Annotated in this window: 227 protein-coding genes, 1 tRNA gene, 1 other RNA gene, 2 pseudogenes, 1 riboswitch and 6 other annotated features (2 of these 238 running past the window's edge); of the genes and pseudogenes, 192 read left to right on the top strand and 39 right to left on the bottom strand. The window is 46.8% G+C overall.

Annotated elements, in window-relative coordinates; genetic code table 11:
• From acsA to M1E06_RS05945, 5 genes and pseudogenes are all read left to right on the top strand, one after another.
• On the top strand, positions 1 to 1,324 hold the 3' portion of the coding sequence (gene acsA, locus M1E06_RS05925) for an acetate--CoA ligase (protein WP_020452599.1). The gene continues 395 nt to the left of window position 1, outside the view; the window shows 1,324 of its 1,719 coding nt (coding positions 396-1,719); its start codon lies off the left edge, out of view; it ends in the stop codon at positions 1,322 to 1,324.
• A 53-nt stretch (positions 1,325 to 1,377) separates the two neighbouring features.
• Positions 1,378 to 1,618: a binding site (T-box leader), on the top strand.
• Positions 1,619 to 1,666: 48 nt separating this feature from the next.
• Positions 1,667 to 2,932, top strand: coding sequence for a tyrosine--tRNA ligase (gene tyrS / locus M1E06_RS05930; RefSeq protein ID WP_023855507.1), 1,266 nt, complete (start codon positions 1,667 to 1,669; stop codon positions 2,930 to 2,932).
• Positions 2,933 to 3,063: 131 nt separating this feature from the next.
• Positions 3,064 to 3,210 carry a hypothetical protein gene (locus tag M1E06_RS05935; RefSeq protein WP_216904390.1) on the top strand — a complete coding sequence of 49 codons (147 nt, stop codon included), beginning with the start codon at positions 3,064 to 3,066 and terminating at the stop codon, positions 3,208 to 3,210.
• A gap of 172 nt (positions 3,211 to 3,382) precedes the next feature.
• A pseudogene (locus tag M1E06_RS05940) lies at positions 3,383 to 3,471 on the top strand (MBL fold metallo-hydrolase); the annotation flags it as partial.
• A 480-nt stretch (positions 3,472 to 3,951) separates the two neighbouring features.
• A complete protein-coding gene (locus tag M1E06_RS05945; protein ID WP_026579070.1) occupies positions 3,952 to 4,389 on the top strand; it encodes a DUF805 domain-containing protein in 438 nt (145 codons plus the stop codon).
• Between the two features lie 275 nt (positions 4,390 to 4,664).
• On the opposite strand, the gene M1E06_RS05950 is transcribed toward M1E06_RS05945, so the two are convergent.
• Complete coding sequence (locus tag M1E06_RS05950) at positions 4,665 to 4,895, bottom strand: hypothetical protein (RefSeq protein ID WP_065643623.1); 231 nt, start codon at positions 4,893 to 4,895, stop codon at positions 4,665 to 4,667.
• A gap of 109 nt (positions 4,896 to 5,004) precedes the next feature.
• Between M1E06_RS05950 and M1E06_RS05955 the strand changes: the two genes are divergently transcribed.
• Positions 5,005 to 5,130 carry a hypothetical protein gene (locus M1E06_RS05955; RefSeq protein WP_261379712.1) on the top strand — a complete coding sequence of 42 codons (126 nt, stop codon included), beginning with the start codon at positions 5,005 to 5,007 and terminating at the stop codon, positions 5,128 to 5,130.
• Positions 5,131 to 5,191: 61 nt separating this feature from the next.
• Here the strand turns inward: M1E06_RS05955 and rpsD are convergent, their stop codons facing one another.
• A complete protein-coding gene (gene rpsD / locus M1E06_RS05960) occupies positions 5,192 to 5,794 on the bottom strand; it encodes a 30S ribosomal protein S4 (protein WP_020452596.1) in 603 nt (200 codons plus the stop codon).
• A gap of 331 nt (positions 5,795 to 6,125) precedes the next feature.
• Here rpsD and M1E06_RS05965 point away from each other — a divergent pair, with 331 nt between their 5' ends.
• Positions 6,126 to 7,826, top strand: coding sequence for a sensor domain-containing diguanylate cyclase (locus M1E06_RS05965; RefSeq protein WP_043054432.1), 1,701 nt, complete (start codon positions 6,126 to 6,128; stop codon positions 7,824 to 7,826).
• A gap of 13 nt (positions 7,827 to 7,839) precedes the next feature.
• Here the strand turns inward: M1E06_RS05965 and M1E06_RS05970 are convergent, their stop codons facing one another.
• Complete coding sequence (locus tag M1E06_RS05970) at positions 7,840 to 8,334, bottom strand: GAF domain-containing protein (RefSeq protein WP_020452594.1); 495 nt, start codon at positions 8,332 to 8,334, stop codon at positions 7,840 to 7,842.
• A gap of 129 nt (positions 8,335 to 8,463) precedes the next feature.
• Here M1E06_RS05970 and refZ point away from each other — a divergent pair, with 129 nt between their 5' ends.
• Positions 8,464 to 9,102: a forespore capture DNA-binding protein RefZ gene (gene refZ / locus M1E06_RS05975; protein WP_020452593.1), complete on the top strand. Its 639-nt coding sequence runs from the start codon at positions 8,464 to 8,466 to the stop codon at positions 9,100 to 9,102.
• Here refZ and hisJ read toward each other — a convergent pair.
• Complete coding sequence (gene hisJ / locus M1E06_RS05980) at positions 9,095 to 9,907, bottom strand: histidinol-phosphatase HisJ (RefSeq protein WP_043054431.1); 813 nt, start codon at positions 9,905 to 9,907, stop codon at positions 9,095 to 9,097. The genes refZ and hisJ overlap by 8 nt on opposite strands.
• A gap of 186 nt (positions 9,908 to 10,093) precedes the next feature.
• Here hisJ and ezrA point away from each other — a divergent pair, with 186 nt between their 5' ends.
• On the top strand, positions 10,094 to 11,788 hold the full coding sequence (gene ezrA / locus M1E06_RS05985) for a septation ring formation regulator EzrA (RefSeq protein WP_035338182.1): 1,695 nt from the start codon (positions 10,094 to 10,096) through the stop codon (positions 11,786 to 11,788).
• A 107-nt stretch (positions 11,789 to 11,895) separates the two neighbouring features.
• Here the strand turns inward: ezrA and brnQ are convergent, their stop codons facing one another.
• Positions 11,896 to 13,233, bottom strand: a complete 1,338-nt coding sequence (gene brnQ, locus M1E06_RS05990) for a branched-chain amino acid transport system II carrier protein (RefSeq protein ID WP_020452590.1) — start codon at positions 13,231 to 13,233, stop codon at positions 11,896 to 11,898.
• Positions 13,234 to 13,427: 194 nt separating this feature from the next.
• On the opposite strand from brnQ, the gene M1E06_RS05995 reads away from it, so the two are divergent.
• From M1E06_RS05995 to M1E06_RS06020, 6 genes are all read left to right on the top strand, one after another.
• Positions 13,428 to 14,573, top strand: a complete 1,146-nt coding sequence (locus tag M1E06_RS05995; RefSeq protein ID WP_020452589.1) for a cysteine desulfurase family protein — start codon at positions 13,428 to 13,430, stop codon at positions 14,571 to 14,573.
• Between the two features lie 7 nt (positions 14,574 to 14,580).
• The gene (gene thiI, locus M1E06_RS06000; RefSeq protein WP_023855502.1) at positions 14,581 to 15,786 is read left to right on the top strand and encodes a tRNA uracil 4-sulfurtransferase ThiI; all 1,206 of its coding nucleotides are present in this window, start codon (positions 14,581 to 14,583) and stop codon (positions 15,784 to 15,786) included.
• Between the two features lie 112 nt (positions 15,787 to 15,898).
• The gene (locus M1E06_RS06005) at positions 15,899 to 16,111 is read left to right on the top strand and encodes an alpha/beta-type small acid-soluble spore protein (RefSeq protein ID WP_003184396.1); all 213 of its coding nucleotides are present in this window, start codon (positions 15,899 to 15,901) and stop codon (positions 16,109 to 16,111) included.
• Positions 16,112 to 16,244: 133 nt separating this feature from the next.
• Positions 16,245 to 17,843 carry an acyl-CoA synthetase MbcS gene (gene mbcS / locus M1E06_RS06010; protein ID WP_035339327.1) on the top strand — a complete coding sequence of 533 codons (1,599 nt, stop codon included), beginning with the start codon at positions 16,245 to 16,247 and terminating at the stop codon, positions 17,841 to 17,843.
• Positions 17,844 to 17,868: 25 nt separating this feature from the next.
• A complete protein-coding gene (locus M1E06_RS06015; protein ID WP_020452586.1) occupies positions 17,869 to 18,297 on the top strand; it encodes a MarR family winged helix-turn-helix transcriptional regulator in 429 nt (142 codons plus the stop codon).
• Positions 18,298 to 18,421: 124 nt separating this feature from the next.
• Positions 18,422 to 18,553, top strand: a complete 132-nt coding sequence (locus M1E06_RS06020) for a hypothetical protein (RefSeq protein WP_261378146.1) — start codon at positions 18,422 to 18,424, stop codon at positions 18,551 to 18,553.
• Between the two features lie 17 nt (positions 18,554 to 18,570).
• On the opposite strand, the gene M1E06_RS06025 is transcribed toward M1E06_RS06020, so the two are convergent.
• Positions 18,571 to 19,368, bottom strand: a complete 798-nt coding sequence (locus M1E06_RS06025; protein WP_020452585.1) for an NAD kinase — start codon at positions 19,366 to 19,368, stop codon at positions 18,571 to 18,573.
• A gap of 193 nt (positions 19,369 to 19,561) precedes the next feature.
• On the opposite strand from M1E06_RS06025, the gene sppA reads away from it, so the two are divergent.
• The 15 genes from sppA to M1E06_RS06100 all read left to right on the top strand — a co-directional run bounded on the left by sppA (position 19,562) and on the right by M1E06_RS06100 (position 32,861).
• Positions 19,562 to 20,569: a signal peptide peptidase SppA gene (gene sppA, locus M1E06_RS06030; RefSeq protein ID WP_020452584.1), complete on the top strand. Its 1,008-nt coding sequence runs from the start codon at positions 19,562 to 19,564 to the stop codon at positions 20,567 to 20,569.
• A 15-nt stretch (positions 20,570 to 20,584) separates the two neighbouring features.
• Positions 20,585 to 21,103 carry an RDD family protein gene (locus tag M1E06_RS06035; RefSeq protein ID WP_039072911.1) on the top strand — a complete coding sequence of 173 codons (519 nt, stop codon included), beginning with the start codon at positions 20,585 to 20,587 and terminating at the stop codon, positions 21,101 to 21,103.
• 120 nt (positions 21,104 to 21,223) lie between these two features.
• Complete coding sequence (locus tag M1E06_RS06040) at positions 21,224 to 21,907, top strand: DUF2953 domain-containing protein (RefSeq protein ID WP_020452582.1); 684 nt, start codon at positions 21,224 to 21,226, stop codon at positions 21,905 to 21,907.
• Between the two features lie 12 nt (positions 21,908 to 21,919).
• Entirely contained in the window at positions 21,920 to 22,378 is a 459-nt protein-coding gene (gene ytfJ / locus M1E06_RS06045; RefSeq protein ID WP_020452581.1) for a GerW family sporulation protein, read from the top strand.
• 137 nt (positions 22,379 to 22,515) lie between these two features.
• Positions 22,516 to 23,019 (top strand): thiol peroxidase, encoded by a 504-nt coding sequence (tpx, locus tag M1E06_RS06050; protein ID WP_023855499.1) that lies wholly within the window; start codon positions 22,516 to 22,518, stop codon positions 23,017 to 23,019.
• An 85-nt stretch (positions 23,020 to 23,104) separates the two neighbouring features.
• A complete protein-coding gene (locus M1E06_RS06055; protein ID WP_020452579.1) occupies positions 23,105 to 24,091 on the top strand; it encodes a class I SAM-dependent methyltransferase in 987 nt (328 codons plus the stop codon).
• 229 nt (positions 24,092 to 24,320) lie between these two features.
• Entirely contained in the window at positions 24,321 to 25,508 is a 1,188-nt protein-coding gene (locus tag M1E06_RS06060; RefSeq protein ID WP_020452578.1) for an acetate kinase, read from the top strand.
• A 98-nt stretch (positions 25,509 to 25,606) separates the two neighbouring features.
• On the top strand, positions 25,607 to 26,125 hold the full coding sequence (locus M1E06_RS06065) for a MogA/MoaB family molybdenum cofactor biosynthesis protein (RefSeq protein WP_023855497.1): 519 nt from the start codon (positions 25,607 to 25,609) through the stop codon (positions 26,123 to 26,125).
• 194 nt (positions 26,126 to 26,319) lie between these two features.
• Positions 26,320 to 27,531 carry an argininosuccinate synthase gene (locus M1E06_RS06070; protein ID WP_020452576.1) on the top strand — a complete coding sequence of 404 codons (1,212 nt, stop codon included), beginning with the start codon at positions 26,320 to 26,322 and terminating at the stop codon, positions 27,529 to 27,531.
• A complete protein-coding gene (gene argH, locus M1E06_RS06075) occupies positions 27,528 to 28,907 on the top strand; it encodes an argininosuccinate lyase (RefSeq protein WP_020452575.1) in 1,380 nt (459 codons plus the stop codon). The genes M1E06_RS06070 and argH overlap by 4 nt, the downstream gene beginning before the upstream one ends.
• Before the next feature lie 74 nt (positions 28,908 to 28,981).
• Entirely contained in the window at positions 28,982 to 29,125 is a 144-nt protein-coding gene (locus tag M1E06_RS06080; RefSeq protein WP_020452574.1) for a hypothetical protein, read from the top strand.
• 165 nt (positions 29,126 to 29,290) lie between these two features.
• Positions 29,291 to 30,052 (top strand): SDR family oxidoreductase, encoded by a 762-nt coding sequence (locus M1E06_RS06085; RefSeq protein WP_023855495.1) that lies wholly within the window; start codon positions 29,291 to 29,293, stop codon positions 30,050 to 30,052.
• Positions 30,053 to 30,084: 32 nt separating this feature from the next.
• Positions 30,085 to 30,771, top strand: a complete 687-nt coding sequence (locus M1E06_RS06090; protein ID WP_020452572.1) for a metal-dependent hydrolase — start codon at positions 30,085 to 30,087, stop codon at positions 30,769 to 30,771.
• A gap of 117 nt (positions 30,772 to 30,888) precedes the next feature.
• Positions 30,889 to 31,446 carry a PadR family transcriptional regulator gene (locus M1E06_RS06095; RefSeq protein WP_020452571.1) on the top strand — a complete coding sequence of 186 codons (558 nt, stop codon included), beginning with the start codon at positions 30,889 to 30,891 and terminating at the stop codon, positions 31,444 to 31,446.
• A gap of 92 nt (positions 31,447 to 31,538) precedes the next feature.
• Entirely contained in the window at positions 31,539 to 32,861 is a 1,323-nt protein-coding gene (locus M1E06_RS06100; protein WP_020452570.1) for a CBS domain-containing protein, read from the top strand.
• 28 nt (positions 32,862 to 32,889) lie between these two features.
• On the opposite strand, the gene M1E06_RS06105 is transcribed toward M1E06_RS06100, so the two are convergent.
• Complete coding sequence (locus M1E06_RS06105) at positions 32,890 to 33,192, bottom strand: YtpI family protein (RefSeq protein WP_020452569.1); 303 nt, start codon at positions 33,190 to 33,192, stop codon at positions 32,890 to 32,892.
• Positions 33,193 to 33,338: 146 nt separating this feature from the next.
• Here M1E06_RS06105 and M1E06_RS06110 point away from each other — a divergent pair, with 146 nt between their 5' ends.
• The gene (locus M1E06_RS06110; protein ID WP_020452568.1) at positions 33,339 to 34,283 is read left to right on the top strand and encodes a DHH family phosphoesterase; all 945 of its coding nucleotides are present in this window, start codon (positions 33,339 to 33,341) and stop codon (positions 34,281 to 34,283) included.
• Positions 34,284 to 34,396: 113 nt separating this feature from the next.
• Here the strand turns inward: M1E06_RS06110 and M1E06_RS06115 are convergent, their stop codons facing one another.
• From M1E06_RS06115 to M1E06_RS06125, 3 genes are all read right to left on the bottom strand, one after another.
• The gene (locus tag M1E06_RS06115; RefSeq protein ID WP_020452567.1) at positions 34,397 to 34,576 is read right to left on the bottom strand and encodes a hypothetical protein; all 180 of its coding nucleotides are present in this window, start codon (positions 34,574 to 34,576) and stop codon (positions 34,397 to 34,399) included.
• A gap of 111 nt (positions 34,577 to 34,687) precedes the next feature.
• Positions 34,688 to 35,191 (bottom strand): sporulation membrane protein YtrI, encoded by a 504-nt coding sequence (ytrI, locus tag M1E06_RS06120; protein WP_020452566.1) that lies wholly within the window; start codon positions 35,189 to 35,191, stop codon positions 34,688 to 34,690.
• Complete coding sequence (locus tag M1E06_RS06125; protein WP_003184343.1) at positions 35,188 to 35,529, bottom strand: YtrH family sporulation protein; 342 nt, start codon at positions 35,527 to 35,529, stop codon at positions 35,188 to 35,190. Before M1E06_RS06125 ends, ytrI begins: the two co-directional genes overlap by 4 nt.
• A gap of 139 nt (positions 35,530 to 35,668) precedes the next feature.
• On the opposite strand from M1E06_RS06125, the gene dnaE reads away from it, so the two are divergent.
• The 7 genes from dnaE (at position 35,669) to M1E06_RS06160 (ending at position 46,056) form a co-directional block, all read left to right on the top strand.
• Positions 35,669 to 39,013, top strand: coding sequence for a DNA polymerase III subunit alpha (gene dnaE / locus M1E06_RS06130; protein WP_025810999.1), 3,345 nt, complete (start codon positions 35,669 to 35,671; stop codon positions 39,011 to 39,013).
• A gap of 142 nt (positions 39,014 to 39,155) precedes the next feature.
• Positions 39,156 to 40,391 carry an NAD(P)-dependent malic enzyme gene (locus tag M1E06_RS06135; RefSeq protein WP_020452564.1) on the top strand — a complete coding sequence of 412 codons (1,236 nt, stop codon included), beginning with the start codon at positions 39,156 to 39,158 and terminating at the stop codon, positions 40,389 to 40,391.
• 362 nt (positions 40,392 to 40,753) lie between these two features.
• The gene (gene accD, locus M1E06_RS06140; protein WP_020452563.1) at positions 40,754 to 41,629 is read left to right on the top strand and encodes an acetyl-CoA carboxylase, carboxyltransferase subunit beta; all 876 of its coding nucleotides are present in this window, start codon (positions 40,754 to 40,756) and stop codon (positions 41,627 to 41,629) included.
• Positions 41,614 to 42,591 (top strand): acetyl-CoA carboxylase carboxyl transferase subunit alpha, encoded by a 978-nt coding sequence (accA, locus tag M1E06_RS06145; RefSeq protein WP_020452562.1) that lies wholly within the window; start codon positions 41,614 to 41,616, stop codon positions 42,589 to 42,591. Before accD ends, accA begins: the two co-directional genes overlap by 16 nt.
• A 242-nt stretch (positions 42,592 to 42,833) precedes the next feature.
• A complete protein-coding gene (gene pfkA / locus M1E06_RS06150; protein ID WP_020452561.1) occupies positions 42,834 to 43,793 on the top strand; it encodes a 6-phosphofructokinase in 960 nt (319 codons plus the stop codon).
• Positions 43,794 to 43,817: 24 nt separating this feature from the next.
• A complete protein-coding gene (gene pyk / locus M1E06_RS06155) occupies positions 43,818 to 45,575 on the top strand; it encodes a pyruvate kinase (protein ID WP_020452560.1) in 1,758 nt (585 codons plus the stop codon).
• A 94-nt stretch (positions 45,576 to 45,669) separates the two neighbouring features.
• The gene (locus M1E06_RS06160) at positions 45,670 to 46,056 is read left to right on the top strand and encodes an FxsA family protein (RefSeq protein ID WP_020452559.1); all 387 of its coding nucleotides are present in this window, start codon (positions 45,670 to 45,672) and stop codon (positions 46,054 to 46,056) included.
• Between the two features lie 42 nt (positions 46,057 to 46,098).
• On the opposite strand, the gene ytvI is transcribed toward M1E06_RS06160, so the two are convergent.
• Positions 46,099 to 47,214, bottom strand: coding sequence for a sporulation integral membrane protein YtvI (gene ytvI / locus M1E06_RS06165; RefSeq protein WP_020452558.1), 1,116 nt, complete (start codon positions 47,212 to 47,214; stop codon positions 46,099 to 46,101).
• Between the two features lie 101 nt (positions 47,215 to 47,315).
• Here ytvI and M1E06_RS06170 point away from each other — a divergent pair, with 101 nt between their 5' ends.
• Both M1E06_RS06170 and M1E06_RS06175 read left to right on the top strand, forming a co-directional pair.
• Positions 47,316 to 47,780 (top strand): DUF441 domain-containing protein, encoded by a 465-nt coding sequence (locus tag M1E06_RS06170; protein WP_020452557.1) that lies wholly within the window; start codon positions 47,316 to 47,318, stop codon positions 47,778 to 47,780.
• Between the two features lie 265 nt (positions 47,781 to 48,045).
• A pseudogene (locus M1E06_RS06175) lies at positions 48,046 to 48,193 on the top strand (transporter); the annotation flags it as partial.
• 256 nt (positions 48,194 to 48,449) lie between these two features.
• Here the strand turns inward: M1E06_RS06175 and bglS are convergent.
• The gene (gene bglS, locus M1E06_RS06180) at positions 48,450 to 49,181 is read right to left on the bottom strand and encodes a beta-glucanase (RefSeq protein ID WP_020452556.1); all 732 of its coding nucleotides are present in this window, start codon (positions 49,179 to 49,181) and stop codon (positions 48,450 to 48,452) included.
• Between the two features lie 626 nt (positions 49,182 to 49,807).
• Here bglS and citZ point away from each other — a divergent pair.
• The 9 genes from citZ to coaE all read left to right on the top strand — a co-directional run bounded on the left by citZ (position 49,808) and on the right by coaE (position 61,357).
• Positions 49,808 to 50,926: a citrate synthase gene (gene citZ, locus M1E06_RS06185; protein WP_020452555.1), complete on the top strand. Its 1,119-nt coding sequence runs from the start codon at positions 49,808 to 49,810 to the stop codon at positions 50,924 to 50,926.
• Between the two features lie 166 nt (positions 50,927 to 51,092).
• Positions 51,093 to 52,364, top strand: coding sequence for an NADP-dependent isocitrate dehydrogenase (gene icd, locus M1E06_RS06190; RefSeq protein WP_023855485.1), 1,272 nt, complete (start codon positions 51,093 to 51,095; stop codon positions 52,362 to 52,364).
• Between the two features lie 47 nt (positions 52,365 to 52,411).
• Positions 52,412 to 53,350: a malate dehydrogenase gene (gene mdh, locus M1E06_RS06195; RefSeq protein WP_020452553.1), complete on the top strand. Its 939-nt coding sequence runs from the start codon at positions 52,412 to 52,414 to the stop codon at positions 53,348 to 53,350.
• A gap of 329 nt (positions 53,351 to 53,679) precedes the next feature.
• Entirely contained in the window at positions 53,680 to 54,402 is a 723-nt protein-coding gene (locus M1E06_RS06200; RefSeq protein ID WP_020452552.1) for a response regulator transcription factor, read from the top strand.
• Positions 54,395 to 56,140, top strand: coding sequence for a two-component system histidine kinase PnpS (gene pnpS, locus M1E06_RS06205; protein ID WP_020452551.1), 1,746 nt, complete (start codon positions 54,395 to 54,397; stop codon positions 56,138 to 56,140). The genes M1E06_RS06200 and pnpS overlap by 8 nt, the downstream gene beginning before the upstream one ends.
• A 255-nt stretch (positions 56,141 to 56,395) precedes the next feature.
• Positions 56,396 to 59,035, top strand: coding sequence for a DNA polymerase I (polA, locus tag M1E06_RS06210; RefSeq protein ID WP_195201914.1), 2,640 nt, complete (start codon positions 56,396 to 56,398; stop codon positions 59,033 to 59,035).
• 18 nt (positions 59,036 to 59,053) lie between these two features.
• The gene (gene mutM, locus M1E06_RS06215; RefSeq protein ID WP_023855481.1) at positions 59,054 to 59,881 is read left to right on the top strand and encodes a DNA-formamidopyrimidine glycosylase; all 828 of its coding nucleotides are present in this window, start codon (positions 59,054 to 59,056) and stop codon (positions 59,879 to 59,881) included.
• 220 nt (positions 59,882 to 60,101) lie between these two features.
• Positions 60,102 to 60,734 carry a sporulation membrane protein YtaF gene (gene ytaF, locus M1E06_RS06220; protein WP_009329359.1) on the top strand — a complete coding sequence of 211 codons (633 nt, stop codon included), beginning with the start codon at positions 60,102 to 60,104 and terminating at the stop codon, positions 60,732 to 60,734.
• A gap of 17 nt (positions 60,735 to 60,751) precedes the next feature.
• A complete protein-coding gene (gene coaE / locus M1E06_RS06225) occupies positions 60,752 to 61,357 on the top strand; it encodes a dephospho-CoA kinase (RefSeq protein WP_195201913.1) in 606 nt (201 codons plus the stop codon).
• Between the two features lie 25 nt (positions 61,358 to 61,382).
• Here the strand turns inward: coaE and M1E06_RS06230 are convergent, their stop codons facing one another.
• A complete protein-coding gene (locus M1E06_RS06230) occupies positions 61,383 to 62,867 on the bottom strand; it encodes a pectate lyase family protein (protein WP_216904393.1) in 1,485 nt (494 codons plus the stop codon).
• A 253-nt stretch (positions 62,868 to 63,120) separates the two neighbouring features.
• Between M1E06_RS06230 and M1E06_RS06235 the strand changes: the two genes are divergently transcribed.
• From M1E06_RS06235 to thrS, 9 genes are all read left to right on the top strand, one after another.
• Entirely contained in the window at positions 63,121 to 64,143 is a 1,023-nt protein-coding gene (locus M1E06_RS06235) for a glyceraldehyde-3-phosphate dehydrogenase (RefSeq protein WP_020452546.1), read from the top strand.
• Positions 64,144 to 64,378: 235 nt separating this feature from the next.
• Positions 64,379 to 64,765, top strand: a complete 387-nt coding sequence (gene speD, locus M1E06_RS06240) for an adenosylmethionine decarboxylase (RefSeq protein ID WP_020452545.1) — start codon at positions 64,379 to 64,381, stop codon at positions 64,763 to 64,765.
• Between the two features lie 185 nt (positions 64,766 to 64,950).
• Positions 64,951 to 65,343 (top strand): hypothetical protein, encoded by a 393-nt coding sequence (locus M1E06_RS06245; RefSeq protein WP_020452544.1) that lies wholly within the window; start codon positions 64,951 to 64,953, stop codon positions 65,341 to 65,343.
• A 16-nt stretch (positions 65,344 to 65,359) separates the two neighbouring features.
• Complete coding sequence (gene nrdR, locus M1E06_RS06250; RefSeq protein WP_020452543.1) at positions 65,360 to 65,818, top strand: transcriptional regulator NrdR; 459 nt, start codon at positions 65,360 to 65,362, stop codon at positions 65,816 to 65,818.
• A 116-nt stretch (positions 65,819 to 65,934) separates the two neighbouring features.
• Positions 65,935 to 67,359 carry a replication initiation and membrane attachment family protein gene (locus tag M1E06_RS06255; RefSeq protein WP_080131471.1) on the top strand — a complete coding sequence of 475 codons (1,425 nt, stop codon included), beginning with the start codon at positions 65,935 to 65,937 and terminating at the stop codon, positions 67,357 to 67,359.
• A 15-nt stretch (positions 67,360 to 67,374) separates the two neighbouring features.
• Entirely contained in the window at positions 67,375 to 68,307 is a 933-nt protein-coding gene (gene dnaI / locus M1E06_RS06260) for a primosomal protein DnaI (protein ID WP_080131470.1), read from the top strand.
• Positions 68,308 to 68,345: 38 nt separating this feature from the next.
• Positions 68,346 to 68,978, top strand: coding sequence for a TVP38/TMEM64 family protein (locus M1E06_RS06265; RefSeq protein ID WP_026579089.1), 633 nt, complete (start codon positions 68,346 to 68,348; stop codon positions 68,976 to 68,978).
• 77 nt (positions 68,979 to 69,055) lie between these two features.
• Positions 69,056 to 69,898, top strand: a complete 843-nt coding sequence (ytxC, locus tag M1E06_RS06270) for a putative sporulation protein YtxC (RefSeq protein ID WP_020452539.1) — start codon at positions 69,056 to 69,058, stop codon at positions 69,896 to 69,898.
• Between the two features lie 344 nt (positions 69,899 to 70,242).
• A complete protein-coding gene (thrS, locus tag M1E06_RS06275) occupies positions 70,243 to 72,174 on the top strand; it encodes a threonine--tRNA ligase (protein WP_020452538.1) in 1,932 nt (643 codons plus the stop codon).
• 31 nt (positions 72,175 to 72,205) lie between these two features.
• On the opposite strand, the gene M1E06_RS06280 is transcribed toward thrS, so the two are convergent.
• The gene (locus M1E06_RS06280) at positions 72,206 to 73,018 is read right to left on the bottom strand and encodes an HAD family hydrolase (RefSeq protein ID WP_020452537.1); all 813 of its coding nucleotides are present in this window, start codon (positions 73,016 to 73,018) and stop codon (positions 72,206 to 72,208) included.
• Between the two features lie 259 nt (positions 73,019 to 73,277).
• Between M1E06_RS06280 and M1E06_RS06285 the strand changes: the two genes are divergently transcribed.
• The 3 genes from M1E06_RS06285 to M1E06_RS06295 all read left to right on the top strand — a co-directional run bounded on the left by M1E06_RS06285 (position 73,278) and on the right by M1E06_RS06295 (position 76,372).
• The gene (locus M1E06_RS06285; protein WP_020452536.1) at positions 73,278 to 73,505 is read left to right on the top strand and encodes a DUF3923 family protein; all 228 of its coding nucleotides are present in this window, start codon (positions 73,278 to 73,280) and stop codon (positions 73,503 to 73,505) included.
• A gap of 385 nt (positions 73,506 to 73,890) precedes the next feature.
• Positions 73,891 to 75,675: a sensor histidine kinase gene (locus tag M1E06_RS06290; RefSeq protein ID WP_080131469.1), complete on the top strand. Its 1,785-nt coding sequence runs from the start codon at positions 73,891 to 73,893 to the stop codon at positions 75,673 to 75,675.
• The gene (locus M1E06_RS06295; RefSeq protein ID WP_020452534.1) at positions 75,650 to 76,372 is read left to right on the top strand and encodes a LytR/AlgR family response regulator transcription factor; all 723 of its coding nucleotides are present in this window, start codon (positions 75,650 to 75,652) and stop codon (positions 76,370 to 76,372) included. The genes M1E06_RS06290 and M1E06_RS06295 overlap by 26 nt, the downstream gene beginning before the upstream one ends.
• A gap of 50 nt (positions 76,373 to 76,422) precedes the next feature.
• Here the strand turns inward: M1E06_RS06295 and M1E06_RS06300 are convergent, their stop codons facing one another.
• Positions 76,423 to 77,973 carry an alkaline phosphatase D family protein gene (locus M1E06_RS06300; RefSeq protein ID WP_026579093.1) on the bottom strand — a complete coding sequence of 517 codons (1,551 nt, stop codon included), beginning with the start codon at positions 77,971 to 77,973 and terminating at the stop codon, positions 76,423 to 76,425.
• A gap of 240 nt (positions 77,974 to 78,213) precedes the next feature.
• Between M1E06_RS06300 and lrgA the strand changes: the two genes are divergently transcribed.
• The 6 genes from lrgA (at position 78,214) to M1E06_RS06330 (ending at position 81,188) form a co-directional block, all read left to right on the top strand.
• Entirely contained in the window at positions 78,214 to 78,627 is a 414-nt protein-coding gene (gene lrgA, locus M1E06_RS06305) for an antiholin-like murein hydrolase modulator LrgA (RefSeq protein ID WP_075212767.1), read from the top strand.
• 23 nt (positions 78,628 to 78,650) lie between these two features.
• Positions 78,651 to 79,334: an antiholin-like protein LrgB gene (gene lrgB / locus M1E06_RS06310; protein WP_075212766.1), complete on the top strand. Its 684-nt coding sequence runs from the start codon at positions 78,651 to 78,653 to the stop codon at positions 79,332 to 79,334.
• 136 nt (positions 79,335 to 79,470) lie between these two features.
• Positions 79,471 to 79,603: a sequence feature (ribosomal protein L20 leader region), on the top strand.
• A 67-nt stretch (positions 79,604 to 79,670) separates the two neighbouring features.
• Positions 79,671 to 80,189, top strand: coding sequence for a translation initiation factor IF-3 (gene infC, locus M1E06_RS06315; RefSeq protein WP_116523372.1), 519 nt, complete (start codon positions 79,671 to 79,673; stop codon positions 80,187 to 80,189).
• Positions 80,190 to 80,206: 17 nt separating this feature from the next.
• Positions 80,207 to 80,407 (top strand): 50S ribosomal protein L35, encoded by a 201-nt coding sequence (gene rpmI / locus M1E06_RS06320; RefSeq protein ID WP_003184267.1) that lies wholly within the window; start codon positions 80,207 to 80,209, stop codon positions 80,405 to 80,407.
• A gap of 32 nt (positions 80,408 to 80,439) precedes the next feature.
• Positions 80,440 to 80,799: a 50S ribosomal protein L20 gene (gene rplT, locus M1E06_RS06325; RefSeq protein WP_003184266.1), complete on the top strand. Its 360-nt coding sequence runs from the start codon at positions 80,440 to 80,442 to the stop codon at positions 80,797 to 80,799.
• A 125-nt stretch (positions 80,800 to 80,924) separates the two neighbouring features.
• The gene (locus M1E06_RS06330; protein ID WP_080131467.1) at positions 80,925 to 81,188 is read left to right on the top strand and encodes a DUF1294 domain-containing protein; all 264 of its coding nucleotides are present in this window, start codon (positions 80,925 to 80,927) and stop codon (positions 81,186 to 81,188) included.
• Between the two features lie 15 nt (positions 81,189 to 81,203).
• Here the strand turns inward: M1E06_RS06330 and M1E06_RS06335 are convergent, their stop codons facing one another.
• Entirely contained in the window at positions 81,204 to 81,605 is a 402-nt protein-coding gene (locus M1E06_RS06335) for a hypothetical protein (protein WP_023855473.1), read from the bottom strand.
• A 173-nt stretch (positions 81,606 to 81,778) separates the two neighbouring features.
• Here M1E06_RS06335 and M1E06_RS06340 point away from each other — a divergent pair, with 173 nt between their 5' ends.
• The 11 genes from M1E06_RS06340 to M1E06_RS06390 all read left to right on the top strand — a co-directional run bounded on the left by M1E06_RS06340 (position 81,779) and on the right by M1E06_RS06390 (position 94,382).
• On the top strand, positions 81,779 to 82,864 hold the full coding sequence (locus tag M1E06_RS06340) for a M42 family metallopeptidase (RefSeq protein ID WP_020452527.1): 1,086 nt from the start codon (positions 81,779 to 81,781) through the stop codon (positions 82,862 to 82,864).
• Positions 82,865 to 83,016: 152 nt separating this feature from the next.
• Entirely contained in the window at positions 83,017 to 83,979 is a 963-nt protein-coding gene (locus M1E06_RS06345) for a glycoside hydrolase family 43 protein (protein ID WP_023855472.1), read from the top strand.
• Between the two features lie 259 nt (positions 83,980 to 84,238).
• Entirely contained in the window at positions 84,239 to 85,720 is a 1,482-nt protein-coding gene (araA, locus tag M1E06_RS06350) for an L-arabinose isomerase (RefSeq protein ID WP_065643641.1), read from the top strand.
• Between the two features lie 14 nt (positions 85,721 to 85,734).
• Positions 85,735 to 87,426 (top strand): ribulokinase, encoded by a 1,692-nt coding sequence (gene araB, locus M1E06_RS06355; protein WP_456270560.1) that lies wholly within the window; start codon positions 85,735 to 85,737, stop codon positions 87,424 to 87,426.
• 15 nt (positions 87,427 to 87,441) lie between these two features.
• Positions 87,442 to 88,128 (top strand): L-ribulose-5-phosphate 4-epimerase, encoded by a 687-nt coding sequence (gene araD, locus M1E06_RS06360; protein ID WP_020452523.1) that lies wholly within the window; start codon positions 87,442 to 87,444, stop codon positions 88,126 to 88,128.
• Between the two features lie 16 nt (positions 88,129 to 88,144).
• Positions 88,145 to 89,350 (top strand): sn-glycerol-1-phosphate dehydrogenase, encoded by a 1,206-nt coding sequence (locus M1E06_RS06365; protein ID WP_020452522.1) that lies wholly within the window; start codon positions 88,145 to 88,147, stop codon positions 89,348 to 89,350.
• Between the two features lie 23 nt (positions 89,351 to 89,373).
• The gene (locus M1E06_RS06370) at positions 89,374 to 90,651 is read left to right on the top strand and encodes an ABC transporter substrate-binding protein (RefSeq protein ID WP_095291053.1); all 1,278 of its coding nucleotides are present in this window, start codon (positions 89,374 to 89,376) and stop codon (positions 90,649 to 90,651) included.
• Positions 90,652 to 90,681: 30 nt separating this feature from the next.
• Positions 90,682 to 91,626 carry a carbohydrate ABC transporter permease gene (locus M1E06_RS06375; RefSeq protein ID WP_020452520.1) on the top strand — a complete coding sequence of 315 codons (945 nt, stop codon included), beginning with the start codon at positions 90,682 to 90,684 and terminating at the stop codon, positions 91,624 to 91,626.
• A complete protein-coding gene (locus tag M1E06_RS06380; protein ID WP_020452519.1) occupies positions 91,626 to 92,468 on the top strand; it encodes a carbohydrate ABC transporter permease in 843 nt (280 codons plus the stop codon). Before M1E06_RS06375 ends, M1E06_RS06380 begins: the two co-directional genes overlap by 1 nt.
• 35 nt (positions 92,469 to 92,503) lie before the next feature.
• Entirely contained in the window at positions 92,504 to 94,012 is a 1,509-nt protein-coding gene (gene arfA, locus M1E06_RS06385; protein WP_020452518.1) for an arabinosylfuranosidase ArfA, read from the top strand.
• A gap of 91 nt (positions 94,013 to 94,103) precedes the next feature.
• Positions 94,104 to 94,382 (top strand): hypothetical protein, encoded by a 279-nt coding sequence (locus tag M1E06_RS06390; RefSeq protein ID WP_020452517.1) that lies wholly within the window; start codon positions 94,104 to 94,106, stop codon positions 94,380 to 94,382.
• 126 nt (positions 94,383 to 94,508) lie between these two features.
• Here the strand turns inward: M1E06_RS06390 and M1E06_RS06395 are convergent, their stop codons facing one another.
• Genes M1E06_RS06395 through M1E06_RS06405 form a run of 3 tightly spaced genes read right to left on the bottom strand, consistent with a single transcriptional unit; the run spans position 94,509 to position 97,027 of the window.
• Complete coding sequence (locus tag M1E06_RS06395) at positions 94,509 to 95,957, bottom strand: PH domain-containing protein (RefSeq protein WP_020452516.1); 1,449 nt, start codon at positions 95,955 to 95,957, stop codon at positions 94,509 to 94,511.
• Positions 95,944 to 96,423 carry a PH domain-containing protein gene (locus tag M1E06_RS06400; protein ID WP_020452515.1) on the bottom strand — a complete coding sequence of 160 codons (480 nt, stop codon included), beginning with the start codon at positions 96,421 to 96,423 and terminating at the stop codon, positions 95,944 to 95,946. Before M1E06_RS06400 ends, M1E06_RS06395 begins: the two co-directional genes overlap by 14 nt.
• A gap of 10 nt (positions 96,424 to 96,433) precedes the next feature.
• Positions 96,434 to 97,027, bottom strand: a complete 594-nt coding sequence (locus tag M1E06_RS06405; RefSeq protein ID WP_020452514.1) for a TetR/AcrR family transcriptional regulator — start codon at positions 97,025 to 97,027, stop codon at positions 96,434 to 96,436.
• Between the two features lie 199 nt (positions 97,028 to 97,226).
• Between M1E06_RS06405 and cstA the strand changes: the two genes are divergently transcribed.
• Complete coding sequence (gene cstA, locus M1E06_RS06410) at positions 97,227 to 99,023, top strand: carbon starvation protein CstA (RefSeq protein WP_020452513.1); 1,797 nt, start codon at positions 97,227 to 97,229, stop codon at positions 99,021 to 99,023.
• A gap of 31 nt (positions 99,024 to 99,054) precedes the next feature.
• Here the strand turns inward: cstA and sspI are convergent, their stop codons facing one another.
• Positions 99,055 to 99,267 (bottom strand): small acid-soluble spore protein SspI, encoded by a 213-nt coding sequence (gene sspI, locus M1E06_RS06415; RefSeq protein WP_023855460.1) that lies wholly within the window; start codon positions 99,265 to 99,267, stop codon positions 99,055 to 99,057.
• A 118-nt stretch (positions 99,268 to 99,385) separates the two neighbouring features.
• Between sspI and M1E06_RS06420 the strand changes: the two genes are divergently transcribed.
• The 3 genes from M1E06_RS06420 to pheT all read left to right on the top strand — a co-directional run bounded on the left by M1E06_RS06420 (position 99,386) and on the right by pheT (position 103,959).
• Complete coding sequence (locus tag M1E06_RS06420) at positions 99,386 to 100,132, top strand: TrmH family RNA methyltransferase (protein WP_041817275.1); 747 nt, start codon at positions 99,386 to 99,388, stop codon at positions 100,130 to 100,132.
• A gap of 362 nt (positions 100,133 to 100,494) precedes the next feature.
• Complete coding sequence (pheS, locus tag M1E06_RS06425; RefSeq protein ID WP_003184229.1) at positions 100,495 to 101,529, top strand: phenylalanine--tRNA ligase subunit alpha; 1,035 nt, start codon at positions 100,495 to 100,497, stop codon at positions 101,527 to 101,529.
• 15 nt (positions 101,530 to 101,544) lie between these two features.
• Positions 101,545 to 103,959, top strand: a complete 2,415-nt coding sequence (gene pheT / locus M1E06_RS06430; protein ID WP_020452510.1) for a phenylalanine--tRNA ligase subunit beta — start codon at positions 101,545 to 101,547, stop codon at positions 103,957 to 103,959.
• A gap of 81 nt (positions 103,960 to 104,040) precedes the next feature.
• Here pheT and M1E06_RS06435 read toward each other — a convergent pair whose 3' ends face one another.
• On the bottom strand, positions 104,041 to 104,841 hold the full coding sequence (locus M1E06_RS06435) for a zinc-dependent metalloprotease (RefSeq protein WP_020452509.1): 801 nt from the start codon (positions 104,839 to 104,841) through the stop codon (positions 104,041 to 104,043).
• A 499-nt stretch (positions 104,842 to 105,340) separates the two neighbouring features.
• On the opposite strand from M1E06_RS06435, the gene M1E06_RS06440 reads away from it, so the two are divergent.
• Positions 105,341 to 105,568, top strand: coding sequence for a hypothetical protein (locus M1E06_RS06440; protein WP_020452508.1), 228 nt, complete (start codon positions 105,341 to 105,343; stop codon positions 105,566 to 105,568).
• A 537-nt stretch (positions 105,569 to 106,105) separates the two neighbouring features.
• On the opposite strand, the gene rnhC is transcribed toward M1E06_RS06440, so the two are convergent.
• Positions 106,106 to 107,047 (bottom strand): ribonuclease HIII, encoded by a 942-nt coding sequence (gene rnhC, locus M1E06_RS06445; protein ID WP_020452507.1) that lies wholly within the window; start codon positions 107,045 to 107,047, stop codon positions 106,106 to 106,108.
• A gap of 151 nt (positions 107,048 to 107,198) precedes the next feature.
• On the opposite strand from rnhC, the gene zapA reads away from it, so the two are divergent.
• From zapA to M1E06_RS06510, 13 genes are all read left to right on the top strand, one after another.
• A complete protein-coding gene (gene zapA, locus M1E06_RS06450; RefSeq protein ID WP_020452506.1) occupies positions 107,199 to 107,456 on the top strand; it encodes a cell division protein ZapA in 258 nt (85 codons plus the stop codon).
• A gap of 8 nt (positions 107,457 to 107,464) precedes the next feature.
• The gene (locus tag M1E06_RS06455) at positions 107,465 to 108,001 is read left to right on the top strand and encodes a CvpA family protein (RefSeq protein WP_023855455.1); all 537 of its coding nucleotides are present in this window, start codon (positions 107,465 to 107,467) and stop codon (positions 107,999 to 108,001) included.
• 143 nt (positions 108,002 to 108,144) lie between these two features.
• Positions 108,145 to 109,860: a DNA polymerase/3'-5' exonuclease PolX gene (gene polX, locus M1E06_RS06460; RefSeq protein WP_025811018.1), complete on the top strand. Its 1,716-nt coding sequence runs from the start codon at positions 108,145 to 108,147 to the stop codon at positions 109,858 to 109,860.
• A 16-nt stretch (positions 109,861 to 109,876) separates the two neighbouring features.
• Positions 109,877 to 112,234 carry an endonuclease MutS2 gene (locus M1E06_RS06465; protein WP_023855454.1) on the top strand — a complete coding sequence of 786 codons (2,358 nt, stop codon included), beginning with the start codon at positions 109,877 to 109,879 and terminating at the stop codon, positions 112,232 to 112,234.
• 18 nt (positions 112,235 to 112,252) lie between these two features.
• Positions 112,253 to 112,657 (top strand): DUF350 domain-containing protein, encoded by a 405-nt coding sequence (locus M1E06_RS06470; protein ID WP_003184198.1) that lies wholly within the window; start codon positions 112,253 to 112,255, stop codon positions 112,655 to 112,657.
• Between the two features lie 207 nt (positions 112,658 to 112,864).
• Complete coding sequence (locus M1E06_RS06475; RefSeq protein WP_023855453.1) at positions 112,865 to 114,544, top strand: AMP-binding protein; 1,680 nt, start codon at positions 112,865 to 112,867, stop codon at positions 114,542 to 114,544.
• A 141-nt stretch (positions 114,545 to 114,685) separates the two neighbouring features.
• A complete protein-coding gene (locus M1E06_RS06480) occupies positions 114,686 to 115,288 on the top strand; it encodes a TetR/AcrR family transcriptional regulator (RefSeq protein ID WP_020452501.1) in 603 nt (200 codons plus the stop codon).
• Position 115,289: 1 nt separating this feature from the next.
• On the top strand, positions 115,290 to 116,066 hold the full coding sequence (locus M1E06_RS06485) for an enoyl-CoA hydratase (protein WP_020452500.1): 777 nt from the start codon (positions 115,290 to 115,292) through the stop codon (positions 116,064 to 116,066).
• Between the two features lie 31 nt (positions 116,067 to 116,097).
• Positions 116,098 to 116,871, top strand: coding sequence for an electron transfer flavoprotein subunit beta/FixA family protein (locus M1E06_RS06490; RefSeq protein ID WP_020452499.1), 774 nt, complete (start codon positions 116,098 to 116,100; stop codon positions 116,869 to 116,871).
• A gap of 49 nt (positions 116,872 to 116,920) precedes the next feature.
• Entirely contained in the window at positions 116,921 to 117,898 is a 978-nt protein-coding gene (locus M1E06_RS06495; protein WP_039072904.1) for an electron transfer flavoprotein subunit alpha/FixB family protein, read from the top strand.
• Between the two features lie 212 nt (positions 117,899 to 118,110).
• The gene (gene trxA / locus M1E06_RS06500) at positions 118,111 to 118,425 is read left to right on the top strand and encodes a thioredoxin (RefSeq protein WP_020452497.1); all 315 of its coding nucleotides are present in this window, start codon (positions 118,111 to 118,113) and stop codon (positions 118,423 to 118,425) included.
• 145 nt (positions 118,426 to 118,570) lie between these two features.
• Positions 118,571 to 120,343, top strand: a complete 1,773-nt coding sequence (gene uvrC, locus M1E06_RS06505; protein WP_023855450.1) for an excinuclease ABC subunit UvrC — start codon at positions 118,571 to 118,573, stop codon at positions 120,341 to 120,343.
• Between the two features lie 64 nt (positions 120,344 to 120,407).
• Positions 120,408 to 120,588: riboswitch (Lysine riboswitch) on the top strand.
• A gap of 146 nt (positions 120,589 to 120,734) precedes the next feature.
• The gene (locus M1E06_RS06510; protein ID WP_043054600.1) at positions 120,735 to 121,964 is read left to right on the top strand and encodes an aspartate kinase; all 1,230 of its coding nucleotides are present in this window, start codon (positions 120,735 to 120,737) and stop codon (positions 121,962 to 121,964) included.
• A gap of 45 nt (positions 121,965 to 122,009) precedes the next feature.
• Here the strand turns inward: M1E06_RS06510 and M1E06_RS06515 are convergent, their stop codons facing one another.
• Entirely contained in the window at positions 122,010 to 122,453 is a 444-nt protein-coding gene (locus M1E06_RS06515) for a YslB family protein (protein ID WP_020452494.1), read from the bottom strand.
• A gap of 301 nt (positions 122,454 to 122,754) precedes the next feature.
• Here M1E06_RS06515 and M1E06_RS06520 point away from each other — a divergent pair, with 301 nt between their 5' ends.
• The 14 genes from M1E06_RS06520 to M1E06_RS06585 all read left to right on the top strand — a co-directional run bounded on the left by M1E06_RS06520 (position 122,755) and on the right by M1E06_RS06585 (position 133,324).
• Positions 122,755 to 123,363, top strand: a complete 609-nt coding sequence (locus M1E06_RS06520) for a succinate dehydrogenase cytochrome b558 subunit (protein ID WP_020452493.1) — start codon at positions 122,755 to 122,757, stop codon at positions 123,361 to 123,363.
• Positions 123,364 to 123,396: 33 nt separating this feature from the next.
• Entirely contained in the window at positions 123,397 to 125,160 is a 1,764-nt protein-coding gene (gene sdhA, locus M1E06_RS06525; protein ID WP_020452492.1) for a succinate dehydrogenase flavoprotein subunit, read from the top strand.
• Positions 125,157 to 125,921 carry a succinate dehydrogenase iron-sulfur subunit gene (gene sdhB, locus M1E06_RS06530; RefSeq protein ID WP_020452491.1) on the top strand — a complete coding sequence of 255 codons (765 nt, stop codon included), beginning with the start codon at positions 125,157 to 125,159 and terminating at the stop codon, positions 125,919 to 125,921. The genes sdhA and sdhB overlap by 4 nt, the downstream gene beginning before the upstream one ends.
• A gap of 63 nt (positions 125,922 to 125,984) precedes the next feature.
• A complete protein-coding gene (locus M1E06_RS06535; protein WP_023855446.1) occupies positions 125,985 to 126,455 on the top strand; it encodes an acyl-CoA thioesterase in 471 nt (156 codons plus the stop codon).
• A gap of 17 nt (positions 126,456 to 126,472) precedes the next feature.
• On the top strand, positions 126,473 to 127,171 hold the full coding sequence (locus M1E06_RS06540) for an SDR family NAD(P)-dependent oxidoreductase (RefSeq protein ID WP_026579118.1): 699 nt from the start codon (positions 126,473 to 126,475) through the stop codon (positions 127,169 to 127,171).
• A 175-nt stretch (positions 127,172 to 127,346) separates the two neighbouring features.
• Positions 127,347 to 127,571, top strand: coding sequence for a spore germination transcription factor GerE (gene gerE, locus M1E06_RS06545; protein ID WP_003184172.1), 225 nt, complete (start codon positions 127,347 to 127,349; stop codon positions 127,569 to 127,571).
• A gap of 161 nt (positions 127,572 to 127,732) precedes the next feature.
• On the top strand, positions 127,733 to 128,176 hold the full coding sequence (locus M1E06_RS06550; protein ID WP_003184148.1) for a MarR family winged helix-turn-helix transcriptional regulator: 444 nt from the start codon (positions 127,733 to 127,735) through the stop codon (positions 128,174 to 128,176).
• Between the two features lie 7 nt (positions 128,177 to 128,183).
• A complete protein-coding gene (racE, locus tag M1E06_RS06555; protein WP_096748267.1) occupies positions 128,184 to 129,002 on the top strand; it encodes a glutamate racemase in 819 nt (272 codons plus the stop codon).
• A 152-nt stretch (positions 129,003 to 129,154) separates the two neighbouring features.
• Positions 129,155 to 130,264, top strand: coding sequence for a GerMN domain-containing protein (locus M1E06_RS06560; RefSeq protein ID WP_039072902.1), 1,110 nt, complete (start codon positions 129,155 to 129,157; stop codon positions 130,262 to 130,264).
• Positions 130,265 to 130,389: 125 nt separating this feature from the next.
• On the top strand, positions 130,390 to 131,130 hold the full coding sequence (gene rph, locus M1E06_RS06565) for a ribonuclease PH (RefSeq protein WP_020452486.1): 741 nt from the start codon (positions 130,390 to 130,392) through the stop codon (positions 131,128 to 131,130).
• Between the two features lie 22 nt (positions 131,131 to 131,152).
• Complete coding sequence (locus M1E06_RS06570; protein WP_020452485.1) at positions 131,153 to 131,743, top strand: XTP/dITP diphosphatase; 591 nt, start codon at positions 131,153 to 131,155, stop codon at positions 131,741 to 131,743.
• 16 nt (positions 131,744 to 131,759) lie between these two features.
• Positions 131,760 to 132,281: a YfcE family phosphodiesterase gene (locus tag M1E06_RS06575; protein ID WP_025811025.1), complete on the top strand. Its 522-nt coding sequence runs from the start codon at positions 131,760 to 131,762 to the stop codon at positions 132,279 to 132,281.
• Between the two features lie 119 nt (positions 132,282 to 132,400).
• Positions 132,401 to 132,474: transfer RNA gene (locus M1E06_RS06580), tRNA-Arg, on the top strand.
• A gap of 358 nt (positions 132,475 to 132,832) precedes the next feature.
• Positions 132,833 to 133,324, top strand: a complete 492-nt coding sequence (locus M1E06_RS06585; RefSeq protein WP_031304790.1) for a hypothetical protein — start codon at positions 132,833 to 132,835, stop codon at positions 133,322 to 133,324.
• 44 nt (positions 133,325 to 133,368) lie between these two features.
• On the opposite strand, the gene M1E06_RS06590 is transcribed toward M1E06_RS06585, so the two are convergent.
• A complete protein-coding gene (locus M1E06_RS06590) occupies positions 133,369 to 133,623 on the bottom strand; it encodes a hypothetical protein (RefSeq protein ID WP_020452482.1) in 255 nt (84 codons plus the stop codon).
• A 398-nt stretch (positions 133,624 to 134,021) separates the two neighbouring features.
• Between M1E06_RS06590 and gdhA the strand changes: the two genes are divergently transcribed.
• Positions 134,022 to 135,404: an NADP-specific glutamate dehydrogenase gene (gdhA, locus tag M1E06_RS06595; protein ID WP_080131465.1), complete on the top strand. Its 1,383-nt coding sequence runs from the start codon at positions 134,022 to 134,024 to the stop codon at positions 135,402 to 135,404.
• 44 nt (positions 135,405 to 135,448) lie between these two features.
• On the opposite strand, the gene M1E06_RS06600 is transcribed toward gdhA, so the two are convergent.
• Positions 135,449 to 135,676 (bottom strand): hypothetical protein, encoded by a 228-nt coding sequence (locus tag M1E06_RS06600; RefSeq protein WP_228119622.1) that lies wholly within the window; start codon positions 135,674 to 135,676, stop codon positions 135,449 to 135,451.
• A gap of 455 nt (positions 135,677 to 136,131) precedes the next feature.
• On the opposite strand from M1E06_RS06600, the gene ilvE reads away from it, so the two are divergent.
• The 14 genes from ilvE to yihA all read left to right on the top strand — a co-directional run bounded on the left by ilvE (position 136,132) and on the right by yihA (position 154,641).
• Entirely contained in the window at positions 136,132 to 137,046 is a 915-nt protein-coding gene (gene ilvE / locus M1E06_RS06605) for a branched-chain-amino-acid transaminase (protein WP_023855438.1), read from the top strand.
• Positions 137,047 to 137,050: 4 nt separating this feature from the next.
• Positions 137,051 to 137,312, top strand: a binding site (T-box leader).
• Positions 137,313 to 137,469: 157 nt separating this feature from the next.
• Positions 137,470 to 139,194 (top strand): acetolactate synthase large subunit, encoded by a 1,725-nt coding sequence (gene ilvB / locus M1E06_RS06610; protein WP_079289276.1) that lies wholly within the window; start codon positions 137,470 to 137,472, stop codon positions 139,192 to 139,194.
• Entirely contained in the window at positions 139,191 to 139,709 is a 519-nt protein-coding gene (ilvN, locus tag M1E06_RS06615; RefSeq protein ID WP_020452477.1) for an acetolactate synthase small subunit, read from the top strand. The genes ilvB and ilvN overlap by 4 nt, the downstream gene beginning before the upstream one ends.
• 23 nt (positions 139,710 to 139,732) lie before the next feature.
• Positions 139,733 to 140,761 (top strand): ketol-acid reductoisomerase, encoded by a 1,029-nt coding sequence (gene ilvC, locus M1E06_RS06620; RefSeq protein ID WP_020452476.1) that lies wholly within the window; start codon positions 139,733 to 139,735, stop codon positions 140,759 to 140,761.
• Positions 140,748 to 142,304 (top strand): 2-isopropylmalate synthase, encoded by a 1,557-nt coding sequence (locus tag M1E06_RS06625; protein ID WP_026579125.1) that lies wholly within the window; start codon positions 140,748 to 140,750, stop codon positions 142,302 to 142,304. Before ilvC ends, M1E06_RS06625 begins: the two co-directional genes overlap by 14 nt.
• 27 nt (positions 142,305 to 142,331) lie before the next feature.
• A complete protein-coding gene (gene leuB / locus M1E06_RS06630; RefSeq protein ID WP_035339329.1) occupies positions 142,332 to 143,444 on the top strand; it encodes a 3-isopropylmalate dehydrogenase in 1,113 nt (370 codons plus the stop codon).
• 33 nt (positions 143,445 to 143,477) lie between these two features.
• Positions 143,478 to 144,896: a 3-isopropylmalate dehydratase large subunit gene (leuC, locus tag M1E06_RS06635; RefSeq protein ID WP_020452473.1), complete on the top strand. Its 1,419-nt coding sequence runs from the start codon at positions 143,478 to 143,480 to the stop codon at positions 144,894 to 144,896.
• Between the two features lie 12 nt (positions 144,897 to 144,908).
• On the top strand, positions 144,909 to 145,508 hold the full coding sequence (leuD, locus tag M1E06_RS06640; RefSeq protein WP_035338217.1) for a 3-isopropylmalate dehydratase small subunit: 600 nt from the start codon (positions 144,909 to 144,911) through the stop codon (positions 145,506 to 145,508).
• A 129-nt stretch (positions 145,509 to 145,637) separates the two neighbouring features.
• On the top strand, positions 145,638 to 146,645 hold the full coding sequence (gene ddcA, locus M1E06_RS06645; protein ID WP_023855434.1) for a DNA damage checkpoint antagonist DdcA: 1,008 nt from the start codon (positions 145,638 to 145,640) through the stop codon (positions 146,643 to 146,645).
• Between the two features lie 226 nt (positions 146,646 to 146,871).
• Positions 146,872 to 148,146: a trigger factor gene (gene tig, locus M1E06_RS06650; protein ID WP_020452470.1), complete on the top strand. Its 1,275-nt coding sequence runs from the start codon at positions 146,872 to 146,874 to the stop codon at positions 148,144 to 148,146.
• A 268-nt stretch (positions 148,147 to 148,414) separates the two neighbouring features.
• On the top strand, positions 148,415 to 149,680 hold the full coding sequence (gene clpX / locus M1E06_RS06655) for an ATP-dependent protease ATP-binding subunit ClpX (protein WP_003184083.1): 1,266 nt from the start codon (positions 148,415 to 148,417) through the stop codon (positions 149,678 to 149,680).
• Between the two features lie 180 nt (positions 149,681 to 149,860).
• Entirely contained in the window at positions 149,861 to 151,516 is a 1,656-nt protein-coding gene (lonB, locus tag M1E06_RS06660) for an ATP-dependent protease LonB (protein ID WP_035338220.1), read from the top strand.
• A gap of 216 nt (positions 151,517 to 151,732) precedes the next feature.
• Entirely contained in the window at positions 151,733 to 154,057 is a 2,325-nt protein-coding gene (lon, locus tag M1E06_RS06665; RefSeq protein ID WP_020452468.1) for an endopeptidase La, read from the top strand.
• On the top strand, positions 154,054 to 154,641 hold the full coding sequence (gene yihA / locus M1E06_RS06670; RefSeq protein WP_035338222.1) for a ribosome biogenesis GTP-binding protein YihA/YsxC: 588 nt from the start codon (positions 154,054 to 154,056) through the stop codon (positions 154,639 to 154,641). The genes lon and yihA overlap by 4 nt, the downstream gene beginning before the upstream one ends.
• 48 nt (positions 154,642 to 154,689) lie before the next feature.
• Here yihA and M1E06_RS06675 read toward each other — a convergent pair whose 3' ends face one another.
• Positions 154,690 to 155,175 (bottom strand): hypothetical protein, encoded by a 486-nt coding sequence (locus M1E06_RS06675; RefSeq protein ID WP_035338224.1) that lies wholly within the window; start codon positions 155,173 to 155,175, stop codon positions 154,690 to 154,692.
• A 188-nt stretch (positions 155,176 to 155,363) separates the two neighbouring features.
• Here M1E06_RS06675 and hemA point away from each other — a divergent pair, with 188 nt between their 5' ends.
• The 8 genes from hemA to ysxE all read left to right on the top strand — a co-directional run bounded on the left by hemA (position 155,364) and on the right by ysxE (position 164,326).
• Positions 155,364 to 156,725: a glutamyl-tRNA reductase gene (gene hemA, locus M1E06_RS06680; protein WP_020452465.1), complete on the top strand. Its 1,362-nt coding sequence runs from the start codon at positions 155,364 to 155,366 to the stop codon at positions 156,723 to 156,725.
• 5 nt (positions 156,726 to 156,730) lie between these two features.
• A complete protein-coding gene (locus M1E06_RS06685; RefSeq protein WP_020452464.1) occupies positions 156,731 to 157,561 on the top strand; it encodes a cytochrome c biogenesis protein in 831 nt (276 codons plus the stop codon).
• Between the two features lie 39 nt (positions 157,562 to 157,600).
• Positions 157,601 to 158,542 carry a hydroxymethylbilane synthase gene (gene hemC, locus M1E06_RS06690; RefSeq protein WP_020452463.1) on the top strand — a complete coding sequence of 314 codons (942 nt, stop codon included), beginning with the start codon at positions 157,601 to 157,603 and terminating at the stop codon, positions 158,540 to 158,542.
• Entirely contained in the window at positions 158,532 to 159,323 is a 792-nt protein-coding gene (locus M1E06_RS06695; protein ID WP_035338226.1) for a uroporphyrinogen-III synthase, read from the top strand. Before hemC ends, M1E06_RS06695 begins: the two co-directional genes overlap by 11 nt.
• 3 nt (positions 159,324 to 159,326) lie before the next feature.
• Entirely contained in the window at positions 159,327 to 160,301 is a 975-nt protein-coding gene (gene hemB / locus M1E06_RS06700) for a porphobilinogen synthase (RefSeq protein WP_020452461.1), read from the top strand.
• Positions 160,302 to 160,326: 25 nt separating this feature from the next.
• Positions 160,327 to 161,622, top strand: coding sequence for a glutamate-1-semialdehyde 2,1-aminomutase (gene hemL / locus M1E06_RS06705; protein ID WP_020452460.1), 1,296 nt, complete (start codon positions 160,327 to 160,329; stop codon positions 161,620 to 161,622).
• A gap of 148 nt (positions 161,623 to 161,770) precedes the next feature.
• Entirely contained in the window at positions 161,771 to 163,276 is a 1,506-nt protein-coding gene (locus tag M1E06_RS06710) for a LysM peptidoglycan-binding domain-containing protein (RefSeq protein WP_035338228.1), read from the top strand.
• Between the two features lie 27 nt (positions 163,277 to 163,303).
• A complete protein-coding gene (ysxE, locus tag M1E06_RS06715) occupies positions 163,304 to 164,326 on the top strand; it encodes a spore coat protein YsxE (protein ID WP_035338231.1) in 1,023 nt (340 codons plus the stop codon).
• 18 nt (positions 164,327 to 164,344) lie between these two features.
• Here ysxE and M1E06_RS06720 read toward each other — a convergent pair whose 3' ends face one another.
• Positions 164,345 to 164,536 carry a hypothetical protein gene (locus M1E06_RS06720; protein ID WP_020452457.1) on the bottom strand — a complete coding sequence of 64 codons (192 nt, stop codon included), beginning with the start codon at positions 164,534 to 164,536 and terminating at the stop codon, positions 164,345 to 164,347.
• 167 nt (positions 164,537 to 164,703) lie between these two features.
• Positions 164,704 to 164,935: a binding site (T-box leader), on the top strand.
• 60 nt (positions 164,936 to 164,995) lie between these two features.
• On the opposite strand from M1E06_RS06720, the gene M1E06_RS06725 reads away from it, so the two are divergent.
• The 11 genes from M1E06_RS06725 (at position 164,996) to minD (ending at position 177,000) form a co-directional block, all read left to right on the top strand.
• Positions 164,996 to 167,638 (top strand): valine--tRNA ligase, encoded by a 2,643-nt coding sequence (locus tag M1E06_RS06725; RefSeq protein WP_035338233.1) that lies wholly within the window; start codon positions 164,996 to 164,998, stop codon positions 167,636 to 167,638.
• A gap of 82 nt (positions 167,639 to 167,720) precedes the next feature.
• Positions 167,721 to 169,019 carry a bifunctional folylpolyglutamate synthase/dihydrofolate synthase gene (locus tag M1E06_RS06730; RefSeq protein ID WP_302052753.1) on the top strand — a complete coding sequence of 433 codons (1,299 nt, stop codon included), beginning with the start codon at positions 167,721 to 167,723 and terminating at the stop codon, positions 169,017 to 169,019.
• A 150-nt stretch (positions 169,020 to 169,169) separates the two neighbouring features.
• Complete coding sequence (locus M1E06_RS06735) at positions 169,170 to 169,919, top strand: prepilin peptidase (protein ID WP_035339331.1); 750 nt, start codon at positions 169,170 to 169,172, stop codon at positions 169,917 to 169,919.
• Between the two features lie 204 nt (positions 169,920 to 170,123).
• Positions 170,124 to 171,164 carry an SPOR domain-containing protein gene (locus M1E06_RS06740; protein ID WP_035338237.1) on the top strand — a complete coding sequence of 347 codons (1,041 nt, stop codon included), beginning with the start codon at positions 170,124 to 170,126 and terminating at the stop codon, positions 171,162 to 171,164.
• Between the two features lie 440 nt (positions 171,165 to 171,604).
• Complete coding sequence (locus M1E06_RS06745) at positions 171,605 to 172,219, top strand: Maf family protein (protein ID WP_051967039.1); 615 nt, start codon at positions 171,605 to 171,607, stop codon at positions 172,217 to 172,219.
• 11 nt (positions 172,220 to 172,230) lie between these two features.
• Complete coding sequence (radC, locus tag M1E06_RS06750) at positions 172,231 to 172,905, top strand: RadC family protein (RefSeq protein ID WP_020452451.1); 675 nt, start codon at positions 172,231 to 172,233, stop codon at positions 172,903 to 172,905.
• Between the two features lie 87 nt (positions 172,906 to 172,992).
• Positions 172,993 to 174,003, top strand: coding sequence for a rod shape-determining protein (locus M1E06_RS06755; RefSeq protein WP_003184042.1), 1,011 nt, complete (start codon positions 172,993 to 172,995; stop codon positions 174,001 to 174,003).
• 30 nt (positions 174,004 to 174,033) lie between these two features.
• Positions 174,034 to 174,942 (top strand): rod shape-determining protein MreC, encoded by a 909-nt coding sequence (gene mreC / locus M1E06_RS06760; RefSeq protein ID WP_017474373.1) that lies wholly within the window; start codon positions 174,034 to 174,036, stop codon positions 174,940 to 174,942.
• Positions 174,939 to 175,457 (top strand): rod shape-determining protein MreD, encoded by a 519-nt coding sequence (gene mreD, locus M1E06_RS06765; protein ID WP_020452449.1) that lies wholly within the window; start codon positions 174,939 to 174,941, stop codon positions 175,455 to 175,457. Before mreC ends, mreD begins: the two co-directional genes overlap by 4 nt.
• Before the next feature lie 53 nt (positions 175,458 to 175,510).
• Positions 175,511 to 176,191: a septum site-determining protein MinC gene (minC, locus tag M1E06_RS06770; protein ID WP_023855422.1), complete on the top strand. Its 681-nt coding sequence runs from the start codon at positions 175,511 to 175,513 to the stop codon at positions 176,189 to 176,191.
• Between the two features lie 2 nt (positions 176,192 to 176,193).
• Positions 176,194 to 177,000: a septum site-determining protein MinD gene (gene minD / locus M1E06_RS06775; protein ID WP_020452447.1), complete on the top strand. Its 807-nt coding sequence runs from the start codon at positions 176,194 to 176,196 to the stop codon at positions 176,998 to 177,000.
• A gap of 46 nt (positions 177,001 to 177,046) precedes the next feature.
• Here the strand turns inward: minD and M1E06_RS06780 are convergent, their stop codons facing one another.
• Both M1E06_RS06780 and M1E06_RS06785 read right to left on the bottom strand, forming a co-directional pair.
• On the bottom strand, positions 177,047 to 177,370 hold the full coding sequence (locus M1E06_RS06780; RefSeq protein WP_035338319.1) for an ArsR/SmtB family transcription factor: 324 nt from the start codon (positions 177,368 to 177,370) through the stop codon (positions 177,047 to 177,049).
• Positions 177,367 to 177,798 (bottom strand): SRPBCC family protein, encoded by a 432-nt coding sequence (locus M1E06_RS06785; RefSeq protein ID WP_035338321.1) that lies wholly within the window; start codon positions 177,796 to 177,798, stop codon positions 177,367 to 177,369. The genes M1E06_RS06780 and M1E06_RS06785 overlap by 4 nt, the downstream gene beginning before the upstream one ends.
• Before the next feature lie 145 nt (positions 177,799 to 177,943).
• On the opposite strand from M1E06_RS06785, the gene M1E06_RS06790 reads away from it, so the two are divergent.
• The 9 genes from M1E06_RS06790 (at position 177,944) to pheA (ending at position 184,271) form a co-directional block, all read left to right on the top strand.
• The gene (locus M1E06_RS06790; protein WP_035338323.1) at positions 177,944 to 178,735 is read left to right on the top strand and encodes a peptidoglycan DD-metalloendopeptidase family protein; all 792 of its coding nucleotides are present in this window, start codon (positions 177,944 to 177,946) and stop codon (positions 178,733 to 178,735) included.
• A complete protein-coding gene (locus M1E06_RS06795; RefSeq protein WP_035338329.1) occupies positions 178,728 to 179,594 on the top strand; it encodes a M50 family metallopeptidase in 867 nt (288 codons plus the stop codon). The genes M1E06_RS06790 and M1E06_RS06795 overlap by 8 nt, the downstream gene beginning before the upstream one ends.
• Before the next feature lie 74 nt (positions 179,595 to 179,668).
• Positions 179,669 to 179,743: a sequence feature (ribosomal protein L21 leader region), on the top strand.
• A gap of 12 nt (positions 179,744 to 179,755) precedes the next feature.
• A complete protein-coding gene (gene rplU, locus M1E06_RS06800) occupies positions 179,756 to 180,064 on the top strand; it encodes a 50S ribosomal protein L21 (RefSeq protein ID WP_035338332.1) in 309 nt (102 codons plus the stop codon).
• A 12-nt stretch (positions 180,065 to 180,076) separates the two neighbouring features.
• Positions 180,077 to 180,418, top strand: a complete 342-nt coding sequence (locus tag M1E06_RS06805; protein ID WP_035338334.1) for a ribosomal-processing cysteine protease Prp — start codon at positions 180,077 to 180,079, stop codon at positions 180,416 to 180,418.
• A gap of 12 nt (positions 180,419 to 180,430) precedes the next feature.
• The gene (rpmA, locus tag M1E06_RS06810) at positions 180,431 to 180,712 is read left to right on the top strand and encodes a 50S ribosomal protein L27 (RefSeq protein WP_003184023.1); all 282 of its coding nucleotides are present in this window, start codon (positions 180,431 to 180,433) and stop codon (positions 180,710 to 180,712) included.
• A 226-nt stretch (positions 180,713 to 180,938) separates the two neighbouring features.
• Positions 180,939 to 181,517, top strand: coding sequence for a sporulation initiation phosphotransferase B (locus tag M1E06_RS06815; protein WP_035338336.1), 579 nt, complete (start codon positions 180,939 to 180,941; stop codon positions 181,515 to 181,517).
• Between the two features lie 31 nt (positions 181,518 to 181,548).
• Positions 181,549 to 182,835, top strand: coding sequence for a GTPase ObgE (gene obgE / locus M1E06_RS06820; protein WP_020452440.1), 1,287 nt, complete (start codon positions 181,549 to 181,551; stop codon positions 182,833 to 182,835).
• 113 nt (positions 182,836 to 182,948) lie between these two features.
• Positions 182,949 to 183,392, top strand: coding sequence for an ACT domain-containing protein (locus tag M1E06_RS06825; RefSeq protein WP_023855415.1), 444 nt, complete (start codon positions 182,949 to 182,951; stop codon positions 183,390 to 183,392).
• Between the two features lie 27 nt (positions 183,393 to 183,419).
• Positions 183,420 to 184,271, top strand: a complete 852-nt coding sequence (gene pheA / locus M1E06_RS06830) for a prephenate dehydratase (RefSeq protein ID WP_035339345.1) — start codon at positions 183,420 to 183,422, stop codon at positions 184,269 to 184,271.
• A 42-nt stretch (positions 184,272 to 184,313) separates the two neighbouring features.
• Here the strand turns inward: pheA and M1E06_RS06835 are convergent, their stop codons facing one another.
• Both M1E06_RS06835 and M1E06_RS06840 read right to left on the bottom strand, forming a co-directional pair.
• A complete protein-coding gene (locus M1E06_RS06835) occupies positions 184,314 to 184,856 on the bottom strand; it encodes a transcription repressor NadR (protein ID WP_035338338.1) in 543 nt (180 codons plus the stop codon).
• Entirely contained in the window at positions 184,825 to 186,003 is a 1,179-nt protein-coding gene (locus M1E06_RS06840) for an IscS subfamily cysteine desulfurase (protein WP_020452436.1), read from the bottom strand. Before M1E06_RS06840 ends, M1E06_RS06835 begins: the two co-directional genes overlap by 32 nt.
• Positions 186,004 to 186,103: 100 nt before the next feature.
• On the opposite strand from M1E06_RS06840, the gene nadB reads away from it, so the two are divergent.
• From nadB to M1E06_RS06875, 7 genes are all read left to right on the top strand, one after another.
• Positions 186,104 to 187,678, top strand: coding sequence for an L-aspartate oxidase (gene nadB, locus M1E06_RS06845; RefSeq protein WP_035338341.1), 1,575 nt, complete (start codon positions 186,104 to 186,106; stop codon positions 187,676 to 187,678).
• Positions 187,659 to 188,498, top strand: coding sequence for a carboxylating nicotinate-nucleotide diphosphorylase (nadC, locus tag M1E06_RS06850; protein ID WP_035338343.1), 840 nt, complete (start codon positions 187,659 to 187,661; stop codon positions 188,496 to 188,498). The genes nadB and nadC overlap by 20 nt, the downstream gene beginning before the upstream one ends.
• A 21-nt stretch (positions 188,499 to 188,519) precedes the next feature.
• Positions 188,520 to 189,629 carry a quinolinate synthase NadA gene (nadA, locus tag M1E06_RS06855; protein ID WP_035338345.1) on the top strand — a complete coding sequence of 370 codons (1,110 nt, stop codon included), beginning with the start codon at positions 188,520 to 188,522 and terminating at the stop codon, positions 189,627 to 189,629.
• 115 nt (positions 189,630 to 189,744) lie between these two features.
• Entirely contained in the window at positions 189,745 to 190,797 is a 1,053-nt protein-coding gene (safA, locus tag M1E06_RS06860; protein WP_023855408.1) for a SafA/ExsA family spore coat assembly protein, read from the top strand.
• A gap of 172 nt (positions 190,798 to 190,969) precedes the next feature.
• Positions 190,970 to 191,605 (top strand): YhcN/YlaJ family sporulation lipoprotein, encoded by a 636-nt coding sequence (locus tag M1E06_RS06865; RefSeq protein ID WP_023855407.1) that lies wholly within the window; start codon positions 190,970 to 190,972, stop codon positions 191,603 to 191,605.
• 124 nt (positions 191,606 to 191,729) lie between these two features.
• Positions 191,730 to 192,452, top strand: coding sequence for a YebC/PmpR family DNA-binding transcriptional regulator (locus tag M1E06_RS06870; protein ID WP_023855406.1), 723 nt, complete (start codon positions 191,730 to 191,732; stop codon positions 192,450 to 192,452).
• 137 nt (positions 192,453 to 192,589) lie between these two features.
• Positions 192,590 to 192,910 (top strand): hypothetical protein, encoded by a 321-nt coding sequence (locus M1E06_RS06875; RefSeq protein WP_035338347.1) that lies wholly within the window; start codon positions 192,590 to 192,592, stop codon positions 192,908 to 192,910.
• Between the two features lie 89 nt (positions 192,911 to 192,999).
• Here the strand turns inward: M1E06_RS06875 and M1E06_RS06880 are convergent, their stop codons facing one another.
• A complete protein-coding gene (locus M1E06_RS06880) occupies positions 193,000 to 193,179 on the bottom strand; it encodes a hypothetical protein (RefSeq protein ID WP_003183993.1) in 180 nt (59 codons plus the stop codon).
• 394 nt (positions 193,180 to 193,573) lie between these two features.
• Between M1E06_RS06880 and M1E06_RS06885 the strand changes: the two genes are divergently transcribed.
• From M1E06_RS06885 to M1E06_RS06905, 5 genes are all read left to right on the top strand, one after another.
• On the top strand, positions 193,574 to 194,284 hold the full coding sequence (locus M1E06_RS06885; RefSeq protein ID WP_023855404.1) for a poly-gamma-glutamate hydrolase family protein: 711 nt from the start codon (positions 193,574 to 193,576) through the stop codon (positions 194,282 to 194,284).
• Between the two features lie 59 nt (positions 194,285 to 194,343).
• Positions 194,344 to 194,808 carry a DinB family protein gene (locus M1E06_RS06890; RefSeq protein ID WP_023855403.1) on the top strand — a complete coding sequence of 155 codons (465 nt, stop codon included), beginning with the start codon at positions 194,344 to 194,346 and terminating at the stop codon, positions 194,806 to 194,808.
• A gap of 108 nt (positions 194,809 to 194,916) precedes the next feature.
• The gene (locus tag M1E06_RS06895) at positions 194,917 to 195,096 is read left to right on the top strand and encodes a small acid-soluble spore protein H (protein ID WP_023855402.1); all 180 of its coding nucleotides are present in this window, start codon (positions 194,917 to 194,919) and stop codon (positions 195,094 to 195,096) included.
• Between the two features lie 178 nt (positions 195,097 to 195,274).
• A complete protein-coding gene (locus M1E06_RS06900) occupies positions 195,275 to 195,946 on the top strand; it encodes a response regulator transcription factor (protein ID WP_035338348.1) in 672 nt (223 codons plus the stop codon).
• Positions 195,943 to 197,280: a HAMP domain-containing sensor histidine kinase gene (locus M1E06_RS06905; protein WP_035338349.1), complete on the top strand. Its 1,338-nt coding sequence runs from the start codon at positions 195,943 to 195,945 to the stop codon at positions 197,278 to 197,280. The genes M1E06_RS06900 and M1E06_RS06905 overlap by 4 nt, the downstream gene beginning before the upstream one ends.
• 32 nt (positions 197,281 to 197,312) lie before the next feature.
• On the opposite strand, the gene M1E06_RS06910 is transcribed toward M1E06_RS06905, so the two are convergent.
• On the bottom strand, positions 197,313 to 198,743 hold the full coding sequence (locus M1E06_RS06910) for an IS1182 family transposase (RefSeq protein WP_035338155.1): 1,431 nt from the start codon (positions 198,741 to 198,743) through the stop codon (positions 197,313 to 197,315).
• 528 nt (positions 198,744 to 199,271) lie between these two features.
• Here M1E06_RS06910 and M1E06_RS06915 point away from each other — a divergent pair.
• Positions 199,272 to 199,463 (top strand): hypothetical protein, encoded by a 192-nt coding sequence (locus tag M1E06_RS06915; RefSeq protein ID WP_035338455.1) that lies wholly within the window; start codon positions 199,272 to 199,274, stop codon positions 199,461 to 199,463.
• 286 nt (positions 199,464 to 199,749) lie between these two features.
• Here M1E06_RS06915 and M1E06_RS06920 read toward each other — a convergent pair whose 3' ends face one another.
• Positions 199,750 to 199,872, bottom strand: coding sequence for a hypothetical protein (locus tag M1E06_RS06920; protein ID WP_023855401.1), 123 nt, complete (start codon positions 199,870 to 199,872; stop codon positions 199,750 to 199,752).
• A gap of 70 nt (positions 199,873 to 199,942) precedes the next feature.
• Positions 199,943 to 200,590 (bottom strand): protein kinase family protein, encoded by a 648-nt coding sequence (locus tag M1E06_RS06925; RefSeq protein ID WP_035338454.1) that lies wholly within the window; start codon positions 200,588 to 200,590, stop codon positions 199,943 to 199,945.
• Positions 200,591 to 200,821: 231 nt separating this feature from the next.
• On the opposite strand from M1E06_RS06925, the gene M1E06_RS06930 reads away from it, so the two are divergent.
• From M1E06_RS06930 to yajC, 7 genes are all read left to right on the top strand, one after another.
• A complete protein-coding gene (locus M1E06_RS06930; RefSeq protein ID WP_023855400.1) occupies positions 200,822 to 201,343 on the top strand; it encodes an intercompartmental signaling factor BofC in 522 nt (173 codons plus the stop codon).
• Positions 201,344 to 201,466: 123 nt separating this feature from the next.
• Positions 201,467 to 202,072 carry a Holliday junction branch migration protein RuvA gene (gene ruvA / locus M1E06_RS06935; RefSeq protein WP_023855399.1) on the top strand — a complete coding sequence of 202 codons (606 nt, stop codon included), beginning with the start codon at positions 201,467 to 201,469 and terminating at the stop codon, positions 202,070 to 202,072.
• A gap of 9 nt (positions 202,073 to 202,081) precedes the next feature.
• Positions 202,082 to 203,086, top strand: a complete 1,005-nt coding sequence (gene ruvB / locus M1E06_RS06940) for a Holliday junction branch migration DNA helicase RuvB (RefSeq protein WP_023855398.1) — start codon at positions 202,082 to 202,084, stop codon at positions 203,084 to 203,086.
• The gene (locus M1E06_RS06945; protein ID WP_003183984.1) at positions 203,079 to 203,279 is read left to right on the top strand and encodes a DUF2905 domain-containing protein; all 201 of its coding nucleotides are present in this window, start codon (positions 203,079 to 203,081) and stop codon (positions 203,277 to 203,279) included. Before ruvB ends, M1E06_RS06945 begins: the two co-directional genes overlap by 8 nt.
• A gap of 40 nt (positions 203,280 to 203,319) precedes the next feature.
• Positions 203,320 to 204,348: a tRNA preQ1(34) S-adenosylmethionine ribosyltransferase-isomerase QueA gene (gene queA, locus M1E06_RS06950; protein WP_020452420.1), complete on the top strand. Its 1,029-nt coding sequence runs from the start codon at positions 203,320 to 203,322 to the stop codon at positions 204,346 to 204,348.
• Between the two features lie 28 nt (positions 204,349 to 204,376).
• On the top strand, positions 204,377 to 205,522 hold the full coding sequence (gene tgt / locus M1E06_RS06955) for a tRNA guanosine(34) transglycosylase Tgt (RefSeq protein WP_020452419.1): 1,146 nt from the start codon (positions 204,377 to 204,379) through the stop codon (positions 205,520 to 205,522).
• Between the two features lie 46 nt (positions 205,523 to 205,568).
• A complete protein-coding gene (gene yajC, locus M1E06_RS06960) occupies positions 205,569 to 205,832 on the top strand; it encodes a preprotein translocase subunit YajC (RefSeq protein ID WP_085959518.1) in 264 nt (87 codons plus the stop codon).
• A gap of 175 nt (positions 205,833 to 206,007) precedes the next feature.
• Here yajC and M1E06_RS06965 read toward each other — a convergent pair whose 3' ends face one another.
• Positions 206,008 to 206,391: a TIGR04086 family membrane protein gene (locus M1E06_RS06965; protein WP_020452418.1), complete on the bottom strand. Its 384-nt coding sequence runs from the start codon at positions 206,389 to 206,391 to the stop codon at positions 206,008 to 206,010.
• Positions 206,392 to 206,546: 155 nt separating this feature from the next.
• Between M1E06_RS06965 and M1E06_RS06970 the strand changes: the two genes are divergently transcribed.
• A complete protein-coding gene (locus M1E06_RS06970) occupies positions 206,547 to 207,197 on the top strand; it encodes a DUF421 domain-containing protein (protein ID WP_020452417.1) in 651 nt (216 codons plus the stop codon).
• 9 nt (positions 207,198 to 207,206) lie between these two features.
• On the opposite strand, the gene spoVB is transcribed toward M1E06_RS06970, so the two are convergent.
• Positions 207,207 to 208,760 (bottom strand): stage V sporulation protein B, encoded by a 1,554-nt coding sequence (gene spoVB / locus M1E06_RS06975; RefSeq protein WP_026579144.1) that lies wholly within the window; start codon positions 208,758 to 208,760, stop codon positions 207,207 to 207,209.
• Positions 208,761 to 208,877: 117 nt separating this feature from the next.
• Between spoVB and M1E06_RS06980 the strand changes: the two genes are divergently transcribed.
• The 8 genes from M1E06_RS06980 to dtd all read left to right on the top strand — a co-directional run bounded on the left by M1E06_RS06980 (position 208,878) and on the right by dtd (position 218,190).
• Positions 208,878 to 209,174, top strand: coding sequence for a post-transcriptional regulator (locus M1E06_RS06980; RefSeq protein ID WP_023855396.1), 297 nt, complete (start codon positions 208,878 to 208,880; stop codon positions 209,172 to 209,174).
• Between the two features lie 36 nt (positions 209,175 to 209,210).
• Complete coding sequence (gene secDF / locus M1E06_RS06985) at positions 209,211 to 211,436, top strand: protein translocase subunit SecDF (RefSeq protein ID WP_023855395.1); 2,226 nt, start codon at positions 209,211 to 209,213, stop codon at positions 211,434 to 211,436.
• Between the two features lie 152 nt (positions 211,437 to 211,588).
• A complete protein-coding gene (locus M1E06_RS06990; protein WP_035338453.1) occupies positions 211,589 to 212,092 on the top strand; it encodes a cation:proton antiporter regulatory subunit in 504 nt (167 codons plus the stop codon).
• Positions 212,093 to 212,118: 26 nt separating this feature from the next.
• Entirely contained in the window at positions 212,119 to 212,412 is a 294-nt protein-coding gene (locus M1E06_RS06995; protein ID WP_023855393.1) for a LapA family protein, read from the top strand.
• A 71-nt stretch (positions 212,413 to 212,483) separates the two neighbouring features.
• Positions 212,484 to 214,832: a single-stranded-DNA-specific exonuclease RecJ gene (gene recJ, locus M1E06_RS07000; RefSeq protein WP_023855392.1), complete on the top strand. Its 2,349-nt coding sequence runs from the start codon at positions 212,484 to 212,486 to the stop codon at positions 214,830 to 214,832.
• A gap of 17 nt (positions 214,833 to 214,849) precedes the next feature.
• On the top strand, positions 214,850 to 215,362 hold the full coding sequence (locus tag M1E06_RS07005) for an adenine phosphoribosyltransferase (RefSeq protein ID WP_023855391.1): 513 nt from the start codon (positions 214,850 to 214,852) through the stop codon (positions 215,360 to 215,362).
• A gap of 169 nt (positions 215,363 to 215,531) precedes the next feature.
• The gene (locus tag M1E06_RS07010; protein WP_023855390.1) at positions 215,532 to 217,733 is read left to right on the top strand and encodes a RelA/SpoT family protein; all 2,202 of its coding nucleotides are present in this window, start codon (positions 215,532 to 215,534) and stop codon (positions 217,731 to 217,733) included.
• Between the two features lie 13 nt (positions 217,734 to 217,746).
• Positions 217,747 to 218,190, top strand: a complete 444-nt coding sequence (dtd, locus tag M1E06_RS07015) for a D-aminoacyl-tRNA deacylase (RefSeq protein WP_035338452.1) — start codon at positions 217,747 to 217,749, stop codon at positions 218,188 to 218,190.
• Between the two features lie 27 nt (positions 218,191 to 218,217).
• On the opposite strand, the gene M1E06_RS07020 is transcribed toward dtd, so the two are convergent.
• Complete coding sequence (locus M1E06_RS07020; RefSeq protein WP_035338449.1) at positions 218,218 to 219,789, bottom strand: SH3 domain-containing protein; 1,572 nt, start codon at positions 219,787 to 219,789, stop codon at positions 218,218 to 218,220.
• A 142-nt stretch (positions 219,790 to 219,931) separates the two neighbouring features.
• Between M1E06_RS07020 and M1E06_RS07025 the strand changes: the two genes are divergently transcribed.
• The 5 genes from M1E06_RS07025 to M1E06_RS07045 all read left to right on the top strand — a co-directional run bounded on the left by M1E06_RS07025 (position 219,932) and on the right by M1E06_RS07045 (position 224,722).
• Positions 219,932 to 220,096 carry a YrzK family protein gene (locus M1E06_RS07025; RefSeq protein WP_023855388.1) on the top strand — a complete coding sequence of 55 codons (165 nt, stop codon included), beginning with the start codon at positions 219,932 to 219,934 and terminating at the stop codon, positions 220,094 to 220,096.
• Positions 220,097 to 220,150: 54 nt separating this feature from the next.
• Positions 220,151 to 220,390: a binding site (T-box leader), on the top strand.
• A gap of 80 nt (positions 220,391 to 220,470) precedes the next feature.
• Complete coding sequence (gene hisS / locus M1E06_RS07030; RefSeq protein ID WP_023855387.1) at positions 220,471 to 221,745, top strand: histidine--tRNA ligase; 1,275 nt, start codon at positions 220,471 to 220,473, stop codon at positions 221,743 to 221,745.
• A 14-nt stretch (positions 221,746 to 221,759) separates the two neighbouring features.
• The gene (gene aspS, locus M1E06_RS07035; protein WP_023855386.1) at positions 221,760 to 223,538 is read left to right on the top strand and encodes an aspartate--tRNA ligase; all 1,779 of its coding nucleotides are present in this window, start codon (positions 221,760 to 221,762) and stop codon (positions 223,536 to 223,538) included.
• Between the two features lie 68 nt (positions 223,539 to 223,606).
• Positions 223,607 to 223,803: non-coding RNA, 6S RNA (gene ssrS, locus M1E06_RS07040), on the top strand.
• Between the two features lie 154 nt (positions 223,804 to 223,957).
• On the top strand, positions 223,958 to 224,722 hold the full coding sequence (locus M1E06_RS07045; protein WP_023855384.1) for a tRNA threonylcarbamoyladenosine dehydratase: 765 nt from the start codon (positions 223,958 to 223,960) through the stop codon (positions 224,720 to 224,722).
• A 146-nt stretch (positions 224,723 to 224,868) separates the two neighbouring features.
• On the opposite strand, the gene M1E06_RS07050 is transcribed toward M1E06_RS07045, so the two are convergent.
• Positions 224,869 to 226,134, bottom strand: a complete 1,266-nt coding sequence (locus M1E06_RS07050; protein ID WP_023855383.1) for a replication-associated recombination protein A — start codon at positions 226,132 to 226,134, stop codon at positions 224,869 to 224,871.
• A 571-nt stretch (positions 226,135 to 226,705) separates the two neighbouring features.
• On the opposite strand from M1E06_RS07050, the gene cymR reads away from it, so the two are divergent.
• From cymR to recD2, 5 genes are all read left to right on the top strand, one after another.
• The gene (gene cymR / locus M1E06_RS07055) at positions 226,706 to 227,122 is read left to right on the top strand and encodes a cysteine metabolism transcriptional regulator CymR (RefSeq protein WP_023855382.1); all 417 of its coding nucleotides are present in this window, start codon (positions 226,706 to 226,708) and stop codon (positions 227,120 to 227,122) included.
• Positions 227,123 to 227,142: 20 nt separating this feature from the next.
• Entirely contained in the window at positions 227,143 to 228,282 is a 1,140-nt protein-coding gene (locus tag M1E06_RS07060; protein ID WP_035338447.1) for a cysteine desulfurase family protein, read from the top strand.
• A 105-nt stretch (positions 228,283 to 228,387) separates the two neighbouring features.
• A complete protein-coding gene (mnmA, locus tag M1E06_RS07065) occupies positions 228,388 to 229,506 on the top strand; it encodes a tRNA 2-thiouridine(34) synthase MnmA (protein WP_035338445.1) in 1,119 nt (372 codons plus the stop codon).
• A gap of 94 nt (positions 229,507 to 229,600) precedes the next feature.
• Entirely contained in the window at positions 229,601 to 230,251 is a 651-nt protein-coding gene (locus M1E06_RS07070; RefSeq protein WP_035338444.1) for a tetratricopeptide repeat protein, read from the top strand.
• Between the two features lie 51 nt (positions 230,252 to 230,302).
• Positions 230,303 to 230,686 carry the beginning of an SF1B family DNA helicase RecD2 gene (gene recD2, locus M1E06_RS07075; RefSeq protein WP_035338443.1) on the top strand. The gene runs 2,013 nt beyond the window's last position, so 384 of the gene's 2,397 nt are visible here — the first part of the coding sequence; its start codon is at positions 230,303 to 230,305; its stop codon lies off the right edge, out of view.

Raw genomic sequence — 230,686 nt, forward strand, 5'->3', positions numbered from 1 at the left:
ATTTATGGAAGGCGCTGTCAAAGACAGGCTTTTAAACAGCGGAGCGAAGGTTATCGTGACGACGCCGGAATTGCTTGAACGGGTGCCGGCCGGCGAACTTCCGGATCTTGAATCAATCATTGTCGTTGGAGAAGGCGTAAAGGAAGAAGGGTCTGTCATCGATTATTACGCGAAAGCGGCTGAAGCAGATACTGATCTTGAGATTGAATGGATGGATCAGGAAGACGGGATGCTGCTTCACTATACATCGGGTTCGACCGGCGCGCCAAAAGGGGTTCTCCACGTCCACAAAGCAATGATTCAGCATTATCAAACAGCCAAATGGGTTCTTGATCTGCACGACGATGACATTTATTGGTGCACGGCTGATCCAGGCTGGGTTACCGGAACGGTCTACGGGATCTTCGGTCCGTGGCTGAATGGAGCAACGAATGTTGTCGTAGGCGGCAGATTCAGTCCCGAAGCATGGTACGAAACGATTGAAAAAATGGAAGTGACGGTATGGTACAGCGCGCCAACGGCTTTTCGGATGCTGATGGGTGCTGGCGACGATCTCGTGAACAAATATAATCTGAGCTCATTACGGCATATTTTAAGCGTAGGGGAGCCGTTAAATCCTGAAGTCATCAGATGGGGGCATAAAGTCTTCAGCAACCGGATTCATGATACATGGTGGATGACCGAAACAGGAGCGCAGCTCATCTGCAATTACCCGTGCATGGAAATTAAACCGGGATCGATGGGCAAGCCGATTCCAGGCGTAGAGGCTGCAATCGTCGATCACCAGGGAAATGAACTGCCTCCTTACAGAATGGGGAATCTCGCCATTAAAAAAGGCTGGCCGTCGATGATGCATTCGATCTGGAACAATCCTGAAAAATACAGCTCCTATTTTATGCCGGGGGATTGGTATGTGTCAGGAGATTCCGCCTACATGGATGAAGACGGATACTTCTGGTTCCAGGGAAGGATCGACGATGTCATCATGACATCGGGCGAGCGCGTCGGCCCGTTTGAAGTCGAAAGCAAGCTTGTTGAGCATCAAGCTGTCGCTGAAGCAGGCGTCATCGGCAAACCGGATCCCGTCCGCGGTGAAATTATTAAAGCGTTCATCGCCTTGAGGGACGGTTATGAACCGTCAGATTCGTTAAAAGAAGAAATCAGGCAGTTCGTGAAACAAGGCTTGGCCGCACACGCCGCGCCAAGGGAAATCGAATTCAAGGATAAACTGCCGAAAACAAGAAGCGGAAAGATCATGAGACGCGTCCTGAAAGCTTGGGAGCTGAACCTTCCGGCAGGCGATCTCTCATCGATGGAAGACTGATGTCTCATTGACAATGCAAAAATATTATGTTAAAAAAGATTTAGTCGAATATTCAAAAGGTGAAGACTGAGATTAGTAAAACGCATCCTTCCCTGTCTTAGAGAGCTGATGGCCGGTGAAAATCAGCACATATGGATGGTTTGAATTACACTCACGAACCGCTTTTGCGAAAAAAGCCTCCCGGGCTTTGTGTAGCAGAAGAACGGAAGCTTTTCCGTTATCATTGAGAGTGAAAAGAGCGCGGCCATGCGTTCTTTTAAGCAGGGTGGTACCGCGATTTTTATCGTCCCTTCGTTTTTGCGAAGGGGCGTTTTATTTTTGGAAAAAAGGAGCTAAATGATGATGACACACTTACTTGATGATTTGTCCTTCAGGGGACTGATTCAGCAGCAAACCGATGAAGCAGGCTTGAGAGAACTGCTGGATAAAGAAAAAATCAGCTTATACTCCGGATTTGATCCGACAGCTGACAGTCTGCATATCGGACACCTGTTGCCGATATTAATGCTTCGCCGCTTTCAGCTGGCCGGACATCGTCCGATTGCGCTCGTAGGCGGAGCGACGGGCCTGATCGGCGATCCGAGCGGAAAGAAAGCGGAGCGCACGCTGAACAATGAAGAAATCGTCCGCGAATGGTCGCAGAAAATCAAAAACCAGCTTTCGCGTTTCCTGGATTTTGAAGCTGAAAAAAATCCGGCGATTATGGCGAACAACTATGACTGGATCGGCAAAATGAACGTCATTGATTTCCTGCGCGATGTCGGCAAAAACTTTGGAATCAATTACATGCTTGCCAAAGATACGGTAAGCTCCAGAATCGAGACGGGCATATCTTATACTGAATTCAGCTACATGATCCTACAGTCTCTCGATTTCTTGAATTTGTACAGAAACCAGGAATGCAAGCTGCAGATCGGCGGAAGCGACCAGTGGGGCAATATCACGTCAGGCCTCGAGCTTATCCGCAAATCTGAAGAGAATGCAAAAGCTTTCGGATTGACGATTCCGCTTGTGACAAAAGCAGACGGCACGAAGTTCGGAAAAACGGAAGGCGGCGCGATCTGGCTTGATAAAGAGAAGACGTCGGCATATGAGTTTTATCAGTTCTGGATCAATACCGACGACAGGGATGTCGTGAAATACTTGAAATACTTCACTTTCTTGTCCAAAGAAGAAATTGAAGATCTCGCTGAAAAAGCAGAGACGGCGCCTGAAAAACGCGAAGCGCAAAAGCGCCTCGCCGAAGAAGTGACCGTTCTTGTACACGGCCGTGAAGCGTTTGAGCAGGCTGTCAACATCTCAAAAGCACTCTTCAGCGGAGATATTAAACAGCTGACTGCTGAAGAAGTGAAGGTCGGCTTTAAAGGGGTTCCTTCCATGGAACTTGAGAAAGCGGATGAACTGCCTCTTGTTGAGGTGCTCGTCCAATCCAAGCTGTCTCCGTCTAAACGCCAGGCGCGCGAAGATATCACAAACGGCGCGGTATACGTTAACGGCGAGCGCCGCACCGATGTTGCGGACGTCCTCACCGGCGACGACCGCATCGAAGGACAGTTTACCGTCATTCGCCGCGGTAAAAAGAAATACTTCCTGCTGACTTATAAATAATCAAAAAGCTCTTGCCAAACGGCAAGGGTTTTTTTGTGTCCGTATGTTTCATGTATGTTCATTCAGGAAATGTCAAAAATATAGATGTAATAGGTAGAGCATTTCCATCGTTGAAGAGGGAGGAATGTAGCATGAACCTGTTCATTGCGGCGAAAGAAAAGTTTATGGAAGATTACAACATGCAGCTGGAAACGGAACGAAAACAAGAGGTGCAGCAGTCGGCTGACGGATACAATCAATTGAATCAGACGGAAAATGCAGCAAAGTGGCTGAAGTAGAGGGTCTTTAGGGCCCTCTTGGTATGAAGGTGTCCGCGAAGAAATTTCCGCGCATCAGCCGGACATCATAGCCGTTAACGAAGGGTACAATCAATACTTTGAAGCCGGGTCTCCCGTCATCATGAAAGAAGATAGTGCTGGATCAAGCCGACCCATTGATTTCCAGACATATGCACGGGAAGAATTGAAGAGCTTCATACAGGAAAAAGGAATGTCCTCTCGTATGCTGTGCCGGATGACGGAAAATCTTACACATTTTAATATATGACAGATTAAAGCCGTAAAAAACAGACAGTGAATTTCTGTCTGTTTTTTTGGCTTCTTCTTAGAGAACAAAGATCAATGCCTCCGGCGGGATTCGAACCCGCACTCCTCTCGTAAGCATAGGCTAGGGGAGAACACGCTTCCCTACGGACTTTTACCGACAGGAATTCCACCTGTCTCAGCTATTTGCTTTTCGGTGCTTCTGAAACCCTTGCCTTGCGACCCGTTCCTACAATGTTTTACGGCGCTCTTCCCTTCTAGAGCTACAGAGGCGAAATGGATGATTCATATTATACAGAAGCAATGGTGAAATGAGAACTGAAATTTTGAAAAGGCACAAGCTCAAATTCCAATTAAAAAAATGTTCCTCTAAGATGACTTGGGAGCATCCTTCAAGTAAATGGTCGATAATGATATTTTATGGTATAATTCATATGTTTTTCGCAAATTTATAGATTTGACAATGGAGGAACTTGTATGAAGTGGTTTTGGAAAGGCTTGAGGAATTATGCGAATTTTGAAGGGAGAGCAAGACGAAAGGAATATTGGTTGTTTCATTTGTTTAACGGTATCATATGTTTTATTTTATTTATCTTAACAGTAATGATCGTAAGTTTATTTATTTCAGGAATCATGACAGCGGAAGGATATGATGGATATCAAGTAGGATATATCATCGGGTATGGCGGTGGATTCCTCGGGTACGTCCTGATCTTAATTTATCAGTTGGCTGTTTTGGTGCCTTCTTTGGCTGTCAATGTCCGCAGGCTGCATGATACCGGAAGAAGCGGCTGGTGGATTTTAATTGGCTTGTTGCCGATTATCGGTGCTGTCATTCTGCTGATTTTTTACTGTCAGGCTGGCGAAACAAAAGAAAATCAATATGGACCAGATCCAAAAGTAAATGTATCGTAAATTGCACCCCAATTGTTAGACAATCATCTGGCGATTGGGGTTTTTTATAGTCTGAAGAAGACCGAAGGGGAACGACTGTTAACTTGATTTTTAATGAGAGATGCCCGTATTTCCGAAGATTGTTTGGCATATCAATTTCAGTGACGATTCAAGATGGTTTTGAGATACCGGAGACAGTCAAATGGGCGAGGCTAAAACAAAAGCAGTCACTGAAGTTCATGCCCCTCGTATCGCGGGACGGATCTTAGCCCTCATCGAAGCCTTCCGGGAGTTTTTTATAAATAAATCGCACACCATCCCGCTAACACCCCCATCACAAAGCAGTCGTTGCTGTCCATTTTCTTACCGTGTTTAACAAAGACATTCAAAGCCCAATTCAATTTAGTGCCATCTTCAGTCTTTGCAACCCATTTTTTGCTGATATTGTAGTACATGACTTTGAAAATGGCGAATGCAGCTAAACAGAACAAGTAGAACAAGAGAAACTTACCAAAAAACATAAGCATTTGTTGGTCACTCCTCCGTTTTCATTCTTTAACCAACGATTTGATTTTACCGAATATATGCATAAGAGAAAAGGAGACGTTTGTCATATCTTGCTTGTGAGGAGGTATCTTGCAAGAAAGATCATCTATTAAAAACTTGACGCTTATGAGCTGGGTCCGTTTTATTCCCGGCTTATCAACAGCCCGCAATCTCCCCGAATCAACGGTGGAAGAAGAATACAACAAAAAACCCTAGAATCGCTGATATATCAACAATTCCAGGGTTTTTGCCATTGCTCTTTAAAGAGCATTTTCTATTAACGAGAGTAGAATTCAACGATCAATGCTTCGTTGATCTCAGCAGGAAGCTCAGAACGCTCTGGAAGGCGAGTTAGTGAACCTTCAAGCTTTTCAGCGTCAAAAGTCAGGTATTCAGGAACGAAGTTGTTCACTTCAACCGCTTCTTTAACTGCAGAAAGGTTTTGAGATTTTTCACGAAGTGAAATCGTTTGGCCAGGTTTAACTTGGTAAGACGGAATGTCAACGCGGCTTCCGTCAACAAGAATGTGACCGTGGTTTACCAATTGGCGTGCTTGGCGGCGAGTGCGCGCTAGGCCAAGACGGTAAACGATGTTGTCAAGACGTGCTTCAAGAAGAATCATGAAGTTTTCACCGTGTTTACCAGCCATTTTCGCAGCTTTGTCAAAAAGGTTGCGGAATTGGCGTTCGTTCACACCGTACATATGGCGAAGCTTTTGCTTTTCTTGCAATTGCAAACCATATTCTGATAGTTTTTTACGCTGTCCCGGACCGTGAGGACCTGGTGCGTAAGGACGTTTTTCTAATTCTTTACCCGTACCGCTCAAAGAGATGCCTAAACGGCGGGATAATTTCCAGCTTGGACCTGTATAGCGAGCCATAATGTGACTCCTCCTTTGGTTTTATTTTTGTGAAAATAAAACCCATCTGTTCAATTCAGCCATGTCCATTTTGTTTTCATGTATCCTCGCTCCAGCAGCAAAGAGTTACACGATACACCTTAATAGATAAGGAACAAAATGAAACACAGAAGCAGAACAAAAAGGCTGCATTATTTCACACAAAGAAGATTATATAATGTCCGCTGTGCAAAGTCAACCATTCATGGACTGTCCCAAAGAGCCTGAATCATTAATAAGTATAAAGTCCTGTTTTTTATGATATAATCAGGAAAATAAAATACATAAAACGGATTTTTTTAAGGTGATGACCATGAACAAACAAACTGAAGACCTATATCTGTCTTTTCATCAGAAGCTGTTCCAATTTCTTTTAAAAAAGCCGGCCGTCTCGTACGATGACTCTGTTGCCTGGCTAAAAGCGGCAGCAGAGTCATTTTTTTCGTTTATATCTCTTACATTGCGTCCTTCTTCAAGTCCGCAGGGAGCGAACGGCCAAAGCGGCCAGATCAGCCGAGTTAATGATTATTATATCATTATAACAATAGAAGAAAACAGCAAATATATAGAACTTTTGTGTCAAAAGAATCATAAAGTACCAGAACGTCTTGCTGAATCCATCCGCCTGTTTTTAATGCATTGTCTGAAACTTGATGCATTATTTCATGAGGAGCTCAATAAAACAAAGATTTATGAAAAGACGGCGCTGCTGCATGAGCTGATGGATCAGGAGCAGGTGCTCAAGACAATGGTTGAAAGTTTGAGGGATGTTTTTCCTTTTTTGGCATATTGTCTTTTCTTGTCATACGACGAGGACCAATACATCAGCCTTCCTGCGATAGAGCTAGATGTGCAAAGCGAATCGACCGATTCTTTCGCCTTAGAGGCATACTTATCAGGACAGGCGAAGAGCAAAAATGAATCGGAAGTTTACATTCCGATTAAAGGCCGGCAGGGAACGTATGGCGTTTTGAAGGCTTTTGGACCAGGGGCTGCCGATACGGCAGCGGATATATGCATTATTTCGAATGCGGCAGGGAAAGCATTTGAAAATTCCCGGCTTTACGAACAGTCGCAGAATATGATTTCAAATTTGGAGCTGATTAATGAAACATCGCATCAGCTGAACCGGACGAAACGCCTCCCTGATATGATGAAGAGTTTGTCCGAAAGGCTGATCAGTTCATTTGGCGCCGAAGAGGTGGGCTTTTTTTATAAAAATCATTTGGACGAGGAAACCCTGCTGCCGGGAAGCACAGGTTTTTTTCAGACGGATGCGGCCCTTCTATACATCCGCTATGTTAAAGAAAAGATTTCAGAGGAAAACGGGGTATTTGTCGGAAACGGTTCTTCGTTTTTTGGAAATGAAGGTTATGCTTCATTAATGGGCGTTCCGATGCTGGAGAATAATGAAAACAAAGGATTTGTCATCGTATTGAAAAAAAACGTCTGCTCTTTTTCATTTGAAATGTTTAAGCTGTTTCAGACGCTGATCAGGCATTCCACGCTCGCCGTGTCGAATTTGATGCTGCGTGACCGGCTGAAGTATCTTGTTCAAACAGACCGTTTGACAGAGCTTTACTCGAGAAGCTATTTCGATGAAAAAATCGGGTACAGTATGAAAGCGGATGAGAGCGGCGTACTCGTATTGATTGATATCGATGATTTTAAACAGATTAACGATACGTACGGCCATCAGAAAGGCGATGATATTCTCATTCAAGTCGCCAGGGTGATCCAGCGAAACATCCGCGACCAGGACGTCGCAGCAAGGTGGGGAGGAGAAGAGCTTGCGGTATACTTGCCGAAAGCAGGGCTGAACACCGGTGAAATGCTTGCTGAGAGGCTGATTACGCTTGTCAGGGAATGCACTGATCCAAAGGTGACGATTTCGTGCGGGGTATCCAATTGGTCTCAGGATCGTCCGAAATCTTTAACCTGCCTTTTTAAAGAGGCGGATGTCGCGCTGTACAATGCAAAGCGAAACGGGAAAAACAGGTTTATGACACATTAAAAAAGAGCCGGATTTACCGGCTCTTTTCGCTTAAACGCTCTCCAAGCATCTCTGTGAACTTTTTCAAATAATACTCATCTGTTTCATCGAAGCGGTTTTTAATCGGGCTGTCGATATCGAGCACTCCGATGATGTTCCCGTCCACTTCAAGCGGAACTACGATTTCGGATTGGGACGCCGCATCACACGCAATGTGTCCGGGGAACGCGTTCACATCTTCAACGCGCTCGACCCGGCCGTTTGTATAAGCGGTGCCGCAGACGCCTTTCCCGAACGGGATTCTTACGCATGCAGGAAGTCCCTGGAACGGACCGAGCACAAGCTCGCCGTCTTTGGCAAAATAGAAACCCGCCCAGTTGATGTCTTCCAATGATTGATACAAAAGAGCGGAGGCGTTTGCTGTATTGGCGATCATATCAGGTTCGCCTTCTGTCAGCGCATCGATCTGTTTGAGGAGAAGCTCGTATTTTTTTTCTTTGCTGCCTTCTGTTTTTTCGACATGAAACATGATAATTTCCCTCGCTTTTTCTTTGAAATGGCAAAAACACGCTTGCCGTGATGCTATTTGTCGAGCACTTTTTACAGGAACAATTCCGCTTGAAGTGGAATTGTTTTAAGTAAGAAGGGGTGAAACAAGATGGGATCAAACGCTATTTCAACCACGAAGGACAGGATCATCGAATCTGCCGTGGAGCTGTTCAACCAAAAAGGTTTTTCAGGAACATCCGTCCGCGAAATTGCCCGAGCAGCCAATGTCAATGTCGCCCACATCTCCTATTATTTTAATGGAAAAGGCGGTTTAATGGAGCATTTGATATCCCGATTTTATGAAGGCTATTTAAGAGTCCTTGAAAAGGGTTATGAACGCCTTCCGGATGCAGGTGCAACGGATTGCCTTCTTCAATTGGTTTTTGATATTCTATCGTATCAGCATGAGCACCGTCAATTAACTCGGTTTGTTTATCGCGAAGTCACGATTGATTCCACACTGAATCGCGAAGTGATGTCAACATATTTAACAAAAGAAAAGTACATTCTCCACCTGATCATTGAAAAGGGAAATGAGGACAACGAATTTTCCCGTTTTCCCCTTTCCCATTTTATGATTCAGCTGAAGTCGCTTTTAATGATGCCTTATCTGCAGCCTCAATATATTTCAGAAGTGCTGTATGTACAGCCGCACGAGCCGTACTTTTATCAGGCGTATTACAAGGAAGTCAAAACATGGCTTCTCAGTCTGTTGTACAGAGAAGGTCGGCAAGCCGCCGTTATTTAGCCAAGCGGCTCTCAAAATGTTCGTAACCAAATCCGGCATCCTCTGCTTGGTGGGCATCAGACCCAAAGACAAGCGGGATGTTTTTTTGTTCCGCTTCTTTTATCATCCATTCTTCCATATAGACGTCGCCTGCATAAGGCTTGCGGAGGCCGGACGTATTAAAGTCAAGTTCGTATCCGCGCTTTGCGGCTTCATCCAAACAGGAGGAGACCGATTTTCTGACGCTTTCTGACATCGAATACGGAAACAGCTTCACAAATTTTTTCGCCAGCGTAATGTGGCCGATTCGTTTTGGCTTAAATGCTCCCAGCGGTGATACAATGGAAGAATAAATTTCGTCATAATAGGCGAGATAGACCTGTTCTGTGCTGCCGTAGCAGCCGATCAGCTGCTGAAACGCTTTTTCATCGTAGTCAAGGCAGATGTGCGATGATCCGGCCGGCAAAAAATGAACGGAAAGAATGCTGTCGTCAAGATGCGTGCCGTATTGATCGAGAAAAGCTTTCGTTTCGTGTTCAAAGGTGCGGATATAATCGACTTCAAGACCGATTAAAACGTCGAGCTGTCCTTTGTACTCTTTCTTCAGTTCGGTCAGCCGTTCAATATAGCGGTCCAGCTCGGAGATCGGCATGGCGCTGTCTTTCTCCGGGGTCGGATCCATGAATGAAGGCGGAAGCGGCGCATGCTCGGTGAAGGATACGGATCGGAAGCCTTTTTTGCATAATTCTTCTATATAATATCTGAATTCGTCTTTTGATCCGTGCGGACAAAAGGGAGAATGAACATGACCGTCTCGTTTCAGCATGATGTCACCCCGTAAAAAAATAGTCAGATGTTGTCACTTTGATGTAAAAAAATTAAAAATTCTGCTCAAAAAATGTTGGTTACATGGTATCATAAGAACAATGAAAACGATAGTTTAACTTCATTTTTACATAACAATTTCAAATACATACCCTGACAGAACAGATAAACAGCAAGGGGGCTCATTATGGAGTTTGTCATTGGCTTACTGGCGTTATTTTTAATCTTATTCGCTACGGGCTACTTATTCAGAAAAAATATATATAAAGAGATCGACCGTTTAGAAGCTTGGAAAATCGAAATCATGAACCGATCGATCGTGGAAGAGATGTCAAAAATCAAGCATCTGAAAATGACGGGGCAGACTGAGGAATTCTTTGAAAGGTGGCGCCGGGAATGGGATGAAATCGTCACCTCGCATATGCCCAAAGTCGAAGAGCTTCTGTTTGAAGCCGAGGATTGCGCCGACAAATACCGTTTTCAAAAATCGAAACAGGTGCTCGCGCATATTGAGAATCTTTTATCAGCGGCTGAATCCAACATTGAAGACATCTTAAAGGAAATCGCCGATCTTGTCTCGAGCGAAGAGCAGAACCGCAAAGAAATCGAAGAGGTAAAAGAACGGTATACAAAAGTGCGGAAAAACCTTTTGGCATACAGTCACCTGTACGGAGACCTCTATGAGAAAATTGAAACCGACCTCGATACCGTGTGGGAAGGCATTAAACAGTTTGAAGAGGAAACAGAAGGCGGAAATTATATAGAAGCCAGAAAGGTGCTGCTCGCCCAAGACCGTTTGCTTGAAGAGCTTCAATCATACATAGACGATGTGCCGAAACTGCTTGCAAGCTGCAAGCAGACCGTTCCGCAGGAACTCGCCAAATTGAAAGCCGGCTATCAGGAAATGATCGATAAAGGGTACAAGCTCGATCATATTCAAGTGGAGAAGGAGCTCGAAAACCTTTTGAAAGAATTGAAGCGTGCTGAAGGTGCGCTTTTGGACGAACTTGATTTAGAAGAAGCCGCCGCAATCGTGCAGATGATTGATGAAACGATCCAGACGCTGTATAACCAGCTGGAGCATGAAGTCGAAGCAGGGCAGGAAATTTTTGGGAAAGTGCCTGAGCTTGCCGCTGCATTGGAAAAGCTTGAAGCCTCCAAAAAGGATACCGAAGCTGAAACCGAACTCGTCAAGAAAGGCTACAGACTGACAACCGGAGAACTGGAGAAACAGCAGTCATACGAAAAGCGCCTTGAAATGATCGAAAAGCAGTTCGAACAAGTGAAAGAAAGGCTTGATCAGAAACATGTCGCCTACTCGCTGTTAAAGGAAGAGCTTGCGGATATCGAAAAGCAGATGGAAGCCGCTCAACGGGAGCATGACGAATACAGGGACATGCTGCAAATGCTGAGAAAAGAAGAGCTTCAGGCAAGAGAGCTTCTCAAGCAATTAAAGCAGACGATCAAGGATACGGCTCGGAGCCTGGAGAAAAGCAATGTTCCAGGGATTCCGGAAGCCATAACCGAAAAGATCCGGCAGTCGCAGACGACTGTGCAGAAAGTGACAGAACAGCTGAATGAGCTGCCGCTGAACATGGATGCGGTGAACGAACGCCTTCAAGAGGCGGAACAGCTTGTCACAGAAGTGAAAACAAAGACGGATGAACTGGTTGAAATGGTTTTGCTGATCGAACGCATCATCCAATATGGCAACCGCTTCAGAAGCCAGGACCGGATTCTTTCCGAACAGCTCAAAGAAGCAGAAAAAAGTTTTTATGCATATCAGTATGAAGAGGCTTACGACATTGCCGCCAGAGCGGTCGAAAAAGCGTCGCCGGGAGCAGTTGCCCGGCTTGCAGCGGACGCGAAGCAGCCTGAATAGAGCAAAAACCCGGCACGTGAAAAGGCGTGTCGGGTTTTTTTGTCTATAGCTGCAATGAAAAATAAAAAAACCGGCCCTGTTTAAAAACAGAGCCGGTTTTTCAAAGATCAGCTGACTTTCTTTAATTTGTCTTTCGGCGAAGCGATGAAAAATGTCACAATGTAACCGATCACCGCGCCGATAACAGCCGGAATGACCCAGCCGACACCCATGCTGAACAGCGGGATGTTCGCTTTTAAGATATCGTTTACCGGACCCAGCGGAATTTTCGCCGCGTTTAATCCGTCGATGATGCTTAAAATTCCAGTCGGGATAAGGGCACCGATATAGACTTCGCGTCGTTCAGCAAACAGCTTGTCAATGAAAGAGAGCAAAACGACGACGATCGCAAGCGGATAAATCGCCGACAGAATCGGAACTGAAAACGAGATGATTTCTGTCAGTCCGAAATTGGCAATCACAAGGCTGAAAAGCGTCACGATGATGACAACAGCTTTGTAAGAGAGCTTCGGAATCAGCTTTGAAAAATACTCTCCGCAAGAGGAAACGAGTCCGACGCTCGTCGTCAGGCAGGCGAACAAGATCGCGATACCGAGCACGGCATTTCCAAGCGAGCCGAATAAATACGCGGAAGCTTTGGACAATATTTCGCCGCCGTTGTTGAGCGAACCGACGGTTTCAACACTTGTCGCCCCTAAATAAGCGAGAGAAACATAAACGAGTCCGAGACCGACTGCAGCGACGATCCCCGCTTTGATGCATGAAGCGGCGATTGACTTTGGATTTGTAACGCCGCGGTCTTTAATCGCGGTAATAACGACAATTCCAAATACGATTGAAGCGATCGCATCCATCGTTTTATATCCTTCTAAAAATCCGACAAACAGAGGTGCGGATTGATAGGCCTCTGTCACAGAGCCGATGCTGCCCATCGGGGTGATAAACGCTTTGATGACTAATATTGCGATTACAGTCAATAATATCGGTGTTAAAATTTTACCGATGCGGTCAACAAGCTTGCTTGGGTTTAAAGCCAGGAAATAAGTGATTCCGAAAAATATCAGGGTAAAGATAAACAGATAAAGACTTGATGAATGTTTCCCTAAAAACGGCTCCACCGCTATCACGTATGAAACATTTCCTGTCCTCGGAATAGCAAACAAAGGTCCGATCGTCAAATAAATGCTGACGATTAATATCGTGCCGAAGACCGGATGGGCTTTGTCAGCTAGGCCTTTTGCACTCCCTTTTAGAGCAACCGCGATGACGCCGAGCAGCGGAAGACCGACGCCTGTCAGCAAGAATCCGATGATAGCCGGCCAAACATTCTCTCCGGCAGCTTGACCGAGCTGGGGAGGAAAAATCATATTTCCCGCTCCGAAAAAGAGGGCGAACAGCATAAGTCCAATCGCCGTCGTTTCCTTAGCGGATAGTGAAGTTTTCATTAAAAAGAACCTCCTGGTTTGTTGTTTAAATTTTCTGTCAATTTATTTTCGTGATATAATATGACAAAAGTCCAAAGACTATTATATTTTAAAAATCAGAGAAGTCAAACATTTATTTTTAATTTTCAATTACAAGTTGATATGATAACATATACAGTCATGAAAAAGAACGTTCATTTTTAAAGGAGTAGATCATGATTTATCTTGATAATAGTTCAACAACAAAACCATATCCTGAATTATTACAAATTTATGAACAAGTAAATCAGCGCTTCTTCGGCAACCCGTCGTCACTGCACCGCCACGGCATTGAAGCGGATCAATTGCTTTCAGAAGCGCGGAAACAGATCAAAACGGCGCTTTCGCTAAAAAGTCATGATATCGTGTTTACGTCCGGGGCATCAGAAGCCAACAACATGGCGCTGAAAGGCATTGCTTTGGCACATATGCAAAAAGGAAAACATATTATTGCTTCCTCCATTGAACATCCGTCTGTGACGGAATCTTTGGAGCAGCTGAAGACAGCCTTCGGCTTTGAGGTTACATATCTTCCTGTCGACAGCCGCGGATTTGTTTCGCTTGAAGATCTGAAACAAGCGCTCCGCAAAGACACGATTCTGGTGAGCATCATGCACGTCAACAATGAAACAGGTGTCATCCAGCCTGTGGAAGACATCGGCAAAATCGTAAAAGAAAACACAAGGGCATACTTTCATGTTGATCACGTTCAAGGCATTAACAAGGTTCCGCTGGACATCTCCGGGGCGGACATTGACCTTTGTACGATATCGGGTCATAAATTTCACGGCTTAAAAGGAACAGGAGCGCTCATTCTGAACGAACGGATTTCGCTTTTTCCTTTGATTTCCGGAGGAGAACAGCAGAACAACAGGCGTGCCGGAACTGAAAATACCGCCGGCGCTGTTACGCTTGCAAAAGCGATCAATATGTCAAAACAGGATTATAACCATTATATAGAAGAAATAAAGGCGGCAAAATTGGCTTTTATCAAGGAGCTAAAAGAGCTAAAAGGTGTTATATTAAATACGCCGGAAGAAAACAGCGCGCCGCATATCATTAATTTTTCCGTGCCGGGATTGAAGGCCGAGGTCCTTTTGCATATGCTAGAAGAGCGGGGTATTTTCGTATCGACGACATCAGCATGCTCTTCAAAACAGCATAAGCCGAGCAAGGTGCTTTTAGCAATGGGAAAAGGTGAAGATGCAGCGGCAAGCAGCATCAGAATCAGTATGACATACCGGGACAATCAGGAGATTGTCGGCCCGTTTATGACGGCCTTAAAAGAAAGTTTACACAAACTAAAAGGAATTATGAGGTAGAGACACAATGAATGAAGACTATATTTTAATCAGATTTGGCGAAATTTCAACAAAAGGAAAGAACAGAAAGCTTTTTGTCGATCGCCTGAAAAGAAATATCAAAATGGTCTTGCGCGATTTCCGCAACGTCCGTTATGAGTCAACACGTGACAGGATGACCCTCGTATTAAACGGAGAAGACGCGGAAGCCGTAATGGCCCGTCTGAAAAACGTTTTCGGCATCCAATCGTTCAGTCTTGCCGTGAAGTGCCGGACAGATCTGGAAAGCATTAAAGAGACGGCGCTCGCGTCTGTTCAAGAACAATACAAGCCCGGAGATACCTTTAAAGTATCGACGAAAAGGGCTTACAAGCAGTTTGAATTAAATACAAATGAGATGAATGCCGAAATCGGCGGACACATTTTGCGCAACACCGATGATCTTACCGTTGACGTTCATTCCCCGGACATCCATTTGCGGATCGAAATTCGGGAAGATGCTACGTATTTGACATTCCGGGATGAAAAAGGTGCGGGCGGACTGCCGGTCGGAAGCGGAGGAAAAGCGATGCTTATGATATCCGGCGGAATTGACAGCCCTGTTGCCGGGTTCTATGCCATGAAGCGCGGGCTTGAGATCGAAGCTGTTCACTTTTTCAGCCCGCCATATACAAGCGAACGGGCCAAGCAAAAAGTGATTGATCTCACTAAACGCCTTACGGCTTTCGGCGGAGACATCAAGCTTCATATCGTTCCGTTTACGAAAACCCAAGAGCTCATTCAAAAGCAGATTCCCGAAAACTATTCCATGACGGCGACCAGAAGGCTGATGCTGCAGATCGCCGACAAACTGCGCGAACGACATAACGCGCTTGCCGTTTTTACAGGAGAAAGCCTCGGCCAGGTGGCAAGCCAGACGCTCGAAAGCATGTATGCCATCAACGCGGTCACGAGCACGCCGGTTTTGCGCCCTTTAATCGGCATGGATAAGACGGAAATCATCGAAAAAGCGAAGGAAATCGATACGTACGATATCAGCATACGTCCGTACGAAGACTGCTGCACGATCTTCACGCCTTCTGCGCCGAAAACGCGTCCGAAAAAAGAAAAAATCGAACACTTTGAAAGCTACACAGATTTCGAACCGCTCATCAACGAAGCTGTGGAGAACACAGAAACGATTGTTTTGAGCAGCAAAGCGGAAACGAAAGATCAATTTGCGGACTTTTTCTAAAGGAATATTCGATCAAACGCCTTTGTCTGTTTTTTGCATACAATTACCAAACATTCTTTGTATGAAGTCATGTGTTTTTACACAATCTATACTCACAAGGAGGTGAGAACACATGGCTCAAAACAACAGACAAAGCAGTTCTAACCAACTATTGGTTCCTGGTGCTGCTCAAGCTATCGACCAAATGAAATTCGAAATTGCTTCTGAATTTGGCGTTAACCTTGGAGCAGAAACTACTTCTCGTGCAAACGGTTCAGTTGGAGGAGAAATCACTAAGCGTTTAGTTTCTTTCGCTCAACAGCAAATGGGTGGAACACAACAATAATTAAAATTAAAAAGCAATGGATAATGGGTGGGGTTTAATCCCCACTCTTTTTTATGTTCTGCAAAATAGGCATTTCGGAATACAATTGTATGAAAGGATTATGTATAATAAAAAGATGGCACAAGACAAGGAGATGGATGGGTTGAGAAGAGAAGATTTGATTGCGCCGGAGAAGTATAACGCGGTTGATGAAATTGAAAAATTTAAATCTTCCCGTGATAAAACCGCTTTGATCTGGGAAGATGAATCAGGACGTCAAGTGTCTTGGACTTATGAAAAATTAATTGAAAGGGCTTACAAAATCGGCAGCATATTGACCCGTTCTGGACTGAAAAAAGGTGACAAGCTTATCGTGATGATGCCGCGGATCCCGGAGACGTATGCCGTCTACATGGCCATTTTAAAAGCCGGAATGGTGGTCATCCCATGTTCCGAAATGCTCCGGGCGAAAGACTTGGATTACAGGATCAAGCATGCCGGCGTCAAAGGAGCCGTCGTATATTCAGCATTTCTTGATGCTTTTCTAGATGTTCAAGCAAAAGATGAGCTGTCGTTATTTGCCGTCGGTGAAAGCAGAGAAGGGTGGATCAACCTGCTTGAAGAAATGAATCAGGCCGTTGCCGCGGATTTTCAAGCGGCTGATACCTCTCGCGATGACATCGCATTTTTATCTTACACATCAGGCACGACCGGTCAGCCAAAAGGAGTTGTACATACACACGGCTGGGCTTATGCTCACTTAAGAACGACAGCTTCCGCATGGCTTGATATTTCAGAAGGGGATCTCGTCTGGGCAACAGCGGGGCCGGGCTGGCAAAAATGGGTATGGAGCCCGTTTTTAGCAGTGCTCGGCAGCGGTGCAGCCGGCTTTATCTATCACGGGAAATTTACGCCGGAAACGTATTTGCAGCTGATTGAGCGCCATCAAATCAATGTGCTGTGCTGTACGCCGACAGAGTATCGATTCATGGCGAAAGTCAATGATTTGTCCCGCTTTGACCTGTCTTCTCTGCACAGCGCTGTTTCGGCCGGGGAGCCGTTGAACAGGGAAGTCATTGATACATTTAAAAAGCATTTTCATATTGATGTGCGGGACGGATACGGACAAACGGAAAGCACGCTGTTGGTGGGGATTTTAAAAGGAATGAAAATCAAGCCTGGAAGCATGGGAAAACCGACGCCTGGAAACCTGGTTGATATTATAGACGGGAATGGAAAGAGCTGTCCGCCGGGCGTAACGGGCGATATCGCCGTCCACTTAAGCACGCCGGCACTCTTTAAAGAATATTACAAAGATCAAGAACGAACGCTCCGCCAAAGAAGAGGAGATTACTTTATAACAGGGGATAAGGCGCGAAAGGATGAAGACGGCTATTTCTGGTTTGAAAGCCGCAATGACGATGTGATCATCAGTTCAGGATATACAATCGGCCCGTTTGAAGTTGAAGATGCACTGATCAAGCATCCTGAGGTCAAAGAATGTGCTGTTGTGGCAAGCCCTGACGAAATCAGGGGATCGATCGTGAAAGCATATGTTGTCTTAAAGGATCGATCCCGCGGAAATGAACAACTGACAAAGGAATTGCAAAACCATGTAAAAGCCATGACGGCCCCTTATAAATACCCCCGGGAGATAGAATTCATCGAAGAACTGCCGAAAACGCCATCGGCGAAAATTAAGCGCTTTGAACTAAGACAACGGGAAATCGTTCTTAAAACAAAAGCTGAATAACCACACAAGAGGGGGGGAATATCCTTTGGGGCATGACTCACTCCGAAACATCGAGAAGGAAATCGCGCTTTTAGTCCGTCTGACGACGGCCTACAGTCCGCGGTTCGGAAGTCTGGACCGCTCGGAATATCTGCTGTTAAGCGAGCTTGATAAGCAAAGTCCTCTTGCCATCAACTCGCTGGCTGAAACCTTAATGCTGAATCTTTCGACAGCGAGCAGACAGGTTGCAGCATTGGAACGGAAAAAGCTCATCAGGCGTTTTCCCGATCCCAACAACGGCCGGATCAGCCTTGTAGAAATGACTTCGGAGGGCATTGATACTCTGAAAAAAGTGCAAAAGGCTCGCTATCATGTATACACGGAGGTTCTTCAAGACTGGACAAAAGAAGAACTGAGCACATTGGAAACTCATTTGATCAGACTGAATCAGGATTTTAAAAAGTGGAGCAAATAATCGGCTAAAGGCTGTTGGTCAGACGATCACCAGCCTTTTTCTTTTTAATCTGTTGATTTATAGAAAAAAGGATGCGTAATACAACTTGTAATACGATATATAAAAACCGGAAGGAGGAGCACTTTTGAGGCAATCCGATGTGTCGATATTAAATTCGTCCGCCAAAGTGCTTGCTGCCCGGCATGAATGCGGAAATGAAAATTTCGTGATAAACAACCGCAAAAAAGAGCAGGAAGAACATCCCGCTCTTTATTAATGAAAAGGTTTTCAAAATTATAGAAATGTGCGCCTTACTTTTTCCCAAAACGAATTGTCTTTTAATTTAATGGTTTTGATCATCTTGCCTGAGAGGCTGACTTCGACTTCTTTTACATGCATCGTACTGAAGGCTTCGTTATCAAGGCCGATGATCGGATAGTCGTTCCCGTCTTGGACGATTTTTAATGTCAGCTTTCGATCCGCACTTAAAATAAACGGAGATCCGAGCGTTCTGTATGTGTTGTTGTTCAATGAAGCGAGCTCTGTCACCTGTATGCATGGAAGCAGCGGATCAACGACGGCCCCTTCAACCGATTTGTTATACGCGGTGCTTCCGGTCGGAGTGGACACGATCATTCCGTCCCCGCGGAATGTTTCAAAGTGAAGATCATCAATATAAACGTCCATCACAAATGTTTTAATAATGCTTGAACGGATGGATACCTCATTCAGACATTGAAAGCTTGTCCCGTCAACGGTTACATCGATCAGCGGATATTTTCTGACCTCGATTTGTTCAGAGTTTGTCGCTTCAATCATTTTATCGGTATCATGTATATTAAAATCCGCATACAAATGAGCTTTCCCCTTTTTGGCCACGCCTACGTACAGGCAGTCATCCCTGAAATTCGTCTTTCGAACCGCCTGCAAAAATGTCCCGTCGCCGCCGATGCTTGCGATAATATTGGCTTCATTGTGGTGGTGAACGACGCGAAATCCGTGTTCTTCTGCAAGGTGTTTCAGTTTTTTGCACTGCTCGTCGGTTTCTTCGCTTTTTTTGTAAAAGAAATAAATGTTCCGGCGGTCTGTCACAATCATTCTCCCCTTTGTCTGTTAAGTTTAGATTTTTCTGCCATCTAACATGTATGTTAAAATGACCTGTGACCCTTAGTTTACCATGTCCAAAAACTTCTTGTATATGAAGCGGCATCATACTGAACTTTTTCTCTTCATATACGTACTAAGACATGCAGCTTTTTTTATTCAAAGGAGGAGAACAGACAAAATGAATGCGAAAAGATGGATCGCACTTGTCATCGCGCTGGGCGTTTTTGCGTTATCTGCGGTGGTGAGCCTTTTGCTAGCAGTATTTGACACGATGGGGAATGACGGAAAGATGCAGTTTGGCCTTAATGACACCCAGGAAGAAACGGTGCTTGAAGAAGGAAACAGCTCAAGAAAAATCGCCGTGCTTGAAGTGAACGGAACGATTTCCGACAATGGCGGCGCTTCTGGCTTGTTCAGCTCTGAAGGCTATAACCACAGATCGTTTTTGCAAATGCTTGAAAAAGCAAAAGACGACTCTGCTGTAAAGGGCATTATTCTGCGCGTCAATTCTCCGGGTGGCGGAGTATACGAAAGCGCCGAAATACATAAGAAGCTTGAAGAGATCAAAAAAGATACGAAAAAACCGATTTACGTATCAATGGGCTCGATGGCTGCATCTGGAGGCTATTACATTTCAACGCCTGCCGACAAAATCTTTGCAGCGCCGGACACGCTGACGGGTTCACTAGGGGTCATCATGGAAAGCCTTAACTACAGCAAGCTTGCAGAAAAGCTTGGATTGAAAACGGAAACGATCAAAAGCGGTGAGTTTAAAGACATCATGTCACCGACGCGCGATATGACGAAAAAAGAAAGAGAAATCATGCAGTCAATGGTCGATGACGCGTACGAAGGATTTGTCGATGTTATAGCCGACGGACGCAGCATGTCCGAAAATGACGTGAAAAAAATTGCCGACGGACGCGTTTATGACGGCCGCCAGGCGAAACAGAACCATCTCATTGATGAGCTCGGCTACTATGAGGATGCGGTCAAAGCGATGAAAAAAGACCACAAAAACCTTGCCGGAGCGTCTGTTGTCAGCTATGAAGAATCGGCCGGCCTTGCGTCGCTCTTTTCGATGACTGCAAATAAGATGTTTAAAAGCGAAGCCGATTTCTTAAACATTAAAGAAGCAATTTCTCAATCCGGCGCACCGAGACTCATGTATTTATACGCTAAATAGGAGGGGACCGAAAAAATGGATGTGACTTATGATGGAAAGGATCATAATGAATTATCACCGGACGCCGGTGTTTCCAGGGAAGAATCGGCCCCGCATGTAGAGCATGCATATGCCGGTTTTTGGATCAGGCTGTTTGCCTTTCTGCTTGACGGGATTGTTGTCGGCAGCATCAACAAATTAGCGGTTTCACCTGTTTTCAGCCTGCTGAATCTCCCTAAAGAATCAGGGTTTTTCACCTTTTCGCTTTATTCTTTTGTAACGGCGGCAGTATTTTTCGCTTATTTCGTCCTGATGACGAAGTATTTCGGACAGACGTTGGGCAAGATGGTATTCGGGCTGAAGGTCGTGTCGCTTGCCCCGGAAAAAGGGCTGACATGGGATGTGATCTTGTTTAGGGAGCTTATCGGCCGCTATATCAACAGTTTGTATATTACGTATCTCGTTGCTGCATTTTCGCCAAAGAAACAGGGGATTCACGATTTCTTTGCGGACACGGCGGTTATTCATGAAAAGCTGTATCGAAAAAAAGACTGAGCGTATCAAACCCGGCTGCTGAAAGACAGCCGGGTTTTTTTGCTGCCTGGAATAAGCTCCGTCTATGTTTATTTTTTCGAATTTCTTCCTATAATGATTAGTATAAGAGGAAGTGAAATCATGATTTACATATGGATTGCGGGAGTATTCCTTCTTTTGGCAGCGTTAATGATGATGAAAATCCGCATCGCGATCGAATATCTTCATACAGACGATGACGACCGGCTGACCTTTAAAGTTCGAACAGGTTTTGGGCTTCTGCGCTTCAAAAAGGAAATTCCGGTGATTAAAATCAATCAGCAGGATATGACCGTTGATGTAAAAGAACAGACGAATACGGCTCTAAAAAACGATAAAAAGAGGAGAAAAGTCGGCTATCGGGAAGTGTTCGATAATACGAAGCAAATCAAAAAATTGGTGGAACAGGTCATCAATCTGCAGCCGCTTATCCGCCGATTTATGAAGCGGATTCACATCACGAAGCTCGAATGGACCTCAGTCCTCGGCTTTCCTGATGCCGCTTTAACCGGAATCGTCACGGGAGGCGCCTGGTCTCTGAAAGCCGGCACAATGGCTCTCTTGCATCAGATTTTTTGCTTTGACAGCCAGCCGGAATACGAAGTGATTCCAGTCTTTAACAGCCGCTCCTCTAAAACGCATCTGACATGTATATTCCATTTTCGCGTTGGCCATGCTATAACCGCAGCTTTTAGAATCGTGATGAACTGGAAAGGGAAAATGCGCGGCTTATTTAAGCTGCCAAAAAATCTGTCAGGTTCAACAAAGAATGATTCATCAGTATAGGAGGAATGGAATATGGCTGAACATCCAATTCAAGGTTTGATGAAAACCGCAATGGAAAATTTAAAGGAAATGATCGATGTCAATACCATTATCGGAGATCCTGTAGAAACACCTGACGGCAGCGTCATCCTAACCGTCTCCAGAGTGGGATTCGGTTTTGCGGCTGGCGGAAGCGAGTTCGGCGGAAATAAACCGGCCGAATCCAAAGCGAGCGATGGAGATCGTGAACGAAAAGAATCGAAGCTCCCGTTTGGCGGGGGAAGCGGGGGAGGCGTATCGATTACGCCGATTGCTTTTTTGATTGTCGGATCATCAGGCGTTAAAATCCTGCATTTGGATGAAAACACGCACGTCATCGATAAGATTTTAGACGCAGCCCCGCAAACGATCGAACGGATTCAGCATATGTTTAAGAAAAACGATAAGCAAAAGCAAAATATGAACCGCCAAAACCAGACGCCTCCATTTTAAAAGCTTCGGCTTTCCGGCCACAGAAGTTAACTGTTCCTGCAGCAGTTAACTTTTTTTGTCTCGGCCGGACTTAAGCTTTGCAGTTTGTCCTAAACTCTTTTATAGTAGAGTCATACATAAATGAAGGAGGAATGATGATGGCTTCAATTACATTTAAAGGAAACCCGGTGACACTGGTAGGTTCAGAAGTGAAAGTCGGAGACCAGGCGCCTGATTTCACTGTTTTGTCCAATTCGCTTGAGGAAGTCACGCTTCAAGACATTAAAGGCAAACCAGCCGTTATTTCGGTGATTCCGTCTATCGATACAGGTGTTTGTGACGCGCAGACCCGCCGCTTTAACGAAGAAGCCGCAGGCCTCGGTTCAGTGAAAGTGTATACGATCAGCGCGGATCTGCCGTTTGCACAGGCTCGCTGGTGCGGAGCAAACGGAATTGAAAATGTGGAAACATTGTCAGATCATAGGGAAATGTCTTTTGGGGAAGCATTCGGGCTTTACATTAAAGAATTGAGATTGCTTGCCCGCGCCGTATTTGTGTTAGATGAAAACGGAAAAGTCGTCTACACTGAATACGTCAGCGAAGCGACAAACCACCCGGACTATGACAAAGCCATCGAAGCTGCCAAATCACTCGTTAAGTAAATTCAACTCATAAAAGGGCTCCAGGTGATCATCTTGCCGGAGCTCTTTTCATGGCTTTGATTTTTTGATAAGGAGAGACATCATCATGCAAAACTATCCAGTCGAAACGATTTATGAATGGCTTGACAAAGGAGCGGAAATCATCGCACGTGACCTGCAGATCCCTTACATAGAAGGATTGGCGGAAGCAGGAGAGGCATTCTTTACAGGTTCCGCGGACCGCGGGCTTTCCGAAAAAGCCGAACAAAAGGTGAAGGATCTGCTCGGCCGTGCGCGTTTTTCAGAATGCAGCCATGAGGCGATCCGAAAAGCCTTCCAGCTTGCCATCCTGAAAGGCCAGAAAGATATTCCCCATCCGAACCGGCAGATGACGCCCGATACAATCGGTTTATTTATCGGATATCTGGTGAACAAATTCATCGGACCCAAAAAAGAATTGACGCTGTTTGATCCGGCGGTCGGCACTGGAAACCTGCTGCTTGCCGTCTTGAACCAGCTGGCCGGTGAAGCCGGAAAAGCGTTCGGCTCAGAGATTGATGACGTTCTGATCAAGCTCGCCTATGTCCAGGCAAACCTGCAGGAAAAGGAAATCGAGCTTTTTAACCAGGACAGCCTGCAGCCGATTTTTATGGAGCCTGCCGATGCGGTCATTTGCGATCTTCCCGTCGGATATTATCCTGATGACGAAAGCGCGCGCGCTTTCGAATTAAAGGCAGATGAAGGCCATTCTTTTTCACACCATTTGTTTATTGAACAAAGCTTGACCTATACGAAACCGGGCGGCTATTTATTTTTTATGATTCCGAACCAATTGTTCGAAAGCAGCCAAAGCGAAAAGCTGCGTACCTTTTTAAAGGACAATGCGTATATTAATGCAGTGCTTCAGCTTCCGCTGTCGATTTTCAAAGATGAGGCACACGCGAAGAGCATTTTGGTTTTACAAAAGCATGGCGAACAGGCGAAAGCGCCTAAACAAGTTCTGCTTGCACAAGTTCCATCATTCGCCAATCAGGATGCGATGCTGAAAATGACAGCCAAACTCGACAACTGGTTTCAAGCTGAAAAAAGATAAGCAGATCAGAGAAGATATATTCTCTGATCTGTTTTTATATTCAGAAAATAATAATTTCTTTGTGAAAGCGTTAACATGTCGGATCGTGACTTGAAATGCACTCTTTTGAGTGTTTAAATGAGAAAGGCAGATATTTTTTGAATTTACTAAGAACGATTTTATACATATTTTTTATGATCCGGGTTGAACATAATGTCACCGGACTATAGGTAAAAAGGAGCGTCATTTTATGTCCAAAATTATTGCAATCAATGCTGGAAGCTCATCATTGAAATTTCAACTGTTCGAAATGCCCAGCGAAAAAGTACTAACAAAAGGCCTTGTTGAGCGAATCGGGCTGGATAACGGCATCTTCACGATTTCCGTCAACGACGAAAAAAAGACCGAAACAACAGATATCCCGGACCACTCCGTAGCCGTAAAAATGCTGCTGGATAAACTTACAAAATTCGGCATTATCAAAGATTTAAATGAAATCGACGGAATCGGACACCGCGTCGTACACGGCGGCGAAAAGTTCAGCGACTCCGTTTTATTGACGGATGAAATGATCCATGAGATCGAGGAGATTTCAGAACTCGCACCGCTTCATAACCCGGCTAATATTGTCGGAATTAAAGCGTTTAAAGAAGTACTTCCAAATGTTCCTGCCGTGGCTGTTTTTGATACGGCATTCCACCAAACAATGCCGGAACAATCTTATCTGTACAGTCTGCCATACGAATACTATGAGAAATTCGGCATCCGTAAATACGGTTTCCATGGCACATCTCATAAATATGTGACTGAACGCGCGGCAGAGCTGCTCGGCCGTCCGATTGAAGAACTTCGCCTGATTTCCTGCCACCTTGGAAACGGCGCGAGCATCGCAGCTGTTGAAGGCGGCAAATCAATCGATACATCAATGGGCTTCACACCGCTTGCAGGTGTAGCGATGGGTACGCGTTCAGGAAACATCGATCCTGCGCTTATCCCGTTCATTATGGAAAAAACGGGTCAAACAGCCGACGAAGTCCTGAACACACTCAATAAAAAGAGCGGTCTTTTAGGTATTTCCGGATTCTCAAGCGATTTGCGCGATATTGTCGAAGCAACTAAAGAAGGCAATGAACGTGCGGAAACAGCCCTTGAAGTATTCGCAAGCAGAATTCATAAATACATCGGTTCTTATGCAGCGAGAATGAGCGGAGTAGACGCGATCATTTTCACTGCCGGCATCGGGGAAAACAGCGTTGAAGTCAGAGAGCGCGTTCTTCATGGTTTGGAATTCATGGGTGTCTATTGGGATCCTGCGTTGAATAACGTCCGTGGAAAAGAAGCGTTTATCAGCTATCCGCATTCACCTGTAAAAGTCCTCGTCATCCCGACGAATGAAGAAGTGATGATTGCAAGAGACGTCGTTAGACTGGCTCACTAAAAATAAAAAAACAGCCTTCTCTTTACAAGGAAGGCTGTTTTTTTATGCATCTTCCCCTTTATAATGAAAAAAGACTGTATAAAGGAGGCTATTTAGCCATGAGTGTTGAGGAACATAAAAAAGAAGCGCCGGACCGCGTCAACTGCAAAGTTATTACTGTCAGCGATACAAGAACGGAAGACACAGATAAAAGCGGCCGGCTTATGAAAGAGTTTTTAGCGGAAGACGGTCATGAGATCGTTTCCTATGAGATTGTAAAGGATGAAAAGGAAATGATTCAAAAAGCTGTGCTGGAAGGCTGTCTTGATGACCGTATCGATGCCATCCTATTAAACGGAGGGACGGGCATTGCCTCTAGAGATGTAACAATCGAGTCGATCGTTCCTCTTTTTTCGAAAGAAATTCCGGGATTTGGGGAGATATTCCGCATGCTGAGTTATACAGAGGATATCGGAGCGGCTGCGATCCTTTCAAGAGCTGCAGCGGGTGTTATTCAAAACAAAGCCGTGTTTGCAACACCGGGTTCAAGCGGGGCGGTTAAGCTTGCAATGTCAAAGCTGATTGTGCCTGAGCTTGCCCATGTCATCAGAGAACTGAGAAAAGATATGAAAAAATAAAGCCGGAAAGCCCTCCGGCTGAACGCTGAATATGCACTGAACTTCATTCATAAAAAATGAATGAAGTTTTTTTTATAAAAAGGTTGAAAAAACCAGACTTCCTTGTTAAAGTGTATACATATTAAATGTATTTTTATTAAATAAAACTTATTTTTATACAAAAAAGAGCACCGAGATGAGAGGAGTTTTTCAAAATGACGCAAAAGAAAAAAGTGGTTTTAGCATATTCAGGAGGACTTGATACTTCTGTCGCGATAAAATGGCTGCAGGAACAGGGATATGATGTAGTGGCCTGCTGCCTTGACGTCGGGGAGGGAAAGGATCTCGCATTTGTTCAGCAAAAAGCGCTTCAAGTCGGGGCTTCTAATTCATATGTTATCGATGCAAAAGAAGAATTTGCGAAAGAGTTTGCACTGACCGCCCTCCAGGCCCATACGCTTTATGAAGGAAAGTACCCGCTTGTATCAGCTCTGTCCAGACCGCTGATCGCCAAAAAGCTGGTCGAAGTGGCTGAAAAAGAGAACGCCCAAGCCGTGGCTCACGGCTGCACAGGCAAAGGAAATGACCAAGTGCGCTTCGAGGTGTCCATTAAATCGCTCAATCCGGATTTAGAGGTACTGGCACCTGTGCGCGAATGGAAATGGTCGCGCGACGAAGAGATCGCGTATGCAGAAAAGCACGGCATTCCGATTCCGATCAATCTTGACAGCCCGTATTCAATTGACCAGAACCTGTGGGGCAGAAGCAATGAATGCGGAGTTCTGGAAGATCCATGGGCGGCGCCTCCTGAAGGGGCTTATGATTTGACGAAGCCGCTTGAAAAAACACCGGATACCCCCGATGTGATCGAAATCGCTTTTGAAGAGGGCATTCCGGTTTCCATTGACGGCGCTCATTACTCGCTGTCAGACTTGATTTTAAAGCTGAATGAACTGGCGGGCGCGCATGGAGTGGGGCGCATCGACCATGTTGAAAACCGCCTTGTCGGCATCAAATCACGCGAAGTGTACGAATGCCCGGGCGCGATGACTTTGATTAAGGCGCACAAAGAGCTTGAAGATTTGACATTAGTAAAAGAAGTGGCGCATTTCAAACCTCTGATCGAACAAAAAATGGCTGAAGTGATCTATAACGGCCTGTGGTTTTCTCCGCTTAAAGACGCGCTTTCCGGTTTCTTGAAAGAAACGCAGAAGCATGTCACGGGCGTCGTCCGCGTCAAGCTGTTCAAAGGCCATGCGATCGTTGAAGGGCGTAAATCCGAATACTCCCTGTATGATGAAAAACTGGCGACGTATACAAAAGACGATGCGTTCGATCATCACGCTGCCGTCGGCTTTATCGAGCTGTGGGGACTGCCGACGAAAGTAAACAGCATCGTCCAAAAAAAGGAGCAGATTAAAGCATGAAAAAGCTGTGGGGAGGCCGGTTCCAAAAAACACCGGAAAAATGGGTCGATGAGTTCGGCGCATCGATCCACTTTGACAAAACGCTCGTGAAAGAAGATATCGCAGGGTCTCTCGCTCATGCTTCCATGCTTGAAAAATGCGGCATTTTAACCGAAGCAGAAGCGGTCAAAATAAAAGAAGGCCTGACATCCCTTTTGCACAAAGCGGAAAAAAACGAACTCGATTTTTCAGTCGATTACGAAGACATTCACCTCAACCTTGAAAAAATGCTCATTGACGAAATCGGGCCGCTCGGCGGAAAGCTTCATACGGCCAGAAGCCGAAACGACCAGGTGGCGACGGATATGCACCTGTATTTAAAAGGGCACACAGAGCATATCATTGAGCTGATTACGGCTTTTCAACACGTGCTTATCGAAAAAGCGGAAGAACATGTGGAGACGATACTGCCGGGATACACCCATCTGCAGCGGGCGCAGCCGATCTCGTTCGCGCATCATTTGCTCGCTTACTTCTGGATGCTTGAGCGCGATAAAGAACGCTATCATGATTCATTCAAGCGGATTAACAAGTCCCCCCTTGGATGCGGGGCGCTCGCAGGAACGACATTTCCGATCGACCGTGAATATTCAGCAGGTCTGCTCGGGTTTGACTCGATATATGAAAACAGCTTGGACGGCGTCAGCGACAGGGATTTCATCCTTGAATTTTTAAGCGCGAGCAGCATTTTGATGATGCATCTGTCAAGATTCTCCGAAGAAATCATTCTTTGGTGTTCGCAGGAATTTAAATTCATTGAGCTTGATGACACTTATGCTACGGGGAGCAGCATGATGCCGCAAAAGAAAAACCCGGACATGGCAGAGCTTATCCGCGGGAAAACCGGACGCGTATACGGTGATCTGATCGGCCTCCTGACGATTATGAAAGGGCTCCCGTTAGCGTACAATAAAGATTTGCAGGAAGACAAAGAAGGTATGTTTGATACTGTGAAAACGGTCGAAGGAAGCCTTGAGATTTTTGCCGGCATGACGAAAACGATGACAGTGAACAAAAATATGATGAAAAAAGCAACGGAGCAGGATTTTTCAAATGCCACCGAACTTGCCGACTATCTGGCGAAAAAGGGCATGCCGTTCAGAGAGGCGCACGAAGTCGTCGGGAAGCTTGTCTACACTTGTATCGAAAAAGGCATTTATCTCAGCGGCCTGCCGTTTGAAGAGTTCGAAAAGGCAAGCGAACTGTTTGAAGAAGACGTCTACATCGTGCTCGACCCGCACCATGCCGTCGAAAAAAGGATGAGTGAAGGCGGGACGGGATTCAAAAAGGTGGAAGAAGCCATTCAAAAGGCGAAGCATTGTTTGAACAATTTTTAACACTTCCCGATTCGATTCATAACTGTGCGGCTTCATACGCAAAATAGATTTGTGAATCGAAAAGGGGTGTGGCAATGAAACAAGATCAGTCAAAACACGCATACATGTATGATGCCGACGGCGATAAAGAAACCGTTCAGCAAATCTCTGATGCCTATTTCAGCGGATTTGTCGCGCACGATGACGCACAGCCGTTAGCTGATGCAGATAAACAATAGAAAGCTGGAGCCCGTAACAGCGGGCTTCAGCTTTCTTCTGTCCAGCGACGATTGCAAATTTCCCGATGCTCCACATGTGATATACTCTGGCTTTTGTAGTAAAGTATAGGTAGATACATGCAATCATTTGCGAATACCGAGAACCAATGCCTGGGAGGGAAAGATGTGCGCCATGCGTTAATTACTGCCGGTTCAAAAGGTTTGGGGCGTAAAGTGACGGAAGCCCTGCTTGAAAAAGGCTACTCAGTGACGGTGAATTACAGGCAGGACGAAGAAGCTGTCAGCCGCCTCAAAGAAAAATGGCGGTCATCCCTTGACCGTTTACAGTTTGTAAAGGGAGATGTCACCAAGAAAGAAGACCTGCTCCGGATGGTGAATGCCGCACTTGAGCGATTTGGAAAAATTGATCTTCTGATCAATAATGCCGGCCCATACATATTTGAACGAAAAAAGCTTGCAGATTATACTGATGATGAATGGTATGACATGCTTGAAGGCAACTTAAGCTCTGTCTTCCATCTGTTTAAAGCGGTTGTTCCGGTGATGAGGCGCCAGCGGTTCGGCCGCATCATCACATACGGATTTCAGGGGGCAGACCATGCGCCGGGCTGGCTGCATCGTTCCGCTTTTGGAGCGGCGAAAGTGGGGCTGGCTTCTTTAACAAAAACGATCGCCATTGAAGAAGCGGGCTCCGGCATCACAGCCAACATGGTTTGTCCAGGCAACATCGTCGGGGATATGAAAGAGGCTTCGATTTCAGAAGCGAGGGCGTCACTTGATGAGGAAACGCCGATCGGCAGGTCGGGAACCGGTGAAGATATCGCAAGGATCATCACTTTTCTATGCGATGAACATTCCGACTACATTACGGGAACAGTCATTGAAGCGACAGGCGGCTTGAATGTGATTAACCGTCATTCTCTTTAGACGTGCGAAATTAAAAAACAGGGGTGGATATGATGAAAGTGACATATCATGGTCATTCAGTGGTAACAGTTGAAACGGGAAATCATCAATTGATCTTCGATCCGTTTATTACAGGAAATTCTTTAACCGATTTAAAGCCGGAAGAGGTTAAAGCGGATGTTATTTTGCTGACCCACGGTCATAACGATCATGTCGGCGATACCGTCGAAATCGCCAAGCGAAATCATTCGCTCGTTGTAGCTCCGAATGAACTCGCGGTCTATCTGGGATGGAAAGGCCTGAATGTCCATCCGATGCATATCGGCGGCTCCCATCAGTTCGATTTTGGCCAAGTCAAGCTGACGCAGGCTTTCCACGGATCGGCTTATACGGAAGAAGACAGCCAAAAGATCGTCTATACCGGCATGCCGGCGGGGATCCTCTTGACTGTGGAAGGAAGGACGATTTTTCATGCAGGAGACACCGGGCTTTTCTCAGATATGAAGCTGATCGGTGAATTAAATCATATCGACCTCGCTTTCCTGCCGATCGGCGATAATTTTACGATGGGCCCGGAGGATGCCAAACTGGCCGCAGAATGGCTCAGGGCGAAACAGGTTGTACCGGTTCACTACTCGACGTTCCCCGTCATCGAACAGGACCCGCATGCATTTGCGGACAGCCTTCCCGGCGGCGTCGGAAAAGTGCTTGAGGTCGGTGAGTCAATCGAATTTAAATAAACTTGTTTTTAGAGGACCCGAATCCGGGTCCTTTTTTCGGTTGAACCGGTTATATGTCTATCAAAACATGTTAATGATGATATAATATAGGAATCGGATTGTTCTTGGGAGGATATTATGAGGGTATTGAAATACGCGATTTTGGGGCTCCTTGATCACGGGAGTTTGAGCGGCTACGATATGACAAGCCGCTTTAAAGCCGAATTGGGCCAATTTTGGAGCGCCAAGCACAGTCAGATTTATCCCGAGCTGAAAAAGCTGACGGATGAAGGATTTATCGAATATGAAACGGTGATCCAAGGCTCAAAATTAGAAAAGAAAATGTATTCCATCACAGAGGCCGGAAAGCGTGAACTTCACGGATGGCTTACGGAATTCAAACCGGTCCCCGATACGGTAAAAGATGAATTTATGCTGAAAGCTTATTTTATCTCTTCGATGGAACGTGATGAAGCGAAAAGGCTTTTTGCCGATCAGCTTCAAAAGCGGGAGGAGAAAGCCGTTTTTTTAAAAAATAAGCTCGAAGAATTGAAGCGCGAAGCGGGTGAATCGATAACTTTCCGCTCGCCTCATTTCGGCCATTACCTTGTATTGACCCGGGCGCTGGAGCGGGAAAACGGCTATTGCTCATGGCTTGAAAAAGCGCTTCTTCTGATGGAGAATGATCGCTCTTAGACGGACATGATGTTGCGAAGGCGGATTGCGGTTCAATTGCACAACCATTTATAATAAATATATCTAGCAGTCAGAGGATGAAGGTGAAACGATTGGCGACAAAACACGAACAGATTTTAAAATATATTGATTCTTTGTCCGTCGGCGAAAAAATCTCCGTCAGGCGGATTGCGAAGGAAATGAAAGTCAGTGAAGGAACTGCTTACAGAGCGATAAAAGAAGCCGAGAATAAAGGGTTTGTCAGCACGATCGAAAGGGTCGGAACGATCAGGATCGAGCAAAAGAAAAAAGAGAATATTGAAAAACTGACATACGCTGAAGTGGTCAATGTCATTGACGGCCATGTGCTTGGCGGAAAAGCAGGGCTTCATAAAACGCTCAACAAATTCGTCATCGGAGCGATGAAGCTTGATGCGATGATGAGATATACCGGGGCGGGCAACCTGCTGATTGTCGGCAACCGAATCGATGCGCACCGCCAGGCTTTGGAAGCGGGTGCTGCCGTGCTGGTGACCGGCGGTTTTGATACGGAGCCGGAGATTATTGAGCTTGCCGACAGGCTCGAGCTCCCGGTCATTTCTACAAGCTATGACACGTTTACTGTAGCCGCGATGATCAACAGGGCGATTTATGACCAGCTCATCAAAAAAGAGGTCGTGCTTGTCGAGGATATTTTGACCCCTTTGGAAAAAACGGTCTGCTTATCCCCTCATGAAAAGCTCGAAAGATGGTATGAGAAAAACTTTGAAACGGGGCATGGACGTTTTCCCATCGTTGACGAGCAGATGAAAATCCACGGCATTTTAACTTCAAAAGATGTTGCCGGATATGACCGCTCTGTATTGATTGAAAAAGTCATGACGAAAAACCCGATTACAGTAATCGGCAAAACGTCAGTCGCTTCAGCGGCGCAGATGATGGTCTGGGAAGGAATCGAAGTGCTTCCCGTCGTTGACGAGCGGCAAAAGCTGATCGGCATGATCAGCAGGCAGGACGTATTAAAGGCGCTTCAAATGATTCAGAAGCAGCCTCAGGTCGGCGAAAAACTCGATGACATTGTGACAGGCGGTTTCAAAGAATCGGACAATGACAAAAACAAGCCGGATCCGGTTTATCAATACGAAGTAACGCCGCAAATGACAAACCACTTGGGAACGATTTCCTACGGCGTGTTTACGACGATTTTGACCGAAGCTGCAAACCGTTTTTTGCGGTCGCACAAAAAAGGCGAACTCGTGATAGAGAGCATGACGATTTATTTTTTAAAGCCTGTGCAAATGGAGTCTGTCATTGAAATAAAACCGAACATTCTCGAAGCCGGGAGAAAGTTCGGAAAAATGGATATAGAAGTTTTTCACCAGGGTGCTCTCGTCGGCAAAGCGATGATGATGGTTCAGCTGATGGAAAGAAGCTAAGGGACGCGGCCAGTGTCCCTCTTTTCGCTTATGCGTTTTCCCGTTCGTTTTCTTTCGCAAGCAAAGGGACATAGTGCTTATAGGCTCTGTAGCCGGCCCACATGCTCCCGAGCCCGGTCAGCATAAAAATAACGCCGATGACGACAGCAAGCGTGCCGCGGTTTAAAAGCAGCTGATTGGCGCCGAAGAACATGATAAACAGGCCCAGACTCATGCTTGACTTGGCCGAATAGTATTCCCGTTCAATCGCTTTTTTGGTGCGCACATACCTTACTTTGAAGTACCCATAAGCTATCGCTGAAAACACAATGAAAAAAACAAAAAACGGCATAATCGACATCCTCCATTGTAAGTTTTACAAACCCATTGTATACATAATCGGGTTCGCTTTCTACAATAAAAAGTCATAACTTTCACTTTCCACCAACAACAGATTATGATTTAATGGTTAAAAACAAAGTAAAGAAGGGGCGCGTCATGAAAAAAGAAATCATCAGAACCATATCATTATATGACACGATCATTATACATAGACATGTGAGACCGGATCCCGATGCCTACGGATCCCAATGCGGCCTTGCGGAAATCCTGAGGGCAACCTATCCTGAAAAAAATATTTTCGCGGTCGGAACGCCCGAGCCTTCCCTCGCTTTTTTGTACACCCCGGATATGATTGAAGACCCGGTGTATGAAAATGCACTTGTCATCGTCTGTGACACGGCCAATCAAGCGAGAATTTCCGATTCGCGCTACAACATGGGCGACAAGCTGATCAAAATCGACCATCATCCGAATGAAGACCAATACGGCGACCTTTTATGGGTGGATACGAATGCGAGCTCGACGAGCGAGATGATTTACGAACTGTATTTAGCGGGTAAAGAACAAGCGGGATGGACGCTTCCGACAAAGGGTGCCGAACTGATCTATGCCGGCATTGTGGGGGATACAGGGCGCTTCTTATTTCCGAACACGACAAAAAAGACATTGAAATATGCCGGAGAGCTGATTGAGTATCCTTTTAATTCTCAGGCGCTTTTTAATCAATTGTATGAGACGAAATTAAATGTTGTGAGGCTGAACGGTTACATTTACCAGAATGTTTCTCTGTCCGAAAACGGTGTGGCGTCGGTATTCATCACCCGTGACATTTTGCATCAATACAATATTACGCCGTCTGAAGCTTCACAGCTTGTCAGCACGCTCGGCAATATTTCAGGAATCAAAGCATGGGTGTTTTTTGTGGAGGAAGCCGACCAGATCAGGGTAAGGCTTCGTTCAAAGGGGCCGATTGTCAATGAAGTCGCTAAAAAATACAACGGCGGAGGCCATCCGCTCGCAGCCGGTGCTTCCATCTATGACTGGAAAGACACCGATCTTGTCATCGCTGACTTGGAGCGCATATGCAAAGAAAACAAATAAGAGGGGAAGTCCCTCTTTTTTTGTGCAGTTCAACTGCAAGCGTTTGCATTATATTTTGCGAAAAAGTAAGCAGCAAAGTGTAAGCAGATCATTTTACGCATCACAGCTGCTGCTTATTCAGGTATAAACCATGATCCGATATCTGTTACATCCTCATAAACATGGATGTTTTGGGCTCTTAACTCTCTTTTGATAAGGGACGCGAGACTTTCGGTTTCCGCATAAGCCGAGTAGCCCAGCTTGATCCGGTTGACTTTATCTCTTGCCAGCTGATGGTAACTGTAAATGTACATTCTGCTTTCCTCCCTTTTTAAAAAAACTTACATATCGCTTACTGTCAGTTTAAATTAAAATATGGAAAAAAGCGACGAATGCATGTAAATCGTAAAAAAAAATCCATAATTTTATTCGGAAAAAGAGATTTTGATTTCAACGGAAAGCCGTGTATAAATCGTCAGTTCGGTGACTTTCGCTTTGTACGTTTTATCGTTTATCGTATACTCTTTATTTTCAATCGTCCGCTTTAAAAGCTCCTTCGTCCGGTAGACGCTTTCGATATCCTTTGTGATGACATCCGAAATATTATCCCGGATACGCTCTTCAAAGTTCATCATGTCGGGCTGTGACAATTTGTATTGCTTGCCGTTGATCAGCTTGACGTCGACGCTTTGAATCAGCAGTTTTCTTTTATTGTCTTCATTCAGCTTATGAAGGTCCTCCCGGTAAATGGTGATCTGGTCATTTAAATCATTGATGCGCTCTTTCTGTTCTCTTATCAAGACGACCTGCTTCTCCTGAAAGGTGCCGTATGTAAACAGGAACACGACCCAGCTGATGATGGCTCCGCACATCATTCCCGCAAAAAAACGCTGCCAACCCGGTTTTTTATAATAAGGAGGGATTCTCATGAGGAAATATGCTCCTGTGTGAGCCAATTGATGATCAGATAACCGGTCTGCGCTCCTCCCATCGCCGAAAGAATCAGGAGAAGCTGTTTTACGATGTCTCTCGTATTGCCTTCGATAATGCCCCTTTCAAAGCTGTAGACCGCGTCAAACGTGCCGCCGATTGCCGCAACCAGCGCCCAGATTTTTAGACGGTTTGCGAGGCTTGTAATAATCGTTAAAGGCGGCTGTCCCGACAGATAGGCGCCGATCCCTCCGATTAAGCAACCGCCGAGAAGCACTCCTAGCGCAATAAAATAACAGCTGATAAAGTTTGGAAAAAAGGGCTGTTCAGGATCCATTCCGATCACCTCACCTTATCACACTATATGGATAAAGAAAGACAAGTATGATTGTTGATCAAAGAAAGAACATTTGTTTCTCATTCGATCCCATCATATAATGAAAAGAGACGGCTCGAAAAAGGAAGGGGTGACAGAAATGCCTTTTGTTCACCTGCAAGTACACAGCGGTTACAGCTTATTAAACAGCGCCGCTTCCGTAGAGGACCTCACGGCCAAAGCCAAAGAGCTGGGCTACAGCGCAATGGCGCTGACGGATGATGAGGTCATGTACGGGGCGGTGGAATTTTATAAATCATGCAAAAAACGCGGCATCAAGCCGATTATCGGGCTTACAGCCTCAGTTTTAACAGATGAAAAAGAACAGCTTTCATATCCGCTCGTTCTTTTGGCGAAAACAAACAAAGGCTACCAAAACCTGCTGAAAATCAGCAGCGTGTTGCAGTCGAAATCAAAAACCGGCATCAAAGAAAAATGGCTCAAAAGTTATCATGAAGGGCTCATTGCGCTGACAACGGGCGGGACAAGCCATGTTGAAGCGCTGTTGAAAGAAGGGCTGATCGAAGAGGCGAAGAACGCCGCCCTCCGCTGTCTTTCGATCTTCGGAGAGGGCAGCTTTTATTTGTCGTATCAGCCGTACAAGGGCGACCCGCTTCTTTCTGAACGCATTCTGGAGCTCAGCGAACATACGGGAATTCCGATTGCCGCAACCGGCGATGTACGCTACATCGAAAAAGAGGATGCGGCAGCTTATACGTGTTTAAAAGCGATTAAAGCGGGCGAGAAGCTGAACGAAGACATGAAGGCCGAAGGAGATCTGCATCTTGAGCTCAAGCCGCCCGCTGAAATGCTTGACATTTACAGGGATCGTCCGGACGCGTTGGAGAATACAGTCAAAATCGCGGATCTGTGCCAGGTGGACCTGAGCCTTGGCCAGACGCGCCTGCCGAAATATCCGGCGCCTTCCGGCAAGAATGCTGACGATTATTTGGCTGAGCTTTGCTTTCTCGGACTGGAAAAACGGTTCGATGCCGCTCCGAGGGAGTATGTCGAACGGCTTGAGTATGAGCTGAAAGTGATTCGCGACATGGCGTTCAGCGACTATTTTTTGATCGTCTGGGATTTCATGAAGTTCGCCCACGACAACGGCATTATCACAGGGCCGGGGCGGGGGTCGGCGGCCGGCTCTCTCGTCGCTTATACGCTGTTTATCACAGATGTCGATCCGATCAAGCACAAATTGCTGTTTGAACGGTTTTTAAATCCGGAGCGCATCAGCATGCCCGATATCGATATCGATTTTCCCGATACGAGAAGGGATGAAGTCATCCAATACGTGAAAAATAAATACGGGGCACTGCACGTAGCGCAAATTATCACGTTTGGTACATTGGCCGCAAAAGCGGCGCTCCGGGACGTCGGCAGGGTGATGGGCATCAGTCCGAAAGAAGCCGACCAGTTGGCGAAATTGATTCCGTCCAAACCTGGAGTGACGCTGAAAGAGGCGAGAGCTCTTTCTGTTGAACTGGACAAGCGCCTGAACGGGTCCAAGAAGCTTCAGGACATATTTAAAACGGCTCAGAAAATCGAAGGGCTTCCGCGGCATACGTCAATTCATGCGGCGGGCGTCGTGTTGAGCGAGGAGCCACTGACGAATATCATACCGATACAGGAAGGACATGACGGTGTATATTTAACGCAATATTCGATGGGCTATCTCGAAGACTTGGGACTATTGAAAATGGATTTTCTCGGCTTGCGCAATTTAACGCTCATTGAATCGATCAAAACGCTGATCGAAAAAAGCGAGCGGGTCACCATCGATTTTTCGGCGATTCCCTATGAAGATGAACAGACGTTTAAGCTGCTGTCAGAAGGAGATACGACAGGTATTTTCCAGCTCGAATCAGCCGGCATGAGAAACGTTTTAAAAAGGCTCAAGCCATCAAGCCTTGAAGACATTGTCGCTGTTAATGCCTTGTACCGCCCGGGCCCGATGGAAAATATCCCGCTGTATATCGAACGAAAGCACGGACGGGTTGCCGTGTCTTATCCGCACGAGGATTTGGCCGAGATTTTGAAAGATACATACGGCGTGATCGTTTATCAGGAACAGATCATGATGATCGCATCGCGGATGGCGGGTTTCAGGCTTGGAGAAGCCGATCTTTTGCGAAGGGCGGTCGGCAAAAAAAACAAGGAAATTCTCGATACAGAGAGAAATCATTTTATTAGTGGATGCTTGAAAAAAGGGTATTCCGTACAAGCGGCTAATGAAGTATACGATCTGATTGTAAAATTCGCCAATTACGGTTTTAACCGGAGTCATGCGGTTGCATACAGCATGATCGGCTACCAGCTCGCTTATTTAAAAGCGCATTACCCCCTCTACTTTATGTGCGGCCTCTTGACGAGTGCGATCGGAAATGAGGAAAAGCTTGCTCAGTACATCTATGAAGCGAAAGGGAAAGGGCTGCATGTTTTAGGTCCTTCCATTAATAAGAGCGGCTATCCGTTCGTCGTGGAAAACGGGGCGCTGCGCTACAGTTTAAGGGCTGTTAAAGGCGTCGGTATTTCGGCTGTGAAAGAAATCTACAGGGCGAGAAAAGAAAAGCCGTTCGCAGATTTGTTTGACTTTTGTGTCAGGACTTCTGTGAAAAGCGTGAACCGGAAAACGATTGAAGCTTTAATTTTTGCCGGAGCAATGGATGAATTCGGTGAAAACCGGGCCACTTTGCTCGCTTCTGTCGATGTCGCGCTGGAGCATGCCGAATTGTTTGCAGGAGACAATGATCAGCTCGGCTTCTTTCTCGATGAAGGCTTGACAATTAAGCCGAAGTACGCCGAGACGGAAGAAATGCCGCTCGTCGACCTGCTGGCACACGAGAAGGAGACGCTCGGCATTTACTTTTCTGACCATCCGCTGAGCGTTCACCGCAAGAAGCTGGACCGTGCAGGTGCGCTGCCGATTATTCAGCTGCTCGCCTCCAGCCGTAAAAAGGCGGCTTTGGGCGGACTTTTGACGAAGATGAAGACGATCCGTACAAAAACGGGACAGACGATGGCTTTTCTGGAGCTGAGCGATGAAAGCGGGGAAATCGAAGCGGTTGTTTTTCCTGAACAGTTCAGACAGCTTTCCCCGATCCTGGAAGAAGGCGTATCGCTTTTTGCAGAAGGACGTCTTGAGACAAGGAATGAAAAGCGCCAGCTGATCATCGCCGGGGCATCGCTTGTCGAATCGCTTCATGCTAAAAAGCAGCCGTCCGTCTATATTAAAGTGGAGGAAAGTCAGCACACCCACGATATCTTTAAGAAAATCAGCAGCATCCTGCTTGAACACAAAGGGGAAACGCCGGTCTGCGTCTATTATGAAAAACGGAAACAAACGATGCAGCTGCCGGAAAGCTACAACATCAAGGCTGACCACGCTGCCCTCTACAGGCTGAAAAGCGTTGTAGGTGAGAAAAATGTCGTGCTCAGATAGCAGGTATTTTGAGCATTATTGATCAAAAAAGCGGTCAATTGTGTTATCATTTTTAAGATTCTAGGGTTCGTCTTACAAGAATCTTAAGCAGAAAACGAAGCAAAGTTTTTGGCAAAATTCCCTTGAAGGAGTGTTTGTTAACATGTCATTGAAAGAAAAAGCGCTGCATATGCACAAAGTAAACCAGGGCAAATTGGAATCAAAATCAAAAGTGCAGGTTCGCAATGCGGATGATTTAAGCCTTGCATATTCTCCGGGTGTGGCTGAGCCCTGCAAAGCGATTTACGATGATAACAGCAAAGTATACGATTATACAATGAAGGGAAACATGGTAGCAGTCGTCTCGGACGGAACGGCAGTGCTCGGTCTCGGCAATATCGGCCCTGAAGCCGCCCTTCCGGTTATGGAAGGAAAAGCGGTTCTTTTCAAAAGCTTTGCCGGTGTGGACGCATTCCCAATCTGTTTAAATACATCTGATGTCGACAAAATTGTTGAGACGGTCAAGCTGCTTGAGCCGACATTCGGCGGCGTCAATCTTGAAGACATTGCAGCGCCGAACTGTTTTGTCATTGAAGAACGCCTCAAAAAAGAAACAAAAATCCCGGTGTTTCACGATGACCAGCACGGTACTGCAATCGTTACGGTAGCCGGTCTCGTCAATGCGCTTAAGCTGTCTGGCAAATCGATGTCTTCCGTCAAAGTCGTGGCAAACGGCGCCGGGGCAGCGGGAATTGCCATTATCAAGCTTCTTTATCATTTCGGCGTGCGCGATATCATCATGTGCGACACGAAAGGCGCGATTTACGAAGGCCGTCCGAACGGCATGAACGCTGTTAAAGATGAAGTCGCAAAATATACGAACAAAAACCGCATAGACGGATCGCTCAAAGATGTGATCAAAGACGCCGATGTCTTTATCGGAGTTTCCGTCGAAGGCGCTTTGACAAAAGAAATGGTTGAAAGCATGGCTGACAAACCGATCATCTTCGCCATGGCGAATCCAAATCCTGAAATCATGCCTGCTGAAGCGCATGAAGCCGGAGCAAGCGTCGTTGGAACGGGACGCTCTGACTTCCCTAACCAAGTGAACAACGTTCTCGCATTCCCCGGCATCTTCCGCGGGGCGCTCGACGTCCGCGCGACACATATTAACGAAGAAATGAAAATCGCCGCGGTTGAGGCGATCGCATCACTCGTTTCCGACGAAGAGCTGAGCCCCGAATATGTCATTCCGGCTCCGTTCGATCCAAGGGTCGCACCGGCCGTTGCCAAAGCGGTAGCGAAAGCCGCGATGGAAACAGGTGTTGCACGAATCGATGTCGATCCTGAAGAAGTCGCTGAAAAGACAAGAAAGCTTGCAGTAATTGAAGGAAAATAAAACTCCATTTTTGTGATCAGCGCGTGATTGCTCTGGCCTAAAGAGCCGTCACGCGCTGTTTCTCGAATATGATGTACAGTTTTTCCTCTTATTGGGGACACTTGTAAGGGAATATGCGGGCTGTAAAAAATTTTTTCAAATCGCTTTTCCGGACTTTTGTATCCGCTCTCAAGGCTGATATATCAATTTGTCAGTCTCTAACCGCATCAAGTGCGATTCGGCTGTTTGCCGGTCAAAAATGTCGAATTGAGGATGACACCGTTTGACAAAAAAAGTACAATAGTTTCGGTATAGTGATGTTCTAGTCTATAAACAGGACAGGCATACATGAAGAAAACCCTTCAGAAAAGGGAGGTAATCTTTTGTTAAAAGATATATTCAGCAAAAAGAAAAAAAAATACGCTTCCGTTCCCGCGGAATCAGCAAAGCAAGATGTACCGGAAGGGATCATGACAAAATGCCCGGATTGCAAAAAAATCATGCTCACAAAAGAGCTGGATAAAAACTTAAGGGTCTGCATGAACTGCGGTTACCATCTTCAAATGAACGCGAAGCAGCGTATAAAAAGCCTGCTGGACGATGGCTCCTTTGAAGAATTCAATCAGGATATGATGTCTGAAAACCCGCTGGAATTCCCAGGATACCTTGAGAAACTGCAAAAAGACCGGGAAAAAACATCGCTGAATGAAGCGGTTGTCACCGGAAAAGGGACGGTTGACGGATCTCCGGCAGTCGTTGCCGTGATGGATTCATCTTTCAGAATGGGAAGCATGGGGTCTGTCGTAGGCGAAAAAATTACGCTGGCGATCGAAAAGGCAAGAGAAGAAAAAGTGCCTTTCATTATTTTTACCGCATCAGGCGGTGCGAGAATGCAGGAAGGCCTTCTCAGCTTGATGCAAATGGCTAAAACAAGCTCCGCTTTAAAGCTGTTCAGTGAAGAGCAGGGCTTGATCATTTCGGTGATGACACATCCGACAACAGGCGGTGTATCCGCAAGCTTTGCATCTCTCGGCGATTACAACCTTGCCGAGCCGGGCGCGCTGATTGGCTTTGCCGGAAGAAGAATTATCGAACAAACCATCCGTGAAGAACTGCCTGAGGATTTTCAGACTGCGGAATTTCTGTTAAAGCACGGACAGCTTGATTCCGTCGTTCACAGAGCAGACATGAAAAAAACGCTCGGCAGCATTTTGAAAATGCACCAAACTGGAGGTGATCTCGAGTGGCTGGAGAATTAGAATTTGAAAAACCGGTGGTCGAACTGCGTGAAAAGATCGCCGAATTGAAAAGGTTCACACAGGATTCCGATATGGATTTAAGCTCTGAAATTACGAAGCTTGAAGCTCGTCTTGAAAGGCTTGAAGAAGACATTTATACAAATCTGAAAGCCTGGGACAGAGTCCAGATTGCAAGGCATCCGAACCGTCCGACAACGCTCGATTATATCGAACATCTCTTTACCGATTTTTTTGAATGCCACGGAGATCGATATTTCGGTGATGATGAAGCGATTGTCGGCGGAATTGCCAAATTCCGGGGCCTTCCTGTGACAGTGATCGGCCAACAGCGCGGCAAGGATACAAAAGAAAACATCCGCCGCAACTTCGGAATGCCGCATCCGGAAGGCTACCGCAAAGCGCTCAGGCTGATGAAGCAGGCCGATAAATTTAACAGGCCGATCATCTGCTTTATTGATACAAAAGGAGCATACCCTGGAAAAGCAGCTGAAGAGCGGGGGCAAAGCGAAGCAATTGCCAAGAATCTTTTTGAAATGGCGGGACTCTCTGTGCCGGTCATCTCGATCGTCATCGGGGAAGGCGGCAGCGGGGGAGCGCTTGCGCTCGGCGTCGCAAACCGCTTATTGATGCTGGAAAACTCAACTTATTCGGTGATCTCTCCCGAGGGAGCGGCTGCTATCCTCTGGAAGGATTCAGGACTCGCGAAAAAAGCGGCAGAAACAATGAAAATCACCGCTCCGGACCTTAAAGAATTGGATATTATAGATCATGTTATAAAAGAAGTAAGAGGTGGAGCACACCGCGATGTAGAGCAGCAGGCCGCCTACATCGATGAAGCGCTGAAAAGAGAGCTTAAATCCTTGCTGAAACTGGATAAGAACGAGCTGATTCAACAAAGATATAACAAGTATAAATCAATTGGAAAAATTTCGACTGAAAACCAATTTGTTGGGATAAAATAAATAAACGTGAGGCCTTTGGCTCACGTTTATTTTTTATGGATAAAGGTGAAAAGTGAAAGGATTGTGTCTTTCACCCGCGATTTTTCAAAGAGTTTGCTTAAAATTTATTTAAAAACTTTTTGTTTAATTGTATAATGAGTAAGGTTTTATAGGGATTTTCGGAAAATTTTCATCCCTTTTTCATTGTTTTAGCGGCAATGAACGTGTTAAGGTAAATTATATATGTTTTCGAGGTGAAAAAGATGAAACGTATCGGAGTATTGACGAGCGGCGGAGATTCCCCGGGAATGAACGCGGCGGTCCGCGCGGTTGTCAGGAAAGCAATCTACCATGACGTAGAAGTATACGGAATTTACAACGGGTATTCAGGTTTAATCAGCGGAAAAATAGAAAAGCTTGAAATCGGTTCTGTCGGAGATATCATTCACCGCGGAGGAACGAAGCTATATACAGCAAGGTGTCCTGAGTTTAAAACGGTAGAAGGACGGGAAAAAGGAATAGCGAATTTAAAAAAATATGGTATAGAAGGATTAGTCGTCATTGGCGGAGACGGTTCTTATATGGGAGCGAAAAAGCTGACAGAACACGGTTTTCCTTGTGTCGGAGTGCCGGGAACAATCGACAATGACATCCCTGGAACAGATTTGACGATCGGATTTGATACGGCGTTAAATACCGTTATCGATGCCATCGATAAAATCAGGGATACAGCTACATCCCACGAACGTACATACGTGATTGAAGTAATGGGCCGCCATGCCGGGGACATTGCTTTATGGTCAGGTTTGGCAGGAGGCGCGGAATCCATTTTGATCCCTGAAGCTGACTACGATATGGAAGAAATTATTGCGAGGCTGAAAAGAGGGCATGAGCGCGGCAAAAAACACAGCATCATCATTGTGGCGGAAGGCGTCGGAAGCGGCGTTGAATTCGGCAAAAGAATTGAAGAAGCCACAAATCTCGAAACTAGAGTATCGGTGCTTGGACATATCCAGCGCGGCGGTTCTCCGACTGCAGCAGACCGTGTATTGGCAAGCCGTCTAGGGGCATTTGCGGTTGAACTGCTTCTTGAAGGAAAAGGCGGACGCTGTGTCGGAATTCAAAATAACCAGCTTGTGCATCATGATATCATTGAAATACTCGATCATAAACATACAATTGATCAAAGCATGTACCGCTTGTCTCAAGAACTGTCAATCTAGTGTAAAACCCGAGGAGGAAGCAATATGAGAAAGACTAAAATAGTTTGTACAATTGGGCCGGCCAGCGAAACTGTTGAAAAGCTCACCCAGCTGATGGAAGCCGGAATGAACGTGGCGCGCTTGAACTTTTCCCATGGAGATTTCGAAGAGCACGGCGCAAGAATTAAAAACATTCGCGAAGCAGCCGGCAAGCTGGGAAAAGATATCGGTATCCTTCTTGATACGAAAGGTCCGGAAATCCGCACGCACACAATGGAAGGCGGTTCAATCGAACTGGAAGCGGGTTCTCAGCTGATCGTGTCAATGGAAGAAGTCATCGGTACGCCTGAAAAAATCTCAGTTACATATGATGGGTTGATTCACGATGTATCAATTGGTTCAACGATTTTGCTTGACGATGGACTGATCGGACTTGAAGTCACTGATGTCAACAAGGACAAGCGTGAAATCGTCACGAAAGTAATGAACAGCGGAACGCTGAAAAACAAAAAAGGCGTGAATGTGCCGGGCGTCAGCGTCAATCTTCCGGGAATTACGGAAAAAGACGCTAACGACATTGTGTTCGGTATCGAGCAGGGTGTTGATTTTATCGCGGCATCTTTTGTGCGCCGTCCGTCGGATGTTCTTGAAATCCGCGAACTTCTTGAAGAGCACAATGCGGCAGATATTCAAATCATTCCAAAAATCGAAAACCAGGAAGGCGTTGACAACATCGATGCCATTCTTGAAGTATCAGACGGTCTGATGGTCGCACGTGGAGACCTTGGTGTTGAAATCCCTGCTGAAGAAGTGCCGCTCGTTCAAAAAGAACTGATCAAAAAATGCAATGCGCTTGGCAAGCCTGTTATCACGGCTACCCAAATGCTCGACAGCATGCAGCGCAATCCGCGTCCGACACGCGCGGAAGCGAGCGACGTTGCCAATGCGATCTTTGACGGAACTGACGCGATTATGCTTTCAGGTGAAACTGCTGCGGGAAATTACCCTGTTGAAGCCGTTCAGACGATGCACAATATCGCTTCCCGTTCAGAAGAAGCGCTCAACCATAAAAAGATCCTTTCTGCACGAAGCAAGCAAGTCAGCATGTCAATTACAGATGCCATCGGCCAGTCTGTGGCGCATACGGCAATCAACCTTGACGTGAATGCCATCGTCACACCGACAGAAAGCGGTCATACGGCGAGAATGATTTCCAAATATCGCCCGCAGGCGCCGATTGTCGCAGTTACGGTAAATGATGCGGTTTCAAGAAAGCTGTCTCTTGTCTTCGGTGTTTTCGCAACAAGCGGACAAAACCACAGCTCGACTGACGAAATGCTTGAAAAAGCAGTGCAAAAATCTCTCGACACAGGCATCGTACGCCACGGCGACTTGATCGTTATCACGGCCGGAGCTGTCGGTGAAGCCGGCACAACAAACTTGATGAAAGTGTATGTTGTCGGAGACGTGGTCGCAAAAGGCCAGGGAATCGGACGCAAATCCGCGTTTGGTGAAGTGGTCATCGCTCAAAATGCACAAGAAGCGGATAAAAAAATGAAAGATGGCGCCGTTTTGGTTACAAAAAGCACGGATCGTGACATGATGGCGTCCCTTGAAAAAGCGGCTGCGCTGATTACTGAAGAAGGCGGTTTAACCAGCCACGCGGCAGTCGTAGGCTTGAGCCTCGGCATCCCTGTCATCGTCGGAATGGAAAATGCGACTTCCATTCTCAAAGAGGGAGAAGACATTACGGTCGACTCCGCCCGCGGAGCTGTTTACAAAGGACGTGCAAGCGTACTTTAATCGCTTATTGAAGAAGAAGGGAAGCTTTCCCTTCTTTTTTTGCAGGCGACAGGGCGGCCGTTCGCTTCCATATTAGAATTATGAGGTGAAGACAATGAAGTTTTTCTTATTATTTCTCGTCATTTTTCCAGCGAGTGAAATCGGTCTGTTCCTCTTGTCCGCTAATTGGATCGGTGTCTTGCCGACCGTTTTGCTGATCATCTTGACGGGATTTCTCGGGGCCGCTCTCGCCAAAAAACAAGGAATCGAAGTTTACTACAAAGTTCAGCGCGATCTTCAGTATGGAAAAATGCCTGGGGATGCGATTTTGGACGGGCTTTGTATTTTCATAGGCGGCATGCTGCTTTTGCTGCCCGGCTTTTTATCGGATATCATCGGTTTACTGCTGCTGCTGCCGGCAACGCGCAGCCGTTTCAAACCGTTTATATCCCGCAAGCTGAAGAGGATGTCTGAAGGCAGGCGGATCAACATCATCAAATAACCCGATAAGCGGCGGCCCGCATTGGAAAAAGCAGGCTGCCGCTTATTTTTCATTTCCTTTAATAAACTGCCATACGTCTTTAAAAATACCTGTTGTAAAGAGAGCCTGAATGAGAACGAGAAGGGCGGGGCCCATGATCAATCCGAGAAAGCCAAACAATTTGAAACCGGCAAACAGCGCGATCAATGTTCCCAAAGGGTGAAGTCCGATTGACCGGCTCAAAATCTTCGGTTCGGCCAGCTGCCTGAAGACGAGCACGACGATGTACAGGACTCCGAGGCCGATCGCAAGCGGCAGCTGCTTGGATGCTGCTAAATAGACGATCCACGGCACAAATACAGACCCCGCTCCCAAATACGGCAGCAGGTCGACCAGCCCGATGAGAAAAGCGATGGCGACAGCATGATTAACCTTCAACACAGAAAGCCCGATCAACACCAGCACCATCGTCATCGCCACAAGGGTAAGCTGGGCCTTGACAAAGCCTGCCAGCGCTCTTTTCAATTCCGCATAGACAGCCGCTGCACCCGAGATCAGCCGATCAGGAAGAACAGACCGCGCCTTGTTTTGTATTTTATGCAAATCTTTGCTGATAAAAAAAGTGGCCAGGAGCGAAAAGATCAGCACGGCCGCCATATTCGGCAGAAAGGCGAAAAAGAGGGGCACCATCTCAAGAATTTTTGAAAGAAACAAAGCGGTGCCTGATGCGAGTTCACTGCCCAAATTTTGGACCTGTGTAATGATCGATTCCTGCTGGGCGGCTTCGAGCCCGTCAAAAAAAGCGGCAAGCTGATTATACAGCGGCATGATTTGATTCGTAAAAAACGATTCGATATAAAGAGCGGCTTTATTAAACTGGACGGGGAGTATTTTAGCCAAATGAGCCGTTCCAGAGACAATCTCGGCAACGACCAGTGTCAAAAAGCCGGCTCCGGCGATCAAAAAGCCGCATAGCACGATGCCGACATTAACGCCTCTCGGGAGCCCGGTCCGCTTATCGAGCCATTCCACAAAAGGGTTGATCATGATGGCGAGAATAAGCGCAATCACAAAAGGATAGGTTAACGGAAAAGAGTAGTAGCCGACCGCTCCGCAAGCAGCGGTCAAAAACAGCACATACACTGCCCGAAGCGCAGCTGTGAGATAGGATTGATTCAATTCTGCATCCTCCTGATATTAGAAAGCATGTCCTTATTTCATTTTATTCTTGAGTCCTGTTATTATGAGAAAGGTCATAAAAAAATGGAGTTGAATACAGCATGTTTACTCAAGCTAATTTATTTTTGATCCTGCTTTTGGCCATCGCATTAATCGCGAAAAATCAGTCGTTGATCATCGCGGTATCCGTCCTGCTTTTGATCAAGCTGACCGGCCTCGATCAAAAGCTGTTTCCGGCCATCCAATCCAAAGGGATTAACTGGGGAGTTACCGTTATTACAATAGCGGTCCTTGTGCCGATTGCCACTGGAGAGATCGGCTTTAAACAGCTTGGCGAAGCGATGAAATCATATTACGCATGGATCGCACTCGGGGCGGGCATTCTCGTAGCATTGATCGCCAAAAACGGGATCACATTGCTCGCGGAAGACCCGCATATCACCACCGCTCTTGTATTTGGAACGATTTTAGCGGTCGCTTTATTCAAAGGTGTTGCCGTCGGCCCGCTCATCGGTGCCGGGATCGCCTATCTTGTCATGCAGGCTGTCCAGCATTTTACATCTTAGAAATGCGGGCCAGCTCCCCCTGTTTCAGGGGGTTTTTTAGTTTGAAAAAACGTTCGCAACTAAAAATAAACATACATAACGCAGTTAAAACTCCTAAAAATCTGTAAATAGAAGTCAGCTGGTGCAAAAAAATAAGGCCCTCTATAAAAGAGGGCTCAGTTTGTCAAAAACCTGTGTGGGGAAATATGACCGTTTATTTCGAATTTGTGGGTTTTTATTTGTGGAGTCTTCAGCAGGTAAGCTTGGATAAAAAGAAAAAATGATCTATCGTCTCTTTCGGGCTGAAACGCTTGCATCAGTTATCGCATCCTTTATTATGATGGCTGTCGAATTGGGAGTTCTGTTCAGTGCCGGAGAGTTTATTTTTTCTGCTAACTGAGACGTCGGATATGATTGCGGCGCGGACGGCAGCAAGTGATTTTAGTGAACGAAAGAGAAAAATTGCTAGAAAACAGAAAGAAATTGAAGAAACCATCAAAAAATTGAAGGATATGAAGATGTCATTTTCACAAAAGAAAGAGAACTAAAGAAGCAAAAAAAGCAAACCCAGAAAGAGGGCTGTCATCATCTCGATAAGATTGTATAAAAGACTAATCATGCCAACAACTTCTCATTACAATGATAAGAGCCTGCTTAGGTTGAGGCAGCAGGCTCTTATCATTTTTGAGATTATTTTTTTGTATAACGCACCCAGTCGTAATGAGCGTATAGAGGTGTTACACCGTTGTAGGAACCGAGCCAGTCATCGACACCAATACCATTCCACAAGTTCATCATGATCTTTCCTGGCGTAGTCGGAATTTGGCTCGTCGCGGTATGTTTTAATTGCCCATCGACATACCATTTAATCGAGTTTGGCTGCCAATCGAACGCATACGTATGATAGGAATTGGATGCATCAAATCCGAGATTCACAAGCTTCTCATGGTTTCCTACACCATTCGTATAGTAGTTAAACTGAACCTTTGTTGTGTCTTTTCCTAAAAATTCGATATCAATCTCATCCCAAGGAGTTCCATCCGTTGGACCTGTGTAAGTGAAGAACGATGAAACGATCCCTACGTTTTTAGCTGGTTTCATTCTGACTTCATAAAGTCCATATCCATATGTTTGAACAGAGCGATTTTCCCCGCAGTCAAACTTGTTATAAGATGGACTTGTTAGCCCCAAACGCATTTCACCTAATGATGTCATTGATACGTTATTTGCACGCCAAGTGCAGTTGAACACACCTCCATTCGAATAACCATTTGCTTTCTGCCATACACCGGAGTTATAGCTGTTAAAAGGGTCAAAAAACGATCCGCCTGCTTGAGCCGAGGCAGTAGAAGTGACTGCAGACAAACTCAAAAACAATCCGGTGACAAGAAGCAGCAACACTCGTTTCATACGATAAGGCATGTGGCATTCCCCTTTCTTTGAAAACGTTTTCTTTATCGATCATACCTGATTCTTTTAAAAGGGAACATCAGTCAAAATAATGATAATAACTTTTCATTCATAAAAACTCCCCCCGTTTGTTTTAAAACGGATGAAGGGGATTTGCTGTAAAGTAACAAGTAAAAGATTTTATCTCTTTTTCTTTTGTTTATAAATTTATTATAGGTGAAAATCATAAACCGATTAGTATGAAAGAACTGGAGGAATACGTCTGTCCACTTTTAATAAAAATCCCTTCCCAAAACCTCCCTCAAATAGATACAGAAGAATACATGATTCTACAAAGCTGTCGATTGATAATAAATAACTACGAACCCTTGATTTATAAGGCTTTGAAAGCATTTTTGATCAAAAACCTACAAATTTATCAGATTATTGTTTATAATATAAATATGCTTAATCTTTATTAAGCATATCGGAGTATCGAACGGTATATAGAAACGCACGATTGTTTTATTTGAAAAACGATTTAATGTAAGCATTTTCTTTTTGGGTTGAAGAAGATGTATACAACATGCGTTGTTTTTGCTCCTAGGTTTTGGTTTAATTTTAAAAGGGGAAATTTTTAAAAAAAGGGAGAGATGAGTATGACAGCAACACGCGGCCTTGAAGGGGTAGTCGCCACTACATCATCAGTAAGTTCAATTATTGATGATACTCTTACATATGTAGGGTATAACATCGATGATTTGACAGAAAAAGCTAGCTTTGAAGAAGTTGTTTATCTGCTTTGGCATTTAAAGCTGCCGAACAAAGAGGAGCTCGCAGAGCTTAAAAAACAGCTTTCTGAAAATGCCGGTATCCCCAAAGAAGTGATTGACCATTTCAAATCCTACTCGAATGGAAAAGTCCACCCGATGGCAGCTCTTCGGACAGCCGTTTCTTTACTCGGACTGTTTGACGAAGAAGCAGATCAAATGGATGCGGAAGCAAACTACAGAAAAGCGGTGCGTCTCCAAGCGAAGATGCCTGCGCTTGTCGCTGCTTTTTCAAGAATCCGTAAAGGGCTCGAGCCGATTGAGCCGAATCCGGAACTCGGTTTTGCCGCCAACTTTCTCTACATGCTGAATGGAAAAGAACCTTCACCTGTTGAAGTGGAAGCGTTTGACAAAGCCTTGATTCTGCATGCGGATCATGAGCTGAACGCATCTACGTTCACAGCAAGAGTATGCGTTGCGACGCTTTCAGACGTCTACTCAGGGATCACGGCCGCAATCGGGGCCTTGAAAGGTCCGCTTCACGGCGGAGCAAACGAAGCAGTTATGAAAATGCTTTCAGAGATTGGCGAGGTTGAAAACGTAGATTCATATATTCACGCCAAGCTTGAAAAGAAAGAAAAGATCATGGGGTTCGGCCACCGCGTATACCGCCAGGGCGATCCCCGCGCAAAACATTTGAAGGAAATGAGCAGACGTTTGACGAATTTAACGGGTGAAAGCAAATGGTATGAGATTTCAGAGCGGACTGAGGAAATCGTCACGTCTCAGAAAAAACTGCCGCCAAACGTAGACTTTTATTCTGCGTCGGTTTATCATAGCTTAGGAATCGACCATGATCTGTTCACGCCGATTTTTGCGATCAGCAGGGTATCAGGCTGGCTCGCTCACATTCTCGAACAGTATGAAAATAACCGACTGATTCGTCCGCGGGCTGATTACACCGGCCCTGACATGCAGACGTTCATTCCGATTGAAGACAGAAGCTGACCGTTTGAAAGGAGGCTGTTCGAGCTTTGTTCGGCCGGCCTCTTAACGGCTTTCTTAGGAAACAACGATTTCATGAATCTATGAAAAAACATGTTTGTCCCCCGCCAAACGGGGGAAACAAATGTTTTTCTATATTGAAGAATTACATATTATGGGAGGTTTTATTGTGGCACAAGGCGAAAAAATTACAGTCTCCGGCGGAGTATTAAACGTTCCAAACAACCCGGTCATCCCGTTTATTGAAGGGGACGGAACAGGTCCTGATATTTGGAGAGCGGCTTCAAGGGTTCTTGAAGCGGCTGTGGAGAAAGCGTATAACGGCGAAAAGGAAATCACTTGGAAAGAAGTCTACGCCGGGGAAAAAGCGTACAACAAAACAGGCGAATGGCTTCCTGAAGAAACGCTTGATACGATCCGCGAATACCTGATCGCGATTAAAGGTCCTTTAACAACTCCTGTAGGCGGCGGAATCCGCTCATTAAACGTAGCGCTAAGACAAGAGCTTGACCTGTTTACATGCCTGCGTCCTGTCCGCTATTTCACAGGCGTTCCTTCACCGGTTAAGCGCCCTGAAGATACGGATATGGTCATCTTCCGCGAAAATACTGAAGATATCTATGCCGGCATCGAATACGCGAAAGGCTCTGAAGAAGTTCAAAAGCTGATTTCATTCCTGAAAAACGAGCTTGGCGTTAACAAAATCCGTTTCCCTGAAACATCAGGCATCGGTATCAAGCCGGTTTCTGAAGAAGGAACGTCAAGGCTTGTCAGAGCTGCGATCGAGTATGCAATCGAGCACGGCCGCAAATCTGTAACGCTCGTCCATAAAGGAAACATCATGAAATTCACGGAAGGCGCCTTTAAAAACTGGGGCTATGAAGTGGCTGAAAAAGAATTCGGCGATAAAGTATTCACATGGGCCGAATACGACCGCATCGCTGAAAAAGACGGCAAAGACGCTGCAAACAAAGCGCAAAGCGAAGCTGAAGCGGCCGGCAAAATCATCATCAAAGACAGCATCGCTGACATCTTCCTTCAGCAGATCCTGACCCGCCCTGCCGAGTTTGATGTTGTGGCGACAATGAACCTGAACGGGGACTACATTTCAGATGCGCTTGCTGCCCAAGTCGGCGGAATCGGCATCGCTCCTGGAGCAAACATCAACTATGAGACAGGACACGCCATCTTTGAAGCGACACATGGTACAGCTCCAAAATATGCTGGCCTAGACAAAGTAAACCCGTCTTCAGTCATCCTATCCGGCGTGCTGCTTCTTGAGCATTTGGGCTGGAATGAAGCTGCCGACCTTGTGATTAAATCTATGGAGAAAACAATCGCATCCAAAGTCGTCACATACGATTTCGCTCGTTTGATGGACGGCGCGACTGAAGTTAAATGCTCTGAATTCGGTGATGAGCTTATCAAAAATATGTCTTAAACGGCTGTTTTGGGGTAAAACAACAACAATTAAAAGGGGTAGAAAACATGGGAAAGAAGCGAAATAAAGTATCTGTCATCGGAGCGGGCTTTACAGGTGCAACAACTGCGTTTTTAACGGCTCAAAAAGAATTGGCTGACGTCGTGCTAGTCGACATTCCGCAGCTTGAAAACCCTACAAAAGGGAAAGCGCTCGATATGCTGGAAGCGAGCCCTGTCCAAGGATTTGACGCGAATATTACAGGAACGGCAAACTACGAAGATACGGCCGGCTCAGATATCGTCGTCATCACGGCGGGAATCGCAAGAAAGCCGGGAATGAGCCGGGACGACCTCGTGGCTACAAATGAAAAGATCATGAGGAGCGTAACGAAGGAAGTTGTTAAATACTCACCTGATTGTATCATCGTCGTTCTGACAAACCCTGTGGATGCGATGACATACGCCGTCTATAAAGAATCGGGCTTCCCGAAAGAGCGGGTCATCGGCCAGTCGGGAGTTTTGGATACGGCAAGATTCAGAACGTTTGTCGCTCAGGAGCTCAACCTTTCCGTGAAAGACATTACAGGTTTTGTACTGGGCGGACACGGGGACGATATGGTTCCGCTCGTTCGCTACTCTTATGCAGGCGGCATTCCGCTTGAAACGCTTCTTCCGAAAGACCGGATCGATGCGATTGTTGAAAGAACGAGAAAAGGCGGGGGAGAAATTGTCAACCTGTTAGGAAACGGAAGTGCGTATTATGCGCCTGCCGCTTCCCTGACAGAAATGGTTGAAGCAATCTTAAAAGACCAGCGCCGCGTGCTGCCGACTATTGCCTACCTTGAAGGCGAATACGGCTATGAAGGCATTTACCTCGGCGTTCCGACGATTATCGGCGGAAACGGTCTTGAACAGATCATTGAACTTGAACTGACTGAAACAGAAAGAAGTCAGCTTGATCGATCCGTTGAATCAGTCAAAAACGTCATGAAAGTATTATCATAATGAAAACAGCAGGAAGGCTTTATACAAGCCTTCCTGTTTTTGAATGCGATCTTTTTTTACATAAAACCATATGAAAATCAAGACATAAACACGGGCTGTCAGCATATACCTAATCATAATCATCTGCCCGGACATTTTCATTCTTTTTTCTGGAAGCATTCCATCGCTTAAAACAGCGGTTTATTGCCGAAAAAGAGAGATTTTATGCAAAACACTGAAAAATCAAATTGTCGAACGGATAGGCTTTCGTTAAAATAGGAGTGAAAACGTTTATTTAACAAAAGATAGAGAAAGAGATGTCGGGGAAATCTGAAGCCTGGAGGCATGTCATGAGCAAAAAGATATTAGTTGTAGATGATGAGGAATCGATTGTTACCCTTCTAAAATATAACCTTGAACGGTCGGGCTATCATGTGGTGACGGCCATGGACGGAGAGGCCGGCTTATTAAAGGCGATTGAAGAGAAGCCGGATCTGATCGTGCTCGATCTGATGCTTCCTAAAATGGACGGCATTGAAGTATGCAAGGAACTCAGACAGAAGAAGCTGATGTATCCGATTTTGATGCTGACCGCTAAGGATGATGAATTTGATAAGGTGCTCGGTCTCGAGCTGGGTGCCGATGACTATATGACGAAGCCGTTCAGCCCGAGAGAGGTGACGGCAAGGGTCAAAGCGATTTTAAGAAGAACACAGACGCTGTCCGTTCATCCGGAGGAGACGGAAGAACCGGATGCAGGCGAGCTGATCATAGGCGAATTGAAAATACTGCCAGAACATTATGAGGTTTACTTTCAAAACGAACGCCTCGAGCTAACGCCTAAGGAATTCGAACTCCTTTTATATTTGGGAAGGCATAAAGGGAGGGTGCTGACGAGAGACCTTCTCCTCAACGCTGTCTGGAACTACGACTTCGCGGGCGATACGCGCATCGTCGATGTCCATATCAGCCATCTTCGCGATAAGATCGAAAAAAATACGAAAAAACCGGAATACATTAAAACAATCAGAGGTCTTGGCTACAAAATGGAGGAGCCGAAGCTGAATGATTAAATTCCGGACCCGGCTTTTAGCTGCCCTGCTGACGCTTTTGATTCTCGTATTTGCTTCACTCGGTTTTCTGCTCGTTCACTTGTTTCACTCCTCATACGATGCCAAACTGAGCAGCCATATTGAAAAAGAAGCCGCTTTGGTCGCTTCATTGGCAAATCGTGAAAACATGAAGTCTTCGGAGCAAGGAGCCATTTTAGAGAAGGCAAGCCGTGAACTGGACAGTCATGTATCGCTGGTTGATACAAAAGGTCAGGTTCTTTTTCATTTTGGGGGCCGTGCAGAAGATCAATCCGTTATCAAAGAAGCGCTTGAGTCGGATTTAAACGGTGAAGGAGGAGGCTTCAGAATCAATCCAGATGACGAGTCCGTTTACCGTTACGTGCAGCCGCTGAAAGAAGACGGGAATGTGAATGGATATATTCTGATCAGCACTCCTGTCGATTCATTGCAAGATATCAATCAAAAGATCTGGATTCTCCTCGGCGTGAGCCTTGGAACGGCCTTTTTAATCATCGCCGGGCTTGGGGCGAGAATAACCTCTCAATATACGAATCCGATTGAGTCTGCGACACAAGTAGCGATTGAGCTTGCCAAAGGAAACTATAAAGCAAGAACTTTCAACGAAGATGAAACGATGCTAAGCCAGTCCATTAATATGCTGGCGCAGAACCTGCAGGACATGACAAGAGCACAGGAAATGCAGCGCGACCGTCTGCAAACCGTCATCGAAAATATCGACTCCGGTCTGATCTTAATCGATGGAAAGGGTTATATTCACCTTGTGAACCGCGCTTATCAAAAGCAATTTCACGTAGAAGCCGATCAGCTTCTTTACCATTTCTATCACGAAGTGCTCGAACACGAAGAAATCATTAATCTCATCGAAGAAATTTTTATGACGGAAACAAAGGTCCGCAAAATGTTTAAACTGCCGATCAAAATTGAAAGAAGGTATTTTGAAGTCGACGGAGTTCCAATTATCGGCATCAATGATGAGTGGAAAGGCATCGTTCTCGTGTTCCATGATATGACGGAAAGAAAGCAGCTTGAAGAAATGAGGAAGGACTTTGTCGCCAATGTCTCCCATGAGCTGAAAACGCCGATTACATCGATCAAAGGGTTCACCGAGACGCTTTTAGACGGAGCGATGAACGAAAGGGAGACGCTGCTGCAATTTCTATCGATCATCTTAAAAGAGAGCAGCCGTCTGCAAACGTTGATCCAGGACCTGTTGGATCTGTCGAAAATCGAACAGCAGAACTTCACCTTGAATATTCAAAATTGCAATATTGGTGAAATCCTCGCTGAAATTGAGATGCTTTTGAAGAATAAAGCGGAGGAAAAAGGAATCACCTTGACCCTGGAAAAGCCGGAGATGCCAGCCGTTGCTTCTGGGGATCCGCACAGACTAAAGCAGATCTTTTTAAATTTGGTGAACAATGCCCTCACATATACGCCTGAAGATGGAAACGTAACGATTTCGGCTGATGTACTGGAAAATGCAGTGCAAGTCAAAGTGAAGGATACGGGCATCGGGATCAAGCGGTCCGAAATCCCGAGAATATTCGAACGCTTCTACCGGATCGATAAAGACAGGAGCAGAAATTCAGGAGGAACCGGTCTCGGCCTTGCGATCGTCAAGCATTTAGTCGAAGCCCACGACGGTGAAATCGACGTCGAAAGCGAGCGGGGGAAAGGCACCGAATTCACGGTCCGCTTAAAACGCGCATCCGAGTAGCTTCATTTAGCAAACTTTACAAAGGCTTAACAACTTTTATATATATGGTTAAAACTTGGCTGATAGGATCATTAGTGAACCCCTTCATCCAAGGAGCCATATGGACGGACGCGATCAACAGCGCGTCCCTTTTTTTATTTTTCTGCGAAATCACTCTCATTTTCCTTTCAAAATGAACTTTGCTAAAATAAAATAAGCAAATATGATCACGAAGTTGAATGGAAGCTGACGAATCGGCTCCTTAGGAGGATAAAGATGACTGAAAGAAAAAAACTAGTATTGGTTGACGGAAACAGCCTGGCTTACCGCGCGTTTTTCGCTCTGCCTCTTCTCAGCAATGAAAAAGGGATACATACAAACGCTGTGTACGGTTTTACTACGATCTTAATGAAGATGCTTGAAGAAGAAAAACCGACCCACATGCTCGTTGCTTTTGATGCGGGGAAAACGACATTCAGACATAAAACGTTTAAAGAATATAAAGGCGGCAGACAAAAAACGCCGCCCGAGCTGTCCGAGCAGCTGCCGTTTATCCGCGAGCTCCTCGACGCCTATCAAATCTCAAGGTATGAGCTTGAAAACTACGAGGCCGATGATATTATCGGCACCCTTGCGAAGTCAGCGGAAAAAGACGGATTTGAAGTGAAGATTTTTTCCGGCGACAAAGACCTGACACAGCTGGCTACAGAAGGAACGACGGTTGCCATCACGAAAAAGGGCATTACAGATGTTGAATACTATACGCCGGAACATGTCCGGGAAAAGTACGGACTTACACCTGAACAAATCATTGACATGAAAGGGCTGATGGGAGACTCATCAGACAACATTCCAGGTGTGCCGGGCGTCGGCGAAAAGACGGCGATCAAGCTTTTGAAACAGTTCCATACAGTAGAGGAGCTGCTGTCGTCAATAGACGAAGTCAGCGGAAAAAAACTGAAAGAAAAGCTTGAAGAATTTAAAGAACAGGCATTGATGAGCAAAGAGCTTGCGACAATTACGACAGAAGCGCCGCTTGAAGTCACCCTCGATTCCCTCGGATACGAAGGTTTTGACAGGGAAGCGGTCGTCAAGATTTTTAAAGATCTCGGTTTTAACTCTTTGCTCGAAAGGATTGGCGAAGAGCCGGGAGAAAAAGAAGAAGAACAGTTTGAAGAGACCAACGTCACGATCAAAACAGACATCACGGATGATTTGTTTGCGTCACCGGCTGCACTCGTTGTCGAACAGCTCGGCGACAATTATCATGAGGCGCCGATTCTCGGTTTTTCGATCGTCAACGAACATGGCGCTTTCTTCATCCCGGAAGAGACGGCCGTTCAGTCGGACCGTTTTAAAGAGTGGGCCGAAGACGAGTCGAAAAAGAAATGGGTGTTTGATGCAAAACGCGCGGCGGTCGCTTTGCGTTGGCGGGGCATCGAACTGAAAGGCGCAGAATTTGACGTTCTCCTTGCGGCCTATATCATCAATCCGGGACACTCTTACGACGATGTTGCAAGCGTTGCGAAAGAACACCAATTACACATTGTCGCGGCAGATGAAGCGGTCTACGGAAAAGGCGCGAAACAGGCGGTGCCGGATGAGAAGGAGCTTGCAGACCATTTAGCCAGAAAAGCGAAGGCGATATCGCTGCTCCGCGAAAAGCTCCTTGATGAATTGGAGAAAAACGAGCAGCTCGATCTGTTTGAAGCGCTCGAAATGCCCCTCGCCCACATTCTAGGTGAGATGGAATCGATCGGTGTCCAAGTCGATGTCGACAGATTGAAAAAAATGGGGGAAGAACTGTCCGCCAAATTAGCGGAATACGAGAAGAAAATCCACGAGTCAGCAGGTGAAACGTTCAATATCAATTCTCCAAAGCAGCTCGGTGTGATTTTGTTTGAAAAACTCGGGCTGCCTGCCGTCAAAAAAACAAAAACGGGCTATTCGACTTCAGCCGATGTGCTGGAAAAACTGCGCGACAAACACGTCATTATCGAAGATATTCTGCACTACAGACAGATCGGCAAGCTCCAGTCCACATACGTCGAAGGGCTTTTAAAAGTAATCAAAAAAGACAGCCATAAAGTGCATACCCGCTTTAATCAAGCTTTAACACAGACGGGAAGGCTCAGCTCAACCGATCCAAATCTGCAAAATATACCGATCCGTCTTGAGGAAGGCCGCAAAATCCGGCAGGCGTTTGTCCCTTCGCAAAAAGGCTGGCTCATATTCGCTGCGGATTACTCCCAAATCGAATTGAGGGTTCTCGCCCACATTTCAAAGGATAAAAATTTGATTGAAGCGTTCACGAACGATATGGACGTTCACACGAAAACGGCGATGGATGTTTTTCATGTATCAGAAGAAGAAGTCACCCCTGCGATGAGGAGGCAGGCGAAAGCCGTCAATTTCGGAATCGTCTACGGAATCAGCGACTACGGCTTGTCGCAAAACCTGGGAATTACAAGAAAGGAAGCGGCCGCGTTTATTGAGCGCTATTTCCACAGCTTCCAGGGAGTTAAAGAATACATGGAAGAAACCGTTCAAGAAGCGAAACAGAGGGGCTATGTGACGACTCTTTTAAGCCGGAGGCGGTATATACCGGAATTGACGAGTCGGAATTTCAATCTGCGCAGCTTTGCCGAACGGACGGCAATGAACACGCCGATCCAGGGAAGCGCCGCAGATATCATTAAAAAAGCGATGATCGACATGGCGGACAAGCTGAAAGAAAAAAATCTCCAGGCCAAACTGCTGCTACAGGTTCACGACGAATTGATTTTTGAAGCGCCTGAAGATGAAATCAAAGTGCTTGAAAAACTGGTTCCGGAAGTAATGGAACATGCATTGGAGCTCGATGTTCCGCTGAAAGTGGACTGCGCTTCAGGGCCTTCATGGTACGATGCAAAATAGAGAAAAGGAAGTGATGATGTGCCGGAATTACCAGAAGTCGAAACGGTCCGGCGCACTCTTGCCGGGCTTGTAAGAGGGAAAACGATCGATGCGGTTGATGTCAGATGGACAAAAATCATAAAACGTCCGGAGGAGCCTGAGGAATTCGCAAGGCTCCTGGCCGGTCAGACGATTCAGTCGATCGGAAGAAGGGGAAAATTCCTGTTGTTTCATCTTGATGATTGTGTCATGGTTTCCCATTTGAGAATGGAAGGAAAGTACGGGCTTCATCAAAACGATGAACCCCTTGATAAACATGTGCACGTCATTTTCAGGTTCACGGACGGAAGCGAGCTGCGCTACCGGGATGTCAGAAAGTTCGGCACGATGCATTTGTTTAAGCCGGGAGAAGAACTGACGGAGCTGCCTCTCAGGCAGCTCGGTCCCGAACCTTTCAGCGAGGAATTTACAGCCGGTTACTTAAGAGAGCGCCTGAAGAAAACAAACCGCTCAGTGAAAACCGCACTGCTCGATCAGCGGACAGTGGTCGGACTGGGCAATATTTATGTCGACGAGGCTTTGTTCAGAGCCGGTATCCATCCCGAGACAACAGCGAACAAGCTCACAAAAAAACAGACGGTTCTTCTTCATGAAGAGATCGTTCAAACGTTAAAGGAAGCTGTTGAAGCAGGGGGAAGCACAGTCAGATCTTACATCAATTCACAAGGTGAAATCGGCATGTTCCAGCTCAAACTTTTCGTTTACGGCCGGAAAGATGAACCTTGTAAAAAGTGCGGATCTCCAATTGAAAAAACAGTCGTTGGCGGAAGGGGCACGCATTTTTGCATAAAGTGCCAGAAAAAATGACAATCGCATAAAAGGGACAACAGCAAGCCGTATCATGGTTCAAGCTGTCGATGCATACGCTCCATATAGCTGTTAAAAGCAAGCTTTAAGGTGTGATGTTTCTTTTTCGGGTAAACAACACACGGATGGTTTTCTTCTTTCATATATATAAGAAGCCTAGAAAGCTGCCTTTAGGCTGCATGACTTAACTGCTCGCATCAACAGAAAGGAAGAGCCTGATATGATGTTTGCATCTTTCTTGCTGCTGGCATTTGCCGTCAGCTTGGACAGTTTTTCAGTCGGATTTACTTACGGATTGCGAAAGTTGAAAATCCCATTTAAAGCGATTTTGATTATTGCTTTTTGCTCTGGTGCCGTGATGTATATTGCCATGATGATCGGAACCCTTTTGGCGAAATTCCTGCCCGTTGTCGTAACAGAAAGGCTCGGAGCCGTCATATTAATGGGGATCGGCGCATGGGTGCTGTATCAGTTTTTCAGGCCGGAGAAAGAACAGGATCTCGTCTTCTCTGAAAAAACGCTCATCAACCTTGAATTGAAATCGCTCGGAATCGTGATACACATTTTAAGAAAACCGACAAGCGCCGACATTGATAAATCAGGAATCATTACCGGTATAGAAGCTTTCCTTCTCGGTTTCGCCCTCTCTATTGACGCGTTCGGAGCAGGGATCGGCGCGGCTGCGCTCGGCTTTTCCCCTGTACCGATGAGCATTACGGTAGGCATCATGAGCTCATTGTTCGTATTTTGCGGAATACAGGCGGGGCGATTTTTATCGAAATGGAACTGGATGGATAAACTGACCTTTCTTCCCGGTATATTGCTGATTATGATCGGCATCTGGAAACTGTAAGAAGGAGGTGCAGGCCTTTGACATTGGTCATCGGGTTGACCGGAGGGATTGCCAGCGGCAAAAGTACTGTCGCGCAAATGTTCCAGCAGTGCGGCATCACAGTCGTCGATGCGGACGTGATCGCGAAAGAGGCCGTTGAACAAGGGATGCCCGCTTATCACAAAATCGCAGAGACATTTGGTCAAGGCGTGCTGCTTGAAACAGGCGGTATCGACCGGAGAAAACTTGGAGAAATTGTTTTTACTAACGAAGAAAAGAGGATGCAGTTAAATGCGATCGTCCATCCGGAAGTGAGAAAAATGATGATCAAACAGCGCGACGAAGCCATCCGGGCCGGTGAACGGTTTGTTGTTCTCGATATTCCGCTTTTATATGAAAGCGGGCTTGAACATTTGACAGATAAAGTGATCGTCGTCTGGGTGCCGATGGAGCTTCAGCTTGAGCGGCTGATGAAAAGAAACCGGCTCACTGAAGACGAGGCGCTGAACAGAATTCACGCCCAGCATTCTCTTGACGAAAAAAAGAAAAAGGCAGACGCGGTGATCGATAACAGCGGCAGTCTGAAAGATACAGAAGCGCAGCTTCATCAGCTGCTTGATACATGGTCAAATATTGAAAAGTGAGCGCGAAATTGCGCTCACTTTTTTATTAGTCGTTTTTAAACTGGCTGTAATTCGCATAATACAGCGCGGTGCGTTGTGCACCTGCATACCGTTCGGCAAAAGCTTTGGCATTGCCTGCCTTCATCGTCCGATAACTGTAGTTGGATGAAGGTTTCCAGCTTGTTTCAGGCGATTTCTGTCCTTTTATCGCCGGATATGATCCGACATCTTTAAATGAGCCGTCTCCGTAATCATCAAGTATGCCTTTCTCGCTGCCCGTACCGAAGTAATTGGCTTCAGAATAAATTTTGGCCAATGTCGTTATCGTGAAGCCTAGATGGTAATTGTTGATATAATTGTTTTTCACATGAAAATGGCCGTAACGCATCAACCCGGGCGCCCTGACATAGAGATTCTCAAAGCGGTTGTGGCTGATTGTCATCCGCGGATATCCATTATATATACTGTGGTATTGCTTGTCATCTTGAGGCCAGCCGAGAATCAAGCCGTACCTGTGGTCTGTGAATGTGCTGTGAGACAGTGTGACGTAATCGGCTTTAGCGCCGATGTATAAGAGCTTGTCGAGATCGTGACCGTTTGCTGAATAGCTGTGGCCCTGGAATGTGACATGGTCAATCCAGTAATTCCTCGAATCTGTAATGTAAACAGGGATGTCGTTGTTTTCATTTATGAATGCATCATGTGCAATGATCAGATTTTTGAAAATCACGTTGCCTGAGTCCGTTTTTGTTTTAAAGTAAATGTTGTTCAGCTTATGTTTTTCATACGAGCCGATGATTGTTTTATTGGCACCCACCGTCAATACCGTTTTGGCTGAAGCGCCGATATTGCTGGAGACGACAATGGTGCGGGGCGTTGAACCTCCAATATTGGCTTTCAGTTCGCCCAGATTGTTGACATAGACGACTTTTCCAAGCAGGCCGCCGGTTGTGCCTGTTTTCTGCTTGCCATTCGTTTCCTTTGCATAGCCCGCGAAACCTTCGAGACCGTCGCTTGGAAGCTTCCACTTTTGGACGGAGCTGCCTGTATATTTGGCAAGCTTCACTCCGTTGCCGTCCAGTGTCAGGGCAAGGCTGTTGTTTTGCGCACTGACGATTTTATACGTGATAAAGTCTCCGTTTCCGTCTTTGTCAGCCCCGATAATATTCCACAACTCTTCTTTTCGTGAATTGTCATAGTAGACTACAGCGGGATTATTGTTTGACAACGCGTAATGGGAAGGGATGATAATTTTGCCGTTATCCATATTTCTGATTTTGAACTGTTTGCCGTCAGACGTATCCAGCCTCCATCTTTCTGCTTTTTCCCCGCTCATCTGTTTTGCTGTTAGCGGTGCATTATCTTGATTCCCGGCGGGCGTGATGTTTATGCCTGATAAGCTTTCCAGCCTGATCATCTGTTTCGGATAACCTTCGTTCGCCGCGGAAGCGGCTGCTGTTCCTATAAAAAAATAAATGCCGGCCGCAGCCAAAAAAGAAATGATAAAATATATGTTTTTGGTCAGTTTCATGGTTGTCCTTTCTTGAAGACACTGCCTTCTGTCGTGTGAAAATTTGGCGCCGTTGGAAATTGTAGCACTAAAGATGCATTTGAAATATATGCTTTAATGCCGATTTTTTCTAGTTCTTTGTTCATTGTTTCACAAAAACCGCGTAAATTTGCTGTAAAAGAAACAAATGGTATGGCTAATTAAAAATAATGTGTTATACTTATTTTGAATAAATCATGATGTGGAATGACATAAAATAAGGGGTGCATATTTGATGAAAGTGAAAGTTGCGATAAACGGATTCGGCCGGATCGGCAGAATGGTGTTTAGAAAAGCGATGCTTGATGAACAGATTGACATTGCAGTGATCAATGCGAGCTACCCTCCGGAAACGCTCGCTCATTTAATAAAGTATGACACAAATCACGGCCGATATGAGCTTGATGTAAACGCTGGAGACGATTGCCTGTTCGTTAACGGTAAAAAGGTCATGCTGACCAATCAGAGGGACCCTAAACTTCTTCCGTGGGCGCAATACGGAATCGACATCGTCGTAGAAGCGACGGGGAAATTTAACGCGAAGGAAAAAGCGGAAGCTCATATTGAAGCCGGCGCGAAAAAAGTTATTTTGACAGCGCCGGGGAAAAATGAAGACATCACAATCGTGATGGGCGTCAATGAACGCGAATTTGATGCGGAGCGTCATACGATTATTTCAAACGCTTCCTGTACGACGAATTGTCTCGCTCCTGTCGCAAAAGTGCTTGATGATGCATTTGGCATTGAAAACGGCCTGGTGACCACTGTTCACGCATTTACAAATGATCAAAAAAATATTGATAATCCGCACAAAGACTTGAGAAGGGCGCGCGCCTGCGGTTCTTCGATCATTCCGACAACGACAGGCGCCGCGAAAGCGCTGTCACTTGTCATGCCACATTTAAAAGGAAGAATGCACGGCCTGGCCCTGCGCGTTCCCGTCTCAAATGTGTCACTCGTTGACCTTGTGGCTGATTTAAAAAGCGATGCGACGGCAGAAGATATTAATGAAGCGTTCCGAATGGCGGCGGCAGGCTCGATGTCCGGGATCCTCGATGTATGCGATGAACCGCTTGTCTCATCCGATTTTAATACGAATCCATACTCGGCGGTGATCGACAGCCTTTCAACAATGGTGCTTGAGAACAGAAAGGTGAAAGTGCTCGCATGGTATGACAACGAATGGGGATATTCGTGCAGGGTTGTCGATTTAATCAGATACGTGGCTTCAAGAATGAAACACCCTTCGGCTGTATAAAATAAGAGCATGGACGGATAAAAAATAAATACCCCTTAACCATCAAATGATAAAACCGCCTTGCAAAAAATATTCAAACAAAGTATACTATTTTTCGTGAACTTCTAGTTCGTGAGCGCTTCGGCATTACTTAAAGGGTTAGGACCTCTCCGGACTAACTTTCCCCCGTGGTAAATGACCGGTTCAGTTGCTTGGAAATTCACTTTTCTAATTCTTGTTAAGGGGGGTCCATGCTATGGAAACAATGGGGCGTCACGTTATCTCCGAACTGTGGGGATGCGATTTTGATAAGCTGAATGACATGGATTTTATTGAAAAAACGTTTGTAAATGCGGCACTGAAGTCAGGTGCTGAGGTACGTGAGGTAGCCTTTCATAAGTTTGCACCTCAAGGTGTAAGCGGGGTTGTGATCATTTCTGAATCTCACTTGACCATTCACAGTTTTCCTGAACACGGATATGCCAGCATTGATGTTTATACTTGCGGAGATTTAGATCCGAACGTAGCTGCCGATTATATCGCAGAAGAATTAAGAGCAGAAACAAGAGAGAACATTGAAATACCGAGAGGCATGGGACCTGTTCAGGTGAAACAGGCCAACGCCAAAGCACAGGCACTTTAATGCCGATAGAGGAGCTGGATGAAAAAGCGGACACCGCTTTTAAAATCCGCTCCTTTTTCTTTCCTCTCGCGACAATCCCCGAAACATATTTTCCCCGGCATTCTCTTGCCCTAATTTGTTTTCCCTTGGAAATCAACCATTTTTTTAATAAAATATAGAGAAGAAAGACAAAGGGGACAGGGGATATGAGTCTTTTTCAAAACATTCACCGGTTTTTTTCTACACACGCCGAAACGTCTGACCGCCATCCTTCGGACAAGCTGAAGAGCCGCTATTATAAAGCGGCGTCAAAAGAAGCGCTCAATGCTGTAAAGGAAGTGCTGGAAGGCCTTGACGGCTGTAAGGTGACATCGGTGTCGGAAGAAAGAGGAGAAATCAGCGCCGAGGTGAAAAAAACGCGAAAAGCTTTTGTGGTGGCGACAGTCGTGTCGATTCGCCCTTTTGATACAGCGGTGGATTTTAATGTGTCAACGGAAACGTTTTTGCCGACCGATTTTGGCTACAGCCGCGGGCTTGTCTCGACGCTATACAGCGAACTGGACGGAAAGCTGCAGAAATCTGTACATTCAAACAATTGAATAGGGAGCTGAAAAAATGAAATGTCCAGCATGTCAGCATAACGGGACGAGGGTTTTGGACTCCCGTCCCGTTGACGAAGGCAGATCGATTCGCAGAAGACGCGAATGCGAATCATGCAACTATCGATTTACTACATTTGAAAAAGTGGAAGAAATTCCGCTCATCGTCGTAAAAAAAGAAGGAATCCGGGAAGAATTCAGCCGCGAGAAGATGCTCCGCGGTTTGATCAAAGCGTGCGAAAAACGCCCTGTCGCCTTAAAGCAACTTGAGGATATTTGCTTTGAAATTGAAAAAGAGCTTAGAAATCAAGGCGTTGCTGAAGTGAAAAGCGATATGATCGGAGAAATGGTGATGGACCGGCTTGCGAAAATCGACGAAGTCGCATACGTCCGGTTTGCTTCAGTATACCGCCAATTTAAAGATATTAACGTATTTATCGACGAGCTGAAAGACTTAATAAAGAAAGAACGGTAAAGAGCTGTAAATTAATCCAGCTCTTTTCTCATGATAAAACCACGGTCGTGTGACATGAAGGCCTGAAAAAGGTGTAAAATGAGGAAAAGAAACAAAGTGGAAGGTTGACAAAAGATATGAGTAATTATTGGAAAGACTTGCTTCCTGTCGATCCGTACGTTGTCAAAAGCTGCGGATTGCTTCAGGACTTGGACCGGCAAATTGTCACGCTATTGTATCAGCCTCTAATCGGCTCTTTTTCATTCAGCTTGTTTCTCACGCTGTGGGGGGAACTGGAGCAAAACAGAGTCTGGGGGAAAAGCTCGACTCACAGACAGCTGATGGCGGCGATGCAGACCAACCTGAAGACGATTCACTCAGAGAAGGAAAAGCTTGAGGGAATCGGACTGTTGAAAACTTATATGAAAGAAACGGAAGACGAGCGTTTGTTTATATATGAATTGATTCCGCCGCTCAGACCGGATGAGTTCTTTCAGGACGGCATGCTGAATGTCTTCTTGTACAACCGCGTCGGAAAAGCGAGGTTTCAGCAGCTGAAAGAATACTTTTCCCACCCGTCTGTTCCCGAAGAAGCACGGGATATCACCCGTTCTTTCAACGAAGTTTTTGCATCTGTCCAGCCGAGCGAATGGAAGATGTCTGACGATATGATCGAAGCGATGGAGCTTCGCGAAGATCGTGAATGGATGAAAGAAGGGAATGGCAAACCGGCGGCGGTCACAGACGACGCCTTTGACTTTCAACTGTTTCTCGCCGGTTTATCCGACACGCTTATTCCGAGAAAAGCGCTGTCAGACCAAGTGAAGGAAACGATTAAAAAGCTCGCCTTTCTCTACGGGATCGAACCGCTTCAGATGCAAAACGTCGTCATGTCAGCCGTTGATGAGCACGATACGATCACGACAGAAGCGCTCAGAAAAGCGGCGAGCGACTGGTATCAGATCGAGCGCAGCGGCTCGCTTCCGGAACTCGTCGACAAAGTGCAGCCGATGAATCTCCGCGAACAGCCGAATCAACAGTCGTCAACGAATGCCAAGGAAGACAATTTGATTGCTTTGCTTGAGCAGGTATCGCCGAAAAAGCTGCTGCAGGATATCGGCGGCGGAGCGGAACCATCCAAAGCCGATCTGAAAATTATAGAAGAAATAATGCTTGACCAAAAATTAGAGCCCGGCGTCATCAATGTTCTGATTTATTATGTCATGCTGAAAACCGATATGAAGCTTTCGAAAAATTACACCCAAAAAATAGCTTCTCACTGGGCCAGAAAAAACGTTCGCACGGTTAGAGAGGCCATGAAGCTTGCGAAAGAAGAAAACCGCCAATATCTTGAATGGGCGGAAGGGAAGAAAAAGCCTTCCCGGAACAAGAAAGTCATCAGGGAAGAAAAGCTGCCTGACTGGCTTCGGGAAAGTGACGAAGCCGACAGCAAACCGCTCGAAACAGAGCCGGCCGGTTCCGTAACGAGAGAAGGCTTTGACCAACAGAAGCAGAAGCTGCTCGAAGAAATAAAAAAACTGAAAAACCATTCCGCTCTTTAATGTGAGGTGAAGATGATGGAGCCGATTAAACGCGCTTTGCAAGGCGTGACGACGAGACCCGATTTTCAAAAACGCCTTGAAGATATGAAAGAAAAAGTGCTCTCTGACAAGGATGTTCAGGAGTTTTTAAACAGCCGCCAGTCAGAAGTGGATCAAGGAATGATCGACAGGAGCCTAAACAAGCTTTATGAATTTACACAGCAAAGCAAAGCATGCCAAGACTGCCCGAGTCTGAAAGAGTGCAAAAACCTGATTAAAGGTTATCATCCAAAGCTTGTGATGAACGGAAAAACGATCGATGTTCAATATGACAGGTGTCCGGAAAAAAAGGCAGCGGACGAGAGGGAAAGACAGCGGTCGCTGATTAAAAGCATCTATATTCAACAGGATCTCTTGAATGCTACGTTTGCCGATATTGACGGAGATGATCCGAGCAGATTAAAGGTCCTTCAGCTTGTGACGGGCTTTTTGCATGACTATAACGAAACGGGAAAGGGAAAAGGCATCTACGTCTACGGGAAGTTCGGGGTCGGAAAAACCTTTATGCTGGCCGCCATCGCCAACGAGCTTGCGGCAAAGGACCATCCATCCATTCTCGTCTATGTCCCCGAATTTGTCAGGGAACTGAAAAATGCGATACACGATCAGTCGCTTGAAGAAAAGCTTGAGATGGTCAAGTCTACGCCGATTCTAATGCTCGATGATATCGGTGCGGAGTCCATGTCAAGCTGGGTGAGGGATGAGGTGCTTGGCGCCATCCTTCAGCACAGAATGTCTCATCAGCTGCCGACGTTTTTCTCTTCCAACTTTGACCCTGATGAACTGAAACACCATTTCACCTATTCGCAAAGGGGCGAAAAAGAAGAGGTGAAAGCGGCAAGGCTGATGGAGAGGGTGCTGTATTTAGCGACACCTGTCCGGCTGGACGGGAAAAACCGACGTCAGTAATCACATGATCCCGAGCTTCAATTACGGAGATGAAGAAGATGCAAAAAAGAACCTTGGCCAAATGGACGGTTATCGCCGTAATCGCGGCGGCCGGACTATGGTTGAATGCGAAATATCTGAATCTGAGCCCCGCTCATATAAGAGAAGGCGTCTTATCCTTCGGGATTTTCGCCCCGCTCATCTATATCGGATTATTGATGATCCGGCCGTTTTTGCTGCTACCTGCTTCCGTTTTCGCCGTCAGCGGGGGCCTCGCATTCGGTCCGCTGTTTGGCTCTTTGTATTCTTTTATCGGTGCGGCGGGCGGTGCATTTTTGTCATTCGCTGTTGCATACAGGCTCGGCGGAAACCTTCAGCACATGCCGCTGAAGCTTGACAGCCTGCGGACGCTTTTGCGGAAAAACGGCTTTTTCTGCATTCTGCTCTTGAGGCTCGCGCCGATTCATTTTGACGCGGTTAGCTATGCGGCAGGCGTGTCAAAAGTGAAGCCCCTGTCGTTTGCCCTGGCGACGGCTGCGGGCATCATTCCGGGCACCGTTATTTTAAATGTGCTCGGGTCAAGCCTCTTGACCGGCGACATCATAGCAATTGCAGCTACAGCGGCAATTTACTTGATATTCATTACCGTGCCTCTTTTGTTCAGAAAAAAAGTGCAGGCGCTCCTCGATTAAGGGCTCATCCTTTTTTTACGTCTATTTTATTTGTCACTCCCATATACATGTATCAGATGTTGTTAGGGGGGACAAACATGCTTGAAATTACATTTGAAGATGATTATGATACAGCCGCGTTTTTGCATCTCCTTCGCAATGCGGATGCGAACCGGCATATCAAGATTCACGAAGCACCAGGGAAGATCGGAATTGAAAAGACCCATTCCTCTGTCAGTATTCAGGCCTATATTGAGCCGGTTCTGACGAGATTTTTTACAGAATGCAAAGAAGACGAATACATGCTTTCGGTTATTGAAGGCGATTATTACTTTTTGGACCGGGATGAACAGCAGCAGATTCTTCAACTGGCCCACAGCATTATGGAGGGCGAACTTGAAGGGCTTCCTCTCAACAAGGACGACACCCCTCGCGAACATTACATCATTCAGGAGCTCCAAACGATTTGTCTTGAGGAAAACGTCTTTTCCATTCGGTCTTTTATGACATTTCGCCTCGGGAGGTATTATGAACGCCTCAGGTCTTATGTGGAGGCGGCAATTGACGAGTATAAAATGGAACAGGAATATCAGACATTCATTCAATCGCTGAGAGACTACGTCATGTCGAAAGAGCCGATGCTTGACCATGTCCGCATTGTGCACGACGGTTATTTTGTATTGTGGGAATTAAAGTATATTTCTGAACGGGAACAAAAAAAATACATAGACAGGCGGTTCGTAAGAGAACACCCGATGTATATTGATTCCCATCTCCTGGCTCCGCTCGTATCGATTGCGCCGGAAAAAATAGACCTCTATACAGAAGACCGGGAACACGCCATGGTTCAGACCATTCAAAATATTTTTCAGGAGCGCGTACGGATTCTTTCGCTTGACGCCTTTCATCCGCGAGAAAACATTTTGGAAGAGCATTCTTGATTTTGTGTGAAAAACGATTTATAATACGATGTAAACTTAAAGATATTATGTATCGATAAGGACATGAAAAGATGAACACCGGTTTGACAGAGAGGGAGACCACGGCTGAAAGTCTCTTAAGCCAAGGAGCATTTTTTTACCGCCTTTGAACATCAGTTGTGAACGACAATGTGTCTAGTAATGACTGACGGGACTTCCCGTTACAGAACCGAAAGCCGAGAGCGCGACGGGTTTTTTGCGTTTTCGGGAAAAAGGGTGGAACCACGAATTCCGTTTATTAATCCTCGTCCCTTTCATAGGGGGACGGGGATTTTTTATTTTGTAAAAAAAAAGGAGTGACTAGGATGTCAGATATGGTAAAAATCAAATTTCCTGACGGAGCGGTTAAGGAGTTTGCAAAAACGACGACAACAGAAGATATCGCGGCATCAATCAGTCCCGGCTTAAAGAAAAAATCAATAGCGGGGAAATTAAACGGCAAAGAAATCGATCTGCGCGCACCGATCCTTGAGGACGGCGCCATCGAAATCATTACAGAAGGCAGCGAAGAAGCGCTTGAAATCATGCGCCACAGTACTGCACACTTAATGGCCCAGGCGATCAAGCGCCTGTATAAAAACGTGAAGCTCGGCGTGGGTCCGGTCATTGAAAACGGCTTCTACTACGATGTGGATATGGAAGAAGCGCTGACTCCGGAAGACCTTCCGAAGATTGAGAAGGAAATGAAAAAAATCGTTGGCGAAAATCTGCCGATCGTAAGAAAAGAAGTCAGCCGTGAGGAAGCCAGAGCCCGGTTTGCCGAAATCGGCGATGATTTGAAATTGGAACTGCTTGATGCGATTCCGGAAGGTGAAACGGTATCGATCTATGAGCAAGGCGAATTCTTCGATCTGTGCCGCGGTGTTCACGTTCCTTCGACAGGAAAAATCAAGGAGTTCAAACTGCTGAGCCTTGCGGGAGCATACTGGCGCGGAGACAGCAACAACAAGATGCTCCAGCGCATTTACGGTACGGCTTTCTTCAAAAAAGCGGAGCTTGATGAGCATCTTCGCCTCCTTGAGGAAGCAAAAGAACGCGACCACAGAAAGCTCGGAAAAGAACTGAAGCTGTTTGCGATTTCGCAAAAGGTAGGGCAAGGGCTGCCGCTTTGGCTGCCAAAGGGTGCAACCATCAGACGCGTCATCGAGCGCTATATCGTTGACAAAGAGCTTGCGCTCGGCTATGAGCACGTGTATACACCTGTCCTTGGCAGCAAAGAACTTTACGAAACGTCAGGGCATTGGGATCATTATCAAGACACAATGTTCCCTCCGATTGAAATGGACAATGAAACATTGACGCTTCGACCGATGAACTGTCCGCATCATATGATGATTTATAAAAACGACATTCACAGCTACCGTGAACTGCCGATCCGGATCGCGGAGCTCGGAACGATGCACCGCTACGAAATGTCAGGCGCTCTCTCAGGTCTGCAGCGTGTTCGCGGGATGACTTTGAATGACGCGCACATTTTCGTCCGTCCCGATCAAATTAAGGAAGAGTTCATCCGCACTGTCCGCCTGATTCAGGAAGTGTATGAAGACTTCGGCCTTGAGCAGTACTCATTCCGCTTGTCTTACCGCGACCCTGAAGATACAGAGAAATATTACGATGACGATGAAATGTGGAACAGAGCGCAATCGATGCTGAAGGAAGCGATGGACGAGATCGGACACGATTATTACGAAGCCGAAGGGGAAGCGGCGTTCTACGGACCGAAGCTTGACGTTCAGGTCAAAACAGCAATCGGAAAAGAGGAAACACTGTCAACTGTACAGCTGGACTTCCTTCTTCCTGAAAAATTTGATCTGACATATGTCGGAGAAGACGGAAAACCTCATCGTCCGGTCGTCATTCACAGAGGTGTCGTTTCCACAATGGAACGGTTTGTCGCTTTCTTAATTGAGGAGCATAAAGGCGCATTGCCGACATGGCTTGCCCCTGTTCAGTTCCAGGTCATCCCTGTATCGCCGTCCGTGCATCTTGACTACGCCAAAAAAGTTCAAGAGCGCCTGCAGCGTGAAGGACTTCGTGTTGAAGTCGATATCCGTGACGAGAAAATCGGCTATAAAATCCGTGAAGCACAGATGCAAAAAATCCCGTACATGCTTGTCGTCGGCGACCAGGAAGTTGAAAACGAAGCCGTCAACGTCCGCAAATACGGAGAGCAAAAATCAGAAACAGTTGCCTTTGCAGACTTCATTAAAAAAGCCGTTGCAGAAGCAAAGAAATAAACGAGAAAAAAGCATGATTCCCGCTCGGGAGTCATGCTTTTTTGCTTAGTTTGTCGGCTGTTTTTCCGCGGAGGATATCGAACAGTTCGCTCAAATGGCTGATTTCGTGATCGGGTGTAAGGTCAGTTTCATTCTTTTTGCCTTTGCGGTTGACCCAGACGGTTTGAATGCCCGCTCTGGAAGCCCCGAGAATGTCGGTGTTCAAGTTGTCTCCGACCATCACGGCATCATCCTTTGTCATGCCGAGGAGGCTGAGGCAGTGTTCAAATATGCTTGGATCAGGCTTTCCTTTTCCGAATTCACCGGAAATGACGATTTCATTAAAATAAGGAGCAAGTTCCGGTACGCCTGCCAACTTTTCTTTCTGCAGGCTCGGATCGCCGTTTGTCAGCAAAAGAAGCTCTACTTTTCCTTTCAGTTCATCTAAAACGGCAAATGTTTCTTCATACACGAAAGGGCTCTTTCGGCGCACTGCGGCGAAATATTCGCCGAGTTCTTCCCCGAAGGCGGGATCGTCGATGCCAAACGCCTTCAATCCGTTTGTCCATGCGTTTTTTCTGTATTCAGGAACAATTTTGTTCAGTTTTTGAAAGCCTTCGCTGATCGGCTCGCTGAAGTTTGACCACAGGCCTTCAAATGGGTTGATGCCGATCATGACGGTGTATGGATATGTTTCATAAGACGTGTAAAGCTTTCGCGCTGCTTCGCGGACCGCTGCTTCAAATTCTTCCGCATGGATTCCGTATTTTTCTTCAGCTTTAAGACACGTTTTGGAAAATGCTGTGCTGACGCTTTTTTCATCCCAGAGCAATGTATCGTCTAAATCAAAAAATACGGCTTTCATGATCTTCTCCTCTGCCATTAATTTATAGAATTCTCTTATTTATTTTACAATAGATTAAATGGATGTGAAAGAAATGAATTTAAGAATGTGATGTAATGCAGTGTCAAAGTGTGAAAGCTTCTCGAATATGATAGAATGAAACGGGTTTCTATTGTTTGGAAATGCAGGGGATTTTTAAGATGCATCTTATGTTCGTGATAACGGGCTCTCATGCGGACAGAAGAAGCAGATACAGTGTAGAAATGGAAGGAATGGTTTTGTGAAAAAACGATGGATATTTTGGTGGATTTGCAACATATTTTGGATGGCCGTTTTTGTAATGGGGACGGCTCTCGTGTGGCTGAGAGATGTTGATGGCGCCGGTGTTACTCAAACGCCTGAGCTTAAATTAATAGCGTTTATCGTTTTATTGATTGCATTTATATTTCCATTCATTATTCAAGTTGTGTGGCTGATTGTTAATTTGAAAACGGGTAGCAGCAAATAAGGTAAAGGCAGCAATTGTTTGCTGCCTTCAGCGTGTCGACAAACCCTCGCATTCGTTGTCAGGCCTGCGCGTCGGTGCTCGCGAATAGAGGAAGGATCGGCGGCTAACCACCCAGGCGTCCTGCCTGAACACCGCCGTCATCACCTCCTGTGAAAGTCCGCTCCGATGCTCGGCCTTCCTAGACTGCAAGGGTTTTCAATCACGCTGAAAGGATGACAAAATCCCAAAACAAAAAGTCGTTTTGGGATTTTGTCAACAATCTGAAGGCAGCAATTGTTTGCTGCCTTTTTTATTTTGTAAAGCATGCCGCGTCAAAGTGTGAATAAAAAGAGGTATGATAGAATAAGAGCAAATTCCGATACAGAAAGAAAGCAAGGGGAAGTACATGATTCAACTCATGATCATGATGCTGGAGAGAGTGGGGATCATCGTTATCCTGGGCTTTATGTTGGCCCATATGAAGGTGTTCCGTCAGCACCTCCAGCATCCGGAAGGGTATAAGGGAAAAGGGGTTCTCATCTTCATTTTTTCCCTGTTCAGCATCATCAGCAACTATACAGGCATTGAAATCCGGGAACATAAGATTTTGAACAATGATTGGATTTTTGCGATCGATCCATCAAGCTCGATTGCCAATACGAGAATTCTCGGTGTCGAAATCGGCGGTCTGATCGGAGGGCCGTTTGTCGGAGCGGGTGTCGGGCTATTGTCAGGCATTCACCGTTTTTCACTGGGAGGGACGACAGCTTTGAGCTGTGCGGTTTCTTCACTGTTGGCTGGCGTCATCGCCGGTTATATCGGCAGCTTTTTCAGGAAACGGCATCAGATGGTGACACCAAGGGTAGCCGCTCTGGCGGGTATTTGTATGGAGGGTCTGCAGATGCTGATGATTCTCGTACTTGCAAAACCGCAGGCTGAGGCTATTGCGCTTGTTCAGATGATCGGCATTCCGATGATGATTGTCAACGGGACGGGCAGCTTTATTTTTCTATCGATCATTCAGTCTATTATCCGCAAAGAGGAACAGGCGCGGGCCGTTCAGACCCATAAGGTGTTTTCGATAGCGGATCAGACGCTTCCTTTTTTCCGCCGGGGACTGAATGAGGATTCCTGCAAAAGCGCCGCTCTCATTATTCACCGGATGACGGGGACGGATGCCGTATCGATTACGGACAGAGAGAACATTCTCGCTCATGTCGGAGATGGAGCAGATCATCATATTCCTTCGAAAAATCTGATCACCGGTTTATCGAAAAAAGTCATTCAAACCGGAAAGGTCATGAAAGTGAAGTCGCGCGATGAAATCGAGTGTGCGCACCGTTCCTGTCCGCTGCAGGCGGCGATCGTACTGCCGCTCTTCTCCAACCGCGAAACAATCGGCACGCTGAAGCTGTACTTTAAGCATCCATCCGGTCTTAACCGTGTGACGGAAGAGCTCGCCGAAGGGCTTGCCATGCTTTTTTCCACTCAGCTAGAACTCGGTGAGGCTGAGCTGCAAAGCAAGCTTTTGAAAGATGCCGAAATCAAGGCGCTTCAAGCGCAGGTCAATCCGCACTTTTTATTTAATGCCATCCATACGATTTCTGCTCTGTGCAGGACAGATCCCGAAAAAACGCGGAAACTCCTCCTGCAGTTGAGCGTTTATTTTCGTTCCAATCTGCAGGGAGCCAGGCAGCTGATGATTCCGCTCTCAAAAGAGCTGAACCACCTGGAAGCCTATTTATCATTGGAGCAGGCCCGGTTCCCTGGCAAGTATCATATTGATTTTCATATCGAGGACGGTCTTGAAAGCATGGAAATTCCTCCATTTATATTGCAGCTGCTTGTTGAAAACGCGCTTCGCCATGCATTCCCGAGAAAACAAAAGGTATGCACGGTAAAAGTATGCGCTGTGAGAGAGCAGGACGGCGTTTTGATGAAGGTGTCAGACAACGGCAGGGGAATTGATCCCGAGCTGCTTGGACAGCTGGGACAGGCGCCCGCACCTTCAAAAGAAGGGAACGGGACGGCGCTTTACAATGTGAATCAGCGGCTTACCGGTTTGTTCGGGCACCAGGCTGCCCTCGAGCTTGCCAGCGAACCTGATAGAGGAACAGAGATATCCTTTAAGATTCCTTATCAAACCGAAAGAGAGGGGAACAGAGATGCTCAAGGTATTAATCGTGGATGATGAAATGTTTGCGCGAGACGAGCTTAGATATTTATTAGAGCAGACCGAAGAAGTGGTTGCGGTCGATGAAGCTGAACATATCGAAGAAGCGTTTGACAAAATGGCGGATCACAAACCCGATATTCTTTTCTTGGACATCGATTTGTCTGGGGAGAACGGTTTTGACATTGCGAAGCGGCTGAAAAAAATGTCGGCGCCTCCGGCTGTCGTTTTTGCGACCGCTTATGATGAATATGCGCTGAAAGCATTTGAAGTGGATGCGGTCGATTATTTGACAAAGCCGTTTGATGAGGAGCGAATCAGACAGACGATCCAAAAATATAAAAGGATGCGTCCCGGCCATCAGGAGGGGCAGCAGCTTGCGGGCCGCCACAGGCTGGCTCTCAGCATTGACGAAGCGATCGTCATTCTCGATCCGGACGAAATCGTATACGCCGGGTTAGAAGACGGACACGTCACAGTGAAAACCTTTGATCAGGCATACACGGTTCACGATACATTAGTCGTTCTCGAACAAAAGCTTTCACAGACGGCGTTGATCAGGGTGCATAGAAGCTTTCTCGCAAATATGGATCATATTAAAGAAGTCAAACCCTGGTTCAATTCGACATACAACCTCCTGATGAAAGACGGCTCCACGATTCCTGTCAGCCGTACATACGCGAAAGAGCTGAAAAAACGGCTGCATATGGTGTAAAAAATGATCAGCGGCGGTGAAAGACTGAATTCGTCATTCACCGCCGTTTTTTAGCGCTGAAGCCCGGGCCGTCCCGCTTCTATGGAGAATGTGGCATAAGTTGAGACTGGGGCGCCGGGCCGTGTGATATAAGGAAGAACCTGAAAGTCGGCTTCAAGCTGCCGGGGCGTCAAGCGGCAGCGAACATAACCGCGCTGCGCATTGTACAGTTTGACATGCGGGTTTCCGAGCCAGATCGGCGCCAATGAATCGGTCTCGCTGCCGTCAGCGTCTGAAGATATCGAAGTTGTGATCAGCTCGGTTCCGATTGTCGCTGAACCCGCATCGTCGAAGTTCTCCTTTAAGTCGGCAGCGGCATGTCTGTGAATATCTCCTGTCAGCACAACGGGGTTTTGGATGCCGTATGCCTTGTATGCGGAAAAAAGCCTGTCGCGGCAAGCGGGAAAACCGTCCCACTGGTCTGTGCTGTACTCAACTCCGGGGCCTGTATCGCGGTCGATTTGAGCCAGGACGACTTGCTGGACTAAAAAGTTCCACACCGTGTCAGACCGGCTCAAGCCGTTAAAAAGCCAGCGCTCCTGGTCAAATCCGAGTATGGAGCGTGACGGCTCAAGTCGTTCGGCCTCATTTGCCGGAAAATTATTGCGGTACTGCCGGGTGTCCAGAACATTGAATTCAGCCAGGTTTCCATAGCGGAACCGCCTGTACATCAGCATGTCAGGCCCATTTGGAATCGATGTGCTGCGGATCGGGATATTTTCGTAGAAAGCTTGGTACGCCGCTGCGCGCTGCCGGAGAAAATCGTCCGGAGATGTGTTGTATTGGGAATGGATGCCGGCATAATTGTTTTCGACCTCATGGTCATCCATCGTCACAACCCAGGGAGCCAGCGCATGAATGGCCTGGAGGTCCGGGTCTGTCTTAAAAAGAGAATATCTGAGTCTGTATTGGCTGAGCGTGACGGTTTTTGCGTTATGGGCAGCAGATAAAGTCACATCGCGGAAAAGATTTTTAGCATTAATGGCATATTCGTAAATATAGTCTCCGAGGAAAAAAACAACGTCCGGATGGTCTTCGGCCATATGCCGGTAAGCTGTAAAATATCCGTGGTACCAAGCTTGGCACGAGGCGAGAGCGAACGACATTCCCTTGATGTCGGCGTGCGGGGAAGGCGCTGTTTTTGTACGGCCTGTCCGGCTGATTTCCCGTCCCGCTTTAAACCGGTACCAATAATAGCTTCCCGGCTTTAAGCCGTTCACTTCAACATGAACGGAGTGGGCGAGCTCAGCGAGCGCTGAGACGGTCCCGCGCTTCACCACTTTGCGGAAATGTTCATCTTCGGCTACTTCCCACTGAACAGGGACGGCTCTGCCGGGCATTCCCCCTAAACCGTCTTCGGCAAGCGGATCGGGGGCAAGCCTCGTCCAAATGACAACCCCGTCGGGATGCGGGTCACCTGAAGCCACTCCAAGCTTGAATGGATAATCTGCAAATCGGGGCGCGCCGGCGGCGATCGAAGCGTCTTCAGGCATCAGGCCGCGTCTTGCTAAAGATGCGAATTCGCCAGCCGGAACAAAGCGCCCTCCTCTTGAATGGTTCATGAGTCAGAGCCTCCTCATCAATCGTTTTCTCATTAACCACTATACGATCTGTTTTGCTCCATTAGCACATTCTGGAATTTAAATAATTGTGAAGAATGTGCAAAGCCGGAAGAATAATTTGCATTTCAGCGTCCCGTTTCTGCAATTGAAGGGCGGTATCCGGCAAGTTATTTTGAAAACGCTTTTTTGGCCGGGGCCTTTTTATATAATGAACCCAACACAGCCAAAGAGGTGAACGAAATGAAGGGGAAAAAAGAATATGGCTTTTTAACTCAGGCATTTATTTTTGCTGTTATTATGTTTGTTTCAAACGGAATCGCCGCGATTCTGCCCATCCCGATTCCTCCGTCTGTCATCGGCTTGGTGATGTTGTTTGCATTGCTGTGTGCGAACGTGCTGAAGCTGGAACAAGTCGAATCGCTTGGCACGGCGCTCACTTCGCTGATCGGTTTTTTATTCGTTCCGTCGGGTATATCAGTGATGAACTCGCTCGGTGTCATGGAGAAATACGGGCTGCCGATCGTCCTCGTGATTTTCCTGGCCACCGTCATTCTGCTTGCAGCGACAGGCTTGTTTTCACAGTTCATCCTGTCTGCAAGCAAAAAGGACCGTCAGGACAACCGGGTTGAATCAGCCAAAAAAACAGCTTCTTGAATCAATAGGAGGTTATTAACGCTATGACACCTTATTTCGGTATCGTCGTTTCACTGGCCGCATTTGGCATCGGCACTTTTTTATTTAAAAAATCAAATGGTTTTTTCTTGTTCACGCCTCTGTTTGTCGCGATGATTCTTGGGATTGCATTTTTAAAAATCGGTGGTTTTTCATATGAGGACTACAAGAGCGGCGGAGACATCATTAAGTTCTTTTTGGAGCCCGCCACGATTGCGTTCGCCATTCCTTTATACAAACAGGTGGAAAGCTTGAAAAAATATTGGCTGCAAATCCTTGGCGCCATTATTGCGGGCTCTGTCTGCTCGGTTGCTGTCGTCTATCTGATCGCAAACGCGCTCCATCTTGACGGAGCCGTCATGAAAAGCATGCTGCCTCAGGCCGCCACGACCGCGATTGCGCTTCCTTTATCAAAAGGAATCGGCGGCATTCAAGATATCACGGCCTTCGCCGTCATCTTTAACGCAGTGATCGTCTATGCGCTTGGCGCGCTTTTTTTGAAGATCTTCAAAGTGCAGCATCCGATCGCCAAAGGGTTGGCGCTCGGAACATCAGGACATGCCCTCGGCGTCGCCGTCGGAATTGAAATGGGGGAAGTCGAAGCGGCAATGGCGAGTATTGCAGTTGTCGTCGTCGGCGTCGTGACCGTGTTTGTCGTTCCGTTATGTGTCCAAATGATCGGCGGATAGAGCCGGTGAAAGAAAAATAAAAAAATAGCCATTGCTATTTCAAATGTGTCCTGATATAATAGCAAATGTTGTGATAAATTTTATATCTTGACTTGCAGGATTTGTTTATGTAAGATGGATAATGAATTGAATATATATCAACAAGCAGAAGCACCCGCTTCTCACCTGATTGACACATTCTTGTAGTTGGCAGGTTAAACGTACATTTCTTATTTTTCTATGCAATGTTCGCAGTGTGGGTGTTTCGATGCCCGCACTTTTTGTTTGCCTGTGGAATGCAAAGAAACGGTCAAAATGAGGTGTGAAATCAATTCAAAGATTCTATGGAGGTGGCTCATTATTAGCAAAGATCAATTGGTTAATGAGGGTATCCGTGCGCGTGAAGTTCGTTTGATCGGACAAAATGGCGATCAGCTTGGGATCAAATCCCGCCAGGAAGCACTGGAAATTGCGGGTCGCGCAAATCTTGACCTTGTGTTGGTTGCAGCGAATGCAAAACCGCCTGTATGCCGGATCATGGACTACGGAAAGTACAGATTCGAGCAGCAGAAGAAGGAAAAGGAAGCACGCAAAAATCAAAAAATCATTAACTTAAAAGAAGTTCGGCTGAGCCCTGGTATTGAAGAACATGATTTCAATACAAAGCTTCGCAACGCCATCAAGTTCCTGGAAAAAGGGGACAAAGTGAAAGCGTCCATCCGCTTTAAAGGCCGTGCGATCACGCACAAAGAAATCGGACAGCGCGTGCTGGACCGTTTCTCAGAAGCCTGCGCGGAAGTGGCGACTGTTGAAACGAAGCCGAAAATGGACGGCCGCAGCATGTTCTTGGTGCTCGCGCCTAAAACTGAAAAGTAATTAAGGAGGAAACATCCATGCCAAAAATGAAAACTCACCGCGGATCTGCGAAACGTTTTAAAAAGACAGGTTCCGGGAAACTGAAACGTTCTCATGCATATACAAGTCACTTGTTCGCAAATAAATCTCAAAAACAAAAGCGCAAGCTTCGCAAAAGCGCAGTCGTAAGCGCTGGCGATTTCAAACGCATCAAGCAGCAGCTTGCCAACATTAAGTAATTCGGAAAAGGTATAATTAGGAGGGAAATCTAATGCCAAGAGTAAAAGGCGGAACTGTTACACGCAAACGTCGTAAAAAGGTTCTCAAATTAGCAAAAGGTTATTTTGGTTCAAAACATACATTATATAAAGTAGCTAACCAGCAGGTTATGAAATCAGGAAACTACGCTTTCCGTGACCGTCGTCAGAAAAAACGCGATTTCCGCAAACTGTGGATCACTCGTATCAATGCTGCAGCACGCATGAACGGTCTTTCTTACAGCCGTTTGATGCACGGTCTTAAGCTTTCCGGTATCGAAGTAAACCGCAAAATGCTTGCTGACCTTGCTGTAAATGATTTGAACGCATTCAATCAGCTTGCAGACGCTGCTAAAGCGCAATTGAATAAATAATTGAAAAAGGCCGGAACCCGGCCTTTTTCTTTTGTTGTTAGAAGTTCCCTCGCGCGGGATGTGAAACGGTTCGTGAGACCGGCCGCCGCAAGCTCCCAACCGCGAAACAAGGAGAAATGAACAATATGACTCTCATATGGATTTACGCGATCCTCATAAACGGATACGGCTTTTTCTTAATGAAAGCAGACAAGCAAAAAGCGGTCACTGGGAAATGGAGGGTATCTGAGCGCCGCATCCGGCTCGTTGCGGCCGCTTTCGGATCCGCAGGCGTCTGGTTCGGGATGATGCGGTTCAGACATAAGACAAAACACCTTTCCTTCAGGCTTGGCATTCCTTTTTTGCTGGCCGTGCAAGCCGTTTTGACCTATTTTTATATGATGAATTAAAAAAGCAGACGAGGCTTATTGCTCTTCTGCTTTTTTGTTTCTCCACTTTTGAATGTTCGAATCCCAGTCGATTTTGCAATCGGGATAGTGGGCTTTAATGTTTTCTTCCAATTCTGCGAAGTCTTCTTCCGTGAAAGAGCTGAGCTTTTCTTCAGGCGCTTCCGTCCATACAAAAATCGTATGGATGAACAGCGGATGGTCTTTTGAAGGAATGTGTTTTTCTCCTTCGAAAAGCACGCCTTTAAATGTCAGCTTGAGATTTTTGCGTGCATTTTTCTGTTCGTCCAAAAAATAAAAGTGTTTTTTGGCCTGTGCTGATTTCAGCCTTCTGTCCGGACTCCCCAAAAATTGAACGGCCCTGTACACGACGTAAACCAAAAGCGCCAGCAAAGCCAGTCTCAATATGATGACAATCATGTTAAAACAGAACCTCCCTTGAACGTAATTTTGAGTATATCCCAATATATACGAACCAGTTCCCGCAAGGTTTCATTTTTTAACCAAAAAAGCTGTACAGAATATTGGTCGTATTGAAAAGGTATGTTTCTGTATAATAGTAAATGAGGGTTAATTAAGGAGGCTGTATAGAGATGGCAAAACTTGATGAAACATTGACGATGCTAAAGGAATTAACAGATGCAAAAGGAATTCCTGCAAATGAAAAAGAGCCCAGACAAGTCATGAAATCGTACATAGAACCGTTTGCCGACGAGGTTACGACAGACAGACTGGGAAGCTTAATCGCTAAAAAGACCGGACAGGCTGACGGACCGAAGATTATGATTGCCGGCCATCTTGATGAGGTCGGTTTTATGGTTACGCGGATCGATGACAGGGGTTATCTCCGCTTTCAGACGGTTGGAGGCTGGTGGAGCCAGGTCATGCTGGCGCAGCGTGTGACGGTCGTGACGAAGAAAGGCGACATCACCGGTATCATCGGTTCAAAACCTCCTCATGTCCTGTCTCAGGAGGCAAGAAAAAAATCGGTGGATATTAAAGATATGTTTATCGATATCGGAGCGTCGAACAGAGAGGAAGCGATGGAGTGGGGCGTTCTTCCGGGAGACCAGGTCGTTCCTTACTTTGAATTTACGGTGATGAATAATGAAAAAATGCTGCTTGCCAAAGCATGGGACAACCGTATCGGCTGCGCGATCGCGATCGATGTGCTGAAAAACCTGAAAGGAGCGGATCACCCGAATGTCGTCTACGGCGTCGGAACCGTACAGGAAGAAGTCGGACTGAGAGGCGCGAAAACCGCCGCGCATACGATCAAGCCTGATATTGCTTTCGGTGTTGACGTGGGAATCGCGGGTGATACGCCGGGTATTACGGAAAAAGAGTCGACAAGCAAAATGGGAAAAGGCCCGCAGATCATCCTTTATGACGCTTCAATGGTGTCTCATAAAGGGCTTCGCGACTTTGTCACGAATGTTGCAGATGAAGCCGGCATTCCGTATCAATTTGACGCCCTCTCAGGTGGAGGAACAGATTCGGGCTCGATCCACCTTACCGCGAACGGAGTGCCTGCTCTGTCGATCACGATCGCGACAAGGTATATCCATACGCACGCAGCCATGCTTCACCGGGATGACTATGAACATGCGGTAAAATTAATTACCGAAGTGATTAAGCGATTGGATAAAGAGACGGTTCAAAATATTACGTTTGACTGATGAAAGATGTGGCTGACAGGCTTATTTTATAAGCTGTCAGCTTTTTTTTGTAATGTCAAAGACAGCGTTTACATATATAAACATTGTTCGAAAAATTGACAAAGAAAGGGAGGCATTGTTTTTTCATTTACAAGAACAGGAGTGTGATTTGAATGAAAAATGTGTTGCGGAGAATGTCTTTGACAGGATTGATGTTCGGACTGCTGCTGGCTTTTTTGATGCCTGAATCAGGCAAGGCTGCGTTTTGGGACACAAAGGGGGACAATTTCATCCATGACCCTTCCATCATTAAAGAGGGAAATACGTGGTATACATTTGGAACCGGGCTCGGTACAGGGCTGCGTGTCATTAAGTCAACCGACGGCAGAAACTGGAGTGCTGCCCCGAGTATTTTTCCAGCTCCATTGTCCTGGTGGAAGATGTACGTACCAAATCATGAACCGCATCAGTGGGCGCCGGATATCAGCTACTATAACGGCCGGTATTGGCTGTATTACTCTGTATCGTCTTTCGGTTCAAACACATCAGCGATAGGACTCGCATCGACAGACCGGATTTCATCCGGCCAATGGCGGGATGACGGGCTGGTCATCAGATCGACATCCGGTGATCAGTTTAATGCCATTGACCCTGATCTGGTTATTGACAATAACGGGAATCCATGGCTCTCATTCGGTTCCTTTTGGACCGGCATCAAGCTGACAAGGCTTGATAAAAACACGATGAAGCCGACGGGAAGCCTGTATTCGATCGCCTCAAGGCCGAATAACGGCGGAGCGGTTGAAGCGCCGAACATTACCTACAAAGACGGCTACTATTACTTATTTGTCTCGTTTGACAGCTGCTGTAAAGGGGTGAACAGCACATATAAAATAGCGTACGGCCGTTCAACGAGCATTACGGGACCCTATTATGATAAAAGCGGCAAAAATATGATGAACGGCGGAGGGACGATCCTGGATTCCGGCAATGACCGCTGGAAAGGGCCGGGACATCAGGATGTTCTGAACAACTCGATCCTTGTCAGACACGCTTATGACGCGTTGGACAATGGTGTATCGAAGCTGCTCATCAACGACTTGTACTGGGATTCCCAAGGGTGGCCGACTTATTAACAGATGACGGGCGATTTTTCCGCCCGTTTTTTTGTTCTGAAATCTGTCAAAAAAAATAAAAAACACACTGGAAATTAAATTGACAGTTTTTTTCAAAATGATATAATGAAGTTGTTCGTACAAATATGTTTTTGAGTTTAGTTGTACGTACATATAGTCGCGATAAGTTTGAGAATAAGGTATATCCATATTTTTTTGTAAGCGTTTTAATAGTTTGCTAATCTTTACACAGAAACCTTAAAGAAGAGGAGGAAGCTATTTGATTCAAAAAAAGACGCATGTATTTTGGTTTGTGACAGGCAGCCAGCATTTATATGGAGAAAAGGCCGTACAAGAGGTGGAAGAGCATTCCAAAATAATCTGCAACGGATTAAATGACGGACATTTAAGGTTTCAAGTCAAGTACAAAGCGGTGGCCACTTCGCTGGACGGCGTCAGAAAACTGTTTGAAGAGGCGAACCGGGACGAGGAGTGCGCGGGCATCATTACCTGGATGCATACGTTTTCACCGGCGAAAATGTGGATTCCGGGCCTGTCCGAGCTGAATAAGCCGCTGCTCCATTTTCATACCCAATTTAACCGGGACATTCCGTGGGATAGAATCGACATGGATTTCATGAATATTAATCAGTCTGCACACGGCGACCGCGAATACGGCTTTATCGGAGCTAGATTGGGCATTCCGCGAAAAGTCATTGCCGGGTATTGGGAAGATAGAGACGTCAAACACTCGATCGACAAATGGATGAGCGCAGCGGTCGCATATATTGAGAGCCGTCATATCAAAGTCGCCCGATTTGGGGACAACATGCGCAATGTGGCGGTAACAGAAGGAGATAAGATTGAAGCGCAGATTCAGCTTGGCTGGTCTGTCGACGGATATGGAATCGGCGACCTCGTCACAGAGATCAATACTGTATCAGAACAAAGTCTGAACGAGCTCATCTCCGAATATGAGGAGCTTTATGAGTGGCCGGAAGGCGAAGAGGCAAGGGAATCCGTCAAAGAGCAGGCGCGGATCGAGCTTGGATTAAAGCGCTTTCTTTCGAATGGGGGCTATACGGCCTTTACGACAACCTTTGAAGACCTCCACGGTATGAAGCAGCTTCCAGGTTTGGCCGTTCAGCGCCTGATGGCCGAAGGCTACGGTTTCGGAGGAGAAGGAGATTGGAAAACGGCTGCGCTCGTCAGGATGATGAAAGTGATGGCCGGCGGAAAAGAAACGTCATTTATGGAGGATTACACGTACCATTTTGAACCGGGCAATGAAATGATTCTCGGCTCCCACATGCTTGAAGTGTGCCCGTCGATTGCCGATCACAAACCGAGAATTGAAGTCCATCCGCTGTCAATGGGTGCAAAGGACGATCCGGCGCGGCTCGTGTTCGACGGAATTGCAGGCCCTGCGGTCAATGTCTCTCTCATCGATTTGGGCGGCCGTTTCAGGCTTGTCATCAATGAAGTGGAAGCTGAGAAGGTTCCGCATGATATGCCGAATCTTCCGGTGGCGCGCGTACTTTGGAAGCCGCAGCCGTCTTTGAGAACATCGGCTGAAGCGTGGATTTTGGCTGGCGGTGCGCACCATACATGCCTTTCGTATCAGCTGACAGCCGAGCAGATGCTCGATTGGGCCGAAATGTCAGGCATTGAAGCGGTGTTGATCAATCGCGATACGACGATATTAAATCTTCGCAATGAACTTAAATGGAGTGAAGCTGCATATCGGCTTCGCAAGTTTTAAGGGGGTGAAGGCTTATCCCTTACACAATCGGAGTTGACTTTGGAACATTGTCAGGACGCGCTGTTCTCGTCGATGTCCGGACAGGTGAGGAAATCGCGACAGCTGTCAAAGAGTACACACACGGGGTGATAGACCGGGAGCTTCCCGTCTCAAAGCGGAAACTTCCGCGGGACTGGGCGCTCCAGCATCCGGCTGATTACATTGAAGTGCTGGAGGAAACAATTCCGAGCCTTTTAAAGCAGTCGAAAGCGGATCCGAAAGAAATCATCGGCATCGGAATCGATTTCACGGCTTGCACGATTTTGCCCGTTGACGAGAACGGCACTCCTCTTTGCATGAGGGAAGAGTATGCGTCAGAACCGCACAGCTATGTCAAGCTTTGGAAGCACCATGCTGCACAGGAGCAGGCGAATCGCTTGAATCAAATCGCGGAAGAAAGAAATGAACCTTTTCTTCAAACATACGGCGGGAAAATTTCTTCCGAGTGGCTCGTTCCAAAAGTGATGCAAATCGTGGAAGAAGCGCCTGTTATTTATGATGCTGCAGCCGAGATTATGGAAGCGGCCGACTGGATCGTCTATATGCTGTGCGGAACTAGAAAGCGCAACAATTGTACAGCGGGTTATAAAGCGATTTGGAACAATAAAAGCGGCTATCCTTCCGATGATTTCTTCGCAAGCCTGCATCCGAAGCTGAAAAATATCGTTCGCGAAAAATTAACAGAGGATATTTATTCTGTAGGTGAAAAAGCGGGCGGACTGACTGAAGAAATGGCCGGGAAGACAGGGCTTCTGGCTGGTACGGCGGTCGCTGTCGCAAATGTTGATGCGCATGTGTCAGTTCCGGCGGTCGGCATCACAGAGCCGGGCAAGATGCTGATGATCATGGGAACGTCTACCTGCCATATGCTGCTCGGTGAAGATGTCAGAATGGTGCCGGGAATGTGCGGCGTCGTTGAAGACGGGATTCTGCCAGGCTATGTTGGCTATGAAGCGGGCCAATCGTGCGTCGGCGACCATTTTCATTGGCTGATTCAACACTTTGTACCAGAAGCGTATATGAAAGAAGCTGAAGCCGAAGGGATTTCTATATTCGAACTGCTGTCTCAAAAGGCTGACCGTCTCCAAATCGGCGAAAGCGGTTTGCTTGCATTGGATTGGTGGAACGGAAACCGTTCAACACTCGTTGATGCCGATCTGACAGGCATGCTGCTCGGTATGACGCTTGCCACTAAGCCTGAAGAGATATACCGTGCATTGGTTGAAGCGACTGCTTACGGGACGAGGATCATTATTGAAACGTTTAGACAAAGCGGCGTGCCGATCGAGGAGCTGTATGCCGCAGGAGGAATCGCCGAAAAAAATCCGTTTATCATGCAGATTTACGCGAATGTCACCAACATGGAAATCAAAATATCCGGATCTCCGCAGGCGCCGGCTTTAGGTTCCGCGATATTCGGAGCGCTCGCGGCCGGAAGCGTGAACGGCGGTTATGACCATATCGAAGAAGCAGTCGCACATATGGGCAAGATCAAGGATCAAACGTACAAACCAATTCCTGAAAACGTTGCCTTATACGATCGGCTTTATACGGAATACAAGGAACTTTACACGTACTTCGGAAAGCAAAACAACGTGATGAAACGCCTTAAAAAATTGAAAAACATCCAGTCCATTAGTTCTGACACCGGTAAAGCGATGGCTTAAAGGGAGGAGAAAACTGTGCTGGAATCTTTGAAAGAACAAGTATTAAAAGCGAATTTGCAACTTGAAGAATACCGGCTTGTCACCTTTACATGGGGAAATGTCAGCGGTATTGACCGGGAGAATGAGCTGGTCGTCATCAAACCGAGCGGTGTCAAATACAGCGATTTGAAAGCCGAAGATTTAGTGGTTCTGAATATGGACGGCGAGATTGTAGAAGGGGATCTGAAGCCGTCTTCCGATACGCCGACACACCTCTATCTTTACCGGCAGTTTCAGTCGATCGGCGGGATCGTCCATACGCATTCTCCGTGGGCGACAAGCTGGGCGCAGTCAGGGAAGGATATTCCGTCACTCGGAACGACTCATGCCGACTATTACCACGGTGACATTCCGTGTACAAGAGAAATGAATCCTGAGGAGATCAGAGGTCAATACGAGTTGAATACAGGAAAAGTGATTGCCGAGACGTTCCGGCATCTGGACCCCCTGGCGATGCCCGGCGTTCTCGTGAACAATCACGGGCCGTTTTGCTGGGGGAAAGACGCCTTGGCGGCCGTACACAATGCTGTCGTCTTGGAAGAAGTCGCGAAGATGGCGTACCGCTCCCTGATGCTGAATCCGTCTCTTGAGCCGATTAAGAGCGCTTTGCAGGATAAGCACTATTTTCGCAAGCACGGGGCAGACGCGTATTACGGCCAATAGAGGAGGGAAGCTGTCAATGAAAGATTTGATCTCTTATGTGAAAGACACTTTGGGTGCGTGCGAATGCGGAGCCGTTCATCATCCGCTTACAGTCGAAAAAATCGCGATCGGCGGCAAAGCTGTTGAGCAAGAATTGCCCGCTTTCGTGAAATCGGCTTCCTATAAAAAAGCCGCTGTCATTTATGATGAAACGACCGGACGGATAGCCGGTAAGCGGATTGCGGCTCTTCTTGAAGAAACGGCTGAAACAGTTCAGGTTCTGCTGGAAGCTAATGAAGCGGGCGATGTGACGGCGGATGAGCAAACATTGGTGAGTGCATTGATCGGTGTACCGATTGATGCGGATGTACTAATTGCAGCCGGAGCGGGCACGATTCACGACATCGTCAGGTTTTGCGCCTATCAGCGCGGCATCCCGTTTATTTCAGTTCCTATGGCTCCGTCGGTTGACGGTTTTACTTCAGCCGGCGCACCGCTGATTTTAAAAGGAAAGAAACAGACGGTTCAAACGACAGCGCCGATCGCGCTTTTTGCCGATTTGGAGCTCTTGTGTCAAGCGCCACAGAACATGATAGCCGCAGGTTTTGGCGATATGCTCGGCAAGGAGACGTCGCTTGCGGATTGGGAAATTTCCCGCCTGCTTGCCGATGAGCCGTATTGCCCGGCCGCCAGCCGGCTCACGAGGGAAGCGCTTGATCAATGCCTTGACCGAAAAGATGACATCGCTGCCAAGACGCGTGATGGGATTAAGAAATTGATGGAATCACTGATCCTTTCTGGTCTTGTCATGCTGGTTCTCGACCATTCAAGGCCGGCTTCCGGCGGCGAGCATCATCTTTCCCACTACCTTGAAATGAAAGCGTTGGAGAACAATAAGCGGCAAGTGCTCCACGGTGCTAAAGTCGGCTGCAGCGCCATCATGCTGACTGACATTTACCGATCTCTTATCGGTACAAGCCTGGGTGATCAACACGCTGAGCAAGCGATTCGCTCCGTTTATGAAAAGCTTCCTGACGGTAAGAAAATGGCAGAGTGGATGAGGCGTATCGGCGGGCCTGTATCTTTCAAAGAACTCGATGTTGAAGAAGAGCTGGTGAGAGAAGCGCTCGCATACGCCCATCAGCTCAGAGATCGGTATACAGGACTGAAAATCATCAATCAATACGGCCTTTTGCCGGGGCTTTTAGGCAAAGGACCAGGCGTGAAAGGGGTTAAAATGTGAAAAGGTTCCTTTCATCTATCTTTATGGTCACGGTCGCTGCATGTCTGCTTTTATCGGGGTGCAAGGCAAGTCCAGCCTCTGATCAAGCGGACGGCACCGAATTGACATTTTGGACATTCAACGGCCTTCATGAACAGTTTTATGCTGAGATGGTGAAAGAATGGAACAAAAAGTATCCCGAGCGAAAAATCAAATTAAATACAGTGGTGTATCCGTATGGACAGATGCATGACAATTTATCAATCTCGCTTTTAGCCGGGAAAGGGGTTCCAGATATTGCCGATGTTGAGCTGGGGCGCTATTCGAACTTTTTGAAGGGCTCTGACATTCCTCTTACAGATTTAACGCCGCTTGTGGATGGCGACCGCGACAAGTTTGTTGAAGCGAGGCTGACGCTCTACAGCAAGAACGGCAAGCTTTACGGACTTGACACACATGTCGGAACAACCGTGATGTATTACAACATGGAAATGATGAATAAAGCAGGCGTTGATCCGGACGACATCAAAACATGGGAAGATTACAGGGAAGCGGGCAAAAAGGTCGTCAAAGCTCTCGGAAAGCCGATGACAACGATTGAAACGACCGATCCGAATTCATTTCTGCCGCTGGTTTCCCAGCAGGGATCCGGTTACTTTGATGAGCAGGGGCGTTTGACATTAAACAATGAGACAAACGTAAAAACGCTCGAATTTTTAAAGACTTTAATTGAGAAAGACAAAATTGCCGTCACAACGCCCGGAGGTAATCATCACAGTGAAGAATACTACGGGTTTATGAACCAAGGCGGCGCGGCGTCTGTCTTAATGCCGATCTGGTATATGGGCCGTTTTTTGGATTATATGCCTGACTTGAAAGGGAAAATCGCGATCAGACCGTTGCCGGCATGGGAAGAAGGGGGAGACCGTTCAGCGGGAATGGGCGGAACGGCCACCGTGATTCCAAAACAGGCGAAAGAGGTCGATCTGGCCAAGGATTTCTTGAAATTTGCCAAAGCATCGAAAGAAGGCAACATCAAGCTGTGGACCGTGCTCGGATTCGATCCGCTCAGATGGGATGTGTGGGACTCGGACGAATTGAAAAAACCAAATCAATATACAGAATACTTTCAAAACGGACAACACATCTTTTCCGTGCTTCTTGACATAAAGGATGAGATCAATCCGCTTTACCTTACTGAGGATTATGCGAAGACTTCTGATCTCGTCAACAGAAACGTCCTGTACGAAGCGCTCAAAACGAAGAGCAAAACACCGAAAGAAGCATTGGACAAAGCAGCAGCTGAAGTGAAAGGGCAATAGTCTTTCATTACTGTAAAGCGAGGCGATAACTTGAAGACTGTTAAAACAGATACAGTGCATTCGTTTCCGCCGGTGAGCAGAAAAAGAAAGATCAGACGATTATTATATTCAGCAAAAGCCGCACCCTACATTTTCACAGCACCTTTTGTACTCTCCTTCTGCATATTTTTTCTTTATCCGCTTATCAGCGTCGTCATCATGAGCTTTCAAAGCATTCTCCCCGGGGAAGTCCGCTTCATCGGGACGGAGAACTATCAAGCATTAAACAATCCTACATTTTATACCGCACTATTCAACACCGTAAAATACACCTTTTGGACATTGCTGATTTTAATACCTGTTCCTCTTATTCTGGCAGTCTTTTTAGATTCTAAACTCGTAAAGTTTAAAAACGTGTTCAAATCGGCTTTATTCATCCCGGCTCTGACGTCAACCATTGTGGCGGGGATTATTTTCAGGCTGATTTTTGGAGAAATGGATACATCGCTGGCGAATTCGATATTGGCTAAGTTTGGAGCTTCGCCGTACAACTGGCTGAACAACGAACATACCGGCATGTTTTTAATGGTGATGCTCGCATCCTGGAGATGGATGGGAATCAATGTCCTGTACTTTTTGGCGGGCTTGCAGAACGTTCCGAAAGAATTATATGAAGCTGCCGAAATCGACGGCGCAGGCACGTTCAAGAAGTTTTACCATATTACGCTTCCGTTTTTAAAGCCCGTCAGCGTCTACGTGCTGACGATCAGCATCATCGGCGGCTTCCGGATGTTTGAAGAAAGCTATGTGCTGTGGCAAAACAACTCTCCGGGCAACATCGGCCTGACGATGGTCGGATACATTTATCAGCAGGGGCTTGCCTACAACAACATGGGCTACGGCTCGGCGCTCGGCATCGTGCTCTTGATCATCATTTTCATCTGCAGCCTCATTTCATTAAAGCTGTCTGGATCTTTTAAAAAGGAGGGCTATTAATGCGTCCTGCCAGAGGCCTCAACATTGCGAAAGTTGCTCTGTTTCTGCTGTTTGCGATACTAAGCTTTTTGTTTGTGTTTCCGCTTTTCTGCCTTGTGCTCGGCTCGCTCAAACCATCTTCGGAATTGTTGCGCTTCGGCTTGAATTTAAAGCTGAGCCCTGAAATCCTGAGCCTTGACAATTACACATACTTGTTTAACGGAGGAAGCATTTATTTTCAATGGTTTTCGAACAGCTTGATTCTCGTGGTGATATCCACCGTGCTGACGCTCTTGTTTTCTTCAATGGTCGGATACGGGCTTGCCGTCTACGACTTTAAAGGAAAAAATCTCTTGTTTGTAGCTGTGCTCCTGATCATGATGGTGCCGATCGAAATTCTCATGCTGCCTTTATTTAAAATGACGGTTTCTCTTCATATTGTCGACACATACGCCGGTGTGATTCTGCCGTTTATCGTCTCGCCTGTCGCCGTGTTTTTCTTTAGACAGTATGCGCTCGGCCTGCCGAGAGATTTGCTTGATTCCGCGAGAATGGACGGCTGCACAGAGTTCGGCATTTACTTCAGGATTATGGCGCCCTTGATGAAGCCGGCATTTGGAGCGATGATCATTCTTCAATCCTTAAACAGCTGGAACAACTTCTTATGGCCGCTGATCGTTTTGCGATCGAAAGAAATGTTTACGCTCCCCATCGGACTGTCCGCTTTGCTCAGTCCGTACGGGAACAATTATGACATGTTGATTTCGGGTTCTGTGCTGGCGATTCTGCCCGTGATTCTCATTTTCCTGTTCTTCCAGAAGTACTTTATATCAGGTTTGACGGCGGGCGGAATTAAAGGCTGATCCACTATATATCATCTTGAAAGGAATGATTTAACATGACTGCACACAAAGCGAAGATGACGATTGACAAGGAATATAAGGTGGCAGAGGTTGATAAGCGAATTTACGGATCCTTTATCGAGCATCTCGGCAGAGCCGTTTACGAAGGTATTTATGAGCCCGATCATCCTGAAGCTGACGAATCTGGCTTTCGGAAAGACGTTATTAAATTGGTCAGTGAACTGAAGGTTCCGTTTATCAGGTATCCGGGCGGAAATTTTGTCTCAGGTTATAACTGGGAGGACGGGATCGGTCCTGTCGAACAGCGGCCGACAAGACTTGATTTGGCGTGGGCGACAACCGAGCCGAACTTAATCGGTACGAACGAATTTATGGATTGGGCAAAGCTTGTCGGGGCAGAGGTGAATATGGCCGTCAACCTCGGAACGAGAGGAATTGATGCCGCACGCAACCTGGTAGAATATTGCAACCATCCGTCAGGATCGTACTACAGCGACTTGAGAAAATCCCACGGATATAAGGAACCGCATAAAATTAAAACATGGTGCCTCGGCAATGAAATGGACGGTCCATGGCAAATCGGCCATAAAACTGCAGCCGAATACGGAAGACTTGCCGCTGAAGCCGCGAAGGTGATGAAATGGACGGACCCGTCGATCGAGCTCGTCGCCTGCGGAAGTTCGGGAAGCGGAATGCCGACATTCATCGACTGGGAAACGACCGTGCTTGACCATACGTACGAACACGTCGAGTACATCTCGCTTCACTCGTATTACGGCAACCGTGACAATGACCTTCCAAACTATTTGGCGAGATCGCTGGATATGGATCACTTCATCAAAACGGTCATCTCAGTCTGCGACTATATGAAAGCGAAAAAGAAAAGCAAGAAAACGATTCACCTTTCATATGATGAGTGGAATGTCTGGTATCACTCGAATGAAAAAGACAAAGAAGCTGAACGCTGGGCGAAAGCGCCGCACCTTCTTGAAGACATCTACAACTTTGAGGATGCGCTTCTCGTCGGCTGTATGCTGATTACGATGCTCAAGCATGCCGACCGCGTGAAAATCGCCTGTCTGGCTCAGCTTGTCAATGTCATCGCGCCGATTATGACAGACAAAGGCGGAGAAGCGTGGCGTCAGACCATTTTCTATCCGTTTATGCACGCTTCCGTCTACGGCAGAGGAACGGTATTGCAGACGGCGGTATCGTCTCCGAAGTATGATGCGAAAGACTTTACGGATGTGCCGTACCTGGAGTCTGTGTCTGTTTTCAATGAAGAAGCCGAAGAATTAACTGTTTTTGCCGTCAACCGCGCAACTGACGCCGGCCTTGAAATGGAAGCCGATATGAGAAGCTTTGAAGGGTACAGTGTCTCTGAGCACATCGTTCTGGAACACGAAGATCATAAAGCGACGAATGAAAAAGACCGCAACAACGTCGTTCCGCACAGCGGCGGAGACGCCAAAGTATGTGACGGCAGGCTGACGGCTCACCTTCCGAAACTTTCCTGGAATGTGATCAGAATGAAAAAAAGATGATCTAAAAAATCCGGCCGCTGTGCCGGTTTTTTTAGGTGTGAAAAGGTGTGCGCATTTATGTCGGAGAATACTATAAAACAGGAGGGGGGATATGATGAAGTCGTTTTTTTCGGCTGCATATTGCTTTTTGATGTACGCATTTATAGCATACCTTTGGCTTCTGTTTATCACGGCGGTCCTTGATCGGACCCGGTTTCTCAATCACTCATTTTTAGAGGCGGGCGTCATCTTGATCGGCACCATATTGTTTTTTTCGCTGTCTCACCATCTCTCAGCTTCACTTGTCAAAACAAACATCAATCGAATCGGAGGGATCGCCGCTTTCTGTCTAGTCATGGCCGTTCATTTTTTTATCGTTCCGTTATGCTGACAGAAAAAAGGCGGATATCCGATGATACCCGCCAATTACGCCTTAAAAAAGGCAGCAGATGAAGCATGTGTCTATTTTATTCTTATTATTCCTATTAGTCAACTGGGTTTTGGGTGGTTTTGAAAATTATTCCTTTGTTTTAAGGGCATGTTGATAAAGATCTGCTGCACTCTCTATTGGAATGTGGCTGATCGAAAACTTCATATTTTCTTTTCCTGAGGCAACGGCCAACTTAATTGACGCTAAGTTTTTTCTCTCTTGCATAAATGTTTGGCTCAATGATGCCCATTGAATGCGTCCGCGTTTCATAATTGCCGTTTTCCGGGATAAAATTCCGTATTGCAAAGTTAAAAACCGGCTGCTTTGATTCCAGCCAATCATCCGATACCCTATCCACCCCAGGCTGAATAATCCGAGCGGCAGAACTGCAGCCAGATTGTGATAGTCGGAAGGTACAAACAGCCATATCGGTATGGCAAAAAGACAGCCGGCTATAAATGGCATAACCATATAGTGAATTTTCGCTTCCTTTGTGAGCGTGTGCAGATGGCCTCCTTTGCGGTAACCGGTAAACGGTTCAAGCATGGATTCGGCCTTTTCTTTTTTAACAAAAGGAAGTAGGGTGACGGTTTTACTGCTTTGCTCATTTGAACGATTGCGAATCAAAACAGCTTTGATTTCTGCATACCCCAAGAATCGGTGAATCGGACGCTCAATGATGAGAATGGCCTGTATCTGGTCTTGTCCGATCGTTCGTTTTTTCTTTTCAAACAGGCCCTGCTCAATCTCAATTTCTCCTTTGCTATTTTTCCTTAATGTGAATTGAAAATCACTTGCAAATGTGAGTAATAGCGAAAGCGCGAATGATAGAATAGCCATCAAGACCACCGTGATCATGATCCAGTTGGGGCCGAACCAGCCGGATAAGGAGGTGAACAAAGTGTCCCTGTCTCCTTCTTTCGATATATCCATATATTTTAGCAATCCCAGTAATAACAGCGTAAACACAATTCCGACTTTAGGCGATAGCAGGCTGTGTAAAATGAGGTTACTTTTAGATAATTGAAACATGGAGTCTTCAGCATGTTCGCTCGGCTTGTCTTTTGTTTCTGCTTTTAAAGCCGTCCGAATGCGCTGTTCTTCTTCTTTTGAAATGCAGCTGAGTGTGATGCCGGATTCTTCTCCTCCGGCAAGTTCAATTGTCAAAGTCCGGGTGGAAAATAAATGATCATATACACGAATCGCAGAATCAATTGATTGTATACGATCCGGCTGCACCCATCTTTTCTTGACGACAAGCAAACCGGATTCAACATATATCGCTTTCTCATGTATTTGGTAGGTAAATGATCGCCATTTTAATACACCAATCACGAAAAACGACATGATAAGGCATGAGCCTAAAGTGATATTGATGAGGAAAGCGGGAATGTCACCGCCTAGTTTATGAATACATAATACGAGCAGTGGAAATAACCAAATAAAGGAAAAGAATTCTTTGATCGCTGTAGCGATAAAGTAAAGGACGGAAACCGGATGGAGACGATGTTTGATCAATGTGTCAGACTTGTTCATCGCTTAACCTCGCATAGGCTTCAATTTCTTTGCGGATCGAATCGGCTGTTCCTTCGGCCAATCCCAGAATGTCGTGGCTGCCGGCTGCCGTTGATAAAGTCACTGTATATAAATTGTACTTTTTTAAAATAGGACCTTGTTTTGCTTCGACATGCTGGACTTTCCCCATAGGAATTAATACTTTTCGTCTGAAAATGATCCCTTTATGGATTTGAATACTTACTTCACTTAGGCGGTATCGCCACAAGTGATATTTCCACTTCGGCAAAAGATAAAGTTCAAACGGTACCGAGGCAACAGCTAAACATAATGTGACAGCCAATATCCATTTTGGCCAGCCGAATGTGATAGTAAAGTATAGCAATGCCAGAATCATGGATGCATACACACATAAAGTGATCACACCTTCAAGCTTCCGTACAGCAACAATTTTCCCGTCCAATTTTTTAAATTCACCAGTGTTCACGATAGCCTCCCTATTTAGTTATTTTTCTTGTTGCATAATCGAACGTATCGACAATTTCTGATATCATGTCTTCCTTATCTGATATATCTTGATTTGCGATTTTGGTCCCAAGAGAATCGATGACGCTTCGGACGGTTCTGGCCATAATGTGCGGGGAAAACTGCCTGAAACTCCCTTCTGTTTCCTGTCCCCACTTAAAAATTTCAACTAATGGCTCATATATTGATTCATCTTCATTCTGGTAAAATAGCTCGCCGGTTTCTGTTCGTAGGTTGGATACCACCTCAATGATTGCGGTCACGTAAGCCCGGTGTTCATACATGAATCTGAGATTTGATTCAATGTATGCGCGCAGTGTCGCCGGCGCACTGTCTGAACCATCCATGAATTTTTCCATATAAGGTGCTGCAAGTCCGTAGCAATACTCAACAACAGCCTTCATAAGCTGCATTTTATTTGGAAAATGATACGTAACGACTCCTTTGCTGATTCCCCCCTTTTTCGCGATATTGCCGATCGAGGCATTCGCATAGCCTTCTTCCACAAGCACTTGAATAGCGTCTTCAATAATTTGCAGTTGTCTTTTTTGTGATTTCGTATTCATGGCTCAATTTTAGTACGATCGTGCTAAAGTGTCAATAAGAATATGAAATCAAACTGAGAGGTCCGGGTGCTCGTCTATAACAAAAGGAAGCTGTCATAAAAAGCGAAGATGGAGGCCGGGTCTTTTTTCGGAAAAAGATGATTGCGCTTACAAAAAATATGAGATATGTTAAAAAAGAAACAAAGGGGGGAGGAATTGGATGAATGCAATAACAATTGTGATCGCTTCCATCTGTATTTTGGCGATCGCCTATCGTTTGTACGGAACATTTATGATGGTGAAAGTGTTGAAGGTTGATGATGACAAGCCGACTCCTGCCCATCTCCAGAAAGACGGCAAAGATTATGTGCCGACGAACAAATGGGTGTCTTTCGGCCACCACTTTGCGGCCATCGCAGCCGCGGGGCCGCTTGTCGGGCCGATCTTGGCGGCGCAGTTCGGCTACTTGCCGGGGCTGTTGTGGCTCTTGATCGGAGCGGTGATCGGGGGAGCCGTGCATGATATTGTCGTTTTATTTGCGTCCATGCGGAGGAAGGGAAAGTCGCTTTCAGAAGTGGCGAAAGAAGAGCTCGGGCCTGTTGCGGGATTTTGCACGGGGCTTGCGATGCTGTTTATTATTACGATCACGATGGCGGGGCTGTCGATGGTTGTGCTTCATGCGCTTGAACGCAATCCGTGGGGGACGTTCGCCGTTGCGATTACAATTCCGATCGCGATGGGGGTCGGTTTATTTTATAAAAAGACAGGCAACTTAAAATTAGCGTCAACCGGCGGATTTATTTTACTGATGGCCGGTGTCTTCATCGGACCGTCCATCGCGGAAACGCCGCTTGGAGACGCCTTGACGCTTGATACGAAAACGCTTGCTGTCGCACTTCCTGTCTATGCATTTTTTGCAGCTGCGCTCCCTGTATGGCTGCTGCTTGCGCCGCGCGATTATTTGAGCAGCTTCATGAAGATCGGGGTGTTTATCGCTTTGATTGCCGGGGTGTTCGTCGTCAATCCGGCGATTCCGTTTCCGGCGTTTACCGAGTTTACGGGCGGAGGGGGACCTGTATCACCTGGTCCGGTTTGGCCGTTTATTTCAATTACGATCGCCTGCGGTGCGATTTCCGGCTTCCATGCGTTTGTCGGTTCAGGCACGACGCCGAAAATGCTTGATAAGTGGAGCGATATGAAATTCGTCGGCTTTGGGGCGATGCTCGTTGAGTGTCTTGTCGGCATCATGGCGCTGATCGCGGCAACGGCATTGCAGCCGGGCGATTATTTTGCCATCAACAGTTCGCCTGAAGTCTTTCGGACGCTTGGCATGAATGTCGTCCACCTGCCTGAACTCAGCCGCGAAATCGGTCTCGATCTTGAAGGAAGAACAGGCGGAGCTGTTACCCTTGCCGTCGGCATGGCTTATATTTTTACGGATATTCCGTTTTTCAGCCATTTGGCCTCTTACTTTTTTCAATTTGTCATCATGTTTGAAGCCGTCTTTATTTTAACGGCGATTGATGCCGGTACAAGGGTGGCGCGTTATTTGATTCAAGACTTTTTCGGAGAAGTGTACAAACCGCTGAAAAAAACGGACTGGCTTCCGGGTTCGGTCGCAGCGAGCGCCGTTGCCTGTTTCATGTGGGGGTATTTGCTGTATTCAGGCGACATCAGCTCGATTTGGGCGCTGTTTGGCGTATCCAACCAGCTGATGGCATCCGTCGGTTTAATTATCGGCGCGACGGTCATTTTAAAAATAGCGGACAAACGGCGTTATATGCTGACATGTCTCATTCCGCTCGCTTATTTGTACGTAACGGTCAACTATGCGGGATACTGGATGATCAAAAACGTTTATTTTAATGCGGAAGCTGCCGGTTTCAGCGTTTTAAACGGCATTTTATCAATTATTATGCTGCTGCTGGGGCTGGTGATCATGGCGGCTGCCATTAAAAAGTGGACGGAGATTTGGCGCGATCCGGCATTGCGGATGGAGCCTTCTATTCCAGGATGAAAATAAACCGGGGCCGTTTCAGGCCGCCGGTTTATTTCGTTTTTAATCCTTGTTCCAATGTCTCAAGCATTTCAGTTTTATCCGATTCAGTTGCGTGCTGCCAGATGACCTCGAACAACACACCTAATCCCGGAAGCATTTTTTCTTCACCGCTTTGGATCGCATCGACGATCGTGTGCTCAAGCTCTTCTTGCGAGTTTCCTGATACATTGGCAATAACGGCATGGCGCAAATTCAAATCCATCTTTTTTCACTCCATTTCATCAAATCTGATTTTCTATATTCTGCCTCGCTTTCGGGTTTATTATGTATCATTGATGAGATATAATGTGACTATTGCGAGACAAAGGAGTCAAAACGATTTGAAACGAATTGAATCAGCCAAAAATCAAAAAGTGAAGGATTGGAAAAAACTTCATACGAAAAAAGAGCGGACAAAAACCAATACTTTCTTAATAGAAGGCGAGCATCTCGTTGAGGAAGCGCTGAAGACACCGGGTGTTGTGAAAGAAATCATGGTCCGAGACGAAGCGGATTTCCCGGCCGCGCTTGCTGAGTCTGTTGCCCGCTATATTTTGAGCGACGATGCTTTCTCGGCGATTGCCGAAACAGAGACACCCCAGGCTGTCGCCGCTGTATGCCGAATGCCTGAAAGTGGACCTTTTCAATACGAAAAGCTGCTGCTTGCGGATGCTGTGCAAGATCCGGGCAATTTAGGGACGATCATCCGGACGGCAGACGCGGCGGGGATCGATGCCGTTGTGATCGGACAAGGCACTGTCGACCCCTACAATGCCAAAACGCTCAGATCGGCTCAAGGTTCGCATTTTCACATTCCGATTTTAAAACGCGAGCTTTCGGAGCTGATTGAAGAGCTAAAGGGAAAAAGCGTCCCGGTTTACGGCACAGCGCTGCAGGATGCCGTGCCATTTAGAGAAGCGGAGCCGTCGCAGTCATTTGCGCTTTTGATCGGAAACGAAGGATCTGGGGTCGATCCGGATCTCCTCGCACAGACCGACCAAAATCTGTACGTTCCGATCTACGGAAAAGCGGAGTCGCTGAATGTGGCGGCCGCAGCCGCGGTCCTTCTTTATCATCTCCACGGATAACCGGTTGCACAGGATCATGTAATTCACTATAATGAATGTAATATGTTTAAAAACAGTGATAGAGGCTCCGTTTTTTCACATGTCGCCATTTAGGGAGAAAATGCCTTAGACTGCAAGCATTTTTATGGCAGGCCGGAAAAACGCTTCACCTCTTGAGTTGTCACCGGGACCGCGTCTCTCGAGGGATGTGTAAAGGTGAACCGGATTCATTCCGTTATGCCAATGAAGTAAGCAGCAAAGCTTTTTTGCTTTGTTTTAAAAAAGGGTGGTACCACGGCCACGATTCGTCCCTTTCATTATGAAAGGGGCTTTTTTTATTGCCTAAAATAACAGGTTGCTACATAAAAGGAGGAGTTTTTAAGATGCAGGAAGAGCTGAAACGGCTTGAGAAAGAAGCGGTTGAAAAAGTGGAAGCCGCTGGTTCATTAAAAGAAGTCAACGATGTCCGCGTTGCGTACCTGGGAAAAAAGGGACCGATCACGGAAGTGCTTCGGGGAATGGGAAAGCTGTCCGCTGAAGAAAGGCCGAAAATGGGCGCCTTGGCGAACGAAGTAAGAGAAAAAATCGCCGCGGCGATTGCCGAAAAAAATGCCCGCCTAGAGGAAGAAGAGGTGAAAAGGAAGCTGAAAGAACAGACGATTGACGTGACGCTTCCGGGAAGCCCTGTAAAAACAGGAGCGAGGCATCCGCTGACGATCGTTATTGAAGAAATCGAAGACTTGTTTATCAGCATGGGATATTCGGTGGAAGAGGGTCCTGAAGTAGAAACCGACTACTATAACTTCGAAGCGCTCAACCTTCCGAAAGAGCATCCGGCCCGCGATATGCAAGACAGCTTTTATATTACGGAAGATACGCTGATGAGAACGCAGACGTCTCCCGTCCAGACGCGCACGATGGAAAAGCATAAAGGCAAAGGCCCTGTCAAAATCATCTGCCCCGGCAAAGTATACCGCCGCGACAACGATGATGCGACACACTCCCATCAGTTTATGCAGATTGAAGGGCTCTGCGTTGACCGCGATATCAGCATGAGCGACTTAAAAGGAACGCTTGAAACGGTCGCGAAAAAGATGTTCGGCGAAGAGCGCGAAATCAGACTGCGTCCAAGCTTCTTCCCGTTTACAGAGCCGTCTGTCGAAGTCGATGTTTCCTGCTTTAAATGCGGAGGCAAAGGCTGCTCCGTTTGTAAACAAACGGGCTGGATCGAAATTCTCGGCGCTGGAATGGTGCATCCGAACGTGCTCGAAATGGCCGGATTCGATTCCAAACAATATCAGGGATTTGCATTTGGAATGGGTGTTGAACGGATCGCGATGCTGAAATACGGCATTGACGACATTCGTCATTTCTATACGAACGATGTCAGATTTTTATCTCAATTTAAACAGGCTTAAAGAGGAGGACGCGTGATGTTTGTTTCATATAAATGGCTGCAGGAATACGTGGATTTAGATGGGATGACTCCCGAGATTCTCGCTGAAAAGATTACGAGAAGCGGAATTGAAGTGGAAGGCATCGAATATAAGGGAGAAGGAATGAAAGGCGTTGTCATCGGACATGTGCTGGAGCGCGAACAGCATCCGAACGCCGACAAGTTGAATAAATGCCTCGTCGATATCGGCGAAGAAGAGCCTGTCCAGATCATCTGCGGGGCTCCGAACGTGGACAGAGGGCAAAAAGTAGCCGTCGCCACGGTTGGTGCGGTATTGCCCGGCAATTTTAAAATCAAAAAAGCGAAGCTTCGCGGGGAAGTGTCTAACGGCATGATCTGCTCTTTGCAGGAGCTTGGCATTCAAGGCAAGCTTGTGCCGAAAGAATATGCGGAAGGCATCTTCGTCTTCCCGGGCGATGCAGAAACCGGTGCGGACGCCCTTCAAAGCCTGGCGCTCGACGATGCGGTTCTTGAACTGGGACTGACGCCAAACCGCGCCGACGCCATGAACATGCTCGGCGTTGCCTATGAAGTGGCTGCGATTCTCGGCCGCGAAGTCAAGCTTCCTGAGACGGCTTATCAGGCAGGCGCCGAAAAAGCGGCGGACTATATTTCCGTCAAAATTGAAGATACAGAAGCCAATCCTTTGTACGCGGCAAAAATCATTAAAAACGTCAAAATCGGCCCGTCGCCGCTTTGGATGCAGACGAAGCTGATCAATGCCGGCATCAGACCGCACAACAATGTCGTCGATATTACGAACTTTGTTCTGCTCGAATACGGTCAGCCGCTGCACGCGTTTGACTATGACCGCTTTGGCTCAAAAGAGGTCGTCATCCGCAAAGCGTACGAAAATGAAACGATAACGACGCTTGATGAACAAGAAAGAACATTGACGCTTGAGCATCTTGTCATCACAAACGGTTCTCTTCCGCAGGCAGTCGCAGGCGTAATGGGCGGAGCGGACTCCGAAGTCCGCGAAGATACGGCGACAGTGCTGCTTGAGGCCGCGTATTTTAACGGTCAGACCGTTCGCAAAGCATCAAAGGATCTCGGTCTTCGCAGCGAATCAAGTGTCCGCTTTGAAAAAGGCATCGATCCTGCACGGGTGCGCCTCGCTGCAGAACGCGCGGCAGATTTGATCAGTCGGTATGCCGGAGGAACCGTCTTAGAAGGTACGGTTGAAGAAAACCACCTTGATATCAAAGAGAATGTCATCCGCCTTTCTGTTGATAAAGTGACGAAGGTTCTCGGCATGTCCATCAGCAAAGAAGAAATGGTCAACATTTTTGAAAGGCTCGGCTTTGCCGTTGAAGACGCTGAACGGGAACTGGTCGTGACGGTTCCGTCAAGAAGAGGCGATATTGCGATTGAAGAAGATTTGATCGAAGAGGTCGCAAGACTGTATGGATATGACAACATTCCGTCGACACTGCCGGAAGTAACAGGCTTTGCGGGCGGACTGACACCTTATCAGGACAAGCGCAGAAAAGTAAGACGCTTTCTGGAAGGAGCAGGCCTTTCCCAGGCGATCACATACTCATTAACAAACGATAAAAAAGCAACGGCTTACGCATTGGAAAAATCGTTTAAAACGATCCTTTCGCTGCCGATGAGCGAGGAAAGAAGCGTGCTGAGGCACAGTCTGCTTCCTAATCTGCTTGATTCGGTCGCATACAACCTGGCCCGGCAGTCAGATTCTGTAGCTTTTTATGAGGTCGGTTCAGTTTTCTTGAAAGCTGAAGAACATACGAAACCGATCGAAAAAGAACACGTCGCCGGAGCCGTGACAGGCCTGTGGCACAAAAACCTCTGGCAGGGCGAGAAAAAGCCGGTTGATTTCTTCGTCGTAAAAGGCATCGTCGAGGGTCTGTTGGAAAAGCTCGGCATCACGGAAGGCATCGAATTCGCTCAATCTGAAAGAAAAGAGCTTCATCCTGGGCGGACGGCCAATATTTTGCATAACGGCTCATTAGTCGGCTTCATCGGCCAGCTGCATCCGTCAGTTGAAAAAGAGCTGGATCTGAGCGACACGTATGTGTTTGAACTGGACCTGCACGAGCTCCTTCGATTGGATGTACCGGAGATCACGTATACACCAATTCCAAAGTATCCTTCTGTTACCCGGGATATCGCGCTTGTTGTGAATAAAGAAACAGCGGCCGGTCAGCTTGAGGACGTCATCAAAACAGCAGGCGGCAAATGGCTGAAAGAAGTCCATGTCTTTGACGTCTACGAAGGCGAGCACATGGAAGAAGGCAAGAAATCTGTCGCCTTCAGCCTGCAATATTTGAATCCTGAACAGACATTGACAGAAGAAGAAGTGACAAAAGTCCACGACCAAGTGCTGAAAGCACTGGAGGATGCGTATCAGGCTGTATTGAGAGGATAACCGGTTCCCAGCCCAATTGAGGCTGCCCGGCTGCAGTACAAAAAAGGCGTCTCCGCTTTATGCGGAGACGCCTTTTTATAACTATTGATACCAAACTTTATTTTTCTCGATCAGGCTGTTGTGTTCCGCATCCCAGACATCGACGGTGTATGCGTAATCGTAGTTCATAATGCAACGGATGCCGCTTCCTTGCGGATCATGCTCCACCCCGAAATTATGGGAAAATTCGTGTCTTTGTGCTTTTGCCGTATTTTCCGTTCCCAGGTCGAACGTGACGCTGAAAGCAGGACCGTCCGGTTTAACAGGGTATTGAAAAGCGATGCCGCCCGCTTCAAAATTGTCGTTGGCTGTAAAGCCGGCTACGAATTTATAAGGCCGTCCTTCGAATTTGTCCGCCAGGTTGTCAAGAATGTCAGAGGCATTGCTTCCGGAAGAACTCCATGGGGCAACAGCTTCCACGACAAAATCAATATCGTGGTCGCGGTTAAACATTTCGTCCGCCTCTTCAACGATGTTGACGATTCTCGTTTTCCAGTCTTTGTGTTTCTGCCGGTACTGCTTATCAGCCACCGCGAGGACACTTATCTTTTGCTTGCCCGTGCTTGCCTGAGTCGAAAATTTACCGTTGTTTACATTCTTTTTAAATGTGATCGTACTCGTTTCATTTCCTTTCTCATCCAGCACTTTTGTTTTCGTTGTTTTTTCAATGTGAACTTTGCCTGTTAAATCTTTATAACCTTCCTTAGGTTTAGGCAATGCTTCCTTATAAATCCCTTTTGCTTCATGAGTATGCTTATGACCGCCCGTTTCCGCGACTCCGGCCGCCCCAGGTATTAAACTTGCAGAAAGCAATAAAGTAAAGAATAAAGACCGTTTTTTCATTTGAAAAATTTCCTCCTTAGTTTTTAACAGACTAAAGATTCGTCTAGTTAACTAGAAATCCCTTCTTTCTATCCAAAAAGAGGAAAATATACATAGGTTCTTATGACAAACCTTTCAATGTAACTACAAAGTTCGTTAAAATCAGACAAGAAATCTGCCATTTGACAGTGATTTTTAAACAGAACTATAGGCCTTTTGTTTGCTAATATTCTGATAAATCGTAATATTCTCTAGCGAAAATGATCGAAATTCAGCTAAGATTGCTGAGTTTTGAATTGCCTGCGGGAATAGAAGCAAGAGAAAGGCACTGCTTGGCTGTTTCGCATAAATAGACAAGCCGTCCGCCTCTATAACCTTATTTTGTACCTAATTTCTTCTCTCAATAAATGTTAACCAAGTCACATTCCTCTGGCCCGCTGGAAAAAACTATTTCATATTTCTTTTTTTTAGTATAAAATCATTAATAGTTCAAAATAACCATTCAGAAAGGATTGGTACTATGACAAAAAACCCGAGCAACAGTACTCAAACATTTATCATTTTAGGCTGGATATGTACCGGTATATCACTACTGCTTTTTCCAATTTTATTTGGTGCAGGAGGAGTTATTTTTGGATATCTAGTAAGAAGTAATGGGAAAGTCCAACACGGGACAATCATGATGATCGCAGCTATCGCTTGTGGTTTATTTGGTGTTGTATTAGGAATGGCTTCTGCCGGATATTAAATTCATTCCAATCGATAATGAGAATCCGAGGCAGAACAGTATACATAAAAAAGCAGGCCGACGGGTCTGCTTTTTACTTGATTATAATGCCGGGATGCCAATAGGCCATAATCTCAGCACGCAATGTTTGCAGCCTCTTCATCTTCCTCCCTAATCTTGTCGGGCTCATAGGCCCTTTCCCGTAGGATAAGCGCATCCATATATATGTGGAAGATTTCCGTGATTCTAATATAACTAAGAACATATCATGATTAAGAAAAGCCTCATCTCATTATATTAATCAGGAGATAAAATGAATGATGGTAAGAGCATGAAGTTCATTACGTCCTGTCAAGACAATACACGATTCCGTTTCAAATATTTACTGTGAATGGATCGAAGAAAGAATTCGTAAGTTTCATTGCGAAGAGCCGGGATGAATGCGGGATATAGCCACAAGCGGAAATACTCCTTGGAACTCCGTGAATTGGTCTCTCGAGCTTCCTGCTAAAACAGCTGGGAACCCTGATAGTCAGGAGTTCCCGCTTTTTGGTGTATTCAGTTTTTCGACGCCAGGCGCACCGCTTTCTGTGTGTTCGCAAAATGGCGTTTCGTGAAATGACCGAGCGCTGCTTCGCCGTGTTTCTTGATCAGCTTTGCCGCCGCTTCATCGACGAGCGGACCCGCTCCTTTCGGGAGCGTCATCCCGGCTTCTTTCGAAAGCTTATCCATCTCCATTAAAAATGAATAGCGTGCGATGATCGAAGCCGCTGCAACTGAAAGATGGATGCCTTCCGCTTTTGTGCTGAAATATGTACGTTCTTTGATGGCGTTTTTGCCGGCCAGGTGTTTAAAATAGACGGCAGGTTCTGCGAACTGGTCAATTAAAATCGCTTCAGGCCGGGTTCCGTCCAATTTTTTGAGAAGGTTGCCGATCGCCTGGTTGTGGAGAAGGGCCTTCATTTTTCCCTGGCTCATCCCTTTTTCCTGCATTTCATTATACTTTTCATTTCTCAAGACGAGCAGGCTGTAAGGAACTGTCTTGATTAAGTCGCGCGCGATCTGAACGATTTGCGGATCTTTTAAGTTTTTTGAATCTTTAACACCGAGTTCCTTTAACAGCGGCAGCTTTACCTTGTCAGCGTATACGCACGCGACGGTGATCGGACCGAAATAATCGCCTGTCCCGACTTCATCGGAGCCGATCACAGACATGGAACCGATGCCTTCAGGCGGCTGATAGACGGACGGGATGCTTTTTTTGGATGCGGGCTTTTTGGCAGCCGGTGTTTCAGCATCCGCCGTCCAGCGCTCCGCTTCCTTTTCCGCGTTTTTTCCTTGGAACAGCACCTTCCCCGACCGGTATGCTGTAATGGTGCAGCCCTGTGGTTTGGCCTGGAAAACCGCGCCCTGTACGGAAAGGGAAGTCATGTGAGGCCCGTAGTGGCTTTGCATCCGTTCAATAACAGACGGGGGAACTTTTAAAACAGAATGTGACACGTTCTAATCTCCTTTATTAGCTGCTTAAACAGGCTAAATCATTGTTTTTATAAGTGTATCATAACAGCGGAGGGCTCGTCTTTCCATTCAATCTCTAAACATGTTATGATATAGACTAGGATTCTCGCATAATTGGAATGGAGGAGAAACGTTGTCTGATGGTCAAAAAACGAAAACAACAGTTGACATCTACGGTCAGCAATTCACAATTATCGGCGATGAGAGCAAGAGCCATATGAGGCACGTTGCCTCGATTGTGGATGATAAAATGAGAGAAATCAACGAAAAAAATCCGTATCTTGATATAAATAAACTGGCCGTTTTGACGGCTGTAAATGTGGTTCACGATTATTTGAAGCTGAAGGAAGAGCTTGAGAGATTAAAAGGACAAATTAAAGAAAAGGATTGAACATCACGATGCTAGATATCATCATTATCATTTTGCTTTTGTCCGGTTTGTTTATTGGACTCAAAAGAGGGTTTATCCGCCAGTTTATCCGTTTGGTTACGTTTATCGCAGCGATCGCTGTGGCCGCAACCTATTACGGCGACCTTGCACCTAAGCTCGGCTGGATTCCGTCTCCCGACTTTACGGGCGGCCAGTCTGCGCTGGCGTTTGTAAACGGAAGCCTTGAAGGCGCTTATTACAATATGATTGCGTTTTTGATTCTCTTTTTCCTGACGATTATCCTTTTGAGAATTGCCGCATCGTTTCTGGATGCCGTTGCAAGCATACCGGTTCTCAAACAGATCAACCAAGTACTTGGAGCCGTGCTCGGTTTTGCGGAAATCTATCTGTTCGTGTTTGTCGTTCTGTTCATCGGAACGCTTCTGCCGATCGATGTTCTGCAAAACATGATGGCCGGTTCGGTGATGGCTGATTTGATCATTCATAAAACACCGTTTTTATCAAACATGTTAAACAATCTGCTGCATCAGTACGGATCTTTGTAAAAACTTCTCTGTTTGTAGGGAAGTTTTTTTTCGGGGCTCTTGAGAACCCCGAAAACTGTCGAATAGGCCTGTTTGTTGTAGGATCAGCCAAAAATTTGTATGATTGAAGCAGGATGAACGAGGGGAAACAAGAGGTGAACAGCATGCATAAAAAAGATATCATCAAATTGCTTGAAACGATTGCGATATATATGGAACTAAAAGGGGATAACCCGTTTAAGATCTCCGCTTTCAGAAAGGCTGCGGCAGCTCTTGAACAAGACGACCGGAGCCTCTCGGAAATCGATGATATGATGTCCCTGTCAGGGATCGGCAAAGGCACGTATGCCGTCATCAAGGAATATATGGACACGGGAGCGTCCGGTACGCTGGAACGATTAAAGGAAGAGGTTCCGGAAGGACTTGTCCCGCTTTTGAAGCTGCCGGGCCTCGGCGGCAAAAAAATCGCCAAGCTGTATCAGGAGCTCGGCGTCTGTGATGCGGCGTCTTTAAAAGAGGCATGCGAACAGCAAAAGGTTCAGGGGCTTGCCGGATTCGGCAAAAAAACGGAAGAAAAAATCCTGCAGGCTTTAGGTGAAGCGGGGAAACGCCCTGAACGGTACCCGATCGCGGTCGCTTTGGCTGTCGCCGGCATCATCGAAGAACAGCTTGAAGGGCTCCAGGGCCTCATCAAGTTTTCGCGGGCTGGAAGCCTGCGCCGTGCCAAAGAAACGGTGAAAGACCTCGATTACATTATGGCTGTCACTGATCCGGAACTGGTCCGGGAAGGACTCTTAAAGCTTTCGAACATCAAGGAGGTCATTGCCGCAGGAGATACGAAAGTGTCTCTCACATTTGCGTTTGAATACGAAATCAGTGCGGATTTCCGGCTGGTGACGGAGGAACAGTTCCCAACGACGCTCCATCATTTTACCGGATCAAAAGACCACAATATCAAAATGCGCCAGCTTGCCAAAGAAAAAGGCGAAAGAATCAGTGAATACGGCGTCGAAACCGTTGAAACTGGAGAAATTAAAACCTTCTCAAGCGAACAAGAGTTTTTCGCCCATTTCGGGCTTCCGTTTATTCCGCCCGAACTGCGGGAGACAGGAAGAGAAGTTGAGGACTACCGCGATGACATCGGACTCGTTTCCGCCGAGGATATTCAAGGAGACCTTCATATGCACTCGGCTTGGAGCGACGGTGCTTTTTCGATCAGGGAAATGGCGGAAGCCTGCATGGCAAAAGGGTACCGCTATATGGCGATCACAGACCATTCCCAGTATTTAAAAGTGGCAGGCGGTTTGACGCCTGAGCGCCTGCGCATGCAGGCGAAGGAAATTGATGAACTGAATAAGGAATTGACCGATTTTCATATTTTTAAAGGCGTGGAAATGGACATCCTGCCTGACGGAACGCTAGATTATGACGATGAGCTGCTGGCGGAAATGGACCTTGTCATTGCTTCGATCCATTCAAGCTTTTCACAGCCGCAGCATGTCATCATGAAGCGGCTTGAAACCGCACTGATGAATCAGCACGTTGACATTATCGCTCATCCGACCGGCCGTCTGATCGGAAGAAGGGCGGGTTATGAAGTCGATATTGACCAGCTGATCGAGCTTGCGAAGAAAACGAATACCGCCTTGGAACTGAACGCAAATCCAGCGCGGCTCGATCTCAGGATGGAACACTTGATGAAAGCGAATGCTGCCGGAGTGACACTCGTTATTAATACGGATGCCCACAACACAGCGATGCTTGACGATATGAAAACGGGCGTTACGGCAGCGAGAAAAGGATGGACGCCAAAGGCCAATGTATTAAATACCCGCTCCTTTGAAGAAGTCCAGGCATTTTTGTCGCGCCATCGATCTTAAGGAGGTTTAATGGACGTTGCAGCAAAAAGCGCTATCAGCACTTGAATTTCATAAAGTAAAAGAACAGCTCACAGAGCATGCGGCATCTTCTTTAGGGAAGGAAATGCTTTTGGAACTCAAACCTTCCCGTTCGCTCGAAGAAGTCAAAAAGCTGCAGGAAGAAGTCGATGAAGCAGGAACCGTCCTGCGTTTAAAAGGAAACGCCCCTTTCGGAGGCCTTACCGACATTAGAAAAGCGTTAAGAAGGGCGGAAATCGGCAGCATTTTAAGCCCGGCGGAATTGACCGAAATATCGGGTCTGCTATACGCAGCAAAACAGATGAAGCATTTTCTCGAAGGCCTGTTCGAAGACGGGGTTGAGATTCCTTGTCTTCACCAATATGCAGAAAAGCTCATTCCGCTTTCCGAATTGGAAAGAGACATCAATTCGTGCATCGATGATCATGGAGAAGTGCTAGACCATGCATCTGAGACGTTAAGGGGAATCAGGACGCAACTGCGGACGCTTGAATCAAGAATCAGGGACCGGCTGGAATCAATGTTGCGTTCTTCATCTGCGCAAAAAATGCTGTCGGATACGATCATCACAATTCGCAACGACCGCTTCGTTATCCCTGTCAAACAGGAGTACAGATCAAGCTACGGAGGAATCGTGCACGATCAGTCGTCTTCCGGCGCGACATTGTTTATCGAGCCTCAGGCGATTGTCGATATGAACAATGCGCTTCGCCAGGCGAAAGTAAACGAAAAACAGGAGATTGAACGGATTTTGCGCGTCCTGACAGAAAAGACGGCAGAGCACACAAATGAACTCTTTCACGATGTCAAAGTGCTTCAGACGCTGGACTTTATTTTTGCAAAAGCAAAATACGCCAAAGCGACAAAAGCGGTTAAACCGGCTGTCAATGCTGACGGCTATGTCCGCCTGATTCAAGCCCGCCACCCGCTTTTGCCCCTGGATGAAGTCGTTCCGAATGATATTGAGCTCGGCGGAGAGTATACGACAATTGTCATCACGGGCCCGAACACGGGCGGTAAAACGGTGACGCTTAAAACGCTCGGGCTTTTGACCATTATGGCGCAGTCGGGATTGCACGTACCAGCGGAAGAAGGATCAGAAACCGCCATATTTGATCAAGTATTTGCCGATATCGGCGATGAACAGTCAATCGAACAAAGCTTAAGTACGTTCTCGTCACATATGGTCAACATCGTCGATATTTTGAAAGACATGACGGAAAACAGCCTTGTGCTTTTTGACGAGCTCGGCGCCGGGACAGACCCGCAGGAAGGCGCGGCCCTTGCGATCAGCATCCTTGATGAGGTGTGCCAGACTGGCGCGCGCGTCATTGCCACGACTCATTACCCTGAGCTGAAGGCATACGGCTACAATCGCGAAAATGTCATTAATGCAAGCGTCGAATTTGATATCGATACACTGTCGCCGACCTACAAGCTGTTAATCGGAGTGCCCGGCCGAAGCAATGCGTTCGAAATTTCGAAGCGACTCGGGCTGCCTGATTACCTGATCGGCCGCGCAAAAGCGGAGATGACGGCCGAGCATAATGAAGTTGATACGATGATCGCATCGCTGGAAGACAGCAAAAAGCGCGCCGAGGCGGAGCTGAACGAGACAGAAGCCATCCGCGCCGAGGCTGAAGCCCTTCACCGCGACCTCCAGCAGCAGATCAGCGAATGGCAGGAGAAAAAAGAAAGGCTCTATGAAGAAGCGGAGCAAAAAGCGGCTGAAAAAGTCAAAGAAGCGATGAAAGAAGCAGACGAGATCATCCAGTCGCTCCGCATGATCAAGGAAGACCATAAAGCATTTAAAGACCATGAGCTGATCGAGGCGAAAAAACGCCTTGAAGAAGCGGTGCCTTCGTTTGAAAAAGCGAAAAAGCCGGCTCAGAAAAAAACGGACAAGCGCGAATTAAAACCGGGCGATGAAGTCAAGGTTTTAACCTTTGGTCAAAAAGGGACGCTGCTCGAAAAAACGGGTGCGGCCGAATGGAATGTTCAAATCGGCATTCTGAAAATGAAGGTTAAGGAAAAGGATCTGGAATTCCTGAAATCGGCACCTGAACCCGAAAAACAAAAAACGATCGCCGCCGTCAAAGGAAAAGATTATCACGTCTCGCTCGAACTCGACCTTAGAGGGGAGCGGTATGAAAATGCGCTTCACCGGGTTGAAAAATACTTGGATGATGCGGTGCTTGCGGGCTATCCAAGAGTCTCGATCATCCACGGAAAAGGAACCGGCGCCCTCCGAAAAGGCGTTCAGGACCTCTTGAAATCCCACCGCAATGTGAAAAACTCCCGGTTCGGCGAAGCGGGAGAGGGAGGATCAGGCGTCACCATTGTCGAATTAAAATAAAAAAGGGAGTCTAGAAGGATGAAAGAGTTTTGGGAGAACAACCTTGTGGAAATTGCCGCGTACTACAGCGTTTCCGTTTTGTGTCTTGTGATATTTTTATCTGTGTTTGAACTCGTCACCACCTATAAAAATTGGGAGGAGATTCAAAAAGGAAACATGGCGGTCGCGATGGCAACAGGCGGAAAAATTTTAGGCATCGCCAACGTGCTGCAAAAATCGATCAGCCAGCATAATTCCCTGCTGCAAATGATGGGGTGGGGGCTGTTCGGTTTTATCCTGCTTTTGATCGGCTACTTCATTTTTGAATTTCTGACGCCGCGCTTTAAAATTGACAAGGAGATTGAAAACGACAACCGCGCAGTCGGCTTCATTTCATTCGTTATTTCAGTCGGCCTGTCATTTGTCGTGGCTTCGGGTATCTAAAGGGGATCAACATGGAGAAATTAGCGAAAGTCCTGTTTTTCACAGCTGGGGTATTTGTGGTTATCGGCCTGATTTATATGATCTTTTATGCTTGAAAAAGGTGTCCTTTAAAAGGGCGCCTTTTTAAAAAGAAAAAATATCATTACTTTCTGAATATTGTTTTGATATACTGAAATCAAGAATATATTGTTTAAAAGGGGGGAGCTTATGCCGACTGAAAAACCGTGGCTGCGTCATTATCCCGAACAAATTCCTCACGAGCTGCAATTTGAAGATCAAACACTCCATTCCATCCTGCAACAATCCGCCCAACAGTTTTCTGAAAAAACAGCGATTCATTTTCTCGGAAAAAAATGTTCGTACCGGCAAGTTTATGAGGACGCTTTAAAAATGGCAGATTACCTGCTGTCACTCGGCATTCAAAAAGGAGACAGAGTCTCGATCATGCTGCCGAACTGCCCGCAGGCGGTTATCGCGTATTACGGCGTTCTTTTCTCCGGCGGCATCGTCGTCCAGACAAATCCGCTGTATACGGAAAGGGAGCTTGAACATCTGCTTCATGACAGCGGGGCAACCATCATCATTACGCTTGACATGCTGTACCCGGCAGCATATAAAATGAAAGCGCTGTCAAATATCCGGCACATCATTGCGACAAGCATAAAAGATTACCTGCCTTTCCCTAAAAATCTGCTGTACCCAATCGTGCAAAAAAAAGAGAATCAAATGTCGGTTGAGATCAATGAAAATGAGACGACACACCTCTTCCGAACCATCATGAAACGCCCCGTTCCAAGCGGTCCGCCGGGGATTGAAATCGATCCGGCCCACGACATTGCCGTCCTGCAGTATACCGGAGGCACGACAGGCACGCCAAAAGGCGTCATGCTCAGCCACCGCAACATACTAGCCAATATGGAGATGTGCGATGCCTGGTTTTATCAATTGAATAAAGGGGAGGAGAAGGTGCTGGGGATCGTCCCGTTTTTTCACGTCTACGGAATGACGGCCGTCTTGAATTTCACGATCAGGCAGGGATATGAAATGATTCTGCTGCCGAGATTTGACGCGCGCGCAGCGCTGAAAACGATCGATAAAGAAAAGCCGACGATATTTCCGGGGGCACCGACGATATATATTGCCCTGTTGAACCATCCTGATCTTCACCAATTTGATCTGTCGTCAATTAAGAGCTGTTTGAGCGGATCTGCAGCGCTTCCTGTTGAAGTCAAACAGCAGTTTGAAAAGGTAACGGGCGGAAGGCTTGTCGAAGGTTACGGAATGTCTGAAACCTCGCCCGTCACTCACGCCAATTTTATTTGGGATTTGAATAAAGCGGGCAGTATCGGCTGTCCTTGGCCTGGTACAGACGCGGCTATCTATTCGGAAGAAACCGGCGGTTTTCTCGGACCTTATGAGCATGGAGAAATCGTCGTCAAAGGACCGCAGGTGATGAAGGGCTACTGGAACAATGATGAAGAAACCGCTCAAAGTCTAAGGGACGGCTGGTTTTTTACAGGGGACATCGGCTACATGGATAAAGACGGCTTCTTTTATATTGTCGACCGCAAAAAAGACGTGATCATTGCCGGGGGATACAACATTTACCCGCGTGAAATCGAAGAGGTGCTCTATGAGCACGAAGCCGTTCAGGAGGCGGTTGTTGCCGGCATCCCTGATGAATACAGAGGAGAAACGGTTAAGGCTTTTATAGTGCTGAAAGATCATGTTACAATAACGGAGAAGGAATTGGACGAATATGCCAGATCGCGTCTGGCTCCTTATAAAGTACCGAAAGTATACGAGTTCAGGGACGAACTGCCGAAAACGGCAGTCGGGAAGATTTTAAGAAGAGCGCTCGTTCAAGAAGAAAAAACCGGCGTCTGAAAAAGCGAAGTCTGCCGTCGATTTTGACGGCATGCTTTTGTGGTGCGATTTGAGTTTAGCTTCTTGACAAAGCGTCCATTTTTATTTACGATAAACTCATGAATGAGTATTCATTCATTAATTTGAAAGGAACGAAGCCAATTGAAACAAAAGAGACCAAAGTATATGCAGATTATCGACGCAGCTGTCATTGTGATTGCAGAAAACGGATACCATCAGGCGCAGGTTTCGAAAATCGCCAAGCAGGCCGGAGTGGCGGACGGCACCATTTATCTTTATTTTAAAAACAAAGAAGATATTCTCATCTCGCTATTCAAAGAGAAAATGGGACAGTTTATCGAGCAGATGAACGAAGAAATGGAAGTGACAAATTCGGCGACAGAAAAGCTCACGCTGTTCATCAAAAAGCACTTTGAACTGCTCAGCAGCGATCGCCACCTCGCGATTGTCACCCAGCTTGAGCTGAGGCAGTCGAATCTTGAGCTGAGGCTGAAAATCAATGAGATTCTCAAAGGGTACTTGACGATCCTGGAAGACATCATCACCGAAGGAAAAGAAGCGGGAGAATTTAAGAGCACGCTTGATGTCCGCCTGGCGAAGCAGATGATTTTCGGTACGGTGGATGAGACGGTTACAACCTGGGTGATGAATGATCAAAAATACGATCTGCCAAAGCTGGCAGACAGCATTCATGAATTGCTGATCCATGGGTTCGGCAGCCAAAAGACGAAGGAGGAGAAATAAAATGGCAGCATTAACATACGCCGTAGACGACTATATCGCAACCATTACGATTCAGCACCCGCCGGCAAATGCGCTATCGACGCAAGTGCTTGAAGACCTTTCCGCATGTCTTGAGGAGCTTTCAGAACGTCAGGATGTCAGAAGCGTCGTGATTCACGGGGAAGGAAGATTTTTCTCGGCAGGCGCTGACATTAAAGAGTTTACATCATTGATGGACGGGTCTGATTATGCAAATTTGGCTGATAAAGGCCAGCAGATTTTCGAAAAAGTAGAATCTTTTCCAAAGCCCGTGATCGCCGCGATTCACGGAGCTGCTCTTGGAGGAGGTCTGGAGCTTGCGATGGCATGCCACATCCGGATTGCCGAGGAGAGCGCTAAGCTCGGCCTTCCCGAACTGAATCTCGGAATCATTCCCGGCTTTGCGGGAACGCAGCGCCTTCCGAAGTATGTGGGCACCGCCAAAGCGCTTGAAATGATCGGGACATCAGAGCCGATATCCGGCAAGGAAGCTTTTGAATACGGCCTTGTCACGATTTTGGCGGCGAATGAAGAAGAAGTGCTGCAAAAGGCACAAGAGCTCGCGCGAAAATTCGCTGAAAAAAGTCCGCAGACGATGGCTTATGTCATTGAACTCCTGAATTCGAGCAAAGTGTATTCGTATGAAGGCGGCCTCAAGCTGGAAGGAAAATACTTCGGCGAAGTGTTCCAATCGGAGGATGCGAAGGAAGGGATTCAGGCATTTCTTGAAAAGCGGAAGCCGCATTTTAAAGGGAAATAACAAACGTGAAAACAAAGGGGATGAATAGAACATGAACATTTATGTCTTAATGAAGCGCACGTTTGATACAGAGGAGAAAATTCAGATTGAACAAGGGGAAATCAGCACGGATGGAGCGGAATTCATCATCAACCCGTACGATGAGTACGCCATTGAAGAAGCGCTTCAGCTGAAGGAGAAGCACGGCGGTGAGATTACGGTTGTCACAGTCGGCGAGGAAGAAGCTGAAAAAGAACTCAGGACGGCTCTGGCGATGGGGTGCGACAAAGCCGTTTTGATCAACATTGAAGACGATCTGGAAGAAGCGGACCAATATACGGCGTCAGCCATCCTATACAACTATTTGAAAGACCGCGAGTATGACATGATACTCGGCGGGAATGTGGCGATCGACGGGGGATCGGGACAGGTGGCGCCTCGTTTGGCCGAGCTGCTCGGCATCCCTTGTATCACGACGATTACAAAGCTGACGGTAAACGGCGGAGATGTTGAAGCGGAACGCGACGCCGAGGGTGACCTTGAAGTGATCCAAACGTCGCTTCCAATCGTAGCGACTGCACAGCAGGGGTTGAACGAACCGCGTTATCCGTCACTTCCGGGAATCATGAAGGCGAAGAAAAAGCCTCTTGAGGAGCTTGAACTTGATGATCTGGACATCGACGAGGAAGACGTGGCCGCCAAAACAAAAACGATCGAACGGTTCCTGCCTCCGAAAAAAGAAGCCGGGAAAATCCTTGAAGGGGAGCCGGAACAGCAGGCGGCAGACCTTGTATCACTGCTGAGAAGCGAAGCAAAGGTCGTTTGAAGCCGAAGGGAGCAAAAACACGGTCATTAAAATACAGGGGGAAATGGACATGAGCAAAAAAGTTATCGTATTGGGAGAGTTCAGGGACGGTTCGTTGAGAAATGTGACATTCGAAGCGATAGCCGCAGGAAAAACGGTTGCCGAAGGGGGAGAGGTGATCGGTGTTCTCTTCGGTGAAAGCGTTTCAAGCGATGCGGCACAACTGATCCATTACGGCGCTGACAGAGTGCTTACAGCCGAAAACCCGCTCTTGAAAAACTATACGTCTGACGGCTATGTTCAAGCCTTTATGCCGATCATTGAGCGCGAAAGTCCGGACGTGATCATTTTCGGCCATACGTCAATGGGCAAAGACTTGTCGCCGAAGCTTGCAGCCCGTATGGGAACAGGGCTGATATCAGATGCCGTCAACGTCGAAGTAGCCGGCGGCAACATCGTGTTTACAAGACCGATCTACTCAGGCAAAGCGTTTGAGCGGATCATTTCCGAAGATGAAACGATTTTTGCAACGATCAGACCGAATAATATTGCCCCGCTCGACAAAGATGAGACGCGAACGGGAGCGGTCGAAAGCATCGAAGCGGATATTCGGGACATCAGAACGGTTATCAAGGACATTGTCAAAAAAACGTCCGAAGGCGTCGATTTGTCTGAAGCGAAAATCATCGTAGCCGGCGGCCGCGGCGTCAAAAGCGAGGAAGGCTTTAAACCGCTGCAGGAGCTTGCCGACGTACTGGGCGGCGCGGTCGGCGCTTCAAGGGGAGCCTGTGACGCAGACTACTGCGACTATTCGCTTCAAATCGGCCAGACCGGCAAAGTCGTAACTCCAGACTTATATATCGCCTGCGGCATTTCAGGAGCGATTCAGCACCTCGCAGGGATGTCAAACAGCAAAATCATCGTTGCCATCAACAAAGATCCGGAAGCCGACATCTTTAAAATTGCCGACTACGGGATCGTCGGCGACTTATTTGAAATCGTTCCGCTGCTCACGGAAGAATTTAAAAAGCTGAGCGTCAGTACTTGATCAAAAGCCGGCCTGAAATGGCCGGCTTTTTACATAGGCACATTTCCGCCTTTTGCAAAATAACATGGAATAAGGACATTTTTAGAAAGGCTAAAATCCCGATGTGTAAAACTGCGCAGATAGGGAAATGTATAATCAAGCATTATGTTAGCGTGAACCAAAGGGAGATGCTATACTAAAAAGCATAATTTCACAATTGGAGGAATGAAAGAATGGCTATCGTAAAAGCAACTGATCAAACATTCTCATCTGAAACAAGTGAAGGCGTAGTTCTTGCCGACTTCTGGGCTCCTTGGTGCGGACCTTGCAAAATGATCGCGCCGGTACTTGAAGAGCTTGATCAAGAAATGGGAGACAAACTGAAAATCGTAAAAATCGATGTTGACGAAAACCAAGAAACTGCCGGCAAATACGGCGTGATGAGCATCCCGACTCTCCTCATACTAAAAGACGGCGAAGTGGTTGAAACATCTGTCGGCTTTAAACCGAAAGAAGCCCTTGAAGAACTGGTCAACAAACATTTGTAAAATAGAAACCTGTGAAAAAGGCGATTCCAAAGGGATCGCTTTTTTCTTACAACGCCCCGTCTTCCTTCTCCAATTGTAGCGAACGTACGGTCGGTCATGGTAAACTGAAATGAAGAAAAAACGCCGAAACAAGGAAGGATTTTTGATGAACAAAAAAATCAAAGAAAAGCTGGCCCTTCTCCCGGATCAGCCTGGCTGCTACTTGATGAAAGACAGGCAGGATACCGTCATCTACGTCGGGAAAGCGAAAATCTTAAAAAACAGGGTCCGCTCCTATTTCAGCGGGTCCCATGATGCCAAAACACAGCGTCTTGTCAGTGAAATTGAAGATTTTGAATACATTGTCACCTCCTCGAACATCGAAGCGCTCATTCTTGAAATGAATTTAATCAAAAAGTACGACCCGAAATATAACGTGATGCTGAAAGATGATAAAAGCTACCCGTTTATTAAAATCACGAACGAGCGGCATCCGAAGCTGATTGTCACGAGGAAGGTCAAAAAAGACAAAGGCCGCTATTTCGGGCCGTATCCCAATGTCCAGGCTGCGAGGGAAACAAAAAAGCTGCTGGACCGCCTCTATCCGCTCAGAAAGTGCGCCAAACTGCCGGACCGCGTCTGTTTGTACTATCATCTCGGACAATGTCTGGCGCCATGCGTATATGATGTGTCTGAGGAGACAAACCGACAGCTCACAGAAGAAATCACCCGCTTTTTAAAGGGCGGATACAATGAAGTCAAGAAAGAACTTGAAGCAAAAATGCTCGAAGCCTCGGAAAACCTGCAGTTCGAACGGGCGAAAGAATTCCGCGATCAAATGGCCCATATCGAGTCAACGATGGAAAAACAGAAAATGATGCTGAATGACATGGTTGACCGCGATGTATTTGCCTATTCGTATGACAAGGGCTGGATGTGCGTCCAGGTCTTCTTTATCAGGCAGGGCAAATTGATTGAAAGAGATGTCAGCATGTTTCCTTTATACAGGGAAGCAGACGAGGAGTTTTTGACGTTCATCGGGCAATTTTACTCAAAAAACAACCATTTCCTCCCAAGGGAAATTTTAGTTCCAGACAGCGTCGATAAGGACATGATTGAGGAGCTTTTGGACGTGAACGTGCGCCAGCCGAAAAGGGGAGCGAAGAAAGACCTGCTGCTCCTTGCCCATAAAAATGCAAAGCTCGCTTTGAAAGAGAAGTTTTCGCTCATTGAACGGGACGAAGAGCGGACGATCGGCGCGATTGAAAAGCTCGGCAAAGCACTGGGCATCTACACGCCGTACCGAATTGAAGCGTTTGATAATTCAAATATTCAAGGAACGGACCCCGTTTCGGCGATGGTCGTCTTTCTCGACGGAAAACCGCATAAAAAAGAGTACCGCAAATATAAGATTAAGACGGTTGAAGGCCCTGACGACTACGGGTCAATGCGCGAAGTCATCAGAAGAAGATATACAAGGGTGCTGAAAGAGAATCTGCCGCTGCCTGATTTAGTATTGATCGACGGCGGAAAAGGCCAGGTGTCTGCCGCCCTTGACGTTTTGGAAAATGAATTGGGGCTCGATGTCCCTGTTGCCGGTCTGGTGAAAGATGATAAACACAGAACTTCCAACCTTTTGATCGGCGACCCCCTTGAGATCGTCCAGCTTGAGCGGAACAGCCAGGAATTTTACCTGCTTCAGCGCATTCAGGATGAAGTTCACAGGTTTGCGATCAGCTTCCACAGGCAGCTCAGAGGAAAAAGCGCATTTCAATCGGTGCTCGACGGCATACCGGGCGTCGGCGAACAGCGGAAAAAACTGCTGTTAAAACATTTCGGTTCCGTTAAGAAAATGAAGGAAGCGAGCGCCGAAGATATCCGCAAGCTCGGCATCCCCCTGAAGACGGCGCAGCTGATTGAAGAGGCTCTGAAAAAATAATGTTGAACTTTTAAAAAGAATCTGATAGAATTTGTACTAATTTCATAATAAGATCGTGTGATATGGTGAAGATAGAGGTGCGAACTTCAAGAGTAGGCTTGATGAGGAAGATGGATTCCGATGAAAAAAGCTGAAAGGGGAGCGTCGCCGAAGCGGGGAAAAAATCCATTCGTTTTTCCTGCTGGCTTTACATTGAATAAATGTAAGGCTGTCAAGAAATCATTTCTTGGAGGGCTATCTCGTTGTTAAAATCATCGGCATTTTGTTGGTTAAAGCAATGAGGGAATTTCTCTCATTGCTTTTTTTGTACGAAAAAACGTACAGCCCGCCGGTCAAGTTTTCCTCTTCATACATAAACAAGCACGAACGAAAACAAAAAGGGTGGTATTTGATGGGTCTCATCGTCCAAAAATTTGGCGGAACTTCAGTAGGATCAGTGGAAAAAATATTGAATGTCGCAAACCGTGTCATCGAAGAAAAACAGCGCGGTCATGATGTTGTCGTCGTCGTTTCAGCGATGGGCAAATCGACGGATTCCCTCGTCGCGCTTGCTAAGGAAATTACCGAGCAGCCGGGCAGCAGGGAAATGGATATGCTGCTGACAACAGGAGAACAGGTGACAATTTCGCTGTTGACAATGGCTTTGCAGAACAAGGGGTATGATGCGGTTTCCTATACAGGCTGGCAGGCCGGCATCGAAACCGAAAATATTCACGGCAACGCAAGAATTACGAACATTGATACAGGCAAGCTGAAAGAGCGTCTGAATGAAGGGAAAATCGCCGTTGTCGCCGGATTCCAGGGGACGACAGCGGAAGGTGAAATCACAACGCTCGGCAGAGGCGGATCAGATACGACAGCCGTTGCCCTCGCAGCTGCCCTGAAAGCCGATAAATGCGACATTTACACCGATGTACCGGGGGTTTTCACAACCGATCCCCGCTATGTGAAAACAGCGCGGAAGCTGGCCGGAATCTCCTACGATGAAATGCTTGAGCTTGCCAATCTTGGAGCAGGCGTCCTGCACCCGAGAGCTGTTGAGTTCGCGAAAAACTATCAGGTACCTTTGGAAGTCCGTTCAAGCACCGAAAAAGAAGCCGGCACATTAATCGAGGAGGAATCATCAATGGAACAGAATTTAATCGTAAGAGGCATTGCATTTGAAGATCAGATCACACGCGTGACCGTATGCGGCCTGGCGAGCGGCTTGACGACGCTGTCAACGATTTTTACAACGCTCGCTAAACAGAACATCAACGTTGACATCATCATTCAATCAGTGACAAGCACAAGCCAAACGTCGATTTCTTTCTCCGTGAAAACGGAAGACTTAAAACGGACGGTCGAAGTTCTCGAAGAATACAAAGACGCGCTCGACTATGAACAGATTGAAACGGAAAACAGGCTGGCCAAAGTCTCGATCGTCGGTTCAGGCATGATCTCCAACCCGGGAGTAGCAGCGGAAATGTTCGCTGTGCTGGCGGAAAAAAACATCCAGGTCAAAATGGTCAGCACATCCGAAATCAAAGTTTCGACTGTCGTCAACGAAGGCGATATGGTGAAAGCCGTTGAAGCGCTGCATGATGCTTTTGAACTGTCAAAGCAGACAGCAGTCATTTAAAAAGAAAAAGGCGGGACTTTTGCAGTCTCCGCCTTTTTTGCATAGTTATGCCGGGTCTTTCAAATCCCATTTTACAGTTAAAACAACTTTTCCGGCTCTTTTTTTCACTTGTTCATACGATTCGGCAATTTGTTCGTTCATCAGCTGGATTTGCTCGGCGATAAATCCGGCTTCGAGCTGAAAGCAGGGTTCCTTTTGATATTTGAGGCGGTTTGAGACCAGCGGGCCTTCGAGCTCAAACTCAAGCTCCTGTTTTTTTGAATGGGCGATCGTAAGCGTTCCCCAGCCTGCATCCAGAAAGAAAGCGGGAAGATCCTCCCTGGATTCAAGCGGGAACTTGCGGGCGAGCTTTTTTCCCGCCCAGTACATCATATCTGCGTAGTCTTGTCCCAGCATATCGGGAAGCAGCACTTCCCTGATCAACTCATAGCCATATGCGGAGACTTCCAGCTCTTTTAATTGCGCTAAGTTTGCTTCATATTTGTTCATATCCAATGTCTCCCCTCTTTTCTCCGTTTATTATAGCTTAAATGGGGTGAAAGATTACAGCGGGGACATGCAATTAGGAAGAAAAAAATCTGATATATTTATATTTTGATAAAATAAAATTTTCTAAAATATGATTAAATTTTAGAAAATTTCAATTTATGTACGCGTTTTCTTGACGCCTATTTCTCATAGGAGTAAAATGAAATTGTCATAAAAACTTAACAAAGTGCGATATTTGAAACAGGACGGGGGATAGGAGACCTTTCATTTTTACTGCACTTTTCAACTAGGGGGTAAAGCAATGGCCGGGAACAGAGAGTTTGTTTATCGAAGACTGCATTCTTTGCTTGGCGTCATACCGGTAGGCATATTTTTAATCCAGCATTTGGTTGTCAACCATTTTGCGGCAAGCGGAGCAGAGGCGTTTAATAACGCCGCTCACTTTATGGAAAACCTGCCGTTCAGGTACGTCTTGGAAATCTTCGTGATTTTCCTTCCGCTGATTTATCATGCTGTTTATGGAGTATACATAGCTTTTACAGCGAAAAACAATGCGAACAGATTCGGATTTTTTAGAAACTGGATGTTCGTTCTGCAGCGGATTACAGGAATCGTTACCTTGATTTTTGTCAGCTGGCACGTGTGGCAAACACGGATTGCCGCCCAAATGGGGGCAGAAGTAAACTTTGACATGATGGCTGATATTTTGAGCTCCCCGATCATGCTCGGCTTTTACATTGTAGGTGTCCTCTCAACAATCTTCCACTTTTCAAACGGTTTATGGTCGTTTGCTGTCACTTGGGGAATCACCGTTTCTCCTCGCTCACAGCGAATCGCCACGTTTGTGACAATGGGAGTCTTTGTTGTGTTGTCCTATGTAGGGCTGAGAGCGATTTTGGCATTTGTGTAAAAGAACTAGATTACTAGAGGGAGTGGGGCAGGCATGAGCAATTCAAGCATCATCGTTGTCGGCGGAGGACTTGCGGGTCTGATGGCGACCATTAAAGCTGCGGAAGCAGGAACAAATGTAAAACTATTTTCGATCGTTCCCGTTAAGCGCTCACATTCCGTATGTGCGCAGGGCGGAATCAACGGAGCGGTCAATACAAAAGGTGAAGGCGACTCCCCTTGGGAGCATTTTGACGATACCGTTTACGGAGGCGACTTTCTGGCCAACCAGCCGCCGGTCAAAGCGATGTGTGATGCGGCGCCGTCGATTATTCATTTGCTTGACCGCATGGGCGTCATGTTTAACAGAACACCTGAAGGGCTGCTTGACTTCCGGCGCTTCGGGGGAACTCAGCATCACAGAACGGCATATGCGGGGGCGACGACCGGACAGCAGCTCTTGTACGCGCTGGATGAGCAGGTTCGCCGCTTTGAAGTAGAAGGGCTTGTTTCGAAATATGAAGGCTGGGAGTTTCTCGGAGCCGTTCTTGATGATGACAATGCGTGCCGGGGCATCGTCGCCCAAAATCTGACGACGATGGAAATCGAGTCGTTCCGTTCAGACGCAGTCATCATGGCGACCGGGGGACCGGGCATCATCTTTGGAAAATCGACGAACTCGATGATCAATACCGGATCAGCCGCTTCGATCGTTTACCAGCAGGGCGCTTACTATGCGAACGGAGAATTCATCCAGATCCACCCGACCGCCATTCCGGGAGACGACAAGCTCCGTCTGATGAGCGAATCGGCGCGCGGTGAAGGCGGACGAGTCTGGACGTATAAAGACGGCAAGCCTTGGTATTTCCTCGAAGAGAAATATCCGGCATACGGAAACCTTGTGCCGCGGGATATTGCGACGCGTGAAATATTTGATGTATGCGTCAGACAAAAGCTCGGCATCAACGGCGAAAACATGGTATATCTCGATCTTTCCCACAAAGATCCGAAGGAATTGGACATCAAGTTGGGCGGAATCATTGAAATCTATGAAAAATTCATGGGTGACGATCCGCGCAAGCTGCCGATGAAGATTTTCCCTGCAGTCCACTACTCAATGGGCGGACTCTGGGTCGACTACAATCAGATGACCAACATTCCAGGACTGTTTGCCGCAGGGGAATGCGATTATTCAATGCACGGCGGAAACCGCCTGGGCGCGAACTCGCTCTTGTCAGCCATTTACGGCGGCATGGTGGCAGGTCCGAAAGCCGTTGAATATATTCAAGGTCTTGAAACATCCGCAGAAGATCTGTCTTCTTCCGTTTTCGACAGCTGCGTCAAAAAGGAAGAAGAAAAGTGGGCTGACATTATGAAAATGGACGGCAATGAAAATGCATATGTCCTTCATAAAGAGCTCGGCGAATGGATGACAGATAACGTGACGGTTGTGCGCCACAATGACAAGCTGCTGAAAACGGATGAAAAAATCCAAGAGCTTGCCGAGCGCTACCAAAACATCAATATCAACGATACGGCAAAATGGAGCAACCAGGGCGCCGTATTCACACGCCAGCTGCACAACATGCTGCAATTGGCACGGGTGATCACGCTCGGGGCATACAACCGGAATGAGAGCCGCGGCGCCCATTATAAACCGGATTTCCCTGAACGTAATGACGAGGAATGGCTGAAAACAACAATGGCGAAACATGCAGGCGATTTTGAAGCCCCGAAATTCCATTATGAGGATGTCGATGTTTCATTAATCGCACCGCGTAAACGGGATTACTCGAAGAAAAAGGTGGCGAAATCATGAGTGAAAATAAGACAATCAAGTTTATCATCACTCGTCAGGATACATCGGATTCTAGTCCTTACCAGGAAGAGTTTGAAATTCCATACCGTCCGAATATGAACGTCATTTCCGCTTTGATGGAAATCAGAAGGAACCCGGTTAATACGAAAGGGGAAAAAACGTCGCCGATTGCGTGGGATATGAACTGTCTTGAGGAAGTGTGCGGCGCTTGCTCGATGGTGATCAACGGCAAGCCGAGACAGTCCTGTACAGCCCTGATCGACCAGCTTGAGCAGCCGATCCGCCTTGAACCGATGAAAACATTCCCGGTTGTCCGCGACCTTCAAGTGGACCGGAGCCGCATGTTTGATTCATTGAAGAAAGTCAAAGCATGGGTGCCGATCGACGGCACATATGACCTCGGACCGGGACCGAGAATGCCGGAAAGAAGACGGCAGTGGGCGTATGAGCTGTCAAAATGCATGACTTGCGGCGTATGTCTTGAAGCTTGTCCAAACGTGAACGATAAAACAAACTTTATGGGGCCTGCACCGCTCTCGCAAGTCCGCTTATTCAATAGCCATCCGACAGGAGCGATGAACAAATCGGAACGGCTTGAAGCGATTATGGGAGACGGCGGACTGGCCGAATGCGGAAATTCGCAAAACTGCGTGCAGTCATGTCCGAAAGGCATCCCGCTCACAACCTCAATCGCTGCATTAAACAGGGATACGACCGTTCAGGCGTTTAAAAACTTCTTCGGAAGCGACAACACGGAATAACACGAAAAAATGCACCTCTTCAAGCCGAAGAGGTGTTTTTATGACCAAAGGGGATGAAAAACAATGAAGCTGCCGGGATATATTGAAGAACCGTTTGACACATGGTGTCAGTCATTTTCTTTTTTTGATGAAGTATCCGTCCGTTTTTCAGAAACGGACATGTTCGGTCATATGAACAATGTCACACCGTTTGTCTATTTCGAGGAAGCGAGGATTTCCTATTTCAAGCACCTGGGCGTCATGGACCGCCTTTCAGACGGGAAGAGCGCGGCCATTCCCGTCGTGGCGAGCCAGCAATGCGATTATTTTCAGCAGGTCATGCTTCATGAACATTTGAAAATCGGCGTCAAAACAGCATCTGTCGGCAACGCTTCCCTCACCCTCCACTATGCGGCGAAAAATGGGGAAGGTGACCTTTGCTTTACAGGGGTGGCGGTTATGGTGCAAATTGCGAAAGATACGGGTAAACCGGTGAAATGGACAGATGAACAAAAAGCAAAACTGCTTGGCAATCACTCATTTCCTGAGAAATAATTGACAGGGAGAAGAAAATGAAAAAAGCGATGATCATCGGCGCGAGTTCCGGAATTGGCAAGGCGCTTGCCAAGCAGCTGTCAGCCGCAGGAGTGGAGGTCGGTCTTGCTGCAAGAAGGTATGAACTGCTAGCCAAATTGCGCGACGACCTCCCTGGACCTTCATACATTAAAAAGATCGATACAGCCGACAGCGAACGCTCGCCTATACTGTTGAAAGAACTGCTTGATGAGATGAATTGGGCAGATGCAGTCTTCATCTGTTCAGGTGTTGGATATTTGGAAAGCGAAATGGATTGGAGCAAAGAAAAGGAAACGATCGATGTCAATATGACAGGATTTGTGTCCTGCTCGAACGTGTTGATGGAGCATTTTATCAAAAATGGGAAAGGGCATTTAGTCGGCATTTCATCCATTGCCGCGCTGAGAGGAAACGGAGGGGCCGTCACCTACGCCGCTTCAAAAGCATTCGTTTCTAATTACTTAAAAGGGCTCCGTCAAAAAGTGAAAAAACTTGGGTATGATGAAATCGTGGTCACCGAAATTCAGCCGGGCTTTGTGGACACGGCTCTTGCAAAAGGTGATCACCTGTTTTGGACGGCTTCGCCCGAAAAAGCGGCTGCACAAATCATCAGTGCTGTGCAGAAAAAGAAAACGCACGCATATATTACGAAAAGATGGCGGCTGATCGCCTGGATTTTAAAATGTCTTCCTTAGAAGTTCAGCCCTGAAACGATGCCTGTGTCATGATCTGAAAAATAGGTGTTTGAGGGAACCCTTTTCTCCGTCAGAAACGTCACCGACCTTGCGTATGTTTCATATGATATCACGACTATATCGAAACCCATTCGTTTCAGATCAGCTCTCACCTTAGCAAGGAGGGTTACAATACTTGAAGGAGAAAGAGTTTCAATCAAAGCCGCTGCTAACAAAAAGAGAAAGAGAAGTGTTCGAATTGCTCGTTCAAGACAAGACAACAAAGGAAATCGCAAGCGAGCTCTTTATAAGTGAAAAGACTGTACGTAATCACATTTCCAATGCGATGCAAAAATTGGGAGTGAAAGGCCGTTCGCAAGCTGTTGTTGAACTTCTTCGAATGGGTGAGCTAGAGCTCTAAATTGAGCCGGTGTTCCTTCTTGTAACAAGAAGGGAACCGGTTATTTGTTTTGAGGTGCAATTTGTATATTCATGTTGAAGTCTTGCAATTTGTGTAGAAAAGAAGGAAAATAGACTCAAGTGTTTTGAAAACAAAACAACGAGTCGAGCGAGGTAGAGAAAATGAATTCGAATGCTTCTTTGAATCACATAGCGGATATTGAAAAATCACTCCGCCATATTGCGGGCATCATCAAACAAAAAGGAAGAGAAATTCTCACCCAATATACGATTACCCCTCCCCAGTTTGTCGGTCTTCAATGGCTGTATGAATACGGGGATATGACGATCGGCGAGTTATCACAAAAGATGTACTTGGCGTGCAGCACCACGACGGATTTAATTGACCGAATGGAGAAAAACAACCTCGTTGAACGGGTGAAAGATCCGTCCGACAGGCGCGTAGTCCGCATTCATCTTCTCTCGGAAGGAGAGCGGATCATCCAGGAGGTCATTCAAAAAAGGCAGGACTATTTGGAAGACATGTTAGAGGCGTTTTCCGAGGAAGAAACAGCCGCATTTGAAAAATTATTAATTAAACTTCAGCAGGAAATGAACAGAAAATGAGGCGATTTTGTTGGATCAACCGATAGGAGTCATCGATTCGGGAGTCGGCGGTTTAACCGTTGCAAAAGAAATCATGAGGCAGCTGCCGAAAGAAAAAATTATATATCTTGGAGATACGAAAAGGTGTCCGTACGGACCCCGGGACAGAAAAGAAGTCCTGTCATATACATGGGAAATGACAAATTATTTGTTATCCCGCCACCATATTAAAATGCTCGTGATCGCCTGCAATACAGCGACGGCCATCGCACTTGAAGAAATCAGCAGAGAAGTCGCGATCCCGGTCATCGGCGTTGTGCAGCCCGGAGCCAGAACCGCGATTAAAGTGACGGAGAACCAGCGAATCGGCGTGATCGGAACAGAAAACACGATCAAAAGCGGCGCATATGAAGAAGCGCTTCTTTCGCTGAACGGAGATTTAACGGTAGAAAATCTGGCTTGCCCGATGTTTGTCCCGTTTGTGGAAAGCGGTAAATTTTTGGATGAGACGGCTGATGAAATCGTCAGGTCGTCACTGCACCCGCTCAGGGATTCATCAATCGATACACTGATTCTCGGATGCACGCATTATCCGATTTTAAAAGAGCCGATTCAGCGCTATATGGGAGAGCGCGTCAACATCATTTCCTCCGGAGATGAAACGGCCAGGGAAGTCAGCACGATCTTGTCATACAATAGTTTATTAAGCAAAACGGGTGAACCGCCGGAACACTTGTTTTTAACAACCGGGGAGCGCGCCCGCTTCACAAAAATTGCAAATGATTGGTTTGGATACGAAGTGAAAAATGTGGAAAGCATTTCTCTTCAGGAAACCGCTATAAAATAAAGCTGCCGCACAAGCAAACGGCAGCTTTTTTCATGAGCCTTTTCTTTAAAAGAAAAGGTTTTTTGTATTCAGAGGGATTTTTTTAAAAAGCGGTCTAATTCAAAAACGGGCTCGTATACATAATAGTACAAACTGCCTTAGGAGGGAAAAGTATGCTGAAAAAAGGAATGAAAGGAATCGCGGTTTCGGTTACGGCCTCCGCGCTGCTTCTTTCCGGGTGCGGAATATTTCAGTCAGATCAAGCCTCAGAGGAGATAGATCCGCCGCAGGACATCACATATGTAAAAGAGGAGAAGGAGCAAGACAAAACAGACAAAACCAAAGATAAAACAGAAGACAAAGGCAGCAAAACGACAAGCGACGATAAAGCGGCTCAAACGAGCGATACGGTCATGAGAGAGCTTTATCTCATTGATAAGAACGGCTATGTGACAGCGCAGACGCTGCCGCTGCCAAAGCAGGAAGGTACGGCTAAACAAGCGCTTGAATACCTCGTTGAAGGCGGCCCTGTTTCAAACATCATGCCAAACGGATTCAGAGCCGTGCTGCCGGCGGATACAGCGGTCAATGTTGATATTAAAGAAGACGGAACAGCGATCGCTGACTTTTCAAATGAATTTAAAAACTATAAAGCAGAAGACGAGCAAAAAATCGTACAGGCGATTACATGGACGTTAACGCAGTTTAACTCGATTGATAAAGTGAAGATCCGCATGAACGGCCATGATTTGAAAGAAATGCCTGTTAACGGCACGCCGATTTCAGAAGATCTCAGCCGCGAGGACGGCATCAACCTCGATACGGCGGGTGTGACCGATATAACAGCGACACAGCCGGTCACCGTCTATTATTTGGCTGAATCGGACAAAGGCACATACTATGTTCCTGTAACGAAACGGACGTCTGCAAAAGAAAAAGACCAGGTGACGGCGGCGATTAAAGAGCTGACGGAAGGACCGGGCAATAAAAGCGGCCTGCTTTCCGATTTCCAGGGCGATGTCAAGCTTGAAAACGAGCCGAAGATTGAAGACGGCCATGTGACTCTCGACTTTAACGAAGCGATCTACGGGAGCGCCGACGGCGAGAAGAAAGTGATATCGGATGAAGTGTTAAATAGTATTGTGCTGACATTAACCGAACTGCCTGATGTGAAAAGTGTGTCGGTTACTGTGAACGGAAAATCCGAGCTCGTCAATGAAAAAGGAGAAAAGCTTTCCAAGCCGGTTTCAAGACCGAGCAAGGTGAACACAGGTAGTTTTTAAGCAGAGATTTTTGATATACTATAAAAAAAGAGGTAAGCGATTAAAGCTGCCTCTTTCTTTATTCAGCTTTTTGGAAGAGCAGAATGATTGTGAAAGGTTTATGTACATACAATCGGAGGTAAAAAATGAGATACGATGGAAGAGAAAACAATGAACTGCGCCCTGTCACAATGGACCTCGACTTCATTACGCATCCCGAGGGATCGGTCCTGATCACAGTCGGCGGGACAAAGGTGATATGCAACGCGTCTGTGGAAGACCGCGTACCGCCCTTTTTGAGAGGAGAAGGGAAGGGCTGGATCACCGCGGAATACAGCATGCTGCCGCGGGCCACGAACCAAAGGACGATCAGGGAATCGTCAAAAGGGAAAATCTCCGGGCGGACGATGGAAATTCAGCGGCTGATCGGACGAGCTTTGCGGGCGGTCGTTGATTTGGAAAAGCTCGGTGAGCGGACGATCTGGATCGACTGCGACGTCATTCAGGCTGACGGAGGCACGAGAACCGCGTCGATCACCGGAGCATTTACGGCCATGGCGCTTGCCGTCGGAAGACTTGTCGAAAAAGGCACGCTGAAGGCGATGCCGATCACTGACTTTTTGGCTGCCACTTCAGTGGGAATCGATAAGGAAAAAGGATTAATCCTTGATTTGAACTACCAGGAAGATTCTGCGGCAGAGGTGGATATGAACGTCGTCATGACAGGAGAAGGCCGCTTTGTCGAACTTCAGGGAACAGGAGAGGAAGCGACATTCTCAAGAAGTGAATTGGACGGGCTTTTAGAACTGGCTGAAAAAGGGATCGCCGAACTCATCGAAAAGCAGAAAGAAGTGCTCGGCGACGTTGCATCAGCCATTCAACAATAACATGAGAAAGGCTTGATACACGATGAAAGAAGTCATCATTGCCACGAAAAACGAAGGAAAAGTCAGGGAATTCAAAGCGATGCTCGAACCGAGAGGCTACGATGTCAAATCTCTACTGGACATCGGCTATACGCCCGAAATCGAAGAAACCGGGCAGACGTTTGAAGAAAACGCGGTGATTAAAGCGGAAACGATTTCGAAAGAAACCGGTAAAATCGTAATTGCCGATGACTCAGGCCTGTCTGTCGACTACCTCGGCGGCAGCCCCGGCGTATACTCGGCCCGCTATGCAGGAGAAGAGAAAAACGATCTCGCCAACCTGAAAAAGCTATTGAAAGAGCTTGAAGGGGTGGAAAAAGAAGACCGCTCCGCGAGGTTCAGATGCGCGCTCGCATTATGCATTCCAGGACAGGAAACGAAAACGGTCGAAGGTTCTGTGGAAGGATACATTACCGAAGAACCGCGCGGCACAAACGGCTTCGGCTACGACCCGGTTTTTCTCGTCAAAGACAAAGATCAAACGATGGCCGAGCTCTCAAGCGGCGAAAAGAACAAAATCAGCCACAGAGCGGAAGCACTGAAAAAACTGTCCGCTCTCTTGGACCAAGCGTAAAGGAGGAGGGCCGATCATGAAGGTTCTGATTGTCAGTGACAGCCACGGCCTTGAAGACGAACTGGAAATGATCGCTGAGCGGCACGGGAAGGAAACAGATCTCATGATCCATTGCGGGGATTCCGAATTGGATCCTTCCCATCCCGCGCTTTCCTCTTACTTAACGGTAAAAGGAAACTGCGATTTTTACGGGGAGTTTAAAGACGAAGTTGTCGTTCCCGTCGGATCAAAAAAGCTTTTTTTCACACACGGGCATTTATACGGCATTAAACAGTCGCTTTTAAATGTATACTACCGCGCTGAAGAACTCGGCGCCGATATCATCTGTTTCGGCCATTCCCACATCGCGGGAAGCGAACTGATGGACGGAAAACTGCTGATCAACCCCGGCAGCATCCGCCTTCCGCGGGTGCGGAAAGAAAAAACTTATGCTATACTGAACATTGACAAAGACAATGCAACGGTCCGCTTTTACGACTTGGACGGCCGGGAAGTCGAAAGCCTGACGAACCATGTCCAACTGCCAGCACATTCATGAGGAAGAATTTTTTTCTTCCTCGTGAAGAAAAAAATTCTAAAAAGTTGTTGACTTTATGTCCCGATCCGCATATAATAAATCTTGTCGCTGATAGTTAAAGCGAAACAAAACAACATCATGTCCCAGTAGCTCAGCAGGATAGAGCAACGGCCTTCTAAGCCGTCGGTCGGGAGTTCGAATCTCTCCTGGGACGTCTCTGGAAAAAGCCTCAAACTTCTTGGTATACAAGGGTTTGAGGCTTTTTTATTTGATGGGAACTTCTGCTCTATTTTTGGTTTGAAAATATGTTTTGGGAGCGGATTTAAAACTCCATTATTTATTGGATATCCTATTAAAATATACACTCCATTTTTTTATTTATAACAACTTCTGAGGTACCTAATCCTCTTTCTATACTTCTTCCAAGAACATCTCCATTTGTATCTTGAGGTGAGAGTAGTTCTCTGAATGGCCTTTTTCTTCAAATAACAACACCCTAAAAATTCCCTTTCATCATTTCGAACAAAATGAAAAAGATAAAGGGTGTGATCAATTTTAAGGAGGATGTTGTCATGACAAAACAACAGCAAAACCAGCAGCAAAAACAAAAGCAACAAAAACAAAAGCATGAGCAGCTGCTCGGAGTGAACATCACGGATACCGAACTTGCTCAGGAATTCGGAAATATCCAGCAGCAGCTTGCCCAGCTGGAGCAAACTGTTAATCAAATGGGGTCACAGCAGCAGGGCCAAAGCGGCCAGCAGAGCTCTCAATTGAGCCAGGGAATCAATCAGCTGAAGCAGCAAATTCAGCAATTCAGCTCCCAATCTCAGCAGCAAATGCAGCAGACGGATCAGCAAATTCAGCAAAGCATTCAGCAGGCTGTTCAGCAGCTGAATCAGGCTCTTCAAGGAATCCAGACAAACCAGGCCATGAACCAAATGAGCCAGGCACTTCAGCAGGCGCAGCAATCATTTAACCAGCAAGGACAGCAAGGTCAACAGGGTCAGCAAAACCAACAAAACCAGCAGCACAATCAAAATTTCCAGCAGCCCCTCCAATAAAAAAGCTTAAAAGAGCCGTTTAGCACGGCTCTTTTTTATATCGGTCATTCCTCGTTTTGATCCTTTTCGTCATGGGTTGGATGCGCCCCGGGGTACTGTCGCGGCATTCCTTGGTGGAGGTTTCGGAATTCATATGTGAAATTGCTGTAGTACTGCTGACCTTCCTTCCATGGCGTGTTTTTGTTTTCAACAGGCTTGTCTTTGCCCTGGGCAGCTCCATACGCTCCTTCAGGAAATTCTTCTGCCGTTAAAAAGTTTCTTTGTGTTTCAACGTTTGACAGTTCTTTTTTGTCGTCCATCAGATCACCCCTGTTTTAGTTTTATTGTTGCCATGAAAAAGAAGAGCTATGTGTTTTCGTTTTGTGCAGTAGGATTCATTTTAAGAACGGGAGAAGATGCTCATTTTCTGCCGAGAGTACAACGGGCAAATGCGCCGATCGCAACGAAAAGCACAGAAAAAACCTTTCGGATGTTATGGTATTTTATGGTTTATTGGTTCTTTTCTCCTCAGCATTTAAGAATGGTTCTTCTATCTTAATACCCGTCTATTCTCGCTTTTTGTTATACATCTCAATTCAGCAATGGTTTAATCTGTTTTTCAGATTGATGTAAATGGGGCATTGGTTGTAAAATTTACCATGTAGAAAATCTTACAACGTTCGTTCTGCTTTTATTTTAGAAAGGGAGCTGAAGAAAGATGCATACGCTAGAAAAAATGGAGCAAACAAATTTTCAGACGGCGAGAGATTATGTGACAAAAGCATACGAGACAGTGCGGCAGCGAAATCTTCACGAAAGCGAATTTCTTCAAGCTGTAAAAGAAATTTTCGATTCCCTCGTCCCTGTATTGGCAAGACATCCAAAGTATATCGAACACCGCATTCTTGAAAGGATTGCAGAGCCTGAACGGATGATCACCTTCAGGGTGCCGTGGGTCGATGATGAAGGCAATATCCAGGTTAACAGGGGGTACCGGGTTCAATTTAGCAGCGCAATTGGTCCGTATAAAGGCGGCATCCGTTTTCATCCTTCTGTAAATGCGAGCATTATTAAATTTTTAGGCTTCGAACAAATTTTTAAAAATTCTTTGACCGGCCAACCGATCGGCGGCGGAAAAGGCGGGGCTGATTTTGATCCGAAGGGCAAGTCTGACAGGGAGATCATGAGTTTTACGCAAAGCTTCATGAATGAACTGTACAGACATATTGGACCGGACACAGATATCCCTGCCGGTGATATTGGTGTCGGAGCTAGGGAAGTCGGGTTTATGTTCGGACAGTATAAAAAAATTCGGGGCCGCTATGATGCAGGTGTGTTAACAGGCAAAGGCCTTGAATACGGGGGCAGTTTGACGAGGAAAGAAGCGACAGGGTACGGTCTGGTTTATTTCGTAGAAGAAATGCTGAAGGATCAGGGGCTGCGTTTTGAAAACAGCACCGTTGTCGTCTCCGGTTCAGGCAATGTGGCGCTGTATGCGATGGAAAAAGCCGCTCAATTCGGCGCAAAAGTAGTGGCCTGCAGTGATTCTGATGGCTATGTCTATGATGAAAAAGGCATCAGCCTTGAGACGGTGAAGCGGCTTAAAGAAAGCGGGAACGGAAGGATTCGCGAGTATGTCAGCGAGCATCCGGAAGCACACTATTTCGAAGGATGCTCCGGCATTTGGTCTATTCCGTGCGATATCGCGCTTCCGTGCGCGACTCAGAACGAAATTGACGAAGAAGCGGCCGGAGTGCTCATTTCAAATGGGGTCAAAGCCGTCGGAGAAGGGGCGAATATGCCGTCTGAAGAGGGCGCCGTCAAACGCTTTTTGGATGCGGGGGTTCTTTTCGGGCCGGCTAAGGCTGCAAATGCCGGCGGTGTGGCCGTTTCAGCGCTCGAAATGGCGCAGAACAGCGCACGGCTCCACTGGACGGCGGAAGAAACGGATGAGAAGCTTAGAACGATCATGAGCGATATTTACAAGAGAAGCGTTGAAGCGGCTTCAGAATACGGACGTCCCGGCAATCTGCTTGACGGCTGCAATATAGCCGGATTTATTAAAGTGGCGGATGCGATGATCGCTCAGGGAGTCGTTTAACCGTAAAAAGAGAGAGCAAAATGCTCTCTCTTTTTTGTGCTTTGTTAATCTTCTCTGAATCCACCGGTAAAGCCGTGCACAGCGGGAACGGAAATTCCCGGATAGCTGATGCCGAATCCGAGAGTCGGAGTTGTGAACACTCCGCCGTACGGATAATAGGTATAGGGCCCGTGTGCTGAAGGATTATAGACATAAGTAGTCGGATAACCGAAGTATCCCGGGTATTGGCGCACGCGGGGATCAGAGTATGGAGGAAAGGTGCGGTACATCATATTCACCCGTTTCTATTTGGATTAACAGCAGTTTATGTAAAAAATCGTAAAATGGAGTCTGTACACAAATGTGGTAAAAAATCTAACCTTCCGGGATGAAATTTTAAAAAGTTGTCAGTCATAAAATCTAACAAAACTGTATAAAACACCAGTTTTTTTATGTAATCTTTATAGATTGCATAAAAAATTTCAAATTGTTTTTCAATTTTGCATTTCCTTTTATATCAATCATGTAAGCGTATACAAGTAGATTGATTAATCGAAATTGTCTAATAATTTTAAAAAATACGGTTGACACTGCATGTAAAGGGGCGTAATATGAGTTCAAACAAAAGAACAAATCACTTGAAAACTTTTCATCTTTCCCGGGAATGACAGCGGGAAAACGGGTTCCCGCATCATCGATTTTTAACCGTTTAAAGCGTTCATTTACAACAGAAAGGTGTGCTAGAGGGATGGGGGACCAGAAAGACCAGTGGATCTTCCTAAACGACAAACTCGTTAAAAAAGAAGACGCTAAAATATCAGTCTATGATCACGGATTTTTATACGGGGACGGCGTGTTTGAAGGGATCAGGGTATACGACGGCAACATCTTCAGAATGAAAGAGCACATGGACCGCCTCTACGATTCTGCGAGATCGATCATGCTGGAGATTCCATATCAGCAGGAAGAACTGACACAGCACGTTCTCAAAACAGTCGAAAAAAACGGGCTTAAAGACGCTTACATCCGCTTGGTCGTTTCAAGAGGAGCAGGTGACCTCGGACTCGATCCAAACAATTGTTCACACCCGAGTGTCATTATAATTGTCGAACCATTGGCAATATTCCCGAAACACTTATATGAAACGGGAATTGACATCGTTACGGTTCCAACAAGAAGAAACAGACCTGATGTGCTGAGCCCTAAAGTGAAATCGCTGAACTATTTAAACAATATTCTTGTCCGGATCGAGGCGCACATGGCGGGCGTGACAGAAGCGCTCATGCTCAATGATCAAGGCTATGTCGCCGAAGGTTCTGCGGATAACGTATTTATTTATAAAAGCGGAAAGCTTTTGACGCCTCCGGGCTATATCGGAGCGCTTGAAGGAATCACCCGGAATGCCATCATCGAAATAGCGCAGGAGCTCGGCTATGAAGTGAAGGAAGAGCCGTTTACCCGCCATGACGTATACACAGCCGACGAAGTGTTTTTAACCGGAACGGCTGCAGAAGTCATCGCGGTCGTTAAAGTTGACGGCCGCAAGATCGGGGACGGCAAACCGGGAGTCCACACAAACCGGATGCTTGAAAAGTTCCGCGAGCGCGTCGTCCGTGAAGGGATAAAAGTCAGCCTCGAAGATCAAAGCTTAAGTGTCAGTTGAATAAAGACAAACGTTGAAGAGGATAAGTAACAGCGGAAACGCCGCCTGCAGAGAGCCGGGATTGCTGGAAACCGGTGACGGCCTCCGCTTGTGAACTCCCCTCTGAGTGTCAGCCTGAACGACTTCCAAGTTTAGTAAGGCTGGCCGGGTGAACGTCACGAAGGTTCACTCGTTATTAAACCGGATAAGCGATTATCCATAAGGCGGCTTTCGAAAGCCGCGAACAAGGGTGGTACCGCGGAAAGAAAAGCCTTTTCGCCCCTTTGGCCTGCAAGGTGTGCAGCGTCAACAGTGGGCGGGAAGGCTTTTTTTAGCTGCAAAAGCAGATTGGAAACATGCTTTGCGGCATATATACATGAATTATTTTTAAAAAAACCACGTGAATGAACAGTGATGATGATCACTTGATAAGGAGGAAGAAAAATGGGGACGAATGTACAGTTGGATGCTGAAAATGCCCAATGTACACAAACAATGGCAGGGGCGTCAATGCTGATTGAGGCTTTAAAAAAGGAAAATGTCGAAGTGATCTACGGGTATCCCGGCGGTGCGGTCCTGTCGATTTATGACAAACTCTACGGATCGGGGATGTTTCATGTACTGACGCGCCATGAACAAGGCGCTATCCACGCAGCCGAAGGATATGCGAGGATTTCGGGGAAACCGGGTGTCGTCATCGCCACATCCGGTCCGGGAGCGACCAACCTTGTAACGGGTCTGGCCGACGCGATGATCGATTCATTGCCTCTCGTCGTATTCACCGGTCAGGTTGCGACCTCGGTTATCGGATCTGACGCATTTCAAGAAGCTGATGTCATCGGAATTACGATGCCGATTACAAAGCACAGCTACCAGGTTCGCCATGCAGAAGATCTGCCGAGAATTATTAAAGAAGCATTTCATATCGCAACAACAGGAAGACCGGGCCCCGTTTTAATCGATATTCCTAAAGACATCGCCGTTGTAGAAGGAGAATTCCGCTACGACCATGAGATTCACCTTCCTGGCTATCAGCCGACGAAGGAACCGAATTATCTGCAGATCAGAAAGCTTGTGGAAGCGGTCAGTGCAGCGAAAAAGCCGGTAATTTTAGCGGGCGCGGGCGTCTTGCACGGGAAAGCGTCAGAAGAATTAAAAAATTATGTCGAACAGCAGCAAATTCCGGTGGCGCATACGCTGTTAGGCTTGGGAGGATTTCCAGCCGACCATCCGCTTTTCCTCGGGATGGCCGGAATGCACGGAACGTATGCGGCCAACATGGCTCTGTATGAAAGCGATCTGTTAATCAGCATCGGTGCGAGATTCGATGATCGGGTCACAGGAAACTTGAAGCATTTTGCAAAATATGCGAAAGTCGCTCACATTGACATCGATCCGGCTGAAATCGGCAAAATCGTTCATACGCACATTCCGGTTGTCGGCGACAGCAAGCTTGTACTGACAGAGCTGATCAAGCAAAACGGCAAACCGAGCGCTTCCGATGAATGGAAAAAGCAGCTTGCTGACTGGAAAAACGAATATCCGCTCTGGTATGAAGAGAATGAAGCAGAGGGATTCAAACCGCAGAAGCTGATCGAATATATCCACCGCTATACAAAAGGCGAAGCTATTTTAACGACGGACGTCGGACAGCATCAAATGTGGGCCGCGCAATTTTATCAGTTCCAAAAAGCCGACAGGTGGGTCACTTCCGGCGGGCTCGGCACGATGGGCTTCGGGCTTCCGGCGGCAATCGGGGCACAGCTTGCGGATAAGGATGCGACGGTTGTATCGATACTCGGCGACGGAGGATTCCAGATGACACTGCAGGAGCTGTCCGTCATTCGCGATCTGAACCTTCCGATCAAAGTCGTGGTCTTAAACAACCGCTGCCTCGGAATGGTCCGGCAATGGCAGGAGATCTTTTACGATGAGCGCTATTCACACTCCAAGTTCGCATCACAGCCTGATTTTATCAAGCTGTCTGAAGCATACGGCATCAAAGGTGTCCGAATCACATCTGAAAAAGAAGCGGAAGAAAAGCTGGAAGCGGCGCTAACGTCGAATGAACCGGTGGTCATCGATGTTCAGGTTGCACAAGCTGAAAAAGTATTTCCAATGGTTGCGCCTGGAAAAGGGCTGCACGAAATGGTGGGGGTGAAACCTTGAAAAGAATCATCACGCTGACGGTTTTGAATCAAAGCGGCGTCTTAAACAGAATTACAGGGTTGTTTACAAAACGGCATTACAACATTGAAAGCATTACCGTCGGCCACACCGAAACAGCGGGGATTTCCAGGATCACGTTTGTCGTGCATGTGGCAGATGAAAAAGAAACGGAACAGCTGACAAAACAATTAAACAAACAGATTGATGTACTGAAAGTCACGGATATTACAAATCAATCGATCGTCCAAAGAGAGCTGGCATTAATCAGGGTGGTTTCCCCTCCGTCGAGCAGGGCGGAAATAAACGGCGTCATTGAACCGTTTCGGGCGACTGTCGTCGATGTCGCAAAAGACAGCGTCGTGATTCAAGTGACGGGGGAATCAAGCAAGATCGAAGCCCTGATCGAACTGTTGAAACCATACGGGATTAAAGAGGTTGCCAGAACAGGCACCACGGCCTTTGCGAGGGGAACCCAGCAAAAGCCGTCCTCTATTAAAACAATATCTATTGTATAAAACATAAAAAGGGAGAGATTGAAATGGTAAAAGTATATTATAACGGTGATATCAAAGAAAACGTATTGGCAGGCAAAAAAGTAGCGGTAATCGGATACGGCTCTCAAGGCCATGCGCACGCACTGAACCTGAAAGAAAGCGGAGTGGACGTCATTGTCGGCGTCAGAAAAGGGAAATCCTTTGCTAAAGCAGAGGAAGACGGCCATCAAGTTTTCACGGTAAGAGAAGCGGCAGAACAGGCCGACATCGTTATGGTGCTTCTTCCGGATGAACAGCAGCAAAAAGTGTATGAAGCGGAAATTAAAGACGGACTTCAAGCGGGCAATTCACTCGTATTCGCCCACGGATTCAACGTTCATTTCCATCAGATCGTGCCTCCGGCAGATGTTGACGTATTCCTTGTCGCTCCTAAAGGACCGGGACATCTTGTCAGAAGAACGTTTGAACAAGGTGCAGGGGTTCCGGCGCTGTTTGCGATCTATCAGGATGTCACAGGGGAAGCGAAAGACAAAGCCCTTGCTTATGCTAAAGCGATCGGCGGAGCAAGAGCCGGTGTTCTTGAAACAACATTTAAAGAAGAAACTGAAACCGATCTTTTCGGTGAACAGGCGGTGCTGTGCGGAGGATTGACTTCCCTTGTCAAAGCAGGATTCGAAACGCTGACAGAAGCGGGCTATCAGCCTGAACTCGCATACTTCGAGTGTCTGCACGAGCTGAAGCTCATCGTCGACTTGATGTATGAAGAAGGTTTAGCAGGCATGAGATATTCGATTTCAGACACAGCGCAGTGGGGAGATTTCGTATCAGGCCCGCGCGTCGTCGATGAGAAGGTAAAAGCATCAATGAAAGAAGTATTGAAAGACATCCAAAACGGTACATTCGCGAAAGAATGGATCGTCGAAAACCAAGTCAACCGTCCGCGTTTCAACGCCATCAATACAAGCGAAAACGAACACGAAATCGAAGTGGTCGGAAGAAAGCTTCGCGAAATGATGCCGTTTGTCAAGCAGGGCAAGAAGAAGGAAGCGGTGGTAGCCGGTGCGAAAAATTAACTTTTTTGATACGACACTCCGTGACGGTGAGCAGTCGCCGGGCGTTAATTTAAACACGCAGGAGAAGCTGGCGATCGCCCAGCAGCTTGAAAAACTCGGGGTCAACATTATGGAAGCGGGTTTCCCCGCTTCATCCCCCGGGGATTTCAACGCAGTAAAAGAAATCGCAAGGACGATTAAAAACTGTTCGGTAACGGGGCTTGCCCGCTCTGTCAAAGGAGATATCGATTCGGCGTGGGAAGCGCTCAAAGACGGGGCTGAACCAAGGCTTCACATTTTTATCGCCACTTCTGACATCCATTTAAAATATAAGCTGAAAAAAACGCGCGAACAGGTTCTGGAACAGGCGGTCGCAATGGTGAAATACGCCAAAGAACGCTTCCCGATCGTCCAGTGGTCTGCCGAAGATGCGTGCCGGACCGACCTTCCGTTTTTAGCCGAGATCGTCAGCGAAGTGATCGCCGCGGGAGCGGACGTCGTCAATCTTCCGGATACGGTCGGTTATTTAGCGCCAGCCGAGTACGGAAATATCTTCCGCTATATTAAAGAAAATGCCCGCAATGCTGACAAAGTCACGCTTTCAGCCCATTGCCACGATGATTTAGGCATGGCTGTCGCCAACTCTTTGGCTGCGATTGAAAACGGAGCGGATCAAGTCGAATCGGTCATCAACGGCATAGGCGAAAGAGCGGGGAACGCCTCTCTTGAAGAAATCGCCGTCGCCCTCTATCTCCGAAAAGATTTCTACCAGGCGGAATCAACGATTCAGCTGAATGAGATTAAGCGGACAAGTGATTTAGTGAGCAAACTGACCGGCATGGCCGTGCCGCGGAACAAAGCGGTCGTCGGCGATAATGCCTTTGCCCACGAATCAGGCATTCACCAGGACGGCTTCTTAAAAGAAAAAACAACATATGAAATTATTTCTCCGGAGCTTGTCGGCGTAAAAACGGATGCGCTTGTCCTCGGAAAGCATTCAGGGCGCCACGCATTTAAAGATAAGCTGCAAAACCTCGGGTTCCAGTTTGGAGAAGAAGAAATCAATAAATTTTTTAACATCTTTAAAGAACTTACCGGCAAGAAAAAGGAATTTACGGATGAAGATCTCATCTCGCTGATTCTCGAGGAGAAAACGGCAGACCGCAAAATCGGCTATGAATTTATTTCGCTGCAGGTTCATTACGGCACCTCGCAGGTTCCGACAGCAACGGTTTCCCTTAAAGATCAGGAAACGGATCAGATCATCCAGGAAGCGGCGACCGGAGCGGGAAGTGTTGAAGCGGTGTACAACACGCTGAAGCGCTGTATGGATAAAGAAGTCCAGCTCCTTGATTACCGGATTCAATCCAATCGCAAGGGACAGGATGCATTCGCGCAAGTATACGTCAGGGTGATGATCGACGGAAAAGAATCCGGAGGACGCGGAGTCGCCCAGGATGTTCTCGAAGCATCTGCCAAAGCTTACTTGAACGCAGTGAACCGCTATCTCGTATTGAAGACGAATACGGAAGGATTGTCAAAACAGGCGGCTGTAGGATCATAACAGTAATAAGGAAGGAGTTTGTTGAATTTGAAAAAACGAATCGCACTTTTGCCCGGTGACGGAATTGGTCCCGAAGTATTAGACGCGGCTGTTGATGTGCTGAAAAGCGTTGCTGAACATTATCAGCATGAATTCGAATTTGAATACGGCCTGATCGGCGGAGCGGCAATTGATGAGGCGGGAGCGCCGCTTCCCGAGGAAACTGTCGCCGCCTGCAAAGCTGCGGACGCCATTTTGCTCGGAGCAGTAGGCGGGCCGAAATGGGATCAAAATCCTTCTGAGCTGAGGCCTGAAAAAGGGTTGCTCGCCATCCGCAAGCAGCTCGATCTTTTTGCCAATCTGCGGCCTGTTAAAGTATTTGAAAGCCTTGCGGGAGCTTCTCCGTTAAAAGCTGAATATATCGAAGGTGTTGACTTTGTCATCGTTCGCGAGCTGACGGGCGGCCTGTATTTCGGAAAGCCTAGCGAGCAGTACGTCAATCAGAACGGCGAGGAAGAAGCCGTTGACACGCTGTTTTATAAAAAGTCGGAAATGGAAAGAGTCATCAGGGAGGCCTTCCAAATGGCGCAGAGACGAAAAGGCAAAGTGACCTCAGTTGATAAAGCGAACGTCCTTGAGTCAAGCAAACTATGGCGCAAGACGGCGGAAGAAGTAGCGAAAGAGTTTCCTGACGTCAAGCTTGAGCACATGCTCGTCGACAATGCAGCGATGCAGCTTATTTATACGCCTGGACAGTTTGACATTATCGTGACTGAAAACATGTTCGGCGATATTTTAAGCGATGAAGCATCGATGCTGACCGGGTCGCTCGGCATGCTGCCGTCGGCAAGCTTATCAAGCTCCGGACTTCATCTATATGAACCTGTGCACGGCTCGGCCCCTGATATCGCGGGACAGAACATAGCCAATCCGCTTGCGGCGATCTTGTCCGCGGCTATGATGCTCAGGACGTCATTCGGTCTTGAAGCTGAAGCGAAAGCTGTTGAACACGCAGTTGATCAAGTTCTCCGGGCAGGTAAGCGGACGAAGGACCTGGCAAAAGGATCGGAACATTCCACGACTCAATCGATTACAGGGGAAGTAAAAGCTGCGCTGGCAGACGACAATGCCATTTCAAACATCATGACCGCTTACGTTTAAGGAAAATGGATATTGGTAGAGGGAGGAAGAAAGATGATGCCTCGAACGATCATCGAAAAAATTTGGGATCAACACGTGATTAAAAAAGGTGAAGGGAAGCCTGACCTTCTCTATATCGATCTGCATCTGATACACGAGGTAACGTCACCCCAGGCCTTTGAAGGCCTAAGGCAAAAGAATAGAAAAGTCAGACGGCCTCAAAATACGTTTGCCACAATGGACCACAACATTCCGACTGTCAATCGGTTTGAGATTAAAGATGATGTCGCCAAACGGCAGGTCAGTGCGCTCGAACGGAATTGCGAAGAATTCGGCATCCGCCTCGCAGACTTGTCAAGCGTCGACCAGGGGATCGTCCATGTCATCGGGCCTGAACTGGGGCTGACGCTGCCGGGCAAAACGATCGTTTGCGGAGACAGTCATACATCTACACACGGAGCGTTTGGTGCGCTCGCTTTCGGAATCGGAACGAGCGAGGTGGAGCACGTCTTGTCGACGCAGACGCTTTGGCAGCAAAAACCGAAGACGCTGGAAATCCGCGTTGACGGCAAACTGCAAAAAGGAGTGACGGCTAAAGACGTCATTCTGGCGGTCATCGGAAAATACGGGGTTAAATTCGGTGCGGGTTATGTCATTGAATATACCGGCGAAGTATTCCGAAACATGTCGATGGACGAACGGATGACGGTGTGCAACATGTCAATCGAAGCTGGGGCAAGAGCAGGATTGATTGCACCGGATGAAACAACATTTGAATATGTCAAAACGAAAAAATATGCGCCAAAAGGCGAAGAGTTTGAGAAAGCTGTAGAAGAGTGGAAGAATCTGAGAACCGATCCGGGGGCGGTCTACGACCGGACGATCGTGATGGACGGAAGCGCGATTTCACCGATGGTGACGTGGGGCATCAACCCTGGCATGGTGCTGCCGGTTGATGAAGCGATTCCGGGCCCTGAGGCCTTCTCTCAGGAAGACGATAAAAAAGAAGCGCAGCGCGCATATGAATATATGGGTCTTGAACCATATAAAAAAATCGAGGACATTACAATCGAGCACGTCTTTATCGGTTCATGCACCAACTCGCGCATGACAGATCTTCGCCAGGCTGCTGAAATGATAAAAGGCCAAAAAGTCGCCGACGGCGTCAGAGCGATCGTCGTTCCCGGCTCGCAAAGCGTCAAAATTCAAGCTGAAAATGAAGGGCTTCACCAGATTTTCATCGAAGCGGGTTTTGAATGGAGAGAATCGGGATGCAGCATGTGTTTGAGCATGAACAACGATGTTGTCCCTGAAGGAGAGCGCTGTGCTTCCACTTCCAACCGCAATTTTGAAGGCAGACAGGGCAAAGGGGCCAGGACGCATCTCGTCAGCCCGGCGATGGCCGCGATGGCCGCGATTCACGGACGCTTTGTCGATGTCAGAAAATATTACCAAGAGACAACAGCTGTATAGAGGAGTGACAAGATGGAGCCATTAAAGACCCATACCGGAATAGCAGCGGTGCTAAACAGAATCAACGTAGACACGGACCAGATCATTCCGAAGCAATTTTTAAAGAGGATCGAAAGAACGGGATACGGCCGCTTTGCTTTCTTTGACTGGAGGTATTTGGATAACGGCGATCCAAACCCTGATTTTGAGCTGAACCGGCCGGAATACAAAGGCGCTTCGATTTTAATCGCCGGCGAAAACTTCGGCTGCGGCTCTTCAAGGGAACACGCCCCATGGGCGCTAGACGACTACGGATTTAAAATCATTATCGCGCCGTCTTTTGCCGATATCTTTCACCAGAACTGTTTCAAAAACGGCATGCTGCCGATCCGCCTTCCTTACGAGACGTGGAAAGTGCTTGCTGAACAGTATGAACATCAGTCTTTGCTGATGACTGTCGATCTTGAAAAACAGACGATAACAGACCACGCCGGGCAGCAGATTGCCTTTGAGGTCGATCCGCATTGGAAAGAGATGCTGCTGAACGGGTACGATGAAATTTCTTTAACATTGCTCCTTGAAGAAGAAATCGAACAATTTGAGAAACAGAGAAGTTCTTGGCTGCAAGCATAAAAAAGCTGTCCGATGTAGATCGGAGGCTTTTTTTGCTGAAGGCAGCATACTGCCGCCGGTTCTTTCTTGTGTTTAGCGGGCCGGGTTGATACACTTGTTAAAAAATAAGTGCCTGAAAGGAACTTAGAAATGAAGCATGACAAGAAAAACTCGAAGATCATCCCGTTCCCGAACGTTAAGGAGCGTTTAGTGCACAAAGGGATGGCCGCGCTTAAAGAAAAGAATTACCATGAAGCGCTCAGGCTGTTTTCTGAAGCGAAGCGCTATGATGACGAGGAATCGGATATTTATCTGGGAATGGCCATCTGCCTGCTGGAAATCGGCGAGCTTGAAGAAGCGAAAGGCATCTGTGAAAAAATGCTGAAAGAAGGCCACGGCCACTATTTTACCGTTTTACAAGTCTATATGACGATTTTAATCCAGCTCAGACAATACGAAAAAGTAAAAGAAACGATTGAAGCTGTACTCGAAGAAAATAAGCTGCCTCCTGAAAGCGCGGAACAGTTTTATAAACTGCTTGATTTCAGCCGCAAGATGACGGAAGACCCCGGACCTGAGGATATCACCGAAGACCTTCCCGAGACGGAGGAGGTTGATCAGGAAAGGCTTTTGAATGACACGGAAGAGCAGGTTAAGCTTCTTCACGGACTGAAGGACCGCAATCTGACAAGCTATATCGGCTTGTTGAAAACAATTTTGCAAAATCCGAGCGCGCATCCTGTCGTAAAAACGATGATTCTCCAGCTTTTGGCCGAGTCAGACCATGAAAAGCCGACACTTGTCGCAAAATTTGGCGATTCGATGACAATTAATCCGACAGAGACAGTCAAGCCGGATGATATGCCGATATTAAAGCATGTTCTGAGCGTGCTGGATGATACGCTGGGGAATGAAAATCCCACGCTGTACCAAGCGGTCGAAGAGCTGTGGAGAAGGCATATTTACGTCCTCTATCCGTTTCAGCCGAAATACTCAAACCGCGAGCTCTGGGCTGCTGCGCTGCATAAAGTCGGATACGAAATGCACGGGATCGACATCGATAAAGAGGAGCTTCATATTCTCTATGAATTCAATGACAGACAGCTTGACGAGGCCTGCGCGCTCATCAAAGACATAGAAGAAATTTCTTATTTGTAAATGTTGAAAGCAGCGGGCATTGTGTTATAATATAGTGGTTGCATTTGTGAAAAACGGAAGTTGATCCGTTTGCCGCTTAAAGTTCATTATTTATCTTTGTATACATAATGATGGCTGTCAGAAACACATGAGCTGCACACAGTCGGCAGCTTGCGATGGACGTAGCCGTTTGTTTGTTTTAAAATGGAAAACCGACACAACCTGAATAGATTTTGGAGGGAAACACATGTCAGTAAAATGGGAAAAGCAAGAAGGAAACGAAGGCGTTTTAACGGTTGAGGTAGATGCCGATACCTTTAATAAAGCCCTTGATGATGCATTTAAAAAAGTCGTAAAGCAAGTATCCATTCCTGGATTCCGCAAAGGGAAAGTACCGCGCGGTTTGTTTGAACAGCGTTTTGGTGTTGAGGCGCTTTATCAGGATGCGCTGGACATCCTGCTTCCTGTCGAGTATCCGAAAGCGGTAGAGGAAGCGGGCATTGAGCCTGTTGATCGCCCGGAAATCGATGTGGAAAAAATCGAAAAAGGCGAAAACCTGATCTTCACTGCGAAGGTAACGGTTAAGCCTGAAGTGAAACTTGGCGAATACAAAGGCCTTGGCATTGAAAAAGACGATACTGCCGTAACGGATGAAGACGTTCAAAATGAACTGAAGTCTCTTCAAGAGCGCCAGGCTGAACTCGTTGTAAAAGAAGACGGCAAAGTGGAAGAAGGGGACACTGTTGTTCTTGACTTCGAAGGATTCGTAGACGGCGAAGCGTTCGAAGGCGGAAAAGCGGAAAACTATTCCCTTGAAGTCGGTTCAGGCTCTTTCATTCCAGGTTTTGAAGATCAGCTTGTCGGACTTGAAGCCGGTGCTGAAAAAGACGTAGAAGTAACATTCCCTGAGGAATACCATGCGGAAGAGCTTGCGGGCAAACCTGCCGTATTCAAAGTGAAAATCCACGAAATCAAAGCGAAGGAGCTTCCTGAGCTTAATGACGAGTTTGCGAAAGATGTCGATGAGGAAGTTGAAACGCTTGCCGAGCTGACTGAAAAAACGAAAAAACGTCTCGAGGAAGCAAAAGAAAACGAAGCGGACGCTAAACTTCGCGAAGAGCTTGTCGTAAAAGCAGCTGAAAACGCTGAAGCTGACATTCCTCAAGCGATGATCGACACAGAGCTTGACCGCATGATGAAAGAATTCGAACAGCGTCTGCAAATGCAAGGCATGAACCTTGAGCTTTACTTCCAATTCTCAGGACAGGATGAAAACGCGCTGAAAGAGCAAATGAAAGAGGATGCTGAAAAACGCGTGAAATCCAACCTGACACTGGAAGCGATCGCCAAAGCTGAAAACCTTCAAGTCACTGACGAAGAAGTCGAAGAAGAGCTTTCTAAAATGGCTGAAGCGTACAACATGCCTGTTGAAAACATCAAACAAGCAATCGGTTCTACAGAAGGAATGAAAGAGGACTTAAAAGTTCGCAAAGCAATTGATTTTCTTGTAGAAAACCGTTAATATGTTTCATAATCATACTTTATATAAAACAGGGCGCGAATGTTTCGTGCCTTGTTTTATACAATTTTGACTTATCATCTTTTCTTTGGGAAAGGATAGATAATGTCGTTTTGATCAACATACATATTGAATATGCCGAACGGCAAACACAACGTTATCGCCTTTTTGGAAAGTGTGGTAAAATGCAATACATAATGGAACGAATGTTTTCAAGCGATGTTTCTTTTAACGAAGAAACAGGAATGACAAGGATATAAGGGGTGAAAGAATGTTTAAATTCAACGAGGAAAAAGGACAATTAAAATGCTCGTTTTGCGGAAAAACACAAGATCAGGTACGCAAGCTTGTCGCCGGACCAGGCGTATATATATGTGACGAGTGCATCGAACTTTGCACTGAAATTGTAGAAGAGGAACTCGGCTCTGAAGAAGAAGTGGAGTTCAAAGATGTCCCAAAACCAAAGGAGATCCGCGAGATTCTTGATGAATACGTCATCGGCCAGGACCAGGCAAAAAAATCCCTTGCCGTGGCCGTCTACAATCATTACAAGCGGATCAATTCGAACAGCAAAGTCGATGATGTCGAGCTGTCAAAAAGTAATATTTCCATGATCGGACCGACTGGAAGCGGAAAAACGCTTCTTGCTCAAACACTAGCCCGCATCCTGAATGTGCCGTTTGCCATTGCAGATGCCACTTCGCTTACTGAAGCAGGCTATGTTGGTGAAGATGTGGAGAACATTTTGCTTAAGCTGATTCAGGCTGCTGACTACGATGTTGAAAAAGCGGAAAAAGGCATTATCTACATCGATGAAATCGATAAAGTAGCCAGAAAGTCCGAGAACCCTTCAATTACACGCGATGTATCAGGTGAAGGCGTTCAGCAGGCTCTGCTTAAAATTCTTGAAGGTACGGTTGCAAGCGTTCCTCCACAAGGCGGAAGAAAGCATCCTCATCAAGAGTTCATCCAGATTGACACAACGAACATCCTGTTCATTTGCGGCGGAGCTTTTGATGGAATCGAGCAAATCATCAAGCGCCGTCTCGGTCAAAAGGTCATTGGCTTCGGCTCTGACAACAAGCATGAAGATCTTGAAAAAGAAGCGCTTCTTTCCAAAGTTCTTCCGGAAGACTTGCTTCGCTTCGGTCTGATCCCTGAATTCATCGGCCGTCTCCCGATCATCGCAAGCCTTGAACCACTCGATGAAAAAGCGCTGGTTGAAATTTTAACAAAACCGAAAAACGCACTTGTTAAACAATATAGAAAAATGCTTGAGCTGGATGATGTGGAGCTTGTATTTGAAGACGAAGCGCTCACAGAAATCGCTAAAAAAGCAATTGAACGTAAAACAGGAGCACGCGGACTTCGTTCCATTATCGAAGGAATCATGCTCGACGTGATGTTCGATCTGCCGTCACGCGAGGATATTGAAAAATGCGTGATTACAGGCAAAACCGTCACTGACGGCGAACCGCCGCGTCTCATTATGAAAGACGGCACGGTCGTCAATAAAGACAAAAAAACTTCAGCATAATGCAGAGAACCTCCTAGCCAAAGGAGGTTCTTTTTTTGCATTTGGAACCGTCGTCATACAGAAAAAAGTGACGGTTCGAAAAGCAAAATTATCCCTTTCTGTACGTTTATTCCCTCCGTGATCAGGAAATACTATCTGACATACTTAAAGATACGAAACCATTTCAGGAGGGACCATCAGTTGAGCTGGACGAGCATTGCACTTTTTGTACAACTATTTTTCGGGATCATCATCGGATTATATTTTTGGAATCTGCTCAAGAATCAAAGAACCCAAAAGGTTACGATAGACAGAGAGTCCAAAAAAGAGATGGAACAGCTCCGGAAAATGAGATCAATCCATTTATCAGAACCGTTATCAGAAAAGGTAAGGCCGACAGCTTTTAAAGACATCGTCGGCCAAGAGGACGGCATTAAAGCGCTGAAAGCCGCCCTTTGCGGACCAAATCCGCAGCATGTCATTATTTACGGCCCTCCAGGTGTAGGGAAAACCGCAGCTGCAAGGCTTGTCCTCGAAGAAGCGAAAAAGAACAAGCGCTCACCGTTCCAGGAACATTCCGTCTTTGTCGAGCTTGACGCGACAACGGCCCGCTTCGACGAGCGGGGAATCGCCGACCCGTTGATCGGATCGGTCCACGATCCGATTTATCAGGGTGCCGGAGCGATGGGGCAGGCCGGAATTCCTCAGCCAAAGCAGGGAGCCGTTACGCATGCGCACGGCGGGGTATTATTCATCGACGAAATCGGAGAGCTTCATCCGATTCAAATGAATAAAATGCTGAAGGTGCTTGAAGATCGGAAAGTGTTTTTGGAAAGCGCCTATTACAGTGAAGAAAACACGCAAATCCCCAAACACATCCACGACATTTTTCAAAACGGGCTGCCGGCGGATTTCAGACTGATCGGCGCGACGACGAGGATGCCTGACGAAATCCCGCCAGCGATTCGGTCGAGATGTCTAGAAGTGTTCTTCCGCGACCTTGAAAAGCAAGAATTAAAAACGGTCGCCAAAAAAGCGGCTGATAAGATTCAGAAGAAAGTCGCAGAGGAAGGACTTGACCTGTTGACGCGGTATGCGAGAAACGGCCGCGAAGTCGTCAATATGATGCAAATCGCCGCCGGAATGGCTTTGACTGAAGAGCGCGACGAGGTGACGGTTGAAGATATCGAATGGGTGATCCATTCGAGCCAGCTGACACCGAAATATGAACAAAAAATCGCCTCCAAACCGCAGGTCGGCATCGTCAACGGACTTGCCGTCCACGGCCCTAACAGCGGTTCGCTGCTCGAAATTGAAGTCACAGTCAACAAGGCTGCTGATAAGGGATCGATTAATATCACAGGCATCGCAGAAGAAGAGAATATCGGCAACCAGTCAAAATCGATCCGACGGAAAAGCATGGCGAAAGGGTCGGTCGAAAATGTCATGACTGTATTGCGGACAATGGGAGTAAAAGCTTCGGATTATGATATTCACGTGAATTTCCCCGGCGGTATCCCGGTTGACGGACCATCTGCAGGAATTGCCATGGCGGCGGGCATTTTCTCCGCCATTCATAAGGTTCCGATAGACCATACTGTCGCCATGACGGGGGAAATCAGCCTGAACGGCCGGGTAAAGCCGATCGGCGGCGTGATTCCGAAAATCAAAGCGGCCAAGCATGCGGGGGCAAAAACTGTTATTATTCCGCACGAAAATGTCCAGTCGATTTTAAAGCGGATAGAAGGCGTACATATCATTCCCGTCAAAACCTTGCAGGAAGTGCTGGACCTTGCATTGGTCAACCCTCCTTCAGAAATGCCTGACGGCGCTCAGATGAAAAGAGAATCCGTATAAATCCCCATCATTTCAGATGGGGATTTTTTTCGGGCCGGTTTTCTCCGACAGGCGCCGGCATGTTTTCTTAGCGGAGGACATCTTTTCCTTTTTCAGAACTGAAAGAAAGGGTATACTACAGGAGACCCTTTTTATTTCGCCGGGCTTACAATTGTACAGGGATAAAAAAAGTATATTATAATGGTTCATACTAAAGTTACGGAGGTGTCAGTCAAAATGGCAGATGAAACGAAACGAAACATCCCGCTCCTCCCTTTAAGAGGTTTACTCGTCTATCCGACGATGGTTTTGCACCTTGACGTCGGGCGTGAAAAGTCGGTTCAGGCGCTTGAACAGGCGATGATGAATGACCATATGATTTTTTTGGCAACACAAAAGGACATATCCATAGACGAACCGGATGAAGACGAGATTTTTACATTCGGAACCTATACAAAAATCAAGCAGATGCTCAAGCTGCCGAACGGAACGATCCGCGTTTTGGTGGAGGGGCTGCAGCGCGCCCGCATTCTTGAGTACCATGATTTAGATGAATATACGTCTGTAAAAATCGAACGAATCGATGAAGAGACTGAAAAAGATGTTGAAGATGAAGCACTCATGCGCACATTGCTTGACCACTTCGATCAATACATAAAGATTTCGAAAAAAATATCGGCTGAAACATTTGCCGCTGTGACAGATATTGAAGAGCCGGGAAGAATGGCCGATATCGTCGCCTCCCACCTGCCGCTTAAGTTGAAAGACAAGCAGGAAGTGCTGGAAACGATCGATGTCAAAGCCAGATTAAACAAAGTGATCGACCTGATTCACAACGAAAAAGAAGTCCTTGAGATTGAAAAGAAGATCGGGCAGCGCGTCAAGCGTTCAATGGAAAGAACGCAAAAGGAGTATTACCTGCGCGAGCAGATGAAAGCCATCCAAAAAGAGCTTGGCGATAAAGAAGGAAAAACGGGCGAGGTCCAAAAGCTGACTGAGAAAATCGAACAGGCCGGCATGCCTGACAATGTGAAAGAAACCGCGTTTAAAGAGCTAAACCGGTACGAAAAAATTCCGTCAAGCTCAGCTGAAAGTTCTGTCATCCGCAATTATATTGAATGGCTTATTTCCCTCCCATGGAATGATGCAACAGAAGACAGGCTTGATTTAAATCTCGCCAGTCAAATTCTTGATGAAGAACATCACGGCCTTGAAAAAGTGAAAGAACGGGTTCTCGAATATTTGGCAGTCCAAAAGCTGACCCGCTCGTTAAAAGGACCGATCTTATGCTTGGCCGGACCTCCGGGTGTCGGAAAAACCTCGCTGGCCAAATCGATCGCCAAATCGCTCGGACGCAAATTTGTCCGCATTTCCCTTGGCGGCGTGAGGGATGAATCCGAAATCCGTGGCCACCGCCGCACATATGTAGGCGCCATGCCGGGCCGCATTATTCAGGGGATGAAAAAAGCAGGCAAGAACAATCCCGTGTTCCTTTTGGACGAGATTGATAAAATGGCTTCGGATTTCAGGGGAGATCCTGCTTCAGCGATGCTGGAAGTGCTCGATCCTGAACAAAACCATACGTTCAGCGACCATTATATTGAAGAGACGTTTGATTTATCAAAGGTTTTGTTTATTGCGACCGCGAACAACCTGGCCACAATCCCGGGTCCGCTCAGAGACCGTATGGAGATCATCACGATCGCGGGCTATACGGAAGTGGAAAAGGTCGAAATCGTCAAAGACCATCTGCTTCCAAAACAGCTGAAAGAACACGGTCTGAAAAAATCCAATCTGCAAATACGGGAGCAGGCTGTCCTTGATGTTATTCGCTATTATACGAGGGAAGCCGGCGTCAGAAGTCTTGAACGCCAAATCGCAGCGATATGCAGAAAAGCGGCGAAGCTGATCGTATCAGGGGAAAGAAAAAGAATTACGGTCACGGACAAAAACCTTGAAGACTATTTAGGAAAAAGAATGTTCAGGTACGGACAGGCTGAGCTCGACGATCAGATCGGCGTTGTCACAGGTCTTGCCTACACGACGGTCGGCGGAGATACGCTGTCCATCGAAGTGTCTCTTTCCCCCGGGAAAGGCAAGCTCATTTTAACCGGAAAGCTCGGCGATGTCATGAGAGAGTCGGCACAAGCCGCATTCAGCTATGTCCGTTCAAAAGCGGAAGAGTTAAACATCAACCCTGATTTTCATGAAAAACACGATATTCACATTCACGTGCCGGAAGGGGCCGTTCCGAAGGACGGGCCATCCGCGGGGATCACAATGGCGACAGCTCTTGTTTCGGCGCTGACGGGCCGACCTGTTTCACGAAATGTCGGCATGACCGGCGAAATCACGTTAAGAGGCCGCGTCCTTCCGATCGGCGGCTTGAAGGAAAAGGCGCTCGGCGCACACCGTGCCGGCTTAAAGACTGTCATTATGCCGAAAGATAATGAAAAAGACATTGAGGACATTCCAAACAGCGTGCGGGAAGGCTTAACCTTCATTCCTGTCGCTCACCTGGACGAAGTTCTAAAGCATGCGCTAGTAGGAGAAGAGAAATGAAAGTAACGAAATCAGAGATTGTCATCAGTGCGGTGAAACCCGAGCAGTACCCTGAAGGGGGGCTGCCGGAAATCGCCCTTGCCGGGAGATCTAATGTCGGAAAATCGTCATTTATCAATACAATGATCAACCGTAAAAACTTAGCGAGGACATCATCAAAGCCGGGCAAAACACAGACATTAAACTTTTATATCATTAACGATATTCTTCACTTTGTCGATGTGCCCGGTTACGGATTTGCGAAAGTCTCCAAAACGGAGCGCGAGGCTTGGGGCCGTATGATAGAGACGTATTTGACATCCCGCGAAGAACTGAAAGCGGTCGTCCAAATCGTCGACCTCAGGCATGCTCCTTCACAGGATGATGTCATCATGTACGACTTTTTAAAGCATTATGAAATTCCTGTGATCGTGATTGCGACAAAAGCGGATAAAATCCCTAAAGGTAAATGGGAAAAGCATGCCAAAGTCGTCAAAGAGACGCTCAATATAGAAAAAGAAGACCAGCTCATCTTGTTTTCCTCCGAGACGAAAAAGGGTAAACAAGAAGCGTGGTCGGCGATCGAGCAAATGATCGCAAGATAAAAGAAAAAGCACTTGCGGGATTGATGCAAGTGCTTTTTCTTGAATAAACTATTTTCTTTTTAAGAATAATAAAAGCAGACTAACCGCGATAAAAGCGGCCGGCCAATAAGCTTCTACATATGCCGTCTCGATATTCGCCGTCTTCAGCCAGGCGGCAATCTGCCGGAAAAAATAAAGATAGAGGGCGACTGCGATCATCAGCAGACTCTCATATTGATATTCTTTCGTCTTAAACGATTTGACAAGAAGCGCCGCACCGAGGATCAGCACGATGACCGCAAAATCATCCGCGCGGCTGAAATAGTCCTCTTTAAATGTGAAATAAACACCGATCGCTGTCATGAAGAGCCCTGCAAAGGAATGGGCGGAATCGGCTTCCTTCTGTCCCTGATAAAAAAGAGCCAGCCCGATGAGCCCCGCAAGTACAGACCATTCTTCCTGTCCGTCAAACAGGTTGATCCGGCCCGACCGCAGAAAGGCGTAGACAGCCACGGCTATCAACAGCAATGGAAGCAAAACAGATTTCTTTTTCAAAGTATCACCTTCTTGATGTAGTGAAAGAAATAGAAACACATTTTCTACTATATCACATCAATTTTTTAAAATCTGTTCACATTTTGGGAAGAGAAAATAGTGAATATATGTTATAATCGTTTTGAATAATAAATTCTATATTATAATCATTCTAATTTAGATAGATGTTGGGGGTGCAAGCAAGAGTTATGCATATACTTGTCGTGGGATTGGATTACAAATCAGCCCCTGTTGATATACGTGAAAAGTTAACCTTTCAGCCGGATGAGCTGGGGCAGGCGATGTCGCAATTGAAAGAAGAAAAAAGCATACTTGAGAATATCATCGTGTCGACATGCAACCGGACAGAGCTGTATGCAGTCGTTGATCAGCTGCACACCGGACGTTATTATATGAAAATGTTTTTGGCGAACTGGTTCGGACTAAGCAAAGAGGACATTTCGCCTTACTTGAAGTTTTATGAAAACGACGGAGCCGTTGAACATTTGTTCCGCGTATCGTGCGGATTGGATTCGATGGTTATTGGAGAAACGCAGATTTTAGGCCAAGTGCGTACAAGTTTTAAGCTGGCTCAGGAAGAGAAGACAATTGGTACCGTTTTCAACTATTTGTTTAAGCAGGCTGTCACCGTTGCCAAGCGCTGCCATGCCGAAACGGACATTGCTTCAAATGCTGTATCCGTAAGCTATGCAGCCGTCGAGCTTGCCAGGAAAATCTTCGGCGACCTTTCCGATAAACACGTGCTGATTCTCGGCGCGGGCAAAATGGGAGAGCTTGCGGTTCAAAACCTGCACGGCCACGGAATCGGACAGGTTACCGTGATCAACAGAACATTTTCAAAAGCGAAGGAGCTTGCCGGCCGTTTTTCAGGCGCGGCGAAAAGCTTAAATGAGCTGCAATGCGCTTTAATGGAAGCCGACATTCTCATCAGTTCAACGGGCGCAAGCGGCTATGTCGTCACAAAAGAGATGATCGAACATGTCAATAAGCTTCGCAAAGGATGTCCGCTTTTTATGGTGGATATTGCCGTGCCGCGGGATCTTGACCCGGCTCTCAGCGATGTGGAAGGCGTCTTTCTGTACGATATTGACGATCTTGAAGGGATCGTGGAAGAAAATCTGAAGGAGCGTCAGGCCGTTGCTGAAGAAGTGGAGCTGATTATTGAAGCTGAGATCGTCGCTTTTAAACAATGGCTGAATACGCTCGGCGTCGTGCCGGTCATCTCTGCTCTCAGGGAAAAAGCTTTGACAATCCAGGCGGAAACGATGCAGAGCATCGAACGGAAGCTCCCTCACTTGAGCACAAGAGAGAAAAAACTTTTAAACAAGCATACGAAAAGCATTATCAACCAGCTCTTGCGCGACCCGATTTTAAAAGTGAAGGAGTTTGCGTCAGAAGCTGATGCCGAAGAAAAGCTTGCACTGTTTACGCAGATTTTTGATATTGAAGAAGCGGCTTTTCCTGACGGAGAGAATCAAGACGAACGCCAGCCGGTTCATGCGTTTAAGCGGCAAAACCAGCAGGGTTTGACTTCTATCGCGAGCGAGTGACAGACATGACAGACACATTGTTAGCAAGGCTTAACGAAGTTACAATCGTGTTGTACGCGCTCACCGTCCTCTTTTATTTTATAGACTTTTTACAGCACAACCGGAAGGCGGGAAAAGCGGCCTTCTGGTTGCTTTCTATTGTCTGGATTCTGCAGACGGTATACCTTTTTTATTTCATGCAGTACACAGATCAGTTTCCTGTTTTGAATAATGCACAGGGGCTTTATTTTTACGCGTGGGTGCTTGTCACGCTGTCTCTCGTTTTGACGAAGCTTTTGAAAGTGGAATTTCTCGTTTTTTTCACCAATCTCATCGGCTTTTCAATGGCGGCGATCCACACGTTTACACCGACGGCCCAGCAGTCGGCGGAGCTTTCGGGAAGGCTCGTGTCCGAGCTCTTGATCATCCACATTACAATGGCGATTCTTTCGTATGGAGCGTTTTCATTGTCGTTTGTCTTTTCCGTGCTGTATCTTTTTCAGTACCGTTTATTGAAAAAGAAAAAGTGGGGGAAATGGCTCTTACGAATCGAAGATTTGCCAAAACTTGATCATATGGCTTATGTCCTTAATCTCATCGGCGTTCCCATGCTTTTGCTGAGTCTGATTCTGGGGATTATCTGGTCGTATGTATCGCTTGAAACCCTGTACTGGGCGGATCCGAAAGTGCTCGGATCGATCGTGCTGCTTTTTTTATACGGATACTATTTATTTATCAGGATTGTCAAAGAGCTGCAGGGAAGGATCGCGGCCATGTGGAATACCGCGTCTTTTCTTGTTCTTTTAATCAATTTCTTTTTGCTCGGCAGCTTTTCGCAATTTCATTGGTTTAGTTAGTTAAAACGGTTGCCCGTGACGGATTGGGAGGAAGAAAACATGAGAAACATCATTGTAGGCTCAAGAAGAAGCAAATTGGCGATGACCCAGACAAAATGGGTGATCAAAAAGCTGGAGGAATTAAATCCGGATTTCACGTTTGAAATAAAGGAAATCGTTACAAAAGGCGACCGGATCTTGGATGTTACCCTGTCAAAGGTCGGCGGGAAAGGCCTGTTCGTCAAAGAAATCGAACAGGCGATGCTTTCCGGGGAAATTGATATGGCCGTTCACAGCATGAAGGACATGCCGTCGGCGCTTCCCGAAGGGCTGGTGGTCGGCTGCATTCCAAAACGGGAAGATGCCAGGGACGTTCTCATTTCAAAAAGCCGTCAAAAGCTGGCCGACCTGAAACAAGGTGCGGTTATCGGCACGAGCAGCCTCAGAAGAAGCGCGCAGCTTTTGCAAATGCGCCCCGACCTTGAGATCAAGTGGATCAGGGGAAATATCGATACAAGGCTGAAAAAACTTGAAACTGAAGATTACGACGCGATTATTTTAGCAGCGGCAGGCCTGTCAAGAATGGGCTGGAAGGACGATGTCGTCACCGAATTTCTTGATCCAGAGAGCTGCCTTCCCGCCGTTGGGCAAGGCGCGTTGGCGATCGAGTGCAGAGGCTCGGATGAGGAGCTGCTGTCCCTCTTTTCGCGCCTGAACGACCGCTACACACAGCTGACCGTCACGGCCGAGCGCGCTTTTCTTCATGCGATGGAAGGCGGCTGCCAAGTGCCAATCGCCGGATTTGCGACGATGGACGAAGACGGCGTCATCGAACTGACCGGTCTTGTGGCATCGCCTGACGGAAAAACCGCATACAGAGAAACAGTAAAAGGAAAAGATCCGGAGGCTGTCGGCAGAGAATGCGCGGCGGTCATGTCGGAAAAAGGAGCAAAGGCACTGATTGACCGTGTGAAACAGGAGCTGGAAGACAATGAAGCATGATCTTCCTTTACAGGGAAAGAAAGTGCTCGTCACCCGCAATAAAGCCCAAGCCCAATCCTTCAGGGAAAAGGTGGAGGCTTTGGGCGGAGAAGCTGTTTTAACGTCATTGATTTCGTTTCGGCCCGCCCTCCCGCGAGAACAGGCCCAGCGCTTTCGAGCAGATCTTGAAAGCGCGGACTGGCTTGTTTTTACAAGCGTGAACGGGGCAAAATTCTTTTTTTCTTATTTGAAGAACGCCGGGTTCAGCGTTCCTTTCGCATCAAAGGCCAAGGTTGCCGCTGTCGGTGAAAAAACGGCCAGGTATTTGCGCGACAGGGGTCTTTCTGTCGATCTGATGCCTGAGTTATACGTGGCTGAACATTTGGCGGAGGCACTGAAGCGAAATGTCGGCCGTCATGATAAAGTGGCCGTTTTAAAAGGGAATTTATCCCGGGACGTCATCAAGAAAACCCTCACTCCGCTCGGAATTCAAGTTTCGGAATGGATTTTGTATGAAACCGTTCGTGATGAAAAGGGAATTCTGGAGCTTAAGGAAGCAGCAAAACACGCGTCTTTTGATTTTGTGACATTTACCAGCTCCTCGACGGTACATACATTCATGTCCATTTTGAAAGAGGAGAGCAGAACGTGGGCTGAAAAGAACGGTACGGCTTTTATTACGATCGGGCCTATGACAAAGAAGGCGCTGTCGGACTACGGAATTCCTTCATATATGCCGGACGTCTATACAATCGACGGAATGCTGCGTGAAATATGCCGCATTTCAAGAAAGGGAGAATGACAAATGGAAGCATCATTTCAAAGACACCGCCGCCTGCGGACGACAGCAGGTATGCGAAAATTGGTAAGAGAAACCGAGTTAAGAGCATCTGACTTTATTTATCCGATATTTGTAACCGAGGAAGAGAACGTTAAAAGCGAAGTTCCGTCCATGCCGGGCGTATACCAGCTGTCTTTGGACCGGCTGAAAGAGGAAATGGAGGAAGTCGCAGGCCTCGGCATTCAATCTGTGATCGTCTTCGGCGTGCCTGAACACAAAGATGATGTGGGAAGCGGAGCCTATCACAACCACGGCATCGTTCAAAAAGCGATTGCACAAATTAAACAAGACTTTCCTGAGCTTGTCGTTATCGCAGATACATGCCTATGCGAGTACACGGACCACGGTCACTGCGGCCTTGTGGAAAACGGTGAAATACTAAATGACGAATCGCTCGTTCTTTTGGCAAAAACCGCTGTCAGCCAAGCCCGTGCAGGCGCTGACATTATTGCGCCTTCAAACATGATGGACGGTTTCGTTGCCGCCATCAGGGATGCGCTTGATCAGGAAGGATTTACAAATGTGCCGATCATGTCGTACGCTGTAAAATATGCGAGCGCGTTTTACGGCCCGTTCCGCGATGCCGCGGGAAGCAGTCCGCAGTTCGGCGACCGCAAGACGTACCAAATGGATTATGCCAACCGCAGGGAGGCTCTCCGGGAGGCAAAATCCGATGTGGAAGAAGGCGCCGATTTCCTGATCGTCAAGCCGACGCTTTCATATCTTGATATCGTCAGAGAAGTGAAAAACGAATTTAACCTGCCTGTTGTCGGATACAATGTAAGCGGGGAGTATGCGATGGTCAAAGCCGCGGCACAAAACGGCTGGATTGAAGAAAAAGCTCTTGTTCTCGAAATGCTGACAAGCATGAAACGGGCGGGCGCTGATTTGATCATTACGTACTTTGCAAAAGATGCGGCAAAATGGATTTCGGAATAAGAATTTGAACTGGGGGTTTTAGAGGATGCGGAGCTATGAGAAGTCTAAAGCGGCATTCGAAGAGGCGCAACGAGTCATGCCTGGCGGGGTGAACAGCCCGGTCAGAGCCTTTAAATCAGTGAACATGGACCCGATTTTTATGGAACGGGGAAAAGGATCAAAAATCTATGATATTGACGGAAACGAATACATCGATTATGTCTTGTCATGGGGACCGCTTATTTTAGGACACAGCAATGAAAAAGTGGTGAAAGAAATTCAAAACACGGCAGAACACGGGACAAGCTTCGGTGCACCGACAGAACTGGAAACCGAGCTTGCCGAGCTTGTCATCGACCGCGTTCCTTCCATAGAAATCGTTCGGATGGTAAGCTCCGGTACGGAGGCGACGATGAGCGCCTTGCGGCTGGCGCGCGGTTACACAGGCCGTAACAAAATCGTGAAATTTGAAGGCTGCTACCATGGACACGGTGATTCCCTGCTGATTAAAGCGGGCTCTGGAGTAGCAACGCTCGGCCTCCCTGACAGTCCCGGAGTTCCGGAAAGCATTGCAAAAAACACGATTACCGTTCCTTACAATGATCTGGAAAGCATGAAGCTTGTCTTTCAGGAATTCGGAGAGGACATTGCCGGCGTTATCGTTGAACCTGTCGCGGGCAATATGGGTGTTGTACCTCCGGTTAAAGGGTTCCTCGAAGGGCTTCGCGAGCTGACTGAGACGCATGGCGCTCTGCTGATTTTTGATGAAGTAATGACAGGCTTCAGGGTGGGCTACAACTGTGCGCAAGGCTATTTCGGAGTGACGCCTGATTTGACTTGCCTCGGAAAAGTGATCGGCGGCGGTCTTCCTGTCGGCGCTTATGGAGGAAAGGCGGAAATCATGGAGAAAATTGCGCCGAGCGGTCCGATCTATCAGGCCGGCACGCTGTCCGGCAACCCGCTTGCCATGACAGCCGGACTCGAAACATTGAAACAGCTGACTCCTGAATCCTACCAGGAATTCTCCCGCAAAGCAGACCGTTTGGAAAAAGGAATTTCTGAAGCTGCCGGGAAAAATGGCATTCCGTGTACATTTAATCGAGCGGGGTCTATGATCGGCTTTTTCTTCACAAATGAACCGGTCATCAATTATGATACAGCGAAACAGTCTGATCTCGGACTGTTTGCCGAATATTATAAAGGGATGGCCGATGAAGGCGTGTTTCTCCCGCCTTCACAGTTTGAAGGGCTGTTCTTGTCAACCGCTCATACGGATGACGACATTGAGCATACGATTCAAGCTGCTGAACGCGTATTCGAAAGAATCAGCCGCTCCAGATAAAGAAAAGGGCTGCCGGACATTGCCGGCGGCTCTTTTTTGCATGGTGCCGGTAACGGCTTATGATTTTTCTGTTCATATTCTCCCTGCTTTTCTCATACATCTTTACTGACATCTAATTTTAAAAATTAGGTGAAGGGAGGATATCAGTTTGCCGCAAAACAATCGTTTGCAATTTTCTGTAGAAGAGTCAATCTGTTTTCAAAAAGGACAGGAAGTATCCGAATTATTATCGATTTCATTGGATCCTGACATTACCGTTCAGGAAGTAAATGATTATGTATCCATACGAGGGTCATTAGAGCTGACAGGCGAATACAACATAGATCAAACCCGGGAATATGCAGAGCTGCCTGCGACAAGCCGATTTGTGGAAGATGTAAAGCTGAAAGGGGACGGCAGCGCAGAGCTGACGCATTGTTTCCCAGTGGATATCACCATCCCGAAAGACAAGGTCAATCATTTAAACGACGTATTTGTTTTTATTGACGCTTTCGATTATCAGCTGACAGATGCGAGAATGCTGACGATTCAAGCTGATTTGGCGATTGAAGGCCTCTTGAATGTAAGCGGTGAAGCCGGAGAAGAAGAACCGCGTACTATGCCTGCGGCCGTCCAGCCGGAAGAGGAGCTTGAGCCTGCCTTCAGATCACCTTCAAACGACGAAGAACAGGGTAAAGAGGAAGAATTTTTGATTCAGCTTGACAGATCTTATGAAGAGCAGGACGAAGAACAGCCGTATGAAGAAGCAGAAGAAACTGATACCGATGCGGAAGCGGTTCCGATTTACCAGTCGTTTCTCGGAGACGATACAGAGGAAACAAAGCCGTTTTTTACAGCGTCTTTGTCTGCGGCAGAGCGGACGAAGCGCGAAATGGAAAATCCAAAAGACGCCGCTCTTGAACATCCGGAAGAAGAATATGAGCTGAAAAGGGAGAAAGTAGAAGCAAAACCGGAAGAATATGAGCTGAAAAGGGAGAAAGTAGAAGCAAAGCCGGAAGAATATGAGCTGAAAGAGGAGAAAGAAGCAAAGCCGGAAGAACACGAGCTAATTAGGGAGAAAGTGGAAGCAAAGCCGGAAGAATATGAGCTGAAAGAGGAGAAAGAAGCAAAGCCGGAAGAATACGAGTTAAAAAGGGAAGAAGCGGAAGCAGAGCCGGAGCCGCTCCAAAGGGCTTATCAAACTCATGATGAACCGAAAGAAACCCCGTTCTACGGTGTTCCGCCTCTTTTGGAGGAAGACCAGAATGACAGGGAGCCTGAGACGTTTGAAGTTGAAGTGACACAGAAAGCAGAAGCGATTGATGAAGAAGAGGAAGCCGGACATACCATTGAAATCCCGGAATATTCGTTTCATGAGCAGACGGAGCCTGAAGAAGAAAGAGATGAGATGCCGGCAGCAGACGACCAGGAAGTGTCAGCTAAGGAGAATGACAATGCTCTCTATTTGACAAAGCTGTTTACAAAACAGGGAGAGGAGGAGTTTACTCGAATGAGGATGTGCATCGTTCAGCAAAACGATACCATTGATCTTCTGTGCGAACGCTATGATATTAACGTCCAGCAGCTCATCCGGATGAATTCCCTTTCCCTTGACGAGGAATTAAAAGAGGGACAGATCCTTTATATACCGGATTATCAAAGCAGCCATGCCTAATGCATTGATAAAAATGTGGTGAAGCCGATGGAAGGCATCCAGTCTGTTTTAAATGAGTACGGTCTTACGCCTGAATATATGGAATCGGTCAGTCCGAAGGTATGGAAAGTGTATACGGATCACGGTGTATTCGCCCTGAAAAAATTGGCGGCTTCAAGAAACACCCGCTTCACGGAACAGATGATCATGCTGGAGGAAAAAGGCTACAGGCAGTTCGTTCCCGTCTATCGAAACCGCACGGGCGAATTTTTAACGCAAGCCGGAGAAGATGTCTGTTATCTCATGCCTTGGCTTACCCTTGAAAGAGAGGAAGAGCGTGAACAAAAACACGAATATATGTTTAAAGAAATCGCTCTTCTTCACCAGCGGACGGAAAAAGAGCTCGTTGTGAGGCGGGAAGAAATACTCGGGCACTATGAACGGACAAAACGGAAATGGGAACAGCAAAAACAGAAATATGAAGAATTCATTTCAAGAGCGGAAAACGAATGGTATATGTCCCCGTTCCAGCTTCAGGCAGCCATGTATTTCAAAGAGACGATATCAGCTGCAGACTTTGCGCTTGCCCGCCTTGAAGAGTGGTATGAGACCATGAAAGACAAAGAGTCTTCCAGAATGGTTTTAAACCACGGGCAGCTGTCCGTCCGGCATTTTCTCTATAACGATACCGGAACGGGTTACTTTACGAACTTTGAGAAAGCGGGACACGGGCCGCCTGTGAACGATCTCATCGTATTTTTTACAAGAATGTTTAAGACGAACCCCGTTATGTGCACGGAATGTGTAAACTGGTTTTATACGTATCACAATGTCTATCCTTTGCGGGAGGAAGAAATCAGCTTATTCCTCAGCTATATGGCTTACCCCGGGCCTGTATTCGGCGTGCTGAACCGCTACGGCCTTGAGAAGGGGCTTGGAGAAAAAGAAGCCTGTACAACGCTTTTGAAGGCGTACTGGCAAATGAAAAACGCCGAACCGCTTGTGATGAGCATTCACGAGACGGAAGAAAACAGAAAACTGCAGGAAGAAACAGAGTCCCCATCATCATGATGCGGACTTTTTTCGTGCCTATATCCAGTCAAGGTGAAAGGCGCACGCAAGGAATATGAGAATGCCCAAAAGGAGGACATCAAATGTGGTAGGAAAGATGATCGTGCGTATGCCCTGGAAGATCGTGATCGGGAGGACGACTTGAACAGCAACAAGCCTGACTTGCTTCAGCCACGGCTGGAATGAATGTGTATTGAATTTTTTTCGCATCTTATGCCTCCTCTCCTTATCGTTACAGCATCATATGAGGAAAAGGAGCTTGTGTGCATGGCCCAGTATCGTATAAAACAAGAGAAAAACGGAAAAGATGATTGACGAAAATGAAAAAGATTTAGTAATATAAGAAAAAGAAAAAGTACGTGCTGAAAAGTCAATGATCACCCGCTTTGAATGGGAAGAGTACAAAAACAGACGCTTGCAGAGAGGGAAGCCGGTTCGCTGAAAGGCTCCCAGTCAGTCTTTTTTGGAAGGTCGCCCAGGAGCGCAATTTCTCGAACGAAAAAGTAGAGAAATTCGGGAAAGTCCCGTTATCCCATTTAAGTGCGTGAATGCGTTTTTCGCATTCATGAAAAAAGGTGGTACCGCGAGAGAGTTCTCTTCGTCCTTTTAACAGGATCGAGAGGGCTCTTTTTTATTGTTCAGCCGTTTAATACTGTTGGAGGTTTGAAAATGGATAATCAAGAACTGACGATGCCGACAAAATACGATCCGTCTGCAGTTGAAAAAGACAGATACGACTATTGGGTGAACGGCAAATTTTTCGAAGCGAAAAACGACCCTGAAAAAGAACCGTACACCGTTGTTATTCCCCCGCCGAATGTGACGGGTAAGCTGCACTTGGGGCATGCTTGGGATTCCACTTTGCAGGATATCGTGACAAGAATGAAACGGATGCAGGGCTATGACGTGCTCTGGCTGCCGGGTATGGATCACGCCGGTATTGCAACTCAGGCAAAAGTAGAAGCGAAGCTTCGCGAAGAAGGAAAAACGCGCTATGATCTCGGCCGCGAAAAATTCCTTGAAGAAACATGGAAATGGAAAGAGGAATATGCCGATTTTATTCGCAGCCAATGGGCGAAAATCGGCCTCGGCCTCGACTATTCAAGGGAGCGGTTCACCCTTGATGAAGGGCTTTCTAAAGCGGTGCGCGAAGTATTTGTAAAGCTATATGAAAAAGGGCTGATTTACCGCGGGGAATATATCATTAACTGGGACCCGGCCACTAAAACGGCTCTGTCTGACATCGAAGTCATCTATAAAGACGTACAAGGCGCATTCTATCATATGCGCTATCCGCTGAAAGACGGTTCAGGCTCAATTGAAATTGCGACGACCCGTCCGGAAACGATGCTCGGCGATACAGCGGTTGCGGTACATCCGGAAGACGAGCGGTACAAACACCTAATCGGAAAAACGGTCATTCTGCCGATCACGGGAAGAGAAATTCCGATTGTCGGAGACGACTACGTCGATATGGAATTCGGCTCAGGTGCCGTCAAAATTACGCCTGCCCATGATCCGAACGACTTTGAAATCGGAAACCGCCACAACCTTGAACGCATTCTCGTTATGAATGAAGACGGCACGATGAATGACAAGGCGCTTCAATATAAGGGCATGGATCGTTTTGAATGCCGCAAGCAGATCGTGAAAGATCTTCAGGAAGAAGGCGTGCTGTTCAAGATTGAAGAACATACGCATTCGGTCGGCCACAGCGAACGCAGCGGAGCAGTCGTTGAGCCGTATTTGTCAACGCAGTGGTTCGTGCAAATGCAGCCGCTTGCCGATGCCGCCATCGAATTGCAAAAAAGCGAAGGAAAAGTCAACTTCGTCCCTGACCGTTTTGAAAAAACGTATCTGCACTGGATGGAAAATATCCGCGACTGGTGCATTTCCCGCCAGCTTTGGTGGGGCCACCGGATTCCTGCGTGGTACCATAAAGAAACGAGCGAAATCTATGTGGGCGCTGAAGCGCCGGAAGATGCCGAAAACTGGGAGCAGGACAAAGACGTTCTTGACACATGGTTCAGTTCCGCTCTTTGGCCGTTTTCAACGATGGGCTGGCCGGATATCGATGAGGAAGATTTCAAGCGTTACTATCCGACGAACGTCCTTGTCACAGGATATGATATTATTTTCTTCTGGGTATCCAGAATGATCTTCCAAGGTATCGAATTTACCGGAGAACGTCCGTTTAAAGATGTTTTGATCCACGGGCTCATCCGCGACGACCAAGGCCGCAAAATGAGCAAATCGCTCGGAAACGGCGTCGATCCGATGGATGTGATCGATAAGTACGGAGCGGATTCGCTGCGCTACTTCCTTGCAACGGGAAGCTCTCCTGGGCAGGATTTACGCTTCAGCTTTGAAAAAGTGGAGTCAACATGGAATTTTGCGAACAAGATTTGGAACGCATCAAGATTCGCCTTGATGAACATGGACGGCATGACATACGAAGAGCTTGATTTGTCAGGAGAAAAATCAGTTGCCGATAAGTGGATTTTAACAAGGTTGAATGAAACGATTGAAACTGTGACACAGCTGGCTGACAAGTACGAATTCGGCGAGGTTGGCCGCCATCTCTACAATTTTATCTGGGATGATTTCTGCGACTGGTACATCGAAATGGCTAAACTTCCGCTTTACGGTGAAGATGAAGCGGCGAAAAAGACGACCCGCTCCATTTTAGCGTATGTGCTGGATCAAACGATGCGCCTGTTACATCCGTTTATGCCTTTCCTGACGGAGGAGATCTGGCAGCATCTTCCTCACGAAGGGGAATCCATTACAGTCGCCAAGTGGCCTGAAGCTGTTAAAGAATATACGGACACCGAAGCAGCGGCGGATATGAAGCTTCTCGTTGAAGTCATCCGCGCTGTACGGAACATCCGCAGCGAAGTCAACACGCCGCTCAGCAAGCAGATTGAGCTTTATATTAAAACAAGCACGCCGGAAATCGCCGAACGACTTGAAGAAAACCGTTTGTACGTGGAACGCTTTACGAATCCGAGCCTTCTTCAAATCGGAACGGATATTCAAGCGGTCGATAAAGCGATGACCGCTGTCGTATCCGGCGCCGAGCTGATTTTGCCGCTCGAAGGTCTGATTAACATTGAGGAAGAAATTAGCCGCCTGCAAAAAGAACTCGATAAGCTGACGAAGGAAGTTGAACGGGTTCAGAAGAAATTAGGCAACGAAGGATTTATGAAAAAAGCGCCTGCACATGTCATTGAAGAAGAGCGGGCGAAAGAAGCCGATTATGCAGCGAAACGTGAAGCTGTAGAAAAAAGAATCGCCGAATTGAAAAATTAATCACACGAAAAAAGGAGGTGTTTTCCAGGTCTTTCTAAAGGTGCTGGAAAACACCTTCATCAATTGAAGGGAAGGAATGCGCTTGTTCAAAACGTTTGATGAAGCACTCAGCTGGATTAACGGAAGGCTTAAATTCGGTGTGAAGCCGGGTTTGGAACGAATGGAATGGCTGCTGAGAAAGCTCGGACACCCCGAGAAAAAGCTCAATGCGATTCATGTCGCCGGAACAAACGGAAAAGGTTCAACGATCGCTTTTCTCCGTACGGTATTAAATGAAGCCGGTTATACAGCAGGCACCTTCACATCACCGTATATCATTACCTTTAACGAACGGATCAGCGTTGACGGCGCACCGATCTCAGACGACGAATGGACGGCGCTCTTTAATGAAGTCGGGCCTCTCGTCCTTGAGCTTGAAAAAACCGAATTCGGAGCCGCCACCGAATTTGAAATTATTACGGCATGCGCATTTTTATATTTTGCTAAATACCGGAGCACCGATTTTGTTATTTTTGAAACGGGATTAGGCGGCCGTTTGGATTCGACAAACGTTGTGAAGCCGATGTTAACGGTCATCACTTCGATCGGTCATGACCATACGGCGATATTAGGCGGTACGCTGAAAGAGATTGCCGCAGAAAAGGCGGGGATCATCAAACACGCCGTTCCTGTTATCACAGCCGTTCATCAGCGTGAAGCAGCTGAAGTGATAAAACGAAAGGCGATGGAGACAGAATCTGCTTTTATATCCCTTCATGAGGATTGCGAGCTGTACGGAGAGCGTTCACTGTCCGATGGAGAACAGTTTTCACTGAAAACACCGTTACATCGTTATGAAAGAATTGAAACAAGCCTGATCGGAACCCATCAGCGGCAAAACGCGTCTTTGGCCATACTTGCGGCCGAATGGCTGACAGCCGAAAAACATGCGGCCATCGGCGAAGAAGAGCTGAAACGCGGCATTCATAAGGCGGGATGGCCCGGCCGGTTTGAGAAGGTATTGAACAGGCCTCTCGTTTATATCGACGGCGCTCATAACAAAGAAGGGGTAGAGCGGCTGGCCGAGACGATCACGTCCCACTTCGGCGGGCGGAATATTCACGTATGCTTCAGCGCCCTCAAAGATAAGCCGTACAGAGACATGATCCGCAAAATCGAGTCGTTTGCGTCATCGATTCACTTCACATCTTTTGATTTTCCGAGAGCGGAATCCGCTCATAAGCTGTTTGAGCAAAGTACCGCTGATCATAAAACATGTGATGAAGACATCGGCTCTGTTTTCCGCTATATCAAAGAACAAGCTGAAGATGAAAAAGCGGTGGTCGTTGTTACCGGGTCGCTTTACTTTATTTCCGCCGTCAGGGCAGCTTTAACTGAATAAAAAACATAAAAATGCGCTTTTGGCCATCGGCTGACAGCGCATTTTTATGTTTTATGAAAAGCGGAGGCGCTTCATATTTGCTAAAATAACAGCCTCAGGAATCCGCTCTTTCCCATGAAGCGGTTAAATTTGATTGTGAGGCTGATCGTGATGTTCATCTTTTACCTTTTTACGGCGGGGTTAGTGCTCGGTTCCTTTTTTAGTTCGGCCGGGCGCCGCATTCCTGAAAAGATATCATTGATTGCTCCGCGTTCCCTCTGCCGGGCTTGCAAAAGAAAGCTGGGCCTCTCGGAGCTGATACCTGTTTTGTCCTATTTGATGCAGCGGGGGAGGTGCAGGGGGTGTCAAACCCCGATATCGATCGTGTATCCGGCAGTTGAGCTCTCCGCCGCCATCCTGTTTGCGTTTGCCGGCATGCACGTTGGGCACCAGGGGGAGCTGGTGATTGTGCTTGCTCTTATTTCCCTGCTTTTGATCGTCTTTGTATCTGATGTGACACATATGGTCATTCCGGATGCTGTTCTTTGTTTTTTCCTGATTGTCTTTGCTGTCGGACGGTTTCTTGTTCCCCTTGAGCCGTGGCATTCCGGTTTGAGCGGTGCGTTTGCCGGCGGTATGCTTCCGCTCTTGACGCTGCTTTTGACGAAAGGAGGGATCGGCTGGGGGGACGTAAAGCTGTTTGCGGTGCTCGGCATGGCGCTCGGCAGCCGCCTCCTCATTCTCGCTTTTTTCCTTTCGGCAGCCGCGGGAACGGTGCTTGGTCTTATTGCGCTGCTGGCAGGCAAGCTCAAGAAAAATGAACCTATGCCGTTTGCTCCCGCGATTCTGATCGGGACGCTGATAAGCTGTTTTTATGGCAATCCAATGATCGAGTGGTACCTTCAAATGGCACGGTGGTGAAAAATTTGACGAAACCTTTTTGGGCAAGACGACAAAAGTCTTGTTCTTTTTTTTTGAGGCTGTGATAAAGTGTGGACAATAAGAGGGACAGCCTTTGGGAGAACTCCTCCTTCCTTCTGGCTTCCCTCTGCCGATCGTATAGAGAGCGGCCAAACTGCCGCCTAATCTTAATATAAAACAATAAACGGAAAGCGAGGGAAGCACATGAAAAAAAGGAAAAGCAAGAAAAACTCAGCTAAAAAAGCGCCCCAGGAAGACCCGCTCAAAGTGATGATCAACGGCAAAGAAGAGACCATCTACGGAAATGAAAAAGAGTTTTCCAACAGAAATGAAGAAAAGAAGTTCACCTTTTCGAACTGGGAAGAAAAGAGAAAGGCAGAACGGGAAATATCGGCTTCAAAAGAGGACGGCACACCTGAAACAAGTGAATTTACATGGACTCCTCCAGATGAAGAAGAAACCGTCTACAAAGATGACCCTAAAGTGGTGAAGCCTTATCAAAAGAAAAATGAAGCCAAAAACAAAAACAACCGAAAAACGAAAACGTCCCTTACGTATCCTGTGAAGCGCTTTGCTGCGACCATTATCTTTGCTGTTTTGCTCGGCACGGGACTCGGGCTGTTCGCGCTGAATCTCGCAACCCATAAAGAAGGAGTGCCGGCATCCGGCAGCCTGGGTGCGGATGCGGAAAACGGGCAGACGGTTAAAGCCGGTGACTCCGATGTCGATGAGAAAAAGAGCGGAGAAAAAAATAGCGGACAAGCGGGAGAATCTTTTAACAGCTTTGCCGTTCAAGCCGGCAAGTTTTCATCTAAAGAAGGAGCGGAGACGCTGGCCTCTCAAATCGCAGACAAGGGGTATGCCGCAGTTTCGATTGCCAAGGACGACGGGTTTTATGTGATCGCCGGAATAACGGGTGAAAAGCAGATGACATCTGAACTTGGCAAAATATTAATTGAAAACGATTTTGAAGCGTGGGGCGGAAAAGAGCTTCCGGTTGCACTCGAGCCCGGTTTGCTGGAGCCTTTTAAAGAAGCGGCTGAGCTGTCGGCAAAAGCGATTCTCGGCGCGGAGGTTACATCTCAAAACATAGCTGATGTCAAAGCTGAACTTGACGGCGCCAAATCAAAAGGAGAATCTGACGAGGTAAAGAAGAGCATACTGGAAGCGGTCAACCTGCTGGAGAAACCGACCGCAGCCAACGGCTGGAAAAGCCAGCAGCTATTGCTGAGCCAAATAAAATAAAAAACCGGCAGAGGTGAACTGCCCCCCTGTCAAGTAGACAGTGGAAATAACGAAAACACACTAGACAGCTTTAGCCCTGTATTCCGCCGGGCTGAGGCCGTTTAGTTTTTCTTGTAGACAATCGTGATTGTAAAACGTGAACACCATACTTGTCCGCAATCTCTTACCGAAGCATTTCCTGATCACATTCTAAAAGAATGTTCAGTTTTTCTTCTATCGTGTACCATTTCCCAGCCATGAAAAAACTCCCCCAAAGTAAACAGATTTTTTTTCATCTGTCTACTTTTAGGGGAGCATATCAGATGCGCTGGTTTTTTTATTTTCACGATTTTTGTCATTAAAAAGTTACTTTTCTGAAATTGTGGCGGCGGCGTTCTTTTGGTAGGATAAAACAGGTATCTTTTTTTCCTATGCAAAAACCTTTGAAAGGATGTCTTCTTATGACCCGACAGCTCATATTGGCTTCACAATCACCCCGCAGAAAGGAACTCCTCGATCTCCTGCAGATTCCGTACAGCATCGTTACGAGCAACGCGGAAGAAAAATTAATTCGAAACTTTTCACCAGCAGAAAACGTCAAATGGTTGGCGGAACAAAAAGTGCGTGCAGTAGCCGAACAATATCCTGATGCCGTCGTCCTTGGCGCCGACACTATCGTTCTTTATGACGGGGCTTATTTAGGCAAGCCCAAAGATGCCGAAGATGCAAAAAGGATGCTGAGCATGCTTTCGGGACAGACCCATTCAGTGCTCACCGGCGTCTGCATTAAGGACGGCGAGAGATGCGAAACATTTTTTGAAGAAACCGAAGTCTCTTTTTGGCCTCTTGAAGAAAAGGAAATCAGCGCTTACATCGCTACGGGAGAGCCGTTTGATAAAGCCGGTTCATACGGAATACAAGGAAAAGGCGCGCTTTTTGTCAAACAGATAAAGGGTGACTATTATACAGTTGTGGGTCTTCCGATTTCCAAAACGATGAGAATGCTGAAAACGTTTGACTTCACTCCTTTTGATGAACCGAACGAGAAGGGAATCAAAAGGGAGGGTTTATCATAAGCGATCTGCCATTGAAATTAAAGGATTTTCCTGATGAAGAAAGGCCGCGGGAGCGCCTTCTCAACACAGGCGCCGAAAGTTTGTCAAACCATGAACTGCTCGCGATACTGCTCAGGACCGGGACGAAAAAAGAATCGGTTCTTCAGCTTTCAAGCCGGCTGCTTCAAACGTTTGACGGCCTCCGTTTGTTAAAAGAAGCATCCGCTGAGGAGCTTTCAAGCATTTCCGGGATCGGCCGCGCCAAAGCCGTGCAGATTTTGGCGGCGCTCGAACTTGGCCGGCGCATTCACAGCCTTGCCTGCAAAGACCGTTATGTGATCCGTTTCCCCGAAGATGCGGCCAATTTTTTAATGGGGGATATGCGCTTTCTGTCTCAGGAGCACTTCGTATGCCTGTATCTGAACACGAAAAACCAGGTGATCCACAAGCGCACAATTTTTATAGGAAGCTTGAACTCTTCAATCGTCCATCCGAGGGAAGTGTTTAAGGAAGCTTTAAAGCGCTCCGCAGCCTCATTCATCTGCGTCCACAATCATCCGTCCGGAGATCCGGCTCCAAGCCGCGAAGACATAGAAGTTACACAGCGCCTTCACGAGTCCGGACAGCTGCTTGGAATCGAATTGCTCGATCATATCATCATCGGTGATCAAAAATTTGTGAGCTTAAAAGAAAAAGGATATTTGTAACACTTTTTTTTTCATTAAATTAAGCTATAATAGAATTTATGGGTTTTTGCTTAGGAATATTGTTTTAAGAAAGGAAGATACATACAAATGTTTGGAATTGGTGCGAGAGACCTTGGAATAGATTTAGGAACGGCGAATACGCTTGTTTTTGTGAAAGGTAAAGGAATTGTCGTCAGGGAGCCTTCCGTCGTTGCGCTGCAAACAGATACAAAGCAGATCGTTGCAGTCGGAAACGATGCGAAAAACATGATCGGACGTACGCCCGGCAATGTCGTCGCCCTCCGCCCGATGAAAGATGGCGTAATCGCTGATTATGAAACAACAGCGACAATGATGAAACATTATATTAGCAAAGCTGTTAAAAACAAAGGCTTATTTGCGAGAAAGCCGTATGTCATGGTTTGTGTTCCGTCGGGAATTACGGCGGTTGAGCAGCGTGCGGTTATCGACGCGACGCGCCAGGCCGGGGCGAGAGATGCATATCCGATTGAAGAACCGTTTGCAGCGGCGATCGGAGCCAATCTTCCTGTTTGGGAACCGACTGGAAGTATGGTGGTCGACATCGGCGGCGGAACGACCGAAGTCGCGATTATTTCCCTCGGCGGCATCGTCACATCCCAGTCTATCCGCGTTGCCGGTGATGAAATGGATGAAGCAATCATTACTTATATTAGAAAAACATATAACTTGATGATCGGTGACCGTACTGCGGAAGCGATCAAACTTGAAATCGGTTCTGCCGAAGCTTCTGAAAACGGAGAAAGCATGGAAATCCGCGGCCGCGATCTTTTAACAGGTCTGCCGAAAACGATTGAAATCACTGAAAAAGAAATTACAGCGGCGCTTCGCGACACTGTGACTGCAATTGTCGATGCCGTAAAAAATACGCTTGAAAAAACTCCGCCTGAACTCGCGGCTGATATTATGGACCGCGGAATTGTCCTGACGGGAGGCGGTGCGCTGCTGCGCCACTTGGACAAAGTCATCAGCGAAGAAACGAAAATGCCGGTTTTAATTGCGGAAGACCCTCTTGACTGTGTAGCGATCGGAACAGGTAAAGCTCTCGAGCAAATTCATCTATTTAAAGGCAAAAATTAAGGACACAGGGAATAGAAGAGGTGTATAATCATGCCGCAGTTTTTTACGAATAAACGGTTGATGCTTTTACTCCTTTGTATCATCATTTTAGTGGCAATGATTGGATTTTCGTTAAAGAATGACCGGAATGCAACTTGGCCCGAAAAATTTATTGGCGATACAACTGGTGTATTCCAAACGATTTTTCATACGCCCGCTCAATTTTTTGCGGGCTTCTTTGAAAATATCGAAGACTTAAAAAATACGTACAGCGAAAATGAGCGCCTGCGGAAAAAGCTCGACGGCCAGACGCAATACGAGGCAAAGCTGCAAGAGCTTGAAAATGAAAATAAGTCTTTAAGAAAAGAGCTCGGCCATTTGAAATCAATTAAAGACTACACGCCGATTCTGGCGACCGTTATCGCCAGAAATCCCGATAAGTATGAGTGGTGGAACCTGATCACGATTAACAAAGGTTCTAAGCACGGCGTCGAAAAGGATATGGCGGTCACAGATGAAAACGGCAACTTGATCGGAAAAATCAAAAGCACAAAAGTGAACAATTTCACTTCCACCGTCCAGCTTTTAAGCGCAACAGACAGAAACAACAGAATTTCTACGGTTATCGCTGCAAATAAAGGCAAGAAAACGGTCAACGGAATCATCAACGGCTACGACTCCGAGAAAAAGGCGCTGTCAATGGAAATCATTGAGCCTGATGAAGACAGGGAAGTGAAAAAAGGAGACCTCGTCGAAACTTCCGGCGCGGGCGGCGTTTTTCCGAAAGGCCTGACGATCGGAAAAGTGACAGAAGTTGAACCCGATTCCTACGGCTTGACGAAAATCGCTTATGTAGAGCCGGCGGCCGATATGTATAACCTTGATAACGTCATCGTCGTCGACAGAACGCTTGATACGGTGGATGTCGACAAGATGGACGATGAGGAGGAAGGTTCGTGAAACGCTTCCTTCTTCCCGTCGTTATGATGTTTGTTTTAGTATCTGACAGCGTCTATGCGGATTTTGTCAACCTGCCTTTTGTGACGGAAGAACAGCAGCTCATCCCGCGTTTTCTGCTGCTTGTCTTAGTTTTTATGACGGCTTATGTCAATCAGCCTTTTGCCATTACATATGGATTTATTTTCGGATTGTTATATGATATTAATTACACCGACCTTTTAGGTGTATATATGTTCGGTTTTGCCGGTATTTGCTATTTATCGTCAAAAGCATTCAAAGTATTGCAGACAAACGCGCTGGTCGTCATTTTTATTTCGCTGCTCGCCGTCTGTGTTCTTGAATTCTACCAATATGGCGTGCAGATGCTGATACGTCCGGAAATCATGCCGTTCCATCAATTTGTGCTCGGCAGGCTCCTGCCTACGCTTGGGCTGAACGCTGTTGGCGGCCTTTTGCTCATTTACCCGTTCAAATGGTTTTTTACCAGTCTTAAGAAAGAGCTGAGGAATGAGTAAAAGAGGATTTTATGAGCCGATGTCGAAAAGAGTATGATGTTGAGGTGAACACCGTGAAGACCCAAAAGCAGCAATACGTAACAATTAAAGGAACGAAAAATGGATTGACGCTTCATCTTGATGACACATGCTCTTTTGAAGAATTATTGTACGGTCTTCAGGATATGCTGTCACTCGAACATTATATGGATGGAAAAGGCCAGAAAATCAGTGTGCTCGTTAAGCTCGGCCACCGTTATGTGACAGAGGAGCAAGAACAGATCCTGACCGATGTGATCACTGAGAAACAAAATCTGTTCATCCACTCCATTGAAAGTGAAGTCATGACCAAAGATGAAGCAAACCGTTTAAAAGCGGAAAGCGAAATTATTTCTGTCGCTAAAATTGTCCGTTCAGGGCAAGTCCTTGAAACGGAGGGTGATTTGCTTCTGATTGGGGATGTGAATCCGGGAGGAATGGTGAAGGCCGGAGGGAATATTTTCATTCTCGGCTCATTAAGAGGGATTGCCCACGCCGGTTTTAATGGAAATAAACGAGCTGTTATTGCGGCTTCGGATATGAGACCGACTCAATTGCGTATCAATCATGTGCTCAATCGCTCCCCAGACCACATCCAAGAAGGGAACGACATGGAATGTGCTTATTTAGATGAAAATGAGAATATGGTCATTGACCGCCTTCAGCAATTAGCTCATTTAAGACCTAGTTTAACAAGGCTTGAGGGAGGAATGTAAAATTGGGTGAAGCTATCGTAATAACCTCGGGGAAAGGCGGAGTAGGCAAAACGACGACATCCGCAAATCTTGGCACCGCCTTGGCCATTTTGGGAAAACGGGTATGTCTCGTTGACACGGATATCGGCCTGCGCAATCTTGATGTTGTCATGGGCCTTGAAAATAGAATCATATATGACTTGGTAGATGTCGTTGAGGAGCGATGCAAAATCCATCAGGCGCTTGTGAAAGATAAACGCTTCGATGATTTGCTTTATTTGCTCCCGGCCGCCCAGACAAGCGATAAGTCGGCTGTTCTTCCCGAGCAGATGGTCAAGCTTGTCCAGCAGCTCAAACAAGACTTCGACTACATTGTCATCGACTGCCCTGCAGGGATTGAGCAAGGTTATAAAAATGCGGTCTCGGGCGCTGACAAAGCGATTGTCGTAACGACACCGGAAATCTCCGCTGTTCGTGACGCCGACCGGATCATCGGCCTGCTTGAAAAAGAAGAAAATATTGAGCCGCCGAGACTTGTCGTCAACCGGATCCGCAACCACCTAATGAAAAACGGCGATACGCTGGATGTTGATGAAGTCATTCAGCACTTGTCGATCGAACTGATCGGTATTGTTGCGGATGATGACGAAGTGATTAAAGCTTCCAATAACGGGGAGCCTGTCGTCATGGATCCGAACAATAAAGCTTCAATCGCATACCGGAACATCGCCCGCCGCGTGCTGGGCGAATCTGTGCCTTTACAGTCGTTTGAAGAAGAAAATAAAGGCGTTTTCGCAAAGATTAAATCATTTTTCGGCGTACGCGCTTAACTTGCAAAAAAGCAATCTCCAAAGCGAGATTGCTTTTTTTGCAGTTTCATTGATCGTTTTCGACTTTGTGCTTTAACAAGGAAAGCTTATTGTCCCAATACATGTCGAAGTAGGCGAGCCACTGCTGCAGCTCCGCGAGAGGTTCGGGATGAAGCCTGTACAGTTTTTCTCTGCCCGCTTTTCTCCCGCTGACAAGCCCGGCTTCTGACAAAATTCTAAGATGCTTTGAAACAGCCGTCCGGCTCATCGGGAAATGATTGCTGATATCTGTTACAGGCAATTCCCTGCCGGCGAGGAGCTTCAGCATCTTTCGCCGTGAGGGATCTGAAACGGCTTGGAACACATCATGTTTTACGGCCGAGGATGTCACGAGCCTTCCACTGCCTGACGCAGCTTTTGATTGACGATCGCTTCCCAGCCGCCATTCATCCGATTGCGGACATCCGCTTGTTTTTCTCCCGCTTTTGAAACCGTTTCTTCCGGCGCGCCCCATCCTGAATGAATCAGGGTAAATTCGGTTTTTTCTGCAGACAGCTTTTTCAATTCAAATGTGACGATCCATCCAGACGTATCCCAGCTGAAAGCGAGTCGATGCGGCGCTTCAAGCTCGATCACTTTGCACGGGGAGGGGCCGAACGGAGACTGCAAGGTGAATTCACAGCCGATCTCCGGACGGAAATCATTTGGCATAAACCAGGCGGCGATGCCTTCGCTGGTGGCGACAGCTTCCCACACTTTTTCTATCGATGCGTGAAAAACAGCCTGTTTATGTATATCAGGCACTTGTTGATTGCTCATAATAGACCTCCTAGAAAAAAGTAAAACCAAAAGGTTTCCTATCTATTATATGAAACCTTTTGGTTTTATGTCAATATACCGTCATAATCCCCTGGGACAAGACATATCATTGAACAAACGAACCTGAATGTAAAGGATGAGGGTTATGAGTCATAGAGCAGATGAGATTCGAAAAAGAATGGCCAGGAAAAGAAAGCGGAAGACGCAGGACAAACAGCCCTTTTCGTCAGACGGCAAAAAGCTGCCGGTCAAGCCGCCTGCATGGACAGCCTTTTCGGAAGATGAAAAGGCCGGAGACTTCCCTCCGCCTGAGGGAAGCTCCCTGCTGATAAACGGGAAGCACCCGCTTGTCAAAGCGGATGCGCTCATCATGAAATGTCTTCTGTCGGCATGTCTTGTCCTTGTGTCCGCCATTGCCTACAAAGGCCAGTTTGAACCCGCAAACCAAATCAAGCCAGTCATCAGCCAGGTGTTTACTGAAGAGTTCCAATTCGCGGCCCTCCAGAATTGGTATGAATCCAAGTTTGGCGATCCCCTCGCATTCTTTCAGCCGAAAGGCGACAAACCATCCGGCCAGGTCGAGGTGAATCAGGATCTCGCTGTTCCTGCCATGGGAAAGGTTCAGGAGAAATTCTCAGGCCAGGGCATTAAGGTAGAAACAGAAGACGAAACGATCCGCAGTATGAAGGAAGGCTATGTCATTGAAGTGGACAAAAATCCGGAAACGGGCCTGACGGTGGTTTTGCAGCATGCGGACAACAGCTATACCTACTACGGCCAGCTGAAAAAAGCGGATGTCGCTTTATACGATTTTATAGATAAAGGAACGAAGCTCGGAACGATTAAGCAGGATAAAAATCAAAAAGGCGTCTATTACTTTGCGATCAAACAAGGAGAGGAATTTGTTGATCCGATACAGGTGATCACATTTGAATAAATGGACGGAGCTCTTCACCAAGCTTCACATTCACCCGCTGCTGTGGCTTGTCATGGCGATCGGTATCATGACAGGACATATTAAAGCGCTGTTTTGTTTAATGATCGTTATTTTGATTCACGAGCTTGGCCACGCTGCTGCTGCCGTTTATTTTTCATGGAGAATTAAAGGCATTTTTCTGCTGCCTTTTGGAGGAACGCTTGAAGTCGATGAACATGGCAACAGACCGTTAAAGGAAGAGCTGGCCGTCATCGCCGCGGGACCTGTTCAGCATATTTGGCTTCAATTTGCAGCCTGGCTTTTGGCGGTCAATTCGCTCGTCAGCCCTCATATATTTGAAATGTTTACCTTTTACAATCTGACCATCCTCTTGATTAATCTATTTCCGGTTTGGCCGCTTGACGGCGGGAAGCTGCTGTTTTTGCTGTTTTCAAAACACCTTCCGTATCAGAAAGCACAGCGGATGATGCTGGCTGTGTCGTGCTTTTGCTGTACTGTTTTAATCGCGGCGATTCTGTTGGTTTCCCCGTCACAGCTGAGCGCTTGGGTGCTCCTCGTATTTTTGGCTGCATCTCTTTACCAGGAATATCGCAATCGCCATTACGCCCATATCCGTTTTTTGCTTGAGCGCTATTACGGAAAGGAGAGGGAAGTGCGACGCCTCGCCCCGATCACGGTGTGCGCCGAACAGCGGATTTATGAGGTCATGCTTCTGTTTAAAAGAGGCTGCAAACACCCGATCATTATTGAGAAGGACGGACAAAAACTGAGCCAGCTTGATGAAAACGAAGTTCTCCACGCTTATTTTACAGACAAGCGCACGACTTCCTCAATGGAAGATCTGCTTTTGGTTTATTGACGATATCCATCTTCTAAAAGACATTGACACTCGAGCTCTTTTCTGGTATATTTTTTAATGTTATGGATGTAGCACCCGTGCTACAACCGCTCAGCACAGGTGTTAAGTGCTTTCTTAGCCCCCTGTGACTGGCGAGTCTTAGTTTATTAGGAGGTGCAGAGATGTACGCAATTATTCAAACAGGCGGAAAACAAATCAAAGTTGAAGAAGGCCAAACTGTATACGTCGAAAAGCTTACTGCTGAAGCCGGCGAAACAGTTACTTTTGACAACGTATTGTTTGTCGGCGGTGAAAATGTTAAAGTTGGCAGCCCTACGGTTGAAGGCGCTACGGTAACAGGCAAAGTTGAAAAACAAGGCCGCGCGAAAAAAATTACCGTATTTAAGTACAAGCCGAAGAAAAACCAACATAAAAAACAAGGTCATCGTCAACCTTACACTAAAGTTGTAATCGAAAAAATCAACGCTTAAGGCGTGTATGATATGATTCATGCAAAGGTTACCAGAGCCCGATCGAACAAAGACATCTTAGGCTTTGAAATGTCGGGACATGCGAATTTTGCTGAACATGGTCAGGATCTCGTTTGTGCAGGGGCATCGGCGGTCGCCTTTGGAGCTGTTAATGCCGTCATGAAGCTGACGGGCATTGAGCCGGTCATTGACCTCGGGGAAGACGGCGGATTTTTATCTTTCGGATTCCCGGACGGTACGGATCGGGAGGCTTTTGAAAAGGCGCAGCTCCTTCTCGAAGGCATGATCGTCTCCCTTGAAACGATCGAACGAGACTACAAAGGTTACTTAAAAGTAACGACGAACAGAATATAGGAGGTGAGCTACATGCTAAGATTAGATCTTCAGTTTTTTGCATCTAAAAAAGGAGTAGGTTCAACGAAGAACGGACGTGACTCTGAGGCGAAGCGCCTAGGTGCTAAACGTGCAGACGGTCAATTCGTATCTGGCGGTTCCATCCTTTATCGTCAGCGCGGAACAAAAATCTATCCAGGTGAAAACGTTGGGCGCGGCGGAGATGACACTCTATATGCAAAAGTCGACGGAACTGTTAAATTCGAACGTTTCGGCCGTAACCGCAAAAAAGTGAGCGTATATCCTGTAGCCTAACCTTTAAACGAAACTCCGGTCGTTCTGACCGGAGTTTTTTACATACAGCATCGTGACTTGCTTAAAAACACCTTCCCGCCCCCTGGACAAGGCCGGGTTTCCGCTCTGATTCTGCTTCTTTAAAGTATATAAACGTGTTTCATTTATACTGCCTTCTCTGTTATAATTCAAAGTACAAACTGAATCAGACTCCTAAAATAGAGAACAAACGATTGGGAGTGCAAAAATGGAAGAAACTTCGAAAAAACAAGAAAAGACGATGGACGATAAGGCTTTGACCCATGAGCTTATTCATCTGCTCAGCCATTCAAGGCACGACTGGATGAATAAACTGCAATTGATTAAAGGAAACTTAACATTAAAAAAGTATGACCGCGTATTTGAAATTATTGATGAAGTGGTCATCGAAGCTCAGCATGAATCAAAGCTTTCAAACCTTAAAATCCCGCGTGCGGCGTATGAGCTGCTTACATTTAACTGGATGGCCCATTCGCTGACGCTTGAATATGAGGTGATCGGTCAGGTCAGAGATTTGTCAGCTTATGAAGAGAAGCTCGTCGTTTTCGTCAGAAAGCTGTTTGGGACTTTTGAGGATGCCGTTTTGAAAGGCGGCGACAATCATCTGACGATCACGCTGCAGACGGACGGTCTGGACGATCGGCTCGTCATCTTTCTGGATTTCCACGGCGTATTCACAAAACTGACCGGTATCAAAGACTTTCATCATTCACTGGCTGATTTTTATGAAATCAAGCGGCTTGATGTAACAGACTGTGAGTGCATCGCCGAAATTCATATCAAGTAAAGCGGTTTTTAGGAATAGAACGGAGGACATTATGTTTGTTGATCAGGTAAAAATATACGTAAAAGGCGGAGACGGAGGCAACGGGATGGTTGCTTTCCGCCGCGAAAAATATGTGCCAAAAGGAGGCCCTGCCGGAGGTGACGGCGGAAAAGGCGGAGACGTCGTTTTCAAAGTTGACGAAGGCCTCAGCACGCTGATGGATTTTAGATATCAAAGACATTTTAAGGCGACGCGCGGAGAACACGGCATGTCTAAAAACCAGCACGGCCGAAATGCAGAAGACATGGTTGTGAAAGTTCCGCCCGGCACGGTTGTCATTGACGATGATACAAAGCAGGTCATCGCTGATCTAACCGAACACGGACAGGAAGCCGTCATCGCAAAAGGGGGACGCGGCGGACGGGGCAATACCCGGTTCGCTACGCCTGCCAACCCGGCGCCGCAGCTTTCTGAAAACGGCGAGCCCGGCAAGGAGCGCTATATCGTTCTCGAGCTGAAAGTTTTGGCGGATGTCGGCCTTGTCGGTTTCCCAAGCGTTGGGAAGTCAACGCTTCTGTCTGTCGTGTCTTCGGCCAAGCCGAAAATTGCCGATTACCACTTTACAACACTGAACCCGAATCTCGGAATGGTCGAAACGGAAGACGGCCGCAGTTTTGTCATGGCGGATCTTCCGGGACTGATTGAGGGGGCGCACGAAGGAGTTGGCCTCGGACACCAATTCCTCAGACATATCGAAAGAACGCGCGTCATCGTGCACGTGATCGACATGTCGGGTCTTGAAGGGCGCGACCCGTATGAAGATTATGTGACCATCAATAAAGAGCTTGAACAGTACAATCTGAGGCTGACAGAACGTCCTCAAATTATTGTCGCCAATAAAATGGATATGCCGGATGCGGAAGAAAATCTGAAGGCATTCAAAGAAAAGCTTACAGATGATTATCCTGTTTTTCCAATCAGCGCGTTGACCAGACAAGGGTTGAGGGATCTGCTGTTTGAGATTGCCGACCGTTTGGAAACGACACCGGAATTCCCGCTCTACGACGAAGAAGACATGACTGAAAACAGAGTCATGTATAAGCTTGAGGATGAGGAAGCGCCATTTGAGATCAGCCGTGATCCTGACGGCACCTTTGTGCTCAGCGGAGCCAAGCTTGAACGCTTATTTAAAATGACGGATTTTTCAAGAGACGAGTCTGTTAAGCGTTTTGCCAGACAGCTTCGCGGAATGGGCGTTGATGACGCGCTTCGTGCTCGCGGTGCAAAAGACGGAGATACGATCCGTCTTCTCGAATTTGAATTTGAATTTATCGACTGATCATACCGGAGAGTTTGCCAGGCAAGCTCTCCGACTTTTAGCTGAAAGGAATGCTTTTCCTTTCGCCGGATCAATGTAAAGGAATCAGGGTTTTTAAAAGGAGAGAAAAGTCTGTGAAAGAGGAGACCTTTTATCTTGTCAGGGAAGACGTGCTGCCGGAGGCAATGCGGAAAACACTTGAGGTCAAAAAGCTGATTGAGCGGAAAAAAGCGGAATCTGTAGCTGAAGCCGTCCAAAAGGTAGATTTGAGCCGAAGCGCTTTTTACAAGTACAGAGATGCGGTTTTTCCTTTTTATACGATGGTCAAGGAGCAGATTATCACGCTTTTTTTTCATTTGGAGGATCGCTCGGGAACGCTGTCCCATCTGCTCCAAGTGGTGGCTGAATCGGGCTGCAACGTGCTGTCGATCCACCAGACCATCCCTCTTCAAGGAAGAGCGAATGTCACGCTGTCCGTCAGTACGAGAGGCATGGATGGAAATATCGATTTGCTGATGAACAAATTAAGAAAGCTGGAATTCGTAGAAAAGGTCGAAATACTAGGTTCGGGCGCTTAAAGGGAGAGAATGTCATATATCATGAGTATGAGAGTAGGTTATTTAGGTCCAGAAGCAACATTTACGCACCTTGCCGTCTGCTCCTGCTTTTCAGATGCAGACCAGCAAGCATTTAACACGATACCCGCATGTATGGATGCGGCGATGAACGGCGAGATTGATCTGGCTGTCGTCCCGCTTGAAAATGCGATTGAAGGATCGGTGAATCTGACAATAGACTACTTAATCCACGAACAGCCTCTTTATATTGTCGGAGAAATCACCGCTCCCATCCGTCAGCATTTACTTGTGCATCCTGCAAGAAAAGAGGCTTGGGAAGACATTCAGAAGGTTTATTCCCATTCCCATGCCATCGCGCAATGCCATAAATTTTTGCACAGCCGGTTCCGCTCCATTCCGTTTGAATATGCGACATCCACCGGAGCAGCTGCAAAATACGTGAGTGAACATCCGGACGAGAACATTGGCGTAATCGCCAATGAAATGGCAGCCGCTACGTATGGATTAGACATCGTCAAAAGAGATGTGCATGACTATGAATACAATCACACGAGATTTGTGATGCTCCATCCGGATCACGAGGCATCTCCACCGGTCAATCCGCACTTGACGGGAAGGCCGAAAACGACTTTGCTGGTAACCCTTCCTTCGGACAAATCAGGGGCTCTCCATCAAGTGCTGTCGGCTTTCGCCTGGAGAAATTTGAATCTTTCTAAAATTGAATCGCGGCCGACAAAAACCGGTCTCGGCAATTATTTTTTCATTATTGATATTGAAATGGCACTGGACGACGTGCTGATTCCGGGTGCGATAGCTGAGCTTGAAGCTTTGGGCTGCAAGGTGAAAATGCTCGGAGCCTACAATGCGTATACATTATAAAGAAAAGGTCCTTTGCGTTGATGACGGCAAAGGACCTTTTCTTTATTCGGGAATGAGGATGCCCGCTTTTTGCAGGGCGTCGCAAGCTTGTTCGATCTTCTCTTCGTCATCTGCCTCCAATGTGTGCAGATGGGTGCCGTTTGTCAGTTGAGACAGATAAGCGGCGTTTGTCGACGAGATTTTTTTGACGAAGTCCGAGACTTCTTTTCTTGTGCTGACCCTGATCGAAGCTGTTAAGTCACCGTAGACCGGATGTTCAATCGTTACATCTTTCACCGTTACGCCAAAGTCGACGATCAGATTCAGTTCTTCTTCCGTTTTTTCCGGCTCGTGGTCACAGGCGATGATCCGCTGAACCGGCTGTTTTTTGCCGAGGGCCGACCGCAAATACACGTATCCTTGGCTTGTTGCGATGATCGGTTCGTTTTTTGCTTTTAATAAAGAAATGTCCTGTACGATGACCTGCCGTGAAACAGATGCTCTTTTCGCCAGTTCGCTTCCTGTCAGCGGAGCCTCAGACTCCTTCAGCCAGGCCAGAAGCTGCTGGCGCCGCTCAGCGCCCGTAAGTTTTAATCCGTCTGTCAATCCGATGGTCTCCTTTCTCATGCATCATATCTTCAAAAACGTCCAACAGCTTATCAACATGTTCGCTTGTCGTATCGCATCCGAACGAAATTCGGACGAATTGAAGCGCGAGCTCCCTTGGGACTAAAAGGGCTTTCATCGTATTCGACGGCTCATGATAGCCGGCTGAACACGCGCTTCCGGTAGAAATGCAAATTCCTCTCCGATTACATTCCAGCATAGTATATTGTCCTTCAAAGGAATGAAAAAAACAACCTATAATATGCGGCAGAACATGCGAATTTGCCGAATCGGGCACAGCGAGGGAGACGGGAAGCTTCCGGGCTTTTGCCTTTTCCAGAAAACGGGCGCGCAGCTCCTGATGTTTAAGATACGCGGCATCCATACGCTTTATTGTCAACTCGGCAGCGGTAATGAAAGCGCCGATTCCAGGGACATTGACGGTGCCGCTCTTCAATCCGTTTTCATGTAAAGTGCCCGGGTAGACGGGTTTCCAGTTCACACCAGGCCGAATATAGACCGCTCCAACTCCTTTTGGTCCGTATACTTTATGGCTTGAAAAAGATAAGGCATCAGCGCCGAGCTCATCAATGCCGACCGGAATCTTGGCAAAGGTCTGTACGCAGTCGCTGTGCAGGAGCACGTCCCGCTTATGCAAGTAAGCCGAAAGCTTTGCCAGGGGCTGGATGACGCCTGTTTCTGAGTTGGCATGCTGAATTGAGACAAGACCTGTATCAGGACGGAGGTGCCGTTCCAGTATCTCTGTTGTGATGATGCCTGAAGCATTTGGTTTCATCAAGTCGACTTCAAAGCCCAGTATCTCAAGATGCCGCTTCAAAATGTGGATCGACTGATGTTCCATTTCTGTCATTAAAAAGCGCTGCTTTCCGGCGGGGAGTCCATTTAAGATGGAGTGAATCGCCAAAAAATTGGCTTCGGTGCCGCCGCTCGTAAAATAAACGCCTTCTTCTTCCCCGGATAAAAGTTCCGCCATCTTTTGGCGGCAGTAGCGCAGAATACTTTCGGCTTTCCCTCCTGCATCATGCAGACTACTCGAATTTCCGTACACGTCTGTGCTCAGTTTTTGAAACGCGTCCAAGGCTTCTTTTGCCGCCGGTGTCGTCGCTGCATAATCAAGATAAATCACGGCTCTCGTCTCCCATTCTTTATAAAAAATACTTGAGTTTATTTTATCGATATGTAAATATAGGTGTCAAGACATATGTAAATTTACAGGAGGAGTCGACATGTCTCATCAGACGATAATTGTTGTCGGAGCAGGTGCCGCTGCGCTGTCTTTTGCTGCATCCATTCCGCCGTCTTATGAAGTGATTGTGATGACAAAAGCATCTGTAAAAGACAGCAATTCAACCCTCGCTCAGGGAGGAATTGCCTCGGCTGTATTGCCTCGCGATTCCTGGTCAGCTCATGCGGACGACACATTATATGCCGGATGCGGCCACAATCAAATCGAAGCGGTTCAAGATGCCATTAAAGACGGCCAGCGCCTTGTTGATGAGCTGATTCTTCAGCATTTCCCTTTTGATACTGACGAATCCGGAAAGCTCTGCCTCGGCAAAGAAGGCGCACATTCGATGAACAGAATTTTGCATGCCGGGGGAGACGCTACGGGGCAGGCGCTGATCCGGCACTTAATCGGAAGGCTCGGTCCTCACGTCATACTGAAAGAATACGAAACGGCGGCGGATTTATGGATGGAAGACGGACGCTGTGCGGGCGTCTGGACGAAAGACCGCCAGGGAAAGACTTTTCTCAGGAAAGCCGATTTTGTTGTGCTGGCGGCAGGAGGCTGCGGAAATCTATTTCAAATCAACACGAATAACCGTTCTGTGACAAGCGATGCGATTTCTTTGGCATATCGGGCAGGAGCCGAGCTCGCAGATTTGGAATTCGTTCAATTTCATCCTACATTGCTCGTCAAAGACGGGCGCGCACACGGGCTTGTTTCAGAAGCTGTGCGCGGAGAAGGAGCTGTCTTGGTTGATGAAAACGGCCAGCGGGTGATGGAAGGGATTCACCCCATGCAGGATTTAGCGCCGCGGGACATCGTATCTCGTGCGATTCACGAAAAGCTTGCCTGCGGAAGCAGCGTATTTTTGGATATTACCCGCATATCAGACTTTAAAAGCCGCTTCCCTACGATTTCCTCTCTTTGCGAAAAAGCCGGAATTTCCATTGAAGAAGGCCGGCTTCCGGTTTCACCGGGCATGCATTTTTTAATGGGGGGCGTTTCTGTGAACAGATGGGGGGAAACGGCGGTTCCACACCTTTATGTGATTGGGGAAGCTGCATGCACCGGCTTTCACGGTGCCAACCGTCTGGCAAGCAATTCTCTCTTGGAATGCATCGTCTTCGGAAGGAGAGCGGCGGAACGGATACAAGCTTATCAAAAACTTGAGCCTGTCAGAGGACAATCTCCTCAGCCTGAGGATGTGACATATTCTGTTCCCCTGACAGATGTGAAGGATATTCAAAAACACATGACAGATCATGTGGCGATCGTGCGAACGGAGGATGAATTGACGAAGGCGAAAGAATGGCTTGAGCGAGTGCCTTTTCAAATCGTGAATGTGAAAGAAATCACAAAAGAACAGCTTGAATTAGCTCATTTATGGCAGACCGCCAAGCAGATGACGGCCTCGGCATTGCTTCGTACAGAAAGCAGAGGCGGCCATTACCGTTCGGATCGCCCGGTGCCTGATGATAAAAACTGGCATGGCAAGCAAATCGTTCACACAAAAGGCGGGATCAAGATAAGACAAAACGAAGGGATTGTGAAATATGCAGCGGCTCATACTTAGGAACATGCTTAAAGAATTTTTCAAGGAAGATATCGGCTGGGGGGATTTCACTTCTGAAGCCGTTTTCGATGCCAATCTTCAATGCGAAGCTGTCATCACAGCGAAGGATGACGGATGGTTTGCAGGAGAATTAGTAATTTTCGAAGGCTTTCGGCTGCTCGATGAAACGATTGCCGTGCAAATGCTGAAAACAGATGGCGAAGCGGTCCATAAAGGAGAAACGATCGCGCGACTCAAAGGCCGTGCAGCTTCTCTCATGACCGGCGAACGGGTCGTGCTGAATCTCATTCAAAGAATGTCGGGGATCGCCACTTTAACAAAGCAGTCCGTTATCAGGCTGAATGATCCGGATATCGCGATTTGCGATACGAGAAAGACGACGCCGGGCCTGCGCATTCTTGAAAAATACGCGGTCAAAACCGGCGGGGGCTGCAATCACCGTTATGGTTTGGACGGCGGCATCATGATTAAAGACAACCACATTGCCGCCTGCGGCTCGATTTCAAAAGCGGTTGAAAAAGCACGGGCAGCGTGCGGCCATATGGTCAAAATCGAGGTGGAGATCGAGTCTGAACAAGAGCTTCAAGAAGCGATTGAGGCTGAAGCCGATATCATTATGTTTGACAATTGTCCTCCTGACAAGGTGAAAGCATTTGCGGAAATGACACCCGCAGGCATTATGACGGAAGCTTCAGGCGGAATTTCATTTGAAAATCTCCCCGCATACAGGGGAACAGGGGTGCACTGTATTTCATTGGGCTACTTGACCCATTCGGCGAAAAGCCTTGATATCAGCATGAATGTCGATCTAAAAAAATAAGCGGGATTGGAGAGGTGACAGATGTCTATTTTAAACTTGATTCATGACAGGAACGCCGGCATGATGCCGGAGCTGTATAAAGAATTGACCGAAGAAGAAATGGCCGGAAGGATTTTGAATATCAAAAAGAAATTCGGAGAAAGGCTGTTTATCCCGGGGCATCACTACCAAAAAGACGAAGTGATCCAATTTGCGGACGCGACGGGAGATTCGCTTCAGCTGGCGCAAGTCGCCCAAAAAAATAAAAAAGCGGAATATATCGTGTTCTGTGGCGTGCATTTTATGGCAGAAACAGCCGATATGCTTACTTCCGACGAACAGATTGTCGTTTTGCCGGACATGCGCGCAGGCTGTTCGATGGCCGATATGGCCAACATGCAGCAGACGAATCGCGCCTGGGAAGAGCTTGCAGAGCTGTTTGGCGATACCATCATTCCCCTCACATATGTCAATTCGACAGCGGAAATCAAAGCTTTTGTAGGAAGAAATGGGGGAGCGTCCGTGACATCCTCAAATGCGGCCCGCATGTTGACATGGGCGCTATCGCAAAAGGAGAGAATTTTATTTCTTCCGGATCAGCACTTGGGACGAAACACGGCATTTGACCTCGGCATTCCCCTCAGCAGAATGGCGGTGTGGGATCCCATCGAAGAAAAACTTGAGTATAACGGCGATTATGAAGACATAAAAATCATTTTGTGGAAGGGGCATTGCTCTGTTCACGAAAAATTTACCGCGGCGAATATCAAAAGTGTTAAAGAACGGGATTCGGACATTAATGTTATCGTTCATCCGGAATGCACCCATGAAGTCGTCGCGCTCAGCGATTTCAGCGGGTCTACAAAAAAAATCATCGATACGATTAATGAAGCAAAACCGGGGAGCAAATGGGCGATTGGAACAGAGATGAACCTTGTTTCGCGCATCATTCAAGAACATCCTGATAAACAAATCGAATCCCTTAATCCAGATATGTGCCCTTGTTTGACAATGAACAGAATCGACATGCCGCATTTGCTGTGGTCGCTGGAGCAGATTGACAAAGGTGAACTGACAGGCGTGATCAAAGTTGATCAAGATATCGCAAAAGATGCCATTCTTGCGCTGAATCGGATGTTAACGATCCGTTAAATGTTTGGAGAACAAGTTTTTATCATAACCCCTCCGCTATGCGCATAAATTTGTGGAGAAGCATATTTGTTATTCTCATCTGTTCGTTCACGTTTTTGCATAGGAGGGGAAAACGTTGAAAATTCATATTGTCCAAAAGGGCGATTCTCTGGAAAAAATCGCGGAAAGATATGAAGTGGACTTTGAAGAACTGAAAAAGCTGAATTCGCAGCTGAGCAATCCAGATTTGATCATGCCGGGCATGAAAATCAAAGTACCATCAGGGGGAGTGCCGGTCAAAAAAGAAGAACAGCTCAATATGAGAAAAGAATTACCGAAAAAACAGCAGGAACATCCATTTGCAAAAGAAAAACCGAAAGGTAAGCTTGATGTTGAAGATATAAAACCGAAAGAAAAGCCTTCGGTTCCTTATGTTCCGCCTGTCCCGAACATCGGGCAGTCAAGTTTGCCTGAAGGCGACATTTCAAATTTGTATCAAAGCGTCAATCAGCTTCATCAGCCGTACGCACCTCCAAAACCTTATGAACATCAAGAGAAAGGCCCTAACATGTATAATCCATGGACAAATGAGGAGGAGAATCATATGGAAAATGTCAATTATCCGAATGTTCCGCAGCCGCCGAATGTCGGTGCAGCAGGTGATGAAAATAAGCAGTTTCACGGCATGCCAAATGTAGCTGCTGCCGGATATCATCACCATCACCATCCGCATCCTTATCCGTTCTATCCTGGAGGCTGCTGGATTCCTGTTTCACCGGTGCTGCCTGGATCGGGCTTATGCCACCCTTGGTATCCATATCCTGCTCAAATGCCTTACATGCCTCAGCCTAGCTATGTATCTCCTGCTGAATATGACGGTGATGACAACATGGGGCATGACAATGCCGGTCATCACGGATATCATCATCAGCCGATGACTGCTCCGGCATATGCGCCTTATCAGCCGTTTCCGGGATATGCATCACCAAACGTCGGACACGATCCCAATATGGCACACGGCAAAGAAGATGACTGCGGGTGCGGGCCAGGCCAATTCCCGGGAGGTTTTCCGGGTGCAGCGCCATATGGACAGATGCCGCAAATGGGAGCTCCGTACGGTATGGGCGGATACGGACAGCAGCCCGCAGGCGGACAGATGTTTAACAGACCGGAAGATGAAGAAGACTGATTCGGAATGGGACGATGATCTATCGTTCCTTTTTTATTGTGGGCCGCTATAAACACTTTCATGCTTTTTCACGGGACTGTCTATAACTGTCAAGGGTAACTCTTCACATCTCGCACATCCTAAAAAAGAGCGCAATGCTCAAATTCAGCGGTTTTCACGGGGGGGATTACCATTGGACAGCAAGCTGAAAGTGTTTTCGGGTATTTTGCTTTTGACAGCTGGTTTATCTGCCTGCGGAACGAACGACGCTATAGATAATGGAAACAATACGCGTCCGATCGGATATTATTCAAATGATGCAGATCGTAATAACGGTCTTGATAATGACGGTCCTGTTACAGAAATGCTTGAAAACATGAACGGGAGAAACGGTGCAACGAACGTGAACAATCGAGCGGGCAACGGCAATCCCGTTCCAACAGGCGATGGAACTTTCAGCCGGGGAGACATGAATTATCACAATCATTTGGTGAACACGGCGGACACAGGCTATAACAGACCGGAAAACCGTAAAATCTCCAGGAATATCACTGGACGCGTCAACAAGTTGAATTATGTTGACGAGAGTCAGGCCGTCGTAACGAATGAAACGGTCATCATCGCGGTACGGTCAGATAAACAGCTGACAAATAATGAGAGAACTCAAATTAGAAAAGCAGCCAAAACGTTTGCTGGAGACCGGACCGTTCAAGTTGTCGAGGACGACGGCGCATTTACAAGGCTGCGCGAAATGAACGACGACCCTCAGAACATTAGGGATCGCGGAGACACGACGAATAACAATTTGAACCGCTTGCGCAACCAATAAGCAGGGAATTGCCGGGGATTCCCCGGCAATTTTTTTGTAAGCGTTCGGCCGATTTCTTTACAAAAACGGGGAAAACCGTATAAAGTGTACATAGAGACGAGAATTTTTTTGGAGGTAGAAAGATATGGCTGGCCATTCTAAATGGAAAAATATTCAGAGAAGAAAAAATGCCCAAGATGCTAAACGCGGCAAAATTTTCATGAAGCTTGCCAAAGAAATATATGTAGCCGCAAAAGAAGGGGGACCCGATCCCGAATCTAACGCAAGTCTGCGTCTCGTCATCGATAAAGCCAAAAATGCAAACATGCCAAACGACAACATCGACCGCGCCATCAAAAAAGCTTCCGGCAGCCAGGATGGAAAAAGCTACGAGGAAATTACGTATGAGGGCTACGGCCCAAGCGGTGTGGCTGTCATGGTCAAATGTTTGACAGATAATAAAAACCGGACGGCGACAAACGTCAGAACCGCTTTCAGCAAAAACGGCGGCAGCTTGGGGGAAACAGGATGTGTTTCTTATATGTTCGACCGGAAAGGATATATTGCAATCGAGCGTGAAGATCTTGAGATAGATGAAGAGGAGTTTATGCTTGAGGTCATTGATGCCGGTGCCGAGGAGCTCGAAACGAGCGAAGAGCTGTTCGAGATTTATACAGAGCCCGAACAGTTTGAAGAAGTAAAGAAAAACTTGGAGGAGCGCGGCTACGAAACGGCGACAGCCGAAATGACAATGGTTCCGCAAACCTATGCAGAGGTCGATGAAACACTTCAGGAAAAAGTCGAAAAACTCATTGACGCACTTGAAGATGATGACGATGTGCAGGAAGTGTATACGAACGTTCATTAAAGGACGCCGCACCAGGTTCGCGGCGTTTTTTATGCATTCAACCATTTAGCAGTCGTATCAAGCTGCTGCGGAATCAAGATTTGATTTTTCATCATATATTGTGAAGGAATCTGTCATCATGAGAGGAGGTTCTATAAATGGCTGAACAGCGCGAAAATGAGAAGCCTTTCACGGCTATAGACGCGGGTGCGCAAGATCAGGAAACCGCTCAAGTCATCGAAAAAATCAACAGCTTTATCACGGGATTTGGTCAATCCATCAATGAGCTGGTTCAGAAAAACAGCGGCATCGATCTGAGAGAGGCCGACCTCACAAAAAGTGAAAATGCAGAGATTAATCAAGCGGTCCAAAATATCATCAGCGAATACATTCAAAATATCAACAGCCTGAATGCTGATCTTAGCGGAAAGATCGGTGAATCGATCAACGGCATCGTCACAAACAAAAAAGATGTTTAAGCATTTGACAGCATGACGTGTATTGCCGGCAAAGCTCCATTCAGCCTTGTCGGCAAGTTTTTTTATACATATGAGAATGTACTGTAACGCTAAATGCTTTTTTTCATGCCGCAGCGCCGGCATTCACGCAAAAACTGCCCGTTTTTTACAGAGCTTTTAAAAAGGGTGTAATCGCAATTGTCGCACCGTCCGTGGCGGACATCCGGATATTGATTGTAATCATAAACTTTTGTCAGGTCGTAGCCTTTTGTTTCATATTCAGTTTCCATGTTTTATCACCTGCATTTTTATTGTCGGTAATAGGATAACAGAACGGGGATGAAAAGAAAATATACCATCAGCAGCCGGCAGATGTTACTTTTATCAAACCGTATACCCCGTTTCTGATAGAATGCCTTATTCTCAAGCGGGATAGGCTGTAGGGAAAGTCGTGCAACAAGAGACGCCTATTCTTATGAGATTTTTTTCTTAAAATTTATCGATCTTTTAAACTAATGAAAAAGCATCATTTTATTTAAATTTTTATTTTTTATCAAACTTATTCATAATTGAACGCGTCATGTCTAAAGCGTAAAATAACTGTGTCACAAAAAAGCCAAAAATACAATGAGGCTTGGAGGACATGCTTAGAAATCGAAAGGTAGTGTAAAAGGGGAATAATCAATGAAGAAAAAAGTACTCATCTACTTGGTGATCGCAGCAGTGATGATAAATGGCGCATACAGGTGGTTCGAAAAAACAACCCGGGAGAACTTTCAGATCCAGGCTGGGGACAGATACATGAATTTCAAGGAATTGCAGGAACACGAAAAAAGCGGTTATGACATTGAGTACCACGAAAAAGCGGGAAGCGACTGTTTAATTTTTTCGCCTCATGGAGGAAGAATAGAAGGCGGAGTAAGCGAGCTTGTCAGAGCTTTCAAAGATGATTATTCAACTTATTTATTCGAAGGAAAAAAGGATGAGAACAACTCGGATCTTCATATTACAAGCACAAACTTTGACGAGCCTCTGGCATTGCAGAAAATAAAAGAACACCGCTATACCATCGCATTCCACGGCTATTCCGGCGACCGCCCGCACACGCTTGTGGGAGGAACGGACAGAAAGCTGGCAAAAGCCATCGTCAAATCTCTGAAAAAGTCTGACTTTTCCGCAGAATTGGTCAAAGTGGACGGGAAATTTGCCGGAACTGCCGAGGAAAACATCAATAATGAAAGCCAGTCAGGAATGAGCGTGCAGCTTGAAATCAGCACGGCTCAAAGGAAAGAGTTTTTCGAAGACTTTTCCTATAAAGAGAGGGAGGAAACAAAAACGAGAACATTCCGCAAATATGTCAAGGCGGTTCGAAGGGTGCTGCAGGACAGATGCTGAAAATGGAAACTCGTGTTATTCTGTGTATGAACTGCTAAAACACGAAGGAGGAATAAAAAATGGAACGAAAAGACCGCATCGTTCAGGAATTTATGTCCCACCGCCTGGTGACAGAAGAACTGATTCAAAAGATTGATGAAAAACATCTCGATTACAAACCGACTGAAACGTCGATGTCAGCGAAGGAACTTGTCACGCATATGCTACAATCTTTCTATGCCTTTGCTTCGGCGGCAAAAGAAGGAAACGGAGAGTCTTTTAAAAAGAAGCCGGAAGAAACAGGGTCAAGCCTGAGCGAGCTCGCCAAAACGTATACAGAAAAAACAAAAAAGCTGCTTGAATCTTTTACGGATGAAGAATTGGATCGTGAGGTCGATTTGACCGGCGTCTTCGGACGGAAAGTAGCCGGCGAACAGCTGCTGCAGCTAGCGATCGGACACGAAATTCATCACAAAGGCAATCTGTTTGTTTATGTGCGTGAAATGGGACACACGGATCTGCCTTTGTACGTAAAAATTCATTGATTACGGGAGCCTGAAGATCACCCCTCCTTGAAAGAAAACCGGCTCAAAAGGAATACGAAAGCAGCCGGGTGTACACATTATGAGTAAAAGCAAAAGGAGGGTGTCAGCATGAATACGCATCGTGCCCAGGAAATCGTCGAATCACCCGACATGGTTGATGTTACTTATAACGGCAGGCCGATTTATATTCAGCATGTCAACGAACAAAATGAAACCGCAAGAATCTTTCCGCTCGGCCAGCCGGAGAACGAGCAGGAAGTACCGCTCGCAAATTTGAAAGAACATTAAAACGAACAGTCATCACCCCTTCTGTTGAAGGGGTTTTTTGTGTGTTTTTGAAATGTATGCCTTGCACGCTGTTTTTGGTTCGGTTAAATTGAGGTTAGGAGCTTAGAAAAAATTAGAAGAAGTTTTGCTTCGCTTGTTTGCTTACAAATAGCTGCAAAAGTTTTAGGAGTGTTTCCAAATGAATACAATTTTATATATTGAAGACGATCATGAGATCGGCCAATTTCTGAAAGACGTACTTGAAGAAAAAGGCTACACCCTGATTTGGCTGAATTCTTCACATGGTTATGAAGCGTACATTGAGCAAGTCGATTTAATCGTCCTTGATATTATGATGCCCGGTCTGGACGGATTTACGATCGGGCAGAGAATAAAAGAAGCCCATCCGAACATTCCGATCCTGTTTCTGACTGCGAGAACAGCTCTAGAAGATAAGCTAAAAGGACTTGGATTTGCAGATGATTACGTTACAAAACCTTTTCATCCGGAAGAACTGCAGGCGCGAATTGAAGTGCTGCTGAGAAGATTTGATAAATCGCCTATCAGCGAGATTAGGCTGAGGCACCTAACGGTTTACTTAGAAGAAAAAAGAATTATTAACATTCATACTGGAGAAGAAATCTTATTAACGGATAAACAGCTGAGAATCTTCCTGTTTTTGCTTCGTCACCCCAATCAAATTTTGACGAAGGAACAAATCTATGAAAACATTTGGAAGCAGCCGTTTATTGAGGGGGATAAAACATTGATGGTCCATATCAGATACTTGCGTCAAAAAATCGAAAACAACCCAAATAATCCAAAAATACTTGAGACGATCAGGGGAATCGGGTATAGGATTAAACAATGAAATTATCGACTAAATATCTGCTGAATATCATCGCCTCTGTTTTTTTCTTCCCCATTGCATTTTTGGGAGTCAATTTCGTTTATTATATGACGCTGACATATATCATTGGCTATCAGAGTGAGACGCATTATGAACCTGGTCAATTGGAAAAGCAATGGACAAACGATATCGGGAATTTAAAGGGAAAGTCAAATGATGAGATTATTTCTTCGTTCAAGAAGACGAAGCAATACAAGGATTCGCATGTCATTTGGATGAACAACAGCGGGAATGTATTGTTTTCTACATCACCTCGATTTGCCGAAGACAAGACCAATTTGACAGTCAGTGATGCGATTCAAACTCTAAATCAGGATGATGAGGAATATTTGCTTCTGTACCAGTATTTGAATGGGAAAGAAGATAGCGGATACGCGATACTGGAAACACCCCATTCGCTGATCGGCACTCAGTGGGAGGTTATGAGAACCAAATACTCTTATCTGTGGTTCATTGCGATGCTTGCTGTTTGTTCATTGTTTGTCTTTAACTCCTGGATGTTTTTCAAAAAACTTCATAAGCGGTTAATTGAACTACAAAAGCATATGACAAAACAGGATGAAAATGGCATGCCAAAACCGCTTGTAATCAAGCAGTTTGATGAATTGGGACAAGTCGAACATTCGTTTAACCAAATGGTCGATAAATTGAGAGTCAGCAGGAGAAAAGAACAGGATGAAGCGGAGATTCGAAAAAATTTAATAGCCGGTCTGTCTCATGATTTAAGGACGCCGCTTACTATCATCAGAGGACATACATTTTCATTGCGGGATGAAAATATTAGTGAAAAAGGAAAGCATTCATTACATGTGATCAACGACAAAATTTCTTTTATTGGTGATTTAATAGACAATTTGTCTTCATTTACGCTCTTGGCTGCCGGCAAATTTCCGCTATTTAAGGAGCGCAGCGATATTTTAAAAATTCTTCGATCCTCACTGTCCGCATGGTATCCGATCTTTGAAAAAAAACACTTTGTCATCGATATTGATTTGAAAGAACCGATCGTTTGGGAAGTTGACGAAACTTGGCTAAAAAGAATCTTTGATAATATTTTCCAAAATATAATACGCCATGCCGATTCGGGTAAATTTGTATCTGTTCAAACAAAGCGGATGAACGGGCGGCAGGTTTTGCTGATTAAAGACAAGGGCCCTGGGATTGACACCGAGTCTGAAAATAAGGGGGCGGGCATCGGTCTGTCGATCATTGGTATGATGCTGAAGCAGATGGATTTGGAAAGTGAAGTAAAAAGCAGTTCCGCCGGTACATTATTTATGATTTACAAAGGCTGAAAAAAGCGGCAAATCGCTATGATTTGCCGCTTTCAGACTGTTGACAAAATAGGTCGGATTTTTATAATCCGACCTATTTTTGTCCAATTTATTCTGTTTTTTCGATGAGAATGCTGGCGAATTGGACTTTTCCAAGTCCAATTCGCCAGCTTTTTGAGATTCATGGCAGCGAAAACAAGCATCGCCTGCATGGACAATTTTTTCTTTCCCCGCAGGGTTGTCCAGCGCAGGCCATGCTTGTGTTTTAAATCCGCAAAAACTCGTTCGATCGTTTCTTTGCGTTTGGCGTAGATTCGCCTATTCTCATCCGTGTGGCGAAGATGGTCGGCTTCATCCAAATGATCCTGCCAGAGATGCCTGTGAATCATCTTTCGATGATTTCGACTTTCCGTACATTGCTTCAGAAAAGAACAGTGTTCACATCGGTTTGGATCTGATGCATAAATCCGATAGCCTTCACGGTTGGTTGTGCGATATGTCAGAACGTGATCGTCAGGGCAAATATAAGCATCGTAATATTCATCGTATACATATTCATGTTTTCTCATGAACCCTTTTTTAGTTTGTGGTCGAGTGTAAGGCATGACGGGACGGACATTTTGATCACTTAGAAACTTTGCGATAAACGGCGTTTTATATCCGGCATCAACTGCGACTGTATGAGGCTTAGCGACGTGCTCTTTCACCTGTTGAAACAGGGTCGTGAACACTTGGCTGTCATGAATATTGGCAGGCTCAACAACCGCCCCCAGCACAAATCCATTCCGGTCACAAGCTGTATGAAAACCATAAGCAAAAAGACGTTCCCGTTCACCTTTTACAAAATAACCGCTCTCAGGATCTGTCGTACTTTCTTTTATTTCCCGTTCTTCTGAGCATTGCCTGGGCTTTAAGGGCTTTTTGCCGTTGGCTTCGCGATCGGCATTAATTTCTCGATCTAATTGTTCCTGATAAGCTCTTGTTTCTTTTCTCACAATCTTCTTCACAAACTTTTTCTTATTCGCATTGGCTTTGACATGGGTTCCATCGATAAAGGCGACCGACGGGTCGACAAGACCGAGATCCATGGCCTGACGCAAGATTTTATAGAAGATTGTTTCAAATAGGTCCGTATCATGAAAACGGCGCTCATAGTTTTTACTGAAGGTTGAAAAATGAGGGATTTTTTCAGAAAATCCATATCCAATAAACCAGCGATAAGCGACATCGGTTTCGATCCGTTTAATGGTTTCGCGCATCGAGCGGTGGCCAAACACGTACTGAATCAGAACCATTTTGATCAATACAACGGGATCAATGCTTGGGCGCCCTTTTGAAGAATAAAGGGGAGCAACTTTTTCATAAATAAAAGAAAAGTCCATGGCTTCTTCTATTTTCCTGACCAGATGGTCTTCCGGGACAAGTTCACTTAAGGCAAAGACTTCAAGCTGTTCGCGCTGATCTTTAGAGTGCTTAGACAACATGGCAAAACCTCCAAAAACTAGATTTCACTCACATTTTAACAAAAAAAGCTTGTCGATCAAGCCACTTTTTGTGGCTTTGTCGACAAGCTGAAAGCGGCAAATCGCTATGATTTGCCGCTTTTTTAGATTTATTTAAACGGAATTTAAACTCCGGTGCAGCTTATTTTTAACCTTGATGGTCTATAGTTGAAAACAGAATCAATTCTTATGAAAGGGTGAGATACTTTGTCGAAGGGTGGGATGGTATTCATGTCAAAGTGAAAAAAGCTCGTCTTATATCTCCTTGGAAAAGGTGAAATTTACTGTCTGTAAGCTCAGGACGGAGCAGCAAATCAATATTGCTTATATTGTTGTTGGGAATTTTTTCGGTGGTCGCAATCTGTAAAATTCCGAATGAAGACAGACACGGGATATGAAAAAGGCATGTTATCAGTGTGGGTTAGGCAATTTTGGGAGTATAAGATGTAATCGCTTAACACGCCTGTATATAATCTCAAAAAACTTATATGCAGTAAGGAGAGGAAGAACATGGAGCAAATTGTTTTTATAGTTTCAATGTTGGCTTTGGGAGCCACTTTAGTTACTTTTTTTGGTTTGATTTTAAACGACGGATTAAAAGGGGTGTTCGACCTGTCAAGAAAACCGGTTAAATTTATGGCAGGGACATTTTTGCTTTACATTGTCACTTTTGCAATCTATATTTTGATCAACAGCCATTAATCAGCAAACTAATCAAGGGGAGGGATCTGTAAAAGGCTACACCTCTTTTTAATAAATCGATGACTGAACCGGATAACGGAAGCGAGTCTTTCCAAAAATGGTTGGGAAAATGGTTTTAAAAAGGATTTTTCTAGCGTAGGAATGATGGTGCAACCAGGCCAGCTATATGGATTGCTAATATTACTGAATAAAAACAATTCGCTGATTTTAGCATTGAATTAATTCCTTTCAATTTTAAATTCAACAAATAACGACTAAAAAACACTCGAATCTCCGAGTGTTTTTGTTAATTTATGATTTTTGCAAGTCCTCTTACTGCCAGCCTCAGCACATAAAACAACGGCTCAAGCAAATCAACGAGATAAAGATAATCCCATTTATCATCATTTCGTTTCTTCTTTTTCTTCAACAGCTGTTTCTCCCTTCCTGACTTTAATGGGGTTATTTCATATACGGACGCGCCTTCTTTAAGTTTCAAATTAGGGGTGAAATTTGTTTTTTCTGGCGGCCCATTGTTTCTGAAGCCAGTTTTTTTTATAAAGATAAGCGATCAATTCCATCCACAGCTTAGGAAGCCTTTGCGGGAAACGGCTTTTTTTATAAATGGTTTGATAGGCTGTTTTTAAGTCATCCCACTGTCTGCATTCTTTCGTCTGCAAAAACCTGGCCACATCGATGACTTTGATTGTCCCAGCCGGCGTCAGTATCAGGTTTCTGAGGTGGATATCGGATGGATTCAATCCTTTCCGCTTCGCATCGTTCAATGCGCGGTCGACCTCGCAGATCATGTCATCATCGATCAGAATGCCTTTGTTTAAACACTCATAAAAAGTGTATCCTTTAATATACTCCATTAAAATATATGATGGCCCTGTTTCATATATATCAGGATAATAATTCGAATCAGAAAGCTTTTTGTAAATCTCCGCTTCCCTTGCGGCAATGTTCTTAAATTCGGGAAAAAAGACTTTAAGAGCCATTTCCCTGCCCTCTTCAGTCAGCTTAAAAACGTATGCGCTCCTGCCTTTCCCGATCAACTCTAAGTCATCGGGTTTTTGGATAAGTTTATTGAACTTTTTTTTCGTATTATACTTTACGGCCTCTGCATAGGTTTGCGCCTTTTTCACGCCGAACTCACCTTCTTTTTAAGGGCTGGTCAAACGAAAAACTCTCTATAATGTTGTTTATACATGAGAACGAGGGGTTTTGCACCTTAAATGCTTTTGAGTTCTTCATATTGGTTTAAAAATGTAACATTCGTAAACCGGTTGTCATCTAATTGCTTTTTTAGATTAATTTTTAAAAGCGTTGGTCAAACTATGGATATGATCGTTAAGGCAAAAAAGAAGGTGATATTGATGAACAGCCAAAGCAAGTTCAAAATCGGTTTATTGCTTATTGGAAGTCTGCTGGCCGCGCTCAGCTTTCACCTGGAGGCCCTGGCCGAAAAGCCGGCTAAAGTTCAAATCCAGCTTGAAAAGGTTTATCTGGACGGGGACGTTGGAATCGAAAATAAAGTAGAGGCCGCTCGAACACTGGAAGACTTTAAAGCTGCTTATAAAGGGTGGCAGCTCATCGATCAGAAAAAGGGGTTTATTTTGTTTCGCAAACAGGTGGACGACATTTCTCCCCTCAGCAAAACAAACGGTTATATCGGAGTGACGGAAGACGGCGTGATTTCGACTTTTCACGGCCGCCCGGGCATATTATCAGAGCCGATTCAATCGTTTTTTCAGATTGATATAAAGCGCCTGGAAAGCCGGATGGCGGATGATTTGCGCAAAGGGATCCCATACCGCACGAAAAAGGAATTTGAACATGTCATTGAAGCCGTAAAATCATCCGGAAGCCAACATCATGTAAAAGATATGAAGACATGACGCTGTTATGTCTTTTTTCAGCTGCAGACAGAAGCCATTTTTAGCGAACATATGTTAACTTTTTGATTCTAGCTTTGCCTGTTTTGTGTTACAATGAAGAGCAGTCAAAGAGGTGAATGAACGTTGATCGAATTCGTAAAAGGGACGATTGATTATGTATCGCCCCAATATATTGTCATTGAAAACGGCGGGATCGGCTATCAGATCTTTACGCCAAATCCGTTTATTTATAAGAAAAACAGCAACGAAACAATCTATACATACCATTATGTAAGAGAAGATACGAATGCGCTGTACGGCTTTTCGACAAGGGAAGAAAAAATGCTGTTTACGAAAATGCTGAATGTTACGGGAATCGGCCCGAAAGGAGCGCTTGCGATCCTCGCTTCCGGCGATCCGGGAGCGGTGATTGAAGCGATCGAGAATGAGGATGAAGCGTTTCTCGTCAAGTTCCCCGGCGTAGGCAAAAAAACGGCAAGGCAGATCATTCTTGATCTGAAAGGGAAGCTCGCAGACGCCGTTCCTGAAATCGCGGCCGATCTGTTTAACCATGAAGAGCGGGAGCAAATTCATGAAGCGGAAACGGCTCTTGAGGAGGCGCTTGAAGCATTAAGAGCGCTCGGCTATTCCGACCGGGAAATTAAAAAAGTCCAGCCTCATTTGAAAAAGGAAGAGGCGCTTTCGACGGATCAATACGTTAAAAAAGCATTGCAAAAATTGTTAAAGTAAGGTGATATCATGGATGAGCGGCTTGTATCAAGTGAACTAGACAACCATGAATCAGCGATCGAGCAAAGTCTGCGTCCGCAAAGACTGGCTCAGTATATCGGCCAGGAAAAAGTGAAAGACAACCTCAAGGTATTCATTGAAGCTGCGAAAATGCGGGAAGAAACGCTTGACCATGTCTTGTTGTACGGGCCGCCGGGATTGGGAAAAACGACGCTCGCTGCGATCATCGCCAACGAAATGGGAGTCAATCTCAGAACGACGTCAGGTCCGGCGATCGAGCGCCCCGGCGATTTGGCGGCGATATTAACGGCTCTGGAGCCAGGTGACGTTTTATTTATTGACGAGATCCACCGTCTGCACCGTTCGATCGAAGAGGTGCTGTATCCTGCGATGGAAGATTTCTGCCTTGATATCGTGATCGGCAAAGGGCCGTCGGCGCGTTCTGTGAGGCTCGATCTTCCTCCTTTTACCCTTGTCGGCGCGACCACAAGGGTCGGGCTTTTAACCGCGCCTCTCAGGGACAGGTTCGGCGTTCTGTCAAGGCTTGAGTATTACACGCGTGACGAGCTTTCAGACATCGTGATCAGAACGGCGGAGCTGTTTGAGGTTGACATCGATTCGCTCTCGGCTCTCGAAATCGCGAGACGGTCAAGAGGGACGCCGCGGATTGCCAACAGGCTTTTGAGGAGGGTCAGAGATTTTGCCCAGGTGCTTGGAAACAGCTCCATCACGGAGGAAGTGGCGGTGGATGCGCTGGAACGCCTCCAGGTTGATAAACTCGGGCTTGATCATATCGACCGCAAGCTTTTAATGGGCATGATCGAAAAATTTGGCGGCGGTCCAGTCGGCATCGATACGATTTCGGCTACCATCGGTGAGGAGTCTCACACGATCGAGGATGTGTATGAGCCGTATCTTCTTCAAATCGGTTTTATTCAAAGAACGCCGCGGGGGCGCATCGTAACCCCTGATGTATACAGCCACTTTAAAATGGAGGTTCCGAACCGTGACTGAATTTCCAAAGATTTTAATGGTGCTGGGCGCCGTCATTTTTGGCATCGGTTTATTCATGCAAGTCATCGGCAGGCTCCCCGGCGATATTTTTGTAAAAAAGGGAAACGTGACATTTTTCTTTCCGGTTGTTACATGCATTGTCATCAGCATCATTCTGTCCGTGGTGTTTTCGTTTTTCGGACGAATGAAATGACGCGACATTCAAGTCTATAGATAGAGTAAGGTGAAAAAAGATGAAAGTAGAATTATTCGATTTTGACTTGCCTGAACGCCTTATCGCACAGGTTCCTTTAAAAGAGCGGGATGCGTCCAGGCTGATGGTGCTGGATAAAAAAACAGGAGAAATCACTCACAGCACGTTTAAGCACGTGATTGATTTTCTGAACGCGGGCGATTGCATCGTGTTGAATGATACGAGGGTGCTACCGGCCCGCTTGTACGGAGTCAAGGAAGAGACGGGCGCAAAGGTTGAAGTTCTTCTGTTAAAACAGGAGGAAGGGGACGTATGGGAAACGCTTGTCAAGCCCGCAAAGCGGGTCAAGCGCGGAACCGTTCTTTCGTTTGGAGACGGCCGTCTAACGGCGGTCTGCACAGAAGAGCTCGAGCACGGCGGAAGAAAAATTGAATTCCGCTATGAAGGAATTTTTTACGAGGTGCTCGAATCGCTCGGCGAAATGCCTCTGCCTCCTTATATTAAAGAACAGCTCGATGACAGAGAGCGCTATCAGACGGTTTACTCAAAGAAACAAGGATCGGCGGCTGCGCCGACGGCCGGGCTGCATTTTACGGAAGAGATTCTGGATGCGCTCAGGAAAAAAGGCGTGCATATTGCGTTTATTACCCTTCACGTCGGGCTCGGGACATTCCGGCCTGTCAGTGCGGAAAATGTAGAGGAACACGATATGCATGCCGAGTTTTATGAAATGTCGGAAGAAACGGCAGCATTGTTAAACCGCGTCAGACAGGAAGGCGGAAAAATCATTTCCGTCGGCACGACATCGACGAGGACGCTTGAGACCATCGCTTCCGAACATGACGGCCGCTTCCGGGAAGCGAGAGGCTGGACATCGATTTTTATTTATCCAGGCTACACATTCCGGGCGATTGACGGGATGATTACCAATTTTCATCTTCCGAAATCGTCCCTCATTATGCTTGTCAGCGCGCTCGCAGGCAGAGAGCATGTGCTTTCTGCCTACCGCACCGCAGTGGAACACGAATACCGCTTCTTCAGCTTCGGAGATGCCATGTTGATCAAATAAAATTCAAAAAGATTGGAGGGCTCATAATTTGTCGCAGCAACCGATACGCTATGAGTTCATAAAAGCATGTAAACAAACAGGAGCAAGGCTTGGGAGAGTGCACACCCCGCACGGCTCATTTGAAACGCCGGTGTTTATGCCCGTAGGAACGCTCGCCACCGTTAAAACGATGGCGCCGGAAGAGCTGAAAGAAATGGGTGCAGGCATTATTTTAAGCAATACGTACCACCTTTGGCTGAGACCGGGCCATGACATCGTCAAAGAGGCGGGGGGCCTTCATCAGTTTATGAATTGGGACCGCGCCATTTTGACGGATTCAGGCGGCTTTCAGGTGTTTTCCCTGAGCGAGTTCCGCAAAATCGAAGAGGAAGGCGTTCATTTCCGCAATCATTTAAACGGAGACAAGCTGTTTTTATCTCCTGAAAAAGCGATGGACATCCAAAACGCCCTCGGATCAGATATTATGATGGCGTTTGACGAATGCCCGCCGTACCCGGCAGAGTACGATTATATGAAGAGGTCTGTTGAGCGGACGAGCCGCTGGGCGGAAAGGTGCCTGAAAGCTCACAAACGCCCTGACGAGCAAGGGCTTTTCGGAATCGTTCAAGGCGGAGAGTACGAAAACTTGAGAAAACAAAGTGCGAAAGACTTGATTTCACTGGATTTTCCGGGATATGCTATAGGTGGACTATCCGTCGGAGAGCCGAAAGACGTGATGAACCGTGTGCTGGAGTTTACAACTCCGCTGCTTCCTGCGGATAAACCGCGCTATTTAATGGGGGTCGGCTCACCGGACTCTCTGATTGACGGAGCCATCCGCGGAGTGGATATGTTCGATTGCGTGCTGCCGACAAGGATAGCGAGAAACGGTACGCTCATGACGAGCGAAGGGCGTCTCGTCGTGAAAAATGCCAAATATGAAAGAGATTTCAGACCGATCGACGAGCAGTGCGACTGCTATACGTGCCGCAATTACTCGCGCGCTTATATCAGACATTTAATCCGCTGTAACGAAACGTTTGGAATTCGTTTAACTTCTTATCATAATCTTTATTTTCTGTTAAAATTAATGGGGCAAGTCAGAGATGCCATTCGTGAAGATCGTTTAGGTGATTTCCGGGAAGAGTTTTTTGAGCGCTACGGTTTTAATAAACCAAATGCTAAAAGTTTCTGACACATAAACGAAGAAAGCGATAAAGCCATTTGAAAGGGGTGAAAAAATAATGGAGATGCTTGGAACATTACTTCCGATTATTTTAATGTTTGCGGTTCTTTATTTCCTTTTGATCCGTCCGCAGCAAAAGCAGCAGAAGGCTGTCCGCCAGATGCAGGAGGAGCTGAAAAAAGGAGATAAGGTCGTAACGATCGGCGGCCTGCACGGCATCGTTGATTCAATTGACGAAAGCAAGGTTGTCATCAAAACAGGCGACAATACCCGTCTGACATTCGACCGCCGCGCGATCAGAGAGGCGTCAGCAGAATAGCCGAAAGGCTGATACATAAGCATCGGAAATCAGACTGTCGTAGGACGTGAAAACGGCGCTAGCGCCGTTCCTTATGTCTTGATGAAGCCGCAGTTGTTCCTGATGTGACATGGCATAAAAGAAGCCTGATGGGCATGAGAAAAGGGAGCGGTCATCCGCTCCCTTTTTGCTGTCTTTATGCACGGCTCCCCTGCAGATTGACCCCGAAAATCCCGCCCAGCATGCTGACTCCCAAAAAACCGGAATGATAGAGCAGCTGCTTCAAATTGAAGGCTTCGCCAAAGCCGAGATATTGAAACAAAAGCACCGTAAGAGAGAAGCAAAGCGCTGTCAACCCTCCGCTCAGCCACCCTTTTTCCTTCGATTTGCCTCCCGCAATAAAACCGCCGATGAACAAGGTAATAAAAGAAATGGCGGTAATAAACCAGCTGAATGAACTTTCGGTTAATGATGTGAAGGTGAGGAGCAGCGAAATGACCAGGCTTCCCGCAAACATCAAAGCGAAAATAACCGCCAAGCTGTATAAAATCCCTTTGCCGACTTGTTTTGGTTCGTTCATCACGATCCTCCTTTCAATATAGACGGGCTCGTCTTTTTAAATGTATTCTGCACGTTTGGCAAATAGACTAGCTCCCCCGACCTTTTATACATAAAAGCCTCAATTTTACAAAGGCTATGTTTATGATCATGATAGGCGGAAGGAGGCGGGCGGTAATGGATGAAATTTTAGCTCTTACGTTTCGGACGGTCGTTTTGTATTTCATCATCTTTATTTTGTTTCGCTTGATGGGAAAGAGGGAAATAGGCGAGCTGAGCATATTGGATCTTGTCGTTTTTATTATGATGGCCGAAATCGCGGTTTTGGCCATTGAAAATCTCGATGACCACCTTCTCCATACGATCATTCCAATTCTCGTTTTGACGCTGATCCAGGTTATATTTGCATATCTGTCATTGAAAAATCAAAAAATCCGCCGGCTTCTCGATGGGAAACCGACGATTATCATAGACCGCGGAAAAATTGATGAACACGCCATGAGGACACAGCGCTATAATTACGATGATTTGATGACACAGCTGAGAGATAAGAATGTGGAACGAATCGGGGATGTTTCATATGCGATTTTGGAGCCGACCGGGAAGCTTTCAGTGTTTACAAAAGACGGGCCAAACAAAATGATCGAACTGCCGTTGATTGTTGACGGAATGGTTCAAAAAGAACAATTAGAAAAGATCGGGAAAGACCGGGAGTGGCTTGAGCAAAAGCTTGAAAAAAGAGGACACCGCGATCTTTCCAAAATTTCTTATTGCACATATAATAAAGGTTCTTTTTTTATTGACATAAAGGATGAATTTAAACCTTAAAGCGAGAGCTTACGAAATCCAGCGGCCGAACAGCGGAAACCGCTGGATTTCTTCTTTTTTGACCAGCTTGAAGGCGACCAGAAGGAAGACGTAAAGAAAGCTTGTAACCGCGACACACAAAAGCAGGCGCATCGGCTCGGACTGGTCTAAAAAAAGGTGTTCTTTCATCAGAAGGCTTCCCCACCCTGATATCAAAATGACGCCGAAGGATACGATATATTCTTTCAGGTTAATGCTGATGGGAAGTACTTTGCTGACGGTTGCGGCGTGCAGCAGGGTGACGAGGATGATCCCCGTCAAAATCGCCAGCGCAGCCCCCATAATGCCAAGTGAAGGCCGTGAAGCGAGAACAAAAATGAGACCTGTTTTCACAACGGCGCCGACCAGGCTGTTCATCATTGCCGCGCCGGCCAGGTTTAAAGCCTGCAGGACGGCCTGCAGCGGACCTTGGAAATAGTAAAATAAAAAGAATGGAGCCATGATTTTCACATAAATCGCAGCATTTGACGACCCGTACATCACGCTGACCAGCTCATCCGCGTACGAAAACAAAATGACCGCCGATATTCCGCCGCTTAAAAGGCAAAGCCTCATCGCCTGCTCAAGCCTGTATTCCACGACTTGCATTTTTTTCTGTTCGATTCCTTCGCTGATGGCTGGAACGAGCGCCGTAGACAGAGAATATGTGATAAAGCTCGGGAGGGTGAGAAGCGTCAGGGCAAAGCCGGTCAACTCTCCGTACTGGCTCGTTGCGGCGGAAGCGGCGACCCCTGCTATTGCAAGGCTTTGCGCTACGACAATCGGTTCAAAAAACCATGACAGGTTGCCGATAAAACGGCTGCCCGTTGTTGGGAGCGAGACGCTCATCAGCTCGAAAAACGTGGTTCGTCCAGATTTCAGGGATTGGAAAAAACGTTTTCTGATGCGGATTTTCTTTTTGTATTTAAAGGCGACGAACAAATAAAGGAGTGAAGCCAACTCGCCAAACACGGATGACAGCATCGCGCCCGCAGCCGCATATTCGATGCCGAGCGGAAGGAATGCCGTCGTGCATACGGCGACAAGCGATATCCGGACAATTTGTTCGAGAACCTGGGACACGGCAAGCGGCCTCATATTTTGCTTTCCTTGAAAATAGCCCCTCAGCACGCTGGAAACAGCAATGATCGGAACGACCGGTGTAACCGCCAAAAGCGGATAAAGCGTTCTTTTGTCTGTGAGCAGCGTGTCGGCCATCAGCGGGGCGTAGATGAGAAACACCGGAGTAATGACGGCGCTGAGCGTCCCGGTAATTGCAAGAGACATCACTAAAATCTGCTTTGTCTTTCTGTGGTCTCCGCGCGCTTCCGCTTCAGCAACCAACTTGCTGATGGCGACAGGTAGGCCGAACTGGGTGAGGGTGACCGCCAGAAAAAAAGTCGGAGCCGCCATCATATAAAGCCCGACACCTTCACCTCCGATGAACCTTGCGATGACAATCCGGTTGATAAAGCCGAGCATTCTCGTAATCAAACCTGCCGCTATTAAAATGAGCGTTCCTTTTAAAAACGTCTGCTTCGTCATTTCTAGAGTCCCCTGCCTTCTCAAACAACCTTTAATCATATACAATAAGATATGCGCATACATCGTCCAAGCATGACAAGTCTCTCTGAAAAAATGTGAAAGGAGCGTGGCTTTGGCATGGGCAAACATCCGGCTGATCTGTACAAGGATCATTTAAAACCCTTTCTTCACAGCAAGACGGAAGAGTTCAGGATACTCGGTTATGACGATATTGAAATAGAGGAATTGTGGTCATACTTATTGAATAAGAAATGGAAGAAAAAGAAGGATGTTCAAATTCATCAGCTCGCCGGTGATATTTTATCTGTGAAAATTGGCGAATTTATGAACTATGCAACCGTAGAATCATTTAAAACGTCTAATTTACTCGACAGCAAAGAAGGGCAGAATATGCTCGATGAGCTGCTGAGGTAGCCGTAGATTTTGGTTGATTTAAGGAGGAAATACATAATGAAAAAAGGACGCTTGATTGCGTTTTTCCTTACCGTTCTCTTGATCGGTACGGGACTGGGAATGTTCACGAAGCCGGCTGCAGACAGCATCAGCCTCGGCCTTGACCTTCAGGGCGGTTTTGAGGTTCTGTATGAAGTCCAGCCTGCCAAACAGGGCGACAAAATTGACAGGGACGCCCTCATCAGTACGGTTGAAGCGCTGAACCGCCGGGCGAATGTGTTGGGCGTCAGCGAACCGAACATCCAAATCGAAGGAAACAACCGGATCAGGGTTCAGCTTGCCGGCGTCGACAACCAGAGCAGGGCGCGGGAAATCTTATCCACACAGGCTCAGCTTACGTTCAGGGATACGAATGACAAAGAGCTTTTGAACGGTTCAGATCTTGTCGAAAACGGCGCTAAACAGTCGTTCAAGCAGGACACAAATGAGCCGATCGTGACGATCAAGCTGAAGGATGCCGATAAATTTGGCGAAGTGACAAAGAAAGTGCTCGATATGAAGCCGAACAACCAGCTCGTCATCTGGCTTGATTACAAAAAAGGCGACTCCTTTAAAAAAGAATCGCAAAAAGCGGATCATAAATACATCTCCGCTCCGAATGTCAGCCAAGTGCTGAACACGTCAGACGTGATGATTGAAGGAAACTTTACGATTCAGGAAGCAAAAGATATGGCGAGCATTTTAAATGCGGGAGCTCTTCCTGTCAAACTCGTTGAAAAGTATTCGACATCCGTCGGCGCGCAGTTTGGGGAGCAGGCTTTGAATGATACCGTGTTTGCGGGAATCGTCGGTATTGCTATTATTTTCTTATTTATGCTTCTTTACTATCGCTTGCCTGGTTTTATCGCGGTCATTACGCTTTCGGTCTACATCTACATTACACTTCAGATCTTTGACTGGATGAATGCGGTTCTGACCCTTCCGGGGATCGCGGCTCTTATATTGGGCGTCGGGATGGCGGTTGACGCCAACATCATTACGTACGAACGCATAAAAGAAGAGCTGAAGCTCGGCAAATCGGTCCGCTCGGCTTTTAAAGCAGGAAACAGAAGATCATTTGCAACGATCTTTGATGCCAATATTACGACGATGCTTGCCGGAATCGTGCTTTTCATATTTGGTACGAGCTCTGTCAAAGGCTTCGCGACCATGCTGATCCTATCCATTTTGACAAGCTTTGTTACAGCTGTCTTCCTGTCGCGCTTCCTGCTCGGCCTGCTGGTCGAAAGCCGCTGGCTTGACCGGAAAAAAGGCTGGTTTGGGGTGCGCAAAAAAGACATCCTGGACATCAGCAAGACAGACGAAAATACTGAGCCTCCGACTCCGTTTACCAAATGGGATTTTGTCGGCAAGCGTAAATGGTTCTTTGCATTTTCGGGCGTTCTTCTGGCCGCTGGTCTTATCGTCTTGCTTGTGTTTAAGCTGAATCTCGGCATCGATTTCTCAAGCGGAGCGAGAATCGAAGTTCAAAGCAATCATAAGCTTACAGCCCAGGAGCTTGAAAAGGATTTTGACCAGGTCGGGCTGGAGCCGGACTCGATCGTTCTCTCGGGCGAAAAAAATAATCACGGAGTCGCCAGGTTTGTCGGCGTTCCGAATCAGAAAAAAATAGCTGAAGTGAAAAATTATTTTAAAGAAAAATACGGCAGCGAACCAAATGTCAGCACCGTCTCGCCGACCGTTGGTAAAGAGCTGGCGAGAAACGCGTTCTATGCGGTGATCATCGCGTCGATCGGCCTCATTTTGTATGTATCGATCCGCTTTGAATACAAGATGGCGGTTGCGGCTATCGCTTCATTGCTGTATGATGCGTTCTTCATCATTGCCGTCTTCAGTCTCACAAGGCTTGAGGTTGATATTACCTTCATTGCCGCCGTGCTGACGATCATCGGCTATTCGATAAATGATACGATCGTCACATTTGACAGGATCAGGGAGCATTTGAAAAAGCGCAAACCGAAAACCTTCAGCGACTTGTCGCATATTGTGAATTTAAGCTTGCAGCAAACATTCACACGTTCAATTAATACGGTGCTTACGGTCGTCATTGTCGTCATTGCGCTCTTAATCTTCGGAGCTGCATCGATTACAAACTTCTCTGTTGCGCTGTTAGTGGGGCTTTTGAGTGGAGTGTATTCATCGCTCTACATCGCGGCTCAATTATGGCTTGTTTGGAAAGGCCGGGAGTTTAAAAAGCCTATACAAAAGCAAGGAGAAAATTAACTATCCAGGCTGCCCGCACTGCTGGGCAGCCTTTAACATTGTTTGAATCCTGAGATTGAACTTCAAGAAGTCTTTTGCTATAATGACTGAACTCTAAAAAATGTGCGTGTTAAAGCCATTTATAAAGGATCTTTGTTATAAGGAGGTTTTTTATGAGGATGCGCGAGTCCGAACTCCCAGGCATCGGAAAAAAGATCGAAATATTTACGCGGAGTGCGGATAAGATCACAATCATTCTCCATGAAGACGGGACAAGAGAACTGTATCATTTTCATGAAAATGATGATGAGGAATGTGTGTCTAATATTCGTTTTGATGATGATGAAGCCAGGCAAATATCAGCGATACTTGGCGGAATGGCATATAAACCAAAAGCTTTGGAATCTGTGGAGGCTGCGCTTGATAAGCTTATGATTGAGTGGTTTAAAATAGAGTCCGGTTCACTGGCCGACCAGGAGACGATTGGAGCCTTGGGTATCGGCGAACACTATCATGTAACAGTGATAGCTGTAGTGAAAAAAGACCGCGGCAAAATTTTGAATCCGGGTTCGGAAACGGTGATAAGTGAAGGTGACACCATGGTTATTTCCGGGGAAAGAAATGAATTAACTCGGCTGATGAAAGAAAAGTTGACCGCATCGGAACGAGATGTTTGAATATTGCGTGAATTGGAGTGGGTATGGTGAACAAACAATGGACGTTAATCTCTGCACTTATTTTTACATTAATTGTTGCTGTTTTCGCGGTCATTAATGTTGAACCGGTGAAGGTTGATTTTCTTTTTGGAACGGCAGAATGGCCTTTGATCCTGGTCATTTTGGTATCGGTATTGATGGGGGCGCTCATTATCGGCTCGGCCGGCGCTTTCCAGATCATGCGGCTGAAAAAAGAGCTGAAGGCGCTCAAGAGAGAAGAACGGGTAAAGTATCCTGAACTTGAAGCCGAATCGGCGGCCCCTGAAAATCAGAAAGACTAGAAAGATTGCACGAAATAAATTGAATCCCCTCATGCTGCTCTAGTATAATAGTGTGGTTGAGGGGTGAATTTATGTTAGCGTCAAAAATGCGTTGGGACGTGCAAACGCCCGACAAAGAAAAGGTGGAGCAGCTCGCCGGAAGATTAGGCATTACTCCCCTTGCCGCCTCATTGCTTGTCATGAGAGGTTACGATACAGCCGACAAAGCATCTTCATTTTTAAATGGCAAGGATGCAGTTTTTCACGATCCTTATCTGCTGAAAGATATGGAAAAAGCTGTACAGCGAATCAAACAGGCAATTTCAGATCAAGAAAAGATTATGATTTACGGCGATTATGATGCGGACGGTGTGACAAGCACGACTGTCCTTTTGCAAATGTTGAAAAAATGTTCAGCACAAGCCGATTTTTATATACCTGACCGCTTTAAAGAAGGGTACGGCCCGAACGAAGCGGCCTTTCGCGGGATCAAAGAATCAGGCTATTCATTGATCATCACAGTTGATACAGGCATTGCCGCCGTTCATGAAGCTGAAGTCGCTAAAGAGCTTGGCGTCGATTTGATCATTACGGATCACCATGAGCCGGGACCCGTTTTGCCGGATGCCTATGCGATCATTCATCCGAAGCAGCCGGGCTGCGGCTATCCATTTAAAGAGCTTGCCGGCGTCGGTGTCGCATTTAAGCTAGCCCACGCTTTGAACGGAGAGCTCCCGGAAGATTTGCTCGACCTTTGTGCGATCGGCACGATTGCCGACCTTGTGCCGCTTCATGATGAAAACAGGCAGATTGCCAAGCGCGGCATGGAACAGTTCAGGAGAACGAAGCGCCCCGGATTAAAGGCGCTGACCAAAATTGCCGGAGCGGAGATACATAGTGCGGATGAAGAGACCATCGGTTTTCAAATTGCGCCCCGCTTAAACGCGGTCGGCAGAATTGAACAGGCTGACCCGGCCGTTTACCTCCTGAACACAAAAGACGAAACAGAAGCGGAAGAGCTGGCCGAAGATATCAACGCCTTGAACAAGGAGCGCCAAAAAATCGTCAATCAGATGACAGAGGAAGCCGTTCAGATGATCGAGGAGGAAGGGCTTGACCGGCCGGTGATCGTCGCGGCGCGGCCGGGCTGGAATCCCGGTGTCGTCGGAATCGTGGCTTCAAAGCTTGTCGAGCGGTATTACAGGCCCGCCATCGTTCTCGGTATCGATGAAGAAAAAGGCATTGCCAAAGGATCTGCGCGCAGCATCAAAGGATTTGATTTATTTCAAAATCTCTCGGAGTGCCGGGATATTCTCCCGCACTTCGGCGGGCACCCGATGGCAGCCGGAATGACGCTCAACCTGGAAGATGTTTCGGCACTAAGGGAGAGAATCAACCGTCAGGCTGAAGCGGTTCTGACCGAGGAAGATTTTATTCCCGTTCAAGACGTCGATTTGTGCTGCCGGCTCGAAGATATCACGGTTGACAGCATTGCCGAAATGAACATGCTGGCGCCGTTCGGCACGGGAAATCCGAAGCCCTTCGTCCTTGTCAGCGACGTTAAAATTGATGATTCCAGGAAAATCGGCGCCAACAAGAATCACTTGAAGCTTGTGCTGGCAGACGGCGAGAACAAGCTTGATTGCATCGGATTTTATAAAGGCGCCATCGAAGACGGAATCGTTCCTGGAGCAAAGATCTCGATTGTCGGGGAACTGTCGATTAACGAGTGGAATAACAGAAAAAAACCGCAGCTGATGATCAAAGATGCGGCCGTCAATGAATGGCAGCTGTTTGATCTGCGGGGAAAACGGTCATGGGAAGAAAAAATATTGCAGCTGGATCCTGCGAAACGGGTGTGCATCTGCTTCCGTGAGGAAACCAAAGCGAAGCTTGCGGGGACAGGCCTTGAAGAAGAGCTGACCGTCATCAGCGGTTCTGAAGATGCAGAGCGTCTCGTCCTTGAGAGCCGCTATGCGGTATTTATAGATATTCCGCCGTCGCTCGACATCTTTGACCAAGTGATAAAAGGCAAAAAACTGGAGCGCATTTATCTGATTTTTTATCAATCAGACGAACATTTTTTCTCAACATTTCCAACTAGGGAATATTTTAAATGGTACTATGCTTTCCTCCTGAAAAGAGGTTCTTTTGACTTGCCGAAATACGGCGGGGAGCTTGCCAGACATAAAGGCTGGACAAAAGACACAATTGATTTTATGACAAAGGTGTTTTTTGAGCTCGGTTTTGTTACAATAGAGAATGGTGTTTTATCTGTTGTTTATCATGCCGAAAAGCGCGATCTGACAGATTCTGAAACCTACCGGGAAAAACAGCGCCTGATTGAATTGGAGCAAAAGCTCATTTATTCTTCGGCGGATGAGCTTAAACAGTGGCTGGATAAGCGGATGGCGGAAAACGCCGTCGCTTATAAAGTATGAGGAGGACATGAAGACAGATGGATTTGAAGAAGTATGTGACAATTGTGCCGGACTACCCGAAGGAAGGCGTACAATTTAAAGATATTACAACATTGATGGACAAAGGCGACGTCTATCGCTACGCGACAGATCAAATTGTAACGTATGCGAAAGAAAAAGAGATCGATCTTGTCGTGGGACCTGAAGCGAGAGGATTTATCATCGGCTGCCCTGTCGCATATTCGCTTGGGGTAGGATTTGCGCCTGTCCGCAAAGAAGGCAAACTGCCGCGTGAAGTCATCAAAGTCGACTACGGATTGGAATATGGAAAAGATGTCCTGACCATCCATAAAGATGCCATTAAACCGGGGCAGCGCGTCTTGATCACTGACGACCTGCTTGCAACCGGCGGGACGATCGAAGCAACGATCAAGCTGGTTGAAGAGCTCGGCGGCGTCGTAGCCGGAATCGCTTTCCTGATCGAACTGACATATCTTGAAGGAAGAAATAAACTGGACGGATATGATATTTTAACCTTGATGCAATACTAAACAAATTTTATACTATAAAAAGCACTCATAAAAAGCGGGTGCTTTTTTTCCTATTCATATAGTATTCCGGGGCCGGCAAAAGTCCTTTTGAATTTCTTCTCTTTACATCTGTGACATTTTTCTTGATAATAATTACAATACAGTTTTCAATTATAAAAAAGGTGATTCCATGGCGAACGAACAAGTATTAACCGCTGAGCAAGTCATTGAGAAGGCGAAAAGTTACCTTTCCGATGAACATGTTGCTTTTATAAAAAAGGCTTATCAGTACGCGGAAGACGCACATCGCGAACAATACCGCAAATCGGGCGAGCCTTATATTATCCATCCGATCCAGGTCGCGGGTATCCTCGTCGATTTGGAAATGGACCCCGCCACAATAGCGGGAGGATTTCTCCATGATGTGGTGGAAGATACGAGCGTAACGCTTGAAGATTTAAAGGAAGCATTCAACGAAGAAGTTGCGATGCTTGTCGACGGCGTCACGAAGCTTGGGAAAATTAAATATAAATCACAGGAAGAACAGCAGGCAGAAAATCATCGGAAAATGTTTGTGGCTATGGCTCAGGACATCCGCGTCATTTTGATCAAGCTGGCGGACCGTCTTCACAACATGAGAACCTTGAAGCACCTGCCGCAGGAAAAGCAGCGCAGAATTTCAAATGAGACGCTTGAAATATTTGCTCCGCTGGCTCATCGCCTTGGGATTTCAAAAATAAAGTGGGAGCTTGAGGATACCGCTTTACGCTATTTAAATCCACAGCAATATTACCGGATCGTCAATTTGATGAAGAAAAAGCGGGCCGAAAGGGAATTGTACGTCGAAGAGGTCGTAAACGAAGTGAAAAGCCGCGTCGAAGAGGTCAATATTAAAGCGGACTTTTCCGGCCGGCCGAAGCATATTTACAGCATCTACAGAAAGATGGCGATGCAAAACAAGCAATTCAATGAAATTTACGACTTGCTCGCAGTCCGGATCCTCGTCAACAGCATCAAGGACTGCTACGCGGTTCTAGGCATCATTCATACATGCTGGAAGCCGATGCCGGGCAGATTTAAAGACTATATCGCAATGCCGAAGCCGAACATGTACCAGTCCCTCCACACCACCGTCATCGGGCCGAAGGGGGATCCGCTGGAAGTCCAGATCAGGACGTTTGAAATGCACGAAATTGCGGAATACGGAATCGCGGCCCACTGGGCTTACAAAGAAGGCAAAAATGTCAATGAAGATTCAAGCTTTGATAAAAAGCTTTCCTGGTTCCGCGAAATTTTGGAATTTCAAAATGAGTCGAGCGATGCCGAAGAATTTATGGAATCTCTAAAAATCGATTTGTTTTCTGACATGGTGTTCGTTTTTACGCCGAAAGGGGACGTCATTGAATTGCCGTCAGGCTCTGTGCCGATCGACTTTTCGTACCGGATCCATTCAGAAATAGGCAATAAAACGATCGGGGCGAAAGTAAACGGAAAAATGGTCACGCTTGATTACAAGCTGCGCACAGGGGATATCGTAGAAATTCTAACATCCAAGCATTCGTACGGTCCGAGCCAGGACTGGATCAACCTTGCGCAGACATCTCAGGCTAAGCATAAAATCCGCCAGTTCTTTAAAAAGCAGCGCAGAGAGGAAAACGTCGAAAAAGGCAGAGAACTGGTTGAAAAAGAAATTAAAAACCTGGACTTTGAAGTGAAGGACGTCTTAACTGTCGAGAATCTGCAGAAAGTCGCCGACAAGTTCAATTTTGCCAATGAAGAAGACATGTATGCCGCAGTCGGCTATAACGGCATTACAGCCGCTCAAGTTGCAAACCGTCTGACGGAAAAAGAACGGAAAATCAGAGATCAGGAAGAACAGGTGAAAAGCGTTCAAGATGTAACACCTGAACCGAAACCTTACCAAGGGAAAAAACGCGAAGCGGGTGTTCGCGTCAAAGGCGTTGACAACCTTCTGATCAGACTGTCAAAATGCTGCAACCCCGTTCCGGGAGATCCGATCGTCGGATTCATTACAAAAGGCCGTGGTGTATCCGTCCATCGCGAGGACTGCCCGAATGTTTTAACAAATGAAGCGCTCGACCGGCTGATTCAAGTAGAATGGGAGCATGAGCCGCAGACGCAGCGGAGAAAAGAATATAACGTCGAAATCGAAATTCTCGGCTATGACCGCCGCGGCCTTCTTAATGAAGTTCTTCAGGCCGTTAATGAGACAAAAACAAATATTTCATCTGTGTCAGGTAAATCGGACCGCAATAAAGTGGCGACGATCCATATGGCCATCTTCATTCAAAATATTAATCATTTGCATAAAGTGGTTGAACGGATCAAACAGATCAAAGATATCTACTCCGTGCGCAGGGTGATGAATTAGGAGGAAAAGCGTCATGAGATTAGTTGTTCAGCGCGTCACAGATGCAAGCGTTTCGGTAGGAGGCGAGACTGTCGGTCAAATCGGCCTCGGCTTGATGGTGCTTGTCGGCGTGACGCATGAGGATACGAGCGAAGATGCCGCATATTTAGCAGAAAAGCTAGTCAATCTGCGGATTTTTGAAGATGAAGGCGAAAAGATGAACCTGTCGCTTTTAGATGTCGGAGGCTCCGTTTTATCGGTTTCTCAGTTTACCTTGTACGGCGACACGAAAAAAGGAAGGCGGCCGAATTTTACAAAAGCGGCAAAACCCGATCAGGCGCTTCAATTATACGAGGAGTGGAACAGCATGCTTCGCGCGAAAGGCGTTGCTGTCGAAACGGGAAGATTTGGCGAAATGATGAATGTCAAGCTGACAAATTCGGGTCCCGTCACCTTTATTATGGATTCGAAAGCATAAAAAAGCTCCCATTTGGGAGCTTTTTTATTAGTTAAAATAGTTTTCTAAGCCGCTTCTAATGCCGTCTGTCACTCTTTCTCTATAAGCGTTCGTGCTGACAACCGCTTCTTCTTGAGGATGGCTCAAGTAGCCGAGTTCAAACAATGCGGCGGGCTGTTTATTTTCTCTTAATACGAAGTAGTCCCCGAATAATACGCCGCGGCTAGGCAGAGGCGAGTGTTTTTCGATCTCGGACTGAACGTCTGCTGCGAGCTTCCGGTCTTTTGACGGGCTGTAGTAATAGGCGGTATTTCCCCTTACGGACGCGTTTGCAAAACTATCATAATGAATGCTGATAAAAGCGTCGGCGTTTCGGTAATGAGAGGTCGCGACCCGCGACTGAAGGCTGACGAAAGAATCGTCATTCCGCGTCATATAGACGTTGACGCCATCGGCTCTCAGTTTCGCGGCAAGAAGCGTTGCTGTTTTGATGGTCAGCCGTTTTTCGAGCGTCCCCCGCGTTCCGATTGTCCCGCTGTCATGTCCGCCGTGTCCGGCATCGATGACAACCGTTTTATTTTTGATTGTGCCGCTCGCGCTTGACCGCTTTGCCAAAGGCGGTGCTGCGCTTTTCGAATCTCCGGCTGAGCCAGACTGGTCAGCGGTCTGAACGACCCAGTTTGCCACATAGGCGGAATCGCCGTTTGACAGTTTGATTTCATACCAGTCGCCTTTTGCAGAGACGATCGGGTAAGACTCGCCTTTCCCTGCGCGCTTGACGATCGCTGAGGATGTCGAAGGCCCGCTTCTAACATTTGTGCCTTCATACACGATGGTGGCCTGCTGTTTTGACCCGGAGCCGCTGCTTGTTTCCGAAGTTCCGCTTTTCTGTTTGGGTCCTTCGAGAATATAGTGGCTTGCGACCCAGCCCTTTTGACCATTAAATTCGATTTCATACCAGCCGTGCTGTTCGTTTAAAATCGTCACACTTGCATTCCGTTGAAGCGACGCAATAATCCGTCCTTGATGGGAAGCTGTGCTTCTGACATTTAAGGTGGATACGCCGACCGTTCCTGATTTTGTTGATGAAGCGCGTGATGAAGACGATTGAGACTGTTTTGCTCCTGAACCTTGATTGACATAGTCTGAATGGACCCAGCCAGTGATGTTCTGATAGGAAATCTTCACCCAGTTTCCGTCGGTCTTTAGCAGGTCAGCCTGTTCTCCTTCAGGGAATACGCCTTGGACTTCATATGAAGTGCCGGGGCCTTTTCTGATTCTCAGGTTTGCTTCGGAAGATGTGACTTTTCCCTCCGCTGAATCAGAGCCGTTGGAGACTTGGCTTTTTTTCTTGATCAGCCAGGATACAACCCATCCTTTTTGTCCGCCGTTCAGCTGGATCTGGACCCAATCCCCGCGCTCTTCAAGAATCGGATAGCTTTCATTCCGGCTGACGACGCTGACGATTTCATGGCTCAGTCCGGGTCCGCTCCTGACATTGATTTCATCGGTGGCAATCACGGCTTCCCCGATGGCTGCAGAAGCTGTGTTTGACGATGTATAAAAGGCTGCTTGTGCTGCCAGCATCATCGATAGGATCAATACTGTTCTTTTTTTCATATTGTTACCCATCTCCTCCTTTCGGTAAAAAACTTGGAACACTACTTCTTCTTCTATATCGTATATTCCTTGCCGTTTTTTTAATAAAATGAAAATGATTTGTTTATACTATAGAAAAAAGATATCAAAAGGATGTTGTTGTGTGAGGTATAATCAAAGAATGGGCAGAGCGATCCATGAGCAAGATGCAAATCTGCATCTAAAGGATCATGCGGATCCGGAGCAAGCCGGCTTTATGGAAGAAACGGCGACTGAGCTGGGGCTCGCGTCCAAAGAATCAATTCAGAATAAAAAGAACCGCAAATAGGGTTGACATGCACACTTAACACTCGTATTATAATATAAATTAGTGTACATATGAGTTGAACTGAAGATGGAGAATAGTAGGCAAGAGTACGTGAAAAGAGAGGAACCGCCCTGGGCTGAAAGCGGTCTGCACGGTATCTTGACCGAATGAACACTCCGAAGGTTTCCCGCTGAAAGCCCGGCAGAACTTGCGAGCAATTAGGCGGCGGACGTGAACCTGCGTTAAAGGCATGAGCGGGAACGGGTTGATCGTTCCAACTAGGGTGGCACCACGGGTATAACTCTCGTCCCTACTATTGGTTTTATAGTAGGTTCGGGGGTTTTTTTATTTCCATAAATGAAAAAAAGCATTTAAGTCATGAGGAGGATTTAAAAATGGGATTTAATATTCCAAGGGGAACACAAGATATTCTCCCAGGAGAATCGGAACGCTGGCAATACGTCGAAAAGATTGCGAGAGAAACGTGTCATGCGTATCAATATAAAGAAATCCGGACACCTATTTTTGAACATACAGAACTATTTTCCCGCGGGGTGGGAGAATCGACCGATATCGTACAAAAGGAAATGTACACATTCGCTGACAAAAAAGGAAGAAGCCTGACGCTTCGTCCTGAAGGCACTGCATCTGCAGTACGCTCTTTTGTGGAAAACAAACTTTTTGCTAATCCGGTTCAGCCGACGAAACTTTACTACATCGGACCGATGTTCCGCTATGAAAGGCCGCAGACAGGCCGCTACCGCCAATTTTATCAATTCGGCATCGAAGCGATCGGTTCGAACGATCCGGCGATTGACGCGGAAGTCATTGCCTTGGCGATGAGCGTATACCGGAAAGCGGGTCTCAGCAATCTGAAGCTGGTCATTAACAGCCTCGGCGACAAAGAGAGCCGAACCGCTCACAGAGAAGCGCTGATCCGCCACTTTGAGCCGAGGATCGACGAGTTTTGTTCAGACTGTCAAAAACGGCTCCGACAAAATCCGCTGCGGATTCTGGACTGTAAAAAAGACAGGGATCATGAACTGCTGAAAACCGCTCCTTCTATTCTTGACTACTTAAATGAAGAATCCAAAGCCTATTTTGCGAAAGTGCAGCAATATCTGACCGACATCGGCATTGCGTTTGAGGTCGATCCGAACCTGGTGAGAGGTCTTGACTATTACAATCACACAGCTTTTGAAATCATGAGCAATGCCGAAGGTTTCGGAGCGATTACGACGCTTGCTGGCGGAGGGCGCTATGACGGCCTTACCGAGGAGTTCGGCGGACCGAAAGCGCCGGGCATCGGCTTTGCAATGAGTATCGAACGTCTTCTCGCCGCACTTGACGCGGAAAATGTGAAAGTCGGAGCGGATGAAGGCATTGACTGCTATATCGTGACACTTGGCGACAAAGCCAAAGACTATTCTGTATCCCTCCTTTATAAATTGAGAGAAGCAGGAATTTCCGCCGAAATCGACTATGAACAGAAAAAAATGAAAGGCCAGTTTAAATCCGCCGACCGTCTCAATGCGAAATATATCGCTGTTTTGGGCGAGGATGAACTGAGCCAAAATCAAATGAATGTCAAAGATGCGAAAACAGGAGATCAACAGGCCATCGGCCTTGATGAATTCATCCATTTCTTGAAAACAAACACTGAAAGTTAAAGGAGAGGACCGCTTTGTTTGGACGAACATATTATTGTGGCGAAATAACGGAGAAGGCGATCGGAGAATCCGTCGTTTTAAAAGGATGGGTTCAAAAAAGACGCGATCTCGGAGGCTTGATTTTTATTGATTTGAGAGACCGCACCGGCATTGTGCAGGTTGTATTTAATCCCGACGTTTCCAAAGACGCCCTTGAAACAGCTGAAAGCATCCGCAGCGAATATGTGCTTGACATTACAGGAAAAGTCGTTGCCCGTGAAGAAGCAACAGTCAATCCGAACTTGAAAACCGGGAGAATCGAAATCCAGGCGGAATCGGTCAATGTGCTGAGTGCGGCCAAAACGCCGCCTTTTGCGATCAGCGACCAGGCTTCAGAAGTGTCTGAAGACATCAGGTTGAAGCACCGCTATCTCGACTTGCGCCGACCGGAGATGTTCAACACCTTAAAAATGCGGCATAACGTTACAAAAGCCGTCCGCAGCTTCCTTGATGACAACGGCTTTATCGATATTGAAACACCGGTGTTGACAAAAAAAACGCCTGAAGGAGCGCGCGACTATCTCGTGCCGAGCCGCGTCCATGAAGGAGAATTTTACGCGCTGCCGCAGTCTCCGCAGCTTTTCAAACAGCTGTTGATGGTGTCCGGCTTTGACCGCTATTATCAAATCGCCCGCTGCTTCAGGGACGAAGATTTGCGCGCCGACCGCCAGCCGGAGTTTACGCAGATCGATATCGAAATGTCATTTATGAACCAGGAAGACATCATGAAGCTCGCTGAAGAAATGATGGCGAAAGTCATGCTCGAAACGCACGGTGTGGACATTTCTCTGCCGCTGCCGAGAATGTCATATCAGGATGCGATGAACCTTTACGGATCCGACAAACCGGATACCCGCTTTGACATGCTTTTGACCGATGTATCAGAAAACGTAAAGGATTCCGATTTTAAAGTGTTTGCGTCAGCTGTGGCAAACGGAGGCGCGGTTAAAGCGATAAACGTTAAAGGCGCTGCATCTAAATATTCGCGGAAAGACATTGACGCACTCGGCGAATTCGCCGCAAACTACGGGGCGAAAGGGCTGGCATGGCTGAAAGCCGAAGCGGACGGACTGAAAGGCCCGATTGCGAAGTTCTTCCAGGACGAAAAACAGCAGGTGCTCATTGAAGCGCTTGACGCGAAGGAAGGGGACCTCATCCTCTTTGTCGCAGACCGGCTGGAAGTCGCCAATGACGCGCTCGGCGCGCTGCGCTTAAAGCTCGGAAAAGAATTGAATCTGATCGATGAAAGCTTGTTCAACTTTTTATGGGTCGTTGATTGGCCGCTTCTTGAGTATGATTCAGAAGAAGGACGTTTCTATGCGGCACACCACCCGTTCACGATGCCTGTCCGGGAAGACCTTGATCTGGTCGACACGAATCCGGAAGACATGAAAGCGCAAGCCTATGATCTTGTCTTAAACGGCTATGAGCTGGGCGGCGGATCAATCCGTATTTTTGAAAAAGATGTTCAGGAGAAAATGTTTGCGCTTTTGGGTCTATCTGAGGAAGAGACGAAAGAGCAGTTCGGCTTCCTGCTTGAAGCGTTTGAATACGGGGCTCCCCCGCACGGCGGAATCGCGCTCGGCCTTGACCGGCTTGTGATGCTGCTCAGCGGCCGCACCAACCTGAGAGATACGATCGCATTCCCGAAAACGGCAAGCGCAAGCTGTTTGTTGATGGAAGCACCTAGCGAAGTGGACAGCGCCCAGCTCGATGAGCTGCACCTGTCAATCAACCGCAAAGTTCGACAGTAAATTGTAAAATATACGGCTGTACATCCCATTGAAAATCAAAGGGACGTATGATATCATTTTTAACAAATAAAGTCCTGATGTGTTTGTTGTACACCTAGTTTTGACCGAACATTTTTTTACTTGGGAGTTCGACGTTTCCAAATGGAGCAAATGCCTCTTATCACTCGTGTGCTCAGGAGGACTTGCAAAGTTTGGAACAGAACACCCACCTGCCGAGAGCGGGATCAAAACGAAGGAATACGACAACGGCACAATCGGGACTTTTTTTGTGCTTGAAAAGGCCTTTTTCGGCCATACATAGGATAATCTATGAGGCGAAGCGAAAAAATATGACGGGAAAATGAAATAGACCGCTTGTTTAATCACCCGATTATGATAAGATACTATCGGTAACTGTTAATAAAGATGGAGTGAGATTCTTGTTACATCAGTTTTCACGCAATGAATTAGCGATTGGAAAAGAAGGTTTAAATATTTTAAAAAACAGCACGGTCGCCGTTTTGGGCGTCGGCGGGGTCGGCTCTTTCGCCGCGGAAGCGCTCGCCCGTTCTGGTGTCGGCAGAATCGTGATGGTCGATAAAGACGATGTTGACATCACCAATGTCAACCGTCAGCTGCCGGCTTTACTTTCAACGGTCGGACAGCCGAAAGTGGACTTAATGAAAACGAGAATCGCCGATATTAATCCTGAGTGTGATGTCATCGCTTTAAAAATGTTCTATACCGAAGAGACGTATGAACAGTTTTTTGCTTATGAACCGGATTATGTAATCGACGCGTCAGACACGATTCATTATAAAATTCACTTAATGAAAGAGTGCCTGAAGCGGGACATCAACATCATTTCAAGCATGGGAGCGGCCAATAAAACAGATCCGACAAGGTTCCAAGTGGCCGATATTTCAAAAACCCACACCGATCCGATTGCAAAAGTCATCCGGACGAGGCTTCGCAAGGAAGGCATTACGAAAGGCATTAAAGTCGTCTTTTCTGACGAAAGCCCGATCGTGATCCGCGAAGACGTACGCCAAATCGTCGGAAATGACGAAGCGAAAATCCGCAAAGCGCAGATGCCGCCGTCTTCGAATGCTTTTGTTCCGTCAGTCGCAGGCTTGATCATGGGCGGCCATGTGATCATGGAGCTTTTGAAAGATATCCCGATCAAAAGGGTGAAAGATAAGTAATACAAAAATGACGGCAACGGTGCTGTCGTTTAAGATTGATGACAAAATCCCAAAACTAAAAGCCGTTTTGGGATTTTGTCATCCTTTAAAGCTCAGTGTAATAATAAACAGCCTGTTCCCCATATGAAAATGGAACAGGCTGTTTATTATTTTTGTTTCATCAGCTTGTCATATACTTGTTTCAGCGCGAGCTCAAATTTTCCTGTCTGCTTCGGCTGATAGTAAACTTTGTTTTTCAGCGGATCAGGCAGGTACTGCTGTTTGACCCAGCCGTTCTCGTAATTGTGCGGATATTTGTATTCGACGCCTCTGCCAAGCTCTGCGGCTCCTTTATAATGGGCGTCTTTTAAATGGTTCGGCACATCGCCGATCTTTCCGGAGCGGACGTCTGACAGCGCTTCGTCAACCGCAAGGATCGCCGAGTTCGATTTAGGAGACAGGCAAAGCTCGATCACGGCGTTGGCGAGCGGAATCCTTGCCTCCGGAAATCCGATTCGTTCCGCCGTTTGAATAGCTTGAAGCGTTCTTCCTCCAGCCTGCGGACTCGCCAGGCCGATATCTTCATAGGCGATAACAAGCAGCCTCCGTGCAAGGCTTTCCAAATCCCCCGCTTCAATGAGCCTTGCCAGATAATGAAGTGCCGCATTGACATCAGAGCCTCTGATCGATTTTTGGAAAGCGGAAATGACATCATAATGCGCGTCTCCATCTTTGTCGTGGACAAAGCTTTTTTTCTGCAGGCATTCTTCTGCGATTTCCAATGTAATGCGGATGGTTCCTTCGCTGTTTTCCTTTGTGGACAATACGGCAAGCTCGAGCGCATTCAAAGCGGAGCGGACATCGCCGCCGCAGCCGCGGGCCATATGGTCAAGGGCTTCATCGTCGAGGGCAACATCATACGAACCGAGGCCTCTGTGTTCATCCTCAAGCGCCCGTTTAATGGCCGCTTTGATTTGTTCAGAGTCTAATGGCTGCAGCTCGAAAATCTGCGTTCTGCTTCTGATCGCCGGATTGATCGCATGGTACGGGTTGGCTGTCGTCGCCCCGATCATAATAATCATGCCGTTTTCCAAATACGGAAGGAGAAAGTCCTGCTTGCCTTTGTCAAGCCGGTGCACTTCATCAAGGATTAAGATGACCTGCCCCGACATTTTGGCTTCGGCGGCAACGGCTTCCATGTCCTTTTTATTATTGATGACAGCGTTCAGTTTTCGGAAAGCGATGCTTGTGCTGCCGGCAATCGCCGTGGCGATCGACGTTTTGCCGATGCCCGGGGGGCCGTACAGAATCATCGATGAGAGGTGTTTGGCCTGCACCATCCGATGAATGATCTTTCCTTCTCCGACCAGATGATCCTGGCCGAGAACCTCTTCGATTTTTGTAGGGCGCATTCGAAATGCGAGTGGTTTCATGATTGATCTCTCCCGAATGTATTCTTTTTATAGAGTAACGGAAAAAAGACGATTAGAAAAGAAATGAATATGGCAAGCTGAATATAGGGCCGAAAATGAAAGTTTATATAAAGTGTGCTATAATAACCTGTAATCTATCAGAAGGGCAAGGCTGGAACCTTGCCTTAACCGAGTTTTTAATATATAACAGATGCTTAAAAACCAACAGCCGGCTTGCACCGGTAATTTCATTTGGAGAACGGCTTATGCCTTGTTAGGATGTGCTGGGCGCCTCCTGCGTCCGAACGGGACTCGGCTGCGTGCTTTTTCCTCCTTCGAGGAACGCCGAGTGCTTCGTCTTGGTGAGAAAGGAGACTCGGCTAAAGGCTTTCGCGTCCTGCGAGGAACGCCGAGTAGCTTTGTCCTGGTGAGAAAGGAGACTCGGCTAAAGGCTTTCGCGTCCTGCGAGGAACGCCGAGTAGCTTTGTCCTGGTGAGAAAGGAGACTCGGCTAAGAGCTTTCGCGTCCTGCGAAAAACGCCGAGTACCTTCGTCCTGAAGGCATGATTTATTATAGGTTAGAGGTGTTTATTTTGAAAATATCAACTAAAGGCAGATACGGGCTGACGATTATGATTGAGCTTGCTAAAAAGCATGGGGAAGGCCCGACTTCTTTGAAAAGTATTGCTCAGACAAACGATTTATCGGAACATTATTTGGAACAGCTTGTTTCACCTTTGCGGAACGCAGGGCTTGTGAAAAGCATCCGCGGCGCGTACGGCGGCTATATTCTGGGTGACGAGCCTGAGGCGATTACGGCGGGCGATATCATTCGCGTTCTGGAAGGACCGATCAGCCCGGTGGAAGTACTTGAAAATGAGGAGCCGGCAAAGCGCGAGCTGTGGATCAAGATTCGCGACGCTGTCAAGGAAGTGCTGGACTCCACGACGCTTGAAGACTTGGCCAGCTATACAGAGGGCGAGCAAGAAGCGTATATGTTTTACATTTAAGATTGAGGTGTAATGTTAGGATGGAACGGATTTACTTAGACCATGCAGCGACTTCTCCGACTGACCCACGGGTAGTGGAAAAAATGCTGCCTTACTTAACGGAAAACTTCGGAAACCCTTCAAGCATTCATTCCTTTGGGAGGGAGAGCCGAAAATGGCTTGACGGCACGAGGGAGATGATCGCTCGGGAAATCGGAGCGCATCCCAATGAAATCGTTTTTACGAGCGGGGGAACCGAAGCCGACAATATGGCGATTCTCGGAACCGCACTGGCGAGAGAGCAGCAGGGCCGCCACATCATCACGACAAAGATCGAGCACCACGCCGTTCTGCATACGTGCAACAGGCTTGAAGAAATGGGATTTGACGTCACATATCTTGATGTCGACGAAAGCGGAAGAATCTCCGCTGAGCAGGTGAAAGACGCGCTGCGGGACGATACCATCCTGGTGACGGTAATGTATGGAAACAATGAAGTGGGAACGATTCAGCCGATAGATGAGATCGGCGATCTGCTAAAAGACCATCGGGCGCTGTTTCATACAGATGCGGTACAAGCCTTCGGCTTTTTGCCGATTGATGTGCAAAAAAGCCGCATCGATATGATGTCAGTCTCCGGACATAAACTGAACGGGCCGAAGGGGACAGGCTTCTTATACGTCAACGAAAAGGTGAAGCTCAGCCAGCTGCTTTTCGGAGGAGAGCAGGAACGCAAACGTCGGGCGGGAACGGAAAATGTCCCGGGAATCGCGGGACTCGGTGAAGCCGTTTTGCTGTCAGGTCAGGAAAGAGAAGAAAAATCGGCGCTTTACCGCCGGTTTAAAGACATCGTCATTCGTACGCTGGAAGCAGATGGCGTCTCCTTCGATGTGAACGGCAGCAGAGAGCACAGCCTGCCGCATATTTTAAATCTGTATTTTCCGGGAGTATCTGTTGAATCGCTGCTCGTTAATCTCGATATGGCGGGAATTGCAGTATCGAGCGGATCGGCGTGCACGGCCGGATCTGTGCTTCCGTCTCATGTTCTCTCCGCCATGTTTGGCGAGGAAGATGACCGGCTGACGTCATCCATACGGATCAGCTTCGGCTTTGGCAATACAGAGGAGCAGGTGGAGCGGGCCGCGAAAGAACTTGCGGCAATTGTTCAGCGCCTGTCATAAGTGTCGGGAAGCGACGCTCCGAGCTAAAGATTCGCATCTTGCCCGAAAATGATGATATGATCTGAAAGGACAAGTTTTTGAATTGATTTATTGGAGTTGATGAAAATGACGAAGCGGCCTGAAGATACACGGGTGGTCGTCGGAATGTCCGGAGGCGTTGATTCCTCTGTGGCGGCTTTGCTTTTGAAAGAGCAGGGCTATGATGTCATCGGAATTTTTATGAAAAACTGGGATGACACAGATGAGAACGGTTTTTGCACAGCGACGGAAGATTACGAAGATGTTATAAAGGTATGTAATCAAATCGGAATTCCGTACTATGCGGTAAATTTTGAAAAGCAGTATTGGGAAAAGGTTTTTCAATATTTCCTTGATGAATATAAAGCGGGCAGAACGCCGAACCCGGATGTGATGTGCAACAAAGAGATTAAATTTAAAGCCTTTTTGGAGCACGCTTTGTCGCTTGGAGCCGATTATTTGGCCACCGGCCACTATGCGCGGGTCGACCGTACGGACGGGCGTGTTAAAATGCTCAGAGGGCTGGACGAAAATAAAGATCAGACCTATTTTCTTAACCAGCTGACAGAAGAGCAGTTAAGCAAAGTGCTGTTTCCGATCGGCGAGCTTCAAAAAAGCCGCGTCAGGGAAATCGCAAAAGAAGCGGGGCTTGCGACAGCTGCCAAAAAAGACAGCACAGGCATCTGCTTTATCGGAGAACGGAACTTCAAAACGTTTCTCAGCCAGTACCTTCCAGCACAGCCGGGAGATATGCGGACGATGGAAGGCGAATTCAAAGGCCGCCACGACGGTTTAATGTACTATACGATCGGACAAAGGCACGGCCTCGGCATCGGGGGAAGCGGAGACCCTTGGTTCGTCGTCGGAAAAGACCTTGAAAAAAACATCTTGTATGTTGACCAAGGATTCGACAATCCGCTTCTTTTCTCCGATAAGATCACGGCGACAAACGTAAGCTTTGTGCATGACGGCGTCTTCGGCGGCGAAGACGAGCTCACCTGCACGGCCAAATTCCGCTATCGCCAAGCCGATCACGAAGTCACTGTCAGAATGACCGGGACAGATGAAGCAGAGGTCGTCTTTAAAGAGCCGGTCCGCGCCGTTACGCCGGGACAAGCGGTTGTCTTTTACAGAGGTGAAGAATGCCTAGGCGGCGGAACGATTGATGATGTGTTTAAAGACGGACAACAACTTTGGTATGTATAAAACCGGGGCTCTGGATAACACCCCGGAGCTTCTCGAACGGCTGCCGGCAATGTCGGCGGCCTTTTTAAAATAGTTCGTGAAAGGGAGAGGGCTTTTGGATTACAATCAAATTGGAATAGATGCTATGCAAAAAGGCGACTTTGAAAAAGCCGCAGAAGCCTTTACAAAGGCAATTGATGAAAACAGCGGCGATCCGGTGCCTTATATCAACTTTGCCAATCTGCTTTCGGCAGTCGGGGAACTGGACAGGGCGCTTAAGTTTTACGACCGGGCGGCTGCTTTGGACGAGAAAGCGGGAGCAGCTTATTATGGAGCCGGGAATGTCTATGTCATGAAAGAACGGTATCAAGAAGCGAAGGACATGTTTGAAAAAGCGCATCGGACGGGCATGGAAAACAGCGACTTATATTATATGCTCGGGACGACGCTTGTGAAGCTTGAGCAGCCGAAGCTCGCGATGCCGTATTTGCAAAGGGCCGCTGAGCTGAACGATATGGATGTCGAAGCCCGTTTTCAATACGCGATGTGCCTTGCCAATGAAGGGATGCTGGACGAAGCTATCACGGAGTTTTCAAATGTAACAGAGCGCGATCCGTCCCATGCAGATGCTTTTTATAATTTAGGCGTTGCCTATGCGTTTAAGGAAGATCGGGAAACCGCGCTTGCCATGCTGAACAAGGCGCTGGACATTCAGCCGGACCATATGCTCAGCATTCGCGCCAAGCAGCTTTTGGAAGAAGCTTGATTGATCAAGGGCCGTCATAACGGATTTTGAATGGAGAGGGGGAGAACAGTGATGCAGCGCCATAACCCGGACCAAATTGAAATGGAAGAAGCTTCATTTGTAAAAGGAACGGTTGCGGCTGTCATTTATCATAATGAAACAAACCTGTATACCGTATTAAAAGTAAAAGTGGAAGAAACATCGGAGTCTTTTGAAGACAAAACCGTTTCTGTCACGGGTTACTTTCCTTTGATCCATGAAGACGATATCTACACTTTTTACGGAAAAACCGCCTCCCATCCGAAATTTGGCCTGCAATTTCAAGCGGATCATTTTAAAAAAGAAGTGCCGACAACAAAAGAAGGTGTGATCCAATACTTGGCCAGCGATTTATTTGAAGGAATCGGCAAAAAAACGGCCGAGGAAATTGTTAATAAGCTTGGGGAAGGTGCGATC

It is taken from the genome of Bacillus sp. AK124 (assembly GCF_053903085.1).

What these genes read in the sequence shown, in the direction of transcription:
- hemB (WP_020452461.1), top strand. Translation starts at nt 159,327, where the DNA reads ATGGAAGCATCATTTCAAAGACACCGCCGCCTGCGGACGACAGCAGGT.
- M1E06_RS06245 (WP_020452544.1), top strand. Translation starts at nt 64,951, where the DNA reads ATGAGTCTTTTTCAAAACATTCACCGGTTTTTTTCTACACACGCCGAA.
- M1E06_RS06870 (WP_023855406.1), top strand. Translation starts at nt 191,730, where the DNA reads ATGGCTGGCCATTCTAAATGGAAAAATATTCAGAGAAGAAAAAATGCC.
- sdhA (WP_020452492.1), top strand. Translation starts at nt 123,397, where the DNA reads ATGAGCAATTCAAGCATCATCGTTGTCGGCGGAGGACTTGCGGGTCTG.
- rpsD (WP_020452596.1), bottom strand. Translation starts at nt 5,794, where the DNA reads ATGGCTCGCTATACAGGTCCAAGCTGGAAATTATCCCGCCGTTTAGGC.
- hemA (WP_020452465.1), top strand. Translation starts at nt 155,364, where the DNA reads ATGCATATACTTGTCGTGGGATTGGATTACAAATCAGCCCCTGTTGAT.
- M1E06_RS06290 (WP_080131469.1), top strand. Translation starts at nt 73,891, where the DNA reads ATGATTCAACTCATGATCATGATGCTGGAGAGAGTGGGGATCATCGTT.
- gdhA (WP_080131465.1), top strand. Translation starts at nt 134,022, where the DNA reads ATGCATACGCTAGAAAAAATGGAGCAAACAAATTTTCAGACGGCGAGA.
- M1E06_RS06560 (WP_039072902.1), top strand. Translation starts at nt 129,155, where the DNA reads ATGCTGAAAAAAGGAATGAAAGGAATCGCGGTTTCGGTTACGGCCTCC.
- M1E06_RS06345 (WP_023855472.1), top strand. Translation starts at nt 83,017, where the DNA reads ATGAAAAATGTGTTGCGGAGAATGTCTTTGACAGGATTGATGTTCGGA.
- recJ (WP_023855392.1), top strand. Translation starts at nt 212,484, where the DNA reads ATGTTAGCGTCAAAAATGCGTTGGGACGTGCAAACGCCCGACAAAGAA.
- M1E06_RS06495 (WP_039072904.1), top strand. Translation starts at nt 116,921, where the DNA reads ATGAGCAAAAAAGTTATCGTATTGGGAGAGTTCAGGGACGGTTCGTTG.
- M1E06_RS06170 (WP_020452557.1), top strand. Translation starts at nt 47,316, where the DNA reads ATGTTTACTCAAGCTAATTTATTTTTGATCCTGCTTTTGGCCATCGCA.
- hemC (WP_020452463.1), top strand. Translation starts at nt 157,601, where the DNA reads ATGAGAAACATCATTGTAGGCTCAAGAAGAAGCAAATTGGCGATGACC.
- hemL (WP_020452460.1), top strand. Translation starts at nt 160,327, where the DNA reads ATGCGGAGCTATGAGAAGTCTAAAGCGGCATTCGAAGAGGCGCAACGA.
- mreC (WP_017474373.1), top strand. Translation starts at nt 174,034, where the DNA reads ATGCCGCAGTTTTTTACGAATAAACGGTTGATGCTTTTACTCCTTTGT.
- nadA (WP_035338345.1), top strand. Translation starts at nt 188,520, where the DNA reads ATGTCTATTTTAAACTTGATTCATGACAGGAACGCCGGCATGATGCCG.
- M1E06_RS06370 (WP_095291053.1), top strand. Translation starts at nt 89,374, where the DNA reads ATGGTCACGGTCGCTGCATGTCTGCTTTTATCGGGGTGCAAGGCAAGT.
- M1E06_RS06200 (WP_020452552.1), top strand. Translation starts at nt 53,680, where the DNA reads ATGAGCAAAAAGATATTAGTTGTAGATGATGAGGAATCGATTGTTACC.
- ysxE (WP_035338231.1), top strand. Translation starts at nt 163,304, where the DNA reads ATGGAAGGCATCCAGTCTGTTTTAAATGAGTACGGTCTTACGCCTGAA.
- polA (WP_195201914.1), top strand. Translation starts at nt 56,396, where the DNA reads ATGACTGAAAGAAAAAAACTAGTATTGGTTGACGGAAACAGCCTGGCT.
- M1E06_RS06280 (WP_020452537.1), bottom strand. Translation starts at nt 73,018, where the DNA reads ATGAAAGCCGTATTTTTTGATTTAGACGATACATTGCTCTGGGATGAA.
- M1E06_RS06365 (WP_020452522.1), top strand. Translation starts at nt 88,145, where the DNA reads ATGAAAGATTTGATCTCTTATGTGAAAGACACTTTGGGTGCGTGCGAA.
- pheS (WP_003184229.1), top strand. Translation starts at nt 100,495, where the DNA reads ATGCAGGAAGAGCTGAAACGGCTTGAGAAAGAAGCGGTTGAAAAAGTG.
- M1E06_RS06125 (WP_003184343.1), bottom strand. Translation starts at nt 35,529, where the DNA reads ATGGATCCTGAACAGCCCTTTTTTCCAAACTTTATCAGCTGTTATTTT.
- M1E06_RS05950 (WP_065643623.1), bottom strand. Translation starts at nt 4,895, where the DNA reads ATGCTTATGTTTTTTGGTAAGTTTCTCTTGTTCTACTTGTTCTGTTTA.
- ytxC (WP_020452539.1), top strand. Translation starts at nt 69,056, where the DNA reads ATGCTTGAAATTACATTTGAAGATGATTATGATACAGCCGCGTTTTTG.
- M1E06_RS07010 (WP_023855390.1), top strand. Translation starts at nt 215,532, where the DNA reads ATGGCGAACGAACAAGTATTAACCGCTGAGCAAGTCATTGAGAAGGCG.
- M1E06_RS06060 (WP_020452578.1), top strand. Translation starts at nt 24,321, where the DNA reads ATGTCCAAAATTATTGCAATCAATGCTGGAAGCTCATCATTGAAATTT.
- M1E06_RS06735 (WP_035339331.1), top strand. Translation starts at nt 169,170, where the DNA reads ATGTTCATCTTTTACCTTTTTACGGCGGGGTTAGTGCTCGGTTCCTTT.
- sspI (WP_023855460.1), bottom strand. Translation starts at nt 99,267, where the DNA reads ATGGATTTGAATTTGCGCCATGCCGTTATTGCCAATGTATCAGGAAAC.
- spoVB (WP_026579144.1), bottom strand. Translation starts at nt 208,760, where the DNA reads ATGACGAAGCAGACGTTTTTAAAAGGAACGCTCATTTTAATAGCGGCA.
- M1E06_RS06330 (WP_080131467.1), top strand. Translation starts at nt 80,925, where the DNA reads ATGACTCTCATATGGATTTACGCGATCCTCATAAACGGATACGGCTTT.
- M1E06_RS05995 (WP_020452589.1), top strand. Translation starts at nt 13,428, where the DNA reads ATGATTTATCTTGATAATAGTTCAACAACAAAACCATATCCTGAATTA.
- M1E06_RS06575 (WP_025811025.1), top strand. Translation starts at nt 131,760, where the DNA reads ATGAAGGTTCTGATTGTCAGTGACAGCCACGGCCTTGAAGACGAACTG.
- M1E06_RS06590 (WP_020452482.1), bottom strand. Translation starts at nt 133,623, where the DNA reads ATGGACGACAAAAAAGAACTGTCAAACGTTGAAACACAAAGAAACTTT.
- cstA (WP_020452513.1), top strand. Translation starts at nt 97,227, where the DNA reads ATGAATGCAATAACAATTGTGATCGCTTCCATCTGTATTTTGGCGATC.
- M1E06_RS07020 (WP_035338449.1), bottom strand. Translation starts at nt 219,789, where the DNA reads ATGAAAAAAAGAACAGTATTGATCCTATCGATGATGCTGGCAGCACAA.
- M1E06_RS06455 (WP_023855455.1), top strand. Translation starts at nt 107,465, where the DNA reads ATGCTAGATATCATCATTATCATTTTGCTTTTGTCCGGTTTGTTTATT.
- ilvC (WP_020452476.1), top strand. Translation starts at nt 139,733, where the DNA reads ATGGTAAAAGTATATTATAACGGTGATATCAAAGAAAACGTATTGGCA.
- M1E06_RS06255 (WP_080131471.1), top strand. Translation starts at nt 65,935, where the DNA reads ATGAGTAATTATTGGAAAGACTTGCTTCCTGTCGATCCGTACGTTGTC.
- clpX (WP_003184083.1), top strand. Translation starts at nt 148,415, where the DNA reads ATGTTTAAATTCAACGAGGAAAAAGGACAATTAAAATGCTCGTTTTGC.
- M1E06_RS06980 (WP_023855396.1), top strand. Translation starts at nt 208,878, where the DNA reads ATGGGCAAACATCCGGCTGATCTGTACAAGGATCATTTAAAACCCTTT.
- bglS (WP_020452556.1), bottom strand. Translation starts at nt 49,181, where the DNA reads ATGCCTTATCGTATGAAACGAGTGTTGCTGCTTCTTGTCACCGGATTG.
- M1E06_RS06470 (WP_003184198.1), top strand. Translation starts at nt 112,253, where the DNA reads ATGAAAGAGTTTTGGGAGAACAACCTTGTGGAAATTGCCGCGTACTAC.
- trxA (WP_020452497.1), top strand. Translation starts at nt 118,111, where the DNA reads ATGGCTATCGTAAAAGCAACTGATCAAACATTCTCATCTGAAACAAGT.
- refZ (WP_020452593.1), top strand. Translation starts at nt 8,464, where the DNA reads ATGGGATCAAACGCTATTTCAACCACGAAGGACAGGATCATCGAATCT.
- ilvB (WP_079289276.1), top strand. Translation starts at nt 137,470, where the DNA reads ATGGGGACGAATGTACAGTTGGATGCTGAAAATGCCCAATGTACACAA.
- pyk (WP_020452560.1), top strand. Translation starts at nt 43,818, where the DNA reads ATGAGAAAGACTAAAATAGTTTGTACAATTGGGCCGGCCAGCGAAACT.
- M1E06_RS06585 (WP_031304790.1), top strand. Translation starts at nt 132,833, where the DNA reads ATGACAAAACAACAGCAAAACCAGCAGCAAAAACAAAAGCAACAAAAA.
- polX (WP_025811018.1), top strand. Translation starts at nt 108,145, where the DNA reads ATGCATAAAAAAGATATCATCAAATTGCTTGAAACGATTGCGATATAT.
- M1E06_RS06490 (WP_020452499.1), top strand. Translation starts at nt 116,098, where the DNA reads ATGAACATTTATGTCTTAATGAAGCGCACGTTTGATACAGAGGAGAAA.
- M1E06_RS06235 (WP_020452546.1), top strand. Translation starts at nt 63,121, where the DNA reads ATGAAAGTGAAAGTTGCGATAAACGGATTCGGCCGGATCGGCAGAATG.
- M1E06_RS06550 (WP_003184148.1), top strand. Translation starts at nt 127,733, where the DNA reads ATGAATTCGAATGCTTCTTTGAATCACATAGCGGATATTGAAAAATCA.
- rpmI (WP_003184267.1), top strand. Translation starts at nt 80,207, where the DNA reads ATGCCAAAAATGAAAACTCACCGCGGATCTGCGAAACGTTTTAAAAAG.
- M1E06_RS06890 (WP_023855403.1), top strand. Translation starts at nt 194,344, where the DNA reads ATGGAACGAAAAGACCGCATCGTTCAGGAATTTATGTCCCACCGCCTG.
- M1E06_RS06970 (WP_020452417.1), top strand. Translation starts at nt 206,547, where the DNA reads ATGGATGAAATTTTAGCTCTTACGTTTCGGACGGTCGTTTTGTATTTC.
- M1E06_RS06510 (WP_043054600.1), top strand. Translation starts at nt 120,735, where the DNA reads ATGGGTCTCATCGTCCAAAAATTTGGCGGAACTTCAGTAGGATCAGTG.
- M1E06_RS06875 (WP_035338347.1), top strand. Translation starts at nt 192,590, where the DNA reads ATGGCTGAACAGCGCGAAAATGAGAAGCCTTTCACGGCTATAGACGCG.
- M1E06_RS06720 (WP_020452457.1), bottom strand. Translation starts at nt 164,536, where the DNA reads ATGCGAAAAAAATTCAATACACATTCATTCCAGCCGTGGCTGAAGCAA.
- thiI (WP_023855502.1), top strand. Translation starts at nt 14,581, where the DNA reads ATGAATGAAGACTATATTTTAATCAGATTTGGCGAAATTTCAACAAAA.
- M1E06_RS06065 (WP_023855497.1), top strand. Translation starts at nt 25,607, where the DNA reads ATGAGTGTTGAGGAACATAAAAAAGAAGCGCCGGACCGCGTCAACTGC.
- nadC (WP_035338343.1), top strand. Translation starts at nt 187,659, where the DNA reads ATGCAGCGGCTCATACTTAGGAACATGCTTAAAGAATTTTTCAAGGAA.
- M1E06_RS06880 (WP_003183993.1), bottom strand. Translation starts at nt 193,179, where the DNA reads ATGGAAACTGAATATGAAACAAAAGGCTACGACCTGACAAAAGTTTAT.
- rplT (WP_003184266.1), top strand. Translation starts at nt 80,440, where the DNA reads ATGCCAAGAGTAAAAGGCGGAACTGTTACACGCAAACGTCGTAAAAAG.
- M1E06_RS06540 (WP_026579118.1), top strand. Translation starts at nt 126,473, where the DNA reads ATGAAAAAAGCGATGATCATCGGCGCGAGTTCCGGAATTGGCAAGGCG.
- yihA (WP_035338222.1), top strand. Translation starts at nt 154,054, where the DNA reads ATGAAAGTAACGAAATCAGAGATTGTCATCAGTGCGGTGAAACCCGAG.
- M1E06_RS06160 (WP_020452559.1), top strand. Translation starts at nt 45,670, where the DNA reads ATGAAGTTTTTCTTATTATTTCTCGTCATTTTTCCAGCGAGTGAAATC.
- M1E06_RS06095 (WP_020452571.1), top strand. Translation starts at nt 30,889, where the DNA reads ATGAGGGTATTGAAATACGCGATTTTGGGGCTCCTTGATCACGGGAGT.
- M1E06_RS06885 (WP_023855404.1), top strand. Translation starts at nt 193,574, where the DNA reads ATGAAGAAAAAAGTACTCATCTACTTGGTGATCGCAGCAGTGATGATA.
- M1E06_RS06080 (WP_020452574.1), top strand. Translation starts at nt 28,982, where the DNA reads ATGAAACAAGATCAGTCAAAACACGCATACATGTATGATGCCGACGGC.
- M1E06_RS06695 (WP_035338226.1), top strand. Translation starts at nt 158,532, where the DNA reads ATGAAGCATGATCTTCCTTTACAGGGAAAGAAAGTGCTCGTCACCCGC.
- leuC (WP_020452473.1), top strand. Translation starts at nt 143,478, where the DNA reads ATGATGCCTCGAACGATCATCGAAAAAATTTGGGATCAACACGTGATT.
- hisS (WP_023855387.1), top strand. Translation starts at nt 220,471, where the DNA reads ATGGGATTTAATATTCCAAGGGGAACACAAGATATTCTCCCAGGAGAA.
- M1E06_RS06485 (WP_020452500.1), top strand. Translation starts at nt 115,290, where the DNA reads ATGGCAGCATTAACATACGCCGTAGACGACTATATCGCAACCATTACG.
- M1E06_RS06405 (WP_020452514.1), bottom strand. Translation starts at nt 97,027, where the DNA reads ATGAATACGAAATCACAAAAAAGACAACTGCAAATTATTGAAGACGCT.
- uvrC (WP_023855450.1), top strand. Translation starts at nt 118,571, where the DNA reads ATGAACAAAAAAATCAAAGAAAAGCTGGCCCTTCTCCCGGATCAGCCT.
- citZ (WP_020452555.1), top strand. Translation starts at nt 49,808, where the DNA reads ATGACAGCAACACGCGGCCTTGAAGGGGTAGTCGCCACTACATCATCA.
- thrS (WP_020452538.1), top strand. Translation starts at nt 70,243, where the DNA reads ATGTCAGATATGGTAAAAATCAAATTTCCTGACGGAGCGGTTAAGGAG.
- M1E06_RS06230 (WP_216904393.1), bottom strand. Translation starts at nt 62,867, where the DNA reads ATGAAACTGACCAAAAACATATATTTTATCATTTCTTTTTTGGCTGCG.
- nrdR (WP_020452543.1), top strand. Translation starts at nt 65,360, where the DNA reads ATGAAATGTCCAGCATGTCAGCATAACGGGACGAGGGTTTTGGACTCC.
- ddcA (WP_023855434.1), top strand. Translation starts at nt 145,638, where the DNA reads ATGAAGCATGACAAGAAAAACTCGAAGATCATCCCGTTCCCGAACGTT.
- hisJ (WP_043054431.1), bottom strand. Translation starts at nt 9,907, where the DNA reads ATGCTGAAACGAGACGGTCATGTTCATTCTCCCTTTTGTCCGCACGGA.
- ilvE (WP_023855438.1), top strand. Translation starts at nt 136,132, where the DNA reads ATGGGGGACCAGAAAGACCAGTGGATCTTCCTAAACGACAAACTCGTT.
- secDF (WP_023855395.1), top strand. Translation starts at nt 209,211, where the DNA reads ATGAAAAAAGGACGCTTGATTGCGTTTTTCCTTACCGTTCTCTTGATC.
- lon (WP_020452468.1), top strand. Translation starts at nt 151,733, where the DNA reads ATGGCAGATGAAACGAAACGAAACATCCCGCTCCTCCCTTTAAGAGGT.
- M1E06_RS06790 (WP_035338323.1), top strand. Translation starts at nt 177,944, where the DNA reads ATGAGTCATAGAGCAGATGAGATTCGAAAAAGAATGGCCAGGAAAAGA.
- M1E06_RS06055 (WP_020452579.1), top strand. Translation starts at nt 23,105, where the DNA reads ATGCAAAACTATCCAGTCGAAACGATTTATGAATGGCTTGACAAAGGA.
- M1E06_RS05970 (WP_020452594.1), bottom strand. Translation starts at nt 8,334, where the DNA reads ATGTTTCATGTCGAAAAAACAGAAGGCAGCAAAGAAAAAAAATACGAG.
- M1E06_RS06905 (WP_035338349.1), top strand. Translation starts at nt 195,943, where the DNA reads ATGAAATTATCGACTAAATATCTGCTGAATATCATCGCCTCTGTTTTT.
- mdh (WP_020452553.1), top strand. Translation starts at nt 52,412, where the DNA reads ATGGGAAAGAAGCGAAATAAAGTATCTGTCATCGGAGCGGGCTTTACA.
- M1E06_RS06040 (WP_020452582.1), top strand. Translation starts at nt 21,224, where the DNA reads ATGATTTACATATGGATTGCGGGAGTATTCCTTCTTTTGGCAGCGTTA.
- pheA (WP_035339345.1), top strand. Translation starts at nt 183,420, where the DNA reads ATGAGAGTAGGTTATTTAGGTCCAGAAGCAACATTTACGCACCTTGCC.
- sdhB (WP_020452491.1), top strand. Translation starts at nt 125,157, where the DNA reads ATGAGTGAAAATAAGACAATCAAGTTTATCATCACTCGTCAGGATACA.
- dtd (WP_035338452.1), top strand. Translation starts at nt 217,747, where the DNA reads ATGAGATTAGTTGTTCAGCGCGTCACAGATGCAAGCGTTTCGGTAGGA.
- ytaF (WP_009329359.1), top strand. Translation starts at nt 60,102, where the DNA reads ATGATGTTTGCATCTTTCTTGCTGCTGGCATTTGCCGTCAGCTTGGAC.
- M1E06_RS06900 (WP_035338348.1), top strand. Translation starts at nt 195,275, where the DNA reads ATGAATACAATTTTATATATTGAAGACGATCATGAGATCGGCCAATTT.
- M1E06_RS06740 (WP_035338237.1), top strand. Translation starts at nt 170,124, where the DNA reads ATGAAAAAAAGGAAAAGCAAGAAAAACTCAGCTAAAAAAGCGCCCCAG.
- ytfJ (WP_020452581.1), top strand. Translation starts at nt 21,920, where the DNA reads ATGGCTGAACATCCAATTCAAGGTTTGATGAAAACCGCAATGGAAAAT.
- M1E06_RS06105 (WP_020452569.1), bottom strand. Translation starts at nt 33,192, where the DNA reads ATGCCGTTTTTTGTTTTTTTCATTGTGTTTTCAGCGATAGCTTATGGG.
- rph (WP_020452486.1), top strand. Translation starts at nt 130,390, where the DNA reads ATGAGATACGATGGAAGAGAAAACAATGAACTGCGCCCTGTCACAATG.
- M1E06_RS06265 (WP_026579089.1), top strand. Translation starts at nt 68,346, where the DNA reads ATGCAAAAAAGAACCTTGGCCAAATGGACGGTTATCGCCGTAATCGCG.
- sppA (WP_020452584.1), top strand. Translation starts at nt 19,562, where the DNA reads ATGAATGCGAAAAGATGGATCGCACTTGTCATCGCGCTGGGCGTTTTT.
- ytrI (WP_020452566.1), bottom strand. Translation starts at nt 35,191, where the DNA reads ATGAGAATCCCTCCTTATTATAAAAAACCGGGTTGGCAGCGTTTTTTT.
- M1E06_RS06895 (WP_023855402.1), top strand. Translation starts at nt 194,917, where the DNA reads ATGAATACGCATCGTGCCCAGGAAATCGTCGAATCACCCGACATGGTT.
- pfkA (WP_020452561.1), top strand. Translation starts at nt 42,834, where the DNA reads ATGAAACGTATCGGAGTATTGACGAGCGGCGGAGATTCCCCGGGAATG.
- ruvB (WP_023855398.1), top strand. Translation starts at nt 202,082, where the DNA reads ATGGATGAGCGGCTTGTATCAAGTGAACTAGACAACCATGAATCAGCG.
- M1E06_RS06435 (WP_020452509.1), bottom strand. Translation starts at nt 104,841, where the DNA reads ATGAAAAAACGGTCTTTATTCTTTACTTTATTGCTTTCTGCAAGTTTA.
- lrgA (WP_075212767.1), top strand. Translation starts at nt 78,214, where the DNA reads ATGAAGGGGAAAAAAGAATATGGCTTTTTAACTCAGGCATTTATTTTT.
- M1E06_RS06135 (WP_020452564.1), top strand. Translation starts at nt 39,156, where the DNA reads ATGTCATTGAAAGAAAAAGCGCTGCATATGCACAAAGTAAACCAGGGC.
- M1E06_RS06990 (WP_035338453.1), top strand. Translation starts at nt 211,589, where the DNA reads ATGAGGATGCGCGAGTCCGAACTCCCAGGCATCGGAAAAAAGATCGAA.
- M1E06_RS06380 (WP_020452519.1), top strand. Translation starts at nt 91,626, where the DNA reads ATGCGTCCTGCCAGAGGCCTCAACATTGCGAAAGTTGCTCTGTTTCTG.
- M1E06_RS06300 (WP_026579093.1), bottom strand. Translation starts at nt 77,973, where the DNA reads ATGAACCATTCAAGAGGAGGGCGCTTTGTTCCGGCTGGCGAATTCGCA.
- dnaI (WP_080131470.1), top strand. Translation starts at nt 67,375, where the DNA reads ATGGAGCCGATTAAACGCGCTTTGCAAGGCGTGACGACGAGACCCGAT.
- tyrS (WP_023855507.1), top strand. Translation starts at nt 1,667, where the DNA reads ATGACACACTTACTTGATGATTTGTCCTTCAGGGGACTGATTCAGCAG.
- nadB (WP_035338341.1), top strand. Translation starts at nt 186,104, where the DNA reads ATGTCTCATCAGACGATAATTGTTGTCGGAGCAGGTGCCGCTGCGCTG.
- lrgB (WP_075212766.1), top strand. Translation starts at nt 78,651, where the DNA reads ATGACACCTTATTTCGGTATCGTCGTTTCACTGGCCGCATTTGGCATC.
- M1E06_RS06515 (WP_020452494.1), bottom strand. Translation starts at nt 122,453, where the DNA reads ATGAACAAATATGAAGCAAACTTAGCGCAATTAAAAGAGCTGGAAGTC.
- M1E06_RS06915 (WP_035338455.1), top strand. Translation starts at nt 199,272, where the DNA reads ATGGAGCAAATTGTTTTTATAGTTTCAATGTTGGCTTTGGGAGCCACT.
- tpx (WP_023855499.1), top strand. Translation starts at nt 22,516, where the DNA reads ATGGCTTCAATTACATTTAAAGGAAACCCGGTGACACTGGTAGGTTCA.
- argH (WP_020452575.1), top strand. Translation starts at nt 27,528, where the DNA reads ATGAAAAAGCTGTGGGGAGGCCGGTTCCAAAAAACACCGGAAAAATGG.
- M1E06_RS06520 (WP_020452493.1), top strand. Translation starts at nt 122,755, where the DNA reads ATGGCCGGGAACAGAGAGTTTGTTTATCGAAGACTGCATTCTTTGCTT.
- M1E06_RS06930 (WP_023855400.1), top strand. Translation starts at nt 200,822, where the DNA reads ATGAACAGCCAAAGCAAGTTCAAAATCGGTTTATTGCTTATTGGAAGT.
- M1E06_RS06910 (WP_035338155.1), bottom strand. Translation starts at nt 198,743, where the DNA reads ATGTTGTCTAAGCACTCTAAAGATCAGCGCGAACAGCTTGAAGTCTTT.
- queA (WP_020452420.1), top strand. Translation starts at nt 203,320, where the DNA reads ATGAAAGTAGAATTATTCGATTTTGACTTGCCTGAACGCCTTATCGCA.
- M1E06_RS07005 (WP_023855391.1), top strand. Translation starts at nt 214,850, where the DNA reads ATGGATTTGAAGAAGTATGTGACAATTGTGCCGGACTACCCGAAGGAA.
- leuD (WP_035338217.1), top strand. Translation starts at nt 144,909, where the DNA reads ATGGAGCCATTAAAGACCCATACCGGAATAGCAGCGGTGCTAAACAGA.
- M1E06_RS06755 (WP_003184042.1), top strand. Translation starts at nt 172,993, where the DNA reads ATGTTTGGAATTGGTGCGAGAGACCTTGGAATAGATTTAGGAACGGCG.
- arfA (WP_020452518.1), top strand. Translation starts at nt 92,504, where the DNA reads ATGACTGCACACAAAGCGAAGATGACGATTGACAAGGAATATAAGGTG.
- M1E06_RS06440 (WP_020452508.1), top strand. Translation starts at nt 105,341, where the DNA reads ATGACAAAAAACCCGAGCAACAGTACTCAAACATTTATCATTTTAGGC.
- M1E06_RS06815 (WP_035338336.1), top strand. Translation starts at nt 180,939, where the DNA reads ATGGAAGAAACTTCGAAAAAACAAGAAAAGACGATGGACGATAAGGCT.
- M1E06_RS06005 (WP_003184396.1), top strand. Translation starts at nt 15,899, where the DNA reads ATGGCTCAAAACAACAGACAAAGCAGTTCTAACCAACTATTGGTTCCT.
- pnpS (WP_020452551.1), top strand. Translation starts at nt 54,395, where the DNA reads ATGATTAAATTCCGGACCCGGCTTTTAGCTGCCCTGCTGACGCTTTTG.
- tig (WP_020452470.1), top strand. Translation starts at nt 146,872, where the DNA reads ATGTCAGTAAAATGGGAAAAGCAAGAAGGAAACGAAGGCGTTTTAACG.
- M1E06_RS06090 (WP_020452572.1), top strand. Translation starts at nt 30,085, where the DNA reads ATGAAAGTGACATATCATGGTCATTCAGTGGTAACAGTTGAAACGGGA.
- M1E06_RS06685 (WP_020452464.1), top strand. Translation starts at nt 156,731, where the DNA reads ATGACAGACACATTGTTAGCAAGGCTTAACGAAGTTACAATCGTGTTG.
- speD (WP_020452545.1), top strand. Translation starts at nt 64,379, where the DNA reads ATGGAAACAATGGGGCGTCACGTTATCTCCGAACTGTGGGGATGCGAT.
- M1E06_RS06115 (WP_020452567.1), bottom strand. Translation starts at nt 34,576, where the DNA reads ATGTACATTTACAGTTACCATCAGCTGGCAAGAGATAAAGTCAACCGG.
- M1E06_RS06390 (WP_020452517.1), top strand. Translation starts at nt 94,104, where the DNA reads ATGATGAAGTCGTTTTTTTCGGCTGCATATTGCTTTTTGATGTACGCA.
- M1E06_RS06475 (WP_023855453.1), top strand. Translation starts at nt 112,865, where the DNA reads ATGCCGACTGAAAAACCGTGGCTGCGTCATTATCCCGAACAAATTCCT.
- M1E06_RS06745 (WP_051967039.1), top strand. Translation starts at nt 171,605, where the DNA reads ATGACCCGACAGCTCATATTGGCTTCACAATCACCCCGCAGAAAGGAA.
- M1E06_RS06570 (WP_020452485.1), top strand. Translation starts at nt 131,153, where the DNA reads ATGAAAGAAGTCATCATTGCCACGAAAAACGAAGGAAAAGTCAGGGAA.
- M1E06_RS07050 (WP_023855383.1), bottom strand. Translation starts at nt 226,134, where the DNA reads ATGAAACCACTCGCATTTCGAATGCGCCCTACAAAAATCGAAGAGGTT.
- ezrA (WP_035338182.1), top strand. Translation starts at nt 10,094, where the DNA reads ATGGAGTTTGTCATTGGCTTACTGGCGTTATTTTTAATCTTATTCGCT.
- M1E06_RS06395 (WP_020452516.1), bottom strand. Translation starts at nt 95,957, where the DNA reads ATGAACAAGTCTGACACATTGATCAAACATCGTCTCCATCCGGTTTCC.
- M1E06_RS06110 (WP_020452568.1), top strand. Translation starts at nt 33,339, where the DNA reads ATGAAAAAAGAAATCATCAGAACCATATCATTATATGACACGATCATT.
- pheT (WP_020452510.1), top strand. Translation starts at nt 101,545, where the DNA reads ATGTTTGTTTCATATAAATGGCTGCAGGAATACGTGGATTTAGATGGG.
- M1E06_RS06070 (WP_020452576.1), top strand. Translation starts at nt 26,320, where the DNA reads ATGACGCAAAAGAAAAAAGTGGTTTTAGCATATTCAGGAGGACTTGAT.
- M1E06_RS05945 (WP_026579070.1), top strand. Translation starts at nt 3,952, where the DNA reads ATGAAGTGGTTTTGGAAAGGCTTGAGGAATTATGCGAATTTTGAAGGG.
- M1E06_RS06335 (WP_023855473.1), bottom strand. Translation starts at nt 81,605, where the DNA reads ATGATTGTCATCATATTGAGACTGGCTTTGCTGGCGCTTTTGGTTTAC.
- rpmA (WP_003184023.1), top strand. Translation starts at nt 180,431, where the DNA reads ATGCTAAGATTAGATCTTCAGTTTTTTGCATCTAAAAAAGGAGTAGGT.
- M1E06_RS06295 (WP_020452534.1), top strand. Translation starts at nt 75,650, where the DNA reads ATGCTCAAGGTATTAATCGTGGATGATGAAATGTTTGCGCGAGACGAG.
- M1E06_RS06035 (WP_039072911.1), top strand. Translation starts at nt 20,585, where the DNA reads ATGGATGTGACTTATGATGGAAAGGATCATAATGAATTATCACCGGAC.
- mnmA (WP_035338445.1), top strand. Translation starts at nt 228,388, where the DNA reads ATGACGAAGCGGCCTGAAGATACACGGGTGGTCGTCGGAATGTCCGGA.
- M1E06_RS06965 (WP_020452418.1), bottom strand. Translation starts at nt 206,391, where the DNA reads ATGAACGAACCAAAACAAGTCGGCAAAGGGATTTTATACAGCTTGGCG.
- M1E06_RS05965 (WP_043054432.1), top strand. Translation starts at nt 6,126, where the DNA reads ATGAACAAACAAACTGAAGACCTATATCTGTCTTTTCATCAGAAGCTG.
- M1E06_RS05935 (WP_216904390.1), top strand. Translation starts at nt 3,064, where the DNA reads ATGAACCTGTTCATTGCGGCGAAAGAAAAGTTTATGGAAGATTACAAC.
- M1E06_RS06805 (WP_035338334.1), top strand. Translation starts at nt 180,077, where the DNA reads ATGATTCATGCAAAGGTTACCAGAGCCCGATCGAACAAAGACATCTTA.
- M1E06_RS07060 (WP_035338447.1), top strand. Translation starts at nt 227,143, where the DNA reads ATGGAACGGATTTACTTAGACCATGCAGCGACTTCTCCGACTGACCCA.
- M1E06_RS06535 (WP_023855446.1), top strand. Translation starts at nt 125,985, where the DNA reads ATGAAGCTGCCGGGATATATTGAAGAACCGTTTGACACATGGTGTCAG.
- obgE (WP_020452440.1), top strand. Translation starts at nt 181,549, where the DNA reads ATGTTTGTTGATCAGGTAAAAATATACGTAAAAGGCGGAGACGGAGGC.
- dnaE (WP_025810999.1), top strand. Translation starts at nt 35,669, where the DNA reads ATGCCTTTTGTTCACCTGCAAGTACACAGCGGTTACAGCTTATTAAAC.
- M1E06_RS06725 (WP_035338233.1), top strand. Translation starts at nt 164,996, where the DNA reads ATGGATAATCAAGAACTGACGATGCCGACAAAATACGATCCGTCTGCA.
- rplU (WP_035338332.1), top strand. Translation starts at nt 179,756, where the DNA reads ATGTACGCAATTATTCAAACAGGCGGAAAACAAATCAAAGTTGAAGAA.
- brnQ (WP_020452590.1), bottom strand. Translation starts at nt 13,233, where the DNA reads ATGAAAACTTCACTATCCGCTAAGGAAACGACGGCGATTGGACTTATG.
- M1E06_RS06785 (WP_035338321.1), bottom strand. Translation starts at nt 177,798, where the DNA reads ATGAGCAATCAACAAGTGCCTGATATACATAAACAGGCTGTTTTTCAC.
- M1E06_RS06600 (WP_228119622.1), bottom strand. Translation starts at nt 135,676, where the DNA reads ATGATGTACCGCACCTTTCCTCCATACTCTGATCCCCGCGTGCGCCAA.
- mbcS (WP_035339327.1), top strand. Translation starts at nt 16,245, where the DNA reads ATGGATGGGTTGAGAAGAGAAGATTTGATTGCGCCGGAGAAGTATAAC.
- M1E06_RS06340 (WP_020452527.1), top strand. Translation starts at nt 81,779, where the DNA reads ATGGCAAAACTTGATGAAACATTGACGATGCTAAAGGAATTAACAGAT.